Source organism: Pseudomonas sp. HC1(2025), assembly GCF_058742075.1.
This window is the reverse complement of record NZ_CP196017.1, coordinates 692,059-922,744: the sequence shown is the minus strand read 5'-3', so window position 1 is coordinate 922,744 and position 230,686 is coordinate 692,059. Positions and strand designations below refer to the sequence as shown.

At 60.3% G+C, this 230,686-nt stretch carries 187 protein-coding genes, 6 tRNA genes, 5 rRNA genes, 1 other RNA gene and 3 pseudogenes (2 of these 202 running past the window's edge); 83 read left to right on the top strand and 119 right to left on the bottom strand.

The features are described from left to right. The 13 genes from ACSSVH_RS03920 to mrcB form a co-directional block, all read right to left on the bottom strand. Positions 1-1,108, bottom strand: a 23S ribosomal RNA gene (locus tag ACSSVH_RS03920) (it extends 1,786 nt beyond the left edge of the window). Between the two features lie 248 nt (positions 1,109-1,356). Then, a tRNA-Ala gene (locus ACSSVH_RS03915) sits at positions 1,357-1,432 on the bottom strand. 30 nt (positions 1,433-1,462) lie between these two features. After that, a tRNA-Ile gene (locus tag ACSSVH_RS03910) sits at positions 1,463-1,539 on the bottom strand. A gap of 82 nt (positions 1,540-1,621) precedes the next feature. Next, positions 1,622-3,158 (bottom strand): 16S ribosomal RNA (locus tag ACSSVH_RS03905). Together the 16S and 23S rRNA genes with 2 tRNA genes alongside form the textbook arrangement of a ribosomal RNA operon. 487 nt (positions 3,159-3,645) lie before the next feature. Further along, positions 3,646-4,266 carry a protein-methionine-sulfoxide reductase heme-binding subunit MsrQ gene (gene msrQ / locus ACSSVH_RS03900; RefSeq protein WP_492634109.1) on the bottom strand — a complete coding sequence of 207 codons (621 nt, stop codon included), beginning with the start codon at positions 4,264-4,266 and terminating at the stop codon, positions 3,646-3,648. Next, complete coding sequence (msrP, locus tag ACSSVH_RS03895) at positions 4,266-5,279, bottom strand: protein-methionine-sulfoxide reductase catalytic subunit MsrP (RefSeq protein WP_170043553.1); 1,014 nt, start codon at positions 5,277-5,279, stop codon at positions 4,266-4,268. Before msrP ends, msrQ begins: the two co-directional genes overlap by 1 nt. A gap of 63 nt (positions 5,280-5,342) precedes the next feature. Then, positions 5,343-6,200: a CDP-diacylglycerol--serine O-phosphatidyltransferase gene (gene pssA, locus ACSSVH_RS03890; RefSeq protein WP_029298897.1), complete on the bottom strand. Its 858-nt coding sequence runs from the start codon at positions 6,198-6,200 to the stop codon at positions 5,343-5,345. 142 nt (positions 6,201-6,342) lie between these two features. After that, entirely contained in the window at positions 6,343-7,359 is a 1,017-nt protein-coding gene (gene ilvC / locus ACSSVH_RS03885) for a ketol-acid reductoisomerase (RefSeq protein WP_003176099.1), read from the bottom strand. A 46-nt stretch (positions 7,360-7,405) separates the two neighbouring features. Beyond that, positions 7,406-7,897, bottom strand: a complete 492-nt coding sequence (ilvN, locus tag ACSSVH_RS03880; protein ID WP_003176102.1) for an acetolactate synthase small subunit — start codon at positions 7,895-7,897, stop codon at positions 7,406-7,408. Positions 7,898-7,899: 2 nt separating this feature from the next. Next, entirely contained in the window at positions 7,900-9,624 is a 1,725-nt protein-coding gene (locus tag ACSSVH_RS03875; protein ID WP_169955054.1) for an acetolactate synthase 3 large subunit, read from the bottom strand. 431 nt (positions 9,625-10,055) lie between these two features. Continuing rightward, positions 10,056-10,385 carry a YqcC family protein gene (locus ACSSVH_RS03870; protein ID WP_492634108.1) on the bottom strand — a complete coding sequence of 110 codons (330 nt, stop codon included), beginning with the start codon at positions 10,383-10,385 and terminating at the stop codon, positions 10,056-10,058. Then, positions 10,385-11,116 (bottom strand): tetratricopeptide repeat protein, encoded by a 732-nt coding sequence (locus tag ACSSVH_RS03865; RefSeq protein WP_492634107.1) that lies wholly within the window; start codon positions 11,114-11,116, stop codon positions 10,385-10,387. The genes ACSSVH_RS03870 and ACSSVH_RS03865 overlap by 1 nt, the downstream gene beginning before the upstream one ends. A 16-nt stretch (positions 11,117-11,132) precedes the next feature. Next, positions 11,133-13,457, bottom strand: a complete 2,325-nt coding sequence (mrcB, locus tag ACSSVH_RS03860) for a penicillin-binding protein 1B (protein WP_170043555.1) — start codon at positions 13,455-13,457, stop codon at positions 11,133-11,135. A 117-nt stretch (positions 13,458-13,574) separates the two neighbouring features. Between mrcB and ACSSVH_RS03855 the strand changes: the two genes are divergently transcribed. From ACSSVH_RS03855 to ACSSVH_RS03845, 3 genes are all read left to right on the top strand, one after another. Next, complete coding sequence (locus ACSSVH_RS03855) at positions 13,575-15,131, top strand: AAA family ATPase (protein WP_169955057.1); 1,557 nt, start codon at positions 13,575-13,577, stop codon at positions 15,129-15,131. Between the two features lie 91 nt (positions 15,132-15,222). After that, positions 15,223-15,567, top strand: a complete 345-nt coding sequence (locus ACSSVH_RS03850; RefSeq protein WP_169955058.1) for a pentapeptide repeat-containing protein — start codon at positions 15,223-15,225, stop codon at positions 15,565-15,567. 201 nt (positions 15,568-15,768) lie between these two features. Beyond that, positions 15,769-16,041: a TfoX/Sxy family protein gene (locus tag ACSSVH_RS03845; protein WP_169955059.1), complete on the top strand. Its 273-nt coding sequence runs from the start codon at positions 15,769-15,771 to the stop codon at positions 16,039-16,041. A gap of 322 nt (positions 16,042-16,363) precedes the next feature. Here ACSSVH_RS03845 and ACSSVH_RS03840 read toward each other — a convergent pair whose 3' ends face one another. The 3 genes from ACSSVH_RS03840 to ACSSVH_RS03830 are packed head-to-tail and all read right to left on the bottom strand — an operon-like array spanning position 16,364 to position 19,043. Beyond that, positions 16,364-17,131, bottom strand: a complete 768-nt coding sequence (locus tag ACSSVH_RS03840; RefSeq protein ID WP_170058500.1) for a heme ABC transporter ATP-binding protein — start codon at positions 17,129-17,131, stop codon at positions 16,364-16,366. Continuing rightward, positions 17,131-18,114, bottom strand: a complete 984-nt coding sequence (locus tag ACSSVH_RS03835; protein ID WP_170043677.1) for an iron chelate uptake ABC transporter family permease subunit — start codon at positions 18,112-18,114, stop codon at positions 17,131-17,133. The genes ACSSVH_RS03840 and ACSSVH_RS03835 overlap by 1 nt, the downstream gene beginning before the upstream one ends. A gap of 50 nt (positions 18,115-18,164) precedes the next feature. Continuing rightward, positions 18,165-19,043: a heme/hemin ABC transporter substrate-binding protein gene (locus ACSSVH_RS03830; protein WP_170058501.1), complete on the bottom strand. Its 879-nt coding sequence runs from the start codon at positions 19,041-19,043 to the stop codon at positions 18,165-18,167. A 172-nt stretch (positions 19,044-19,215) separates the two neighbouring features. On the opposite strand from ACSSVH_RS03830, the gene ACSSVH_RS03825 reads away from it, so the two are divergent. Further along, positions 19,216-19,533: a Rieske (2Fe-2S) protein gene (locus ACSSVH_RS03825; RefSeq protein ID WP_169955062.1), complete on the top strand. Its 318-nt coding sequence runs from the start codon at positions 19,216-19,218 to the stop codon at positions 19,531-19,533. Here ACSSVH_RS03825 and sfsA read toward each other — a convergent pair. Next, a complete protein-coding gene (gene sfsA / locus ACSSVH_RS03820) occupies positions 19,530-20,243 on the bottom strand; it encodes a DNA/RNA nuclease SfsA (protein WP_170058502.1) in 714 nt (237 codons plus the stop codon). The genes ACSSVH_RS03825 and sfsA overlap by 4 nt on opposite strands. After that, complete coding sequence (locus tag ACSSVH_RS03815; protein WP_170058503.1) at positions 20,243-21,415, bottom strand: pyridoxal phosphate-dependent aminotransferase; 1,173 nt, start codon at positions 21,413-21,415, stop codon at positions 20,243-20,245. The genes sfsA and ACSSVH_RS03815 overlap by 1 nt, the downstream gene beginning before the upstream one ends. Before the next feature lie 319 nt (positions 21,416-21,734). Here ACSSVH_RS03815 and dksA point away from each other — a divergent pair, with 319 nt between their 5' ends. The 14 genes from dksA (at position 21,735) to ACSSVH_RS03745 (ending at position 41,507) form a co-directional block, all read left to right on the top strand. Continuing rightward, on the top strand, positions 21,735-22,169 hold the full coding sequence (dksA, locus tag ACSSVH_RS03810) for an RNA polymerase-binding protein DksA (protein ID WP_029298940.1): 435 nt from the start codon (positions 21,735-21,737) through the stop codon (positions 22,167-22,169). Between the two features lie 84 nt (positions 22,170-22,253). Further along, positions 22,254-23,141: a tRNA glutamyl-Q(34) synthetase GluQRS gene (gene gluQRS / locus ACSSVH_RS03805; protein ID WP_492634106.1), complete on the top strand. Its 888-nt coding sequence runs from the start codon at positions 22,254-22,256 to the stop codon at positions 23,139-23,141. A 62-nt stretch (positions 23,142-23,203) separates the two neighbouring features. Then, a complete protein-coding gene (locus ACSSVH_RS03800) occupies positions 23,204-23,380 on the top strand; it encodes a hypothetical protein (RefSeq protein ID WP_003176118.1) in 177 nt (58 codons plus the stop codon). Continuing rightward, complete coding sequence (locus ACSSVH_RS03795; RefSeq protein ID WP_169955066.1) at positions 23,364-26,318, top strand: sensor histidine kinase; 2,955 nt, start codon at positions 23,364-23,366, stop codon at positions 26,316-26,318. Before ACSSVH_RS03800 ends, ACSSVH_RS03795 begins: the two co-directional genes overlap by 17 nt. 22 nt (positions 26,319-26,340) lie before the next feature. Then, positions 26,341-27,768 (top strand): sigma-54-dependent transcriptional regulator, encoded by a 1,428-nt coding sequence (locus ACSSVH_RS03790; RefSeq protein WP_029298946.1) that lies wholly within the window; start codon positions 26,341-26,343, stop codon positions 27,766-27,768. A 712-nt stretch (positions 27,769-28,480) separates the two neighbouring features. Continuing rightward, positions 28,481-29,878 carry a polynucleotide adenylyltransferase PcnB gene (locus ACSSVH_RS03785; RefSeq protein WP_170043563.1) on the top strand — a complete coding sequence of 466 codons (1,398 nt, stop codon included), beginning with the start codon at positions 28,481-28,483 and terminating at the stop codon, positions 29,876-29,878. A 5-nt stretch (positions 29,879-29,883) separates the two neighbouring features. After that, entirely contained in the window at positions 29,884-30,372 is a 489-nt protein-coding gene (folK, locus tag ACSSVH_RS03780; protein ID WP_492634105.1) for a 2-amino-4-hydroxy-6-hydroxymethyldihydropteridine diphosphokinase, read from the top strand. 349 nt (positions 30,373-30,721) lie between these two features. After that, positions 30,722-31,522, top strand: coding sequence for a 3-methyl-2-oxobutanoate hydroxymethyltransferase (gene panB / locus ACSSVH_RS03775; protein WP_169955070.1), 801 nt, complete (start codon positions 30,722-30,724; stop codon positions 31,520-31,522). Next, positions 31,519-32,373, top strand: a complete 855-nt coding sequence (panC, locus tag ACSSVH_RS03770) for a pantoate--beta-alanine ligase (protein ID WP_492634104.1) — start codon at positions 31,519-31,521, stop codon at positions 32,371-32,373. Before panB ends, panC begins: the two co-directional genes overlap by 4 nt. A gap of 339 nt (positions 32,374-32,712) precedes the next feature. Next, positions 32,713-34,377 (top strand): glucose-6-phosphate isomerase, encoded by a 1,665-nt coding sequence (gene pgi / locus ACSSVH_RS03765; RefSeq protein ID WP_492634103.1) that lies wholly within the window; start codon positions 32,713-32,715, stop codon positions 34,375-34,377. A gap of 122 nt (positions 34,378-34,499) precedes the next feature. Continuing rightward, the gene (gene acs, locus ACSSVH_RS03760; RefSeq protein WP_492634102.1) at positions 34,500-36,437 is read left to right on the top strand and encodes an acetate--CoA ligase; all 1,938 of its coding nucleotides are present in this window, start codon (positions 34,500-34,502) and stop codon (positions 36,435-36,437) included. A 16-nt stretch (positions 36,438-36,453) separates the two neighbouring features. After that, positions 36,454-37,323: an oxygenase MpaB family protein gene (locus tag ACSSVH_RS03755; RefSeq protein ID WP_492634101.1), complete on the top strand. Its 870-nt coding sequence runs from the start codon at positions 36,454-36,456 to the stop codon at positions 37,321-37,323. Positions 37,324-37,449: 126 nt separating this feature from the next. Then, a complete protein-coding gene (locus ACSSVH_RS03750; RefSeq protein ID WP_492634100.1) occupies positions 37,450-38,466 on the top strand; it encodes a class I SAM-dependent rRNA methyltransferase in 1,017 nt (338 codons plus the stop codon). Between the two features lie 107 nt (positions 38,467-38,573). Further along, complete coding sequence (locus ACSSVH_RS03745; protein WP_170058509.1) at positions 38,574-41,507, top strand: DUF748 domain-containing protein; 2,934 nt, start codon at positions 38,574-38,576, stop codon at positions 41,505-41,507. Between the two features lie 289 nt (positions 41,508-41,796). Here the strand turns inward: ACSSVH_RS03745 and ACSSVH_RS03740 are convergent, their stop codons facing one another. From ACSSVH_RS03740 to rlmE, 16 genes are all read right to left on the bottom strand, one after another. Next, positions 41,797-42,417, bottom strand: coding sequence for a BON domain-containing protein (locus ACSSVH_RS03740; protein ID WP_029298967.1), 621 nt, complete (start codon positions 42,415-42,417; stop codon positions 41,797-41,799). A 296-nt stretch (positions 42,418-42,713) separates the two neighbouring features. Further along, positions 42,714-44,819 (bottom strand): polyribonucleotide nucleotidyltransferase, encoded by a 2,106-nt coding sequence (pnp, locus tag ACSSVH_RS03735; protein WP_169955077.1) that lies wholly within the window; start codon positions 44,817-44,819, stop codon positions 42,714-42,716. A gap of 194 nt (positions 44,820-45,013) precedes the next feature. Next, positions 45,014-45,283 carry a 30S ribosomal protein S15 gene (gene rpsO, locus ACSSVH_RS03730; RefSeq protein ID WP_003177875.1) on the bottom strand — a complete coding sequence of 90 codons (270 nt, stop codon included), beginning with the start codon at positions 45,281-45,283 and terminating at the stop codon, positions 45,014-45,016. A 159-nt stretch (positions 45,284-45,442) separates the two neighbouring features. Beyond that, on the bottom strand, positions 45,443-46,360 hold the full coding sequence (gene truB, locus ACSSVH_RS03725; protein WP_169955078.1) for a tRNA pseudouridine(55) synthase TruB: 918 nt from the start codon (positions 46,358-46,360) through the stop codon (positions 45,443-45,445). Between the two features lie 3 nt (positions 46,361-46,363). Continuing rightward, positions 46,364-46,759: a 30S ribosome-binding factor RbfA gene (gene rbfA, locus ACSSVH_RS03720; RefSeq protein ID WP_029298974.1), complete on the bottom strand. Its 396-nt coding sequence runs from the start codon at positions 46,757-46,759 to the stop codon at positions 46,364-46,366. Positions 46,760-46,918: 159 nt separating this feature from the next. Continuing rightward, on the bottom strand, positions 46,919-49,438 hold the full coding sequence (gene infB, locus ACSSVH_RS03715) for a translation initiation factor IF-2 (protein WP_492634099.1): 2,520 nt from the start codon (positions 49,436-49,438) through the stop codon (positions 46,919-46,921). Positions 49,439-49,465: 27 nt separating this feature from the next. Next, positions 49,466-50,947 carry a transcription termination factor NusA gene (nusA, locus tag ACSSVH_RS03710; RefSeq protein WP_038445977.1) on the bottom strand — a complete coding sequence of 494 codons (1,482 nt, stop codon included), beginning with the start codon at positions 50,945-50,947 and terminating at the stop codon, positions 49,466-49,468. Positions 50,948-51,006: 59 nt separating this feature from the next. After that, on the bottom strand, positions 51,007-51,465 hold the full coding sequence (gene rimP, locus ACSSVH_RS03705; protein ID WP_032867412.1) for a ribosome maturation factor RimP: 459 nt from the start codon (positions 51,463-51,465) through the stop codon (positions 51,007-51,009). A 140-nt stretch (positions 51,466-51,605) separates the two neighbouring features. Next, positions 51,606-51,682: transfer RNA gene (locus ACSSVH_RS03700), tRNA-Met, on the bottom strand. A 96-nt stretch (positions 51,683-51,778) separates the two neighbouring features. After that, positions 51,779-51,864: transfer RNA gene (locus tag ACSSVH_RS03695), tRNA-Leu, on the bottom strand. 21 nt (positions 51,865-51,885) lie between these two features. Then, entirely contained in the window at positions 51,886-52,269 is a 384-nt protein-coding gene (secG, locus tag ACSSVH_RS03690) for a preprotein translocase subunit SecG (RefSeq protein ID WP_029298979.1), read from the bottom strand. 4 nt (positions 52,270-52,273) lie between these two features. Continuing rightward, a complete protein-coding gene (gene tpiA / locus ACSSVH_RS03685) occupies positions 52,274-53,029 on the bottom strand; it encodes a triose-phosphate isomerase (protein WP_070994377.1) in 756 nt (251 codons plus the stop codon). Positions 53,030-53,095: 66 nt separating this feature from the next. Continuing rightward, positions 53,096-54,433, bottom strand: coding sequence for a phosphoglucosamine mutase (glmM, locus tag ACSSVH_RS03680; RefSeq protein WP_029298983.1), 1,338 nt, complete (start codon positions 54,431-54,433; stop codon positions 53,096-53,098). Between the two features lie 16 nt (positions 54,434-54,449). Then, on the bottom strand, positions 54,450-55,301 hold the full coding sequence (gene folP / locus ACSSVH_RS03675; protein ID WP_170043569.1) for a dihydropteroate synthase: 852 nt from the start codon (positions 55,299-55,301) through the stop codon (positions 54,450-54,452). An 8-nt stretch (positions 55,302-55,309) separates the two neighbouring features. Then, entirely contained in the window at positions 55,310-57,220 is a 1,911-nt protein-coding gene (gene ftsH, locus ACSSVH_RS03670) for an ATP-dependent zinc metalloprotease FtsH (RefSeq protein ID WP_029298988.1), read from the bottom strand. A 200-nt stretch (positions 57,221-57,420) separates the two neighbouring features. Beyond that, positions 57,421-58,071 (bottom strand): 23S rRNA (uridine(2552)-2'-O)-methyltransferase RlmE, encoded by a 651-nt coding sequence (gene rlmE / locus ACSSVH_RS03665; protein WP_038445965.1) that lies wholly within the window; start codon positions 58,069-58,071, stop codon positions 57,421-57,423. Positions 58,072-58,176: 105 nt separating this feature from the next. On the opposite strand from rlmE, the gene ACSSVH_RS03660 reads away from it, so the two are divergent. Continuing rightward, the gene (locus tag ACSSVH_RS03660; protein WP_029298992.1) at positions 58,177-58,485 is read left to right on the top strand and encodes a YhbY family RNA-binding protein; all 309 of its coding nucleotides are present in this window, start codon (positions 58,177-58,179) and stop codon (positions 58,483-58,485) included. An 8-nt stretch (positions 58,486-58,493) separates the two neighbouring features. Here ACSSVH_RS03660 and ACSSVH_RS03655 read toward each other — a convergent pair whose 3' ends face one another. The 8 genes from ACSSVH_RS03655 to grpE all read right to left on the bottom strand — a co-directional run bounded on the left by ACSSVH_RS03655 (position 58,494) and on the right by grpE (position 68,973). Further along, the gene (locus tag ACSSVH_RS03655) at positions 58,494-58,898 is read right to left on the bottom strand and encodes an MFS transporter (RefSeq protein WP_432755024.1); all 405 of its coding nucleotides are present in this window, start codon (positions 58,896-58,898) and stop codon (positions 58,494-58,496) included. Between the two features lie 28 nt (positions 58,899-58,926). Beyond that, positions 58,927-59,403, bottom strand: a complete 477-nt coding sequence (gene greA, locus ACSSVH_RS03650) for a transcription elongation factor GreA (RefSeq protein WP_032862903.1) — start codon at positions 59,401-59,403, stop codon at positions 58,927-58,929. Further along, on the bottom strand, positions 59,400-62,621 hold the full coding sequence (gene carB / locus ACSSVH_RS03645) for a carbamoyl-phosphate synthase large subunit (protein ID WP_169955084.1): 3,222 nt from the start codon (positions 62,619-62,621) through the stop codon (positions 59,400-59,402). The genes greA and carB overlap by 4 nt, the downstream gene beginning before the upstream one ends. Positions 62,622-62,726: 105 nt before the next feature. Continuing rightward, positions 62,727-63,863: a glutamine-hydrolyzing carbamoyl-phosphate synthase small subunit gene (gene carA / locus ACSSVH_RS03640; protein ID WP_169955085.1), complete on the bottom strand. Its 1,137-nt coding sequence runs from the start codon at positions 63,861-63,863 to the stop codon at positions 62,727-62,729. A gap of 259 nt (positions 63,864-64,122) precedes the next feature. Beyond that, positions 64,123-64,929 (bottom strand): 4-hydroxy-tetrahydrodipicolinate reductase, encoded by an 807-nt coding sequence (gene dapB / locus ACSSVH_RS03635; RefSeq protein WP_492634098.1) that lies wholly within the window; start codon positions 64,927-64,929, stop codon positions 64,123-64,125. Positions 64,930-64,939: 10 nt separating this feature from the next. Further along, on the bottom strand, positions 64,940-66,064 hold the full coding sequence (dnaJ, locus tag ACSSVH_RS03630; RefSeq protein ID WP_492634097.1) for a molecular chaperone DnaJ: 1,125 nt from the start codon (positions 66,062-66,064) through the stop codon (positions 64,940-64,942). A 316-nt stretch (positions 66,065-66,380) separates the two neighbouring features. Then, entirely contained in the window at positions 66,381-68,300 is a 1,920-nt protein-coding gene (gene dnaK / locus ACSSVH_RS03625) for a molecular chaperone DnaK (protein ID WP_169955088.1), read from the bottom strand. 103 nt (positions 68,301-68,403) lie between these two features. Beyond that, entirely contained in the window at positions 68,404-68,973 is a 570-nt protein-coding gene (gene grpE, locus ACSSVH_RS03620) for a nucleotide exchange factor GrpE (protein WP_169955089.1), read from the bottom strand. 232 nt (positions 68,974-69,205) lie between these two features. Here grpE and recN point away from each other — a divergent pair, with 232 nt between their 5' ends. After that, on the top strand, positions 69,206-70,879 hold the full coding sequence (gene recN, locus ACSSVH_RS03615; protein WP_169955090.1) for a DNA repair protein RecN: 1,674 nt from the start codon (positions 69,206-69,208) through the stop codon (positions 70,877-70,879). An 85-nt stretch (positions 70,880-70,964) separates the two neighbouring features. Here the strand turns inward: recN and fur are convergent, their stop codons facing one another. Further along, positions 70,965-71,369, bottom strand: a complete 405-nt coding sequence (fur, locus tag ACSSVH_RS03610) for a ferric iron uptake transcriptional regulator (RefSeq protein WP_492634096.1) — start codon at positions 71,367-71,369, stop codon at positions 70,965-70,967. Between the two features lie 98 nt (positions 71,370-71,467). Here fur and ACSSVH_RS03605 point away from each other — a divergent pair, with 98 nt between their 5' ends. Continuing rightward, complete coding sequence (locus tag ACSSVH_RS03605; protein ID WP_169955091.1) at positions 71,468-71,995, top strand: outer membrane protein assembly factor BamE; 528 nt, start codon at positions 71,468-71,470, stop codon at positions 71,993-71,995. Positions 71,996-72,056: 61 nt separating this feature from the next. On the opposite strand, the gene ACSSVH_RS03600 is transcribed toward ACSSVH_RS03605, so the two are convergent. Both ACSSVH_RS03600 and ACSSVH_RS03595 read right to left on the bottom strand, forming a co-directional pair. After that, complete coding sequence (locus ACSSVH_RS03600; protein ID WP_492634095.1) at positions 72,057-72,371, bottom strand: RnfH family protein; 315 nt, start codon at positions 72,369-72,371, stop codon at positions 72,057-72,059. Beyond that, positions 72,364-72,798 carry a type II toxin-antitoxin system RatA family toxin gene (locus ACSSVH_RS03595; RefSeq protein ID WP_032862891.1) on the bottom strand — a complete coding sequence of 145 codons (435 nt, stop codon included), beginning with the start codon at positions 72,796-72,798 and terminating at the stop codon, positions 72,364-72,366. The genes ACSSVH_RS03600 and ACSSVH_RS03595 overlap by 8 nt, the downstream gene beginning before the upstream one ends. A 168-nt stretch (positions 72,799-72,966) precedes the next feature. Between ACSSVH_RS03595 and smpB the strand changes: the two genes are divergently transcribed. After that, entirely contained in the window at positions 72,967-73,449 is a 483-nt protein-coding gene (gene smpB, locus ACSSVH_RS03590; RefSeq protein ID WP_029299012.1) for an SsrA-binding protein SmpB, read from the top strand. Positions 73,450-73,515: 66 nt separating this feature from the next. Here smpB and ACSSVH_RS03585 read toward each other — a convergent pair whose 3' ends face one another. After that, positions 73,516-74,283: an FCD domain-containing protein gene (locus tag ACSSVH_RS03585; protein ID WP_070994380.1), complete on the bottom strand. Its 768-nt coding sequence runs from the start codon at positions 74,281-74,283 to the stop codon at positions 73,516-73,518. Positions 74,284-74,543: 260 nt separating this feature from the next. Between ACSSVH_RS03585 and ACSSVH_RS03580 the strand changes: the two genes are divergently transcribed. The 6 genes and pseudogenes from ACSSVH_RS03580 to ACSSVH_RS03555 all read left to right on the top strand — a co-directional run bounded on the left by ACSSVH_RS03580 (position 74,544) and on the right by ACSSVH_RS03555 (position 81,775). Next, entirely contained in the window at positions 74,544-76,238 is a 1,695-nt protein-coding gene (locus ACSSVH_RS03580; protein ID WP_169955093.1) for a lactate permease LctP family transporter, read from the top strand. Positions 76,239-76,364: 126 nt separating this feature from the next. Then, the gene (locus ACSSVH_RS03575) at positions 76,365-79,199 is read left to right on the top strand and encodes an FAD-binding and (Fe-S)-binding domain-containing protein (RefSeq protein WP_492634094.1); all 2,835 of its coding nucleotides are present in this window, start codon (positions 76,365-76,367) and stop codon (positions 79,197-79,199) included. Positions 79,200-79,300: 101 nt separating this feature from the next. Continuing rightward, entirely contained in the window at positions 79,301-79,585 is a 285-nt protein-coding gene (locus ACSSVH_RS03570; protein ID WP_169955095.1) for a PA2433 domain-containing protein, read from the top strand. A gap of 102 nt (positions 79,586-79,687) precedes the next feature. Then, positions 79,688-80,081: a transfer-messenger RNA gene (gene ssrA / locus ACSSVH_RS03565) on the top strand. Between the two features lie 186 nt (positions 80,082-80,267). After that, positions 80,268-80,597: pseudogene (locus tag ACSSVH_RS03560) on the top strand (integrase arm-type DNA-binding domain-containing protein); the annotation flags it as partial. A gap of 48 nt (positions 80,598-80,645) precedes the next feature. Further along, a protein-coding gene (locus tag ACSSVH_RS03555) for an IS3 family transposase (protein WP_492634694.1) occupies positions 80,646-81,775 on the top strand; the annotation gives its coding sequence in 2 pieces (ribosomal slippage) (positions 80,646-80,901 and positions 80,901-81,775; 1,131 coding nt in all). Between the two features lie 536 nt (positions 81,776-82,311). Here the strand turns inward: ACSSVH_RS03555 and ACSSVH_RS03550 are convergent. The 4 genes from ACSSVH_RS03550 to ACSSVH_RS03535 are packed head-to-tail and all read right to left on the bottom strand — an operon-like array spanning position 82,312 to position 87,022. Then, positions 82,312-82,743, bottom strand: coding sequence for an EcoRII N-terminal effector-binding domain-containing protein (locus ACSSVH_RS03550; RefSeq protein WP_492634093.1), 432 nt, complete (start codon positions 82,741-82,743; stop codon positions 82,312-82,314). Beyond that, entirely contained in the window at positions 82,740-84,560 is a 1,821-nt protein-coding gene (locus ACSSVH_RS03545; protein ID WP_492634092.1) for a DEAD/DEAH box helicase, read from the bottom strand. Before ACSSVH_RS03545 ends, ACSSVH_RS03550 begins: the two co-directional genes overlap by 4 nt. After that, positions 84,553-85,380, bottom strand: coding sequence for an HNH endonuclease (locus ACSSVH_RS03540; protein WP_492634091.1), 828 nt, complete (start codon positions 85,378-85,380; stop codon positions 84,553-84,555). The genes ACSSVH_RS03545 and ACSSVH_RS03540 overlap by 8 nt, the downstream gene beginning before the upstream one ends. Position 85,381: 1 nt before the next feature. Beyond that, positions 85,382-87,022: an ATP-binding protein gene (locus tag ACSSVH_RS03535; RefSeq protein ID WP_492634090.1), complete on the bottom strand. Its 1,641-nt coding sequence runs from the start codon at positions 87,020-87,022 to the stop codon at positions 85,382-85,384. Between the two features lie 588 nt (positions 87,023-87,610). On the opposite strand from ACSSVH_RS03535, the gene dcm reads away from it, so the two are divergent. Next, on the top strand, positions 87,611-89,020 hold the full coding sequence (dcm, locus tag ACSSVH_RS03530) for a DNA (cytosine-5-)-methyltransferase (RefSeq protein ID WP_492634089.1): 1,410 nt from the start codon (positions 87,611-87,613) through the stop codon (positions 89,018-89,020). Positions 89,021-89,079: 59 nt separating this feature from the next. Beyond that, positions 89,080-89,535: a very short patch repair endonuclease gene (locus ACSSVH_RS03525; RefSeq protein ID WP_492634088.1), complete on the top strand. Its 456-nt coding sequence runs from the start codon at positions 89,080-89,082 to the stop codon at positions 89,533-89,535. Positions 89,536-90,411: 876 nt separating this feature from the next. Here ACSSVH_RS03525 and ACSSVH_RS03520 read toward each other — a convergent pair. Further along, positions 90,412-90,759, bottom strand: coding sequence for a hypothetical protein (locus tag ACSSVH_RS03520; protein WP_492634087.1), 348 nt, complete (start codon positions 90,757-90,759; stop codon positions 90,412-90,414). Positions 90,760-90,899: 140 nt separating this feature from the next. After that, positions 90,900-91,115 (bottom strand): annotated as a pseudogene (locus ACSSVH_RS03515) (hypothetical protein); the annotation flags it as partial. Positions 91,116-91,313: 198 nt separating this feature from the next. On the opposite strand from ACSSVH_RS03515, the gene ACSSVH_RS03510 reads away from it, so the two are divergent. Beyond that, positions 91,314-91,661, top strand: coding sequence for a DUF3077 domain-containing protein (locus ACSSVH_RS03510; RefSeq protein WP_492634086.1), 348 nt, complete (start codon positions 91,314-91,316; stop codon positions 91,659-91,661). Between the two features lie 207 nt (positions 91,662-91,868). Here the strand turns inward: ACSSVH_RS03510 and ACSSVH_RS03505 are convergent, their stop codons facing one another. After that, the gene (locus tag ACSSVH_RS03505) at positions 91,869-92,297 is read right to left on the bottom strand and encodes a TOBE domain-containing protein (RefSeq protein WP_492634085.1); all 429 of its coding nucleotides are present in this window, start codon (positions 92,295-92,297) and stop codon (positions 91,869-91,871) included. A gap of 94 nt (positions 92,298-92,391) precedes the next feature. Beyond that, positions 92,392-92,745 carry a gamma-glutamylcyclotransferase family protein gene (locus ACSSVH_RS03500; protein WP_169955100.1) on the bottom strand — a complete coding sequence of 118 codons (354 nt, stop codon included), beginning with the start codon at positions 92,743-92,745 and terminating at the stop codon, positions 92,392-92,394. Between the two features lie 116 nt (positions 92,746-92,861). Between ACSSVH_RS03500 and ACSSVH_RS03495 the strand changes: the two genes are divergently transcribed. Then, on the top strand, positions 92,862-93,515 hold the full coding sequence (locus ACSSVH_RS03495) for a TetR/AcrR family transcriptional regulator (protein ID WP_172314632.1): 654 nt from the start codon (positions 92,862-92,864) through the stop codon (positions 93,513-93,515). Here the strand turns inward: ACSSVH_RS03495 and ACSSVH_RS03490 are convergent. After that, the gene (locus tag ACSSVH_RS03490; RefSeq protein WP_172314630.1) at positions 93,509-93,808 is read right to left on the bottom strand and encodes a hypothetical protein; all 300 of its coding nucleotides are present in this window, start codon (positions 93,806-93,808) and stop codon (positions 93,509-93,511) included. The genes ACSSVH_RS03495 and ACSSVH_RS03490 overlap by 7 nt on opposite strands. 189 nt (positions 93,809-93,997) lie before the next feature. On the opposite strand from ACSSVH_RS03490, the gene ACSSVH_RS03485 reads away from it, so the two are divergent. The 4 genes from ACSSVH_RS03485 to dapF are packed head-to-tail and all read left to right on the top strand — an operon-like array spanning position 93,998 to position 98,537. Further along, positions 93,998-95,341 carry a GntT/GntP/DsdX family permease gene (locus tag ACSSVH_RS03485; RefSeq protein ID WP_169955103.1) on the top strand — a complete coding sequence of 448 codons (1,344 nt, stop codon included), beginning with the start codon at positions 93,998-94,000 and terminating at the stop codon, positions 95,339-95,341. A gap of 26 nt (positions 95,342-95,367) precedes the next feature. Beyond that, complete coding sequence (dsdA, locus tag ACSSVH_RS03480) at positions 95,368-96,723, top strand: D-serine ammonia-lyase (RefSeq protein WP_170043647.1); 1,356 nt, start codon at positions 95,368-95,370, stop codon at positions 96,721-96,723. 33 nt (positions 96,724-96,756) lie between these two features. Continuing rightward, entirely contained in the window at positions 96,757-97,692 is a 936-nt protein-coding gene (dsdC, locus tag ACSSVH_RS03475) for a DNA-binding transcriptional regulator DsdC (protein ID WP_169955105.1), read from the top strand. Positions 97,693-97,736: 44 nt separating this feature from the next. After that, positions 97,737-98,537: a diaminopimelate epimerase gene (dapF, locus tag ACSSVH_RS03470; protein WP_492634084.1), complete on the top strand. Its 801-nt coding sequence runs from the start codon at positions 97,737-97,739 to the stop codon at positions 98,535-98,537. Here dapF and ACSSVH_RS03465 read toward each other — a convergent pair. The 3 genes from ACSSVH_RS03465 to ACSSVH_RS03455 form a co-directional block, all read right to left on the bottom strand. Then, positions 98,534-100,942, bottom strand: coding sequence for a TonB-dependent siderophore receptor (locus ACSSVH_RS03465; protein WP_492634083.1), 2,409 nt, complete (start codon positions 100,940-100,942; stop codon positions 98,534-98,536). The genes dapF and ACSSVH_RS03465 overlap by 4 nt on opposite strands. Before the next feature lie 104 nt (positions 100,943-101,046). Next, on the bottom strand, positions 101,047-102,009 hold the full coding sequence (locus tag ACSSVH_RS03460; protein WP_346343167.1) for a DUF4880 domain-containing protein: 963 nt from the start codon (positions 102,007-102,009) through the stop codon (positions 101,047-101,049). Positions 102,010-102,011: 2 nt separating this feature from the next. Then, on the bottom strand, positions 102,012-102,521 hold the full coding sequence (locus ACSSVH_RS03455) for a sigma-70 family RNA polymerase sigma factor (protein ID WP_057440199.1): 510 nt from the start codon (positions 102,519-102,521) through the stop codon (positions 102,012-102,014). A gap of 157 nt (positions 102,522-102,678) precedes the next feature. Here ACSSVH_RS03455 and ACSSVH_RS03450 point away from each other — a divergent pair, with 157 nt between their 5' ends. Then, complete coding sequence (locus ACSSVH_RS03450; protein ID WP_492634082.1) at positions 102,679-103,182, top strand: hypothetical protein; 504 nt, start codon at positions 102,679-102,681, stop codon at positions 103,180-103,182. Here the strand turns inward: ACSSVH_RS03450 and ACSSVH_RS03445 are convergent. The 3 genes from ACSSVH_RS03445 to ACSSVH_RS03435 form a co-directional block, all read right to left on the bottom strand. After that, on the bottom strand, positions 103,179-104,381 hold the full coding sequence (locus ACSSVH_RS03445) for a benzoate/H(+) symporter BenE family transporter (RefSeq protein ID WP_170043653.1): 1,203 nt from the start codon (positions 104,379-104,381) through the stop codon (positions 103,179-103,181). The genes ACSSVH_RS03450 and ACSSVH_RS03445 overlap by 4 nt on opposite strands. A 53-nt stretch (positions 104,382-104,434) precedes the next feature. After that, positions 104,435-105,934: a MocR-like pyridoxine biosynthesis transcription factor PdxR gene (gene pdxR, locus ACSSVH_RS03440; RefSeq protein ID WP_492634081.1), complete on the bottom strand. Its 1,500-nt coding sequence runs from the start codon at positions 105,932-105,934 to the stop codon at positions 104,435-104,437. A 90-nt stretch (positions 105,935-106,024) separates the two neighbouring features. Beyond that, positions 106,025-106,483 (bottom strand): GNAT family N-acetyltransferase, encoded by a 459-nt coding sequence (locus tag ACSSVH_RS03435; protein WP_170043655.1) that lies wholly within the window; start codon positions 106,481-106,483, stop codon positions 106,025-106,027. 196 nt (positions 106,484-106,679) lie between these two features. On the opposite strand from ACSSVH_RS03435, the gene ACSSVH_RS03430 reads away from it, so the two are divergent. Further along, positions 106,680-108,095 carry an ArnT family glycosyltransferase gene (locus tag ACSSVH_RS03430; RefSeq protein WP_492634080.1) on the top strand — a complete coding sequence of 472 codons (1,416 nt, stop codon included), beginning with the start codon at positions 106,680-106,682 and terminating at the stop codon, positions 108,093-108,095. Between the two features lie 3 nt (positions 108,096-108,098). On the opposite strand, the gene ACSSVH_RS03425 is transcribed toward ACSSVH_RS03430, so the two are convergent. After that, complete coding sequence (locus tag ACSSVH_RS03425; RefSeq protein ID WP_492634079.1) at positions 108,099-109,322, bottom strand: OprD family porin; 1,224 nt, start codon at positions 109,320-109,322, stop codon at positions 108,099-108,101. Between the two features lie 172 nt (positions 109,323-109,494). On the opposite strand from ACSSVH_RS03425, the gene ACSSVH_RS03420 reads away from it, so the two are divergent. The 5 genes and pseudogenes from ACSSVH_RS03420 to ACSSVH_RS03400 all read left to right on the top strand — a co-directional run bounded on the left by ACSSVH_RS03420 (position 109,495) and on the right by ACSSVH_RS03400 (position 115,961). Continuing rightward, positions 109,495-110,388, top strand: a complete 894-nt coding sequence (locus tag ACSSVH_RS03420; RefSeq protein WP_169955115.1) for a LysR substrate-binding domain-containing protein — start codon at positions 109,495-109,497, stop codon at positions 110,386-110,388. A 211-nt stretch (positions 110,389-110,599) separates the two neighbouring features. Then, on the top strand, positions 110,600-112,039 hold the full coding sequence (locus ACSSVH_RS03415) for a YfcC family protein (protein WP_169955116.1): 1,440 nt from the start codon (positions 110,600-110,602) through the stop codon (positions 112,037-112,039). A gap of 19 nt (positions 112,040-112,058) precedes the next feature. After that, the gene (locus ACSSVH_RS03410; RefSeq protein WP_492634693.1) at positions 112,059-113,879 is read left to right on the top strand and encodes a CocE/NonD family hydrolase; all 1,821 of its coding nucleotides are present in this window, start codon (positions 112,059-112,061) and stop codon (positions 113,877-113,879) included. Positions 113,880-113,900: 21 nt separating this feature from the next. Then, positions 113,901-115,058: pseudogene (locus ACSSVH_RS03405) on the top strand (methyl-accepting chemotaxis protein); the annotation flags it as partial. Positions 115,059-115,097: 39 nt separating this feature from the next. Further along, entirely contained in the window at positions 115,098-115,961 is an 864-nt protein-coding gene (locus ACSSVH_RS03400) for a methyl-accepting chemotaxis protein (protein WP_492634692.1), read from the top strand. A gap of 638 nt (positions 115,962-116,599) precedes the next feature. Here ACSSVH_RS03400 and ACSSVH_RS03395 read toward each other — a convergent pair. The 5 genes from ACSSVH_RS03395 to ACSSVH_RS03375 form a co-directional block, all read right to left on the bottom strand. Continuing rightward, complete coding sequence (locus tag ACSSVH_RS03395) at positions 116,600-116,968, bottom strand: glyoxalase superfamily protein (protein ID WP_170043659.1); 369 nt, start codon at positions 116,966-116,968, stop codon at positions 116,600-116,602. A gap of 89 nt (positions 116,969-117,057) precedes the next feature. Continuing rightward, entirely contained in the window at positions 117,058-119,514 is a 2,457-nt protein-coding gene (locus tag ACSSVH_RS03390) for a dermonecrotic toxin domain-containing protein (protein ID WP_492634078.1), read from the bottom strand. Between the two features lie 107 nt (positions 119,515-119,621). Then, positions 119,622-121,085, bottom strand: a complete 1,464-nt coding sequence (locus ACSSVH_RS03385; RefSeq protein ID WP_492634077.1) for an N-acyl-D-amino-acid deacylase family protein — start codon at positions 121,083-121,085, stop codon at positions 119,622-119,624. A 1-nt stretch (position 121,086) separates the two neighbouring features. Further along, positions 121,087-121,947 carry a MurR/RpiR family transcriptional regulator gene (locus ACSSVH_RS03380; RefSeq protein WP_169955121.1) on the bottom strand — a complete coding sequence of 287 codons (861 nt, stop codon included), beginning with the start codon at positions 121,945-121,947 and terminating at the stop codon, positions 121,087-121,089. Between the two features lie 26 nt (positions 121,948-121,973). Further along, positions 121,974-123,377: a GntT/GntP/DsdX family permease gene (locus ACSSVH_RS03375; RefSeq protein WP_169955122.1), complete on the bottom strand. Its 1,404-nt coding sequence runs from the start codon at positions 123,375-123,377 to the stop codon at positions 121,974-121,976. Positions 123,378-123,563: 186 nt separating this feature from the next. Here ACSSVH_RS03375 and ACSSVH_RS03370 point away from each other — a divergent pair, with 186 nt between their 5' ends. Then, positions 123,564-123,944, top strand: a complete 381-nt coding sequence (locus tag ACSSVH_RS03370; RefSeq protein ID WP_492634076.1) for a lysozyme inhibitor LprI family protein — start codon at positions 123,564-123,566, stop codon at positions 123,942-123,944. Between the two features lie 23 nt (positions 123,945-123,967). On the opposite strand, the gene ACSSVH_RS03365 is transcribed toward ACSSVH_RS03370, so the two are convergent. The 4 genes from ACSSVH_RS03365 to ACSSVH_RS03350 form a co-directional block, all read right to left on the bottom strand. Beyond that, positions 123,968-125,413 carry a SulP family inorganic anion transporter gene (locus ACSSVH_RS03365; protein WP_170058538.1) on the bottom strand — a complete coding sequence of 482 codons (1,446 nt, stop codon included), beginning with the start codon at positions 125,411-125,413 and terminating at the stop codon, positions 123,968-123,970. Positions 125,414-125,571: 158 nt separating this feature from the next. Further along, the gene (locus ACSSVH_RS03360; RefSeq protein ID WP_169955125.1) at positions 125,572-126,468 is read right to left on the bottom strand and encodes a LysR family transcriptional regulator; all 897 of its coding nucleotides are present in this window, start codon (positions 126,466-126,468) and stop codon (positions 125,572-125,574) included. A 41-nt stretch (positions 126,469-126,509) separates the two neighbouring features. After that, the gene (gene mdaB, locus ACSSVH_RS03355) at positions 126,510-127,100 is read right to left on the bottom strand and encodes an NADPH:quinone oxidoreductase MdaB (RefSeq protein WP_169955126.1); all 591 of its coding nucleotides are present in this window, start codon (positions 127,098-127,100) and stop codon (positions 126,510-126,512) included. Positions 127,101-127,223: 123 nt separating this feature from the next. After that, positions 127,224-127,988 (bottom strand): sulfite exporter TauE/SafE family protein, encoded by a 765-nt coding sequence (locus ACSSVH_RS03350; protein ID WP_170043666.1) that lies wholly within the window; start codon positions 127,986-127,988, stop codon positions 127,224-127,226. Positions 127,989-128,178: 190 nt separating this feature from the next. Between ACSSVH_RS03350 and ACSSVH_RS03345 the strand changes: the two genes are divergently transcribed. Further along, on the top strand, positions 128,179-129,075 hold the full coding sequence (locus tag ACSSVH_RS03345; RefSeq protein WP_170043667.1) for a LysR substrate-binding domain-containing protein: 897 nt from the start codon (positions 128,179-128,181) through the stop codon (positions 129,073-129,075). On the opposite strand, the gene ACSSVH_RS03340 is transcribed toward ACSSVH_RS03345, so the two are convergent. Then, positions 129,021-130,427: an amino acid permease gene (locus ACSSVH_RS03340; RefSeq protein WP_169955129.1), complete on the bottom strand. Its 1,407-nt coding sequence runs from the start codon at positions 130,425-130,427 to the stop codon at positions 129,021-129,023. The two genes, ACSSVH_RS03345 and ACSSVH_RS03340, sit on opposite strands and share 55 nt — an antisense overlap. 163 nt (positions 130,428-130,590) lie before the next feature. Further along, positions 130,591-131,841, bottom strand: coding sequence for a kynureninase (gene kynU / locus ACSSVH_RS03335; RefSeq protein WP_492634075.1), 1,251 nt, complete (start codon positions 131,839-131,841; stop codon positions 130,591-130,593). Positions 131,842-131,984: 143 nt separating this feature from the next. On the opposite strand from kynU, the gene ACSSVH_RS03330 reads away from it, so the two are divergent. After that, positions 131,985-132,458, top strand: a complete 474-nt coding sequence (locus ACSSVH_RS03330) for an Lrp/AsnC family transcriptional regulator (protein WP_017531067.1) — start codon at positions 131,985-131,987, stop codon at positions 132,456-132,458. Positions 132,459-132,611: 153 nt separating this feature from the next. Here the strand turns inward: ACSSVH_RS03330 and catA are convergent, their stop codons facing one another. Genes catA through ACSSVH_RS03315 form a run of 3 tightly spaced genes read right to left on the bottom strand, consistent with a single transcriptional unit; the run spans position 132,612 to position 135,015 of the window. Next, on the bottom strand, positions 132,612-133,541 hold the full coding sequence (gene catA, locus ACSSVH_RS03325) for a catechol 1,2-dioxygenase (RefSeq protein WP_169955131.1): 930 nt from the start codon (positions 133,539-133,541) through the stop codon (positions 132,612-132,614). 42 nt (positions 133,542-133,583) lie between these two features. Continuing rightward, entirely contained in the window at positions 133,584-133,874 is a 291-nt protein-coding gene (gene catC, locus ACSSVH_RS03320) for a muconolactone Delta-isomerase (RefSeq protein WP_029299901.1), read from the bottom strand. A 13-nt stretch (positions 133,875-133,887) separates the two neighbouring features. Further along, positions 133,888-135,015: a muconate cycloisomerase family protein gene (locus tag ACSSVH_RS03315; RefSeq protein WP_170043669.1), complete on the bottom strand. Its 1,128-nt coding sequence runs from the start codon at positions 135,013-135,015 to the stop codon at positions 133,888-133,890. Between the two features lie 114 nt (positions 135,016-135,129). On the opposite strand from ACSSVH_RS03315, the gene ACSSVH_RS03310 reads away from it, so the two are divergent. Further along, positions 135,130-136,005: a LysR family transcriptional regulator gene (locus ACSSVH_RS03310; protein ID WP_169955133.1), complete on the top strand. Its 876-nt coding sequence runs from the start codon at positions 135,130-135,132 to the stop codon at positions 136,003-136,005. A gap of 133 nt (positions 136,006-136,138) precedes the next feature. Here ACSSVH_RS03310 and ACSSVH_RS03305 read toward each other — a convergent pair whose 3' ends face one another. Next, positions 136,139-137,140, bottom strand: a complete 1,002-nt coding sequence (locus ACSSVH_RS03305; RefSeq protein WP_169955134.1) for an AraC family transcriptional regulator — start codon at positions 137,138-137,140, stop codon at positions 136,139-136,141. A 309-nt stretch (positions 137,141-137,449) separates the two neighbouring features. Here ACSSVH_RS03305 and antA point away from each other — a divergent pair, with 309 nt between their 5' ends. The 4 genes from antA to ACSSVH_RS03285 all read left to right on the top strand — a co-directional run bounded on the left by antA (position 137,450) and on the right by ACSSVH_RS03285 (position 141,965). Beyond that, complete coding sequence (antA, locus tag ACSSVH_RS03300; protein WP_169955135.1) at positions 137,450-138,841, top strand: anthranilate 1,2-dioxygenase large subunit; 1,392 nt, start codon at positions 137,450-137,452, stop codon at positions 138,839-138,841. After that, complete coding sequence (antB, locus tag ACSSVH_RS03295; RefSeq protein ID WP_492634074.1) at positions 138,841-139,332, top strand: anthranilate 1,2-dioxygenase small subunit; 492 nt, start codon at positions 138,841-138,843, stop codon at positions 139,330-139,332. The genes antA and antB overlap by 1 nt, the downstream gene beginning before the upstream one ends. A gap of 150 nt (positions 139,333-139,482) precedes the next feature. Then, the gene (gene antC, locus ACSSVH_RS03290) at positions 139,483-140,490 is read left to right on the top strand and encodes an anthranilate 1,2-dioxygenase electron transfer component AntC (RefSeq protein WP_492634073.1); all 1,008 of its coding nucleotides are present in this window, start codon (positions 139,483-139,485) and stop codon (positions 140,488-140,490) included. A gap of 71 nt (positions 140,491-140,561) precedes the next feature. Beyond that, positions 140,562-141,965 (top strand): amino acid permease, encoded by a 1,404-nt coding sequence (locus ACSSVH_RS03285; RefSeq protein ID WP_169955137.1) that lies wholly within the window; start codon positions 140,562-140,564, stop codon positions 141,963-141,965. A gap of 222 nt (positions 141,966-142,187) precedes the next feature. On the opposite strand, the gene kynA is transcribed toward ACSSVH_RS03285, so the two are convergent. Both kynA and kynB read right to left on the bottom strand, forming a co-directional pair. Further along, positions 142,188-143,045 (bottom strand): tryptophan 2,3-dioxygenase, encoded by an 858-nt coding sequence (gene kynA, locus ACSSVH_RS03280; protein WP_032862811.1) that lies wholly within the window; start codon positions 143,043-143,045, stop codon positions 142,188-142,190. Next, complete coding sequence (gene kynB / locus ACSSVH_RS03275; RefSeq protein ID WP_169955138.1) at positions 143,042-143,692, bottom strand: arylformamidase; 651 nt, start codon at positions 143,690-143,692, stop codon at positions 143,042-143,044. Before kynB ends, kynA begins: the two co-directional genes overlap by 4 nt. Positions 143,693-144,055: 363 nt before the next feature. Here kynB and ACSSVH_RS03270 point away from each other — a divergent pair, with 363 nt between their 5' ends. After that, the gene (locus ACSSVH_RS03270) at positions 144,056-144,400 is read left to right on the top strand and encodes a cupin domain-containing protein (protein WP_076962673.1); all 345 of its coding nucleotides are present in this window, start codon (positions 144,056-144,058) and stop codon (positions 144,398-144,400) included. A 48-nt stretch (positions 144,401-144,448) separates the two neighbouring features. Here the strand turns inward: ACSSVH_RS03270 and mmsB are convergent, their stop codons facing one another. Then, positions 144,449-145,336: a 3-hydroxyisobutyrate dehydrogenase gene (gene mmsB, locus ACSSVH_RS03265; RefSeq protein WP_492634072.1), complete on the bottom strand. Its 888-nt coding sequence runs from the start codon at positions 145,334-145,336 to the stop codon at positions 144,449-144,451. Between the two features lie 14 nt (positions 145,337-145,350). After that, on the bottom strand, positions 145,351-146,877 hold the full coding sequence (locus tag ACSSVH_RS03260) for a CoA-acylating methylmalonate-semialdehyde dehydrogenase (protein ID WP_170043672.1): 1,527 nt from the start codon (positions 146,875-146,877) through the stop codon (positions 145,351-145,353). 131 nt (positions 146,878-147,008) lie between these two features. On the opposite strand from ACSSVH_RS03260, the gene ACSSVH_RS03255 reads away from it, so the two are divergent. Further along, positions 147,009-147,956, top strand: a complete 948-nt coding sequence (locus ACSSVH_RS03255) for a LysR family transcriptional regulator (RefSeq protein ID WP_170043673.1) — start codon at positions 147,009-147,011, stop codon at positions 147,954-147,956. Positions 147,957-148,679: 723 nt separating this feature from the next. On the opposite strand, the gene yfiB is transcribed toward ACSSVH_RS03255, so the two are convergent. From yfiB to aptA, 13 genes are all read right to left on the bottom strand, one after another. Beyond that, on the bottom strand, positions 148,680-149,171 hold the full coding sequence (yfiB, locus tag ACSSVH_RS03250; RefSeq protein WP_169955142.1) for an outer membrane lipoprotein YfiB: 492 nt from the start codon (positions 149,169-149,171) through the stop codon (positions 148,680-148,682). 4 nt (positions 149,172-149,175) lie between these two features. Further along, positions 149,176-150,444, bottom strand: coding sequence for a diguanylate cyclase DgcN/YfiN (gene dgcN / locus ACSSVH_RS03245; RefSeq protein ID WP_169955143.1), 1,269 nt, complete (start codon positions 150,442-150,444; stop codon positions 149,176-149,178). After that, positions 150,441-151,013 carry a regulatory sequestration protein YfiR gene (gene yfiR / locus ACSSVH_RS03240; protein ID WP_169955144.1) on the bottom strand — a complete coding sequence of 191 codons (573 nt, stop codon included), beginning with the start codon at positions 151,011-151,013 and terminating at the stop codon, positions 150,441-150,443. Before yfiR ends, dgcN begins: the two co-directional genes overlap by 4 nt. A gap of 138 nt (positions 151,014-151,151) precedes the next feature. Continuing rightward, a complete protein-coding gene (gene recD, locus ACSSVH_RS03235; protein WP_492634071.1) occupies positions 151,152-153,197 on the bottom strand; it encodes an exodeoxyribonuclease V subunit alpha in 2,046 nt (681 codons plus the stop codon). Then, on the bottom strand, positions 153,194-156,874 hold the full coding sequence (recB, locus tag ACSSVH_RS03230) for an exodeoxyribonuclease V subunit beta (protein WP_492634070.1): 3,681 nt from the start codon (positions 156,872-156,874) through the stop codon (positions 153,194-153,196). The genes recD and recB overlap by 4 nt, the downstream gene beginning before the upstream one ends. Continuing rightward, positions 156,871-160,320: an exodeoxyribonuclease V subunit gamma gene (gene recC / locus ACSSVH_RS03225; protein WP_432755003.1), complete on the bottom strand. Its 3,450-nt coding sequence runs from the start codon at positions 160,318-160,320 to the stop codon at positions 156,871-156,873. Before recC ends, recB begins: the two co-directional genes overlap by 4 nt. Before the next feature lie 156 nt (positions 160,321-160,476). Further along, positions 160,477-160,592 (bottom strand): 5S ribosomal RNA (rrf, locus tag ACSSVH_RS03220). Between the two features lie 154 nt (positions 160,593-160,746). Then, positions 160,747-163,640, bottom strand: a 23S ribosomal RNA gene (locus ACSSVH_RS03215). 248 nt (positions 163,641-163,888) lie between these two features. Further along, a tRNA-Ala gene (locus ACSSVH_RS03210) sits at positions 163,889-163,964 on the bottom strand. A 30-nt stretch (positions 163,965-163,994) separates the two neighbouring features. Next, positions 163,995-164,071, bottom strand: a tRNA-Ile gene (locus ACSSVH_RS03205). A gap of 82 nt (positions 164,072-164,153) precedes the next feature. Then, positions 164,154-165,690: ribosomal RNA gene (locus ACSSVH_RS03200) — 16S ribosomal RNA — on the bottom strand. A 571-nt stretch (positions 165,691-166,261) separates the two neighbouring features. Beyond that, positions 166,262-167,755 carry a CoA-acylating methylmalonate-semialdehyde dehydrogenase gene (locus tag ACSSVH_RS03195; protein ID WP_170042556.1) on the bottom strand — a complete coding sequence of 498 codons (1,494 nt, stop codon included), beginning with the start codon at positions 167,753-167,755 and terminating at the stop codon, positions 166,262-166,264. A 74-nt stretch (positions 167,756-167,829) separates the two neighbouring features. Then, a complete protein-coding gene (gene aptA, locus ACSSVH_RS03190) occupies positions 167,830-169,179 on the bottom strand; it encodes an omega-aminotransferase AptA (protein WP_169957156.1) in 1,350 nt (449 codons plus the stop codon). Positions 169,180-169,304: 125 nt separating this feature from the next. On the opposite strand from aptA, the gene ACSSVH_RS03185 reads away from it, so the two are divergent. The 6 genes from ACSSVH_RS03185 (at position 169,305) to ACSSVH_RS03160 (ending at position 175,377) form a co-directional block, all read left to right on the top strand. Then, the gene (locus tag ACSSVH_RS03185; protein ID WP_169957154.1) at positions 169,305-170,225 is read left to right on the top strand and encodes a LysR family transcriptional regulator; all 921 of its coding nucleotides are present in this window, start codon (positions 169,305-169,307) and stop codon (positions 170,223-170,225) included. Between the two features lie 86 nt (positions 170,226-170,311). Next, positions 170,312-171,706, top strand: a complete 1,395-nt coding sequence (locus ACSSVH_RS03180; protein ID WP_492634069.1) for a uracil-xanthine permease family protein — start codon at positions 170,312-170,314, stop codon at positions 171,704-171,706. Between the two features lie 87 nt (positions 171,707-171,793). Further along, complete coding sequence (locus ACSSVH_RS03175) at positions 171,794-172,453, top strand: TetR/AcrR family transcriptional regulator (RefSeq protein WP_169957152.1); 660 nt, start codon at positions 171,794-171,796, stop codon at positions 172,451-172,453. Between the two features lie 13 nt (positions 172,454-172,466). Beyond that, the gene (locus ACSSVH_RS03170) at positions 172,467-173,048 is read left to right on the top strand and encodes an IMPACT family protein (protein ID WP_169957150.1); all 582 of its coding nucleotides are present in this window, start codon (positions 172,467-172,469) and stop codon (positions 173,046-173,048) included. A gap of 46 nt (positions 173,049-173,094) precedes the next feature. After that, positions 173,095-173,781 (top strand): SDR family oxidoreductase, encoded by a 687-nt coding sequence (locus ACSSVH_RS03165; RefSeq protein ID WP_169957148.1) that lies wholly within the window; start codon positions 173,095-173,097, stop codon positions 173,779-173,781. 240 nt (positions 173,782-174,021) lie between these two features. Further along, positions 174,022-175,377: an 8-oxoguanine deaminase gene (locus tag ACSSVH_RS03160; RefSeq protein WP_170042554.1), complete on the top strand. Its 1,356-nt coding sequence runs from the start codon at positions 174,022-174,024 to the stop codon at positions 175,375-175,377. On the opposite strand, the gene ACSSVH_RS03155 is transcribed toward ACSSVH_RS03160, so the two are convergent. Next, positions 175,378-176,466 (bottom strand): calcium:cation antiporter, encoded by a 1,089-nt coding sequence (locus ACSSVH_RS03155; RefSeq protein ID WP_492634068.1) that lies wholly within the window; start codon positions 176,464-176,466, stop codon positions 175,378-175,380. It abuts the gene before it with no gap. Positions 176,467-176,660: 194 nt separating this feature from the next. Here ACSSVH_RS03155 and ACSSVH_RS03150 point away from each other — a divergent pair, with 194 nt between their 5' ends. After that, positions 176,661-177,614: an adenosine deaminase gene (locus ACSSVH_RS03150; RefSeq protein ID WP_170042552.1), complete on the top strand. Its 954-nt coding sequence runs from the start codon at positions 176,661-176,663 to the stop codon at positions 177,612-177,614. A 31-nt stretch (positions 177,615-177,645) separates the two neighbouring features. Here the strand turns inward: ACSSVH_RS03150 and ACSSVH_RS03145 are convergent, their stop codons facing one another. Then, the gene (locus tag ACSSVH_RS03145) at positions 177,646-178,344 is read right to left on the bottom strand and encodes an ArsR/SmtB family transcription factor (RefSeq protein WP_170042551.1); all 699 of its coding nucleotides are present in this window, start codon (positions 178,342-178,344) and stop codon (positions 177,646-177,648) included. A gap of 134 nt (positions 178,345-178,478) precedes the next feature. Further along, positions 178,479-179,408, bottom strand: a complete 930-nt coding sequence (gene vimR, locus ACSSVH_RS03140) for a transcription regulator VimR (RefSeq protein WP_492634067.1) — start codon at positions 179,406-179,408, stop codon at positions 178,479-178,481. Between the two features lie 122 nt (positions 179,409-179,530). Between vimR and ACSSVH_RS03135 the strand changes: the two genes are divergently transcribed. After that, positions 179,531-180,544: a zinc-binding alcohol dehydrogenase family protein gene (locus ACSSVH_RS03135; RefSeq protein ID WP_169957140.1), complete on the top strand. Its 1,014-nt coding sequence runs from the start codon at positions 179,531-179,533 to the stop codon at positions 180,542-180,544. A gap of 149 nt (positions 180,545-180,693) precedes the next feature. After that, entirely contained in the window at positions 180,694-180,873 is a 180-nt protein-coding gene (locus ACSSVH_RS03130) for a hypothetical protein (RefSeq protein ID WP_432754996.1), read from the top strand. Positions 180,874-180,881: 8 nt separating this feature from the next. Here the strand turns inward: ACSSVH_RS03130 and ACSSVH_RS03125 are convergent, their stop codons facing one another. Both ACSSVH_RS03125 and ACSSVH_RS03120 read right to left on the bottom strand, forming a co-directional pair. Continuing rightward, the gene (locus ACSSVH_RS03125; RefSeq protein ID WP_169957139.1) at positions 180,882-182,075 is read right to left on the bottom strand and encodes a multidrug effflux MFS transporter; all 1,194 of its coding nucleotides are present in this window, start codon (positions 182,073-182,075) and stop codon (positions 180,882-180,884) included. A gap of 86 nt (positions 182,076-182,161) precedes the next feature. Then, positions 182,162-182,359, bottom strand: a complete 198-nt coding sequence (locus ACSSVH_RS03120; protein WP_492634066.1) for a heavy-metal-associated domain-containing protein — start codon at positions 182,357-182,359, stop codon at positions 182,162-182,164. A 147-nt stretch (positions 182,360-182,506) separates the two neighbouring features. On the opposite strand from ACSSVH_RS03120, the gene ACSSVH_RS03115 reads away from it, so the two are divergent. The 3 genes from ACSSVH_RS03115 to cueR all read left to right on the top strand — a co-directional run bounded on the left by ACSSVH_RS03115 (position 182,507) and on the right by cueR (position 185,567). Continuing rightward, complete coding sequence (locus ACSSVH_RS03115) at positions 182,507-182,887, top strand: hypothetical protein (RefSeq protein ID WP_169957135.1); 381 nt, start codon at positions 182,507-182,509, stop codon at positions 182,885-182,887. An 80-nt stretch (positions 182,888-182,967) separates the two neighbouring features. Continuing rightward, positions 182,968-185,169 carry a heavy metal translocating P-type ATPase gene (locus ACSSVH_RS03110; protein WP_169957134.1) on the top strand — a complete coding sequence of 734 codons (2,202 nt, stop codon included), beginning with the start codon at positions 182,968-182,970 and terminating at the stop codon, positions 185,167-185,169. Beyond that, on the top strand, positions 185,166-185,567 hold the full coding sequence (cueR, locus tag ACSSVH_RS03105; protein WP_169957133.1) for a Cu(I)-responsive transcriptional regulator: 402 nt from the start codon (positions 185,166-185,168) through the stop codon (positions 185,565-185,567). The genes ACSSVH_RS03110 and cueR overlap by 4 nt, the downstream gene beginning before the upstream one ends. A 54-nt stretch (positions 185,568-185,621) precedes the next feature. Here the strand turns inward: cueR and ACSSVH_RS03100 are convergent, their stop codons facing one another. Then, a complete protein-coding gene (locus ACSSVH_RS03100) occupies positions 185,622-186,518 on the bottom strand; it encodes a PA4780 family RIO1-like protein kinase (protein WP_076961462.1) in 897 nt (298 codons plus the stop codon). Between the two features lie 174 nt (positions 186,519-186,692). After that, on the bottom strand, positions 186,693-187,970 hold the full coding sequence (locus ACSSVH_RS03095; protein ID WP_169957131.1) for an acetyl-CoA C-acetyltransferase: 1,278 nt from the start codon (positions 187,968-187,970) through the stop codon (positions 186,693-186,695). 106 nt (positions 187,971-188,076) lie between these two features. Here ACSSVH_RS03095 and ACSSVH_RS03090 point away from each other — a divergent pair, with 106 nt between their 5' ends. The 4 genes from ACSSVH_RS03090 (at position 188,077) to ACSSVH_RS03075 (ending at position 194,156) form a co-directional block, all read left to right on the top strand. Beyond that, a complete protein-coding gene (locus ACSSVH_RS03090) occupies positions 188,077-189,429 on the top strand; it encodes a 3-oxoacyl-ACP reductase (protein ID WP_492634065.1) in 1,353 nt (450 codons plus the stop codon). 2 nt (positions 189,430-189,431) lie between these two features. Continuing rightward, complete coding sequence (locus ACSSVH_RS03085) at positions 189,432-190,280, top strand: MaoC family dehydratase (protein WP_492634064.1); 849 nt, start codon at positions 189,432-189,434, stop codon at positions 190,278-190,280. Positions 190,281-190,592: 312 nt separating this feature from the next. After that, positions 190,593-192,305 carry a collagen-like triple helix repeat-containing protein gene (locus ACSSVH_RS03080; RefSeq protein ID WP_492634063.1) on the top strand — a complete coding sequence of 571 codons (1,713 nt, stop codon included), beginning with the start codon at positions 190,593-190,595 and terminating at the stop codon, positions 192,303-192,305. 168 nt (positions 192,306-192,473) lie between these two features. After that, a complete protein-coding gene (locus ACSSVH_RS03075; protein WP_169951994.1) occupies positions 192,474-194,156 on the top strand; it encodes a ShlB/FhaC/HecB family hemolysin secretion/activation protein in 1,683 nt (560 codons plus the stop codon). A 404-nt stretch (positions 194,157-194,560) separates the two neighbouring features. On the opposite strand, the gene ACSSVH_RS03070 is transcribed toward ACSSVH_RS03075, so the two are convergent. Genes ACSSVH_RS03070 through ACSSVH_RS03060 form a run of 3 tightly spaced genes read right to left on the bottom strand, consistent with a single transcriptional unit; the run spans position 194,561 to position 195,430 of the window. Continuing rightward, on the bottom strand, positions 194,561-194,749 hold the full coding sequence (locus ACSSVH_RS03070; RefSeq protein WP_169951996.1) for a Flp family type IVb pilin: 189 nt from the start codon (positions 194,747-194,749) through the stop codon (positions 194,561-194,563). A 44-nt stretch (positions 194,750-194,793) separates the two neighbouring features. Beyond that, entirely contained in the window at positions 194,794-195,186 is a 393-nt protein-coding gene (locus tag ACSSVH_RS03065) for a response regulator (protein WP_169951998.1), read from the bottom strand. A 55-nt stretch (positions 195,187-195,241) separates the two neighbouring features. Beyond that, positions 195,242-195,430 carry a Flp family type IVb pilin gene (locus ACSSVH_RS03060; RefSeq protein WP_038445716.1) on the bottom strand — a complete coding sequence of 63 codons (189 nt, stop codon included), beginning with the start codon at positions 195,428-195,430 and terminating at the stop codon, positions 195,242-195,244. A gap of 326 nt (positions 195,431-195,756) precedes the next feature. On the opposite strand from ACSSVH_RS03060, the gene cpaB reads away from it, so the two are divergent. From cpaB to ACSSVH_RS03020, 8 genes are read left to right on the top strand one after another with little or no spacing between them, the layout of a single operon-like run. After that, complete coding sequence (cpaB, locus tag ACSSVH_RS03055; RefSeq protein WP_170042544.1) at positions 195,757-196,704, top strand: Flp pilus assembly protein CpaB; 948 nt, start codon at positions 195,757-195,759, stop codon at positions 196,702-196,704. Positions 196,705-196,719: 15 nt separating this feature from the next. Next, positions 196,720-197,922: a type II and III secretion system protein family protein gene (locus ACSSVH_RS03050; protein ID WP_169952002.1), complete on the top strand. Its 1,203-nt coding sequence runs from the start codon at positions 196,720-196,722 to the stop codon at positions 197,920-197,922. Beyond that, on the top strand, positions 197,919-199,112 hold the full coding sequence (locus ACSSVH_RS03045; protein ID WP_169952004.1) for a CpaE/TadZ family protein: 1,194 nt from the start codon (positions 197,919-197,921) through the stop codon (positions 199,110-199,112). The genes ACSSVH_RS03050 and ACSSVH_RS03045 overlap by 4 nt, the downstream gene beginning before the upstream one ends. Further along, positions 199,109-200,380 (top strand): TadA family conjugal transfer-associated ATPase, encoded by a 1,272-nt coding sequence (locus ACSSVH_RS03040; protein WP_169952006.1) that lies wholly within the window; start codon positions 199,109-199,111, stop codon positions 200,378-200,380. Before ACSSVH_RS03045 ends, ACSSVH_RS03040 begins: the two co-directional genes overlap by 4 nt. 10 nt (positions 200,381-200,390) lie before the next feature. Then, the gene (locus tag ACSSVH_RS03035; protein WP_169952008.1) at positions 200,391-201,272 is read left to right on the top strand and encodes a type II secretion system F family protein; all 882 of its coding nucleotides are present in this window, start codon (positions 200,391-200,393) and stop codon (positions 201,270-201,272) included. 1 nt (position 201,273) lies between these two features. Then, complete coding sequence (locus ACSSVH_RS03030; protein WP_492634062.1) at positions 201,274-202,161, top strand: type II secretion system F family protein; 888 nt, start codon at positions 201,274-201,276, stop codon at positions 202,159-202,161. Between the two features lie 10 nt (positions 202,162-202,171). After that, positions 202,172-202,894: a tetratricopeptide repeat protein gene (locus tag ACSSVH_RS03025; protein WP_169952012.1), complete on the top strand. Its 723-nt coding sequence runs from the start codon at positions 202,172-202,174 to the stop codon at positions 202,892-202,894. Between the two features lie 19 nt (positions 202,895-202,913). Next, complete coding sequence (locus ACSSVH_RS03020; protein ID WP_169952014.1) at positions 202,914-203,186, top strand: DUF3613 domain-containing protein; 273 nt, start codon at positions 202,914-202,916, stop codon at positions 203,184-203,186. Between the two features lie 174 nt (positions 203,187-203,360). Here the strand turns inward: ACSSVH_RS03020 and ACSSVH_RS03015 are convergent, their stop codons facing one another. Together ACSSVH_RS03015 and ACSSVH_RS03010 are read right to left on the bottom strand one after the other, a co-directional pair. Next, positions 203,361-204,143 (bottom strand): response regulator, encoded by a 783-nt coding sequence (locus ACSSVH_RS03015; RefSeq protein WP_170042540.1) that lies wholly within the window; start codon positions 204,141-204,143, stop codon positions 203,361-203,363. A gap of 126 nt (positions 204,144-204,269) precedes the next feature. Next, positions 204,270-204,743 carry a prepilin peptidase gene (locus tag ACSSVH_RS03010; protein ID WP_169952018.1) on the bottom strand — a complete coding sequence of 158 codons (474 nt, stop codon included), beginning with the start codon at positions 204,741-204,743 and terminating at the stop codon, positions 204,270-204,272. Positions 204,744-204,815: 72 nt separating this feature from the next. Here ACSSVH_RS03010 and ACSSVH_RS03005 point away from each other — a divergent pair, with 72 nt between their 5' ends. Together ACSSVH_RS03005 and ACSSVH_RS03000 are read left to right on the top strand one after the other, a co-directional pair. Beyond that, positions 204,816-205,253 (top strand): TadE/TadG family type IV pilus assembly protein, encoded by a 438-nt coding sequence (locus ACSSVH_RS03005; RefSeq protein WP_169952020.1) that lies wholly within the window; start codon positions 204,816-204,818, stop codon positions 205,251-205,253. Beyond that, the gene (locus ACSSVH_RS03000; RefSeq protein WP_432754989.1) at positions 205,250-207,994 is read left to right on the top strand and encodes a PAS domain-containing sensor histidine kinase; all 2,745 of its coding nucleotides are present in this window, start codon (positions 205,250-205,252) and stop codon (positions 207,992-207,994) included. The genes ACSSVH_RS03005 and ACSSVH_RS03000 overlap by 4 nt, the downstream gene beginning before the upstream one ends. Here ACSSVH_RS03000 and ACSSVH_RS02995 read toward each other — a convergent pair. The 6 genes from ACSSVH_RS02995 to pbpC all read right to left on the bottom strand — a co-directional run bounded on the left by ACSSVH_RS02995 (position 207,991) and on the right by pbpC (position 215,090). Then, on the bottom strand, positions 207,991-209,928 hold the full coding sequence (locus ACSSVH_RS02995; RefSeq protein WP_492634061.1) for a pilus assembly protein TadG-related protein: 1,938 nt from the start codon (positions 209,926-209,928) through the stop codon (positions 207,991-207,993). The two genes, ACSSVH_RS03000 and ACSSVH_RS02995, sit on opposite strands and share 4 nt — an antisense overlap. 394 nt (positions 209,929-210,322) lie before the next feature. Continuing rightward, the gene (locus ACSSVH_RS02990; RefSeq protein ID WP_170042537.1) at positions 210,323-210,880 is read right to left on the bottom strand and encodes a DUF4136 domain-containing protein; all 558 of its coding nucleotides are present in this window, start codon (positions 210,878-210,880) and stop codon (positions 210,323-210,325) included. 45 nt (positions 210,881-210,925) lie between these two features. Then, positions 210,926-211,528, bottom strand: a complete 603-nt coding sequence (locus ACSSVH_RS02985; RefSeq protein ID WP_432754987.1) for a DUF4136 domain-containing protein — start codon at positions 211,526-211,528, stop codon at positions 210,926-210,928. 24 nt (positions 211,529-211,552) lie between these two features. Next, positions 211,553-212,302, bottom strand: coding sequence for a methyltransferase (locus tag ACSSVH_RS02980; protein ID WP_170042536.1), 750 nt, complete (start codon positions 212,300-212,302; stop codon positions 211,553-211,555). After that, a complete protein-coding gene (locus ACSSVH_RS02975; RefSeq protein WP_133713881.1) occupies positions 212,295-212,603 on the bottom strand; it encodes a MazG-like family protein in 309 nt (102 codons plus the stop codon). Before ACSSVH_RS02975 ends, ACSSVH_RS02980 begins: the two co-directional genes overlap by 8 nt. A 156-nt stretch (positions 212,604-212,759) precedes the next feature. Continuing rightward, positions 212,760-215,090, bottom strand: coding sequence for a peptidoglycan glycosyltransferase PbpC (gene pbpC / locus ACSSVH_RS02970; RefSeq protein ID WP_170042535.1), 2,331 nt, complete (start codon positions 215,088-215,090; stop codon positions 212,760-212,762). A gap of 99 nt (positions 215,091-215,189) precedes the next feature. Between pbpC and ACSSVH_RS02965 the strand changes: the two genes are divergently transcribed. Continuing rightward, positions 215,190-215,483 (top strand): hypothetical protein, encoded by a 294-nt coding sequence (locus ACSSVH_RS02965; protein WP_057437585.1) that lies wholly within the window; start codon positions 215,190-215,192, stop codon positions 215,481-215,483. 156 nt (positions 215,484-215,639) lie between these two features. Here ACSSVH_RS02965 and ACSSVH_RS02960 read toward each other — a convergent pair whose 3' ends face one another. The 3 genes from ACSSVH_RS02960 to ACSSVH_RS02950 all read right to left on the bottom strand — a co-directional run bounded on the left by ACSSVH_RS02960 (position 215,640) and on the right by ACSSVH_RS02950 (position 222,466). Beyond that, complete coding sequence (locus ACSSVH_RS02960; RefSeq protein WP_492634060.1) at positions 215,640-220,535, bottom strand: alpha-2-macroglobulin family protein; 4,896 nt, start codon at positions 220,533-220,535, stop codon at positions 215,640-215,642. Positions 220,536-220,670: 135 nt separating this feature from the next. Then, positions 220,671-221,618 (bottom strand): LysR substrate-binding domain-containing protein, encoded by a 948-nt coding sequence (locus ACSSVH_RS02955; protein WP_492634059.1) that lies wholly within the window; start codon positions 221,616-221,618, stop codon positions 220,671-220,673. Beyond that, on the bottom strand, positions 221,618-222,466 hold the full coding sequence (locus ACSSVH_RS02950; protein WP_170058637.1) for an EamA family transporter: 849 nt from the start codon (positions 222,464-222,466) through the stop codon (positions 221,618-221,620). Before ACSSVH_RS02950 ends, ACSSVH_RS02955 begins: the two co-directional genes overlap by 1 nt. Positions 222,467-222,946: 480 nt before the next feature. Here ACSSVH_RS02950 and ACSSVH_RS02945 point away from each other — a divergent pair, with 480 nt between their 5' ends. Both ACSSVH_RS02945 and ACSSVH_RS02940 read left to right on the top strand, forming a co-directional pair. Beyond that, positions 222,947-223,246: a DUF6124 family protein gene (locus tag ACSSVH_RS02945; RefSeq protein WP_170042570.1), complete on the top strand. Its 300-nt coding sequence runs from the start codon at positions 222,947-222,949 to the stop codon at positions 223,244-223,246. Between the two features lie 161 nt (positions 223,247-223,407). Further along, positions 223,408-224,751 (top strand): MATE family efflux transporter, encoded by a 1,344-nt coding sequence (locus ACSSVH_RS02940; protein WP_432754982.1) that lies wholly within the window; start codon positions 223,408-223,410, stop codon positions 224,749-224,751. Positions 224,752-224,880: 129 nt separating this feature from the next. On the opposite strand, the gene speA is transcribed toward ACSSVH_RS02940, so the two are convergent. The 4 genes from speA to ACSSVH_RS02920 form a co-directional block, all read right to left on the bottom strand. Next, complete coding sequence (gene speA, locus ACSSVH_RS02935) at positions 224,881-226,794, bottom strand: arginine decarboxylase (RefSeq protein WP_169952043.1); 1,914 nt, start codon at positions 226,792-226,794, stop codon at positions 224,881-224,883. Between the two features lie 196 nt (positions 226,795-226,990). After that, positions 226,991-227,362, bottom strand: coding sequence for a translation initiation factor Sui1 (locus ACSSVH_RS02930; protein WP_169897394.1), 372 nt, complete (start codon positions 227,360-227,362; stop codon positions 226,991-226,993). A 219-nt stretch (positions 227,363-227,581) separates the two neighbouring features. After that, the gene (locus ACSSVH_RS02925) at positions 227,582-228,118 is read right to left on the bottom strand and encodes an NUDIX hydrolase (protein WP_170042529.1); all 537 of its coding nucleotides are present in this window, start codon (positions 228,116-228,118) and stop codon (positions 227,582-227,584) included. A 3-nt stretch (positions 228,119-228,121) separates the two neighbouring features. Beyond that, a complete protein-coding gene (locus ACSSVH_RS02920) occupies positions 228,122-229,189 on the bottom strand; it encodes a DUF2333 family protein (protein ID WP_169952047.1) in 1,068 nt (355 codons plus the stop codon). A 274-nt stretch (positions 229,190-229,463) separates the two neighbouring features. On the opposite strand from ACSSVH_RS02920, the gene ACSSVH_RS02915 reads away from it, so the two are divergent. Next, positions 229,464-230,686, top strand: partial view of a response regulator gene (locus tag ACSSVH_RS02915; RefSeq protein ID WP_115127297.1) — the 5' portion only. It continues 448 nt past the right edge of the window; the window shows 1,223 of its 1,671 coding nt (coding positions 1-1,223); it begins with the start codon at positions 229,464-229,466; the stop codon falls past the right edge of the window.

Below are 230,686 nucleotides of genomic sequence, written 5' to 3'. Positions count from 1 at the left end.
GCCGACTCGACTAGTGAGCTATTACGCTTTCTTTAAAGGGTGGCTGCTTCTAAGCCAACCTCCTAGCTGTCTAAGCCTTCCCACATCGTTTCCCACTTAACCATAACTTTGGGACCTTAGCTGACGGTCTGGGTTGTTTCCCTTTTCACGACGGACGTTAGCACCCGCCGTGTGTCTCCCATGCTCGGCACTTGTAGGTATTCGGAGTTTGCATCGGTTTGGTAAGTCGGGATGACCCCCTAGCCGAAACAGTGCTCTACCCCCTACAGTGATACATGAGGCGCTACCTAAATAGCTTTCGAGGAGAACCAGCTATCTCCGAGCTTGATTAGCCTTTCACTCCGATCCACAGGTCATCCGCTAACTTTTCAACGGTAGTCGGTTCGGTCCTCCAGTTAGTGTTACCCAACCTTCAACCTGCCCATGGATAGATCGCCCGGTTTCGGGTCTATTCCCAGCGACTAGACGCCCTATTAAGACTCGCTTTCGCTACGCCTCCCCTATTCGGTTAAGCTCGCCACTGAAAATAAGTCGCTGACCCATTATACAAAAGGTACGCAGTCACCCAACAAAGTGGGCTCCCACTGCTTGTACGCATACGGTTTCAGGATCTATTTCACTCCCCTCTCCGGGGTTCTTTTCGCCTTTCCCTCACGGTACTAGTTCACTATCGGTCAGTCAGTAGTATTTAGCCTTGGAGGATGGTCCCCCCATATTCAGACAAAGTTTCTCGTGCTCCGTCCTACTCGATTTCATGACTAAGAGATTTTCGCGTACAGGGCTATCACCCACTATGGCCGCACTTTCCAGAGCGTTCCGCTAATCTCAAAGCCACTTAAGGGCTAGTCCCCGTTCGCTCGCCACTACTAAGGGAATCTCGGTTGATTTCTTTTCCTCAGGGTACTTAGATGTTTCAGTTCCCCTGGTTCGCCTCTTAAGCCTATGTATTCAGCTTAAGATAACCATCTTATGATGGCTGGGTTCCCCCATTCAGACATCTCCGGATCAAAGTCTGTTTGCCGACTCCCCGAAGCTTTTCGCAGGCTACCACGTCTTTCATCGCCTCTGACTGCCAAGGCATCCACCGTATGCGCTTCTTCACTTGACCATATAACCCCAAGCAATCTGGTTATACTGTGAAGACGACATTCGCCGAAAATTCGATAATACTCAATTTGAGTAACTCACAAATTTTACCTTAGCCTGATCCGTTACCAGTGAAAGTAACGTTCAGTCTATCTTTCTATCACATACCCAAATTTTTAAAGAACGAACTAGTCAAAGACTAGAAATCAACATTCACCATCACAATGATGGAATGCTCATTTCTAAGCTTTATACAAACAGAAGCAGTAGTGGTGGAGCCAAACGGGATCGAACCGTTGACCTCCTGCGTGCAAGGCAGGCGCTCTCCCAGCTGAGCTATGGCCCCGTATTTCTACAGGCGTTTCCCACACAAAATTGGTGGGTCTGGGCAGATTCGAACTGCCGACCTCACCCTTATCAGGGGTGCGCTCTAACCAACTGAGCTACAGACCCAATTTCGGGCTGCTTCTTTTCGTCTTCTTCAATGAATCAAGCAATTCGTGTGGGAACTTATGGAGCAGCTGATGTCGTCGATTAAGGAGGTGATCCAGCCGCAGGTTCCCCTACGGCTACCTTGTTACGACTTCACCCCAGTCATGAATCACACCGTGGTAACCGTCCTCCCGAAGGTTAGACTAGCTACTTCTGGTGCAACCCACTCCCATGGTGTGACGGGCGGTGTGTACAAGGCCCGGGAACGTATTCACCGCGACATTCTGATTCGCGATTACTAGCGATTCCGACTTCACGCAGTCGAGTTGCAGACTGCGATCCGGACTACGATCGGTTTTGTGGGATTAGCTCCACCTCGCGGCTTGGCAACCCTCTGTACCGACCATTGTAGCACGTGTGTAGCCCAGGCCGTAAGGGCCATGATGACTTGACGTCATCCCCACCTTCCTCCGGTTTGTCACCGGCAGTCTCCTTAGAGTGCCCACCATTACGTGCTGGTAACTAAGGACAAGGGTTGCGCTCGTTACGGGACTTAACCCAACATCTCACGACACGAGCTGACGACAGCCATGCAGCACCTGTCTCAATGTTCCCGAAGGCACCAATCTATCTCTAGAAAGTTCATTGGATGTCAAGGCCTGGTAAGGTTCTTCGCGTTGCTTCGAATTAAACCACATGCTCCACCGCTTGTGCGGGCCCCCGTCAATTCATTTGAGTTTTAACCTTGCGGCCGTACTCCCCAGGCGGTCAACTTAATGCGTTAGCTGCGCCACTAAGAGCTCAAGGCTCCCAACGGCTAGTTGACATCGTTTACGGCGTGGACTACCAGGGTATCTAATCCTGTTTGCTCCCCACGCTTTCGCACCTCAGTGTCAGTATCAGTCCAGGTGGTCGCCTTCGCCACTGGTGTTCCTTCCTATATCTACGCATTTCACCGCTACACAGGAAATTCCACCACCCTCTACCATACTCTAGTCAGTCAGTTTTGAATGCAGTTCCCAGGTTGAGCCCGGGGATTTCACATCCAACTTAACTAACCACCTACGCGCGCTTTACGCCCAGTAATTCCGATTAACGCTTGCACCCTCTGTATTACCGCGGCTGCTGGCACAGAGTTAGCCGGTGCTTATTCTGTCGGTAACGTCAAAATTGCAGAGTATTAATCTACAACCCTTCCTCCCAACTTAAAGTGCTTTACAATCCGAAGACCTTCTTCACACACGCGGCATGGCTGGATCAGGCTTTCGCCCATTGTCCAATATTCCCCACTGCTGCCTCCCGTAGGAGTCTGGACCGTGTCTCAGTTCCAGTGTGACTGATCATCCTCTCAGACCAGTTACGGATCGTCGCCTTGGTGAGCCATTACCCCACCAACTAGCTAATCCGACCTAGGCTCATCTGATAGCGCAAGGCCCGAAGGTCCCCTGCTTTCTCCCGTAGGACGTATGCGGTATTAGCGTCCGTTTCCGAACGTTATCCCCCACTACCAGGCAGATTCCTAGGCATTACTCACCCGTCCGCCGCTCTCAAGAGAAGCAAGCTTCTCTCTACCGCTCGACTTGCATGTGTTAGGCCTGCCGCCAGCGTTCAATCTGAGCCATGATCAAACTCTTCAGTTCAAACATCTTTGGGTTTTTAAGAAACCCTAAACTTGGCTCAGCAATCGTTGGTTACATCTTTGATTTCTCGCGGAGTAACTTGTGATGCTGATAATCTTGTTGACTATCAGTCTGACTCCACAAGCACCCACACGAATTGCTTGATTCAGTTGTTAAAGAGCGGTTGGTTAAGATCTTTCGTCTCAACCGAGGCGCGCATTCTACAGCAGCCTCATTTGCTGTCAAGTGATTATTTTCAGAAGTTTCGAGGTTTTCCTCAACAACTTCAACCACTTGCGCCTTCGATCTCTCGTCAGCGGGAGGCGAATTCTACAGCGTTACACGCTGCTGTCAACACCTCTTTTTCAACTTCCTTTTGGCTTCGATGTACTGAAGCAACCTGCTGCCGAAAACTACATAACTCATTGTTTACCAAAGAGTTTTCCGTTTCGACTGCGCCGGAAGTGGGGCGAATTATAGACTTCCAGGATCTGCGGTCAAGCGTTAATTACGCTTTTGTTGCAGAAGGTGCTTTTTTGGCAATAAGGCGAGGGATTCGGCGCATCACAGGCGGAATCCGCAAGAGCAAAAGCAGCGCCCCTATAGAGGCATAGATAGCCCACTCCTTCAGATCGGCACGCACGATCCACAGCATATGCAGCAAACCAAGCCCCAAAATCACATACACCAGGCGATGCAGCTTCTTCCAACGGGCGCCCAGCCGACGCTGGCTATAGCGATTGGATGTCACCGCCAACACCAACAAGCACATAAAACCCAACGCCCCCACAATAATGTAGGGCCGCTTGCGCAGCTCAACGCCCAGTTGCGACCAGTCCAGCCCCAGGATAAATACGCAGTAAGCGGCGAGGTGCAACACCACATACGCAAAGCACCACAACCCCAACTGCCGGCGCACAGCGATCCACCCTGCCCAACCGCTCAATTTTTGCAGTGGCGTCATTCCCAACGTAACCAGCAACAGGATCAGCGTTCCCAACCCCAACCGATCAACCAGCACTTTTCCGGGATCAGGCCCCAAGGTGAGACTCCACGCCTCATACAACCAGTACAACGGCCACACCGCCGCAGCTATAAAGACGCCAAGGCGCCAGATGGGGTAGCGCATCAGTAGTTCTTCCGCAGATCAAGGCCGGTATAAAGAGAAGCGACCTCATCCGAGTAGCCATTGAACATCTGCGTCTCGCGTACATTCGGGCTGAACAAGCCACTGGGCAGGCGCCGCTCCCGGGCCTGGGTCCAGCGCGGGTGATCGACGGTGGGGTTCACATTCGCATAAAACCCATACTCATCCGCCGCAATGCTCTGCCAGGTGGTTTTCGGTTGCTCGCTCACCAGGCTGATCCGCACGATAGATTTCACGCTCTTGAAGCCATACTTCCACGGCACCACCAAACGCAGCGGCGCGCCATTCTGGTTGGGCAATTCCCGCCCATACATGCCCACAGCCAGGATCGCCAAAGGATTCATCGCTTCATCCAGGCGCAGTCCTTCTATATAAGGCCAATCGATCAGGCCAAAACTTGAGCGCTGGCCCGGCATGCTCTTGGGATCCTGCAGGGTTTCAAAGCGGATGTATTTGGCCTTGGAAGTGGGCTCGACCTGTTTAAGCAAGGCCGATATGGGAAAGCCGATCCATGGAATGACCATCGACCACGCCTCGACACAGCGTAGACGGTAGATCCGCTCTTCCAACTGATAGGGCTTCATGAAGTCTTCCAGCGCATAACGCCCTGGTTTTGCGACTTCACCATCAATCACGACACTCCATGGCTCGGTCTTGAGCGAGCCGGCATTCGCCGCCGGATCGCCCTTGTCCGTGCCGAACTCATAGAAGTTGTTGTAATGGGTCGCATCCTTGAACGGCGTGATGGCTTCGTCTTTGACCGTCACCGCCTGCCATTGCGTGCCAGGAAGTTTCTCGGCGAACCAGCCGGGAGCCTTGCCTGGCTCGACATCGGCATAACGCGCAGTGTCAGCCGCACTCACCCAACGCGGCAGGCTGCTGGCAGCAATACCGGCAAGCGCGCCACCGAGCAGACTGCGGCGGGAGAAATAGAGGGATTCTGGGGTGACGTCCGATTCGTGACAATCGGACGCTTTGGGCAACTTGATTAACATGGCAACTCCGCAGCATTGGAGAACTGATGCACCAATAGACTGCGGAGTATGGGGGAAATTACATTAAGGCAATGTTTTGTCCCGGCGCAGATGCAACAGATACTGAACCGGACCCGAAGCCGCATATACCAGGAACGCCAGCAGCAGGATCCGCGGCGGATCACTGAAGACCACCGCGAACACCAGTACCACCACCAGAATCGCCACGAAAGGCACACGCCCCTTCAGGTCGAATTCCTTGAAGCTGTTGTACTTGATGTTGCTGACCATCAGCATACCGGCCGCCGCAACCATCAAGGCCACGAGGAACGACATCTTCGAACCCTGGATACCATAGTCACTGAACGCCCAGACAATACCGGCCACCACACCCGCCGCCGCAGGACTGGCAAGACCGATGAAGTAACGCTTGTCGGCAGTGCCCACCTGGGTATTGAAGCGTGCCAGGCGCAACGCAGCGCCCGCGACATAGATGAAGGCCACCATCCAGCCAACCTTGCCCATGTCACCCAGGGCCCAAGCAAACGCCAGCAACGCAGGTGCGACACCAAAGGCCACCATGTCCGACAGCGAGTCGTACTCGGCACCGAAGGCGCTCTGGGTATTGGTCATGCGCGCCACGCGCCCATCAAGGCCATCGAGGACCATGGCCACGAAGATCGCGATGGCAGCAAAACCGAAGTACTTGCTGGCACTCGCCGCATCACCTGCTGCTAGCGCGCTCTGGGCACTCATGGAATTGATGATGGAGTAGAAACCGGCAAACAGGTTCGCCGTGGTGAACAGGTTGGGCAGAAGATAGATGCCACGATGCCGGACCTTGCGGCCTTCCGCGTCATGCCCTTCTTCGACATGCTCATCGATCGGTAGCAGGCTTTCGGCGTCAGAGGCCTGGTTTGGCTCTTCGGGACGTTCGCTCATGGACTTTACCTTGCAACGGTGTGAAAAAAATCGATAGACACTTGCGGCGAGTTTCGCCCGCAAACGATGCAGCTTTATACCAGAACCAGCCCTCAAACGAAAAAACGCGGCCTAGGCCGCGTTTTCCGTAGACACGTGCGACTTAGTTCTTGGCTTTGTCGACGATCTTGTTGGCACCGATCCACGGCATCATGGAGCGCAGTTGCTCGCCGATGACTTCGATACCGTGAGCGGCGTTGTTACGACGCTTGGCGGTCATCGAAGGGTAGCCGGTAGCACCTTCGCTGATGAACATTTTGGCGTATTCGCCGTCCTGAATACGTTTCAGGGCGTTGCGCATGGCCTGACGGGATTCGGCGTTGATGACTTCCGGGCCGGTCACGTACTCGCCGTACTCGGCGTTGTTGGAGATCGAGTAGTTCATGTTGGCGATACCGCCTTCGTACATGAGGTCAACGATCAGCTTCAGTTCGTGCAGGCACTCGAAGTAGGCCATTTCCGGCGCGTAGCCAGCTTCAACCAGGGTTTCGAAACCGGCTTTGACCAGTTCAACGGTACCGCCGCACAGAACGGCTTGTTCGCCGAACAGGTCGGTTTCGGTCTCGTCCTTGAAGGTGGTTTCGATGATGCCGGTACGACCACCACCGACGCCAGCAGCGTAGGACAGTGCAACGTTCTTGGCGTTGCCCGAGGCGTCCTGGTAGATCGCGATCAGGTCAGGAATACCACCGCCCTTGACGAACTCGGAGCGCACGGTGTGGCCCGGTGCTTTCGGCGCGATCATGATCACGTCCAGGTCAGCACGTGGCACAACTTGGTTGTAGTGAATCGCGAAGCCGTGGGAGAAGGCCAGGGTGGCGCCTTTCTTGATGTTCGGCTCGATTTCGTTCTTGTACAGCGCGGATTGGAACTCGTCCGGGGTCAGGATCATGACCAGGTCGGCAGCCGCAACAGCGGAAGCAACGTCAGTCACTTTCAGGCCATGGGCTTCTGCCTTGGCAACAGTGGCCGAGCCTTTGCGCAGGCCAACGGTCACGTCAACGCCGGAATCTTTCAGGTTGCAAGCTTGTGCGTGACCCTGGGAGCCGTAGCCGATGATGGCGACTTTCTTGCCCTGGATGATCGACAGGTCACAATCTTTATCGTAATAAACTTTCATGAGGTTCCTCTATATATCCAGGCCTTAAGGCCATTCGCTAATTGGGTTAGATGCTGAGTACTTTGTCGCCACGGGCAATCCCGGTGACACCACTGCGTACGGTTTCCAGAATCGAGGCCGTCCCGATCGACTGGATGAAGCTGTCCAGTTTGTCGCTGGTACCGGTCAGTTGAACGGTATAAACGCTGGCGCTCACATCGACGATCTGCCCACGATAAATATCGGTAGTACGCTTGATCTCGGCACGTTGGGCACCCGTGGCCTTGACCTTGACCAGCATCAGCTCACGCTCGATGTGGGCGCTTTCCGACAAATCGACCAGCTTGACCACTTCGATCAGCTTGTTGAGGTTCTTGGTGATCTGCTCGATCACCTCATCATGGCCTACGGTGGTCAACGTCAGGCGCGACAGGGTCGGGTCTTCGGTCGGGGCCACGGTCAGGCTTTCGATGTTGTAGTTGCGCTGCGAAAACAGGCCGACCACACGAGACAGAGCGCCCGGTTCGTTCTCCAGAAGCAGGGAGATAATGTGCCGCATGATTAGGTTCGCTCCGTCTTGTTCAGCCACATATCGCGCATTGAGCCGTCTTTGATCTGCATCGGGTAGACGTGCTCGCTGGTGTCGACCTGAATGTCGATGAACACCAGGCGATCCTTCATGGCGAACGCCTCTTCCATCTTCGGCTTGAGATCCTTCAGATCGGTGATGCGCATGCCGACATGGCCATAGGCTTCAACCAACTTGACGAAGTCAGGCAACGATTCCATGTAGGAATGGGAGTGACGACTGTTGTAGCTCATGTCCTGCCATTGGCGAACCATGCCCAACACACCGTTGTTCAGGCAGACGATCTTCACCGGCAGGCCATATTGCAGGCAGGTCGACAGCTCCTGGATGTTCATCTGGATGCTGCCTTCACCGGTGACACAAGCCACGTCGACATCCGGGAAGCTCAGCTTCACACCCATGGCCGCAGGGAAACCAAAGCCCATCGTGCCCAGGCCACCGGAGTTGATCCAGCGGTTAGGCTTGTCGAACTTGTAGTACTGCGCGGCGAACATCTGGTGCTGGCCCACGTCGGAGGTCACAAAGGCGTCGCCCTTGGTCACTTCGCACAGGGTTTCGATCACGGTTTGTGGCTTGATGATGCTGCCGTCGCCTTTGTCGTAAGGGAACAGGCCGCGGTCACCGCGCCATTCGTCGATCTGCTTCCACCAACTGGCAACGGACTCCTTGTTCGGCGTCTCGCCAATGTCCTTGAGCGCAGCGACCATTTCGGTCAACACGCTCTCCACGGGACCTACAATCGGCACATCGGCCTTGATGGTCTTGGAGATGGACGCCGGGTCGATGTCGATGTGGATGATCTTGGCATTCGGGCAGAACTTGCTCGCGCCGTTGATCACCCGGTCATCGAACCGCGCGCCCACGGCCAGGATCACGTCGGCGTGGTGCATGGTCAGGTTGGCCGTGTAGCTGCCGTGCATGCCGAGCATGCCGACGAACTGACGGTCCGAACCCGGGAAGGCACCGAGGCCCATCAAGGTGTTGGTCACCGGCAGGTTGAGCATCTTGGCCAATTCGGTCAACGGTGCGGAACCGCCGCCCAGGATCACGCCGCCACCCGAGTAAAGCACTGGGCGCTTGGCCGCCAGGAGCATTTCTGCTGCCTTGCGGATTTGCCCCGAGTGCCCACGCACGGCCGGGCTGTAGGAACGCAGCTTGGCTTTCTTCGGGAAGATGTATTCGAACTTTTCCGCCGGGTTGGTCATGTCTTTCGGGATATCGACCACCACTGGACCCGGGCGACCGGATTGCGCGAGGTAGAACGCCTTCTTCATGACTTCCGGGATTTCCGAGGCATGCTTGATCATGAAGCTGTGTTTCACGATCGGCCGGGAGATACCGATCATGTCGGTTTCCTGGAATGCATCAGTGCCCACCATGGTGCTCGCCACCTGGCCGGAAATGATCACCATCGGAATAGAGTCCATATACGCAGTCGCGATGCCAGTAATGGCATTGGTTGCGCCAGGGCCGGACGTTACCAGCACCACGCCGGCTTTACCGGTGGCACGGGCATAACCGTCAGCCATATGGGTCGCGGCCTGTTCGTGGCGAACCAGGATGTGGTTGACAGCCGGTTCCTTGAACAGTGCGTCGTAGACATGCAGCAGAGCACCACCTGGGTACCCGTAGATATAGTCGACGCCTTCGTCACGCAAAAAGCGGACGAGCATCTCACCGCCAGATAAAAGCTCCACGTTGTTCACCTCTAAAACGCCAGAATACCGTCCGTTGAAAACCGACGGGTCTTAATAGGTTTACTTCTCAACAGAGCATGAGCGACGGTGGTCGCCGACTACGTCAGCACTGACTGAGCAAGTATTGGGATCGTCCCAAGTGTTGCGGGCTTTTCCCACCCAGCGCGAGGTAACGCGTTGCGGGTGTAACAGGTCGGCGCGGATGTGCGCCTCATGATCTGCTGAGCGGGCCTGCTTCTGGCAGTCCCGATACAGCGGACTTTGGATTCTTCTGTTTCAGCCCCTTCAAGTCAAGCAATAATTGCGCTTTTTTCCAACTAAGCGCATGAGAACGTAGAAGAAAGGGCTTTGAGGAGGGATAAAACTCGCCTGAATGTCGTCAAGCGGTAGAAATGTGCGCAAGACTGCCGGAAAACCCGGCAGTCAGGCAATTAACGAGCGCCGACGATCAGTTGGTCGAACTTTTTCAGCGCAGAGCGTAGGCCGAGGCTTTGTTGGGGACGGTCGGCGTAGACCATCTCGGCCATCTCCAGGATGCCCGACGCATTAGGTAACGGCAGGTTCTGTTCGAGGATCTGTTTCATCCGCGCCAGGAAGATCCACTGCAGCCACTGATGAAAATCCAGGGTATCCACGGAAAACGGCTCGACGCTGCTCAGCGCCTCTGCACCGGGAGACACCTCATCCCACCAGCCCGCCACGCGCAATTCGCGCTCAATCAGCAACAACTGTTCGGCAATCGCCGGAAAACGAGGATCCATCAGAGACTGACCCTGGCCTTCTGCCGGGCCTGGGCAGCACCGGCAGCATCACCTTGTGCAGCACGTGCATCACCAATCAAGGCCCACAGGCTGGCTTGCAGGTCAGGACGACCGTTGGCCATCGTCAGGCCACGACGGGCGAACTGCTCAGCTTGCGGCGCATCACCCTGGGCCATGCGCACTTGCGCCAGGCGGTAGAGCACCTGCGGTTCACGCGGCGCGACCCGCTGGGCGCGCTCAAGGCTGGACGATGCGCCGTTCAAGTCGCCACCGGCCTGCTGTTGCTGCGCAGTGGTGAGCAAGGCCAGGACCGGGCCGTCCAACTGCTCGTCGGCAGACAGGCCGCCGGCATTGGCCGAGGGAATCCCGCTCGGGGTCGACGGCATGTTGTAGGTGCCCTGGTTGATCGGCGCGGTATCAATCGGCGCCGAGTTCGACGGGCCAGGGGTGATCGGCCCCGGCGTCCATGGTGCGGAGCTGATGGGTGCAGATGTGGTGGCGCCCCCACCCGGGACCATCACCACTACGCCGGAATCCTGCGGTACCGCCTGGGTCGTGGCAGGGTTTGGACGGGTAGTCACGGTCTGGCGAAAGCCGCCATTGGCCGAGATCCGGTCATTGTTGGATACGGCCGTGCCGGAATCCACCACCGGGATGGAGCCGCGCTGCACGCTGGAGCAACCGCTGAGCAAAGCTAACGTTGTAATAGCCGGAATCAACCACTTGTTCACTTGAAATCCTCTTTGCTTAATTCATCCAGCCCTTGACCCAATCCATCACCGAATCCGCATCCGTGGGCACACCTGTGCCACATGGAGCGCCGGCTGGCGGTTCACTGCCGCGAATATACGGCATCTGCACCGCGCCCGGACAGTTGGCATCGGAGCCCTGCCCGGTATGGGGGTCGATCCAGGCCTGCACGATATTGTCGGGTTGCGGCATGTTCAGTGGCAGCGGGTCGGCCTTGCGCATAAAGCTGGTCCAGACCTGCAAGGCGCCGGTCGCGCCGGTGAACGGTGTCTTGCCGTTGTCATCGCGCCCCAGCCACACCACCGCGAGCAGGTCCTGGCTGAAACCGGCGAACCAACTGTCACGGGAGTCGTTACTGGTACCGGTCTTGCCGGCCAGCGTCAGGTTGCCCGGCAGCGAGCTGTACACCGAACGCCCGGTCCCTTCGCGCATGACCCGTTGCATGGCGTTCTGGATCAGGTAGATGGAGGCCGGATCAAAACGCTGCTCGATCTGGAACGGGTAGCGCTTGAGCGGCTCGCCTTCCGCCGTGAGGACACTGCGGATCCCGCGCATCGGCGTATTGAAACCACCGTTGGCCAGGGTCTGGTACATGGTCGCCACTTCCATCGGGCTCAAGCCACCTGCGCCCAGCAACATCGACGGGAACGCCGGGAACTCGCGGCTTACACCCAGTCGTGCAAGGGTCTTGAGCACATTCGGCACACCCAGCTCCAGGCCAAGCCGCGCCGTGGACAGGTTGTAGGAGTGCGCCAGGCCCTGGTACAGGAACACCGTGCCGTGGGAGCGACGATCATAGTTCTGCGGCTTCCACACCTGGCCATCGGCGCCCTTGACCGAAAACGCTTCGTCGGAGAGCCAGCTGGTCAGGGTGTACTTGCTCGGCTTTTCCAGTGCAGTGAGGTACACCGCCGGCTTGATCAGCGAGCCAATCGGCCGCACGGCATCCAGGGCACGGTTGAAGCCGGCGAAGCTGGCCTGGCGGCTGCCGATCATGGCCTGGACTTCACCGGTTTCCGGGTTGGTCACCACCATGGCCGCTTCGACTTCGTCCGAGCCCTTGCGCCCGGCCAGGCGCTTGAAGGTATCGCTGACCGAGGCTTCGGCCTTCATCTGCAGGATCGGGTCGAAACTGGTGAAGATCCGCAGACCTTCTTCGGTCAAGTCCTCGTCGCGATAGTCTTCGCGCAACTGGCGCTTGACCAGGTCGATAAAGCCGGGGAAGGAACTGTCGGCCAACTTGCCACGGGTGGTGACGCCCAAAGGCATCTTCTTCGCGGCCGCGACCTGTTCTGCGGTGGCTACGCCCTGCTGCTCCAGCACGTCGAGGACCAGGTTGCGGCGCTCCAGGGCCCGCTCCGGGTTGCGGCGCGGATTGTAATAGGACGGCCCCTTGACCATACCTACCAGCAACGCCACCTGGTGCAACTTGAGCTCGGACAACGGCTGGCCGAAGAAGAACTGGCTGGCCAGGCCAAAGCCGTGCACCGCGCGCTGGCCATCCTGGCCGACGAACACCTCGTTGAGGTAGGCCTCCAGGATCTCCGGCTTGCTGTAGTGCAGCTCCAGCAACATCGCCATCATGGCTTCGGTGAGTTTGCGAGTCAGGCTGCGCTCACTGGTCAGGTAGAAATTCTTGACCAATTGTTGCGTCAGCGTACTGCCGCCCTGAGTCATGCGGCCACCCGAGGTGTTGACCCAGATGGCGCGAGCGATGGACTTGGGCGAGACGCCCCAGTGGCTGTAGAAATCCCGGTCTTCGACCGCAACCAGGGTTTCCAGCAGATACGGCGGCACCTGATCAATTTTGATCAGGATGCGATCTTCAAGGTTCTTGGGGTAAATCCCGCCGATCAGCAACGGCTCAAGACGCACCACTGGCAACTTGCCGCCATTGAGTGCAGAAAGCTCGGCCACGTAATCCCCGGAGAAACGCACGCGCACCGGCTGCGCCTTTTCCAGGCCTTCATAGAACTGGAAGCCCCGGGTGTTCAGGTCCACGGTATTGCCGCTGACCGCCGCCGCACCCGGGCCGTTGGCCACGGCTTCGCGCCGATAGCCCAGCGCATCGAGTTCGGTAAGGAAATCTTCCTTGCTCAGTTTCTGGCCGGTAAACAGCTCCAGCGGGCGAGCGTAGACCTTCGCCGGGATGGTCCAGCGCTTGCCAGAGAACTTCTCCTGGACCACGGCATCGAGGTATACCGCGATGCCTGCGATCACCACCAGGCCCACCAGGCCGAGCTTGAGCGCCCAGCCTAGCCAGGGGCGCAGGCTGCGGGGAGGAGGTTTTTTACGGGAACGGGGAGATCGGGTACGAGTCATGGCGGCGGATTATACGCATTTTATTGATGATCAACATGAACCGGACGGCGGTTTGCATGACCGACCTGAGCGGCCATAATGCGCTCCATTATTTTCCCAGACTCCGAAGGATCGCCTGTGAGCCAGCCCCTGATTGCCGCCCTGCAAAACCCGGCCCTGTTTCCTCATCCGGTCGAAGCGTTTCAAGTCATCGAAACCCATATTTCCTGGGTCCTGCTCACCGGTCCCTATGCCTACAAGATCAAGAAACCGGTGAACTTCGGCTTCCTCGACTTCACCCAACTGGACGCCCGCGCCCACTTCTGCAACGAGGAACTGCGCCTCAACCAACGCCTGACACAAGATTTGTATCTTGAAGTGTTGCCGATCACCGGCAGCGCTGAAGCACCGCAACTGGGCGGCGAAGGCCCGGCCATCGAATATGTGCTGAAAATGCGCCAGTTCCCGCAAAGCCAACTGCTGAGTACCTTGCAGGCCAATGGCGAGCTGACCAACGGCCACATCGATGAGATGGCCAGCCAGATTGCGCACTTCCACCTCAACGCCCCCAAGGTTCCCGAGGCCCATCCCGCCGGCACCCCGGACGAGGTGATGGCGCCGGTGCGGCAGAACTTCGAGCAGATCCGTCCGTTCCTCAGCGACAAAGCCGACCTGGCCCAACTGGACGCACTGCAAGCCTGGGCCGAGAGCAGCTTCGAACGCCTCAAGCCCCTGCTGGAGCAACGCAAGCTCAATGGCTTTACCCGCGAGTGCCACGGCGATATTCACCTGGGCAACGCAACCATGATCGACGATCACGTGGTGATCTTCGACTGCATCGAGTTCAACGAACCGTTCCGCTTCACCGACGTGTGCGCCGACACCGGCTTCCTGGCGATGGACCTGGAAGACCGTGGCCTCAAGACCCTGGCCAGGCGCTTTATCAGCCAATACCTGGAGCTGACTGGCGATTACCAGAGCCTGGAGCTGCTGAACTTCTATAAAGCCTACCGCGCGCTGGTGCGGGCCAAGATCGCGCTGTTCAGCATGCCGCCCGAGGCAACACCGGTCGAGCGCGCAACCACCCTGCGCCAGTACCGCAACTACGCCAACCTGGCCGAAAGCTACAGCACCATCCCCTCGCGCTTCCTGGCGATTACCCATGGCGTATCGGCGACCGGCAAAAGCCATGTGGCGATGCGCCTGGTGGACGCGCTCGGCGCCATTCGCCTGCGCTCCGATGTAGAACGCAAGCGCCTGTTTGGCGAGCAACAGGTCGAGAACACCCTCCAAGCCGGGATCTATGCCTCGGACGCCAGCGCGGCAACCTACGCCCGCCTGCATACCCTCGCCGAAACCGTACTGCGCGCAGGCTTCCCGGTAGTCCTGGACGCGACCTACCTCAAGCGCGAGCAACGAGAAGCTGCCGCCAAAGTCGCAGAAGCCACCGGCGCGCCCTTCCTGATCCTCGATTGCAATGCACCGCAGGCCGTTATCGCCAGTTGGCTGGCGAAACGTCAGGCAGATAAAAACGATCCGTCTGACGCTACCCTGGCAGTCATTGAGCAGCAACAAGCCAGCCGCGATCCCCTGAGCGCCGAAGAACTGCTACTGAGCAAGCGGGTCGAGACCAATGAAAGCGGGACGCTGGACGCGCTGGTTGCCCACGTCCGCCAGCGCCTGCCAGGGCTGTAGGAAATATTTCACGGCCGTGATGCGGTTAACAGCTCACGGCCGCAAATAGTGGCACTATAATGGCATTATAAGTCCAACAGGAGTTGCCGCCATGGGCCAGCCGAAGCTGCTTGATACACCGCTCTACGCGCTGCTGCATAAAGATGACATCCGGGGTTTCAATCAGGAACGCCCCAAGGATGGTCCGATTGATATGCGCGGCGGCGACTTCCGTGGTCTGGACCTGCGCCACCTGGACGCCGAGGGCGTGGACTTTACCGACGCCTACTTCCGCTCGGCCGACTTGCGTGGCCTGGACCTGCGGGGCTGCCCGCTGGAAGGCGCCAGCCTGGCCCATGCGCAGATCTCGGGCACTTACTTCCCAGCCGAACTGAGCGCTGACGAGATCCTAATGTCGGTCAATTTCGGCACGCGCCTGCGCTATCGCACCCGCTGACCGAACACCTTTATCCCCAGCTGAGCGCAACGCGAGCTGGGGGCCTGCGCCTGTCACCGTCAAGATTCCAGCGCCAGCCTTAGAAGCGTTTACGTCGTTTCTGAGCAAAGAACTACGCTTTTCCTACTGAGCGCTACACTCCTTTCAGGCTTGCCTGGTCACGATACCCACCGAACCATTCGGCCGTCGCAAGGAGGCTTGATGAATGATGAGCTGCAACACCTGAAAAACCTTGGCAAGACCTCGGCGCAATGGCTGCATGCGGTGGGCATCCATAGCGCTTCGGACCTGCGTCGCCTGGGCGCGGTGGACGCCTACCGGGCGGTACGCACCCGTGGTTTCCGGGCATCCAAAGTCCTGCTGTATGCCATCGAAGGCGCATTGATGGATGTGCATTGGAACGATATTCCAACCGAGCGCAAGGAGGCCTTGAATCGCCAACTGGAAGCGCTGTCGATACGGAACAAGAACTGAAACAGGTGATAACCCAATGTTTGCGGGGTTCCAAACAAACGTTTGAGAAAAATCCCCATGGGTGCAAAAACAAGTGTTGACTCTCAAATGAGAATCGTTATGATTATCACAACTGGTCGCGAGATCAGCCGATAACTGAAAGACCATTGGTTCGGACTCTCAGATTATCTCCTCATCAGGCTAATCACGGTTATTTGACCCGGCTCTTGCCGGGTCTTTTTTTGCCTGGGTTTTATATCACCCTGTAGCAGGCTCGCCGGAGAAGGCGCTGGGTCTTGATACACCGCTATCGCCGGCAAGCCGGCTCCTACACGGATAGGGTTCAGCGGGCGATGATCAAGGGATGACCCAGCTCAGGATGGGGCTGCACCAGTACATCCAGGCCGAACACCGCCTTGAGCAACTCCGGTCGCAACACCTGCGCCGGTGTGTCCAGGGCGTGGGGGCGACCGTTCTCCAGCAGCAGGATGCGATCGCAGTAGCGCGCCGCCAGATTGAGGTCATGAAGAATCACCAGCACGGCCGCGCCACGGTCGGCAAAGCTGCGGATGGCCTGCAAGGTGGTGTGCTGGTGCAATGGGTCGAGCATCGAGGTCGGCTCGTCCAGCAATAGGGTCTGCCCCGCCTCCCCCGGCCAGAGTTGCGCCAGCACCCGCGCCAGGTGCACGCGCTGGCGCTCGCCGCCGGATAACGCCAGGTAGCTGCGTCCGCTCAGGTGGCCCACGTCGGCGGCCTGCAAGGCGGCTTCGATGATTTCATCGTCGCGTACCCGCCCGGTCTGATGGGGCAGGCGCCCCATGCCCACCACTTCCTCGACGCGAAAAGCGAAATCCAGGGTCGACACCTGGGGCAGCACCGCCAGGCGCTGCGCCCGTTGCGCGCCCTGCCAATCCTTGAGCTCGCGGTCGTCCAGCCAAACCTGCCCTTCATCCGGATGCAATTGCGCACACAACGCGCCCAGCAACGTGCTTTTACCGGCGCCATTGGGGCCGAGCACACCCAGAACTTCACCGGGTTTCAAGTCCAGGGTCACGTCGGCCAACACGGTTTTGCGACCGCGGCGGATCTGCAGGTTGTCCACTCGCAGCATCAGGCGCGTCCTCGCAACAGCAGGTATAGAAAAAACGGAGCACCGATAAAGGCAGTAACAATACCAATGGGCAACTCCGCCGGCGCCAGGGCCAGGCGGGCCACCAGGTCGGCGAATAACAACAGGCTCGCGCCCGCCAGTACCGAGGCCGGCAGGAGCACACGATGATCCGGCCCCGCCAGCAGCCGCACCAGATGGGGTACCACCAGCCCGACAAAACCGATCAACCCCGCAGCGGCGACCGCCGCGCCAACCCCGAGCGCCGTGCAAAGCACCAGCTCGCGCTTGAGCCCCTCGACATTGATCCCCAGGTGACTGGCTTCCGACTCTCCCAGGAGCAAGGCATTGAGCGCCTTGGCCCGGCGCGGCAGCCACAGCGCCACACCGGCACTGACCAGCAGCAATGGCCACAGTCGCGAGTAGCTGGCACCGTTCAGGCTGCCAAGGTTCCAGAACGTCAGGGTGCGCAAGGTAGCGTCATCGGCCAGGTAGGTGAACAGGCCCACCGCCGAGGCCGCCAGCGCGGTCAGGGCGATACCGGCCAACAACATGGTTGCGACATTGGTCTGCCCGTCGCGCCGCCCCAGGCGATAGACCAGCGCGGTCACGCCCAAGCCACCCAGAAATGCACACAGCGACAGCAGATACGGCGCCACGGCGTCCGGCAGGCCACCAAAGGCCGCGCCGCCGACGATGGCCACCGCCGCCCCTAGCGCAGCGCCACTGGACACACCGACCAACCCAGGGTCGGCCAACGGGTTGCGAAACAGCCCCTGCATGGCCACCCCCGACAGCGCCAGCACCCCGCCAACCGCCAGCCCCAGCAAAGTGCGCGGCAAACGGATCTGCCCCAGAATCAGCTCAGCCTGCTCCAGGCCCTGGGCCTCGATAGGCACGCCAAGCAGGCGCAAGGCAGCGCGCAGTGTGTCGAGCAATGGCAGGCTGACCGGCCCCAGGGCCAGGGACAGCCAGGTCGCCAACACACACAACAGGCTCAAGCCGATAAACAGGGTGCGCGGTTTAACCAGAGTGGTCATGGGGCGGCTTGGGCTTTAACGGGGTAGAACCCGGCGGACAGGATTTGCAGGCTGGCCGGCAAGCGTGGGCCCAGGCCGCCGACCAACAAGGTGGGATCCAACTCAAACACCCGGCCGGTCTTGGCCGCCGAGGTGTTCGCCAGAATCGGGTTTTCCTTGAACAACGCCGCACGGGCCGCCTCGCCACTCAGGGCGCGGTCAGAGAACACCAGCACTTCAGGGCTCAACCCCGCCAGCGACTCAACCGAAAACGGCTTATAGCCGCTGTGCGTCGCCAGGTTGTGCCCGCCGGCCTGTTGCAGCACCCAGTCGGCGGCCGTGTCCTTGCCGGCGATCAGCGGCTTGCCACCGGCATGCCCGAGCACCAGCAGCACGCCAGGGGCCTTTTGCCGGGTTTGCGCCTGGGTCACGGCCGCTTTTTGCAGGTTTAGTTGCTGTTGATAAGCATTGAACAGTGTCGCGGCCTTGTCTTCAGCTCCCAGCAGCTTGCCCAGGTGCTGCAGGTTGCCTTGCAGGGTCGGCAGGTCCGGCTGCGCGGAGAACAGTTCCACTTGCACCCCGGCATTGCGAATCTGCGCCAGCACCGGTGGTGGCCCCATTTCCTCGGTGCCCACCAGGATCTGCGGGCGCAGGCTCAAGATCCCTTCGGCGGACAGCTGGCGCTGGTAACCGATACTGGGCAGCGCCTTGAGCGACTGCGGATGCTGGCTGGTAGTATCGACGCCCACCAGCTTCGACTCTCCGCCCAGGGCCGTCACCCACTCCGACAACGCGCCCCCGGCGCTGACCCAGCGTTGAGGCAGCTCAGCAGCTTGCGCCACGTGGTTGACCAGCAGTCCGACAACAAGCGCAATAGCGCTGGCACTCAGGCGCATAAAAGGGTTTCCTTCCAAGGGTGAGGCCGTCTGGCATCGTACTGAGCACGCAGTCAGCTGACGGGCGAAGCCAGCATTTGATAATTGTTTGCATTTGAACGTCAAGCACCGGGCTTACCCGTAAACCCCGGATTGCGCCACAGCCCTTGACCCGCGCCACCTGAGAACACCTATGAAGTTTCTGTGCTCCTCCCACGAACTGGCCCCAGACAGCAGCCGCGGCTTCGATATCGATGGCCGCAAGTTATTGGCCGTGCGCCGCGAAGGCCGAGTGTATTTCTATATCAACCGCTGCCCCCATCGCGGCGTACCACTGGAATGGCAACCTGACCGGTTTCTCGACCCCAGCGCGAGCATGATCCAATGCGCCACCCACGGCGCGTTATTTCTGATCGAAAGCGGCGAATGCGTGGCCGGCCCCTGCGCAGGCCAAAGCCTGACGCCTCTGCCCGGCCGCGAAGACGCACAGGGGCTATGGGTGCAACTCTAGTCGTTGAGCAGCACGGGCAAAGGGCGATCAATGCAGATTTCCTGTGCACTGACATTCACGCCATAGGCCAGGACCTGCACCCCAGCGGACTTGGCTTCACGCAGTGCAGCGGCATACCCGGGATCGATCTCCTCGGCCGGCCTTACGCCATCGATGCCGGATACATTCACACAGTACAACTGCACGGCTCGTACACCGTTACGGGCCAAGTGCGCCAACTCCCGTAAATGCTTGGCACCACGCTGGGTCACTGCATCGGGAAACGCCGCGATAGGCGTGCCGTCAAACCCCAGGGTGACACTTTTGACTTCGACATAGGCCGCGCCGTCGGGGTAGTCCAGGCGAAAGTCGATCCGGCTTTTCTCCTGGCCGTAGGGCACTTCACGCTTTAACGCGGTAAAGCCGTTGAGCTCAGTGATCACCCCGGCATTCAGCGCCTCTTCAACCAACGGGTTGGCTCGCGCGGTGTTGACGCACGCCAGGCGGCCCTGTGGGGTCTGCGCGATCTCCCAGGTGCCCGGCAGCTTGCGCTTGGGGTCGTTGGAGCGGCTGAACCAGACCGGCCCGCCCTCGATCATGCAGTTGAACATTGAGCCGGTGTTGGGGCAGTGAATGGTCAGCAACTCGCCGGTAACGGTTTCGATATCGGCCAGAAAACGCTTGTAGCGGCGAATCAGCCGACCTTCTTCGAGGGGAGGATGAAAGCGCATCAGCCTTGCCAGCTCCGCAAGCCACGGGCAATGCGTTCCACTGCTTCCTGTAGGCGATCGAGGTTTTGTGTGTAGGCAAAACGCACATGATGACCCGCCTTGAAGCGACCGAAATCCAACCCTGGCGTGAATGCCACGTGCTCGGTTTCAAGAAAGTGCCGGCAAAACGCGAAGGCGTCGCCACCAAAGGCGCTGATATCGGCATACAGGTAAAACGCCCCCTCAGGCTCGACTGCGATACCGAACCCCAGCTCACGCAGGGCCGGCAGCAAAAAGTCACGCCGGCGCCCGAACTCGGCCCGTCGTTCTTCAAGGATCTCCAGGGTCTGCGGGGTAAAACAGGCCAATGCCGCATGCTGGGCCATGCTCGGTGCGCTGATGTACAGGTTTTGCGCCAGCTTCTCCAGCTCACCCACCGCAGCGGGGGGCGCCACCAGCCAGCCGAGGCGCCAACCGGTCATGCCGAAATACTTTGAAAAACTGTTTAGGACAAACGCCTCGTCATCCACTTCCAGCACGCTGGCCGCGTCAGTGCCATAGGTCAGGCCGTGATAGATCTCATCCACCACCAGATGGCCATTGCGGGCCTTGATCGCCCCGGACAGGCCGGCCAGTTCATCACGGGTCAGAATGGTCCCGGTCGGGTTGGCCGGCGAGGCGACCAACGCCCCCACGCTGTCCTGGTCCCAATAGCGCTCCACCAGGTCGGCGGTCAGCTGGTAACGCACCTCGGGGCCGACCGGCACCAGTTGCGCCGCGCCCTCCACCAGTCGTAGGAAATGCCGGTTACAGGGGTAGCCTGGGTCCGCGAGCAACCAATGTTTGCCGGGATCCACCAGCAGGCTGCTGGCCAGGAGCAAGGCCCCGGAGCCGCCCGGTGTGATCAGGATGCGTTCGGGGTCGATGCTCAAGCCATAACGCAGCTGGTAGAAACCACTGATGGCCTCGCGCAGTTCCGGCAGGCCACGGGCGGCGGTGTAGCGGGTCTTGCCGTTGGCCAGTGCGGCCTGGCCGGCCTGGATGATCGGCTCGGCGGTGGTGAAGTCCGGCTCGCCGATCTCCAGGTGAATCACATCATGGCCAGCGGCCTGCAGCTCATTGGCCCGCGCCAGCAACGCCATGACATGAAAAGGTTCGATAGCACGACTGCGAGCACTGTAGGGCTGAGCCATTAGCCTTCCTTAACAATGAGGACAAAATCGGGATTCTACCGAACCCGCGAGGTAAAACATGTTCTATTGCCTGCCCGGCTGGCGTGATGAGCCGGGCAAGCGCCTGCAAAAAGACTAAAATCATCATTCCAGACGGTGTATGCCCGGCCACGGCGGGTCGCAGCAGTTTGCAACCCCGGCGCGACGGGCCTCGACAACCGGGAGTGGCGCACCCCGAATCTATCTGGTAAGTTCGCCCGCTTGCAGCCGCAGGGCCGGCAGGTGTCGGTGATGTTGCAATCCTGCGCAATGGATTAGAAGAGTGAGAGGCGGTCTATTCATGTCCACCCAAGCAAAGCAACAGAGCATCAGCGGCTTCGAACCCTACATCGAGACGAAGGGTGAGGAGTACATGGGCGAGCCCATGCGCAAGCACTTCACCAAGATCCTGCAAAAATGGAAACAGGACTTGATGCAGGAGGTCGACCGTACCGTTGACCATATGAAGGACGAAGCAGCCAACTTCCCTGACCCGGCCGACCGTGCCAGCCAGGAAGAAGAGTTCAGCCTTGAACTGCGCGCCCGTGATCGCGAGCGCAAGCTGATCAAGAAAATCGACAAGACGTTGCAACTGATCGAAGACGAAGAATATGGCTGGTGCGAATCCTGCGGCGTCGAGATTGGTATTCGTCGCCTGGAAGCCCGTCCTACTGCAGACATGTGCGTAGACTGCAAGACCTTGGCCGAAATCAAGGAAAAACAGGTCGGCAAGTAATCCCTGCCCGGCTGGACGAATGGGGCGTGCAAACGCCCCATTTTTGTTTCTGGAGTTTGGCGGTTTTCCAGTAATATCCTGGCCATGACAGCCTCTCCCTATATCGGGCGTTTCGCCCCCACGCCCAGCGGCCATTTGCACTTCGGCTCCCTGGTTGCAGCCCTCGCTTCCTATCTCGATGCCCGCGCCAATCAAGGCCGCTGGCTGATGCGCATGGAAGACCTCGACCCACCCCGTGAAGAGCCGGGCGCCCAGGCGGCGATCCTGCATGCCCTGGAAAGCTATGGTTTTGAATGGGACGGCGAACTGGTCCGACAAAGCGAGCGGCATGATGCCTACGCCAAAGTCCTGAACGATATGTTCAACCACGGCTTGGCCTACGCCTGCACCTGTTCACGCAAGCAACTGGAACCGTATAACGGCATTTACCCTGGCCTCTGCCGCAACGCCGGCCACGACCAGCAGGATGCCGCCATTCGCCTACGGGTTCCCGAGTTGGAATACCATTTTACTGACCGTGTACAGGGCGAGTTCCGACAACACCTGGGCCGCGATGTCGGCGATTTCATCATCCGCCGTCGCGACGGCCTGTATGCCTACCAACTGGCCGTGGTGCTCGACGATGCCTGGCAAGGTGTCACCGATATCGTGCGCGGCGCCGACCTGCTGGACTCCACGCCACGCCAGCTGTACCTGCAAGAGCTGCTGGGCCTGCGCCAGCCGCGCTATCTGCATGTGCCGCTGATCATCCAGCCGGACGGCAACAAGCTGGGCAAATCCTACCGCTCCCCACCGCTGATGCCCGACCAGGCCACACCTTTGCTCTTAAGGGCCCTGCGCGCCCTCGGCCAGATGCCGGGGGATGAACTGCTCTACGCCAGCCCACGGGAACTGCTCGATTGGGGCATCCAGCACTGGGATGCCAGCCGGATCCCGCGCACACTGACCCTGGCCGAAGCGCAATTGCGCTGAAGGCGCTTGCAGCCTGCCAGCCATCCGTTAACATCGCCGCAGTTTTTCAATCAGAGGCCAACATGTACATCTATCGATTGGTCCTGCTGCTGGTCGTCGGGATCTACCTGTTTTCTCCCGCCATCATGGACTGGTGGATCGACGCCACGGGCGCCTGGTATCGCCCCTATCTGCTGTGGCTGATCCTGATCGTCGTGACCTTCATCCTGCAGAGCCAAAAAGATGCCGATGAGCTTTAGCCTGACCCAGATGCTGCTGATCAGCGCCGCCTACCTGGCCGCGCTGTTCGGGGTGGCCTGGATCAGTGAGCGCGGGATGATCCCGCGGGCGATCATTCGCCACCCGTTGACCTACACCTTATCCCTGGGCGTCTATGCCAGCGCCTGGGCGTTCTATGGCACGGTGGGCCTGGCCTACCAATACGGTTATGGGTTTCTTTCCAGCTACCTCGGGGTGTCCGGGGCCTTCCTGCTGGCGCCGGTGCTGCTGTACCCGATCCTGAAAATCACCCGCACCTACCAACTGTCTTCGCTGGCCGACCTGTTTGCCTTCCGCTTTCGCAGCACCTGGGCCGGCGCGCTGACCACGATTTTCATGCTGATCGGCGTGCTGCCACTACTGGCCCTGCAAATCCAGGCCGTGGCCGATTCCATCGGCATTCTCACCCATGAGCCGGTACAGCATCGGGTGGCCCTGAGCTTTTGTGCGCTGATCACTTTGTTCACGATTTTTTTCGGCTCGCGGCATATCGCCACCCGGGAAAAGCACGAAGGCCTGGTGTTTGCGATTGCCTTCGAGTCGGTGATCAAGCTGATCGCCATCGGTGGCGTCGGCCTGTATGCGCTGTACGGCGTGTTCGACGGTCCGCAACAACTGGAGCTATGGCTGCTGCAAAACCAGACAGCCCTCGCCGCCCTGCATACTCCGCTGCAAGAAGGCCCATGGCGCACGCTGTTGCTGGTGTTCTTTGCCTCCGCCATCGTCATGCCGCACATGTACCACATGACCTTTACCGAGAACCTCAACCCGCGCTCGCTGGTCAGCGCCAGTTGGGGCCTGCCGTTGTTCCTGTTGTTGATGAGCCTGGCAGTGCCGCTGATCCTCTGGGCCGGCCTGAAACTGGGGGCCACCACCAACCCGGAATACTTCACCCTGGGTATCGGCATCGCCGCCAACAGTAAATCCCTGGCCTTGCTGGCCTATGTCGGCGGTTTGTCGGCGGCCAGTGGCTTGATCATTGTCACCACCCTGGCGCTGTCGGGCATGGCCCTCAACCACCTGGTGCTGCCGCTGTACCAGCCGCCCGCCGAAGGCAATATCTACCGCTGGCTGAAATGGACACGCCGGGCGCTGATCGTGGCGATCATCATGGCCGGCTATGGTTTCTACCTGTTGATGGCGGCCGAGCAAGACCTGGCCAACCTGGGCATTGTGGCCTTCGTCGCCACCTTGCAGTTCTTGCCGGGGGTTTTGTCGGTGCTGTACTGGCCGACTGCCAATCGGCGTGGGTTTATTGCCGGGTTGCTGGCGGGGATCCTGGTATGGCTGGTGACCATGCTGCTGCCGCTGGTCGGTAATCTGCAGGGTTTTTATATCCCGCTGCTGAACATGATCTACGTGCTCGACGACACCAGTTGGCACATGGCAGCGATCGCCTCGCTGGCGGCCAACGTGCTGATGTTCACCCTGATTTCCCTGTTCACCAACGCCAGCCCCGAAGAAACCAGCGCCGCCGAGGCATGCGCGGTGGATAACGTGCGCCGTCCGCAACGCCGCGAACTGCATGCCGCCTCGCCCCAGGAGTTTGCCACGCAACTGGCCAAGCCCCTGGGTGCCAAGGCCGCGCAAAAGGAAGTGGAGCAGGCGCTGCGCGATCTGTACCTGCCGTTCGACGAGCGCCGTCCCTACGCCCTGCGCCGCCTGCGCGACCGTATCGAGGCCAACCTGTCCGGGTTGATGGGCCCCAGCGTGTCCCAGGACATGGTCGAGACCTTCCTGCCGTACAAGGCCGGCGGCGAGAACTATGTCACCGAAGACATCCACTTTATCGAGAGCCGGCTGGAGGACTACCACTCGCGCCTCACCGGCCTTGCCGCCGAACTCGACGCCCTACGCCGCTACCACCGCCAGACCTTGCAGGAACTGCCCATGGGCGTGTGCTCCCTGGCCAAGGACCAAGAGATCCTGATGTGGAACAAGGCCATGGAGGAGCTGACCGGCATCGCCGCCCAGCGCGTGGTAGGCTCGCGCCTGACCACCATCGCCGATCCGTGGAAAGAATTGTTGCAGGGTTTTATCAACCTGCCAGACGAGCACTTGCACAAACAGCACCTGGCCCTCGACGGCCAGACCCGCTGGCTGAACCTGCACAAGGCGGCGATCGACGAGCCCCTGGCCCCCGGTAACAGCGGCCTGGTGTTGCTGGTCGAAGACCTGACCGAAACCCAGATGCTCGAAGACAAGCTGGTGCACTCCGAGCGCCTGGCCAGTATCGGCCGCCTGGCGGCCGGCGTGGCCCACGAGATCGGCAATCCGATCACCGGTATCGCGTGCCTGGCGCAGAACCTGCGCGAGGAGCGCGAGGAAGACGACGAAATCACCGAGATCAGCGGGCAGATCCTCGAGCAGACCAAACGTGTCTCACGCATCGTGCAATCGCTGATGAGCTTTGCCCACGCCGGCGGCCACCAGAATCATGACGAAGCGGTGTGCCTGGCTGAAGTCGCCCAGGATGCCATTGGGCTGCTGGCCTTGAACCGGCGCAATTTCGAAGTACAGTTCTATAACTTGTGCGACCCGGAACACTGGGTGGTGGGCGACTCACAACGCCTGGCCCAGGTGCTGATCAACCTGCTGTCCAACGCCCGCGACGCGACCCCCGCCGGCAGTGCGGTAAGGGTCAAGAGCGAGGCTTTCGAGCACACGGTCGATCTGATCGTCGAAGACGAAGGCAGCGGTATTCCACAGAACATCATGGACCGATTGTTCGAACCCTTCTTCACCACCAAGGATCCGGGTGAAGGTACCGGTCTGGGCCTTGCACTGGTCTATTCCATCGTTGAAGAGCATTATGGACAAATCACCATCGACAGCCCGGCTGACACCGAAAGCCAACGCGGCACCCGTATTCGGGTGACCTTGCCGCGTCATGTCGAAGCGACGTCCGCTGTGAACTGAGACCGTCGAGAGAATTGAATCAATGCCGCACATTTTGATCGTCGAAGACGAAACCATTATCCGCTCTGCCTTGCGTCGCCTGCTTGAACGTAATCAGTACCAGGTCAGCGAAGCCGGCTCGGTGCAGGAAGCCCAGGAGCGTTTCAGCATTCCCACATTCGACCTGATCGTCAGTGACCTGCGCCTGCCCGGCGCACCGGGCACCGAACTGATCAAGCTGGGCCAGGGCACGCCGGTGCTGATCATGACCAGCTATGCCAGCCTACGCTCGGCCGTCGACTCGATGAAGATGGGCGCGGTGGACTACATCGCCAAGCCTTTCGACCACGACGAGATGCTCCAAGCGGTGGCGCGTATCCTGCGTGACCGCCAGTCGGCCAGCAGCGCACCGGCGGAACGGCCGGCCGGCAAGGCCGCCAGCGACAAACCTGGCGTCGACAACAGCAATGGCGAAATTGGTATCATCGGCTCCTGCCCACCCATGCAGGACCTGTACGTCAAGATCCGCAAGGTGGCGCCCACTGACTCCAATGTCCTGATCCAGGGCGAGTCCGGTACCGGCAAGGAACTGGTGGCCCGCGCCCTGCACAACCTGTCCAAGCGCGCCAAGGCCCCGATGATCTCGGTGAACTGTGCAGCGATCCCCGAATCCTTGATCGAATCCGAACTGTTCGGCCACGAAAAAGGGGCCTTTACCGGCGCCAGCGCCGGACGCGCAGGCTTGGTAGAAGCGGCGGACGGCGGCACGCTGTTCCTCGACGAAATCGGTGAACTGCCCCTGGAAGCCCAGGCCCGCCTACTGCGTGTGCTGCAGGAAGGCGAGATTCGCCGGGTTGGCTCGGTACAGTCGCAAAAAGTCGACGTGCGCCTGATCGCCGCGACTCACCGTGACCTGAAAAGCCTGGCGAAAATCGGCCAGTTCCGTGAAGACCTCTATTACCGCCTGCACGTGATTGCCCTCAAGTTGCCGGCCCTGCGCGAACGCGGCGCCGACGTCAACGAGATCGCCAATGCGTTCCTGCTGCGCCAGAGCGCGCGGGTCAACCGTACCGACCTGACGTTTGCGGCCGACGCCGAACAGGCCATCCGCCACTATTCGTGGCCAGGTAACGTGCGCGAGCTGGAAAACGCCGTGGAACGCGCAGTGATTCTCTCGGAGAGCCCGCAGATCTCCGCTGAGCTGCTGGGCATCGATATCGAACTAAGCGACCTGGACGATGACGACTTCATTGGCCTGGCACCACAGCAGGGCGGCAGTAACACCAGCCACGAGCCCACAGAAGATTTGTCCCTGGAGGACTACTTCCAGCACTTCGTCCTGGAGCACCAGGACCATATGACCGAGACCGAGCTGGCGCGCAAACTGGGCGTCAGCCGCAAGTGCCTGTGGGAGCGGCGCCAGCGCCTGGGCATTCCACGGCGCAAGACCGGGGTTGCCAGTGAAAGCTGAGATCAACTCACATTGGGTAACACCCCAAACGTGAAAAAACTGTTACCTCAGATATTCACGTAACAAAAAGCCGGGGCTTACGGTAACGAAGCCCCGGCTTTTTTTCGCCCGCCAAACACCCATGAACCGGTCAAACCCCTGATTTTGCTGGGGCTCGCAAAAGTTGGCACGCACCCTGCTATATGCTTAGTACAAGAACAATAAAAAGCACCGTACACACACAATAAAAATAAGACGAATCGACTCACGCACAATAAAAACAACACGGCGGAGGCGCAGCTAACTGATTCTTTTGGAGAGGCGTTGCATTTGGGGCTTGCCCCGCAACCAGGCCGAGAACAACAAAAACTGCCCTAAGGCAGAGCCTGAACTGGTTGGATCATTGATCATAGCAACACAGCGACCAAAGCAATCCGTTTGCTCTTGACTCCCGATTGGGAGTGTCATGAAGGTGAAAATTCATGGCGAGGGCGATCAACAAAAACAAGAAGCCCGAAATTAATAATAAAAATAGAGCACGCAACTACTTTCTGGGGGAGCTTCGGCTCCCCTTGTAGTTTCTGCGATTTGAGCGCCACGCCGGCTTTTTTAAGCATCTGGCTCAACGCTTGCAGCTAGTTCCTACACCATCCCCTGACTAAATGCTAGAATCCCGGCCCATCATGCGGTCATTCTTCGTTATGGCCGAACATTCCTTCAAACAGTGCATCCCATGCTGAAGAAGTTGTTCCAGTCATTCCGTTCCCCCTTGCGTCGTACGCAACACATTCGCAGCACGCCTGAAGTGCTCAACAGCAATCAACATTCGCTGCAGCGCGCCCAGTTCAGCCGTTATGCGGTGAACATCGTCGAACGCCTGCAGAACGCCGGCTACCAGGCCTACCTGGTCGGCGGTTGCGTGCGCGACATGTTGCTCAACATCACCCCCAAGGATTTCGACGTCGCCACCAGCGCCACGCCTGAACAAGTGCGTGCCGAGTTTCGCAACGCGCGGATCATCGGCCGGCGCTTCAAATTGGTGCATATCCACTTTGGTCGCGAAATCATCGAGGTCGCGACATTCCGCGCGGGCCACCCGCAAAACGATGAAGAGGAAGACAGCAACCAGTCTTCCCGCAACGAAAGCGGACGCATCCTACGGGACAATGTGTACGGCACCCTGGAAGAAGACGCGCAACGCCGCGACTTCACTATCAATGCCCTCTATTACGATCCAGTCAGCGAGCGCATCCTCGATTACGCCAACGGCGTGCACGATATTCGCAATCACCTGATTCGCCTGATCGGCGACCCCACGCAGCGCTATCAGGAAGACCCGGTGCGCATGCTGCGGGCCGTGCGTTTTGCCGCCAAGCTGAACTTCGGCATTGAGAAACACACAGCCGCGCCGATTCGCGAACTGGCACCGATGCTGCGGGAAATTCCCTCGGCGCGCCTGTTCGAGGAAGTGCTCAAGCTGTTCCTTTCCGGGCATGCCGCCGACACGTTCGAAATGCTGGTGGACCTGCAGTTGTTCGACCCATTGTTCCCGGCCAGCGCCGATGCACTGGAGCACAACCCGACGTACACCCACACGCTGATCAGTGAAGCGTTGATCAACACCGACCTGCGGATCAAACAGAACAAACCGGTGACCCCGGCGTTCCTGTTTGCCGCCCTGCTCTGGCCGGCGCTGCCCGCCCGGGTACTGCGCCTGCAGAACCGTGGCATGCCGCCGATTCCGGCAATGCAGGAAGCTGCGCACGAATTGATCGCCGAACAGTGCCAGCGCATCGCGATCCCCAAGCGCTTCACCATGCCGATCCGCGAGATCTGGGACATGCAGGAACGCCTGCCACGTCGCAGTGGCAAACGCGCCGACCTGCTGCTGGACAACCCGCGCTTCCGTGCCGGCTACGACTTCCTGCTGCTGCGCGAAAGCGCCGGCGAACAGACCGATGGCCTGGGCGAATGGTGGACCGACTATCAGGACGCCAATGACAGCGAACGTCGCGAGATGATTCGTGAGCTCAGCAGCAAAGGCGAAGCCACGGGCGAGGGGCCGAAAAAGCGCCGCCGCAGCAGTGGTAGCAAGCGCAAGCGCAGTGCCGCCGATACCTCGGGCGAATAAGCACGGTGGAACGTATCTACATTGGCATGGGCAGCAACCTCGCTGCCCCGCAGCAGCAATTGCGCAACGCCATCGAGGCGTTGGCGCAGTTGCCGAACACCACACTCGTCGGTGTTTCTGCCTTCTATCAAAGCGATTCCCTGCTTCCTGGCCAGCCGCGCTACACCAACGCGGTGGCGGAGCTGGACAGCACCCTCACGCCACTGGAGCTGCTGGATGCGCTGCAAGCCATCGAGAACGACCAGGGCCGCGAACGCCTTGAACGCTGGGGCCCTCGCACGCTGGACCTGGATATCCTGCTGTTTGGCGATCGCCTGATTGATGAGCCGCGCCTCAAGGTGCCGCACTATCAAATGCATCTGCGCGCATTTGTGCTGTATCCGCTGGCTGAACTGGCGCCTGCCACTTTGCAACTGCCTGACGGCCGTCTACTCAGTGATCTGCTCGCCGGATGCCCGTTCGTCGGCCTGGAACGCATACCTCAATCCCTGTAGGAGCTGGCTTGCCTGCGATGGCATCACCGCAGTCTGCCTGACACTCCGCGGGATGCCATCGCAGGCAAGCCAGCTCCTACATTGATCTTCAGCGCCAGCCAAAAAGCATTACAGCCTGCTGAATCGCATCAGTAACAGCGGTAACACCTACCTCGTAACAATGCGGTAACACATCCAATTGACTTCCAGAGTCCTCCTCACGACTATAGGCGTCCCGCTGCCGCCAACCCGGCGCTGAAGGGCGCAATCCAGGCCTTATAAGCACTGCTCTGAAGAAAGTGCGCCTGTATAAACGAAGACTCACGCGCGTTACTCGCTGTTTCCAAGCGCCTGAACGAGGACCCTTTTCATGCCAGACATTACCCTGACCACCTTGCAGAGCCTCAAACTCAAGGGTGAAAAAATCGCCATGCTGACCTGCTATGACGCCACCTTCGCCCAGGCCTGCTGCCAGGCCGGCGTCGAGGTGTTACTGGTGGGCGACTCCCTGGGCATGGTTCTTCAAGGGAATGACAGCACCCTCCCCGTCACCACCGATGAACTCGCCTACCACACCGCCAGCGTCAAGCGCGGCAACGAGGGCGCGTTCATCATCGCCGACCTGCCGTTCATGGCGTACGCAACGCTTGAGCAGACCTTCCAGAATGCCGGCAAGCTGATGCAGGCCGGGGCACATATGATCAAGGTGGAAGGTGCCGTATGGCTCGCCGAGTCGATCCGCCTGCTGGCCGAACGCGGCGTGCCGGTGTGTGCGCACATGGGCCTGACACCGCAGTCGGTGAATATCCTCGGTGGCTACAAGGTCCAGGGTCGCAATGAAGCCCAGGCGCGGCAGATGCGCGCCGATGCCATCGCCCTTGAGCAGGCCGGCGCGGCAATGATCCTGCTCGAATGCGTGCCAAGCGAACTGGCCGCAGAAATCACCCAGGCGGTGAAAATCCCGGTCATCGGTATTGGCGCCGGCAGCGCTACCGACGGCCAGGTCCTGGTGTTGCACGATATGCTCGGCCTGAACCTCACCGGCCGCGCACCTAAGTTCGTGAAGAACTTCATGGCGGGCCAGGACAGCATCCACGCCGCGCTGGGTGCCTATGTCGCCGAAGTCAAAGCCGTCACCTTCCCAGGCACCGAACACGGATTCTCTGCATGAACACCGTAAAAACCCTGCGCGAACTGCGGGCCGCGGTCACTCACGCGCGCAGCGCCGGTAAGCGCATCGGCTTCGTGCCAACCATGGGCAACCTGCATGCGGGCCACGCCACGCTGGTGACCCGCGCCGCCGAGCAAGCCGACTTCGTGGTGGCGAGCATTTTCGTCAACCCGCTGCAGTTTGGCGCCGGCGAAGACCTGGACAAGTACCCGCGCACCCTCGCCGCCGACCAGGAAAAGCTGCTGGTGGCGGGCTGCAACCTGCTGTTCGCACCCACGGTCGACGAAATGTACCCAGGCGGCATGACCGTGCAGACCCGAGTCAGCGTGCCACAACTGTCTGAAGGCCTGTGCGGCGCCAGCCGTCCGGGGCACTTCGAGGGTGTGGCGACGGTGGTGAGCAAGTTGTTCAACATGGTCCAGCCTGACCTGGCGGTGTTCGGGCAAAAGGACTACCAGCAACTGGCGGTGATCCGCGCCATGGTGCGCGACCTGAACATGCCGATCCAGATCATTGGCGAACCCACCGTGCGCGCAGAGGACGGCCTGGCGCTGTCCTCGCGCAACGGTTACCTGACGGAAGAACAGCGCGCCATCGCCCCGGTGCTGTTCCGCAGCCTTAGTCATATCGCCACTGCCATTGAGAATGGCGACAGCGACTTCGCCAAGCTGCGTGCCGAGCAGGTCCAACACATCGAGGCCGCCGGCCTGCGCATGGATTACCTGGAAGTTCGCCAGGGCCAGCATCTGCGCCCGGCAACCGCCGAGGATCGTGATGTGGTGATCCTGGTCGCCGCGTACCTAGGCGCGACCCGGTTGATCGACAACCTGCACCTCAACCTCAGCGTTTAAGCATGGCAATATCCTCATGTGGGAGCGGGCTTGCTCGCGATGGCGGACTGTCAGTCGATGTAGTTGTCGCTGACCCACCACCATCGCGAGCAAGCCCGCTCCCACATTCGGTTTGTAGCGCCTCCCAGGCCCCGGTATAAAAAAGTACCGGCCTGTGCGCAGACAAAGCCAAGACATATCGACACGCTAGGTTTAATGTAATCGCCCGACGCTAGTGTTGGCGTTGACGCATTCGACCGGAACCCGCCGTTTCTCAGTGCCTGCTTGATAAAAGTCGGACGTTCCGGACATTCAAGTGTCCCAAAAGTAGTCCCAGTAATAAAAAGGAAACCCGCAGCGATGGCGTATTACCGCACTCCTCATGACGTTACCGCTCTGCCCGCCTGGCAAGCGCTCAATCAACACCGCCAAGCCATGCAGGATTTCAGCATGCGCGAAGCGTTCAATGCCGATCCCCAGCGCTTTGGCCAGTTCACCTTGAGCAACTGCGGACTGTTCCTCGACTACTCGAAAAACCTGATTACGTCTGAAACCCGCGACCTGCTGGTGGGCCTGGCCAACGAAGTCGACCTCAAGGGCGCAATCAAGGCGCTGTTCGACGGCGAGCCGGTCAACTCTTCGGAAGGGCGCCCGGCGCTGCATACCGCATTGCGCCGTCCGGTGGGCGACAAGCTGTCGGTCAACGGCACCAATATCATGCCCGACGTGCACAAGGTGCTGAACCAGATCACCGACCTGGTAGGCCGCATCCACGACGGCCTGTGGCGCGGCTACACCGAGAAGCCGATCACTGACGTGGTCAACATCGGCATCGGTGGTTCGTTCCTCGGCCCGGAGCTGGTCTCTGAAGCGCTGTTGTCCTACGCCCATAAAGGCGTGCGCTGCCACTACCTGGCGAATATCGACGGCAGTGAGTTCCACGAACTGACCCAGAAGCTGCGCGCCGAGACCACGCTGTTTATTGTCTCGTCGAAGTCCTTCAACACCCTGGAAACCCTGAAAAACGCCCAGGCCGCCCGCGCCTGGTACCTGGCCCAGGGTGGCTCCGAAGCTGAGCTGTATCGCCACTTCATCGCCGTGTCGAGCAACAACGCGGCAGCCGTGGCCTTCGGTATCCGTGAAGAGAACATCTTCCCGATGTGGGACTGGGTCGGCGGCCGTTACTCGCTGTGGTCGGCCATCGGCTTGCCGATCGCCCTGGCCATTGGCATGTCCAACTTCAAGGAACTGCTGTCGGGTGCCTACACCATGGACCAGCACTTCCAGACCGCGCCGTTCGAGGCAAACATGCCGGTGCTGCTGGGCCTGCTGGGTGTGTGGTACGGCAACTTCTGGGGCGCACAGAGCCATGCGATCCTGCCGTACGACCACTACCTGCGTAACATCACCAAGCACTTGCAACAGTTGGACATGGAATCCAACGGCAAGAGCGTACGCCAGGACGGCACGCCGGTTTCCACCGATACCGGCCCGGTTATCTGGGGCGGCGTGGGCTGCAACGGCCAGCACGCGTACCACCAGTTGCTGCACCAGGGCACCCAGTTGATCCCGGCCGACTTCATTGTGCCGATCGTCAGCTTCAACCCGGTCTCCGACCATCACCAGTGGCTGTATGCCAACTGCCTGTCCCAGAGCCAGGCTTTGATGCTCGGCAAGACCCGCAGCGAAGCCGAAGCCGAGCTGCGTGACAAAGGCATGGCCGAAGACGAAGTGCAGAAACTGGCCCCACACAAAGTGATCCCGGGCAACCGCCCGAGCAACACCCTGGTGGTCGAGCGGATCAGCCCGCGTCGCCTGGGCGCACTGGTGGCAATGTATGAACACAAGGTGTTCGTGCAGAGCGTTATCTGGGGCATCAACGCCTTTGACCAATGGGGCGTGGAGCTGGGCAAGGAACTGGGCAAGGGCGTCTACAACCGCCTGACGGGCGCCGAGGAAACCTTGGCCGACGATGCCTCGACCCAGGGCTTGATCAACTACTTCCGTGGTCGTCACCGCGGTTGATGTGATCGGCACTACAATCAGGGATTGAACCTGCACAAGCGCCCCCTGTGGGAGCTGGCTTGCCAGCCCCCACAGGGACCAGCCTTGAACTCTTGTATCTATAACAAGAAGAGGGATCCCTAATGTTCGATATCAGCCAGTTTCCCCATGCCGATGCCGTGCGCCGGGCTGCGCAACTCAGTCAAGAGGACTACCAGCGTCTCTATCGGCAATCCATCGAACACCCCGATATTTTCTGGGCCGAACAGGCCAAGGCGCTGCTCGACTGGATCACGCCCTGGCAAACCGTCCAACACTGCGATATCCACACCGGCGCCGCACAGTGGTTTGCCGGCGGCCAGTTGAACGTCAGCTACAACTGCATTGACCGGCACCTGGCGCAGCGCGCCGACCAGCCGGCCTTTATCTGGGAAGGCGACGATCCTGCAAAATCGTCCAAAATCACCTACCGCCAACTTCATCAAAACGTCAGCCGCCTGGCCAATGTGCTGAAAAGCCGTGGCGTGAAGAAAGGCGACCGGGTGTGTATCTACATGCCGATGATTCCGCAGGCCGCCTACGCAATGCTGGCCTGCACGCGAATTGGCGCGGTGCACTCGGTGGTGTTTGGCGGGTTCTCACCGGATGCCCTGCGCGATCGCATTCTGGATGCCGACTGCCGCACGGTAATCACTGCCGACGAAGGTGTACGCGGCGGCAAGCCGGTGGCACTGAAACAGAATGTCGATAAAGCCCTGGCCAGTTGTCCGAATGTCACGACGGTGCTGGTGGTAGCGCGTACCGGCGCCGCAGTGGCCTGGACCGAGGGGCGCGACCTCAAGTATCAACAGGCGGTGGACGCGGCCAGCGGCGAATGCCCGCCCGAGCCGATGGGCGCCGAAGACCCGCTGTTTATTCTTTATACCTCCGGCAGTACCGGCAAGCCCAAGGGCGTGCTGCACACCACCGGCGGCTATCTGCTGCAAGCGGCAATGACCTTCAAGTACGTGCTCGACTACCGCGAGGGCGAAGTGTTCTGGTGCACCGCCGACGTCGGCTGGGTCACGGGCCATAGCTATATCGTGTACGGGCCACTGGCCAACGGTGCCACCTCCCTGATGTTCGAGGGCGTGCCGAGTTACCCGGACAGCTCGCGCTTCTGGCAAGTGATCGACAAACATCAGGTGAATATTTTCTACACCGCGCCCACCGCCCTGCGGGCCTTGATGCGTGAGGGCCATGGCCCGCTGGAGAACACGTCCAGGGCCAGCCTGAGATTGCTCGGCAGTGTCGGCGAGCCGATCAACCCGGAAGCCTGGGAATGGTATTTCAATGCCGTCGGCGAGCAGCGCTGCCCGATTGTCGATACGTGGTGGCAGACCGAGACCGGCGCCATCATGCTCAGCCCGCTGGTCAGCGCCCAGCGCATCAAGCCTGGCTGCGCGACTCAGCCGATGTTTGGGGTGCAGCCGGTCTTGCTCGACGAGCAGGGCAAGGAAATCAGCGGCGCCGGCAGTGGCGTCCTGGCAATCAAAGTCAGCTGGCCGGGGCAGATCCGCAGTGTGTATGGCGACCCGCAGCGGATGATCGACACCTATTTCAAGCCTTACCCCGGCTACTACTTTACCGGCGACGGTGCGCGGCGCGATGAGGATGGCGACTACTGGATCACCGGGCGCATCGATGACGTGATCAACGTCTCCGGCCATCGCATCGGCACCGCCGAGGTGGAAAGCGCGCTGGTGCTGCACGACAAAGTGGCCGAAGCCGCCGTCGTCGGCTATCCCCATGACCTCAAGGGCCAGGGCATCTATGCGTTTGTCACGCCGATGAATGGCGTCGAGCCCAGCGACGAACTGAAAAAACACCTGCTGGACCTGGTCAGCAAGGAAATCGGGAGTTTCGCCAAGCCCGAGCTGATCCAATGGGCGCCAGCCTTGCCCAAAACCCGCTCAGGCAAGATCATGCGGCGTATCCTGCGCAAGATCGCCTGCAACGAGCTCGACAGCCTGGGCGATACCTCGACCCTGGCCGATCCGAGCGTGGTCGACGGCTTGATCGACAAGCGCCTGAACCGATAGGAACCCTCAAGCCACCATGGAATTTCTGCGCAACCGTATCGAATCCCAGTTGATGAGCCTCACGGGCCTGTCCCTGGGCAACCTGGACCTGGAAAGCCCCAAGGGCGATCCGGGGCTGTTCGGGCCGGACTCGGTGAGCTGGAAGGTCCATGGTGACTTCAGCAGCATGCTGATCGGCGGCATCAGCGCCTTGATGTTGCAAGCGCTGCATCCCTTGGCGCTGGCCGGCGTGTGGGACCATTCCAACTTTCGCCAGGACATGCTCGGGCGCTTGCGCCGTACGTCGCAGTTTATTTCCGGCACCACCTTTGGCTCGCGCCGCGATGCCGAGTGGCTGATCGAAAAAGTGCGCACCATCCACCTGCAGGTGGTCGGGCACGCGCCGGATGGGCGTCCCTATGCCGCCAGTGATCCGCAATTGCTGACCTGGGTCCACGTCGCCGAAGTCAGCAGCTTTCTGGCGGCGCACCTGCGCTACAAAAACCCGGGGTTATCACTTCGGGACCAGGACCGCTACTACAGCGAGATAGCCCTGGTCGCCGAACAACTGGGGGCTCGGCATGTGCCGCGTTCAAGGCAGGAAATATCTGATTATCTGCAACGTATTCGCCCACAACTGTTGTGTGACGAACGCAGCCGCGAAGTACTGCGCCTGTTGCTCGATGCCCCGGCACCCAGCGCGTTGGCCAAGCCGTTCGGGGCGCTGATGATGCAAGCCGGCATCGACCTGCTGCCGGACTGGGCGGGTGACATGCTGGGGCAGCAGCAAAGCCCGCTGCAACGCCAGTTGATCCGCGCCGGGGTCATGCGTAGCGCGCCGCTGCTACGCTGGGCGATGCGCAATGGCTCGGTGCAACGCGCCCACAGGCGGATGGGCCTGCTGTAACGACACACCCTGTGGGAGCTGGCTTGCCAGCGATAGCGATTCCTGCTCCACCGCCATCGCTGGCAAGCCGGCGCCCACAGGAGCTGTTAAACTTGCGCGCTTCAATTCCCCAGCAAGGCGCGCTCCATGTCGTCCCTGAATCAGGCGCTGCGCGCCGCCCTCGATCACCGCCAAGACCTGCTCGCCGAGCTGCATGCCCAAGGCACCGATTGCTATCGGTTGTTCCATGGCAGCCAGGAAGGCGCCGGTGGCTTGACCATCGACCGCTACGGCCCGCAATTGATGGTGCAGAGCTTTCACCAATCGCTAGATAGCGATGCGCTGCTGCAGTTGCACCTGATGATCAACCAGTACCTGGGGCTGGAACTGCTGCTGGTCTATAACGACCGCTCCCGAGGCAACTCGCGTATCGACCGCGAAGACACGGTGTACCGCGCCGAACCCGCAGCCCTGGAAGACCTGGTCGGCCATGAATGGGGCCTGAACTATCGCGTGCGCGGTCGCCACTCCGGGCAGGATCCGCTGCTGTTCCTGGACCTGCGCAACACCCGCGGCTGGGTCAAGGCGCACAGTGCCGGCAAAAGCGTGCTGAACCTATTTGCCTACACCTGCGGCGTCGGCCTCAGCGCAGCGGCCGGTGGGGCCCGCGAGGTGTGCAACCTGGACTTTGCCGAGGGCAACCTGGCGGTCGGTCGCGAAAACGGCGAGTTGAACCCGCAACTGCCAGCCATGACGTTTGTACAGTCCGATTACTTCCCGGCAATCCGCCAGTTGGCCGGGCTGCCGATCACCCAGCGTCGCGGGCAAAAACTGCCAAGCTACCCACGCCTGGAGCAACGGCAATATGACCTGGTGCTGCTCGACCCACCGGCGTGGGCCAAGAGCGCCTTTGGCACCGTGGACCTGCTGCGCGACTACCAAAGCCTGCTCAAGCCCGCACTGCTGGCCACCGCAGACAATGGCGTGCTGATCTGCTGCAACAACCTGGCAAAAGTCAGCATGGATGGTTGGCGCGAGCAGGTCTTGCGTTGCGCTGAAAAGGCCGGCAGGCCGGTACGCGACTGGAAAGTGATGACGCCCGGCGCTGACTTTCCCTCACAAGACCAGCAGCCTCCTCTGAAGACCCTGATCCTGCAGCTGTAGGATTGCCCTGAAAGGCCTGGACTGGCGTAATAAAGGCTCGGTTCTTCGGAACCGTAAACCCGTGCCATACTCCAAGGCACTCTTGATCGACATAGATGGCGTCACCCATGCCCAAAGGATTGATTCGCGCCGCAGGCGCCTTGCTGACCGCCCTTGCACTCTACAGCTTGCTGGGCTTTTTGATTTTGCCCGGTATTGCGCTTCGCGTGGCCAACCAACAGTTGGCCAACTACGCCACCGTGCCGGCCCGTATCGAGCGTATCGAACTCAACCCGTTCAGCCTGGAGCTAACCCTCTGGGGCCTAAAAATCGGTGAGCCGGGCAAGGAACAGGTGGGCTTTGATCGCCTCTACGCCAACCTGCAGATCGACAGCCTCTGGACTCGCGCCCTGCACTTGGCCGATGTGCAATTGGACAAGCCGAAGACCGAAATCCTCTTCGACAAAGCCGGTGCGCTCAACCTGGCGCAATTGTTCAAGTTGCCGCCGAGCGAACCGACGCCCGATGACCCCGAGAGCAAACCGTTCCCGCTGCGCATCGAGCGCATCAAGCTGGCGGGCGGCTACGTGCACTTCGAAGATGTGCGCCCCAGCGAACCTATCGAGTTTCTCTACGACAAACTCGACTTCGAACTGAAAAACCTCAGCACCCTGCCCGAAGACAACGCCGACATGACCCTGGTCGCCGCCGGCCCCGAGGGTGGGCAGATCGACTGGACCGGTAATTTCAGCCTGGTGCCGATCGCCTCCGAGGGTAAGCTCAAGGTCACGGATGGCAAGATGAAAGTCTGGTGGCCCTATGTACGGGACGCCGTGCCTCTGGTCCTGGAAGACGGCATCCTCAACTTCAGCACCGACTACAAGCTGAACCTGGCCAAAGAAACCGAACTGAACCTGACCAACGTCTCCGCGAGCATCGCACCCTTTGCGATCAAGGCCCCGGATGGCCGGCCACTGGCGCGCCTGGAGCGCCTGGATGTCAGCGAAACCTCGATCGACCTGGCCAAGCAGCAAGTGATCGTGGGCAAGATCCGCAGTAACAAGCTCGAAACCTGGGCCGCCCGCGAAGCCGACGGCCAACTGGACTGGCAGAAACTGTTCGCCAGCCAGCCGAGCAAGCCGGCCACCCAGCCTGAGCCAGCAAGCGCTCCCGCCACGGCCGACTCGCCAAAACCCGAACCGACAGCACCGAGCAAGCCTTGGCAAGTGCTGCTCAAGGATGTGCAACTGCGCAACTACCAGGTGCATCTGGCTGATCGCCAGGTAAAACCTGCGGTAGCACTGGAGCTGGGCCCGCTGAATGTCGATGTACAAGATTTCGACAGCCTCAATCAAAGCCCCTTCACGCTGAAGATCGACAGTGGCCTGGGCAAGCAGGGCAAGATCCAGGCGAGCGGCCAGGTCAACCTGAACCCGGTCAGCGCCAAGCTGAAGGTCGACACCAAGGATATCGACCTGCGGGTTGCCCAGTCCTATATCAGCCCCTTTATCCGCCTGGAACTGCGTAGCGGCATGCTCGGCAGCAACCTGGACGTGAACCTCAAGAGTACCGAGCCCCTTGCGCTGCAGATCACCGGCCGCGCGCAAGTGGACCAACTGCACACCCTCGATACTCTCAAGACCCGTGACTTCCTCAAGTGGCAGCGCCTGGTGGTCGAGGGCTTGAACTACCAGCACGGCAATAGCCTGTCGATCGACAAGATCAACCTGCTGCAACCCTATGCGCGTTTTATGATCAACGATGACCGCACCACCAACGTCGATGACCTGCTGATTCCACAGCCGGCCGACAGCGGTGCCAAATCGACGGCCAAATCCAGCGCGAGCAACGAGAAGCCCCTGGGCATCCGTATCGGCCAGATCGCGATCAATGATGGCTCGGCCAACTTTGCCGACTTCAGCCTGACACCGAACTTCGCCACGGCGATCCAGCAACTCAATGGCCAGATCGGCACCATCGACAGCCGCCAGGCCAAGCCGGCCAGCGTCGATATCAAGGGCAAGGTCGATCGCTATGCGCCGGTAACCATCAAGGGCAGCGTGAACCCGTTTGACCCGATGGCCGCACTGGATATCGCCACCAGCTTCAAACGCGTCGAACTGACCACCCTGACACCTTACTCGGGCAAGTTTGCCGGGTTCCGTATCCGCAAGGGCCGGCTCAACCTGGACCTGCACTACGTGATCACCAAAGGCCAGCTGAAGGCCGAGAACAAGGTAGTGGTGGAGCAACTGCAACTGGGCGAGAAAGTCGACAGTGCGGACGCGGTGGACCTGCCGATTCGCCTGGCGATTGCCCTGCTCAAGGACACCGACGGCAAGATTTCCATCGAATTGCCGGTGACCGGCGACTTGAACAACCCGCAATTCAGCGTGATGCCGATTGTCTGGCAAACCCTGCGCAACCTGGTGGTACGCGCGGCGACGGCGCCGTTCAAGTTCATTGGCGGGCTGGTGACGGGTGGTGGCGCGCAGGATCTTGGCAACGTGTCGTTCGCCGCAGGCTCCAGCGCCCTGAACAAGGACGCCGAGTCGGCCCTGGACAGCCTCGCCAAGGCCCTCAAGGAGCGCCCTGCCCTGCGCCTGGAGATCGAAGGCACCGCGGCAGCCAGCAGCGACGGCCCGTTCTTGGCTGCCGAGCGGCTTGAGCGCGAGTATCAGTACAACTACTACAAGATACTCCAGCGCCGTGGCGATAAAGTCCCGGCCCAGGCGTCGTTGCTCGAAGTACCGGAAAAGGAAAAAGCCCCGCTGCTCGAAGGCATCTACCGCACTCGCTTGAAGCAACAGCCACCGGCCGAGTGGAAAAACCTGGGTAGCGATGAGCGCTCGTCGAAGCTGCGTGACGGCGTGATCAAGTTCTGGAGCGCCAGTGACGTGCTGCTACGCCAACTGGGCCAGGACCGCGCCAGCACGATCAAAGACTATCTGGTCGACAAGGGCCAGCTGGAAGATGACCGGGTGTACTTCATTGATGCCAACCTTGGGCAGGCAGAGAAAGATGGCCGGGTTGTTACGCCAATGCACCTGGATGCCGAGTAACTACCGGGCACCATAAGTGCAAAGTGTGGGGGCTGGCTTGCCTGCGATGGCGGTGGGTCAGCCAGCCTGCTTACTACTGATACGCCGTCATCGCAGGCAAGCCAGCTCCCACATTTGATCTCCAAAATCGGCAAATATGTATTCCCCGCCACAATAAAACGGGCCCCGACACAAGTGCCGGGGCCCGTAGTGACCACATCCCTGTGGTCGGTCGCATGAACCTGTAAGGTGCATTGAGCGGATATCTGCCTCGCTCGTGGCCGCCTGGGTCCAGTCGAATGGTTACACGTTACTCTGCTTTCAGGCCGTCGGCCGATACAGCTTTAACGCCTTTGATTTTCTTGGTGATATTCACCGCAGTAGTTTTCTGCGCTTCAGTCACAGCGACCGAAGAGGACAGGGAAACCACGCCCTTGTTGGTTTCGACTTTAATGTCGGTACCAGGAATGCCTTTCTCGGTTACCAGGTCAGCTTTCACTTTGGTAGTGATCCAGGTATCCGAAGTGGACTCTTTGGCGCCTGCTGCTGCGCTTTTGGTTTTGTCGATGTTGTCTGCCTTGGTGGCGCCGCCAGCCAGCAGGCCGTCAGCAGAAACCGCGGTTACACCTTTGATTTTCTTGGTGATCGCTACAGCGGTTGCTTTCTGCGAATCCGAAATGGCTACAGTCGACGACAGGGAAACCACACCTTTGTTGGTTTCAACCTTGATGTCCGAACCAGGAATACCTTTTTCAGTCAGCAGATCAGATTTAACTTTGGTGGTGATCCAAGTATCCGAAACGCTTTCTTTCGCTTTGGTGGCTTCACCAGCCGCCAGAGTCATTGGAGCTTGGGAAGTTTGGGCAAAGGCCACGTTAGCACCCATGGCCAGGGTCAGAGCGGTAGCAGTAGCGAGAGCGAACTTCTTCATACGAGTAACTCCTGTTTTATTGAAAGTCTGCAGCGTGTGAACCTTCATACTGCAGCGTTAACAGGAATAGTGCAGACAGTGTGCCAAGTCCAAAAATTTAAATAAACCCTTATAAATCAATAGCTTATATAAATGCTGTTTTTTCGAAATCGTGCAACTTGCATGAAGCCCGTCGTGCCTGCATGCAAGTTGCGGCTTTTGTCCTGGGCTAAACGGCTGATTTACCTTCACTTTCCCGCAGTCCAAAAAAAAGGACTCCGAAGAGTCCTCTTTTTCAGCGTGAAGCCTGGGAGTGATTAAACGCCCGAAGCCTTGGCTGCTGCTACGTCCTTGATGGACAGTTTGATACGGCCGCGGTTGTCCACGTCCAGTACCAGCACTTCCACTTCCTGGCCTTCTTTGAGGATGTCGGTCACTTTCTCAACGCGAGCATCGCTCAGCATGGAGATGTGAACCAGACCGTCCTTGCCAGGCAGGATGTTGACGAATGCGCCGAAGTCGACGATGCGCTCGACCTTACCGACGTAGATCTTGCCGATCTCGGCTTCTGCGGTGATACCCAGGACGCGCTGACGTGCAGCTTCAGCCGCTTCCTTGGTTTCGCCGAAGATCTTGATCGAACCGTCGTCTTCGATATCGATCGAGGCCTTGGTTTCTTCACAGATCGCACGGATAGTCGCGCCGCCTTTACCGATGACATCACGGATTTTGTCGGTGTCGATTTTCATCGCGATCATGGTCGGAGCATTTTCCGACAGTTCGGTGCGGGACTGACCAATGATCTGGTTCATCTGGCCGAGGATGTTCAGGCGCGCTTCCAGGGCTTGGCCCAGAGCGATCTCCATGATTTCTTCGGTGATGCCCTTGATCTTGATGTCCATCTGCAGCGCGGTAACACCTTTGGCGGTACCGGCTACTTTGAAGTCCATGTCGCCCAGGTGGTCTTCGTCACCCAGGATGTCGGTCAGGATGGCGAACTTCTCGCCTTCTTTAACCAGGCCCATGGCGATACCGGCAACCGGTGCCTTCATCGGAACGCCGGCGTCCATCAGAGCCAGGGAAGCACCGCAGACCGAAGCCATGGAGCTGGAACCGTTGGACTCGGTGATTTCCGACACAACACGAATGGTGTACGGGAACACGTCGGCGGCAGGCAGCATGGCTGCAATCGAACGACGGGCCAGGCGGCCGTGACCGATTTCGCGGCGACCAGCACCACCCATGCGACCACACTCACCTACCGAGAACGGAGGGAAGTTGTAGTGCAGCATGAACGGGTCTTTTTTCTCGCCTTCCAGGGTGTCCAGCAGCTGTGCGTCACGGGCAGTACCCAGAGTCGCGACTACCAGGGCCTGGGTTTCACCACGGGTGAACAGGGCCGAACCGTGGGTCTTCGGCAGAACGCCGACTTCGATGTTCAGCGGACGTACGGTGCGGGTGTCGCGACCGTCAATACGTGGCTTGCCGTTAACGATATTTTCGCGAACGGTGCGGTATTCGATTTCGCCGAAGGCTGCTTTGACTTCGCTGGAAGAAGGCTGGCCTTCTTCACCGGACAGCTTGGCAACAACCTGGTCCTTCAGTTCACCCAGGCGAGCGTAACGGTCGGCCTTGATGGTGATGGTGTAGGCGTCGGAGATCGCAGCACCGAACTCGGAGCGAATAGTGCCCAGCAGTGCGGTGGCTTCAGGCGCAGGAGCCCAGGTCCAGGTTGGCTTGGCAGCTTCAGCAGCCAGTTCTTTAACAGCGTTGATCACAACCTGGAACTCGTCGTGAGCAAACAGTACAGCGCCCAGCATCTGGTCTTCGGTCAGCTCTTTGGCTTCCGATTCAACCATCAACACGGCTTCCGAAGTACCGGCAACGACCATGTCCAGGCTCGAAGCTTTCTGTTGTTCGTAAGTCGGGTTCAGCAGGTAGCCGGTGCTTTCGTGGAACGCAACACGGGCTGCGCCGATCGGGCCATCGAAAGGAATACCGGAGATGGCCAGGGCAGCCGAGGTGCCGATCATCGCAGCGATGTCCGGATCGGTCTTCTTGCTGGTGGAAACGACGGTGCAGACAACCTGCACTTCGTTCATGAAGCCTTCTGGGAACAGCGGACGGATCGGACGGTCGATCAGTCGGGAAGTCAGGGTTTCTTTCTCGGAAGGACGGCCTTCACGCTTGAAGAAACCACCAGGGATCTTACCGGCAGCGTAAGTCTTTTCCTGGTAGTGAACGGAAAGAGGGAAGAAGCCTTTGCTTGGGTCAGCGGTCTTGGCGCCTACAACGGTCACCAGTACGGTAACGTCGTCGTCAACGGTGACCAGCACTGCGCCGGAGGCTTGACGGGCAATACGGCCTGTCTCGAGGGTAACGGTCGACTGACCGAACTGGAATTTTTTGATAACCGGGTTCACGGTGTCCTACCTTCTTTGTGGCTCTTGGGGAACTTGTCTTCTTGCGAAATTCTTGGGCAATGTCGGGAATCGGCCCAACGCCTGTCCAGGGTAAAACGTGTATCCAGATAAAACTTGAGGCTGGAAGCCTGCCATGGGCCAGCGGGAAACCCACTGACACACGACAGCCAACCAACCTCTAGCGCAATCGCTGATTAGCGACGCAGACCCAGGCGACCGATCAGAGTCTGATAACGACCCAGATCCTTGCCTTTCAGGTAGTCCAGCAGCTTACGACGCTGGTTTACCATGCGGATCAGACCACGACGGGAGTGGTGATCTTTACCGTTGGCCTTGAAGTGACCTTGCAGCTTGTTGATGTTGTGGGTCAGCAGTGCAACTTGCACTTCTGGCGAACCAGTGTCACCAACAGCTTGCTGATAGTCAGCTACGATTTGTGCTTTTTCTTGAACGTCGAGAGCCATGAGGCAATCCTTTTTTCAGGAAACCACCCAAAGGGCAGTTTCAACAGGCCAGGGACAAATCCCTGTATCTAAAAATGAGTAGTGACCGTGCCTGTTAACAGCCACCCTCGTTCCAGTTTGCGTAAAAACTACTGCGCTTTTACCACAAACTGGTTCCGGTCATTCTGACCGAATCAGTCGACGCGGCGCGATGCGCCCGTCTTCGCTCACTTCACCGATACCGATAAAGCGACCGTTGTGATCTTGTACCCGCACCATGCCGAACTTCGGGGCATCCGGTGCACGTACTGGCTGGCCGTTGAGCCAGTAGAACGCGCTGTGCTCCGAAAAGTGCAGCAATGGCCAATCCAGCAAACCGCTGTCCGATGGCATCAGGAAGCGATCAACTGCTTCATTGCCGCCTTCGGCATGCACGGCTTCCAACTCTTCCAGCGTGACCGTCTGGGCCAGGGTAAAAGGGCCAGCCTGGGTACGTCGCAGTTCTGCAACGTACGCGCCGCAACCGAGCTTTTCACCGATATCTTCCACCAGGGTACGGATATAGGTGCCTTTGCTGCAGTCCACGGCCAAGCGGGCAGTCTCGCCTTCACAGGCAAGCAATTCCAAGCGCGCAATAGTAACAGAACGCGGTTCGCGCTCCACTACTTCGCCCGCACGTGCCAGCTTGTAAAGAGGCTGGCCATCACGCTTGAGAGCCGAGTACATCGGCGGTATCTGACTGATTTGCCCACGAAAAGCGGGTAAAGCGGCCTCGATATCTGCACGACCAACGGTCACGTCGCGAACCTGCAGAACATCACCTTCGGCGTCAGCCGTGGTGGTGGTCTTGCCCAGTTGCATCAGGGTTTCATAACCCTTGTCTGAATCGAGCAGGTATTGCGAGAACTTGGTGGCCTCGCCAAAGCACAATGGCAATACGCCAGTAGCCAAGGGGTCGAGGCTGCCGGTGTGCCCGGCCTTCTCGGCATTGAGCAGCCAGCGGACCTTCTGCAAAGCGGCATTGGAGGTAAAGCCAATGGGCTTGTCGAGCAGGATGATGCCACTGACGTTACGACGGATACGCTTGACCTGAGCCACCGCTTACTCCTTGGCGTCTTCAGGTGTGGACGGATGCTGATTGTCTTCAGCCACGGCACGCTCGATCAGGGCCGACAGGTGCGCACCACGCACGACACTTTCGTCGTAGTGGAAGTGCAACTGGGGCACGCTGCGCAGCTTCATCTCACGGGCCAACTGCATGCGCAGGAAGCCTGCGGCAGAGTTGAGCACCTTGATGCTTTGCGCGATCTCTTCGCTGTTGTCCTGGCCCATCACGGTGATGAAGATCTTCGCGTGACCAACGTCACGGCTCACTTCAACAGCGGTAATGGTGACCAGGCCAACGCGCGGGTCTTTGACTTCGCGACGGATCAGTTGGGCCAGCTCGCGCTGCATCTGATCGCCGATACGTTGGGTACGGCTGTATTCTTTTGCCATGTCTTGTTACCTGTTACTGCCACACGGTGAAACCCGTGGGGTCTGAAAGCGGCAAACGCCCGGCCTGACAAAAGCCAGACCGGGCGTTGCGTTTAGAGTCCGGACACTGCGCGGGACATTTGCATGCCCACACGCGGCGTGGCTCCTGAAGTGCGCGAGTTAGAGGCTGCGAGCAACCTGGACCTTCTCGTAGACTTCGATCTTGTCGCCAGGCTTGACGTCGTTGTAGCTCTTGACGCCGATACCGCATTCCATGCCGGCACGTACTTCGGAAGCGTCATCCTTGAAGCGGCGCAGGGATTCCAGCTCGCCTTCGAAGATAACGATGTCTTCACGCAGTACACGGATTGGACGGTTACGGTGCACAGTACCTTCGATAACCATGCAACCCGCGATCGCGCCGAACTTCGGCGAACGGAACACGTCACGCACTTCGGCAACACCCAGGATATTTTCCCGCACGTCACTGCCAAGCATGCCGGTAAGGGCTTTCTTGACGTCTTCGATGATGTCGTAGATGACGTTGTAGTAACGCATGTCCAGGCCTTCCTGCTCGACAATCTTCCGTGCGCCAGCATCGGCACGCACGTTGAAGCCGAACAGTACAGCGTTGGAGGCCAGTGCCAGGTTGGCATCGGATTCGGTGATACCACCGACACCGCCACCAACAACACGCACTTGCACTTCGTCGTTACCCAGGCCGTTCAAGGCGCCGTTCAACGCTTCGAGGGAACCACGGACGTCAGATTTGAGGACGATGTTAAGCGTCTTCTTCTCTTCCTGGCCCATGTTCTCGAAGATGTTTTCCAGCTTGCCGGCGTGAGCACGGGCCAGCTTGACTTCGCGGAACTTGCCTTGACGGAACAGAGCCACTTCACGGGCTTTCTTCTCGTCGGCAACTACGCTCATCTCGTCGCCAGCGTCCGGGGTACCGTCCAGGCCGAGAATCTCGACCGGGATAGCAGGACCTGCTTCCTTGATTGGCTTGCCGTTCTCGTCGAGCATGGCACGTACACGGCCGTAGTTCGAACCGACCAGGACCATGTCGCCTTGGCGCAGGGTACCGTCTTGAACCAGCACGGTCGCAACCGGGCCACGACCCTTGTCGAGGCGCGATTCAACCACGACACCACGGCCAGGAGCCGATGGCGTAGCGGTCAGTTCCAGGACTTCGGCTTGCAACAGGACTGCTTCGAGCAGTTCGTCAACGCCGGTACCCATCTTCGCCGAGACCGGTACGAATGGAGTGTCGCCACCCCACTCTTCGGACGTCACGCCGTGAACCGAAAGTTCGCTACGGATGCGATCGAGATCGGCGCCCGGCTTGTCGATTTTGTTCACTGCAACCACCAGCGGCACACCAGCAGCCTTGGCATGCTGAACGGCTTCGATGGTTTGTGGCATTACGCCGTCGTCCGCTGCAACCACCAGGATCACGATGTCGGTCGCCTTGGCACCACGGGCACGCATTGCGGTAAACGCGGCGTGACCTGGGGTATCGAGGAACGTCACCATGCCACGGTCGGTTTCAACGTGGTAGGCACCGATGTGCTGGGTGATGCCGCCGGCTTCGCCCGCTGCAACCTTGGCACGACGGATGTAGTCGAGCAGGGAAGTCTTACCATGGTCAACGTGGCCCATTACGGTCACGACTGGCGCACGGGAAACTGCCTCACCTTCAAACTTCAGGGACTCGGCCAGGGAATCTTCCAGGGCGGTGTCGCTGACCAGGGTCACTTTGTGGCCCAGCTCCTCAGCAACCAGTTGGGCAGTTTCCTGGTCCAGTACCTGGTTGATGGTGGCCGGAGTACCCAGCTTGAACATGAACTTGATGATTTCAGCAGCCTTGACCGACATCTGCTGGGCCAGATCGCCCACAGTGATGGTCTCGCCGATCTTCACTTCACGCACGACAGGGCCGGTTGGGCTCTGGAAACCGTGGGCGTTGCGTTTCTTCAGCTTGGCCTTGCCGCGACCACCACGACGGAAGCCATCGCTTTCTTCGTCGGTAGTACGTGGCGCAACGCGTGGAGCAGGCGCTTTCTCTTTGACCGAAGCACGATGTGGAGCGTTTTTGCGCTCACCATCACCACTGCCGCGACGATTGTTATCGTCTGCGCGTGGCTTGTCCGGACGACGAGGTTCGTCGCGCTTGCGAGCGTCGGTTGCAGGAGCAGGTGCGGCGGCAACAGGAGCGGCCTCACGCACAGCTTCAACAGGCGCGGCAGGAGCGGCGACTGCATCAGTAGCGGATTGCGCAGCAGCAGGCTGGCGACGCGCTTCTTCTTCGGCGCGACGCTTGGCTTCTTCTTCAGCCTTCTGACGTGCAGCATTTTCTACTGCGCGACGTTCGTCCATCTCGCGTTTGCGCTCGGCTTCGATTTCTTCCGGGCTGCGCTGCACGAAGACTTTCTTCTTACGCACTTCAACGCTGATGCTTTTGCTACCAGCCACCCGCAGGGTGCTGGTTGTTTTGCGCTGCAATGTAATCTTGCGCGGTTCTTCCACTTTCGCCTTGTGGCTGCTTTTCAAGTGAGTCAGCAACGATTGCTTCTCACTGTCGCTCACATGTTCCTCGGCGGCGGTGTGCGGCAGACCTGCCTCACGCATCTGCTGCAACAGGCGCTCTACCGGTGTTTTGACCTCATCGGCCAGTTGTTTCACCGTGACTTGCGTCATGCACTTCTCTCCTCAGGCCGCGCCTAATTACTCGAACCAATGGGCTCGGGCGGCCATGATCAACTTGCCGGCACGATCATCGTCAATGCCGTCGATGTCGAGCAGGTCGTCAATAGACTGCTCGGCCAGGTCTTCGCGGGTAATTACGCCGCGCACCGCCAGTTCCATCGCCAAATCCTTGTCCATACCCTCAAGCGAGAGCAGGTCTTCGGCCGGATGGGCGTCTGCCAGCTTTTCCTCAGTAGCGATGGCTTTAGTCAACAAGCGATCCTTGGCCCGAGCGCGAAGCTCGTTGACGGTGTCTTCGTCAAAGCCGTCGATGTTGAGCATTTCCTCCACCGGTACGTAGGCAATCTCTTCCAGGCTGGTAAAGCCTTCATCTACCAGCACCTGTGCCAGGTCTTCGTCGACTTCCAGCTCGTCGATGAAGTTGCGCAGGATGTCGCCGGTTTCTGCTTGCTGCTTAGCCTGGATGTCCGATTCGGTCATGACGTTCAGGGTCCAGCCAGTCAACTGGCTGGCCAGACGCACGTTCTGACCACCGCGACCGATGGCCTGGGCCAGATTGTCTGCGCCAACGGCGATGTCCATTGCATGGGCATCTTCGTCAACAATAATTGCCGCGACTTCGGCCGGGGACATGGCGTTGATCACGAACTGCGCCGGGTTATCGTCCCACAGCACGATATCCACACGCTCACCGCCCAATTCGCCCGACACTGCCTGGACGCGCGAACCGCGCATACCAATGCAAGCGCCCTGCGGGTCGATGCGTTTGTCCTTGGAGCGGACCGCGATCTTGGCGCGCGAACCCGGGTCGCGGGACGCAGCCATCACTTCGATCAGGCCTTCGGCAATTTCCGGCACTTCGATACGGAACAGCTCGATCAACATTTCCGGCGCAGTACGCGACAGGATCAGTTGAGGGCCACGGTTCTCGGTGCGGATTTCCTTGAGCAGCGCACGCAAGCGCACGCCAACACGGAAGGTTTCGCGAGAAATGATGTCTTCACGGGCCAGCAACGCTTCAGCGTTGTTACCCAGGTCGACGATCACGTTGTCGCGGGTCACTTTCTTCACGGTGCCGGAGATGATTTCCCCCAGGCGCTCGCGATAGGCGTCAACGACTTGAGCGCGCTCGGCTTCGCGGACCTTTTGCACGATGACTTGCTTGGCAGTCTGTGCAGCGATGCGGCCGAACTCGATGGACTCGATCTTTTCCTCGACGACGTCACCCACCTGGGCACCAGGATGCGTTTGCGCAACCTTGCTTGGCCAGGTTTCGATGGCCGGATCATCAAGATCGGCTTCTTCGACGACTGTCCAGCGACGGAAAGTCTCATAGGCTCCGGTGTGGCGGTTGATTTCCACACGCAGATCAACTTCGTCTTCAAAACGCTTTTTGGTAGCAGTGGCCAGGGCCAACTCCAGCGCTTCAAAAATCACGTTAGCCGGTACGCCCTTTTCATTGGATACCGACTCAACAACCAGCAGTACTTCTTTGCTCATCGTACGCCTCGCCTTTCGCAAGCCATTGGATCCGCGGGATCCGCAGTTTCTGGCACGTCTCAGTCAAAACTGGGAATAATGTTGGCCTTGTCGATCATATCGATCGGCAACAGGAACTCGTGGTCTTCTACCTGCACCACTACATCCTGTTCTTCTACACCGCGCAGAAGGCCCTGAAAGTTGCGTCGCCCTTCAAAAGGAGATCGCAGCTTGATCTTCACTTGTTCACCGGCATATTTAGCAAACTGCTCAATAGTGAACAGTGGGCGTTCCATGCCTGGCGAGGAAACTTCGAGGGTGTATTCAACGGCGATCGGATCTTCAACATCCAGGACACCGCTGATCTGACGGCTGACGATGGCACAATCGTCCACCAGCACGCCGCCCTCTTTATCGATATAAACGCGCAACATTGAGTGGCGACCTTGAGCCGAAAACTCAATACCCCAGCATTCATAGCCTAGGGCCACGACCACCGGGGCCAGCAAGGCCTGCAACTCTTCTAGCTTGCTCGACACCTGAACCCCCTCGTGCATGTATGTGCATGCTGTGCAAAATAAAAAAATGGGCGAAACGCCCATCCTTGAAACGCCGTCGAACAGCGGCGTTGAAAGTGTCCAGCTAACAAAAAGCCCCTTAAAAGGGGCTCCGCTAAAACTGGTTGCGGGGGCCGGATTTGAACCGACGACCTTCGGGTTATGAGCCCGACGAGCTACCAGACTGCTCCACCCCGCGACAAAGCTGGGGCGGAAGTATACGACCGATCCCTTACAGGGTCAATGTAACCTTCCACCTACAAGAAAGCCCGCAACAGCGGGCTCTCCTGATAATTGGTACCGAGAAGGGGACTCGAACCCCTACACCCTATGGGCACAACCACCTCAAGGTTGCGTGTCTACCAATTCCACCACCTCGGCAATACAGCGTTTACAACCTTCTTACTTCTGCTCTTGAGCTGGAGGCACGTCAGTCGCTGGAGTAGCCGACTTTTGCTCTTGAAGCACCGGGACATCATCAGAAGCCGGTTTTGCTTTTGGTACTTCCAACACTGCTGGATCTGGCAAACCTGCTTGAGTCAGCACATGAGCTTTCTCTTTAGCAAAGTAACCTAACCCCAGGCTGGTTATGAAGAAACCGGCGGCAAGTATAGCAGTAAACTTACTAAGAAAGGTAGAGGAACCTTGGCTTCCGAACACAGTATTTGAAGCACCTGCCCCGAAAGACGCACCAGCGTCCGCACCTTTACCCTGTTGCAGCAATACCAGGGCAACAACGCCCAGCGCACCCAACAGATGAAAAACGACTACGACTGTTTCCAGCATTTTCTCAGTTTCCCGCGGCGCGACAAATCGCACCGAACTCATCTGCATTCAGGGAAGCTCCACCAATGAGCCCCCCATCGATATCCGGCATGCCGAACAGTTCGACCGCATTGGCCGCCTTCACGCTGCCGCCGTATAGAAGCCGCACACCTTGTGCGACCTCAGAATTCTCTGCCGCCAACTGCGCGCGGATGGCTGCATGCACATCCTGCGCCTGTTGCGGTGTAGCAGTCAGCCCGGTGCCAATGGCCCAGACCGGCTCGTAAGCAATCACTGCCTTTGCAAATGCACCAACACCCAGCTCCTCGATGATGCTGCCCAGCTGACGCGAGACAACTTCAAGAGTCTTGCCCGATTCACGCTGCTCCAGGGTTTCCCCTATGCACAACACTGGAATCAAGCCACAAGCCTGTGCCGCTGCGAACTTGCGGTTGAGCGTCCCATCCCGCTCGCCCATCATCTGACGGCGCTCGGAGTGCCCAACAAGCACATAGGAACAACCCGCATCAACCAACTGACTCGGTGCAATCTCACCGGTCAACGCACCCTGCATGGCTTCTACTGCGGAATTCTGCGCGCCGACCTGGATCGACTTGCCTTTCAAGCCATCAACCACTTGGTTGATATGCAAGCAAGGCGGGAATACCGCAATATCGACACCGCTTGGCAAAGCCAGGTGACGAAGGCCATTGACCAGCTCAGCGACACTGGCGCGGGTACCGTGCATCTTCCAGTTACCAGCTACCATAGTGCGACGCATGCTGTACCTCGTCGGTCAAAGTGGGCGCAGATGTTACCCAACCACATCATCACTGGCAAGCCGAATTCAGGCGCAAACTTCAGTTACCAGTTTTGCCAGCTCTTCGGCGTAGCCACGAACCTGTGTTTCGTCATCGCCTTCAACCATCACACGCACCAAAGGCTCGGTCCCCGACTTGCGCAACAAGACCCGGCCACGCCCCGCCATGGCGACGGTAACGCGCTCACAGGCTTCCTTGATCGCCGGGTGCTCGATAGGGTTTTCACCACCCGAGAAACGCACATTGAGCAATACTTGAGGGCACTTGCGTAGCGCCTGGCGCGCCTGAGCCAGGCTTTCTTCGCGGCGACGCAGGGCCAATAGTACCTGCAGCGCCGCGATAATCGCATCACCGGTGGTGGTGTGCTGGAAGCACACGACATGGCCCGAATTCTCGCCACCCACCACCCAGTTGCGCTCCAGCAGCTCGGCAATCACGTAGCGGTCGCCAACATTGGCGCGCACGAACGGGATCCCCAGGTCGGCCAGGGCCAGCTCCAGCCCCAGGTTACTCATCAAGGTACCGACGACGCCGCCTTGGAGCTTGTTACGCTCATGCAGGTCGCGGGCAATGATGAACAGCAGGTCGTCACCGTCGACGATGGCACCGGTATGATCGACCATCAGCACGCGATCACCGTCACCATCAAAGGCGATACCCAGATCCGCATGCTCGGCCAATACCGCTGCCTGCAATTGCCCCATGTGGGTCGAACCGCAGTTGTCGTTGATGTTCAGGCCGTTAGGCTGAGCCGACAGCACGGTGACCTCGGCGCCCAATTCCTTGAATACGCTGGGAGCGACCTTGTAGGTGGCACCGTGGGCACAGTCGATGACCACCTTGAGTCCGGCAAAATTGGTGCTGGTAGGCACGCTGCTTTTGCAAAATTCGATATAACGACCCGACGCGTCGTTGATCCGCGATACCTTGCCCAGCTTGCTCGACTCGACGACGGTCATCGGCGCATCCAGCAGTTCTTCAATCATGTGTTCGATCTCGTCCGGCAGCTTGGTGCCCTGGCCCGAGAAAAACTTGATGCCATTGTCGTCATGGGGATTGTGCGAAGCACTGATCACAATCCCGGCTTCAGCGTGAAAGGTACGCGTCAGATAAGCGATCGCCGGCGTAGGCATCGGCCCCAGCAACATCACATCAGCCCCGGCAGCGGACAGGCCCGCCTCCAGCGCAGACTCGAACATGTAACCGGAGATCCGCGTGTCCTTGCCGACCAGGATGCGGCATGCGCCCATGCTGCGAAAGGCCATCCCGGCCGCCCAGCCCAGCTTGAGCATGAAATCCGGAGTGATCGGGAATTCGCCGACCCGACCACGAATACCGTCGGTGCCAAAATATTTCTTTGTCATAAGTGCTCCATCATTCTTATTCGGCTGATTCTACCGCTTCGATCATCCGCACTACGTCAACTGTCTCGGCCACATCATGCACCCGCAGAATGCGCGCCCCCTTGGCCACGGCCAGCGCCGCGAGGGCCAGGCCGCCATACAGGCGCTCGCCCACGGGACGATTCAAGGCCATGCCTATCATGCTCTTGCGTGACACCCCAACCAACAGGGGGCGACCAAGGGCATGCAGCGACTCCACATGTTTGAACAGGCTCAAGTTGTGCTGCAGGGTTTTGGCAAAACCAAACCCCGGGTCGAGAATGATCCGCTCAGGTGCAATTCCTGCAACGGCGCATTGGGCAATGCGACTCACCAGAAATTCCGTCACTTCTTCAACCAGGTTGTCGTAGTGCGGGGCGTCCTGCATCGTCCCGGGCTCGCCAAGCATATGCATCAGGCACACAGGCAACCCGGTGGCAGCAGCAGCATCCAGCGCACCATCGCGCTGCAATGAGCGCACATCGTTGATCAGCCCCGCGCCGAGTCGCGCGGTCTCACGCATGACGGCGGGCGTCGAGGTATCTACCGAGATGATGACATCCAGCTCACGATGGATTCGCTCGACAATCGGCGCAACACGCTCCATCTCCTCCAGCGGGGAAACAGCACGTGCTCCAGGCCGGGTCGATTCACCACCGACATCGATAATGGTCGCACCCGCAGCCACCATTGCCTCTGCATGACGCAAAGCCGCGTCCAGCTGGCTGAAGCGACCACCGTCGGAAAAGGAATCAGGGGTTACGTTGAGAATGCCCATAACGTGGGTACGGGCCAAATCAAGAACCCGGTTGCCGCAAGGCAACCGGGTGGAGGACAACACAGAAGTCATTTCAAGCCTTAAAGGTCGGCAGCCGGGCCGCCGATTGGGTTTTCCGGGCGCTCATTCTGTACCACTGGCGGTGTTCCAGAAGTACCCGAACCACCTTCCCAATCACGAGGCTCGCGAGGAGTACGGCCAGCCATGATGTCGTCGATCTGCTCGGCATCAATAGTCTCGTACTTCATCAGGGCATCAGCCATGGCGTCGAGCTTGTCACGGTTATCGGTAAGGATCTGCTTGGCCGTGCCGTAGCACTGGTCAATGATGCTGCGCACTTCAGAGTCGATCAGCTTGGCAGTCTCGCCGGAGAAGCTGGCACTTTGACCGCCGCCCCCACGACCCAAGAATACTTCGCCTTCTTCCTCGGCATACATCAGCGGGCCAAGTTTTTCCGAAAGACCCCACTTGGTGACCATGTTCCGCGCAATCTGGCTGGCACGCATGATGTCGTTGGACGCGCCGGTGGTTACACCGTCAAAGCCCAAGGTCATCTCTTCAGCGATACGGCCGCCGTACAGCGAGCAGATCTGGCTGATCAGGGCACGCTTGGAGAGGCTGTAACGATCCTCTTCCGGCAGGAACATGGTGACACCCAACGCCCGACCACGAGGAATGATCGACACCTTGTAGACCGGGTCATGCTCAGGCACAACGCGACCTACAATGGCGTGACCGGCTTCGTGATAAGCGGTGTTCTGTTTCTCTTTCTCGGACATGACCATGGATTTGCGCTCAGCGCCCATCATGATCTTGTCCTTGGCCAGCTCGAACTCTTTCATCTCGACGATGCGCTTGCCGGTACGGGCAGCGAACAGCGAGGCCTCGTTCACCAGGTTGGCCAGGTCGGCACCGGAGAAACCAGGAGTACCACGGGCAATCACGCCCGGCGCCACGTCATCGCCCATTGGCACTTTGCGCATATGGACCTTGAGAATCTGCTCGCGGCCACGGATATCCGGCAAGCCAACCACCACCTGGCGGTCGAAACGGCCCGGACGCAGCAGCGCCGGGTCAAGTACGTCAGGACGGTTGGTGGCGGCAATCACGATGATGCCGTCGTTCATTTCAAAGCCGTCCATCTCCACCAGCAACTGGTTGAGGGTCTGCTCACGCTCATCATGACCACCGCCCATGCCCGCACCACGATGGCGACCGACAGCGTCGATTTCATCGATGAAGATAATGCATGGCGCGTGCTTCTTGGCCTGCTCGAACATGTCACGCACACGGCTGGCGCCTACACCGACGAACATCTCGACGAAGTCGGAACCGGAAATGGTGAAGAACGGCACCTTGGCTTCACCTGCAATCGCCTTGGCGAGCAGGGTTTTACCGGTACCCGGAGGACCAACCATCAGTACGCCGCGAGGAATACGGCCACCCAAGCGCTGAAACTTGCCTGGGTCGCGCAGGAACTCGACCAACTCGCCGACTTCTTCCTTGGCTTCGTCGCAACCGGCAACGTCAGCCAGGGTGGTTTTTACCTGGTCTTCGGAAAGCAGGCGCGCCTTGCTCTTGCCGAAGCTCATCGGCCCGCCCTTGCCCCCTGCACCACCTTGCATCTGGCGCATGAAGAACATGAACACGGCAATAATCACCAGGATCGGGAAGCTGGCTACCAGCAACTGGGTCCAGATGCTCTGCTGCTCAGGCTGCTTGCCCTCGACGACCACCTTGTTGTCCACCAGGTCACCGATCAGGCCATTGTCCTGGATCGCCGGACGGATGGTCTTGAAGCTGTCGCCATCGTTGCGCTTGCCGGTGATCACGTAGCCATCAACCGCTACGCGCTCGACCTTGCCATCCTTAACTTGCTGGATGAAGTCGGAATAGTTGAGGGTCTGCGGCTCGTTAGGGCTGGAGAAGTTGTTCATCACCGTCACCAGGACAGCCGCGATGATCAACCACAGGATCAGATTCTTTGCCATATCGTTCAATTAACTACCCTCTGAAGCAAGCTCCGCTACTGGCGCGCGCTTCGCATGATATTCACCGGCCTAACTTACTACATTACCTACAACTCTGGCAGGCGCCGTCTGTAACCCTTTGTGAAACTTTGACTACACAATATTCGTAAAGCTTCGTGACGAAAGCGATATAAAAAAACCTATCGACTCCCTTAAAACCTTTAAAGACGCTCATCACTGGCAGCGCCTTCGACACCGCGGTAACCGCGGCCCAGCAAATACTGCTCGCGAGACCTGTCCCTCGACGAGTCAGGCTTGCGGGTCTGCACCTTGTCGAACAGCTTGCGCATGTTCTTGTGGTACTCGTCAAAACCTTCCCCAAGGAAGACCTTGACCAGAAAATCACCACCCGGACGCAGAACCCTTCCTGCCAGATCCAGTGCCAATTCGCACAGGAACATGGCACGTGGCATATCCACGGCTGGTAATCCACTCATATTGGGGGCCATATCCGAAATCACAAGGTCTACCTGCGAATTTCCGACAGCCTCGAGGATCTGTGCCAACACGTCATCACGGGTAAAGTCGCCATGGACGAAGGTCACATCAGGGATGCTGTCCATCTCCAGGATATCGGAAGCGATCAACCGGCCTTGCCCACCAATCAGACGACTGGTCACCTGGGACCAGCCACCTGGGGCTGCGCCAAGATCGATTACGCTCATGCCTGGACGGATCAACCGGTCCTTTTCCTGGATCTCCAGCAGCTTGTAGCTGGCCCGGGAACGGTAGCCATCCTTTTGCGCCTTTTTGACGTAAGGATCGTTGAAATGCTCTTTAAGCCAGTTAAGGCTAGTTTTGGAACGGGCCACGGGCCACCTCGAAAATAAAACGGGTCGTGATTAACTGGGCGGTCCCGGACTCGCTCGGGTAAACTGGCCGCCGCTTTTTACAAGATCAGACGCAGGGGTCAGATTATGCCGCTCACTCAAGAGCAGAAGAAACAGTACAAATCCATTGGCCACCATCTGAAACCAGTTTTGATCGTGGCTGACAACGGTTTGACTGAAGGTGTGTTAGCCGAACTTGAACGCGCATTAGGCGATCACGAGCTGATCAAGATCAAGGTCAATATCCTCGATCGCGAAGCGCGCCTGGCCGCCATTGCAGAACTGTGCAAGGTGGGCAAGGCGGACCTGGTTCAGGTCATCGGCAAGATGGCGCTGCTGTATCGCAAGAATTTCAGCGCCAACAAGCAATTGTCGAACGTTCACCGCTTCAAATGATACAAGGGTCACGGGCGTGCTTCGCGCGCCCTGCCACTCCATCCCGGCACCGGCTGTACCACCAGCACCAAGCCAGAAAACCCTAGCACAAGATAGCTGAACAGCTGCCAGCGCAACGCTTCCGGCAGCAATATGCGCACCACGCAATACATTGCGCACGCATACAGCGCCATCAACAGCAGTTGCCCGCGCATATCCCGCCACAAACTCCCCAAGCCCTCAGCCTTGACCAGCACCAATGCCTGGAGAGTCACGCACGCCGCCGCAAATCCCACCAGCAGCGCACTCAATAATCCGCCGATCTCATCGATCAGCAACGGCGCCAGGCCAATCATGCCCAGTACCGGCAATACACCCAGGTGTAACAGCCACAGGCCGCCAACCCAGAGCATCTGGGCCAGCTGCCAAAGCATGGCGCCCGCTGGAAGCGGGCGCCGTCCTTCAGATGTGACGAACTTCGACAATCTCGTACTCGATCACGCCACCAGGCGTCTTGACGGCGACCACGTCACCCTCTTCCTTGGCGATCAAGGCACGGGCCAGCGGCGAACCGACGGAAATCTTGCCGAGTTTGAAGTCAGCCTCGTCCTCACCCACGATATGGTAAGTCACGCTTTCATCCGTCTCGACGTTGGCGATTTCCACAGTCGTGCCAAAAATCACCTTGCCGGTCTTCGGAATGGTCGTGACATCGATGATGACCGCATTCTGCATGCGCCCTTCGATATCACGGATCCGCGCCTCGACCATACCTTGCTGCTCACGAGCAGCGTGGTATTCGGCGTTTTCCTTCAAGTCACCCAACTCACGGGCCGTACCGATGTCCTGGCTCAGCTTTGGACGTACGACCTTGGTCAGGTGGGCGTGCTCCTCTTCCAGGGCCTTGGCGCCCTGGACAGTCATAGGGTATTTGATCATGCCTTCAATCCTGCGTGTAGATCCTGCAAGCGACGCACGGTCTTTTCCGGACCGAACTTGAGCGCTTCACAGATGGCTTCGCCAGCAGCAATGGTGGTAGTGCAGTAGATCTTGTGCTGCAAGGCATTACGACGAATGGAGTAGGAATCCGCGATCGACTGGCGACCTTCGGTGGTGTTGATGATCAGGGTGACTTCGTCATTCTTGATCATGTCGACCACGTGCGGACGGCCTTCCGTTACCTTGTTCACGCGACGCACTTTCAGGCCAGCGGCTTCAATCAGCTTGGCGGTCCCGGCAGTGGCCACGACTTCGAAGCCCAAGTTGATCAGATCACGGGCCACGCCTGCAACCAGTGGTTTGTCATCATCACGCACGCTGATAAACGCAGTACCGCCGGTCGGCAGCACTTCGCTGGCGCCCATCTGGGCCTTGGCGAATGCTTCGCCGAAGGTATCGCCCACGCCCATCACTTCACCGGTGGACTTCATCTCTGGACCCAGGATCGGGTCCACGCCAGGGAATTTGGCGAATGGGAATACCGCCTCTTTCACGCTGTAGAAGTTCGGAATGATTTCCTTGGTGAAGCCGATTTCCTTCAAGGTCTTACCGGCCATCACACGGGCGGCAATCATTGCCAGGGATACGCCGATGCACTTGGAAACAAACGGCACGGTACGCGAGGCACGTGGATTGACTTCGATGACATAGATGTCTTCGCCCTGCAGCGCCAACTGTACGTTCATCAGGCCGACCACACCCAGCTCCAAGGCCATTTTCTTGACCTGTTCGCGCATTTCGTCCTGAATGTGCAGCGGCAGCGAGTACGGCGGCAGGGAGCAGGCGGAGTCACCGGAGTGAACGCCCGCCTGCTCGATGTGCTGCATGATCGCGCCGATCACTACGTCGGTACCGTCGCAGACCGCATCCACGTCCATCTCGATGGCGCAGTTGAGGAAGTGGTCCAGCAGCACCGGGCTGTCATTGGACACTTTCACCGCATCACGCAGGTAGCGCTTGAGTTCGTCTTCTTCGTAGACGATTTCCATCGCCCGGCCGCCCAGCACGTAGGACGGACGCACCACCAGCGGGTAGCCGATCTTGCTGGCGGCGCGGATGGCTTCATCTTCGCTGCGCACAGTAGCGTTTGGCGGCTGACGCAGGTTCAGGCGCTCGACCATTTGCTGGAAGCGCTCACGGTCTTCGGCACGGTCGATGGCGTCTGGGCTGGTACCGATGATCGGCACGCCGGCCGCTTCCAGGGCCCGCGCCAGTTTCAGCGGGGTTTGCCCGCCGTACTGCACGATCACGCCTTTTGGTTTCTCGACGCGACAGATTTCCAGCACGTCTTCCAGCGTTACCGGCTCGAAGTACAGGCGGTCAGAAGTGTCGTAGTCAGTGGAAACAGTTTCCGGGTTGCAGTTGACCATGATGGTCTCGTACCCGTCTTCGCGCAGGGCGAGGGCGGCGTGTACGCAGCAGTAGTCGAACTCGATGCCCTGGCCGATACGGTTTGGACCGCCACCCAGAATGATGATCTTGTCGCGACCCGACGGCGCGGCTTCGCACTCTTCCTCGTAAGTGGAGTACAGGTACGCGGTGTCGGTGGCGAACTCTGCGGCGCAGGTGTCAACACGCTTGTAGACCGGGAAGATATCCAGCTTGTGGCGGTGGGTGCGCAGGTTTTTCTCGGTCACACCCAGCAGCTTGGCCAGACGCTGGTCGGAGAAGCCTTTGCGCTTGAGGCGGAACATCAGGTCGCGGTCGATAGAGGAAAGACCCAGGGTCTTGACCTTCTCTTCTTCCTTGATCAGATCTTCGATCTGCACCAGGAACCAAGGGTCAATCATGTTCATACCGAAGATGTCTTCGACGGTCATGCCCGCGCGGAAGGCGTCAGCCACGTACCAGATACGCTCGGCGCCCGGGACGGTCAGCTCGCGCTTGAGGATGCTCATGCTTTCCGGGTTGCTCAGGTCGAGCTTCTCGTCCAGACCGCAAACGCCCACTTCCAGGCCACGCAGGGCTTTCTGAAGGGACTCCTGGAATGTCCGGCCAATGGCCATGACTTCACCGACCGACTTCATCTGAGTGGTCAGGCGGGCGTCAGCTTTCGGGAACTTCTCGAAAGCGAAGCGCGGCAGCTTAGTGACGACGTAGTCGATCGACGGCTCGAAGGACGCCGGCGTAGCACCGCCAGTGATTTCGTTTTGCAGCTCGTCCAAGGTGTAACCGATCGCCAGCTTGGCAGCGATGCGTGCAATCGGGAAGCCGGTAGCTTTTGATGCCAGCGCCGAAGAACGCGATACACGCGGGTTCATCTCGATCACGACCATGCGGCCCGTGTCCGGGCAGATACCGAACTGAACGTTGGAACCGCCGGTTTCAACGCCGATCTCACGCAGTACCGCCAACGAGGCGTTACGCATGATCTGGTATTCCTTGTCCGTCAGGGTTTGCGCAGGTGCAACGGTGATCGAGTCACCGGTGTGCACGCCCATCGGGTCGAAGTTTTCGATCGAGCAGACGATGATGCAGTTGTCCTTTTTATCGCGGACAACTTCCATCTCGTACTCTTTCCAGCCGATCAGGGATTCGTCGATCAACAGCTCTTTGGTCGGCGACAGATCCAGGCCGCGGGCGCAGATTTCTTCGAACTCTTCACGGTTGTAAGCGATACCGCCGCCGGTGCCGCCCATGGTGAAGGACGGACGGATAATGCACGGAAAGCCGAGCTTTTCGAGAACCGCGTTGGCCTCTTCCATACTGTGGGCGATACCCGAGCGCGGGCAATCAAGACCGATAGACTTCATGGCCTTGTCGAAACGCGAACGGTCTTCAGCCTTGTCGATGGTGTCGGCATTGGCGCCGATCATTTCTACGCCGAACTTTTCCAGGACGCCTTCGCGCTCCAGGTCCAGGGCACAGTTCAGTGCAGTCTGGCCACCCATGGTCGGCAGCAGTGCGTCCGGACGCTCTTTCTCGATGATCTTGGCAACGGTCTGCCATTTGATCGGTTCGATGTAGGTGGCGTCGGCCATGTCCGGGTCGGTCATGATGGTGGCCGGGTTGGAGTTCACCAGGATGACGCGGTAACCCTCTTCGCGCAGGGCCTTGCAGGCCTGGGCGCCGGAGTAGTCGAATTCACAGGCCTGGCCGATAACGATCGGGCCAGCGCCGAGAATCAGGATGCTTTTTATGTCTGTACGTTTTGGCATGGGTTTGTCACTCAAATCCGCAGGTCAGTCGGCAAGCCGTCTTGAACAATCTTTGAAGAGCCTGCGGGGGCCACCGAAATTCGGGGCCGCCCGCAAGCCACTCAGTCAGCGTCGCTTGGCCATCTCATTGATGAAACGGTCGAACAGCGGCGCTACGTCGTTCGGGCCCGGGCTCGCTTCAGGGTGGCCCTGGAAGCTGAACGCGCTCTTGTCGGTGCGCTCGATACCCTGCAGGGAACCGTCGAACAGCGACTTGTGAATGGCACGCACATTGGCCGGCAAGGTGGCTTCATCCACCGCAAAACCGTGGTTCTGGCTGGTGATCATCACCACGCCCGTATCCAGGTCTTGTACCGGGTGGTTGGCACCGTGATGGCCATGGCCCATTTTCAGGGTCTTGGCGCCGGAGGCCAGGGCCAGCAGTTGGTGACCGAGGCAGATACCGAATACCGGGATCTCGGTGTCCAGCACTTGCTTGATGGCCTTGATGGCGTAGTCGCATGGCTCCGGGTCACCCGGGCCGTTGGACAGGAACACGCCATCCGGTTGCAGGGCCAGTACGTCGGCGGCCGGGGTTTGCGCCGGCACCACGGTTACGCGGCAACCGCGCTCGACCAGCATGCGCAGGATGTTGTACTTGATGCCGTAGTCGTAGGCCACGACGTGGTACGGCAGCTCGCTGGCTTCGATAGTCGCGTGGCTGTCGGTCTTCAAGTCCCAGACAGTGGAGCGCCACTCGTACTTCTCTTTGGTGCTGACAACTTTCGCCAGGTCCATGCCTTTCAGGCCAGGGAAGCCCTGCGCTGCAGCAATCGCAGCTTCTTCGGAAATATTGTCACCGGCCATGATGCAGCCGTTTTGCGAACCTTTTTCACGCAGGATGCGCGTGAGTCGGCGCGTGTCGATACCAGCGATTGCCACCACGTTGTTGGCTTTCAGGTAATCGGACAGAGACATCGTGTTACGCCAGTTGCTCGCAACCAGTGGCAGATCACGAATCACCAGACCGGCCGACCAGACACGATCAGACTCGACGTCTTCCGGTGTGGTACCGGTGTTGCCGATGTGCGGATAGGTCAGGGTAACGATCTGTTGGGCGTAGGAAGGATCGGTAAGGATTTCCTGATAGCCGGTCATGGCGGTGTTGAACACCACCTCTCCAACGGTCTGACCGTCGGCTCCAATGGCTTCGCCGCGAAAAATGCTGCCATCAGCAAGGGCGAGTATGGCTGGCTTAGTCAAGAAGACCTCCCGTAAATAAAGCCTGAAAGGGCGATCGCAGGTTGTAAAAAAGCGGAGTGACGTATGGACACGTCACCCCGCTTCTTCACTGAATTATTCTGCGCGCTTTTAGTGGACACACTAAAGCTGTAGCTTACAGAAAAAGGCTTTTTTGGTCCACCGCTAATGAGCCGAAAAGGCAGGAGAATGCGACAGGACGTCGCTTAGCGGGTAAAAACGGGGCCCTAGAGTAATACCCGGGGCCCGTTTTTGCTACTGATTAACGCAGATCCAGCACATCTTGCATGTCATAGAGGCCCGCTTCGCGCCCCTCCAGCCACAATGCCGCACGCACTGCGCCCTTGGCGAAAGTCATGCGGCTGGAGGCCTTGTGGGTGATTTCCAGGCGCTCACCTTCGGCAGCAAACAGCACCGTGTGATCACCGACCACGTCACCGCCGCGCACAGTGGCAAAGCCAATGGTCTCGCGCTCGCGAACACCGGTATGCCCCTCGCGACCATACACCGCGACTTTCGACAGATCGCGCCCCAACGCATCGGCAATCACTTCACCCATGCGCATGGCGGTCCCCGATGGCGCATCGACCTTGTGCCGGTGATGGGCCTCAATGATCTCGATATCCGCATCATCACCCAGCACCCGTGCAGCCATGTCGAGCAACTTCAGCGACAGGTTGACGCCCACACTGAAGTTGGCGGCAAACACGATAGGAATGTCCTTGCCCGCCGCGACGAGCAACTGCTTCTGCTCGGCATTCAGGCCGGTGGTGCCAATGACCATGGCCTTGCCCGCCTTGCGGCAGAACGCCAGGTTTTTCAGCATCACTTCGGGCAGGGTGAAATCGATCAACACATCGAATTCATCAACCACTTGCTCCAGGCTGCCGGACAGCGCCACACCGATCCGCCCCAGCGCAGCCAACTCGCCAGCATCGGCGCCGATCAGCGTACTGCCGGGGCGTACGATTGCCGCAGTCAACCCCGACAGAGGCGAGCGCTGCTGCACCGCCTCCACCAGGTTCTTACCCATGCGCCCGGCGGCGCCCATCACTGCTATACGTCGCATATCCACGTCCTTACAGGTCGCCGAAGAAGCGCTTCACGCCTTCGAACCAGCCAGCAGTCTTGGGCGAATGGGAGCCATCACCGGCCAGCGAGCTGCGCAGCTCTTCGAGCAACTCACGCTGGCGACGATCCAGGTTGACCGGGGTTTCGACGGCCACACGGCACATCAAGTCGCCCGCACCACCGCCGCGCACCGGCGCCACACCCTTGCCACGGATCCGGAACTGCTTGCCGGTCTGCGTCCCCTCGGGGATCTTCAGCTTGACCCGACCTTCGAGGGTCGGAATCTCCAGCTCGCCACCCAGGGCCGCATCGACAAAGCTGATCGGCACTTCGCAGAACAGGTGCTTGCCGTCACGCTGGAAGATCGCGTGCTCGCGCACATTGATCACCACGTACAGGTCGCCCGTCGGACCACCCTGCGTACCCGCCTCGCCTTCACCGGACAAACGGATGCGGTCACCGGTATCAACACCCGCAGGCACTTTCACCGACAGGGTCTTGTACTCTTCGACACGCCCTTCGCCGTGGCAGGAATCGCACGGATCGGAAATGATTTTGCCCTGACCATGGCAGCGCGGACAGGTTTGCTGCACAGAGAAGAAGCCCTGCTGCATGCGCACCTGACCAATACCACCACAGGTTGGGCAAGTGATCGGCGAAGAGCCCTTCTTGGCGCCCGAACCATCGCACGGCTTGCAGTTGACCAGCGTCGGTACACGGATGTTGACGCTGGTGCCGCGCACGGCTTCTTCCAGGTTCAGCTCCAGGGTGTAGCGCAAGTCGCTGCCGCGCTGGGCACCGCCGCGCTGACCGCCGCGACCGCCACCAAAGAAGTCGCTGAAAACATCTCCGAAGATGTCGGAGAAGTTCTGCCCGCCAAAACCGGCACCGCCGCCACCCATGCTTGGATCGACACCGGCATGGCCGTACTGGTCGTAGGCGGCACGCTTGTTCGGATCACACAGGCATTCGTAGGCCTCATTGGCCTCTTTGAACATTTCTTCGGATTCTTTGCTATCCGGATTACGGTCCGGGTGATGCTTCATCGCCAGGCGACGATAGGCCTTCTTCAGGTCCGCCTCGCTGGAGCCGCGCTCCACACCCAACACTTCGTAATAGTCACGCTTTGCCATAAGTCTTTGCACTCTTAAGGACGTTCGGCAAAACCCTCCTGAGCCTGCCAAACTCGTTGAGCCCCAATACAGGCCCGGACCCAACTCACGTCAAATTCAACGATCCTGGTCTTTACTGCTCTCAGCCGAGACCCAGCTAAAAACGCGGTGACTGTTGATCGCAAAGCAGGAGCATTCCCGATCACACCGCCAGCATCCGAACCTTGTCGCATGCTGTAAAAATTCCCGTACCCCAGACACGCCAACGCGGGAGCAAGCTCCCGCGCGGCGACATCCTACCAGTCACCGCTTGATAGCGGTCAACCGGGCGACCAAGTTACTTCTTCTGGTCGTCAACTTCTTCGAAGTCAGCATCGACAATGTCGTCGTGCTTGGCTTCAGGCTCTGCCTGTTGCGCCGCAGCGTCACCTTGCGGGTCCTGCTCGGCGTACATCTTCTGAGCGACCGGCGCGGAGACTTTCGACAGTTCCTCAACCTTGGCGTCGATGGTGGCCTTGTCGTCGCCTTTAACAGCGGCTTCCAAGGCAACCACGGCGGCTTCGATTGCGGTCTTCTCTTCAGCAGTCACTTTTTCGCCAGCATCAGCGATCATTTTGCGAGTCGAGTGAACCAGCGCATCACCCTGGTTACGGGCAGCGGCCAGCTCTTCGAACTTGCGATCTTCCTCGGCGTTCTTTTCAGCATCGTTGATCATCTGCTGAATTTCTTCCTCGGACAGGCCAGAGTTGGCCTTGATCACGATCGACTGAGTCTTGCCAGTAGCCTTGTCCTTGGCGCCTACGTGCAGAATGCCGTTGGCGTCGATGTCGAAGGTCACTTCAATCTGTGGCACGCCACGTGGAGCTGGTGGAATCTCGGCCAGGTCGAACTTGCCCAGGGACTTGTTCTGCGCGGCCTGCTTACGCTCACCTTGCAGCACGTGAATGGTCACTGCGCCCTGGTTGTCATCGGCAGTCGAGAACACTTGCGATTTCTTGGTAGGAATCGTGGTGTTTTTCTCGATCAGCGCGGTCATCACGCCGCCCATGGTTTCGATACCCAGGGTCAGCGGGCTGACGTCCAGCAGCAGCACGTCCTTCACGTCACCGGCCAGTACCGCACCTTGGATGGCAGCACCCATGGCAACTGCTTCGTCCGGGTTGACGTCTTTACGCGCTTCTTTACCGAAGAACTCGGTGACCTTCTGCTGCACCAGCGGCATACGGGTCTGACCACCGACCAGGATCACGTCGTTGATCGAGCCTACATCGATACCCGAATCTTTCAGGGCGATGCGGCAAGGCTCGATGGTGCGTTGAACCAGGTCTTCAACCAGCGATTCGAGCTTGGCGCGCGAAATCTTCACGTTCAGGTGCTTAGGACCGGTGGCGTCTGCAGTAATGTACGGCAGGTTCACATCGGTCGAATTGCTCGAAGACAGTTCGATCTTGGCTTTTTCAGCGGCTTCTTTCAGACGCTGCATCGCCAGCGGGTCACCCTTGAGGTTCATACCGCTTTCTTTCTTGAATTCGTCAACGAGGTAGTCGATCAGACGAATGTCAAAGTCTTCACCGCCGAGGAACGTGTCACCGTTGGTCGCCAACACTTCGAACTGGTGCTCGCCATCAACTTCAGCGATTTCGATCACGGAAACGTCGAAAGTACCGCCACCCAGGTCATAAACGATCACAGTGTGGTCGCCCTTGGCCTTGTCCATGCCGTAGGCCAGAGCGGCCGCGGTAGGTTCGTTGATGATACGTTTTACGTCCAGGCCCGCGATGCGGCCGGCGTCTTTGGTCGCCTGGCGCTGGCTGTCGTTGAAATAGGCCGGAACGGTGATCACCGCCTCAGTCACTGCTTCACCCAGGTAGTCTTCGGCAGTCTTTTTCATCTTTTTCAAGATTTCAGCCGAGATTTGCGGTGGCGACATTTTCTGGCCGTTCACTTCAACCCAGGCGTCACCGTTGTCGGCCTTGGCGATTTTGTACGGCACCATCTTGATGTCTTTCTGTACGACTTCTTCGTCGAACTTACGACCGATCAAACGCTTCACCGCGTACAGGGTGTTATGCGGATTGGTCACAGCCTGACGCTTGGCGGACTGGCCTACCAGGATCTCGCCGTCGTTGGCATAAGCCACGATAGACGGAGTGGTACGCGCGCCTTCTGCGTTCTCAATAACCTTGGATACGCCGTTTTCCAGCACGGAGACGCAGGAGTTGGTAGTCCCCAGGTCGATACCGATAATTTTGCCCATGATTCACTCTCCCGAAACTTTGGATTTGGTTGCCGCAGCAGTGGTGGCTAACTGCGGTAGCACTTAAACGCTTGACTTATAAATGGGGTCGTTACGAACGATTTCAAGCCTGCTCGTCAATCGATGGCGAAACCGGTGCGGGAGCCTTGCTCACCACCACCATCGCCGGACGCAACAGGCGACCGTTGAGCTGGTAGCCCTTCTGGAACACCTTCAACACGCTATTGGGCTCAAGGTCAGCATTTTCCTGCATGGCCATGGCCTGGTGATGCTCCGCGTTGAACGGCTCGCCGCCTTGTGGATCGATGGCTTCCAACTGATAACGCTTCAGGGTGTCCTGGAACATTTTCAGGGTCAGTTCGATCCCTTCGCGCATGGCTCGGATGTTTTCGTCGTCCGGGCTGGACAGCTCCAGGCCGCGCTCCAGGCTGTCGATGATCGGCAACAGATCACCGGCAAACTTTTCCAGCGCGAACTTGTGGGCTTTCTCTACATCCTGCTCGGCGCGGCGGCGGACGTTCTGCAGATCGGCAGCAACACGCAAAGCCTGATCCTGAGCGCCTGCCAGCTGCTCTTCGAGCACCTGCACACGAGCCACCAGGTCTTCACCCGCTGCCTGCGAGGCCTGGTTGGCGTCTGGGTTTTGCGTATCCAGCGTCTGTTCGTCAGCCATAGTTTTCTCCTTTCAAAATCCTGCGCGAACTCAACTCGCGCTTCTGTTCCGGTATATGGGGCCACAATTTCCAGGTTCAAGGGCCGACATGTCCTGACCGACACTTTCCCGCACATTCCACATCGCGCTAAAAAACATCGCCATCCAAGCAAATTGAGCTAAGCCGCAGGATTGTCAGCGCCAAACAAAACACTGTATAAATAACCAGACCTAAAGCCTGGGAGCAGCCATTATGCTGGTTCACCTGTCCGTACATAACTACGCCATCGTTGAGCATCTGGATCTTGAACTGGATCGCGGGATGAGCGTAATCACAGGCGAAACCGGCGCCGGCAAGTCGATCATGCTCGACGCCCTGGGCCTGACCCTGGGCGATCGCGCCGACAGTGGCGTGGTTCGCCCGGGTGCAGACAAGGCCGATATCCTGGCGACCTTTGACCTGGCAGATATCCCGGAAGCCAGCGCCTGGCTCGCCGAACGTGACCTGGACAACGACGGCCCATGCATCCTGCGCCGCGTGATCACCGCCGAAGGCCGCTCCCGAGGCTACATCAATGGCACGCCCTGCCCCCTCGGCGACCTGAAGGCCCTCGGCGAGTTGTTGATCGACATCCACAGCCAGCACGAGCATCAATCCCTGCTGAAAACCGACACCCACCGCCGCCTGCTGGATGAGTACGCCGGCGCCACCGACCTGGCTCGCCAAGTGCAGTTGGCCGCGCAGCGCTGGCGCCAGACCCGCCTGGAACTGGAGCGCCTGTCCAATTCCGGCGACGAACAACGGGCCCGCCACCAACTCCTCAGCTATCAACTGGAAGAGCTGGAAAGCCTGGGCCTGGGCGAAACCGAACTGGAACAACTGGAGCAGGAACACAAGAACCTGACCAATGCCGAAACCCTGCTGGGCATCTGCCGCCAGGTTGTCGAGCAATGCAGCGAAAGTGACTCCGGCAATGTGCTGAACGCACTGACGGCAAGCCTTAACCGCCTGTCGAGCGTAAACAGCGGCTCCGGCTCACTAAATGAAGCCACCACACTGCTGACCAGTGCGCAGATCCAGGTAGAAGAGGCGGTTGGCGAGTTGAACCGCTTCCTTGACCACTTCGATGCCGACCCGGCTCGCCTGCAAGAGATCGAAGAACGCCTCGACACTATTTATACCTTGGCGCGCAAACACCGGATCCAACCAACAGAAGTCGCAGCCATGCAGCAAAAACTGCTGGATGAGATCGAAACCCTGAACGCCAACGACGAATCCATTGAGCGCCTGGGTGATGAACTGGCCTCTTTCGCCCGCCACTACCAGGAAAAAGCGCGGGAGCTGAGCGACCTGCGACACCAGGCCGCAACTGCACTGGCCTGCGCGGTGGAACAGGAAATCCAGCGTTTGGGCATGCCCGGCGGGCGCTTCACCATCGAGCTACACGCCAATAGCGGCAATGAACTGCAGCCCAATGGCCTTGAGCAAGTCGAACTGCTGGTCAGCGCCAACCCGGGCCAACCCCTCAAGGCACTGGCCAAGGTGGCGTCTGGTGGCGAGTTGTCACGGATCAGCCTGGCGATCCAAGTCATCACTGCCCAGACCTCTCGCGTACCGACCTTGGTCTTCGACGAAGTGGACGTGGGGATCGGCGGGCCAACCGCGGAAATTGTCGGCCAACTGCTGCGTCGCCTCGGTGAGCGCGGGCAGGTATTGACCGTTACCCACTTGCCCCAGGTGGCAGCCCAGGGGCATCAGCATCTGTTTGTGCATAAGGTGCGGGGCAGTGATGCCACACACACCGCGGTGTCCAAGTTGAACAAGACCGAACGCGTGGAAGAAGTCGCGCGCATGCTCGGCGGCATCGATCTGACCAAGGAGTCCCTAGCCCATGCGAAGAAAATGGTGGTGACGGCGAAGGCCTGATCGCGAGTTTCCCCTCGCTAGAAAGCACGAAGGCGACCCTAAGGTCGCCTTCGATCGTTTCGCAGAGCGAATCTGCGTAGCTTTCTTACTTTTTCTTACGTATGTACAGGACCAGATTATGGTCCACCAAATCGAATCCGTGCTGCTCAGCGATCTCATGCTGGAGCTTCTCGATTGCAGGACTGGTGAACTCGATTACCTCATTGGTATCCAGGTTAACCATATGGTCGTGATGACCACCGTCAGCCAGTTCAAACACTGCATGACCGCCGTCGAAATTATGACGAACCACCAGCCCTGCGGCTTCAAACTGGGTCAGTACACGGTAAACCGTGGCCAGGCCGACGTCCTCGTTAGACTCCATCAGTGCCTTGTAGACATCCTCGGCACTCATGTGGCGCTGCTCGGCGGAATCGAGCATTTGTAGAATCTTGACTCGTGGCAGAGTCACTTTAAGACCGGCTTTGCGTAGTTCGCTATTTTCAACCATGGTTAGCTTTCTCGCGGATGCTGCTTCGCAGCTTCTCTTAATACGGGTATGATCGGCGTTTACGTTGTCCCAGCCAAGATAGTGGAAGTCGCCCACCGATGCAAAACACCAAGCTCTTGCTAACCAGTTTCACCCTTGTGGGACTGCTCGCACTCGCCGGTTGTTCATTCCCCGGGGTTTACAAAATCGACATCCAGCAGGGCAATGTCGTCACGCAGGACATGATAGACCAGTTACGCCCGGGAATGACCCGACGGCAAGTACGGTTTATCATGGGTAATCCCCTGCTGACCGACACATTCCATGCCGATCGCTGGGATTATCTCTATAGCCTGCAGCCTGGAGGCGGGGAACGCCAACAGGAGCGCGTCAGTGTCATCTTTAATGGCAATGACCAACTCGTCAGCCTTTCCGGTGACTTCATGCCTGGCGTAAGCCGCGATGAAGCCCTGTTGGGCAAGGACAGCGGGACCAGCGTCACTGCGCCAGCGCAGAATGCTGAAAAACCCAAGTCCGAGGTGCCGGCCAAGCCTGGCTCCTTGCTGGACACCATCCAGAAAGATATCGACAGCGTCGAAACCGTTCCGGTACCCACACCAGAACCTCTGGATACAGGCCCGCAATAATTTGCATCGCTCAACAAAAAGCCCGGCATGCCGGGCTTTTTGTTGCCTGCTATTTCGCAGGTTATGGATTTTGCCGTCGAGCTTCGGCTGCTTTAGCCGCTCGCAAGCGCCTTACCTCTTTGGGATCCACCAACAAAGGGCGATAAATCTCGATGCGATCGCCGAGCTGCACGCTACGCGTTTCAGCATCCGCCACAACCTTGCCGAAAATTCCCAAGGGGCAACTGGCAACATCCAGTTCAGGAAACTGCGCCGCAATACCTGAAACCAGCACCGCCGCCCGCAGGCTCGTCCCCGGCGCAACCGCCAGACTCAACAACAATTGGCGATCCACTGCCGCACAGACCACCTCAATCTCAATCATGGACTCAGCCATGCAATTGCTTGGCACGCTGGCAAAACGCATCCACCAGGGTGTTCGCCGCCTGATTGAACAGCGGCCCCAAGGTCGCCCGCACGATGGAGCCTGCGTAATCAAACGTCAGGTCCAGGCTGATCTTGCATGCCTTCTCCCCCAGTGGCTTGAATACCCAGACACCATGCAGTTGAGTGAACGGCCCCTCCTCCAGATTCATCTCGATGGACCGACCAGGCACCAGGACATTGCTCGTCACAAACTTCTGACCAAGCCCGCCCTTGGACACCTCCAGACTCGCACGCATATGCTCATCGCTGCTCTCCAATACCGTGGATGAGGAGCACCAGGGCAGGAAATCCGGGTAGCTCGCCACGTCGTTGACCAGGTCATAGAGCGCTTGCGCCGGATAAGGCAGCAGGGCCGAGCGTTGAATATGCGTCGTCATGGGAACGTTATTTCCGAAGCTGAGCGGCAAACATCGCGAAAAGACTGCCCGATTCGCGAGAGAAAAAAACCAGAAACCTGGCGGTATTGTCCGGGATTCGTCCAACACGCTCAAGCACGCAGGTTGACCGTAGCCGACACGCTCGCAACTCCCTATAATGCCGCCCCTATGGCTAAACAAAAGAAACACCCAACAGGGACCATCGCGCAGAACAAAAAGGCGCGACACGATTACTTCATCGAACATCGGTTCGAGGCTGGTCTGGTCCTGGCCGGCTGGGAAGTAAAAAGTCTGCGCGCCAGCAAGTTGCAGCTGGTCGACAGTTACGTGCTGCTCAAGGATGGCGAGGCCTGGCTGCTCGGCAGTCATATCACGCCGTTGATGACCGCCAGCACCCACGTCATTGCCGACCCAGTGCGTACGCGCAAGCTGCTGCTCAATGCGCGCGAACTGGAAAAGCTCGCCGCTGCCGTACAACAGAAGGGCTACGCCTGCGTCTGCCTGTCGTGGTACTGGAGCAAGCACCTGGTCAAGTGCGAGATCGCACTGGGCAAGGGCAAGAAGGAATACGACAAGCGTGATACCGAGCGCGAGCGCGACTCCAACCGGGAATTGCAGCGCGCCGTACGCAACAAGGGCAAGGAAGACTGATCTTCCCCGGCCCTTGATGCGAGCCCGCGTGGCCAGGGAGCCTGCTCCCTGCGCCGCAACTGCCGGTCACATCCCCTTGCGCCGCTCCGCCCGCGCCATGCGCTGAACTTCCTGACGCACTTCTTCCAATACTTCCTGCACGTACAGCAGGTGACGTGTTGAAACTTCCCGCGCCTGTTCCGCCCGCCCTTCGATAATCGCCAGGTACAAGTCGCGATGCTGATTGATCAGCATGTCGCGGGTTTCGCTGCGTTGCTGGTACATGCCACCGATATTGGTCACCACGTTACGCTTGAGCAGATCAAACAAACCGCGAATAGTGTGCAGCAATACCGCATTGTGGCTCGCTTCGGCGATAGCCAAGTGAAACCTGGCATCGGCCGCGCCCTCTTCAATACGGCTCACCTCATCGTCACGCGTGTAGCAATCCTGCAAGGCATCAAAGGCTGCCGTCAGCCGCTCGCGGTCCACTTCCGTGGCGCGCAACGCCGCGTAATAGGCGCAAGACGCCTCGAGCGTCTGACGAAACTCCAACAAATCACGCTGGGCTTCGGGGTTGTTTTCCAGCAGATGCAGCAATGGGTCGCTGAAGGTTGAACCCAGCGTCTCCACCACATAGTTGCCGCCGCCCTGGCGACTGACCAGCAACCCCTTGGCCGCCAGCTTCTGGATCGCCTCGCGCAACGACGGCCGCGACACACCAAACTGTTCAGCCAGTGCGCGCTCGGCTGGCAATCGCTCGCCCGACTTCAACGTGCCCTCAAGGATCATGCCCTCAAGCTGCTCGACAATATCGTCGGACAAACGGCGCTGACGCACCTGATCAAACGCCATAACTGACTCTCCACGATCCCGGCCACTCGCCGGGCCCTCTATTCTGGCCTATTGCCGCGCTGTCGGCACCTATCAGAGCCCCTTTGATTACACCGATCAGACCCCGCGCCCGCCGACATGCGACCAAAGTTTCTCAGGCGGCAAATTGACACATCACCCCGAAGGCTCTTAACCTAGCCATCAGCGATTGTAAATTGGTCTTACCAATTACCCAAATCAGCTGAGCATGCATGACCAACAACAATTAGGGGCCACCCCATATGCAAACCTGGCAACAGCTTTACAGCCCACTCGGCAGCCTTGGCCTGTCCGCACTGGCCGCCGTTATTCCCATCGTATTTTTCTTCCTGGCCCTGGCGGTGTTTCGCCTCAAAGGCCATGTTGCGGGGAGCATCACCCTGGCGTTGTCGATCCTGGTGGCGATCTTCGCTTTCCAGATGCCGGTCGACATGGCATTCGCCGCTGCCGGCTACGGCTTTGCCTACGGCCTGTGGCCAATCGCCTGGATCATCGTCGCCGCAGTGTTCCTCTACAAACTGACGGTAAAGAGCGGCCAGTTCGAAGTGATCCGCAGCTCGGTGCTGTCGATTACCGATGACCAGCGCCTGCAAGTGCTGCTGATCGGCTTCTGCTTCGGTGCATTCCTCGAAGGCGCCGCCGGTTTCGGCGCACCCGTGGCGATTACTGCCGCACTGCTGGTAGGACTGGGCTTCAACCCACTGTACGCCGCCGGCCTGTGCCTGATTGCCAACACCGCGCCAGTGGCGTTCGGCGCCCTGGGGATCCCGATCATCGTGGCTGGCCAGGTCACCGGCATCGACGCCTTCAAGATCGGCGCCATGACCGGCCGCCAACTGCCACTGCTGTCGCTGTTCGTACCGTTCTGGCTGGTGTTCATGATGGACGGTGTGCGCGGCGTCAAGGAAACCTGGCCTGCGGCACTGGTGGCCGGCTTGAGCTTTGCCATTACCCAGTACTTCACCTCCAACTTTATCGGCCCGGAACTGCCGGACATCACCTCAGCCCTGGCCAGCCTGATTTCCCTGACCCTGTTCCTGAAAGTCTGGCAGCCCAAGCGCACTGCGGGCGCACAGATTGCTGGCGCTACCTCTAGCGTTTCGATCACCGGCAGCGTCGGCGGTTTCGGCCAGCCGCGCACTTCCGTGGCATCGCCCTACAGCCTGATGGAAATTTTCAAGGCCTGGTCGCCGTTCCTGATCCTGACCGTGCTGGTCACCATCTGGACCCTCAAGCCGTTCAAGGCGATGTTCGCCGCCGGCGGCTCGATGTACAGCTGGGTGTTCAACTTTGCGATTCCGCACCTGGACCAGATGGTGATCAAGGTTGCGCCGATCGTCACCAACCCGACCGCCATCCCCGCGGTGTTCAAGCTGGATCCGATTTCCGCCACCGGCACGGCGATTTTCTTCTCCGCACTGATCTCCATGCTGGTGCTGAAGATCAATTTCAAAACTGGTCTGACCACTTTGAAAGAGACCTTCTACGAGCTGCGCTGGCCGATCCTGTCCATCGGCATGGTGTTGGCGTTCGCGTTCGTGACCAACTACTCCGGCATGTCTTCGACCATGGCCCTGGTACTGGCCGGCACCGGCGCGGCATTCCCGTTCTTCTCGCCGTTCCTTGGCTGGCTTGGCGTGTTCCTCACCGGTTCCGACACCTCGTCCAACGCCCTGTTCAGCTCCCTGCAAGCCACCACCGCCCACCAGATCGGCGTCAACGACACTCTGCTGGTAGCGGCGAATACCAGTGGCGGCGTGACCGGCAAGATGATTTCCCCGCAATCGATCGCCGTGGCCTGCGCCGCGACCGGCCTTGTGGGCAAGGAATCCGACCTGTTCCGCTTCACCCTCAAGCACAGTCTGTTTTTCGCCACGATTGTCGGCCTGATTACCTACGCCCAGGCGTACTGGTTCACCGGCATGCTGGTGCATTAAGACCACAGGCAATACCGTAAGAACCGACGCCGCAGCCGCCTTGCGGCGTCAGCTATTCACAACCCAGTCTGCTGGACCGTGGCGTCCAGGCTCCCCAAACTGGGTGCTGCTGATCCTGGAGGACCCATGAGTCTGCCCATCGCGTTCCTTGATGCTGTCGCACGACTGATCCCGAAAGATCGGCGCTTCGACGATCCTCTTTCCACCCTGGCTTTCGGCACCGACGCCAGTTTTTACCGACTGATCCCACAGCTGGTGATCCGCGTCGAATCGGAAGATGAGGTGGTCGAACTCCTGCAACTGGCGCAACGCGACCGCGTGCCAGTGACCTTTCGTGCAGCCGGCACCAGCCTCTCCGGCCAGGCCATCAGCGATTCGGTGCTGATCGTACTCGGCGATAACTGGAACGGCCGCGAGATTCGGGGCCAAGGTACGCAAATCCGCCTGCAACCGGGAGTGATCGGGGCCCAGGCCAACGCCTGGCTTGCGCCGTTCGGGCGTAAGATCGGCCCGGATCCGGCGTCGATCAATGCCTGCAAGATCGGCGGAATTGTCGCCAACAATGCCAGCGGCATGTGCTGCGGCACTGCCCAGAACACCTACCACACCCTGGCCGGGATTCGCCTGGTGCTGGCCGACGGCAGCCGTCTCGACACCGAGGATGCCGCCAGCGTCGCGGCCTTCCGCGAGCAACACAGCCAGTTGCTTGAGCGCCTGGCCACCCTGGGCTGCGAGACCCGGGCCAATTCTGAATTGGCGGCGAAAATCCGCCATAAATACCGTCTGAAAAATACCACCGGCCTGTCACTCAATGCCCTGGTGGATTTCGACGAGCCGCTGGATATCCTCAGCCATTTGCTGGTGGGCTCCGAAGGCACCCTAGGCTTTATCAGCGCAGTGACCTACGACACGGTGATCGATCACCCCCACAAGGCATCGGCCCTGATCGTGTTCCCCGATGTAGAAACCTGCTGCAACGCCGTGGCCGTACTGAAAACCCAGCCCGTGTCGGCGGTCGAGTTGCTGGACCGACGCAGCATGCGCTCGGTGCAGGACAAACCCGGCATGCCCGCTTTCGTACAACAGCTATCGGAAGGTGCCTGCGCGCTCTTGATCGAATCCCGTGCAGCCTCGTCCACATTGCTGCATGAGCAACTGGCACTGATCATGGCCTCGCTGGCCGACTTCCCGGTCGAGAAGCAAGTCGACTTCACCGAAGACCCGCTGGAAAACGCACGCCTGTGGGCAATCCGCAAGGACACCTTCCCTGCCGTCGGCGCCGTACGCAAGACGGGCACCACGGTGATCATCGAAGACGTGACCTTCCCGGTAGAGCAACTGGCCATTGGCGTGAATCGCTTGATCGAGTTGTTCGACAAGCATCACTACGATGAAGCCATCCTTTTCGGACACGCCCTGGAAGGCAATCTGCACTTTGTGTTCACCCAAGGCTTCAACAGCGCGGAAGAAGTCACACGCTACCAGGCGTTCATGGATGACGTGGCGCAACTGGTGGCCGTGGAGTTCGGCGGTTCGCTGAAAGCCGAGCACGGCACCGGGCGCAATATGGCGCCCTTCGTCGAACTGGAATGGGGTAGCGATGCCTATCAATTGATGTGGCAACTCAAGCGCCTGCTCGACCCCAACGGTATTCTCAACCCGGACGTGGTGCTCAGCGAAGACCCGCAAATCCACCTCAAAAACCTCAAGCCCCTGCCGGCCGCCGATGAGATTGTGGATAAGTGCATCGAGTGCGGTTTCTGCGAGCCGGTATGCCCCTCCAAGGGCCTGACCCTGAGCCCGCGCCAGCGCATTGTGATCTGGCGCGATATCCAGGCACGCAAACGCGCGGGCATCGACACCACCGAACTGGAAGCGGCGTATCACTATCAAGGCATCGACACGTGTGCCGCCACCGGCTTGTGCGCCCAGCGCTGCCCGGTAGGCATCAATACCGGCGACCTGGTGAAAAAACTGCGCAGCCGTGAAGCAGGCAGTACGAAAACCGCCGAGTGGCTGGCCAGTCATTTCTCCACCGCGCTGCAAGGTGCACGCTTCACCCTGCATGTGGCCAACGGCGCCCGCATGCTGCTCGGCGCGCCACGCCTGGCGAAACTCTCAGCCTCCGTGACCAAGCTGTCCAAGGGGCAAATCCCGCAGTGGACCAGCGCTATGCCGCAGCCAGAAAAAGCCATCCGCTTCAGCCCTGCCGTCACCGATGAACGCCCACGGGTGGTCTACCTCGCAGCCTGTGTATCGCGGGCAATGGGCCCGGCGGCCGGGGACAAAGAGCAAATGTCGCTGTACGACAAAACCCGCGGCCTGCTGGAAAAAGCCGGCTACCAGGTAGTCATTCCGGACAATCCCGACAGCCTATGCTGCGGCCAGCCCTTTGCCTCCAAAGGCTACGCCGAACAGGCCGAGCACAAGCGCCAGGAACTGATCGGCGCCCTGCTCCACGCCAGCCGTGGCGGCCTCGACCCGATCTACTGCGACACCAGCCCCTGCACCCTGCGCCTGGTCCAGGACCTGGGGCAAACACGCCTGGACCTCTACGACCCGGTCCGTTTTATCCGCACCCACCTGATGGACCGCCTGGACTTCACACCCCAGGATGCGCCGATTGCCGTGCATGTCACCTGCAGCACCCAGCACCTGGGCGAAAGCCAGGCCCTGATTGACCTCGCCCGGCGTTGCAGCAACAACGTGGTAATCCCCGAAGGCATCCACTGCTGCGGGTTCGCCGGCGATAAAGGCTTCACCACGCCGGAACTCAATGCCCACTCCTTGCGCTCCCTAAAAGACGCGGTGCAGTACTGCAGCGAAGGCATCTCCACCAGCCGCACCTGTGAGATCGGTCTGACCCAGCATGGTGGGATCGATTACCACGGCCTGGTCTACCTGGTTGACCGGGTGACCCAGGCCCGCGCAATAAAAACGAACCCCTGCGCACTGGCGTAGTCACTTGCTTAAGCCCCGGGCAACCGGGGCCGACCCATGACCTCGCCGGCTGCCCGCACGTACCGCGCAGCATCGAGACCTCTTTGCACAAGGAGATACCCATGAAGCGTTCCGTACTGGCTGGTGTATTCGTTACCGCTGCGATGCTGGCCTCACCCGTGTTTGCCGCAAGTAACGAGGCAGATCTGTGCCAGATCAACCTGGATAAAATCAACAACAGCAAGGCCTTGCTCGCCACTGACAGCACAGGCAAAAGCGGCGAGATCGACACTGCCGTCTCCCAAGCCAAGGCAGCCCACACGGCCGGTGATGAGAAGAAGTGTATCGAGATCACCTCCAAGGCCCTGCAAGACCTGCAGAACCTGGATAAAGGCGGCAACCCATAACCCGCCAACCGCTCAAGGCCAACCTTTCGGGTTGGCCTTCTGTGACCGTTTAACGTACACTGCGCAGGCTTGTCGCTCACGATCACATCGAGCAACAAGCACGGGGCCGTTTAGGATTCGACGCCGGTTGCGAACCTTTAGGTGCATGCCGAGTTGGTAACAGAACTCGTAAATCCACTGTTGCAACTTTCTATAGTTGCCAATGACGAAACCTACGGGGAATACGCTCTCGCTGCGTAAGCAGCCTTAGCCCTTCCCTCCTGGTACCTTCGGGTCCAGCAATCATCAGGGGATGTCTGTAAACCCAAAGTGATTGTCATATAGAACAGAATCGCCGTGCAGTACGTTGTGGACGAAGCGGCTAAAACTTACACAACTCGCCCAAAGCACCCTGCCCTTCGGGTCGCTGAGGGTTAACTTAATAGAAACGGCTACGCATGTAGTACCGACAGCAGAGTACTGGCGGACGGGGGTTCAAATCCCCCCGGCTCCACCACTTAATCATCTAAAGACGTCCAAGGGCGTCTTTTTTTGTGCCTGAAATCCAGTAAATACGGGGGGTTCAGGGCTACCGGGGGCTTTTGAGGATTTCTGAGTTCCAGGCGCTTTGGTATCCCAGGTAGTATCCCGGGCTGCCAAGTGCTACTTTCAGGATACCAAAACGGTGCTGGAGGTAGCCCCCATGCCTACCAACGCAACCCGCATCTCCGATCGCCAGCTCAAGGCAGTCAAGGCAACTGGTAAAGACTTCGTCCTCAGCGACGGCGACGGCCTGCAGCTTCGAGTACGCGCCAGCGGCTCGATGATGTGGAATTTCAATTACCGCGAGCCGTTGACCAGAAGCCGTCTTAATATGGCGCTCGGTCCATACCCCGACCTCTCGCTAGCCAACGCCCGGAAGAAAGCCGCAGAGGCGCGTGAGTTGCTCGCTTTGGGCACTGATCCCAAAACCCAGCGTGATGAGGTAAGGCAAGCCAAACTTGCTGAGACTGAACACACTTTCGAGAAGGTTGAATCGCCCCGGGTTTCGTAGACACCTCTTTGCCTTAAACTGAGGCCAATTAGGAGGTGCCAGAGCAACCCGCGTTACCCCGAAGAATTCAAAATCCAAGCAGTCAATCAAGTGACCGAAAAGAAGCTGCCTGTCGCTGAGGTAGCGGCCCGTCTCGGCGTGTCGACGCATAGCCTCTATGCCTGGATAAAGCGCTACAGCAAACCTCAAGAAGAACGCCAACAGGATGATGATCAGCACGCTGAGCTGCGTCGTCTGCGAGCGGAACTCAAGCGCGTCACTGAAGAGCGAGACATATTAAAAAAGGCCGCCGCGTACTTTGCCAAGGAGTGCGGCTGAAGTACGCCTTTATCAAGCAGCGCGCGGGCGACTATTCGATTCGACGGCTTTGCCTGACGCTGAAAGTCCATCCCAGCGGTTATTACGCCTGGCTGTCTGAGCCGCAATCTGTACGCGCCAAAGACGATCAGCGACTGCTGGGTTTGATCAAACATTCCTGGCTGGAGAGCGGCGGCGTTTATGGCTATCGCAAAATCCACGACGATCTGCGCGAGGTCGGTGAGGATTGTGGTCGTCATCGTGTGGCGAGGCTGATGCGTCTTGAAGGTCTGCGTTCTCAGACAGGTTATCGACGCCGCCCTGGAAAGTACGGCGGTAAGCCAGCGGTCGTCTCACCCAATTTACTGAAGCGCCAGTTCGATGTCGTGGAACCCAACAAGGTTTGGGTAACCGACATCACGTACATTCGTACGTATGAAGGCTGGTTGTATTTGGCGGTGGTACTGGATCTGTTTTCTCGGCAGGTCGTTGGCTGGTCAATGAAGTCGCAGATGACCAGTGATTTGGCTATTGATGCGTTGTTGATGGCGGTTTGGAGGCGTAAACCGAAGCAAGAGGTGATGGTTCATTCCGACCAAGGCAGCCAGTACAGCAGCTCCGATTGGCGCAGCTTTTTGAAGGCAAACAATTTGGTTGCCAGCATGAGTCGCCGAGGCAACTGTCATGACAACGCCGTGGCCGAGAGTTTTTTCCAGCTTCTGAAACGGGAACGGATCAAGCGAAAAATCTACACCACGCGGGAAGATGCTCGGAGTGATGTGTTCGATTACATCGAGATGTTCTACAACGTAAAACGCCGCCATGGTTTCAACAATCAGCTGTCACTGGTAGAGTTTTAAAAGCGTTACGCAATGAGTTTGCAAGGTGTCTAGAGAATCCGGGGCGATTCAGAATCAGGCATCAACGCGGGTTAATTGGGAAGTGACGGCTCACGTCGCATGATCAGCGTCTACTGCAACCGCAGCAAAAAACCTATTTCAAATTCCTCCTTTAAATCACCTGGACGATGACGTTTCGGTTTTGAGACAGCGCCCACCATAACGGTAATGATGAGCCTTCAAGCCAAGTCACTGCGCAACGAACACCCTCCTCTATTACCGGAGCAAACTCATCGCCCCACAGGGTGTGAATCGCGGGAGCCCCTTCAGCAGACAGGACAGAGACACGGCTGCGTCATTCAAACAGATCCACTGCCAGTTCAACATCTTGCGGAAAATGAAGCAGAATACTCTGAGCTCCGTTAATCCGGAGAGTGGCAGCCTGCCGCAGTTTAATCGCAAAGGCAGACTAGTTAAAATCCGCGCCTCCAGCCGTTAGAAAAATCGCGACAACGCCTAAAATATTTTTTGCAATACCATCCATACGATTTACAACTTTAATGAACTCTATTCCAACCACGAAGCTTGATACGCACGGGCTCATCGGTTTTAACCTCATTAACAGATGCAGGAATTACTCTGACAAAATACTCTAGCTCTCCTTGCTTCCCACTTATCTCAAAGGTATCGCCCTCCTTAGCCCCCACATTCCGCAACCACGCTGTCATGTAAGTCACACGGTATTCGTTCCTTGTCCCCCCATCATCATGGAGTTTGTTATTGTAATAACGGAACTTGAACCGCTGAAGCACGGAGTTCTCGTCAACGCAATCAAGCCACGCGTTCGGGTTCTTGACACTAGGATCGAGGGAAGGGAGAAACTCAAGAAGCTCAGTCTCACTTTTTGGAATTAATATCCCCCCCTGATGCCCACCTGTGCTACCGACGTCGTTTGCGCTTAATATCTTTCGAAAAATAATTTTGCTCATGAAGTTATCCTCGGTTCAATGCTGAGCGCGTGCCTCAGATCCTCTTTGTCCCGGGTCGAGAGAGGCGTGATTTCGTTACCCAGCTCCTGCTTCCATGTCGATCGGTCCAACATGACGCGCTCGACTGTGTTCTCAAAATAGAGCCGGTAAACACTCACAGGCATAGTCTGTCCTCGACGGTGTGCCCTTGCACTTGCCTGAGCCTCTAAGGCCGGATTCCAGACAGGAGTAAAGTGAATTACAACTGTGGCAGCTGTAATGTTCAGCCCGGCTCCGGCAGCTTTAGGGTTTAAGATAAGGCATCCAGGACCATCATATGCGGAGAACTCATCGATAATCTTCTGTCGGTCGGCTTGAGACGTCGAGCCATTAATCGCCCCCCAGTAAGCAGTCGGGAGCTCTGACCCCGCCTCTTTGATCAGATCTCCAACCCTGTTAAATAGGGCAAAAATGAGAACTTTTGTGCCATTCACGAAAGCTTCCCGCAGAAGCTCCACCGTGCGCTCCATCTTGGGAGTCACTAAGGGCAAACCTGCTGCTCGATGAATCTCTGCAAACTCCTCATCATCAACTGGATCAACCTGTCTCAGCCAAGGGTGAGCGCAGACCAGCTGCAGTTGAAGAGTTGCAACCAAGGCTCCGGCTACAGGATAACGGGCCAGGGTTTGCTCTCGGACCTTGCAGTAGTGCTCGGCAAGATGTGTATCTAATTCGAGAGGCACATCAATGTTGATTCGTTCTGGCAGGTCTCCAGCGACATCGATGACGCGCCTTTTCAGAATGACCGGATCCGTAATGGCGCCTAAAGCATTTGCCGAGTCCAACGTATCTGGATAACACCTTTCAAACTCCACTCGACTCCCAAGTATTCCCGGGATCGAAAAGTCCATCAACGACCACAAATCTAGAAGCGTGTTCTCTACAGGAGTACCTGTCATAGGGATGGTATTACGCCTTGAAATCTTGGCTACAGCTTGCCTGCGATAAGAGTCCGGATTTTTGAGTGCTTGAGCTTCATCGCAGATCAACCAAGACCATTCAAAAGCCGAGAAAATCGCAATATCATTAACCATCGTGTCATAGGTAGTAATAACTACATTGCTTTTCCGCAGCCCACTGTAAATCCCTGTCCTATATGGGCCACGATGTACCGCGACAGACAAGGATGGTGCGAACCTCTCTATCTCACGTACCCAATTGGCGATCAGGCTGGTTGTGCAGATAATTAGAGCTGGCGATATGTTGCTAGGACGACTCATCAGTAACAATGCAATGATTTGCAGCGTCTTCCCGAGGCCCATCTCGTCCGCAAGGATCAAGCCTCTCGTCCGCGAGACTGTATCCCACATCCATTGGACTCCTTGTGCCTGATAAGGGAACAATGAAGCATTAAGCCCCGAAATTTCAATTGAAACTGGCAGCTCTGCAGCCGATAAACGCCCTGATGTATTGAATTTTTCGGATGCGGAAATTGGCAGAGGACCTTCTTCCGTGCGCAATAAGCTAATTGCTTCACTGTAAGAAAGATCTTCCTCGTTTCTGTTGCCAAGCGCTGCGAGAAAAGCACTCGGCGCATTGTTAGGAAGAGCCCGAAGAGTGTCTCCATCTATAACCCAGTTGTGCTCTTTAGTGGGGGCTCGCAATAGATGTCGAATGCCACGAATGACTCTAATACCGACAAGGTCAGCAGTGATCCTGTCATCCTTGCGATCGATTAGGATTTCAGGATCGAGCACACGGTCAGAAAGCACCAACCCCTCAGGGGGAGACTCGGCTAGCACAGCGAAGGATATCGATAATGAAGAGGTTTCAGGCACGGAGCGACTCCAAGATACTGGACAGTTCTGAAGGACTCAGAGGCCAAGGGCGACGAGTATGAACAGCTCGATGGCAGTTCGGACAAAGAGGAACCAAATCGCTCTCAGGATCGTATGGACGTGGTTTTTCTAGCATCGATACTGGCTCGAGATGATGTACCTCGATAATCCCCCCCGCCTCCCCGTAAATGCTCGATGGGTCCAGCCCACAAGCCTTGCAAACATGCCCGTGGATACGAAGACAAAGCAACCTACTTCTGGGATTGCGTTCGCGACGTGAAACGGTGATTTGACTAAGGCCTCCCTCCACTTCAGGAATATTAGAGTCGGCTGGATTTTCGACTTGGTCATAACCGATGAGCTCTGCCATAGCAGCCATTAACGGCACAATAATTTCACTACATGTAATTACAACTGCTTCATCGCTATCGGGGACAAGATTTTGATGACGGTAATCCGCAATGATTTCAAAAGACCCAGCAGTGACGCTCCAGCCATCTAGTGTTTGCCCAGAAATAGTTAGCTCTGATACGGTCGCGACCGATCGAACAAGAGCGCGGGCCAACACCAACTCTTCAGCTTGGGCAGCCGCAATCTGGGCAATGACTCTTGATGAAAATAGGCCAAACGTAAGTTTGACACGATGGGTGAGAAGCCCATACGGCTTAAGTTCTGCTATAGGGCCATGCTTCTCGTCAAGATCATCGAACCACATTTTAAGACCTTGACGCCCCCCGGCAACGAAGGGCTTCACGGTAATTGCCGCTCCGGTCCCTTCGGCTAAAACTCGAGCGATGAGTGACTTGTGCCGATTGAGCATGTTACTCCTCAAGCTCACTCAAATCAGTTTCACCGGGCATCGGCACAGTACGTAAGAGTTTACGTAAATTGGACGAGACCACCTCTCGAATATCACTGAAAATCGCGGCAGTTTCTTCGTTTGAATAATCCAGTTCAGCAACGGAAAATGCCCAGAGGAGCAAATCCATACCCTGAACAGCGTAACCACCAGAACCTGCACGCAAATAGATTTTTTGATAGAAATCATGGTGCTTGTTTATCTCGACGCCTGGAACATGACCGACAGTTCCAGTGCTTCGCAACGCGGGGACCCAGAGCTCGCCAGAGGTGATGCTATTAACGGCATCTACAAATAAGCTATCCGGCCCGACGTTATTCTGAACGGGCTGCCGAATTTGGATCCTTGACCCCATGCGGTTTGTGATAGATGCGGTTTGATTCTCAGCATCGACTTCCTCGATAACCGGCATCTTGGCAGTTGGAGTCTCAGCGATGCTTACGTTTGCTGGAGTGTGATTCAGGATTGCTTTAGCCGCTAGATCCTTCTCTTTTCGGCGATAACGATTCTCGGCTTCCCGCCGCGCATTACGGAGAAGTTCAAAGAGGTACTCCTCAATTGCGGGATCGAACAGGATGCGAGACTTTTTAACATCTACGTAGAAGGCCGAGTCAAGGTCATGCCCGAAGTCGAACTCGATTCGTAATAGGGACATGTGCGGCTCGAAACTCCCTTGCGCACCAAACACCCCCAACCAGCCCCCCTCATTGATCAATCGTCCCTCACGATAGATGTAAAAGCCCTGCCCACGATTCGAAATCTTGGCTTTGGCCTTTTCCTCTGGGTTCAATGTGGTCGAGTTTGGCAGGATCCATGCTCGGATAGTTGCTTTACCATCGCTGTCTCCATCAGCAGTCGCTACATCAATCACCTGCTGTGATTCTGCCAATACCTGCTCGGACTTTTCAGGGTAAAAAGGGTTCCACGGCTGAACAGGATCATCGTTCACAGCAATATTTATGCTGCGCTGCCGGGTGTCCGTCGAGTCGAGGAATCGATGATAAATCAAGCCAATATGCTCTTTAAGACGCCCCGACAGCCGTTTTATTGCCCTCTGCTCATTCGTTCCACCTGGCTCATCGTAGTTCTTGGATAGAAGACGGTCGCATCCAGACCATACGACAAGCGTCCCTTTTTCGCCGCAAAGCTCATCCCAAGCATCCTGTTCATGATGCTCTAGCGGCTCTCGCAGCATTTCCCATTTGCCAGTACTCTCAACATGGTCGAGGTCCCAAGCGAGCTTTGCCAGTGGTAAAGAAGGTGACTTTCGGGAAATGACAGTGAATCTACGACACACAGAGCTAGATGCAGTTTTCAGTCCAAGGCCAAATTTCCCCAAGCTGGCTTTATTATCCCGCTCAGGCGCGCCATAACGCAGTGCATTATGGATCCCGGCTGCATCCATACCGTCACCATTGTCCGCGAAATAAACAAACTTCCTACCCTCTTGCGTCATAGAGATTCTGACACTTACTTCATCCGCATTTGCAGCTATCGAGTTGTCAATAATGTCTGCAGATGCAGTCAAAAAGCTGTATCCGGTGTCGCGAAGCCCGAAAATGAGACGAGATGCATTCGGCTCATTAATTAGATCGTTGTCCATTACAACCCCTATTTCCACTCGTCGGCTTTCGACGAGAATATGATTACATAGGCCACTGCACGGCTACGGCCAATAGCTTTCCATGCATTTTCATAAGCTGGCTGCCAACAAATACTCATTGAAGGCTTCACGCCCAACCAGCACAAAGCAAAAACAAGAAACCTTGTCAAGACCTAGAGGCTTCTATCTCCACATGCGAGTCTACACACCTCTAAAAGTACCACTGTCAGGAATGTCGACTCCAGACCACTCGTACACACAAGAACCAATAGTGGCCAATTATCACTACTAGGTAAAGCCCGATTGGCTGAGCGAGGCCGCCGGAGTTTTTACCTTTACGTCACAATTGTTAATGGAATTACCTCACCTCGCATAAAGGAAATCGACACAGCATGTCCACAAAAGCCCCCACACACGCACACTGTTTGCATATACAGTACAATATCACCCGCCGAGCACCAAAAATCACCTAGGACCTGCATACTGAATGTTTGGGCCTCTAGGGGAAGATATTAATTTACATCTCCATCTATAGGGATAGAATGGTGACAATCCGTCACAGATTTTACCCAGAGGAAAGCAGGACTCATGAACCTTTTCGAAAGCGCAACTCCTGAATCTGCTCAACTGGGATTACCTACAGCTCGATCACAAAAAGCAGAAGACCTCGCCCTGGTGCACAAGCTTTTAGAAATTTATGACCAAGGTACGCTTGCTGCAAAGCTCAAGGAAATTGACTCACCGCATTGCCGTGAGACTATAAATCGGTGGGTCAAAGGCAAAGCCACACCTCGCCTGAACCATGCGGAATACGTCTACCTACAGTCTCTTCTTCCACCCAAACCTACAAAAAAAACCTCTTTCACCTTTATCGATCTATTTGCCGGTATCGGGGGAATTCGAAAAGGATTTGAAGCCATTGGTGGCGAGTGTGTATTCACTTCCGAGTGGAACCCTTACGCAGTCCGTACCTACAAGGCAAACCACTACTGTGACCCGGAGCGTCACCGATTCAATCAAGACATCCGGACCGTTACCCTGTCCGACAAACTGGACGTGAGTGAGGAAGAGGCTTACCAAAATATCGATCGCGAAATTCCGGATCATGATGTTCTGTTAGCCGGCTTCCCTTGCCAGCCGTTCTCCCTAGCAGGTGTATCCAAGAAGAACTCTCTTGGCCGCAAGCATGGGTTTGAGTGCGAAACACAAGGGACCCTGTTTTTTGACGTAGCTCGGATTATTAAAGCCAAGCGCCCGGCTGCATTCCTGCTGGAGAACGTCAAAAACCTGAAAAGCCATGACAAGGGCAATACATTCCGCATCATTTGCGAAGCGCTGGATGAGCTCGGTTATGAAGTTGCCGACGTCAACGCGCCAAAGGGTTCAGACCCTAAGGTGATCGACGCCAAAAACTTCGTGCCGCAGCATCGGGAACGTATCGTACTTGTAGGTTTTCGCCGCGACTTGGATATTCATGACGGCTTCACATTGCGAGATATCGACAAGCTGATACCTAAACAGCGTCCAACCTTCGGCGACATTCTGGAACCGAAGGAAGCAGTGGACAGCAAGTACATCCTCACGCCGAAACTTTGGGATTACCTTTATAGGTACGCCGAGAAGCACCGCCAGAAAGGCAATGGCTTCGGGTTTGGCTTGACGAGGCCGGATGATATTGCACGCACTCTCTCGGCCAGATACCACAAAGACGGTTCAGAGATTCTGGTTGACCGCGGTTTTTCAGAGAGGCTTGATTTTAATAGCGAACTGAATCAGCTCAACCGCCCACGCAGACTCACGCCTCACGAGTGCTCCCGTTTGATGGGCTTCGATAAACCTGGCGAAAGCAAATTCGTTATTCCGGTTTCGGATACACAAGCGTATCGTCAATTCGGTAACTCGGTTGCCGTTCCCGTATTCGAAGCGGTAGCGCGACTGATGAAAGTCCGAATTTTAGCTGCGAAAGCCAAAACCACAGGCCCTAAACAGCAGCGATAAGCAGGCCCCGGAGTTTTCCAGCAGCTCGGGGCCATCAGTGCCCCGACACGGAGGACACCGTGACTGATGTTGTCGATGTAGAAACCCGCTCTAGGATGATGGCGAAAATCCGGAGCAAAAACACCTCACCCGAACTCTTGATTCGAAAAGCCCTACACGCCAGAGGCTTTCGTTTTCGCGTGCATGTAAAAAATCTACCGGGAACACCTGATCTTGTATTGCCGAAATATAACGCTGCCATTTTTATCCACGGCTGCTTCTGGCACGGCCACAATTGCCGATATTTCAAAGTACCCCAAACCCGGCCGGAATTCTGGATTGATAAAATTGGTAAAAACAAAGAACGCGACGAGCGCCAATTGGCAGCTATCCAAGCCCTTAACTGGCGGGTACTTGTTATTTGGGAGTGTGCCGTGCGCACCATGAACAAGGACAAAACGTCATTATTAATTGATGAAACTATTTCTTGGCTCTTACAAGGCCAAAAGTTTTCAAAAATAGACGAAGCCCATTAGGAAATATCATAAACAAAAACTGGAAACCTTATCCCCCTAAGACATTAGCATCCTGCTAATATCTATAAGCTTGAATTCATAGCCCTACTATAGCCGATAACGTTCAAACTCGAAAAAATACTTAATTAATTAAGCACATTACACTTCCGCAGAATTAATTACGACGCCGAGCTGCAGCCACAAGAGTTAAAGGTCTGTTGTGGAAACGATTTTAAAACTAACGCACGCCCTCCTCTGCTGCCTCGGGCTTGCAAAAAAGCATAATGACTGCAATTATAATTACAAGTTCTAAAAACCATCGACCCCATCAATGTCGAGCTCAAGGCACACGATCACGAAGTAAATATTCCCTGCATTGAAGCAGTAAGCTCTCTTAATTTTACTGTCGTAGTCAGTGCACGAAGGCCGAGAATATCCTAAAGACCCTAAAGATGGGGGCTTCATTATTTTTGACTGGTTGCAATATCAGGGTGAGTAGCACGTAACTTAAAACTGAGCTCTTCAAAACCATATTTCGGTAATTCTGAGCCGTCGCACTTAGCGACTATTGTTCACGACCATCAAGAATTATAATATTAAAAAATTTAAACCAACAAAAAAAATCATCCAGAACATACCCCTAATTAGCCGAGAAGCCAATTAGAACTTTGACATTACAAAACTAACAGCCAACAATATATTTTTACGAAAACTGGAAAAAGCAAACAGCTTAAATCTGCCATCACCACGCTAGAAAGCGGTGATGACAGTTATTCAAACGCCAAAAGCAACCAAATCACTTATTAGAAAACATAACATATAACTTCCAGCCAACACAATAGACAGCCAAGAAATGAAATGACAACTTTCAAACCTGGAAATGCAAAAGCATACCAACTACTTAAGCAAAATCAAGTTCAAAACCCCACTTCGATCAAGACCAATCATCATATTATCACCTTGAGTAGCGCTAGACATGACAGCATTTGTCTGGAAATACAGTCTAAATTCTGCTGAACGACTATCATCATTCTCTCTTGCGTCATACCAAGTAACGTTAACCACTGCACGAATACTTGTACCTCGAATCGTAAAAACAGACTCCAAAGTTTTCCGCTCAAGCCCTAAAAAAGATTTCAACTGTGCCACACCATTAAACTCATGCTGGTTAGATGCACTAGGAGTGCACTCAACCAGCGACAACGTTTTTAAGCACGCTGGTTCCAACAACACTGCGCCATTCATAATACTTCCTTATTGAAGATCTTTTATAAATTATAGCTACTTGATGCAAAGCATGGCCTTTAGCCATGAAAACATGCTATCACACGTTCCTGTCAATAGGTGCCCACTCAACACAGTCAAAGGCAACGCGCTCAACGTCTTCGGTAGAGGCCTACCAACTCTTCCGGATAATTCTGCACCACGCGGTGCAGGATGCCCAAGTTTCCGTCAATGCTGTTGATTTCGTTAAGTATTTCGCACGGCGCGGGCTTTAGACGCAGGAACTAGAGCGCCTCGCAACCGGCGAAGGCTTCGACGTAACATTCGTAGGATGGGAATAGTGGAATGAGGCGGTCAGCTAGTCCGCTTCTGGCCAAGGCTGTGTAAAAACGTTTTTGAGCGCAACAGGTACTCAAAACCGGACTAGAAATCGTGCTTCTACGCGAATCCATATCTGCTGACGTGCCGATAAATTTCAGATTTAACGTAGCTACGCATACTTCAATTTTGGCGAAGCTTTTTTACAGACTCTGGGCCGAGTACGGACTGTCGAAGTCCCCCTTACCCGTTGAGGCATGATAGGGGGTGGAGCACGATTTTGTTCCCGCCGACCCTCGCCTAATCCCGGTCTGCCTCCCGGGAACCTTTCGCCACAGATCCTGCCTTCCAGCCTCAACCTCTCCAGCGCTCCCTTGCACCGGTTCTTCCGCGTTAATTCAGGCGTGCCCATCCACGATGACCTCGAGCATGCCTTCGAGCTTCTCCACCGCTCAAAACTGCTGGCGTTGGATGCGGCGATGGACACGAGCACGAATCGCTATGCCTCGGGGTGCATTATTTGGGCTAGATGGCGAAGGCGGTGGTGGATAACTTGGCGAATAGAATATTGCCGAAAGGGGGGAGGGAGATCAGTGGGTGTGTAAGGCAGGTGGTTTGATGGTGTTGGGGCGGGCGGCGGGCTACGTGAGGTATTCCAATTGGTATTCCAAGCAAAATACAAAAAAAACGTAACCGCAAATAATCAATAGCATAAGAAGCCAATTCAAATCACCCCGGCTCATCATCTAAAGACGCCAAGAACGTCTTTTTTCACCCCACAATTAATCCTATCCCCATCCCCCCAAAAAACCTCAACCCCGCACCCCCAAAATAATATGCGAAGCCTTAATCACCGCAGTAGCACCAACGCCCGGCACCAGCCCCAGCTCTGCAACGGCATCGCGGGTGACGATGGAGTAGACCTTCGACCCTCCTGCCAACTCGATAACTACTTCAGCGTTGACCGCACCATCGTTGACGCTCAACACCTTGCCTTCCAGGCAGTTGCGCGCCGACAGGCGAATGTCGCTGGATTCGGTCATCAGCATCACCCACGGTGCCTTGATCAGGGCGAGTGCGTCTTTACCCACCGCAATTCCGAGGTTGCGGATGCTTTCCATGGTCACCACGGCAACCAGTTGCTCGCCGCCCGGTAGGGTCAATACCACTTCGGCGTTGACGGCCCCTGCCTGGACCTGGCTGACACGGCCGTTGAATACGTTGCGTGCACTGACTTTCATGAGAGAGGCCTTTTTTGACTTTTCAGTTAAGAACTCCAGCCATCATTACGCTTAGTGCTGTGTAAAGACAACGACAGCGATTCGCGCAGCAGGCTCAAGCCCGTACATACACCCAGGCCCGGCTGCCCGATTTGAGGGCCACGCTAACTCGTTTGTAGTCCGCCACCTCGTAGGCATCGGCGGCAATCAGTTCCTGCTGGGTAATCTCGAAAACAGTGCCGGCGATTTCATCCTGCAGGTTGGCGCTCTCCTGCACGATGGGATGATGGGTTTTCCCACTGGCGGCCAGCACTGCGGGGTCGGTGATTTCGACCAGTTGTTGCGTGTAACCGGGCAGCGTATCGGGGCGGCCCTTCAATTCGCGGCCAAAATTGGACAGCTGCACGGCCTTGTCCTGCAAGGTGCCGTAGGAAAACAACAGAACCGCTTGCTCGATGTCATGTGTCATGGGGTTTCCTTGGGTAAGTCTTCATAAAACCTGCCGCTGTTAGAAAGCGCAGGTCATTCGCTATGTAGTTTTGTATATTGCGATATTCGTCAATGATACAGCCATGAGCCCTCATCATGACCACCTCTAGCGCGCAAGAGGGTGCCGAGCGTTGCCGCACCCGTGAGCATCATCAACGTGTGATCCTGCAGGCTGCCTGCGAGGAATTCGCCGCCACAGGCTTCGACGCGACCCAGACCCGCACCATCGCCGCACGCGCCGGGGTCCCTAAGGCAAACCTCTATTACTACTTCCACAGTAAAGAAAACCTGTACGCCCAGGTGCTGCTCAGCTTTGTAGAGCCCCTGCTCCAGGCGTCTGCAGAACTGCGCGCCAGCGACGATCCGGTGGTGGCACTACAGGCCTATGTCCATGCCAGGATTCGCATCCTTGAGCAAAACCCGCTGACCTCGAAGGTCTTCAGCCACGAACTGCTACTTGGAGGCAAGCAACTCCCGGATGAATGCAGGGACCTGCTCCAGGCCGAGGTGCGGCGTAATGTCGAATGCCTGCGCAACTGGATCGACCGTGGCCTGCTCGGCCCTTTTGATCCGGAACACTTGATGCTGTTCATCTGGTCGGCAACGCGGACCTACACCAACCTCGGCTGGCAGATGTCGTTGATTACCGGCAAGCCAACACCCGACGACGCCGACTATGCGTGCGCGGCCGCGACTATTACGCGAATGGTGCTGCGCGGGGTAATCCCCGGTACACCGCCAGGTTACTGACCGCTCTCTTCACAAACAGCCTTCAACCCCAAGACGGTGGTCGGCGTGCTGCCAATATGCGTCTGCGTGGCAACCACCATATTGGCCCCGGTATCACCTTCCAGATGATATGGCTTGCCATCACAGGCCTTGGCGGCCTTTTGGTTGATGTTTTCCAACAAGCCTTCGCGGGAGTTAAAGATGCTGCCGTGGCTGGTGATCATGTATTGGCCGGGCGCGATTTCATTGACGCCGGTGAAGGTGCAACCCGTCAGGGCCAGGGCAATACATCCGCTTAACAGTAATGCTTTCAAGTACTCGAACTCCTGTAAGGGCCTGACGATTGCGCAGGCGCCGCGCATTGTCGAGCAATCGGCAGCCCCTGGCCATAAGTGAACAGGCTTCAACTAGCGCCTGACGAATCATCGTTTGTCCCCGCCATAGGCCTGAAATCTAATCCATCGCAAACAACTAACAATAACTGCGATGGAGCAGACCCACCCATGTCCCCTACCTTTTCTCTATTGATCCTCGGCGCGTCAATCCTGTTGATCGTCATGCTGATCGGTAAATGTCGCGTCCATCCATTCCTCGCCCTGATCGCCGCCAGCCTGCTGGTGGGTGTCGGCACGGGAATGACCCCCACCGCCATTGTCTCGGCATTTGAGAAGGGTATGGGCAGCACGCTCGGCTTTCTCGCCGGCATCATTGGGTTGGGCAGTATTCTCGGCAAGTTGCTGGAAGAGTCTGGCGGCGCCAAGCGCATTGCGACCACGCTGCTACGGCTGCTGGGTGAGCAGAACGCCGCGTGGGCGATGATGCTGGTGGGCTTTATTGCCGGGATTCCGGTGTTCTTCGAGGTGGGATTTGTGCTGCTGATCCCGCTGATTTATGTGGTTGCCCGTCAGACCCGGATCAACCTGCTGTACCTGGGCGTGCCGCTGGCGACCTCGCTGATGGTGGTGCACTGCATCCTGCCGCCGCACCCTGCCGCCACGGCCATTACCGGCATGCTCAATGCCGATATCGGCAAGGTGATTCTGTACGGGCTGATCGTCGGGTTGCCCACTGCCGTGATCGCCGGGCCGATCTGGGTCAAGCTGACCTGCGCGCGGCAGGCCCCGGCCGGCCAGGCGCAGTTCCTGGCCGAGCGCGGCGAAGGGAACATCGACGACAGCCAATCCCCCAGCTTCGCGATCGCGATGATCACCGTGCTGTTGCCCTTGGCGCTGATGGTGGGCAAAACCCTGGCCACCCCCTTGCTGGCCAAAGGCTCGATGGCGTTTGAGTGGGTATCTTTTATAGGCAACCCGCTGATTGCGCTCGTACTGTCGATTTGCTTTGCCTACTGGTCCCTGGGCCTGCGCCGTGGGCTGGGCATGGGCGACCTGCTTGACCTGACCCACCGCTGCTTCCCGCCACTGGCCGGCATTCTGCTGGTGATCGGTGCAGGTGGGGCGTTCAACGACATGCTGGTCGGCAGCGGCATCGGCAAAGTCCTGGCGGACGTGCTGGGCCAGTCCAACATCAACCCGATCCTCCTAGCGTGGCTGATCGCCGGGCTGATGCACTTCGCCGTGGGCTCGGCCACCGTCGCCATGATCAGCACCGCCGGCATGGTGCTGCCGATCCTCGGACAGAACCCGCAATACAGCCCCGAGATCCTGGTGATCGCCATCGGTGCCGGCGCCATCGGCTGGACCCACGTGACCGACTCGGCGTTCTGGGTCGTAAAAGAGTACCTGGGGATTTCCCTCTCCGAGGCCCTCAAGAAATTCACCGGCGCCACCGTGCTCGCCTCGGTAGCGGCCCTGGTCTTTACCCTGATTCTTTCCCGGTTTGTGTAATGAACCCCACCCCAAAGGCAGTTCCCATGATTCAAGGCAAAACCCTAGACGCCTGGTATGCAAGTCATCCCGTTATCCAGCAACTGGTCGCGCTTGAGCCGGTCAGTTGGTTCAACCCCGCGATCGCCCCGGCCGCTGTAGGGCTGGGGGATGTCGGCCTGACCCTGGACGATGTACAAGACGCCAGCGCGCGCCTGCTTCGCTTCGCGCCCTATCTCGCCAAGGTGTTCCCGGAGACGGCGGCGGCAGGCGGCATCATCGAGTCCGCGATCCAGCCGCTGAAGGCCATGCAGCACGCGCTGTTGAGCGAGGCCGCCCTCCCCGACAGCGGCGCGCTGTGGCTGAAAAAAGACAGCGACCTGCCGATCTCCGGCTCGATCAAGGCCCGTGGCGGTATCCATGAAGTGCTCAAGCACGCCGAAGACCTGGCCCTGCAGGCAGGCCTGATCACCCTCGACGACAACTACGCAGCCTTGGCCGGCGAGCGCGCACTGGCGTTTTTCAGCCAGTACAAAATCGCCGTGGGCTCCACCGGCAACCTGGGCCTGTCCATCGGCATCATCAGCGCCAAGCTGGGTTTCCAGGCGACGGTGCACATGTCCTCCGATGCCCGCCAATGGAAGAAGGACAAACTGCGCGCCAGCGGCGTGACGGTGGTGGAATACGCCTCTGACTACAGCGTTGCCGTGGAAAACGGCCGCCTGCAGGCGCAAAACGATCCGGCCTGCTATTTCATCGACGATGAAAACTCGCCCCACCTGTTCCTCGGCTATGCCGTGGCCGCCGAGCGCCTGGCCCGGCAATTCGACGTGGCGGGCGTGCGGGTAGACGCCGAGCACCCGCTGTTCGTGTATCTGCCCTGCGGTGTTGGCGGCGGCCCTGGTGGCGTGGCATTTGGCTTGAAGCTGGCGTTTGGCGATGCGGTGCATTGTGTGTTTGCCGAGCCGACCCACTCCCCATGCATGCTGCTCGGTGTGTACAGCGGGCTGCACGACCAGGTGAGCGTGCAGGACTTCGGCATCGACAACGTCACCGCGGCTGACGGCCTGGCAGTGGGCCGCCCCTCCGGCTTCGTCGGCAAGGCGATGCAGCGCCTGATCGATGGCTACTACACCGTCACCGACGAAGAGCTCTACCGCCTGATGTTCCTCGCCCACGACCTTGAAGGGGTAAAACTCGAACCTTCGGCCCTGGCCGGCGCGCCAGGCATTGTGCGGGTACTCAAGGACGCGCAGTATTTGCAGCGCATTGGCGTCGGTGCCGCACAACTGGCCAACGCCACGCACTTGATCTGGGGTACCGGCGGCAGCATGGTACCTGCGCAGGAGTACGCGACTTATCTGGATAAGGGGCGTGCTCTGCAAACGACAATCCACCGCTGATCGCCGGCGGCTGACGCGAAGAGGGATACCCACATGGCAGTACTTGGCCTGAGCAAAGCGCCCAAGCTCAACGGCGCCCACCTGTCCAACCTGCATACGTTCCTGGTCGCCGCCCGCCACCTCAGCTTCGCCCGCGCCGCCGACGAACTGTGCCTGACCGCCAGTGCGGTCAGTCACCGCATAGCGCGCCTGGAAGAAGAACTGTCGCTCAAGCTGTTCCATCGCTTGCCGCGCAAGGTCGACCTGACCGATGACGGCGAGCGCATTTTCAAGGTCATGCAGCACACCATGGACACCCTGTCCGAGGCTGTGCAGGAGCGTTCCGATACGCAGATCGAAGGCCAGCTGTGCTTCTACGCCAGGCCTTCCGTCGCGCAATGCTGGCTGGTGCCAAGGCTGGCCGATTTCACCGCCCGCTACCCCGGGATTCAACTGGATGTGCGGGTCGGCAACGAACCGATCGACTATCGCACCCGGCGCATTGACCTGGTGCTGTGCTACTCCAACGGCGAGCATCCGGGCCTGGCAAGCCTGCGCCTGATGCCCGAGCGGATTGCCCCGGTGTGCAGCCCGCAATATGCCCAGGCCCATGGCCTGATGGGGCACCCGGAACGCTTGGCACAGTGTACGGTGCTGCACGATGTGGCGGCATGGGACAACATTTCATTCGATGCAGAATGGCGTTTATGGCTGGATGCGGTGGGCGACAGCAGCCCATTGCCAAGCCGCTTCATGACCTTTGACCGCTCCGACTTGAGCACCCTCGCGGCAATCAACCACGCGGGCGTCGCCATCGGCCGCGAGCAACTGGTGCGCAAGCGCGTGCAGGATGGCGAGTTGGTACTGCCGTTCGGCGGGTTCAGCGAGGCGGTCAATTACGGTTACTACCTGGTCCACCCCGCCCACGAAACCCTGCCCAGACGGCTCAAGGCGCTGATCGACTGGCTGGTCGAGCAAGCGGACAATTGACGCCTCTACCCGCGCGTAAATCACGCTGACCTCAGGACTTCGCCATGCCGCTGAACTTTCACAAGATGCACGCCAATGGCGATGATTTTGTCGTTGTCGACGCACGCAACGCCACCAACCCTATCACCAGCGCCCTGGCCAAGCGCATGGGGGATCGCCACCGTGGGGTTGGCTTCAACCAACTGGCGGTGATGCTCGATTGCGACGATGCACAGGCGCGGGTGGAGTTCTGGAATGCCGATGGTTCTGCGCTGGATACCTGTGGCAGCGCCACGCGAGGGGTTGCCGAGCGCTTGATGCGCGAATCCAACAGCACCTCGGTGATACTGCGAACCAGCCGTGGCCTGCTTACCTGCGAACAAACCAGCAGCGGCGCGATTACCGTGAGCATGGGCGAACCGCTGCTCGGCTGGTCGCAGATCCCCTTGGCCACGGCCATGGATAGCCTACGGCTGCCACTGGCCGGAGAGCCCACCGCATGCAGCATGGGTAATCCGCACTGCACCTATTTTGTCGATGATCTGGCGAACATTGACATCGCGGCCGTCGGCTCGTTGATTGAAACCAACCCGCTGTTTCCCGCGCGCACGAATGTGCATTTCGTCAAAGTCATCAACCGCCGGCATATCCGGCTGCGCATTTGGGAGCGCGGTGGTGGCGTGCCGTTGGGGTCTGGCTCGTGCTCGTGTGGTGCGGCGATCAATGGGATACGTCGGGGGCTGCTGGACGATTGCGTTGAGGTTGAATGTGATGGGGGCAGCGTCACGGTGCAATGGCGTGGCACCGGCCCGGTGCTGCTTACCGGGCCGGTTGAATGGGTGTTTTCAGGGACGTTTGCGGCCTAGAAATCCCAGCGCGTAGTCACCATCACATTGCGCGGGTCGCCGTAATACGCCGAGTCGTAGAAGCCGATGTTGGTGTAGTACGCCTTGTCGAACAGGTTGTTGACGTTGAGCGTGGCCGACAGGTTTTCCGTCAGTTGATAACGGGCCATCAGGTCCACCAGCCAGTACGGGTCCTGGGTGAATTTTTCGCTCTGGCGCGTGCCGGGGTTGTTGACGTTTTGCCAACCGGCAGCCTGCCAACGCGCGCCACCGCCCAGGGTGAGTTTGTCCAGGCGGCCCTGGAGTTTGTAGCTGGTGTAGAAACTCAGTTGATCTTCCGGCTCCCAGGTGGCGACCTTTTTCTTGTCGGCATCGCGGGCGATCTTGTGGGTGTAGCCGGCCTGTAGCTGCCAGCCGGAGCTCAGTTCACCGGAGATTTCCGCTTCGTAGCCCTTGGTCTCGGTTTTAGTGCCGATGTAGGAGTAGTCCACGCCCGGCTGGGAGTTGTAGGCCGTATCAGCAACCGGGCGGTTTTTTTCGTGGACCTCGAAGTAAGCCAGGCTGGCGTTCAGGCGCCCGTCGAAGAACTCACTCTTGAGGCCCAGTTCGTAGTTCTTGCCTTCGTTGGGATCAAGCATGGTGCGCGTACGGTCGCGATACTGGGTTTGTGGCTGGAAGATTTCGGTGTAGCTGGCGTAGGCCGTGAAGTTGTCGTTGAGGTCGTAGGTCAGGCCGGCGTAGGGCACGACTTTGCCGTTTTCCTGGGTGTCGCTGGTGCCCGTGACCTGGTAGTTGGCGATGCGCGTGCCCAGCAGCAAGTGCAGGTCCTCCATCAGGCTGAAGCGCCCGGTGATGTAGCTGCCGGTCTGGCGCGTGGTTTCGTCGCTGATCCTGGTCGGTTGGTTCCACAGCGGCTCGATGGCTTCGCCGTGCCACTTGTAGAAGTCGTAGGAGTTGTCGAAATAGGTCGCGCTGCCGTAGTCCTTGCCCTTCCATTTGGAGATGGACAACGACTGGCCCACCACCAGTTGATGCTCACGACCAAACAACTCAAACGGCCCGGACGCGTACACATCGACGCTGTCACTGGTAGTCTCGCCGGTGTATTTACGCGCAAAGATCGAGCTGGCGGTCAGGGAGTCCTGGGAGATGTAGCCCAGGGGCGCGTTGTAGCCGTTGATCTGATGGTTGTACTGGCCCTTGGTCACCCAGCCATTGTCGAAGGTGTGTTCCAAGGTGGCGAACAGGGTGCGGGTGTACTGCTCCCAACTGCTCCACTTCGGCCCGTTGTTGAACGAGCGCGGCAGGTCCAGTTTGTTGCCGGCCGGGTCGAAGATGGTCCGCGTACCGGTCCAGCTGGAGCCTTTCGGGTCGCTGTCCTGATAGTCGGCGCCCAGGGTCAGCAGGGTGTCGGGATCAAGGTCGAATTCAAGGATGCCGTAGTAAACGCCGGTCTTGCGCGAATAGTGGTCGAGGAACGATTTTTTATCCTGGTACGCCGCCACCGCCCGGCCGCGCACGTTGCCGGTTTCGGTCAACGGGCCGCTGACGTCGATCTGCGAGCGGTAGTTGTCCCAGGAGCCGGCGCCCAGTTCGATGCTGCTCTTGAACTCCGAGGTCGGCTTCTTGCGAATCAGGTTGATGGTACCGCCCGGGCCGCCCGCGCCGGTGAGCAGGCCGGTGGCGCCCTTGAGCACTTCGACCCGGTCATACAGGGCCATGTCGGTCAGGGTCTGCCCCGCCGAGTACTGGGCGTCGCGCAGGGTGGGGATGCCGTCGTACTGGAAGTTGACGATGGAAAAACCACGGGAATAGTAGTTGGTGCGCTCGGTGTCGTAGGTCGACACGGTGATGCCGGGCGTGTGGCGCATCACGTCGTCGATGGCATTGAGGCCGAAGTCATCCATCACCTGGCGCGTGACCACCGAGATCGATTGCGGCGTTTCCCGTGGGGTGAGCACCATCCGCGTGGCGGTGGCAATCGTGCCCGGGGTATAGGAGCCAGTGCCTTCGGTGATCGAGCCCAACTGGTTGGCGCTGATCTGCGTGGCCTGCAATTGCACTTGCCCGTCTGCGACGGCCCGCGCCACCACGCGATAGCTGCCCTGCTCATACTCGGCCTGCAGGCCCAGCGGTGCCAGCAGGCGCTCAAGCCCCTCGGACAGGGCAAAACTGCCGTGCAAGCCCTGGCTGTGCACACCCTTGGCCAGCGCCGAATCGATAGCGATCATCACGCCCGCCTGATTGCCGAAAGCACCCAGCACGCGGTCCAGGCTGCCGGCAGCAATGTCGTAGGACTGGCGCGGGGCCTGTTCGGTAGCCGGTTGTGCAGTGGCGGCCATGGCGCCGTGGCTGGCCGTGGCCACGGTTAAACCAACGATGATGGCGCGCAGGGCGCTGGCAAGCGGAGTGACGCGGCTGTGCATAAAGACTGTCCTGTGGTGAAAGGTTGGGGGCGCTCTTATTCAGCGTCTTCCCTGTCTTGATGCACGAGATGGCAAATACTGCCGGCCCCATGGAATTTTTTTACCTAGGCCGCCACCACCGTCGCCAGGTAGCCGAAGACCCGCTGCACGCGCACCGGCAGCACCTTGGCCAGCAGGTCGAGGCTGGCATCCGGGCGGTCGAGGGAGAACGAACCCGAGACTTGCAGACCGGCAACCGCCGGGTCACAGCGCAACACCCCGCGCCGGTAACGGTTGAGCTGATCGACCACCTGGGCCAGCGGCATGCGCTCGGCAATCAGCAAGCCACGGCTCCAGGCATCGGCGGCGGGCGCAAGGGGTTGTGCCGGGCCGCTTTGGCGGCTGTCGAAGGCCAACTGCTGGCCGGCGCCGATCGACACCCGGCCACCTTGCTGCGGTTCGATCCAGACATGGCCTGCGAGCACTTGCACCAGGGTCCCGCGCTGGCCTGGCAGATCCTGGCTGATGATCAGCCGCGACAGCGCCACCGGCCGCACCCAGCCATGGGCGGTCTTGACGCCGACGAAGGTGTCCGCCGCCGTCGCCAATAGCAAGCGCCCCTGGTTCAGGGCCAATTGCGGGCCGCGCACATCCACCGCCGTCTGGGTGTCCAGTTGCACCGCGCCAGCGCCGGCCAACTGCAAGGGCCGCCGCTCGCCGGTGGTGGTGCGGTAGTCACTGAACAACTGCGGCAACACCACGCGCTCGCGCACACCCAGGCCCATGGCCGCCGCAATCCCCAGGCCGGCGAAACCCTTGAGCAGCGTGCGCCGCGAGGTCAGGCTGCGCGCCCGCAACAACTGGCGGGCGGCGGGCGCCGGCAGGGCAACGGTGCTGCTACGCAGGTCGCGGCTCAAGCCGGTCAAGCGCTGCCAGGCCAGTTCATGCTGGGGATTTGCATTGCGCCAGGCTGCACACGCGCGTTGCTCGGCGGCGCCGCTGACGCCCGATTGCAGGGTGACCATCCACATCAGCGCCTGGTCCAGCACGTATTCATCCAACAATTGATCGTCGGTTGGCTGGAACATCGTCATGCCTGGTACACCGCCAGGTAACAATGCCGATAGGCCTTGAGCATGGCCTTTTGCACAACATTCACGGTCAGGCCCAGTTGCTCGGCGATCTGTGGATAAGTCAGGCCGTCCAACTGCGACAGCAGGAAAATCTCCCGCACCTTGCTCCCCAGCCCGTCCAGCACCTGCCCGACCGCATCCAGTGCTTCAAGTACCAACAAGCGGGTCTCCGGCGACGGCGCGTGTTCCGGCTCGAGGATCAACAGGGATTGTTCGTACGCACGCTCCAGGGCCTGGCGGCGAAAATACTGGCCGCACAGGCGGCTGGCGACCGTGGTGAGATAAGCCCGCGGCTCACGCAACAGCGGCAAGGGCCCACTGCTGAGGATGCGCACGAAGGTGTCCTGAGCCAGGTCCAGTGCCTGCTCCTGCCCACCCAGCTTGCGCCGCAGCAACTGCACCACCCAGCCGTGATGCTGGGCGTAGAGTTCACCCACGGCACGGTGGGAGGAAGAGGATGAGGCCATCGAGGTGATTTCCGGACTGGCAGCTGACGGGAGGCGCGCATGATAATACTTCTCATTAGAGACAAGTAGAAGTTTATACTCCCTGCTGTTTTATCCGACCCAAACACAGTGCCTGTCGCGTTTACCCCTTTGCTTCACTGCATGGAAGCCATTTGAATTGAGAAGACCGCTGACCTCTACACGCCTGCTCGTCGGCCTGGGCGTAGTACTTTTCGTGGCAACCATCGGGTTATGGGTGTTCTGGCTCGACCGCATCGTGTACTTCAATACGTTGAGCGTGATGATCTGCCTGGTGACATCGCCCCTATTGGCTGCGGTGGCATTTGTGCTGGGGGTGCGGCGCAGGAGTCCGCGCCTCAGATTTACAATAATGGACTCGTTGCAAGAGGCGATCTCGCTGCTCGCCGTTATCGCCGTGGCCGAATTTTTCGTGTTGTCATTGCTTGTGTTTTTTTCAAGCACAAGGCCGGGCGACTACATCGCCAGCTACGAATACACCTCCGCCGGCAAGGGCTGTAGCGGGTTAAAGGTCTACGATCGAGAACTCGAAAAACGTATAAAAATCTGCCACCCGGATGCGCTTCGGGCGGGTGGCAAGGTCAGGGTCGAAAAGCTCAGCGGCCCGTTGGGTATCGCGGTGAAACGCGCCGAACTCCTTTAGCCCGCCGCACGCGCCTGAACCCCGCGCCCACCGTGAATCACCCCATGCACCAACAACCCCGCCACCAGCCCCCAGAACGCGCCGCCAATCCCCAGCAGCGTGACATTGGCCGCCGTCGCCAAAAAAGTGATCAACGCGGTTTCCCGGGTGCGTGTATCGGCCATGGCATTGGCCAGGCTTGAACCGATGGCGCCGAGCAGCGCCAGGCCCGCCAAGGTGGTGATAAACGCGCGCGGCAGGACCATGAACAAGGTCGCCAGCGTCACGCCAAACACCCCGACCAGGATGTACAGCGCCCCACACACCAACCCGGCGATGTAGCGTTTGGACGGATCCTGATGGGTATCGCGCCCGGTGCAGATCGCCGCCGTGATCGCCGCGACGTTGAATGCATGGGCGCCAAACGGCGCCATCAGCAAAGAACCCAGGCCGGTAATAGTGATGATCGGGTTGGCGCTGGTCTTGAACCCGTCGTTGCGCAGCACCAGCATGCCGGGGATGTATTGCCCGGTCAGGGTAATCACGAACAGCGGCAAGGCCACGCCAAAAAACGCCGCGATGGAAAAGTGCGGCATTTCAAACACAGGGGCGGCCAATTGCAGCTCCAGGCTGTGCAGGTCAAGCCGCTGTTGGGCGAGCAGCAACCCCAGGCCAATCAACAGAACCCCGACCATCGCATAACGTGAAGTGAAACGGCGCAACACCGCGTAGGACACCACCAGGACAATCACCAGCAGCGGGTCCGCGTTGGCCCCGCCAAACGCCGCCACACCAAATTGCAGGAGGATCCCCGCCAGCAAACCCGCCGCAATGCCACCGGGGATCAGCCGCACCAAGCGCTCGAACGCACCGCTCAGGCCCAGCACGATAAAACCGATGGCGCACATCACATAGGCACCGATCACTTCGGCATACGGCGTAAACGCCATGACCGTCGCCAGAAAGGCCACCCCCGGCGTCGACCACGCCGTGATGATCGGCTCGCGGTAGCGGTAGCTCAACCACGCACCGGTCACGCCCACGCCAATACTCACCGACCAGACCCAGGACGCGGTTTGCGCCGCGCTCAGTTGCGCCAGGTGCGCGGCCTGGAACACCAGGACAAAGGTCCCGGCGTAATTGACGATGACGGAAATCAGCGCGCTGATGCTCGGTGACAGGTAGTCGGCAAGACGCAGGCGTGGGGCGGGTCGATTCATGGCGCATTCCTTTGGTTGAGGCCGCAAAGGCTAACAAGCACCGGACCGCCCGTTCAGTCCACTTCCCGGCCTTGCACCAGACCACCCTTGAGCACCTTGGCCAATTGCCGGCTGGCGCTGTCGATTTCACCGGGCGTCAGCGCCGAGAACCCCAGCAGCCAGCCGCCCCTTGCCGGCGGCTGGGCGTAGAGCCGCGTGAGGCCAGGCAGTTGGATACCCACCCGCGCCGCCTGGCGAATCGTCTCCAGCTCCGACCATCCCTCATGCAGCACGCAAGGCAACTGCAAGCCCCCGGGCGGCAAGCTGGCGGTGACCACATGGCTCAAGTGGCGCCCGACCGCCTCGGCCATGGCATCACGTCGCTCGCCGTAGACTTTGCGCATCGCGCGGATATGGCTGCCGAAATGCCCGTCGCTCATAAAGCGCGCCAGGGTCAACTGGGCGATTTGCGGGGTGTGGCCGTCGAGGATGCTGCGGGCGTAAGTCATGGGCTTGACCAACTCCCGGGGCAGCACCATAAAGCCCATGCGCAAGCCGGGGTACAGGGATTTGCTGAAGGTGCCGAGGTACAGCGTGCGCTGGTAACTATCCAGGCCTTGTACACAGGCGGTCGGCAGGCCTTCGTAGTGAAACTGGCTGTCGTAGTCGTCCTCGATGATCCAGCCTTGGCGCTGCTCGGCCCAGGCGATCAGGTCCAGGCGCCGTTCCAGCGCGAGGGTGGCGCCAGTGGGGTATTGATGGGACGGCGTGACATACACGGCATTGGCGCCACTGCGGTCGGCGCGCAAGGCGTCGATACACAGGCCTTTGGCGTCCACCGCAACCGGTACCACCTTGAGCTGGGCCATTTCAAACGCCTTGCGGGCGCCGAAGTAGCCGGGGTCTTCCATCAGGATCGGCCGGCCTTCATCCACCAGCACCTGCGCGCACAAATACAGGGCCTGGCGCGTACTCGACAGCACCAGCACCTGATCCGGTGTAACCCGCGCGCCGCGCTCCAGGTTCAGGTAGTCGGCGATGGCCTGGCGCAGGGGTTCGGCGCCTTGCGGGTCGCCGTGCAACAGCAGGTTCGGGCGATAATCCTTCAATGCCTGGCGGTGCAGGCGCTCCCAGATGCCCACGGGAAAGGTGCGCGTTTCCGGCAGCCCCGTGGCAAACGCCTTGACCACTTGCTGGTCGGTAACGCCGCCGCTGGCGAGGATCTGCGCGCCCCTGGCACTCAGCGCCGCCTGGTTCGCCATCACTGGCTGGCGCTTGCGCGTCCCCAGCAGGCTCGGCCCGATTTTCTCGGAGACAAAACTGCCCGAGCCTTCGCGCCGACACAGGTAACCGTCCAATTGCAGTTGGACGTAGGCCATTTCCACGGTATCCCGGGAGATGCCCAGTGACTTGCACAGCGTGCGCGTGGCGGGCAAGCGGCTGCCGGGCGCGAGGATGCCCTCGAGGATCAACTGGCGCAGCACCCGTTGCACCCGCACCCGCAAATCCAGCGAGGCCAGCTTGGGGTCCGTCAGGCGGATCTTCAGCGTGTCCAGTTCCAGGTTGTGGGTCATTGACTTGGCCAAGGGCTAAAAAACCATGCATCTTTGTGCGAAGCCGCCGATATGTCCACGAGCAATATCGGCGAGCTTTGCCGTCGGGTGTTACAGAGCCATCCGATACTCGATGCAGCCCGAGTCTTCGGCGATCCAGTTGTAGAGTTTCTGCGCACGCTTGTTGGTCTGCTGGGTATGCCAGTACAACCGGGCGCAGCCGTGGTGTTGCGCATAGCGCTGGACCCATTCGATCAGCAGCTTGCCGGTGCCGCCGCCGCGCACCGTGGGGGCCACGTACAGGTCTTCGAGGTAGCAGAAATCAGCGACCGCCCAGGTCGAACGATGCAACAGCGCATGCACCAGCCCGACCAACTCATCGCCCTGTACCGCCACGGCGCAGGCCATGGCTTCATCGGCATCGAGCAAGCGACTGAAGGCGGTGCGGGTGGTGGTCTCATCCAAAGTGACTTGATAAAAGTCCTGGTAGGCCAGCCACAGTTGCAGCCATTGCTCATAGTCTTCGGGTTGCACAGCTCTCACCACGATTGCCTGTGGATCGTTACTCATCGCGTTCTCCTATCGGGAAGCCCGGTCCGGGATGGATCGGGACCCGGCAATGGTAGGTTTCCAAGGCGGCGGCGAACCGACCACTTCCAGACCACCTGGCAGGCCAATCTACAACGGGCGCTACGTTCACAATTCGTTAAGGATTGCCTTCGTATACTCCAACGCTACCCCCCTCTAGCATCCGGTAACCCACCCCATGACACGCCCTGCCCCGCTGTTGCTGCTGCTTGCCGGTCTGCTGTTCTTCGTGGCCCTGGGTAATCATGAGTTGCAAGGCTCCACCGAAGCCCGGGTGGCCGGGATTGCCATGGCCATGCACCTGGATAATGACTGGGTGGTGCCGCGCCTGTTCGGTGAGCCGTTCCTGGAAAAACCACCCCTGAGCCTATGGCTGGATGCCGGGGCGATTCGCCTGTTTGGCGCCAGCACCGGCGCGGTACGACTGGCCTCGGCGTTTGCCGGGTTGTTCAGTGTGATGCTGCTGTACGGCATGTTGCGCCGCTTCGGACGGCCCAAGCCCCTGGCGTTTGGCGCCGCGCTGGTGCTGGCGACCATGGCCAGTTACTGGAGCAACGTGCGCGGCGTAGGTGAGGATGCGCTGCTCAGCCTCGGCGTGACCCTGGCCCTGCTGGCGTTCTACCAGGCCACCCGCGCGGAATCCCAGCCCGGTGCCAATATCGGCACATGGCTGCTGTTTACCTTGGGGATGGCCATCGCCACCTTGAGCAAAGGCGTGCTGGGCCTGGCGATGCCGGGCATTGTGATTTTTGCCTACCTGGCCTGCACCAGCCTGTTGGACAAGCGCGTGCGGCCCGGCCAATGGCTGCGGCCCGGCATGTTCACCCTACTGGCGCTGGTGCCGTTGTTGATCTGGCTGGGGTTTCTGTATCAACGGGGTGGGATGCAGGCAGTCGGTGAGGTGTTGTGGACCAACAGTGTCGGACGTTTCAGCGGCTCCTTCGTCGAAGCCGGGCATTACGAGCCGATCTACTACTACCTGGCCAAACTGCCCGAAGCCTTTTTGCCGTGGAATATCCTGGTGTACCTGGGCCTGTGGCACTTTCGCAAAAGTCTGGCGAGCAATCGCTACCGGCTGTTTTTCAGCCTGTGGCTGGTGGCGCAATTTACCCTGCTGACCTTCGCCTCCAGCAAACGCATCGTGTATCTGATGGCCCTGACCCCGGCGGCGGCGGTCCTCGCGGCCGAATATGGCGCGGTCCTGCTTGGCCGCGTGCCCGCCTATCGCCGTGGCTTGATCACCGGCGTATTTGCCGTGGTGATTGCCGGCTACCTGGGCGCTGCTATCTGGTATGCGCCCAAGGCCGACCGGCGAGAATCCTTCGTGCCGCTGACCCGACAAATCCAGGAATTACAAGCCCAGGGCCACACGGTGGTGCTGTACCAGCCCAACGAGCGTGTGGCCGGCGCCAGCGTGTTTTACACCCAGAGCAACTTGCCGATCCTGCAGACGGAGGCACAACTGCGCACCTATCTCGATGCCAGGCCGGGCAATGTGGCGTTGCTGGACCGTATCGAGCAACTGACGACTCCGGTCACCGCTCTCAAGCAGATCACCGTGGGCAGCCGGCCCTACTCGTTTGTCGAACAGTAAGGCCTACCAGAGCGCCAGATCGTACGTCAGGTAGACCCGGTAGTTATCGCGGTCACTGGCATAGGTGGAACGGTAGGTGGCCTTGCGCAATTCCACGCCCAGGCCTTTGAGGGTGCTGTCCTGGATCACATAGCGCAGGTGGGTGTCGGACTCCCACTCGCGCGCTTCGCGGCCCTTGAAGTCGCCGTTCTGGCCTTTGTAGTAACGGGTCATGAAGCTCAGGCCCGGCAGCACGGCGGCGAAGTCATAGTCGTAGCGCAGCATCCAGGTTTGCTCACCGGCCTGGATGAACTTGCCGACCCCAGCGTTGCTGAACGAGTACACCGTCGACACGCTGGCATAGGGCAGCGCGGTGTCGCCGCTGACTTTCTGGTAGCCCACGCCCAGTGCCTGCGGCCCCAGGCGATAGGTGAACAGGCCGCTGAACATGTCGCTGTCGACCTTGCCGTTGCGCGCCTCGCCGGCTTCATTGCTGATGAAGTAGCGCAAATCACTGGTCAGGCTGCCCGGGCCCAACGGCTGCTTATGCACCAGGCCGAGGAATTGCTGGCGATAGAATTCGCGCATTTCCCCGTAGTACCAGGTGCCACTGAGCGTAGGTGTGAAGGCATAGGTGGCGCCGGCGAAATCGAAGTCGCTGCCCTTCTTGCCGCTGTAGCCCTGTGGATAAATATCCACGCTGTCGGTGGAGTTACGCAGCTTGAATTGATCCAGGTGCCCGCTGTGCAGGTACAGGTTGCGGATGCCCGTGTATTCGACCTGGGTGCCGCGAAATGTCTGGGGCAGCAGGCGCCCATCGTTGTGCACCAGCACCGGGATCTTGGGCAACAGGGTGCCGGTTTTCACCACGGCCGCGCCGATGCGCATTTTTGCGGTCACGCCGAGGCTGGAGAATTCATTGGCGGCGCGCCCATCATCATGGACCGGCAACAAACCGGTGCCCGCGTGGGTGCGGCTGGAGTCGAGCTTGATCCCCGACAGCCCCTGGGCATCCAGGCCAAACCCCACGGTACCTTCGGTGTAGCCCGACTGCAGGTTGAGCAGAAAGCCTTGCGCCCACTCCTTGCGGTCCTCGCCACCGTCGCGATAACCGTCGTTGAAATAGTAATTGCGCAGGCTCAGCTTGCCCTGGGAATCCTCCCAGAACCCCTGGGCCATCAGCGCCGGCGACAGACTCGCCAGCAAGCCGGCGGTAACTACGCCGCCTCTCGTGAAAAGCTCACGCATCAGTGTTTCCTCAATGCCGTATTGTCGATTTTTATGGGCAGTTGCTCCGTGTGCCAGGCTGGACGCCAGGTCACATTGGGGCGGACACTAACGGCTTGCCGAACGCCCCACAACGTTATGCGAGAAGCGCATGACGCTATGCGCAAAGCCGCCCTTCGACAGGAAATCCACGGTGAACCTCAAGCAACTCGAAGCCTTCAAGGCGATCATGTCCACCGGCTCGACCATCGGCGCGGCCACGCGCATGGGCTTGTCGCAGTCTGCAGTCAGCCGCCTGTTGAGCCAGTTGGAGGACGCCCTGGGGTTTGCCCTGTTCCTGCGCAAAAAGGGCCGCCTGATGGCCACGCCAGAGGCCGAGGAGTTGCTCACCGAGGTCGCCGGCCTGGTAGACGGCATGCAGCGTATCCAGCGTCTGGCCGACGAAATGCGCGTCGGCCGCTCGCGCAAAAGCCTGCTCAAGGTCGGCGTCCCCACCAGCATGACCCAGCAATTGTTGCCGCGGATTGTCGCGGACTTTCTCAAGGACCATGACGACACCGTGGTCGAACTGCTGACCGGCTCCTACGACATGATCGAACGCGCCGTGCTGGACCGCTCCGCCGACCTGGGTTTTGTGCGCCTGCCCACCGAGATTCCCGACTTCGATATCGAGCCGGTGCTGCACACCGAAGGCGTGTGCGTGATGCCAGCCGATCACCCGTTGAGTCGCCAAGAGTTCATCGAGGTGCAGCATCTGCGCAACGTGCCGCTGGTGATGCTGGGCCGGCAACGGGCGGTGCGTACCGAGTTGAACCAGATGTTCCGCGCCGCCAACCTGACGCCCCAGGTGCGGGTCGAAGTGCACTCGGTGGGCGCCGCCTGCAGCTTTGTCGCCGAAGGCCTGGGGGTGTCGATCGTCAACGGTTTGCTGGCCAGCCACTTCATGCATCTGCCGATTGTCAGCCGGCCGTTTCGCCCGGCGTTGCCCTATGAATTTGGCCTGGCATTTCGTGCCGACGAGCCACGCTCACAGTTGGTAACGGCCTTCGCCGACCACCTCAAAAGCTGCCTCGCCACCCCACTGTAGGAGCCGGTTTGCCGGCGATGACAGCCGCGCCAACACCACAGCCTCCCAGCCGAACCGCTCGTCGTTGCGCGCAATCTGTGTGTAAAACGCATACCCCAACCCGCCCCACGCATAACGTTGTGGGCCTGCGAGCTTTGCCCTAGTGTCCGCCCACCACAACAATAACAGCGCACTCACCCCGCCCAGACGGGGTCGCGCCGGGGCCGCCAGCATGACCGAACCGCAGATCCTCCGTACCCCGCCGCCCACCGAGGCGGCCGCAGACAAACCCGTGCAACGCAAGCAAATCAACCCAGCGATCATTCTGCTGAGTATCGTCCTGCTCGCCGTCGCCTTCACCTATGCGGTGAATGCCGGCAAGTTCCAGCGCCACAATGGCCTGGTGGTGCCGGGCTCGTACCAGGTGCTGGAAAAGCAGGACTCCTTCAGCCAACTGTTCTCCCTGGAACCACGCAAGGCCGGCGACACAACCGCGCGCCCGGTGTCGTTGGTGGAAGGCTTCATGGCCATCCCCCAAGGCATCGAAAAGCGTGCGGCGCTGATTTTCATGGTGCTGTTCATCGGCGGCATGTTCGGCGTGCTGAACAAGGCCGGGGTAATCGACGCCGGGCTGGAGCGCCTGCTGGGCCTGACGCGGGGCAATATCTACGTGCTGGTGCCGAGCCTGATGCTGGTGTTTTCCGCCGGCAGCACCTTCATGGGGCTGGCCAAGGAATTCATCCTGATCGTGCCGTTGATGGTGGCCATGGCTAACCGCCTGGGGCTGTCGAACCTGATTGGCCTGGCCATCGTCACCATCTCGGTGAAGATCGGCTACCTGGCGTCCATCTCCAACCCGGTGGCGTTGTCCGTGGCCCAGCCGATGGTCGGCCTGCCGATCTTCAGCGGCTTGAGCATGCGCGTCGCCGCTTACTGCACCTTCCTGCTGGTGGGTATCGCGTTTGTGCTGTGGAGCATTCGCAAGCACGGCTTTGATGCCAGCGCGCAGATCACCTTTGAAAGCAAACCCCTGCCGATTCGCCACCTGCTGAACCTGCTGGTGCTGGGCGGCGGGATCGGTTTTCTGGTGTATGCCTCGAACCGCTGGGGCTGGAAATACCATGAACTGTCGGCGTTCTACCTGCTGCTGACCGTGGCCTTTACGGTGATCGCCGGCCTGGCTGCCAGCACTGCCGCCAGCGCGTTTGTCGATGGCATGAAAAAGGTGCTGATCGCCGGCGTATTGATCGGCCTGGCGACCGCCGTGGAAATCATCCTCAGCACCGGCCAGGTGCTGGACACCATCGTCAACAGCCTGGCCAACCTGGTGGGCGACCACGGGCCGGTGGTCTCGGCCTACGGCATGTTCTTCGCGCAACTGGGGCTGGACGTGCTGATCCCGTCCACCTCAGGCCAGGCGGCGGTGACGATGCCGATCTTCGGGCCGCTGGGCCAGTTGTCCGGGGTCAGCCCGCAAACCACGGTGTTTGCCTTTTTGATGGGCAACGGCCTGACCAACATGATCACCCCGACCTCCAGCGGCCTGCTGGTGCTGCTGGCCACCGCCAACGTCGGCTGGGGCCAATGGGCGCGCTACATCCTGCCGCTGTTCCTGATCTACGCGGTGCTGGCGATGGTGCTGTTGGCCATTGCCGTGCAAACCGGATATTGAGCCGATGAGTGTTTTACCTATGCAAACCCTGCACAACCAGATGATCGCCATGCGCGATGGCATCCACCTGGCCACCGATATCTACCTGCCGGCGGGCGGCGAAGGGCCGTATCCGGTGGTGATCGAACGTACGCCCTATGACAAGCGCAAACCGTCGCGCTCGGAAAAACAGCTCGACGGCCAGCACATCTCCCGCGAGCAGATGGCGGCGCGTTTTACCGCCCAGGGGTTTGTCGCGATATTCCAGGATTGCCGCGGGCGCTACGCCTCCGAAGGGGTGTTCACCAAATACACCGCCGAGGGCGAAGACGGCTTCGACACCCTGGCCTGGATCGTTCGCCAGCCATGGTGCAACGGCAAGATCGGCAGCATGGGCCTGTCCTACGCGGCCCACACCCAGCTGGCGATGGCCTGCCTGCACCCGCCGGGCCTGAGCAGCATGGTGCTCGACAGCGGCGGCTTCGCCAACGCCTACCAATGCGGGATTCGCCAGGGCGGTGCGTTTGAACTCAAGCAGGCTACCTGGGCCTTTCGCCAGGCCAAGGAAAGCCCGCTAGCCCTGGCCGACCCGCAAGTACGCCAGGCGCTGGAAGACGAAGACATCCATGAGTGGTTCCGCCGCATGCCCTGGCAGGCGGGTCAATCACCGTTGCGCCATGTGCCCGAGTACGAAGCCTATCTGCTGGAGCAGTGGGCCCAGGGCACTTTCGGCCCCTACTGGCAGAAGTCGGGAATTTATGCCGAAGGTCATTACGCGGACTTGCCGGATATTCCCGTATTGTTCATGTCCAGTTGGTATGACGCTTATGTCAGCTCGACCCTGGCCAACTACGCCGCATTCACCCGCGCCAACCGTGCACCGCAACAGTTGATCATGGGGCCGTGGTTGCACGGTGACCGCAATATCAGCCATAGCGGCGATGTGGAGTTCGGCGCCCAGGCCGCGTTTGACGGCCAGGTGGCGCAAGATTGGTTGAGTTGCCGCCTGCAATGGTTCGAGCAATCCCTCAAGCCAGGGACGCAGCCACCGCAAGCCCAGGTGCAGGTGTTCCTGATGGGCGGCGGCAGCGGCTTGCCGGATGAAAAGGGGCGCCTGCAACACGGCGGCCGCTGGTTGCAGGCCGAGCAATGGCCGCTGCCCGGCACCCAGGCGCTGACCTTGTACCTGGATGAACAACGGCAATTGACCGAGGTTGCGCCCAGCGCTGACGAGGCCGTCCTGGGTTACTACGCCGACCCGGCCAACCCGGTGCCAACCGTGGGCGGCGCACTGACATCCGGTGCGCCGATCTTCGTCGGTGGCGCCTTCGACCAGCGTGAGCGCGCGGACTTTTTTGGCACCCATGGTGACAATCGCCCCCTGTGCGAGCGCAACGATGTGCTGAGCTTTGAGACCGCGCCCCTGACCGAAGACCTGATCGTCGCCGGCACGGTGCAGATCGAGCTATGGATCGACAGCGACGCGCCGGACACCGACTTCACCGCCAAGCTGGTGGATGTCTACCCGCCGAGCGCCGCTTACCCGCAAGGCTTTGCGATGAACATCACCGACGGCATCCGCCGCTGCCGTTATCGCGACGCGTGGGAGCAGCCCAAACCGCTGACACCCGGCGAGCGGGTGAAAGTGAACATCGAGCCATTTGCCACCTGCAACCTGTTCAAGCAGGGCCATCGCCTGCGCCTGGACATTTCCAGTAGCAATTTCCCGCGCTTCGACGTCAACCCCAACAGCGGCGAAGCCGAGGGCCAGGCCCACGACCCGCGCATTGCCCACAATCGCATCCACCTCAGCCGGGATGCCGCATCGTGTCTGGTCCTGAGCATTCTGCCCAACGGGTGAAGAGCGCCTACATCGGGAGTAATGACCGCTCATCCGCCAATCCCACATTGGCTAAAAAACCGTTTCAGCTCTCGCCCTGCCTGCCGATATCTCCTGACTATCCATCGGCTGGGCGATCTTCCAGCAACTGATGTACACGCAATCTGTTCCTGGAGGAATTCGATGAATACATGGTTTGGCAACATCAGCGTCAACTTGAAACTGGGCCTGGGCTTCGGCCTGGTACTGGTGCTCACCTCGATCCTCGCGCTCACCGGCTGGACCAGCCTGGGCAGCCTGATCGACCGCAGCAACTGGATGAGCGACATCACCCAGCTCAACGCCTCGCTGACCAAACTGCGGATCGTGCGCCTGCAATACATGCTCGCCAACGGCGATGAAACCGTGGCGCAGAACGTCCAGACCACCCTCGACAGTTTTGCCGCGCAGCAGCAACAGTTGGTCAACAGCTTCAAGAGCCCGGAAAACCTCAAGCTGCTCAACGAGCAGAAAGACATCATCACCGCCTACCGGCAGTCGCTGAACAAAATGCGCGAGGCCTACCGTAACGGCAACGCGGCTCGCCAGACCATGGGCGAACGCGCCGACGCCGCCGGCCTGGTGATTGCGGCACTGGACCAGAGCGTGCGGCAGTTGCCTGAAAGCAGTGAACGCTTCGCCCAGTACGACGCCGTCAACCACGCCAAGGAAGAGTTCCAGGTGGCCCGCTATGAAGTGCGCGGCTACACCGGCAACGTCAACCCGGACACCGAAGCCCGTGCCGCGGCGCAGATTGAATCGGCGATCAATGGCCTCAAAGGCTTGAAGAACGTGTTTGGTGAGTCCCAGCAGGCCGAGCTGATCGCCCTGGAAAATGCCCTGGGCGCCTATCGCAATGCGCTACAGGCGTATAAAGCGGCCAACGCCAATATCGTCCTCGCGCGACAGGAAATGACCGTGCAGGGTGCCGATATCGTGTCGCGCAGCGAAGCGCTGTATGACATCCAGCTGCAACGACGCGACGCCGAAAGCGTCCAGGCCCGCAGCCTGCAACTGATCAGCACCGTGCTGGCGCTGCTGGTGGGGATTATCGCCGCGCTGGTCATCACCCGGCAGATCACCCGCCCGCTGCAGGAAACCCTGGCCGTGGTCGAGCGCATCGCTTCCGGCGACCTGAGCCACAACATCCAAGTGACCCGCCGCGACGAACTAGGCGTGCTGCAACAAGGCATCCAGCGCATGGGCACCACCTTGCGCGAGCTGATTTCCGGGATCCGCGACGGCGTCACGCAGATCGCCAGCGCAGCCGAAGAGCTGTCGGCCGTGACCGAGCAGACCAGCGCCGGGGTCAACAGCCAGAAAATCGAAACCGATCAAGTGGCCACCGCCATGCATGAAATGACCGCCACCGTGCAGGAAGTGGCGCGCAACGCCGAACAAGCCTCCCAGGCCGCATCCGCCGCCGATGGCCAGGCCCGCGAAGGCGACAAGGTGGTGGCCGAAGCCATCGCCCAGATCGAACGCCTGGCCGACGAAGTGGCACGCTCCACTGACGCCATGGCCCACCTGCAACAAGAGAGCAACAAGATCGGCAGCGTGATGGACGTGATCAAGGCCGTGGCCGAGCAGACCAACCTGCTGGCGCTCAACGCCGCGATTGAAGCGGCGCGCGCCGGTGAAGCCGGGCGTGGGTTTGCCGTGGTCGCCGACGAGGTACGTGGCCTGGCCCAGCGCACGCAAAAATCCACCGAAGAAATCGAAGGCCTGGTCGCCGGCTTGCAGAACGGCACCCAGCAAGTGGCCGCTGTGATGAACAACAGCCGCAGCCTGACCGACAGCAGCGTCGAACTGACCCGCAAGGCCGGCGTCTCCCTGGAGAACATCACCCGCACGGTGTCGAACATCCAGTCGATGAACCAACAGATCGCCGCCGCCGCCGAACAGCAAAGCGCCGTGGCCGAAGAGATCAGCCGCAGCATCGTCAATGTACGTGACGTATCGGAACAGACCGCAACGGCCAGCGACGAGACTGCCAAGTCCAGCGTCGAACTGGCACGGCTGGGCAGCCAGTTGCAGCAGATGGTCAGCCACTTCCGGGTCTAAGCAAAAAGCCGCCCCGGCCGAAACCGGGGCGGCTCCACTTCTCAGGCCTTAACGGTCATCGAAGCTGTCTCGCAGGAATTTCCAGACGTGATAAACACGCAGGCAATTCACTACGAGGTCCCACGTACGTCGTGCAAACTTGGACATACTCGGCCCTCCTAAGAGTTGGGCCTTACCTCCAGCGCACTTACCGGAACACGCGAGCCTTTGGACGCAGGTCGATTACGTCTCTTGAGGTGGCCGGGCTAATGGTCCTTCCGCATGAATCCGGCACGGATTACTAGCCCGTGGCGGCCGGTCCGGAATTCGCCCGCATACCCGACTCACCTAAAAGCGACAGACGCAGAACGGGGGAGATCCTAACCAACATTTAGGCCAAAGGTGTGACCAATAGTGGTCAAGCATCCAGTATTTGACGGTAGATTTATTGCAGCTTTTTGCAGTCAGCTTTGACGCGAGAAAAGCTTCAGAAGCGATCGGTGCCGATCATCGTTGAACCTTGCGAACCGATATGGTCAACGTTAATATTCGCGGGCAGGTCGATTGCGTCTTTTGAGACAGCAACCCCAACCACTAACTGGGATTGCAATAAAAAACCGCCCTACCAAGGCGGTTTTTTATTGCCTGAAATTTGTCGATCAGGCTTGCCCTTCCTCGACAAACACCAGCCGATTGCCAAACGGGTCCTTGATGCTCATCTCCCGCGAGCCCCAGGGTGTTTCCTCCACTCCAGGCTTGGCAAAGCGATAATTCTTGGCCTGCAATTGCTGCTGGAACCCATCCACCCCTGATGCCTGAATCCGCACCGCTGCGCCCGGTGATGCATCGCCATGGTGCTCGGATAGATGCAGCACGCACTCGCCCAACGACACTTGCAGGTACAACGGAAAATTCGCTTCGAACCGGTGCTGCCAATCGACCTTGAATCCCAGGAAATCGACGTAGAACTCCAGCGCCTTGGCCTCGTCGAAAATCCGCAGGATGGGGGTGACGTTTCCTAACCGCATAAGACTCTCCAAATCCAGAATACTCCCTGTTGAGGCGCCATCACCCTACCCCATAGCCCGTCCACTGTGAATGCCTGACGACGCTGCGTTCAACCATGGGGGATTTTGGTGATCCGCGCGTTCGACAGATCCTCATTGGACACATGCACCTCATCGAACCTATAGGCATTTGCCGCAAACTGATCCAGGCGCCCCTCGTTGCGCAGACGCTCAAGGGTACCGGGTGCAACGCACTGGCGGGCCTCGACGAACTGGGGGTTGGCGTCGATGTTTTCATTGAAGGACACGGAAGGAATGCCGCGGCTGTCGATTTCGTACAAATGGTAATCGCCGCTGAACTCTGTCTCGCCAAAATGCATGGCCGCGGCCTTGGAGCCAGAGGCCACCAGCACCTTGCCATCCATCATTTTTTCGGGCCCGGAAAAGAAGTTTGAGTCCCGAAAACCAACATCCAACGGGTCCCCCCGGCGCTCCACGCGCTCGGCCTTTTCGACGCGATACAACTTGGGCCGGTCGGTGCGCTCGATCATGCCCCGACTGTTGAAATACCCACCGGCAGGCAGGGTGACGCCGGCCTTGAAGGGGTTGGTCTTGATGACATTATCCTCATAGGGATCGTAATCCCCGGATGAAGTGGCATCCGAAGCCACGGAAGGTGGCGACTGCTCATCCTCCGACAGTTCCCCCTCCGAGTCGTCAAGCCTGGGTCTTTTGGGGCTGGGCTGTGGGGTCTCATACCTGGGCTGAACCTGCGGCCGCCGGGATCCCGACTGCAGGTAGATTTCCATGGAGGGATCCCACGCAGGATTCAGCTTGCCCCCCAGCGGCGCGGGTAAACGTGGCGGGCCGTCGGGGCTCATCAGCACGCCAATTTTGCCGTTCACTCGTCGATAATTGAAAAAAGGTCTGGCTCCCGCGCCGTTTGCAGCCTCGCCCTGGCCCGCTGGTGAGGCTGCCTCGACGGCAGGATCGGCAGTGAGAGGAACAGACTTGCCCAGCGCATGAAAAAACCCCATCGTCGCCACGTCCATCACCGCAGCATGCAAGCCACTCGCGCGCTCGGCCTGGGTATCGCCTTGCACAGCCGTGTCGATTTCCAGCCCCACCTGTGCTTCAAACAATGCGGTGCCAAGCGCCAGGCCAATCGGCCCGAGCAATGCCATCGGGATGGCAAAGACCGCATTGCCCGCTTGCAACAGGCCCAGGGCATCGTCCTTGTACACCTCGGCATTGGACTTCATTTCGGTATCGGCATCGTTGTTGATGCGCTCACGTGTCTGGCTGGCCATGAAGGAAAACACATCACCACCGACAGGGTAATTCAGGGTGTCGATATGGCTGTCGTTGGCCGCCAGGTCACGAGAACCTAGTTTTTTCAGGGTACTGTCCACACCGCTGGCACTCAGGGCGCCGAATACCCCCTGCTGGCGATCGCGCAAGGAAAAATGCGCCTCCAGCGCCGTGGCCTTCGCCGGGTCGTTGCTCTGCGCAAGTACCCACTGGTCCACTTCGGCACGGTCCTTGAACGCCAGCAAGGAGGGTTGGCCCCCGGGGATATACAAGGTTTCGCTGCCATCCTTCGCGACAAACCGCAGGATGTTGTTGGAGCGGTAGCCATTGATGTCGAAGCACAACACCCGGGTGTCCGGCCCTGGCGCCGCCTCGGCCTGTAACTGTTCTTTTGACACCGGGCCTTCGAGCGGCACGTTGGGCGCGGCCGCCTGCATGACGCTGGCATACGCCTGCGGGCTCAAGCCCTGGCTGGGATCTTTCTGGTTCAGGCTCCGGGCGGCTCGGGCTTGCATCACAAACTGCTTTTTCGCCAGCGTGCGCCACTCGCTGCCGTGCTGGGTCCAGAAGTCGTCCAGCTTGGCAATCACCTTCTTCTGCAAGTCGCCCTCGCGCACCAAATCCAACAACTCGCTGGGCTTCATGCGCAGTTGATTGTCCGCGTTGTAGCTGCCCTTTTGCGGGCCATCCAGATAGAGGCCGTAGACTGAATCCAGGTCCCGCCAGGCCTCCTGGGCATTGGGTACATCATCATGAATTTTCGAGTAAATGTAGCCAGGCCCGGTTCGATCAAGAACGAACCGGCCCAGACGGCTGAAAAAGTCCGTGACGCTTTCACTTTTAAACAGGGAGAACGGGCTTGTGTTCGAAGACAGGAAATGGGCTACCGCCTGGGCCTTCCCGGCAGCGCCATAGCGCTGCGCCGAGAAAAAATCGCTGGCGACGGCCTCGGTGAGGGTCATTGAGGATTCGGGAGCCCCGTTGTGCTCCCAGCCCGTCACCGCACTGGGATTGTGCCTGCTGTGCGCCGACGAAAATTTATGCAGGTAGACCTTGTCAGGGTCGATCCATTGGTTGGTCAGGTTCCAGACCTTTTCCTGGATCCAGCCTTTGATCGTATCGCGGGGGAAAGGAAAGGCTGCCAGCGCATTGGCGGTCGCCGCATGAATGCTGGCAGCAGGGCCACTGGCGTACAACGCGGCCGCAACGTTGGGCGGATTACCGAAACGACTGACGCTATCATATTGATTTGGCATACAGGCTCTCCGTAAGAAATCCTGCCCATCTTAGATAGCGCTTCCACCGTCACAACCTACCTTTTGTAAGCCCTCATTGACCACAATCCGACACACCTCACGGCCGATCACACCTGGGCAAAACCCCGCCGCAAATCCCCGCTACGCGCCAGGAAGCGCCCAGCCCTGTGACCATTCGCCTGCCCCTCGCAGTAGCTCAACACACCATTGACCCACACCCCATCAATCCCCTCGGCGGCACGTTGCGGGTCCTTGAAGTCCGCCACATCCCTTACCCGCAACGGGTCGAACAGCACCAGGTCAGCCCAATGCCCCTCGCGGATTTCGCCACGCTCGGCCAGGCCAAAGCGCGCGGCCGACAGGCCGGTCATTTTGTGTACGGCTGTGTGCAGCGGGAACAGTCCCAGGTCGCGGCTGAAATGTCCGAGCACCCGTGGAAATGCGCCCCACAAGCGCGGATGGGGGAACGGGTCTTCCGGCAATCCATCGGAGCCGACCATCGACAGTGGGTGGGCGAGGATGCGCTGCACATCGGCCTCATCCATGCCGTAATAGACCGCCCCCGCCGGTTGCAGGCGGCGGGCGGCGTCCAGCAGGGATGCGCCCCATTCGGCCGCGATGTCCTGCAGATCGCGCCCGCCCACTTGCGGGTGCGGCGTCGACCAGGTGATGGTGATGCGAAATGCATCGGTGACTTGCTTGAGGTCCAGGGTCGAGGAACTGGCGGCATAGGGATAACAATCGCAACCCACCGGGTGGCTCTTCGCCGCCTGTTCCAGGGACGCCAGCAGCTGTGGACTACGCCCCCAGTTGCCGGCGCCGGCACATTTGAGGTGGGAAATGATCACCGGTGCCTTGGCGTGGCGGCCGATCAAAAACGCCTCGTCCATGGCCTCCAGCACCGGCTCGAACTCACTGCGCAGATGGGTGGTGTACACCGCGCCAAACGCCGTCAGCTCTTCACTCAGTTGCAGCACTTCGTCGGTGTCGGCGCTGAACGCGCTGGCGTAGGCCAGGCCTGTGGATAAGCCGAGGGCGCCCGCCGCCAGGCTTTCCTGCAGTTGCTCGCGCATCGCCGCGATTTCGGTGGCGGTGGCGGTGCGGTGCAGGTCGTCCATATGGTTGCTGCGCAAAGCGGTATGGCCAATCAATGCCGCGACGTTGAGGGCCGGGTGAGCGTTTTCCACCGCCGCGCGGTAATCGAGGAAACGCGGATAGGCGAACGCCTCGGCCTTGCCCAGCAGGTTCATCGGGTCCGGTGGGGCACCACGCAGGCTGACCGGCGCGGCGCTGATGCCGCAGTTGCCGACAATCACCGTGGTCACGCCCTGGCTGAGCTTGGGCAGCATCTGCGGCTGGCGGATCACCACGGTGTCGTCGTGGGTGTGCACGTCGATAAAACCCGGTGCCAGTACGCGGCCATTGGCCTCGATCTCATGCTCGCCCCGGGCGGCCGACAAGTCGCCGATTTTCTCGATCCGCCCCTCGCGCAGCCCCACGTCGGCGAGATACCCCGGCGTGTTGCTGCCATCAATGATCAGCGCCTGGCGAATCAGCGTGTGGTACTTCATTTCAATCTCCAAGCGGCAGGCTGTCAGGGCCGCCGCGATAGTCGTCCAGGGCCAGCTTGATCCGGCGCAGGCGTTCCTGGTTGTCGTCCGGCATGGCCAGGGCCAGTTCGGTGGCGAGTAAATCGATGGCCAGCAACATGCCGTAGCGCGCCGCCGTGGGTTTGTAGATAAAACTGGTTTCCGCTGGTTGCAGCGGCAGCAGTACGTCAGCCAACTGCGCCAGCGGCGAATCGGCCAGGGTGATGGCGACGACCCGCGCGCCATAGTTGCGGGCCAGTTCCACCACGCCCAGCAGCTCGGGCGTCAGGCCGGTGAGGGAGCAGACAATCAGTGCGTGTTCGGCGCTCAACGTGGCGGCCGTGACCCGCATCATCACCGGGTCGCGGCAGGCGGCAATCGGGTAGCCCAGGCGTACCAGGCGCACCTGCAACTCTTCACTGCACAGGCTCGACGGGCCGCCCATGCCAAACGCGTGGATCATCCGCGCCTTGCCCAGCAGGTTCACCGCATCGACAAACCCGGCCTGGTTGAAGCCCGACAGGTGCTGGCGCAACGTCGCTTCGATATCACCGAGGATCTGGCGATGAAACGCCGACTGCTCGGGCAACCCCGCCGGGTCCAGAAAACGACTGCCCACGCCACTGGCCTGGGCCAGTTGCAGGCGCAGGTCGCGCAAGTCGCGGCAACCGACGCTGCGGGCAAAGCGCGACAAGGTGGCGGTGCTGACCTCGGCCCGCTGGGACAGCTCTTCCAGGCTGGCGGATGCGGCAAAACCCACATCATCGAGCATCAGCCGGGCGATACGCCCTTCGCCAGCGCTGAAGGAATCCTGGCGGGCGCGGATCTGGTAGAGGATGTCCATGGGGTCTCCGGGTTACAGGATGAGGCTCATAAAACAAGAGACAGGCCGTAGGTCAGGCCGAAGGCGACCACTGAAATCAAAGTCTCCAGTACGGTCCAGGTCTTGAAGGTCTGGATCACCGTCATATTGAAGTATTCCTTGATCAGCCAGAAGCCGCCGTCGTTGACGTGGGAAAAGATCACCGAACCGGCACCGGTCGCCAGCACCAGCAATTCCGGGTGTGGGTAACCCAGGCCCAGGGCCACGGGGGCGACAACGCCCGACGCGGTGGTCATGGCCACGGTCGCCGAGCCGGTGGCAATGCGCATCAGCGCAGCGAACAACCAGCCCATCACCAGCGGCGACAGGTTGAAGGCATTGGCCATGCCGAGGATTTCATGGGTCACGCCGGCATCTACCAGGATCCGGTTCAAACCGCCGCCCGCGCCCACCAGCAGGGTGATGCTGGCGGTCGGCGCCAGGCATTCATTGGTGAACTTGAGGATCGACTCGCGGTTGAAGCCCTGGGCCAGGCCCAGGGTCCAGAAGCTGACCAGGGTCGCTACCAGCAAGGCGATCACCGAGTTGCCGATAAACAACAGGAACTGGTTGAAGCCGCTGCCAGGCGTGGAGATCAGGTTGGCCCAACCGCCGATCATCATCAGCACCACCGGCAACAGGATGGTGCCCATGGTCAGGCCGAAACTGGGCAGGCGGGTGCGCGGCTCGCGCTCGATGAACTGGCGTTCCAGCGGGTTTTCGGCGGGCAAATGGATGCGCGGCACGATGAACTTGGCGTACACCGGGCCGGCGATGATCGCGGTGGGGATGCCGATCAAAATCGCATACAGCACGGTTTGCCCGACCGAGGCGTTATACGCCAGCACCGCCATCATCGCCGCCGGGTGCGGCGGCACCAGGGCATGCACCACCGACAGGCCGGCGACCATCGGCAGGCCGACCATCAGGATCGACACGCCCACGCGCCGGGCCACGGTAAAGGCAATCGGCACCAGCAGTACAAAACCGACCTCGAAAAACAGCGGCAGCCCCACCAGGAAGGCAATGCACACCATGGCCCAGTGGGCATTGCGCTCGCCGAAACGGTTGATCAGGGTGCGCGCCACCTGCTCGGCGCCGCCGGATTCGGCCATCATCTTGCCGAGCATCGTGCCCAGGGCCACCACCAGCGCGATATGCCCCAGGGTCTTGCCGACGCCCGCCTCGTAGGAGCCCATGATCGTATCCGCCGGCATCCCGGCCAGCAGCGCCAGGCCGATGGATACCAGGGTGATGACGATAAACGGGTTGAGCCGGTAACGTGCAATCAGCACGATCAATGCAATGATGGCGATGGCAGCGTATGCCAACAGCCAGACGCCCGGTGATGCGGCCATGCGGTACTCCTCGGAAAGGGTCACGTCGAATTGGTTGTGAAACTCATAAATCATTACCGAGGATGGTTTTCAAATTTTATGAAAGTAATTTTCGCCCACAGGTAAGCGCTGTCGCTTTGGGACATGCCCGCAGAGCCAGGATGAAAATCGGGGGATAGTTCTTACATGCAGCACAGAGCAGATACGGGAAACTCGACTGCTGGCCTAAACTGCAACCCAATAACCGCCAGGAAGCCCAAGATGAACCTGAGAACTTTCACCGCCAGCACGCTGTGGCTGGCCTTGTGCGGCACCGCAGTGGCCGCCGACAGCAGCCCGGCCCTGCAAAAGTGCCTGGACGCCGCCAACACCACGGCGGCGATGGTCAGTTGCAACGTTGAACAAACCAGGATTCAGGACCAGCGCCTGAACAACGCCTATAAAGCCGCGCTGGATGCCCAGGGCCAGCGCAAGCAACAACTGCAGGATGTGCAACGCCTGTGGATCAAATACCGCGATGCCAATTGCGCCTTCGTCGGCTCCGCGACCGGCGCCAGCATCGATCAGGTCAACGGCTCGGGCTGTGTGCTGGACATGACCCAGACCCGCGCCGAGGAACTGGAAAACCTCGTCGGCCCCTAACCCCCTCGCCTATCCCGCCAGGATCAGTCGTGCTGCACCCGCGCACGCTTGAGCAGTTTCTTGCAGCGCTCCGACAAGTGCAGCACCCGCAGGTGCTTGCCGGCCTTGGCGTAGCGCTCGCGCAAGGTCATCAACGCGGCAATCGCTGAATAGTCGACAAAGCTCAGGTGCCGGCAGTCCAGCGTTACCTGGGCCGGATCGTTGGCCGGGTCGAACTGGTTCAAGAACGGTGTGGTCGAGGCAAAGAACAGGGTGCCATGCAGGCGATAGAGCTTGCTGCCATCGGCCTCCAGATGTTCATCGGCGTACAACTCCCGCGCCTGTTGCCAGGCAAAGTTGAGCGCGGCAATCACAATCCCGCACAGCACCGCCGTGGCCAGGTCGGTGAACACCGTGATCACCGTCACCGCGATGATCACCAGCACATCATTGAGCGGCACCTTGTTGATCACCCGCAGCGACGCCCAGGCAAAGGTCTGCTGGGACACCACGAACATCACCCCCACCAGCGCCGCCAGGGGAATGCGCTCGATCAGCGGCGACAGGAACAAAATAAACAGCAGGATCATCACCCCGGCAAACACCCCGGAAAACCGCCCGCGCCCGCCCGAGCTGAGGTTGATCACCGTCTGCCCGATCATCGCGCAGCCGCCCATGCCGCCAAACACCCCGCTGACCATGTTCGCCGCGCCCAGGGCCACGCTTTCGCGGTCGGGGTAGCCACGGGTCTCGGTGATTTCGTCGGTGAGGTTGAGGGTCAGCAAGGTTTCCAGTAGCCCGACCATGGCCATCAAACACGCATAAGGCGCGATGATGCCCAGGGTTTGCAGGGTCCAGGGGATCTGCGGCAGGGCAAACGTCGGCAGGCCGCCGGCGATGTGGGCCATGTCGCCCAGCGTGCGAGTGGGCAAGCCCAGCAGGTACACCGCAAGCCCCACGCCAAGAATCGCCACCAGCGCCGGCGGCACCGCGCGGGTCAGGCGGGGCAGCAGGTAGACGATGGCCATGGTCGCCGCCACCAACCCCGTCATCACATACAACGGCGTGCCGCTGAGCCAGGCCTCAGCGCTTTTGAAATGCTCCAGTTGCGCCAGGGCGATGATGATCGCCAGGCCGTTGACGAAACCGAGCATCACCGGGTGCGGCACCATGCGCACCAACTTGCCCAGGCGCAGCAGGCCGAAGGCAATCATGATCAGGCCGCCGAGCACCACCGTCGCCAGCAGGTACTCCACCCCGTGTTGCACCACCAGCGCGACGATCACCACCGCCATCGACCCAGCCGCCCCCGAGACCATCCCCGGCCGGCCGCCGAACAACGCGGTCAAGGTGCAGATGATAAAGGCGCCATACAGTCCCATCAGAGGGTTGAGGTGGGCTACCAGGGCAAAGGCGATGCATTCGGGCAACAAGGCAAAAGACGTGGTGAGTCCGGCCAGGGCGTCGGCGCGCAGACGAGAGAGCTTCATGGGTTTACCGGGGGAGTTGCGGGGGATGAGGCGGCGATGGTACGCAAAACCACGAAACCGAACCAGTAGGAACCGGCTTGCCGGCGATGAGGCCAGTTGCATCACCCCGCAACCTTCAGGCCGCTATCGCAGGCAAGCCGGCTCCTACAACGGGCAGGTCAACAGGCGTAGCGCGCCAGTTTTTCCTGGATAAAGTCGAGGAAGCATTGGATACGCAGGGCCAGTTGCGAGTTGCGGTAGTACACCGCGTGGATCGGCTGGCGGTAACCGCTGTTGAACGGAGCCAGGACCGTCTGCAAGCGGCCGGCGTTGATGTCTTCGATGGTCATGAAGTGCGACAGGCAGGCGATCCCCTGCCCCTCCAACGCCAGTTGGCGCAGGGTTTCACCGCTGGACGCGGCAATGCCCGGCTCGATCTGCCAGCGGTCGCCCTGCACATGGCGCAGCGGCCAGTGGTTGAGGGTTTCGGTCTGGGTAAAGCCCAGCAACGTATGGTTGGCCAGGTCGGCCACGGTCGCTGGCGTGCCGTGTTGTGCCAGATAGGCCGGGCTGGCAAGGATATGCAGCGGGCTGCAGCCCAGGGAGCGGGCGTGCAGGGTCGAATCCGCCAGGGCGCCGATGCGGATGGCGATATCGGTGCTCTGCTCCAGCAGGTCGATGATCAGGTCGTTGCTGTTGAGCTCCAGCTGGATATCCGGGTACAGGCGGCGGAACTCGGCGACGTACGGCACGATGGCATGCAGCATGAACGGCGACGCGGCATTGATCCGCAAGCGCCCGGACGGGGTTTTCTGGCGCGACGACAGGCGCTCTTCCAACGCTTGCATCTGTTCCAGGATCAACTTGGCCTGCTCGAAGAAGTACTTGCCCTCTTCGGTCAGGTCCATGCGCCGCGTGGTGCGGTTGATCAAGGTGGTGTCGAGCTTGGCTTCGAGCCGCGACAGGGTGCGGCTGACCGCCGAGGGCGTCTGCCCGACTTGTTCGGCGGCGGCGGAAATCGAACCGCATTCAATCACGCAGACGAAGATCTGTAGCTCATCGGATCGGGCTTTCAACGTGCATCCTCGTGAATACGGCTGCGTGGATACTAGCCGTATTACGGCGCCAGGTTAAACACCTGGGCCAGATGCTGCTCGTAGCGCAGCACATCAGCCTCGATGGAGGGGCGTTTCATCACGTCCACACAGAGGAACGTCGGCAGGCCGCTCATGCCGAGGAACTGGTTGGCCTTGTGGAACGGGAAGTACACCGCGTCCACGCCCTTGGCCTCGAAGAAGTCGCTGGGGTCATCGAATGCGGCCTGCGGCGCGTTCCAGGTCAGCGACAACATGTACTGCTTGCCTTGGATCAGGCCGCCGCTGCCGTATTTTTGCGACGCATCGGAACGGGTTCGGCCATCGCTGGCGTACAGGCTGCCGTGGCCTTCGGTGAAGACCTCGTCGATGTACTTCTTGACGATCCACGGGGCGCCCATCCACCAGCCGGGCATCTGGTAGATGATCACGTCGGCCCAGAGGAACTTGGCGACTTCTTCGGCCACGTCGTAGCCGGCGTCGATATGAGTGACTTTCACGTCGATACCACCCCGGTCCAGCACCGCCAGGGCGGCGTCATGCAGGGTGTTGTTGTAGCGACCATCGGAGTGGGCGAATTTCTTGCCACCGTTGAGCAACAGAACTTTTTTCATGGGGGTTTACCTGAAGGTTGAAAATGTATGAGCGCAGGCTACGGGCAACTCCTCGGGGGAGTAAGCCACGGATCGACAAAACACTTTTGACCCTAAGGCACGAGTAATCATTTGATTGTTGCGCTAGCCACCCACCAGCAAGTGCCCGCCCAGGGCTGCCATGCCTATAAAGAACACGCGCTTGAACAGCACAGCGCTGATGCGCTGGCGCAGCTTTTGCCCCAGCCACATGCCCAGCAGCGCCGGCACCAGCGCCAGCAACGAAGCATTGAGTTCGCCGGCCCCGAGGTTGCCGCGCCAGAACAGCCCGCCTGCCAGGGCCAGGGTCGACACGCTGAAGGACAGGCCCAGCGCCTGCACCAGTTGGTCACGGCTCAAGCCCAGTGCTTGCAGGTAGGGCACGGCCGGGATCACGAAGACGCCGGTGGCCGAGGTGATGATCCCCGTCAGCAGCCCACACAGCGGGCCCAGCCAGCGCTCGGTGCGGGCAGGCACACGGAACGTCGGCAGCAACAGCCCGCACAGCGCATACACCAGCAACGCCCCGCCCAAGGCCCGCACCACCCAGGGGCCACCGTCCATGCCCAGCCACAGCGAACCGAGCCCGGTTCCCAAGAAAACCAGCAGGAGCATGGGCCACAGGCGTTTGCTCAATGCGCCCAGGTGCCCCCCGAAGCTCAGTTGCCAGAGGTTGGTAATAGTCGAAGGGATGATCAACAAAGCCGCAGCCTGCGCCGGCAACATAGCCAGGCCGAGCAGGCCCATGGCGACGGTGGGCAGGCCCAGGCCGATCACGCCCTTGACGGCACCGGCCAGCAGGAAGGTGCCGATCACCAGCAGAGTCAGGGCTGAGCCCAGGTTTTGGTAGAACGCGAGGAAGGTGGTCATGGGGGCAGTTTGCGGGTTTGGCGTGGGGTTGGAAATTCGCCATATACTGAGGCAGCCTCTTGTTTTGCGTGAGGCTCAGACCGCTATCGCAGGCAAGCCAGCTCCCACATTCTGAATGTGTTCACCCTTCCAAATGTGGGAGCTGGCTTGCCTGCGATAAAGCCCGTCCAGGCACCCGAGAACCCCAGCCATGCACTTTGACCTGACCGACCTGCGCCTCTACCTGCACATCCTCGACGCCGGCAATATCACCGCCGGCGCCGCCCGCAGCCACTTGTCCCTGGCCGCCGCCAGTGCGCGCATCCGCGCAATGGAGGCCTCACTGGGCGTCGAGTTCCTGCAGCGCGGCCGCCGTGGCGTGACCCCGACTGCCGCCGGTAACGCCCTGGCCCGGCACGCGCGCCTGCTGTTGCAACAGGCCGAACGCCTGCAACAGGAGCTGGCGGAATACGCCAACGGCGTCAAAGGCCAGGTGCGCCTGCTGTGCAACACCACCGCCCTCAGCGAATACCTGCCGGAGTTGCTGGCGGATTTTCTCTGCGCCCACCCCAACCTCGATATCGACCTGCAAGAGCTGCCCAGCCTGCGCATCACCCACGCCCTGCGCCAGGGCGCGGCGGACCTGGGGATTATTTCCGATGCGGTGGACACCCATGGCTTGCAGACCCGGCCGTTTCGCGATGACCCGTTGGTGTTGATCCTGCCGACGGGTCACGCGCTGACGGCCGGCGCGCTGAGTTTTATCGACAGCCTTCCCTACGACTACGTGGGCCTGGCCGCCGACAGCGCGCTGGCGGTGTACCTGGAGGAACAGGCCCTGCACGCAGGCTTTCGCTTGCAGACCCGGGTGCGGGCCGATGGTTTTGATGGGGTGATGCGCATGGTCGCCCGTGGCGCGGGCCTGGGAATTGTGCCGCTGGCCGCGTTGCAGCGCTGGCCCCGCGCGCGGCCATTCCAGGCCCAGCCCCTGACGGAGGACTGGGCCTGTCGCAAACTGCTGTTGTGCGCGCGCTCGTTCGAGCAGTTACCGGGTTACGCCAGGGCCTTGCTCGATGCCTTGTCCGTGCCTTTGCGGAAAAACACGTAATACACCGCCGAGAGAATCAACAGGAACGGCACGCCAAACACCAGGGTCATCTTGAACGCTTCGGTGAAGAACGTGGTGATCATCACCGCGCCCATCAGCACCAGCCCCAGCAGCGTGCTGTAGGGAAACAGCCGCAGTTGGAACGACAACTTCGGCCCGCCGTGGCGCTTGCGATAGCGGCGGAAGAACAGGTGCGTGAGGAAGATCATGAACCAGGTGAAGATCGCGCCAAACATCGAGATGGCCATCATCAAGGTGAAGGAACTTTCCGGGTACACCACGTTGAGCAGGGTCGCCAGGGCGATGCCCGAACTGGACAGCAACAGCGCATTGAGCGGGATCCCGTTCTTGCTCAAGGCGCCCATGGATTTTGGCGCGAAGCCGGCGCGGGACAGGCTGAACATCATGCGCGTGGTGATGTAGAGCTGGCTGTTCATGGCCGATAGCGCGGCAATCAGGATCACGAAGTTCATCACCCCGGTGGCGCCGGGAATGCCAATGGTCTGCATCACCGTGACAAACGGGCTCTGGCTCTGCCCGGACTGGTTCCAGGGCACGATGGCCAGCATCAGCGCCAGGGTCAGCAGGTAGAACACCACCAGCCGCACAATCGTCGCGCGGAAGGCTTTTTTCACCGCCTGCTCAGGGTCGGCCGCTTCGCCCGCCGCCACCGCGATCATTTCCACGCTCAGGTAGCTGAAGATCGACACGATCACCGCGATCCACATGCCACTCAGGCCATTGGGGAAAAACCCGCCATGGGCCGTGTAGTTCTGCACCCCGTAATCCGGGTTGCCGGAGCCGAACACCACATACACCGCGAGGATGATGAAGCCGACAATCGCGCTGATCTTGATCGTCGAGAACCAGTATTCGAAGTTGCCGAAGGTCTTGACGCTGATGGCGTTGAGCACGATCAGCACACTGGAGAACGAGACGATCCACACCCATTCCGGCACGTTGGCGAACCAGTACTTCATGTACATCGCCACCGCCGTGACCTCGGCGCCCACCGCCAGCACAATCGCCGCCCAGTAGGCATAGCGCACCAAAAAACCGGCCAGGGGGCTGATGTAGAACTCGGCGTAGGCGCCAAAAGAGCCAGAGGTGGAATGGGCCACCGTCATTTCCGCCAGGCAGCCCATCAACAACAAGGTGATCAACGCGCCGATGGCGTAGCTGACCAGCACGCTGGGCCCGGCATAGCCGATGGCGTAGGCACTGCCCATGAACAGCCCGGTACCGATGGCGCCACCGATGGCGATCATGCTCATCTGCCCGGAAGTGAGCTGGCGCCGCAGGCCCAGTTCGCGGTTGGTGATTGCTGCAAAGCCGTTGTCTGGCGTGGTCACGTGCGTGCCCCTTTTATTATTGTGATTGTTACTGCTGGCCAAGCACCTGTGGGAGCTGGCTGTGGGAGCTGGCTTGCCTGCGATGCAGACACCTCGGTAGTCAGTCGGACCGAGGCGATTTCATCGCTGGCAAGCCAGCTCCTACAAGGGTTTTGTGGTGTTTTCAGGTGACGCTGTGGCGCACCTTGAATTGTGGCTGGTCCCAGGTTTTTTCATCGAGGATTTCGCCAAGGATTTCTACCGCATCCCACACCTCGGTAAAGCTGGTGTACAGCGGGGTAAAACCAAAGCGCATGATCTTCGGCTCACGGTAGTCACCGATCACCCCACGGGCGATCAGCGCCTGGACGATGGCGTAGCCTTCAGGGTGCTCAAAGCTCACATGACTGCCGCGCCTGGCGTGCTCGAGCGGGGTGATCAACGTCAGGTCATGGGCCGCGCAGCGGCTTTGCACCAATTCGATAAACAGGTCGGTCAGTGCCAGGGATTTGCGGCGCAGGCTGGCCATGTCGGTCTGGGCGAAGATATCCAGGCCGCACTCGACCATCGCCAGCGAGGTGATCGGCTGGGTGCCGCACAGGTAGCGGGTAATGCCTTTGCCGGCCACGTAGTTGGACTCCATGGCGAACTGGCGGCTATGGCCGAACCAGCCCGACAACGGCTGCGTCACCAACTCGACCAGCGCCGGGTTGACCCAGACAAACGCCTGGGAACCCGGGCCGCCGTTGAGGTATTTGTAGGTGCAACCAATGGCGTAGTCGGCGCCGGCCTGGTGCAGGTCAATCGGCACCGCGCCCGCCGAGTGCGCCAGGTCCCAGATCGCCAGCGCGCCGCACTCGTGGCTCAGGGCGGTCAGCGCCTGCATGTCGTGCATGTAGCCGGTCTTGTAGTTGACGTGGGTGATCATCACCACGGCGGTGTCCTGGTCGATGGCCGCCGGCAGTTCGTCCGGGCTGTTCACCAGGCGCAGGCTGTAGCCCTGCTGCAGCAGTGCAGCCAGGCCTTCGGCGATGTACAGGTCAGTGGGGAAGTTGCTTGCTTCGCTGACAATCACCTTGCGCTGCGGCTGGCGTTGGCGCTGCACGCTCAAGGCGGCGCTGAGCACCTTGAACAGGTTGATTGAAGTGGTATCGGTAATCACCACTTCGGCCTCGCCCGCGCCGATCAGCGGCGCCAGGCGGTTGCCCAGGCGCTGGGACAGGTCGGCCCAGCCGGCGCTGTTCCAGCTGCGGATCAAACCATTGCCCCACTCCTCGGCAATCACCGCTTGTGCCCGCGCAAGCGCCGCCACCGGGCGTGCGCCGAGGGAGTTGCCATCGAGGTAGATCACCCCTTCCGGCAGCGCAAATTGATCGCGCAGTGGCGCCAGCGGGTCTTGGGCGTCGAGGGTCTGGCAATGATTTCGGCTGGTCATGAAAAGTCCTGTTTTTATAGGTGACGATGGACCAAATAATGAACGAAGATTTGCAGAATTTTCGTGCAAAGTGCGCTACAACTGGCTTAATAAGCTGTAGGAAATTCGAATTTAACCTCCAAATACGCGGATTAATTCTAAGCATGATTCTCGACGCCACCGACCTGCGCCTCCTGCATTTCCTGCAACAGGATGGCCGTATCAGCAACCAGGAACTGGCGGAGAAAGTCGCCCTGTCGCCGTCCGCCTGCCTGCGCCGCTTGCGCCTGCTGGAAAGTGAGGGGGTGATCAGCGGTTATCGCGCGGTGCTCAATGCCGAGCAGTTGGGGATCGAGCTGGAAGCCATCGTCCACCTGTCGTTACGCCAGGATGTGGAGGACTGGCACGAGACGTTTATCAAGAAGGTCCAAGGCTGGCCGGAAGTGGCCAGTGCCTATGTGATCACCGGCGCCAGTAACTATGTGCTGCGGGTGCAGGCGCGCAACCTCAAGCACTTCTCGGACTTTATCGTGAACCACCTGAACCGCACGGCGGGGGTGATGGATATCCGCTCGGAGATCGTGTTGCAGAAGATCAAGGACCGGGATGAGGTGCTGGACCTGGTCGTACGCAAATAACCAACACACCGCTGATCACCTGTGGGAGCAGGCATTGGTGGGAGCCGGGCTTGCCCGCGATACAGACACCTCGGTTTATCTGCAATACCGAGGCGACACCATCGCAGGCAAGCCAGCTCCCACAAAAGCCTGCTCCCACATTGTTTACTACATTCAGTCTTCGAGGGCGCGTACGCGTTGCATGCGTGTTTGCTCTACGGGCGCGGCCGCCGGCTGCAACTCGAAGTCGAAATCAATCTGCGCAAACTTGCCCTCCACGCCAAACTCCCGCGCCAGCTGCGGGTCTTCGCTGAAGCGAATTTCGGCAATCAGCTCATCCCGGGTCGCGTAGGCAAAGTCATCATGCAGATACGGATCATCCGACAGGTTGATCTGCGTGGTCAGGTGCCGATGCCCCGGTGCAGAGATGAAGAAGTGGATATGCGCCGGCCGCTGGCCGTGGCGCCCCAGTTGATCGAGCAACTGCTGGGTCGGGCCGGTCGGTGGGCAGCCGTAGCCAGACGGCACGATGCTACGGAAACGATAATTGCCCTGGGCATCGGTCTCGATCCGGCGACGCAGGTTGAATTCCGATTGCGATGGGTCGAACCAGGAGTAAGTACCGCCGGTGTTGGCCTGCCACACATCCACAATCGCCCCGGCCAACGGCTTGCCGTTGATATCGCGCACTTGCCCGCGCATAAACAGCGGCACGGCCGCATCCAGGCCATCGTCCAGGCGTGCTTCGTATTTGGACAGCGGCGCACCCGCCACGTACAGCGGCCCTTCGATGGTGCGCGGGGTGCCGCCGGATTTGCCGGCTTGCTCGTCGGCGGCGTCCATCAACAGGTCCAGGTAATGCTCCAGGCCCAGGCCCGCGGCCAGCAGCCCGGCTTCCTGGTTCTTGCCCAGTTCGTTGAGGTAGTTGACCGCCTTCCAGAACTCTTGCGGGGTCACTTCCAGGTCTTCGATGATATTTACCGTATCGCGCAGGATCCGGTAGATCAGCGCCTTGGCCCGTGGGTTGCCGGCGTCATTGAGGTTGCCGCTGGCTTCTTCGAGGAAGCGTTGGGCGTGGGCAGTCTGGGACAGTCGAATGGACATGGTGCAATCCTCATCTTGTAATTATTAGGTGGCTAGACAGACTCAGCGATCATCCTCATGGATCGACGACGGATGCCGGCACAGGGCATTCACTTCGATGGCCATGTAGGGATAGAGCGGCAGTTGCATCAGCAGGTCATGCAGTTCCTGCACGCTGTCGACATCGAACACGCTGTAGTTGGCGTACAGCCCGGCGATGCGCCACAGGTGGCGCCATTTGCCCTGCGCTTGCAGGCGTTGGGCCAGGGCTTTTTCGTCGGCCTTGAGGGCCGCCGCACGCTCGGGGTTCATGTCCACGGGCAGGTTTACGGTCATTTTTACGTGAAACAACATCGCAGGCGTCCTCTTAATGTTTGTCGCGACGGAAGAACGCCAGGCGTTCCTCATCGATGGCCAGGCCCAGGCCCGGGGCGGTCGAGACATGCAGGTGGAAATCGCGATACACCAACGGCTCGCTGAGGATGTCCTCGGTCAGCAGCAGCGGGCCGAACAGCTCGGTGTCCCACGCCAGTTTATTGAGGGTGAGAAACGCGTGGGCCGAGGCCAGGGTGCCGATACCGCCTTCGAGCATGGTGCCGCCATACAGGCCGATACCCGCCGCCTCGGCAATCGCCGCCGTGCGCAGTACGGCGCGCGGGCCGCCGTTTTTCGCGATCTTCAGGGCGAACACCGAGGCCGCGCCTTCGCGGGCCAGGTTGAAGGCATCTTCGACACATTCAATGGACTCGTCGGCCATGATCGGCGCCGGGCTCGAGAGGTTGAGCCGGGCCATGCCGCCACGGTTATTGCGCGAGATGGGCTGTTCGATCAGGTCGATACCGTTATCGCCCAGCACCTTGCAGGCGCGCAGGGCCACGGCTTCGTCCCAGGCCTGGTTGACGTCGACGCGCACGCTGGCGCGCTCGCCCAGGGCTTTTTTGATCGCGACCACATGGGCCAGGTCCTGGCTGACTTCACCGGCGCCGATCTTCAACTTGAAGATGCGGTGGCGGCGCAGGTCGAGCATTTTTTCGGCTTCGTCGATGTCTTTTTGCGTATTGCCGCTGGCCAACGTCCAGGCCACCGGCAGGGCATCGCGCACGCGGCCGCCGAGCAACTCGCTGACCGGCAGGCTCAGGCGCTTGCCGAGGGCATCGAGCAAGGCGCTTTCGATGCCGGACTTGGCAAAGGTGTTACCACGGATGCTGCGCTCCAGGCGCAACATGGCGGCGTTGATGTTGCTGGCGTCCTGGCCGATCAACAGCGGCGCGAAGTGTTGGTCGATATTGACCTTGATGCTGTCGGGGCTTTCGTTGCCGTAGCTCAGGCCACCGATGGTGGTGGACTCGCCGATCCCTTCGATGCCGTCGGCGCACCGCACGCGGATAATCACCAGGGTCTGGTTTTGCATGGTGTGCATCGCCAGCTTGTGCGGGCGGATGGTGGGGAGATCGACGATGATGGTCTCGATCGACTCGATGGCGCAAATCGGCATGGCAATACCCGTTGGGTTCTTTATAGGTCTTGCCCGATTCTGTCGCCCATTGTTGCTGGCTTCCAATATAGAATTGGTCTCGAACAATACCCTCAAGGTATGAGAGGAACCCGTATGGAACTGCGCCACCTGCGTTACTTCCAGGTGCTGGGGGAAACCCTGAACTTCACCCGCGCCGCCGAACGCCTGCACATCGCCCAGCCGCCGTTGAGCCGGCAGATCCAGCAATTGGAAGACGAACTGGGCGTGGTCCTGCTGGAGCGTGGCCGCCCGCTGCGGCTGACCGAAGCCGGGCGGTACTTCTATGAGCACGCCAATGTGCTGCTGGAACAATTGGCCAAGACCTGCGACAACACCCGGCGCATCGGCCTGGGGCAGAAGACCTGGCTGGGCATCGGTTTTGCCCCCTCGACCCTGTACGGCGTGTTGCCGGAGCTGATTCGCCGCCTGCGCAGCCATGACGCGCTGGAACTGGAGCTGGGGCTGTCGGAGATGACCACCCTGCAACAGGTCGAAGCGCTCAAGGCCGGGCGTATCGACGTGGGCTTCGGGCGGATTCGCATTGATGACCCGGCCATCGTCCAGCGCGTGTTGGTCGAGGATCGGCTGGTGGCGGTGTTGCCGGCCGGGCATGCGCTGCTGGGCGCACCGGTGACCCTCGCGCAACTGGCCGCCGAGCCGTTGGTGCTCTACCCCGGCAACCCACGCCCCAGCTACGCCGACCATGTGATCGCACTGTTCGACACCCACGGCCTGGCGATCAAGGTCGCGCAATGGACCAACGAGTTGCAGACCGCCATTGGCCTGGTCGGGGCGGGCATGGGGGTGACGCTGGTGCCGGCGTCGGTGCAGATGCTGCACCGGGCGGATATCGGCTATACGCCGATTGTCGAGGTTACAGCGACCTCGCCGATCATTCTCAGCCGGCGGATCAATGATCAGTCGCCGGGGCTGGGTCATTGCCTGCAATTGGTGGAAGAGCTGATCTGAAACAGCACAGCCACCACTAATACCCTGTGGGAGCTGGCTTGCCTGCGATAGCGGTGGGGCAGTCAGTACATGCAGTGGCTGCCCCACCGCTATCGCAGGCAAGCCAGCTCCTACATTTTGATCTGTAGTGTGTTCAGGCACCGCGCATGCGTCGGGCGTCGTTACGCTGCAGCGTCTGGCTGGGGGATTCGTCGAACAGCTTGCGGTACTCCGCCGAGAATCTTCCCAGGTGGGTAAAGCCCCAGCCCAGGGCGATTTCGGAAATGGTGCGGGTGGCGCCATGCTCGAGAATTTCCTGGCGCACCGCGCTCAGGCGGTACTTCTTCAAGTAGGCCATGGGCGACAGCGCGAAGTATTTGCGAAACGCATCGAACAGCTTGAACCGCGACACCCCGGTGGCCGCCTCCAGGTCTTCCAGGTGCAGCGCTTCGCGGGCGTTGTCGTGGATGTATTGGCGAGCGCGGACCAGGTAGTGAGGCAGCTTGACCCCCAGCACGTCGCGCAGCTCTTCGGAGTAGTTGTTCGGCTGGGCCAGGATCAGGCCCTTGATCAGCGAGCTTTCCAGGTCGCGGGTAAACGCGGCCTGGTCGTATAGCTCGCTGCTGTGCTCCAGCTCAGCGATAAAGTGCCGCGCCATGCGCCACCACGCCGCCGGCGCACCCTGCACCGCATCCATCACCGACTCAAAGCGCAGCGGCGCATCAATCGGGCGCTGCAACAGGCCCTCCAGGGTTTCGCTCATCGCCGCGCGGGTGATCACCACTTGCAGCTTGCGGCAGTCGCCGGAGATCGCCAGCACCTGGTGTTCATTGGGCGAGATGATCACCCCCTGGTCGCGGTTGGAGCTCAGGCGCTGGCCACCCTTGCTCAACTCCTGCTCGCCCACCAGCGGCAGGCTCAGGCTGTAGCTGCGAAAGTGCTCGGCGTCTTCGATATCGATGGTCACGTCAGTGCCGTACTCGATCACCCCAAGCGTGGTGGCGCGGGACTTGAACACATTGGCACTGTGGTGGAAGCGCAGGCGCTCCGGGGTGGCGGTTTCCAGCCGATGGGGCCCGCAGATGCCGGACATCCAGCTGCGGGCGCCTTCAAGGTCGAAACGTTCAATACGGATATCGCGTGTATGGCTACTCATCAGGTTGCACTCACGGCGGTTGTGGCCAGCGCGCTCTGACGGCGCGTCCGGTGGATCAAGGCAAGTTCTGCGCCACGTCGGGCACTTGTCCACTGGGTGGATAGCGAGCGTCGACTATGTGGATAAGAAGCCGGCTTTTGCGACAATTGCCTGGCCAGACAGTAGCGCATTCCCCGGCGCCGTTGCACCTGAGTGGGTACTTGCTCCCCAACTATGCGGCCCATCTTCCCCCATTAAGCGGATAGCTGGCCGCCCCCCTGCCCGCCTCTAATGAACCACCGATTAGCTACCCAATAAAAGGTGCCTCCCATGAGTGGTGCAAGAAGCGTCGAGCAGTGGAAAACGTTTATCGAAAGCTGCCTGGATTTTCGTCCGGCCGAGGGTGTGTTCCGCATCGCCCGGGACATGTTCACCGAGCCCGAGCTGTTCGACCTGGAGATGGAACTGATCTTCGAAAAGAACTGGATCTACGCCTGCCACGAAAGCGAACTGGCCAATAACCACGACTTCGTAACCATGCGCGCCGGGCGCCAGCCGATGATCATCACCCGCGACGGCGAAGGCCAGCTCAACGCCCTGATCAACGCCTGCCAGCACCGCGGCACCACCCTGACCCGTGTCGGCAAGGGCAACCAGTCGACCTTCACCTGCCCGTTCCACGCCTGGTGCTACAAGAGCGACGGGCGCCTGGTGAAGGTCAAGGCGCCGGGGGAATACCCGGAGGGTTTCGACAAGGCCACCCGCGGCCTGAAGAAGGCGCGCATCGAGAGCTACAAGGGCTTTGTGTTTATCAGCCTCGATGTGACTGGCACCGACAGCCTGCAAGACTTCCTTGGCGATTCCAAAGTGTTCTTCGACATGATGGTCGCGCAGTCCGCCACCGGCGAACTGGAAGTGCTGCCCGGCAAGTCCGCCTACACCTACGACGGCAACTGGAAGCTGCAGAACGAAAACGGCCTGGACGGCTACCACGTCAGCACCGTGCACTATAACTACGTGGCCACGGTGCAGCATCGCCAGCAGGTCAACACAGAGAACGGCAGCGCCTGCGGCAGCACCCTGGACTACAGCAAACTCGGCGCCGGCGATGCCAATACCGATGACGGCTGGTTTGCCTTCAACAACGGCCACAGCGTGTTGTTCAGCGACATGCCCAACCCCAGCGTGCGCTCCGGCTACGCCACCATCATGCCGCGCCTGGTGGCAGAACACGGCCAGCAAAAGGCCGAGTGGATGATGCACCGCCTGCGCAACCTGAACGTCTACCCGAGCCTGTTCTTTCTGGACCAGATCAGCTCGCAACTGCGCATCATCCGCCCGGTGGCGTGGAACAAGACCGAGATCATCAGCCAGTGCCTGGGGGTCAAGCACGAGTCCGACGCCGACCGCGAAAACCGCATCCGCCAGTTTGAAGACTTCTTCAACGTGTCCGGCATGGGCACCCCGGATGACCTGGTGGAATTTCGCGAAGCCCAGCGCGGCTTCCAGGGCCGCCTGGAACGCTGGAGCGATATCTCCCGGGGCAGCCATCGCTGGGAAACCGGGCCGACACCCAACAGCGAAGCCATCGGCATCCAACCGGCCATGACCGGTACCGAATTCACCCACGAAGGGCTGTACGTCAACCAGCACCGCAACTGGCAGACCTTCCTGCTGGACGGTCTGGACGCACAATCGTTGAAACTGCACGAGGTGAAATGATGAGCGCGCAATTGCAGTATCAGATCGAGCAGTTTTTCTACCGCAAATCCGAGCTGTGCGACGCCCAGGACTGGGACGCCTACGTGCAGTTGTTCGACCCGCAGAGTGAGTTCCACCTGCCGCAGTGGGACTCGGAGCACGTCTACACCCGCGATCCCAAGCGCGAGATGTCGCTGATCTACTACGCCAACCGTTCGGGCCTGGAAGACCGGGTGTTCCGCCTGCGCACCGGCAAGGCCGCGTCCGCCACGCCGATGCCGCGCACCTTGCACCTGATCAATAACGTGCGGATCGCCGAGCAGGCTGATGGCAGCCTGCAGGTGCGGTTGAACTGGCACACGCTGTTTTATCGACTGGCGATGTCGGAGCAGTTCTATGGCCACGCCACCTACACCCTCAAGCCCCACGGCGACAGCTGGCTGATCACGCGCAAGCATGCGCTGCTGCTCAATGACACGATCAACTCGGTGCTGGATTTCTACCACCTCTGACGTTGACGCCCTCCCTTCAACTGTAGGAGCGAGCTTGCTCGCGAAAAAACCAAGGGCTGCGCGTGCATTCAGGATGCCCGCGCCATCGTTAACGTTTTTCGCGAGCAAGCTCGCGCCTACAGGTATTACCCAATCCATGGAGAACGGTGGATGAATCACAAAGTGGCCTTCAGTTTTGCCGATGGCAAGACCTTGTTCTTTGCGGTGGGCAGCAACGAAATCCTGCTGGATGCAGCATTGCGCAGTGGCATCAAGATCCCCCTCGATTGCCGCGAAGGCGTGTGCGGCACCTGCCAGGGGCGTTGCGAGTCCGGCGACTACAGCCAGGACTATGTGGATGACGAGGCCTTGTCCAGCCTCGACCTGCAACAGCGCAAGATGCTCAGTTGCCAGACCCGAGTCCAATCGGATGCGGCGTTTTACTTCGATTTCGATTCGAGCCTGTGCAATGCGCCAGGGCCGGTGCAGGTCAGCGCCAGGGTCTGCGAGGTGCAACAGGTGTCGGCCAGCACTGCGATTCTGGCGGTGCAACTGGAGCAGGCCCTGGACTTTCTGCCGGGGCAATATGCGCGCCTGTCGATCCCCGGCACCGAGCACCAGCGCTCCTACTCCTTCGCCAACCGCCCGGGCAACCGCTTGCAGTTTTTGATCCGCTTGCTGCCGGACGGGGTGATGAGCAATTACATACGCGAGCGCTGCCAGGTCGGCGATGAAATCACCCTGGAGGCACCGCTGGGTGCGTTTTATCTGCGGCACGTCACCCAGCCACTGGTGCTGGTGGCCGGCGGCACCGGGTTGTCGGCACTCTTGGGGATGCTCGATGAATTAGCCGAGCGCGGCTGCGAGCAACCGGTGCACCTGTATTACGGGGTGCGCGGGGCCGAGGATTTGTGCGAGGCCGAGCGCATCAAGGCGTATGCCCAAATCTTGCGCGGTTTTCGCTACACCGAAGTGCTCAGCGACCCATCGCCGCAGTGGCCTGGCAAGCGCGGCTATTTGACCGAGCATTTCGACCTGGCCGAATTGCGGGATAGATCGGCCGATATGTACGTCTGCGGCCCCCCTCCAATGGTCGAATCGATCAAGAAGTGGCTGCAAGAACAGGCACTTGATGGCGTTCAGCTGTATTACGAAAAGTTTACCGAGAGTAATATCTGACCCCTCAGCAGTGAGGGGCGGGTCTGGCGTGCAGGATCAACCCTGAAAAAAACAAGTAGAAGGGAATGTTAATGGCGGATGACATGGTTAACCCGGTGGGCCTCAAGCGTGGCCTGAAAAACCGGCATATTCAGCTGATTGCCCTGGGCGGGGCGATTGGTACGGGCTTGTTCCTCGGTTCGGCCGGGGTGCTGAAGTCGGCGGGGCCGTCGATGATCCTGGGCTATGCGATAGCCGGGTTTATCGCGTTCCTGATCATGCGCCAGTTGGGCGAGATGATCGTCGAGGAACCGGTCGCCGGCTCCTTCAGCCACTTCGCCCACAAGTACTGGGGCGGCTATGCAGGCTTCCTCGCCGGCTGGAACTACTGGGTGCTGTATGTGCTGGTGGGCATGGCCGAATTAACGGCGGTGGGCAAGTACATCCAGTTCTGGTGGCCGGAAATACCGACCTGGGTCAGCGCGGTGGTGTTCTTTATCGCAGTGAACCTGATCAACACCCTGAACGTGAAGTTCTTCGGTGAGACCGAGTTCTGGTTCGCGATCATCAAGGTAGTGGCGATCATCGGCATGATCGTGCTCGGCTGCTACCTGCTGTTCAGCGGTACCGGCGGCCCGCAGGCCTCGATCAGCAACCTGTGGGACCACGGCGGTTTCTTCCCCAACGGCGGCATGGGCCTGCTGATGGCGATGGCGTTCATCATGTTCTCGTTCGGCGGCCTGGAGCTGGTGGGTATTACGGCTGCCGAAGCCAGCGAGCCGCGCAAGGTGATCCCCAAGGCGATCAACCAGGTGGTGTACCGGATCCTGATTTTCTACGTCGGCGCCCTGACCGTGCTGCTGTCGTTGTACCCATGGGATCAACTGCTGCAAACCCTCGGCGCGTCCGGCGATGCCTACAGTGCCAGCCCGTTCGTGCAGATCTTCTCGTTGATCGGTAACGACACCGCCGCGCACATCCTCAACTTCGTGGTGCTGACCGCCGCACTGTCGGTGTACAACAGCGGCGTGTACTGCAACAGCCGCATGCTGTTCGGCCTGGCCGAGCAAGGCGACGCGCCCAAGGCGCTGATGAAGCTCAACAAGCAAGGCGTACCGTTACGCGCCCTGGGCATTTCGGCCTTGGTGACGTTGCTGTGCGTGGTGATCAACTACGTGGCACCCAAGGATGCACTGGTGCTGTTGTTTGCCCTGGTGGTTGCTTCGCTGATGATCAACTGGGCGCTGATCAGCCTGACGCACATCAAGTTCCGCAAGGCCATGGGCGAGCAAGGCGTGGTGCCGTCGTTCAAGACCTTCTGGTTCCCGTTCAGCAACTACCTGTGCCTGGCGTTCATGCTGGTGATCGTTGGCGTGATGCTGGCCATCCCGGACATGCGCCCCTCGGTGTATGCGATGCCGGTGTGGGTGGGGATTCTCTTTGCGGCGTACTGGCTGCGCTCGAAGAAGGCCAAGGCCGTCGCCGTCGCACAATAACCTGTGTAGGAGCTGGCTTGCCTGCGATGGCATCGACTCGGTCTAACTGAATGACCGCGCCGCCTGCATCGCGGGCAAGCCCGCTCCTACAGGGGATCTGCGCTTGACTGACGGGCATTAGGGCAAGCCCGGCCTCCCCATTAACAGGGTCACAATAGGAATGCATTGCCAACAAAAAGCCCCGGTACTCAATGAGTGCCGGGGCTTTTTGTTGGGTTTCAATCAGAGCGTCGAGCGCACCCGCCACAGCTCGGGGAACAGCACCGTGTCGAGCATCTTGCGCAAGTACCCCACGCCCTCAGTGCCACCGGTGCCTGGCTGGAAGCCGATGATCCGCTCCACCGTGGTCACATGGCGGAAACGCCATTGGCGGAACGAGTCTTCCAGGTCGATAAACTTCTCGGCCAACTGATACAAGTCCCAGTAACGGTTCGGATCGCGATACACCTCGCGCCATGCCGCCTCCACGGATTCGTCGTGAACCGTGGGCGCCGTCGGGTCGCGTTGCGCACGCTGCGGGTCAATCGCCAGGCCCGCCTTGATCATCAGGTTGATCGCCTCGTCATACAGCGACGGCGTGGCAATCGCCACTTGCAGCTCCTTGAGCAACTCCGGGCGATGGGCGTGGGGCCGCAACAGCGCCGCGCTTTTATTGCCAAGGATGAACTCGATTTCCCGGTACTGGAACGACTGGAAACCCGACGACTGCCCCAGGTACGGGCGGATCGCCTTGTACTCCGATGGCGTCATGGTCGCCAGCACGGCCCAGGCATGCACCAGTTGGTCGAAAATCCGCGACACCCGCGCCAGCATCTTGAACGCCGGCGCCAGCTCACCCAGGCGCACGTGCTCACGGGCGGCCTTGAGTTCGTGGAGCATCAGCTTCATCCACAACTCGGAGGTCTGGTGCTGGATGATGAACAGCATCTCGTTGTGGTCCGGCGATAGCGGGTGCTGGGCCGTGAGCACTTTGCCCAGGTCCAGGTAATCGCCGTAGCTCATGGACTCGGAAAAATTCAGCTCGGCGTTATGCCACTCTTCAGGCGGCTGGTAATCAGGGGAAAAAGGACACTGGCTCATCGCGTGGGCTCCTTGAGCGGGCGCAGGATTGCTCGTACCGGGCTGGCATCGAGGTTGGCAAAACGCAGCGGCAGCGCGATCAACTCGTAATCGCCCTCCGGCACGTCGTCGAGCACGATACCTTCGAGAATCGCCATGCCATGCCGGGCGACGGCGTTGTGGGCATCCATGGTCTTGGACTGTTGCGGGTCCAGGGACGGCGTGTCGATGCCGATCAGGCGCACGCCGAGGCTGGCCAGCAGCTCGACGGTTTCGTGGGCGACGGCGGTGAAGTTCGAATCCCAGGTGGTCAGCGGCGCCTGTTGATAAGTGCGCAGCAGCACACGTTCCGGCAGGTTATCCAGGCGACCTTGCAACTGCTCGGGCTGCACCAGCGCGCCGCTGCCCAGGCAATACAGGACCCGGCACGGGCCCAGGTAAACATCCAGCGACACTTCGCCAATGGGCGCACCGTCGGCGCTGTAGTGCAACGGCGCATCGACATGGGCGCCGGTGTGGGGCGACAGGGTGATGCGCCCGACGTTCACCGGGCATTCGGGGCCGAACTGCCAGACGCGTTCTTCCTGGAAGGGCGTATCGCCCGGCCAGGTCGGGGTGGCGGTGCTCAAGGGCGGGCTGATATCCCACCACGTTTTTATTGGATTCATACGAGGCTCTCGGTTGTTTCTAAAGTGAATGATACGAGGGCCAGCGGTAAATATTCTTGCGAATTCCAGCGCGAAGGCTGATTTCTTTCGTAGTTACTGCGAAGAATCGTCTGATTAGTGAATGGATCCATCAGCCACCCCAGATCAAATGTGGGAGCGGGCTTGCCCGCGATGGCAGTGGACCAGTGAAAAATGCGGCACCTGACACACCGCCATCGCGGGCAAGCCCGCTCCCACAGGGTCGGCGTAGGTTTTAAGATCGTATGCCAATGCGCTTCTGGGCATCCCAGTGTCGAGTTCAGACCACTGGCATCCGGCCCGGGGCTATAGGGTTGGGCTTCACTTCCCTGCCTTGGAGCCATCATGTCCCAGCCGATCACCGTACTGCGCGATACCCATCCCCTGCCGGTCCTGGATGCCTGCAAATGGCAGAAACTCGAGGGCGACCCGCACACCGTCAACCTCAACGCCTACACCAGCGAAGACGGCAGCAAGATCATGGGCACCTGGATCTGCACCCCGGGCAAGTGGTACGTGGAATACGTGAAGTGGGAATACTGCCATTTCCAGGAAGGCTACTGCGTGATCACCCCGGACGGCCTGGAGCCGATCCATTTGCGCGCGGGGGATATCTTTGTAGTGGAGCCCGGCATGAAGGGCACGTGGGAAGTGGTCGAGACGGTGCGTAAGTACTTCGTGTTTGCCTGAGCACGAAAAACCCGGGAGCCCGCCCGACGCGGGCTCCCGGAAAATCCCCTATTGGGGCTTGCGATAGCTGTTGATGATCGCCGAGAAGTCCTTGCCTCCTTCCCCACGCTGGCTCATCGCTTGATACAACTGCTGCGCGACCGCCCCCAGGATCACTGGCTGGTGCGCCTGGCGTGCTGCTTCGGTCGCCAGGCCCAGGTCCTTGAGCATCAGATCAGCGCCAAATCCACCGGTATAGCCCCGGGACGACGGCGCGGTCTCGATCACGCCCGGCCATGGGTTGTAGGTGTCCGAACTCCAGCAACGCCCGGTGGAGCTGTTGATGATGCCGGCCAGCACCTGGGTGTCGATGCCCAGCGCATCGCCCAGGGCCATGGCCTCGCTGACGCCGACCATGCTGATCCCCAGCAGCAGGTTGTTGCAGATCTTGGCGATCTGCCCGGTGCCGACTTCACCGCAATGCACGATGTTGCGGCCCATCTGCGCCAGCACCGGTTGCAGGGTGGCGAACAGTTCCGGGGTGGCGCCGACCATAAACGTCAGCGTCCCGGCCTGCGCCCCGCCCGTGCCGCCAGAGACCGGCGCATCAGCCATCGCCACACCGTGCTTGGCTGCCGCAGCCGCCACGTCACGCGCGGTCTGCGGGTCGATGGTGCTGCAATCTACCGCGGGCACGCCTTTGCCGATGCCGGCGAGCACGCCGTCTTCATTCAGCCAGACGCTGCGCACATGGGCGGCAGCGGGCAGCATGGTCAACACCAGTTCGGCGCCTTCTGCTGCCGCGCGCGGTGAGGCGCTGATGCTGCCGCCCAATTCGGCCAGTTCCTTGAGCACGGTCTGGTTCAGGTCGAACAGGTTCAGCGCGTGGCCAGCCTTGATCAGGTTGCGGGCCATGGGGGCGCCCATGTTGCCCAGGCCGATAAATGCAATCTTCATGGTCGTCTCCTTGATCAACGCAGGTTGATGGTGGTGTTGACGCCATCATTGACGCTGTCGTCGTCGAACCAGCGGCTGGTGACGGTTTTGGTCTGGGTGTAGAACTGCACCACTTGCTTGCCGTACGGGCCCAGGTCGCCGAGTTTCGAGCCACGGGAACCGGTGAAGCTGAAGATCGGCACTGGCACTGGGATCGGGATGTTGATGCCCACCTGGCCGACGTCGATTTCGCTCTGAAACTTGCGCGCCGCCGCACCGCTCTGGGTGAACAGGCCGGTGCCGTTGCCGAACGGGTTGGCGTTGACCAGGGCGATGGCTTCGTCGAGGGTATCGACTTCCAGCACCACCAGCACCGGGCCGAAGATTTCCTGGGTGTAGATCTGCATGTCGGTGGTCACGCCCGAGAACAGGGTCGGGCCGACGAAATTGCCTTGCTCGAAGCCCGGCACCTGGATGTCGCGGCCGTCCAGCTCCAGCTTGGCGCCTTCTTTCACGCCGCTTGCGATCAGGTCGAGAATGCGTGCCTTGGCGCGCTTGGAAATCACCGGGCCCACGTCGGTCCCGGCTTCGCTGCCGGCGTTGACTTTAAGCTTCAGCGCCAGGGCCTTGAGGTCCGGCAACCACTGCTTGGCCGCGCCCACCAGCACCACCACCGAGGTGGCCATGCAGCGCTGGCCGGCCGCGCCGAAACCGGCGCCAACCAGCGCGTTGAGGGTCTGTTCACGGTTGGCATCGGGCAGCACCACCGCATGGTTCTTCGCGCCCATCATCGACTGCACGCGCTTGCCGTGCTTGCCCGCCAGGTCGTAGACGTGGGTGCCAACGGCGGTCGAGCCAACGAAGGACACGGCCTTGATATCTTTGTGGGTGCACAGGGCATCCACCACATCCTTGCCACCGTGGACCACGTTCAGCACGCCCGCTGGCACGCCAGCCTCCAACGCCAGCTCCACCAGCATCAGGGTCGACAGCGGATCCTGTTCCGACGGCTTGAGCACGAAGGTGTTACCGCAGGCGATGGCCATCGGGAACATCCACAGCGGGATCATCGCCGGGAAGTTGAACGGGGTGATGCCAGCGCAGACGCCGATGGGTTGGCGCAGGGTGTAGGTATCGACGCCACCGGCAACGTTCTCGGCGAACTCGCCCATTTGCAGGGTGCCGATGGAACAGGCGTGCTCGACCACTTCCAGGCCACGGAAAATATCGCCCTCGGCATCGGCAATGGTCTTGCCTTGCTCGGCACTGAGGACGACGGCAATGCGCTTGGAGTGCTCGCGGATCAGCGCCTGCAGCTTGAGCATGATGCGCATGCGCGCGCCGATCGGCGTCAGCTTCCAGGTCTGGAAGGCGCGATGGGCAGCGTCGATGGCCGCGTTGACTTCATCGGCCGTGGCAAAGGGCACACGGGCCAGGACTTGTTGGGTCGCCGGGTTGACGATGTCTTGCCACTCGGTGGTCTTGGACTCGACCCATTCACCGTTGATCAACAGTTTGGCCTGTTTGACGGTGGTATCGGCAGACGTAAGCGATGCGTTCATTGTGGTCTCCAGATCTTGTAGTTATGCAGAGAGCCAAGGCGTGAAGCGCCTTGAGGATGAGGCGTTCGGACGATTTTTGGAGTATAGATGTGCAAACTTCCAATAAGAACCCACATAAAAGCCGGTCCAACATGCAAAAAAACATCACCTCCTTAGGGTCGCTGAACTGGGATGACCTGAAGTTTTTCCTCGAAGTGGCGCGCACCCGCAAGGCCAGCGTCGCCGCCAAGCGCCTGGCGGTGGACTACACCACCGTGTCGCGGCGCATCAGTTCGCTGGAAGGCTCTTTGGGCACCCTGCTGTTCGAGAAATCCCGGACCAGCGGCTTCGTCCTGACCAACGAAGGCCAGCGTTTGCTGGGTTACGCCGAGTCCATCGAAAGCACCTTGCACATGGCCTGCGAGCAAGTCTCCGGCTCCGGCGTGGCGCTGTCGGGGCATGTGCGCATGGGTTGCACCGAAGGTTTCGGCAGCTTTTTCGTCACCCCGCAACTGAGCCACTTCGTCGATACCTACCCGGCGATCTCGGTGGATATCTTGCCCCTGCCCCACTTCATCAGCCTGTCCAAGCGCGAAGCCGACATCGTCATCGCCCTGGAGCGCCCGGAGCACGGGCCCTACGTGTGCTGCAAACTGTGCGACTACAAGTTGCAGCTGTACGCGACCCAGGACTACCTCGACCAACACCCACCCATCCGCCGCCCCGCCGACCTGGCCGACCATCCGTTTATCAGCTATGTGGATGACCTGGCGTTCAGCTCAGAGCTGCTGTACCTGGCCAATGTCGTCCCGGGCGCCAGCGCCAGCCTGCGCAGCACCAGCGTGATCGCGCAGTACGTAGCAGCGCAGCAGGGGCGTTCGCTGGCGATCTTGCCGTGCTTCCTGGCGGCGCAGGACTCGCGGCTGCTGCCGGTGTTGGGGGAGGAGATCAATATTACGCGGCAGTTCTGGATGTACTGCCGGGAGGATTTGCGCAAGTTGAAACGGATTACGTTGTTGTGGGATTACATCCGTGAGGTGACGGAGCAGAACCAGGGGCTTTTGATGGGCGAGACGCGAGAGATGGTGTTTGCCGACTGAACCGCTATCGCGGGCAAGCCCGCTCCCACAAGTGAGTAGCGGCGGGCGCAGAATTTTGGGGCGACACAAAAACTGTAGGAGCTGGCTTGCCAGCGATAGCGCTGGGTCAGTCAATATATACCCGGCTGAACCACCGCCTTAGCGAGCAAGCCCGCTCCCACAGGTGAGTAGCGGCGGGCGCAGAATTTTGGGGCGACACAAAAAACTGTAGGAGCTGGCTTGCCAGCGATAGCGCTGGGTCAGTCAATACATACCCGACTGAACCACCGCCTTCGCGAGCAAGCCCGCTCCCACAGTTGAATGGCGTCGGGCGCAGAATTTTGGGGCGACACAAAAAACTGTAGGAGCTGGCTTGCCAGCGATAGCGCTGGGTCAGTCAATACATACCCGACTGAACCACCACCTTCGCGAGCAAGCCCGCTCCCTCAGGTGAGTAGCGGCGGGCGCAGAATTTTGGGGCGACACAAAAAACTGTAGGAGCTGGCTTGCCAGCGATAGCGCTGGGTCAGTCAATACATACCCGGCTGAACCACCGCCTTCGCGGGCAAGCCCGCTCCCACAGGTGAGTAGCGTCGGGCGCAGTTTTGGGGCGACACAAAAACTGTAGGAGCTGGCTTGCCAGCGATAGCGCTGGGTCAGTCAATACATACCCGGCTGAACCGCCGCCTTCGCGGGCAAGCCCGCTCCCACAGTTTGGTTGCACAGTTAGGCCGAGCTGTCGGCTTAGTCGGCGATCACTACAATCGATACCCGGCGGTTCTCGGTACGGCCCGCGGCAGTGCTGTTGGAGGCCACCGGCTCGCTGCTGCCCAGGCCACGCAGTTGCACGTTTTCCTCCTTCATACCCACGTCCACCAAGACCTTGCCCACGCTTTTCGCCCGGCGCAGGGACAGTTGCTGGTTGTAGGCTTCCTTGCCCGAAGCGTCGGTGTGGCCGTCTACGCGTACGCGTTCGATGCCCACGCCGGTGAGGGCCTTGCCGATGCGTTCGACGATCTCGGTGCTGGGTTTGTTGAGCTTTTCGACGTCGCTGCCAAACAGCACTTTGCCCGACAGGCCAAACGCCCAGCCTTCGTCGGTCAGTTCGAAGCCTTGTTGTTTGAGCACCGCCACTTGCGCCGGTGTCAGGCCCTTGGGCGGAGCGGTCTGGCAGCCGCTCAGCGCCAGCAGTGCGATAAACAAGGTGATAAAGAGAACACGTGTGTTAGCAAACAAGGGATCAACTCCTGTGTTGAACGTTGGCAGCGGGGTGCTCCGACTCCGCCGTGTGCTGGCCGCCCTGGGAAAGGCGTTTGGCCTGGTACATCGCCGCATCGGCGGCATTGAGCAGGGCGCCGGGAGTGGCGCCATGATCGGGATAAACCGCGATACCGATACTGAGTGAGGTCAACACTTCGGTGTTGCCCGGCAGCGGGATGGGCTGGTCCATGCTGGCGATGATTTTGTCGGCGATGCGCTGGGCATCTTCAAGCTTGTGCAGGGGCGAGAGCAGGATGGCGAACTCATCGCCGCCCAGGCGCGCCACCAGGTCGCTCTCGCGCAGTTGCGCCCGTACGCGCGCGGCGACAGCCACCAGTACCGCGTCACCGGCGGCATGCCCGAAGTTGTCGTTGATGTCTTTGAAGCGGTCGCTGTCGAGAAACAGCACCGCCACCCGTTCGTTGAGCTTGGCCGCACTGCGCAAGGCCCGGATCAGGCGGCCCTCGAAGAAGGCGCGGTTGGGCAGCCCGGTCAGGCTGTCATGGCTGGCCTGGTGGGCGAGGGTTTCGTTTTCGCTTTGCAGGTGGGTTTGCCAGGCTTCGAGCTCGTCGAGCAGGGCATTGAAGTCATTGCCCAGGCTGTCGAGTTCGGCGATCTGTGCCGGCGGCACGCGGCGGTCGAAGGCCCGCTCGCTGCGCGCGGCGTGGGCGACGTCGGCCAGGCTGTGCAATGGGCCGGTGATGCCACGCAGCATGCGCCGCGCCAGGTAAATCGCGACCCAGCCACTCAAGGCGGTGCAGATAATGATCCCCGCCAGGCCGCTGAGCAAAAAGCGCAACAGGCTACCGCCGTGACCGCTCAACTCAACGGTGCCAATCTGCTTGCCTTGGTGCAGGATCGGCTGGCTGATGGCCTCTTCCAGCAACGTATGGGCCAGCTCCAGCTCGACCCTGGACAACATCCCGGTCTCCGGGCGCACCCAATGGGCCAGGGTTTTGCCATTAAGGTCCAGCACCCGGGCTTCGGCCACCTCTTCCGTGGAGGCAATCAACGCCAGGGCTTCGGTGGCCGCCACGCGGTCGTTGAACACCACCGCGGCTTCCACGGTGTAATTGATCGAGCGGGCGATCAGGTGCAGGTTGTGGTCGGCATATACCCGCAGGGCCAGCACGCCCAGCAGGGTCAGGGACACGCTGGCCATGGCGACCGCCAACAGCGCCACACTCAGGTGCCCGCGACCTAAGACCGAACGTAAAGTGGGGCGGCTTGTGGCGTTACGCAGCCTCATGGCTCCGGCGCTCGCCGGCGGGACAATTGCAACACGCTGGGATGAATGCGCACGCCGCTGCGGGCCACGGAGTCGAGGTTGACCTCGAACGACACCTGCTCATCGCCCACCCGCAGGCAGAACAGACTGCCCACGGTGCATTGGTCGCCACCTTCGCTGATGCTCAGCACCGGGCGGCCGATCAAGGCGGTGAACAAGTGGCTGCGTTCTTCAGTGGAGAGCTTGCCGATATACAGCGCGTCGCAGGCATTGACTATATTGGGGTTGTCCGCCAGCAGGCGCTGGACCACCACCGGCCGGCCTGTGGCCTGGGTTGTGCCCTTGACCAGGTCATCGGTGTATTGGGTCGGGCCCACGATGCACAAGCGCAGTTGGGTGGGTTCCACCGGCCAGCGGGCGTAGCTGAGAATCCCCAGTACCACCTGCGTGACGGCCTGGGCCCGCTGGTCGGCCGCACTGACAGTGGACGCCTGGGCAAAAGCCAGAGGCGTGACGAGGCACAGAACGGCCGATAGCAGCAATCGTCTCCAGCTCCAACTACGCTCTGCGGGCGAGACAGCCACGTTCATGCAGCGATTCTCTATGATCTTCTCGGGATGATGCCGCAACGATAGCATATTGGCGGAAACCCCATCGAGACGGGGCCTAGGTAGATCCCGCCATTTATTACGAAAAAACCGACATATCAGTCAGGTTTTTCCTACGCATCACACACCCAACTCCAACATCAGCCCGCTCAACCGTTTCACTTTGCGCCGCACCGCTTCCTCGAATACTGCGCCACGGGTCTCGATCAAGCTGAAGCGGTCCTTGGCACGGGTGATGCCGGTGTAAATCAGCTCCTTGGTCAGTACCGGGTTCAGCGCATCCGGCAGGATCAAGGCAGTGTGGGCGAACTCCGAGCCCTGGGACTTGTGCACGGTCATGGCATAGACGGTTTCCACATCATTGAGGCGGCTGGGCAGTACAAAGCGCACCCCGCCCTGGCCGTCGTTGCGCGGGAAGGCCACACGCAGCACCTGCGGCCCGCCGTCGCTTTCGGGCAGCTTCAAGGCGATACCGATGTCACCGTTCATCAAGCCCAGGCCGTAGTCGTTGCGGGTCATCAGGACCGGGCGGCCTTCGTACCATTGCTGGTCGCTGTCGATCAGCCGGGCCTTGAGCAGCGCGGCGGTGATGCGTTGGTTGAGGCCTTCGACGCCCCAGGGGCCCTTGCGCACCGCGCAGAGCAATTGGAAGGCATCGAAGGCTTGCAACAACTGGCGTGCCCAGTCGGTCCAGCACGGGTCGTCGCGGGGTGTCTGGGCTGCCGGGCGCGCGGTGCGCAGCAGGTTCAGGTAGTAGCGATAGCCCTGGGCATCACCGCCCTGCCCATCCAGCACCAGGCGCTCCAGGGCGCGATCATGCTCGCCCTTGAGGCGCAGGCAAGACAGGTCGTGGCTGCCGGCATCCAGCAGTAGCCGGGCCTGTTCGGGGTTTTGCTGGTTGACCCAACGCGCCAGTTGGCCGATGCCACTGCCTTCGCCGAAACGCCGGGAATAGCGCAGCATCACCACTTGTTGCGCCAGCGGATGGCTGGCATCGAGGTCTTCCTGCAAGCCGCTGCCCGCCAGGCTCTCGCCGCTGACACTTTCCAGCCATTGGCGAGTGCCGGGGCTGTACCAGCCCGCCTCGGCATCGCGGCACAAATCGCCGAGTACCGCGCCGGCCTCCACCGAGGCCAATTGGTCCTTGTCCCCCAGCAGTACCAGGCGCGCATGGGGTGGCAAGGCATCTAGCAGGTTGGCCATCATTTCCAGGTCGATCATCGAGGCTTCATCGACCACCAGCACATCCAGCGGCAACAAGTTGCCCGCGTGATGGCGAAAATGCCGAGTGCCGGGGCGGCTGCCCAACAAGCGGTGCACGGTGGTGACCTCGGTGGGGATTTTTTCGCGCACGGCCTCTGGCACTTGCAGCGAGCGTACTTGCTGGCTGATGGACTCGGTCAAGCGCGCCGCCGCCTTGCCGGTAGGTGCCGCCAGGCGGATGCGCAGGGCCGTGCCCTGCTCCACCGCGGGCGCTTGCAGCAAGGCCAACAAACGCACCACGGTGGTGGTCTTGCCGGTGCCGGGGCCGCCGGTGACGATGCTGAACGCGCCACGCGTGGCCAGGGCACAGGCGAGTTTCTGCCAGTCGACCACGCCATCCGGTGGCGGCTGCTGGAACAGGCCATTCAAGCGCTGGGGCAGGTCCGCCGAGACCGCTTCCTGCGCGGCAAGACGCTGGCGCAGGGCGCTGTCGATGCGCCGCTCATAGGTCCAGTAACGCCGCAGGTACAGGCGCTTGCCCGACAACACCAAAGGCCGGCTCTGCGCCGCCACACTGCCATCCACGGCCAGTGCCACCAGCGGGCTTGCGGCCAGGGCCTGGCACCAATGGGCACCGTCCAGGCCATCGAGCAGTTGCGAGGGCAGCATCACGCCACTGGAAAGATCACCTTCAGGGGGCAAGGACAGGGCGAAATCCGGGGCATTCAGGGTCTCGAACAAATCCAGGCACACATGGCCGTGGCCCAGTTGGTGACTGGTCAGGGCGGCAGCCAGCAGCACCAGGGGGTCGGCCTGTGGGTCGAGCTCGTGGAGAAAGCCGACGAACGCCTTGTCCAGCGCCCGCAGCCAGCCGCGCTCGACCCAGCGCTCCAGCAGGTGCATCAGGTCGTCAGCGCGATCCAGCGGTGCCAGTGCCTCCAGCGGCATTGTCGAGAGGCTCATAGCAGGACTCCTTGTTCCCAGGCCGGTTCGACCTTGGGCGGTTGCGGCTTGCCCTGGAACAGCAAGTCCAGGCGTTCGATCAGCTCCCGTGGGGGCCGGGTGAAGTACGCGCCCTGGCTCGCGGCTTGGCTACCGCGCAGGAACAGGTAGAGTGCGCCGCCCACATGCCGGTCGTAATCGTAATCGGGCAGCCGCGCCTTGAGCTGGCGATGCAGGGCCAGCAGGTAGAGGACGTATTGCAGGTCATAACGATGGTCGAGAATCGACTGTTCCATGGCCTCGCGGGTGTAGGCCGCGTCGTCGGCACCGAGCCAGTTGGATTTGTAGTCCGCCACGTAGTAGCGGCCGTCGTGCTCGAAGGTCAGGTCGATAAAGCCCTTGAACATGCCGTTGAGCAATACCGGCTCGGCGGCGACCCGCGACACGCCGTCATGGGTGTACTGGCAGACCAGTTGGTCGAGGGCAAGCACATCGACTTTGTGGCTGGCGAACCAGAACTCCATTTCGATCTGGTAGTGCTGCAGGTCGCTCAGGCTCATCGCTGCCTGCCCATGGCCCAGGCCCAGCGGCACTTGCAACAGGTGCCCGAGCCAGCCGCTGAGGGTGCCGATCCAGCCTTCCCAGCCGCGTCGGTTGCAGCGCCGGGCGACGGCATCTTCGATGGCTTCGCCGGTTACGTTGAAGCCTTCGTTGCCGGCCCACTCCAACAGGCCGTGGAGAAAGGTCCCGGGGTTGGGGCCCCGTGGGAAACGGTGAATATCCCCGCCAGACGCGGCGACTTCGCGCGGTGCATCCGGGTCCAGGCGTTCGTCGTCGAACAGCTTTTGGGCTTGTGGGCTTTCCGGGGCTTCCAGGCTGGCGGCGCTCATGCTTTCGCCGATGCGCAGGGCGCTGTAGGAAGCAATCCACCAGTTTTCCGCCGCCTTGCGCTTGGGCAGGAGCGGCGCGAGCAAGGTCGCGTCATTGCGCGGTGGCTGGTAAGTGTTGCTGTCGGCTTGGGGCATTTGCCCGTAGGCAATTGCCGCGCAGCCGTCCTGCACATCCATCAGCCAGCGGGCCAGGGCTGCGGACTCACCCAGGGCCGCGCCGCCACCCAGCAGATAGCCCAGGGCTGACAGGTGCAGCACCGAACTGTTGTGATTGCCGCGCTTGAGGTCGGCCACGCCGAGCCAACAGGCATGTTTGGCCCGGGTCAGCGCCACGTAGAACAGACGCAGGTCTTCGGCCAGGCGCTCGTCATCGGCCTGGGCGATCAGTTCGGCGGTGGGTTTGAGGCTGACCTGGGACTTGCCTTTGGCATCGTGGTAATGCAACGGCAGGCGGCTGCCGTCGACCGGCTTGGCCGAGCAGATAAACGGCAGGAAAACCAGGTCGTATTCCAGGCCCTTGGACTTGTGGATGGTCACCACCTTGACCAGTTGCTCATCGCTTTCCAGGCGCAGGATCTGCTCTTCGCCGGCCTGGCCCGAGAGCGCCAGGTGCTCTGCAAGATGGCGGATCAGCGCTTGTTCGCCGTCCAGTTCTGCAGCGGCCTGTTGCAGCAATTCGCACAGGTGCAGCAGGTTGGTCAGCACCCGTTCGCCATCGCTGCGGGCGATCAGGGTTTGCGGCAATTTGAAGTCATGCAGCAGGCGCCGCAGCATCGGCAACACGCCCTGGGTGCGCCAGATCACGCGGTAGTCGCGAAACTGCATGACGCGCTGCTCCCAGGCCAGTTCGTCCTGGTTCAGTTGCTCCAGCTGGGGCAGCGACAAGTTAAGGGTGACGCAGGCCAGGGCCGCGCGTAGCGGGCGCTCGACATCCGGTTCGGCGCAGGCCTTGAGCCAGGCGAGCAGGTCGTGGGCTTCCTGGGATGCGAACACCGAATCCTTATCGGACAGGTACACACTGCGCACACCGCGCGCGGCCAGTTCGCCGCGTACGGCCTGGGCTTCCTTGCCGTCACGCACAAGGATGGCGATGTTCGACGGTTGCACGGGGGTAAAGTCCGTCCCCTTGATAAACCCCGCCGTGCCCTGCTGGCCACCATTGAGCAACGCGACAATCTGGCTGGCGCACGCGCCGGCCAATTGCTGGCGATACAGCACATTGGAGATCGGCTGGTCAGTGGCCAGGTGCCAGATATTCAAGGCCGGCAGTGTATGGCCATCGACCTGCAACTGCTCTTTGCGGCCCTGGGACGAGACCGGTAGGAAAGGCACCGGGTTGTCGCCGTCGGGCGTACGAAACAGAAACGCCCCACGCCCGGTTTCCGCACGCTCGAACACATGGTTGACCGCCTCGACCATGGCATGGCTGGAGCGAAAGTTGGTGCCCAGGGTATGCAAGCGCCCGGCGGTGGCCCGGCGGGCGCGCAAGTAGGTGTAGATATCGGCGCCGCGAAACGCGTAGATCGCCTGCTTGGGGTCGCCGATCAGGAACAGGCCGCTGTGCGGGTTGTTGTCTTCGATGCGGTAGATGCTTTCGAAGATCCGGTACTGCACCGGGTCGGTGTCCTGGAATTCGTCGATCAGGGCCACCGGGAATTGCTCGCGGATCACACTGGCCAGGCGCTCGCCCCCCTCGGCTTGCAGGGCGGCGTCCAGGCGGATGAGCATGTCGTCAAAACCCATCTCGGCGCGCCGGCGCTTCTCTTCCTCAAAACGTTTACCGACCCAGGCGGCCGCGTGTTGCAGCACCGCCGCGTCGGGCGTGGGCAAGGCGTCGAGGCTGGCTTTGAGGCCCGCCATGGCATCCAGGCCGGGGTGATGGGGTGCATCGCCCTTCCAGGCTTCAGCCATGCCATCGGGGGTCAGGCGCGTGAAGCCGGTGCCGATATCCAGTTGCTCCAGGGTTTCGTCGGCAGCCCAGGCGCTGATTTTCTCGAACCAGGGCTCGAAATAACGGGCCTGCATCTTGCGCCCGTCCACCGCCTTGGCGGCGACGGCTTGCAGGCAGATTTCGCGCAACTCGGCGGCCCATTCCTGCCAAGGAGCCTTGAGCGCCACCAGGGCTTCGCGGCGTTCGTGCAGGCAGGTCTCGATCAGTTCGGCGGGCTCGCGCGGATCGTCAGCGGGGCGCTCGCTGCCAAACAGCGCACGCACTCGGGGCATCAGCGCCGCAGGGCCGCCCCAGTTGCTGCGGACCCAGTTCAGCGCATCGCCGTGCATCGGGTAGCAGAACAGGCGCCAGTAGTCGCGCAACACTTCGCCGAGCAAATCGCTGTGGTCGGTTTCCAGGGTCTGGGTAAACAGGCTGCCACTGTCGAACGCGTGTTCGCGCAGCATGCGCTGGCACCAACTGTGGATGGTCGAGACGGCGGCCTCGTCCATCCATTGCGCGGCGATATCCAGGCGGTTGGCGCAGCCAGGCCATTGCTCGGCGCTGTACTGAGCGCGCAGCTCGGCGATCAAGGCGTCGGGCTGCTCGATTTCGTCACGAAAAAAGCGCGCCGCTTGGGCCAGGCGGGTGCGGATGCGTTCGCGCAGCTCTTTGGTGGCAGCATCGGTGAAGGTCACTACGAGGATCTGCGGCGGCAGCAATTCGCGACCAAAACCCGCCTCGTCGCCGCCGTGGCCCAGTACCAGGCGCAGGTACAGCGCGGAGATGGTGAAGGTCTTGCCGGTGCCGGCGCTGGCTTCGATCAGTTGGCTGCCACGCAGGGGGAAGGCCAGGGCCAGGGGTTTGATGGCACTCATGGACGGGCCTCCTCGCTGGTCAGTGATCGCCAGGGTGCGGTTATCAAGGGGCGATACAGGGTTTCAGCCCAGCCTTCGAAATCTTCGCTGGCGACCAGGGCCGCGTAGTCGGGGAACTGCCGGGTGAGGGCCGGGCTTTCACGGCGCTCGCCGTCGCTGGTGATGCCATCGCCTTCGTAGGCTTTAAGGGCGGCGGCCTGGGCTTTATCCGGATCAGTCTGGCCGAGCCAGGCAAACGCCGTCTTGACCGCGACCGGCAGCGGCTCACTCATGCCGGCCTGCCAGGCCAATAGCAGATTACCGAGCACATCCTGGGCAAGGTTTTGCTCCAGGGGTGCCAGCAAGAGTGTGTCATCACTCGCCACCAACCCTGTGCTCAACGGCAAGCCGCAGGCACAGGCCACCAGGTGATTGACCCATGGGCGGATCAGGCGATGCCACTTGCGGGTCTTGATCGAGCCGATGCTGTTGGGGATGGTGGTCACGCTGAGCAAGCCGCCATCACTGCGCCGGTGCAAACCGCTGATCCAGCCGTCGAGCGCAATCCCCTGGTGCGCGAAGCTGACGGGCTCTGCGGTGTTGTGTGGCGTGGGCCAGAGGGTCAGGAGTTGCTGGTAGCGTTGCAGCAAGTCGGGCAAGGGTTCAATCAGCTCGTTGCGCAGGCACTCGCCGAAACCGACCATGGGCAACAGGCCACTACCTTGAAGACGTTGTGCCTGTGCCTCCAGGGCTTGCTCCAGATGATCCGGGTCGGTCAGCGCGGCGGCGAGCAGGCTGTCGCTCAAGGTGTAGCGCTGCAGGGCGTCGAGGACGAAGGGTTCTTCATCGGCCAGGGGCACTTCGGCAGCTTCGAAAAACACTTTCAGGCGCTGGCTGAAGAAATGCCTGACAGGGTTGCGCAAGAAGTCCTGCAACTGGCCCAGGCTCAAGGGCTCTTCCTGGATGTAGGCTGCCAGGCGCGCTGTTTCGCGGACTTCGTCCTGGGCTTCGTGCAGTAGCTGCCATTCGCGGGCGTAGCTGAACAGAGGGTCACCCTCGTGGAAGTAACGCGCACTGAAGGGTTGCAACGGATGCTCTTGGGTCATCGCCTCCAGCAGTGGTTGCTCCTGGGCGTGCTGCCAGCCGCTGGCGAGGTGATCGCGCAGTTGACCGATCAGCACGGACGCCGGGCGCTCGCTGTTATCGCGGATGCTGCGGCCGACCCAACTGATGTAGAGCTGGTCGCGTGCGGAAAGCAGGGCTTCGAGCAGCAGGTACCGGTCGTCTTCACGCCGGGAGCGGTCGCCGGGGCGGTAGTCGCTGCCCATCAGGTCGAAATCCAGCGGCGGTTGCGCACGCGGATAGTCGCCGTCGTTCATGCCCAGCAGGCACACCAGCTTGAAGGGGATGGCGCGCATCGGCATCAGGGTGCAGAAATTCACGGCGCCGGCGAGAAAGCGCTGGGACAGGCGACCCTGGTCGAGGCCGGCAAGCCAGGCCTCACGGACGACAGTCAGCGGTAATTCATCGCACAGGCCGACGGACTCGCAGGTTTCCAGCCAGTCTTCCCGCAGTTGCTCGAGTTGGCCCAGCAGATAGTCGTCGTGTTCATTGCTGGCCAGGAAGAAGCGTTGCATCAGGTCTTGCAGGCGTGCGCCCCAAGCGTGCGGGGTCGCGGGTTGCGACAGCGCTTGATGTGCAGCGTGCAATGCGTCAAGCAAGGCGACCAGTGGGCCGATCAGCGCCGCGTCGAGGCCGCCGATTTCGTCATAGGGCTCAATGCCATCGCAGGCAGCCCCACTGCCGACGGCGTAGCCCAGCAGCATACGGCGCAGGCCGAAACGCCAGCTGTTCTGCTCCAGCGCACTGGGCAAGCCCAGGCCGGCGCGTTGTTCGGCATCGAGCCCCCAGCGGATGCCCGCGCCTTCGATCCACCGGTGCAGGGTGGGCAGGTCGCGCTCCTGGATCGCGAAACGTTCGCGCAAGGCGGGGACGTCCAGCAAATCAAGGATTTCGCTGACCGGGAAACGGCTGTCCGGGAGTTTCAGCAGGTGCTCGACGGCGATCAACAGCGGGTCGCGGCCCCGTTGGCCCTGGTCCGTCAGGGTGAAGGGGATGAAGCGTGTGTCTTTCTTGTCCAACTGGCCGAACACCGCGCGTATATGCGGTGCATAGCTGTCAACGTCAGGGACCATGACGATAACGTCGCGGGGGCGCAACGTCGGGTCCGCGCTGAAGCGCTGGAGCAGTTGGTCGTGGAGGATTTCCACTTCGCGCTGGGCGCTGTGGGCGATGTGGAAGCGGATCGAAGTGTCATGCTGCAGATTAACGGCAGGCCAGCGCTCACGGGTTTCGGGGAGCGGGCGCAGTTCGAGGATATCGTCCTGTAACTGGTTGAGGATGGTGGTCGGTTCGCTGTCGCTGAACAGGTCGATGCGCCCGTCACGGAAGGCCGAACGGTAGCTGTTGGGGTCGTCGTAGCTGTCCAGCAGGTTGATGTAGTCGCGACCTTGCTTGCCCCAGGCGGCCAGCAAGGGGTGGGCATGCTGGTGCAAGGTTTGCGGGTCGATGGTGACGGGCATCCCGGTCTTGCGCGCCTGGCGTTTGTATTCGTTTCGCAGTAGGTCTTTGTCGGCAACGATGTCGGACCAATGGTGACGGCAAGGGTTGTGTACGCAGAGCAACACCTGGCTGAAACGGGCCAGGCCGGCCAATGCTTCAAGGGCCTGGGCTGGCAGGGAGGATATGCCAAACACGATGACTCGCGACGGCAGGCCTTGCGGGGCGGCATCTAGGTTGTTGATGCGTTCGATAAAACGCTGGTGGACCCCGGCACGGCTCTGCGCCATGCCTTGCTCGCCAACGTCCAGCAGCAACGCCCGCCATAACTCGGCCTGCCAGCAGTTGGCCGGGCTCAGGGGCTTGGCTTCGCCTCGGCCATTGCGCAGTTGGTGGCGACCAGCGGCCCAGTCTTCCAGCCAGTCCGCACGGTAGACCTGGTATTGGTCGAACAGGTCGGCCAGGCGTTCCGCCAGTTGGTAGCGTTTACGCAGGTCGGTGTCGTGGGTGAGGAAACGTTGCAGGGGCTCGAAGTGCGGCTGGTCGATCAACTCGGGCAACAGGCGCATAAGGCGCCAGGTCAGTGGGGCTTTATCCAGCAGGGATTTGACCGGGATTTCGTCACGGCCCAAAACCATGCGATAGAGCTGCCACATAAAGCTGCCGGGCAGTTGCACGTCGATTGCAGCGGCGATGCCGCAACCACCCATGTCGTCTTCTTCCGGGTCTTCGGCAAGAGCCAGCTTGAGCCATTGCGCGATGCCGTTGCTTTGTACCAGGGCGATTTCGTTTTCCAGGGGAGCCAGCGGATATCGACGCATCCAACTGACAACCAGGCTGCGCAGTTCATCCAGGCGATTGCCGTGGACGACCATGAATCCAGCGCTGAGGGACGTTGCATCCGGCATAACGGCTTCCTTGGGAAAAGCAAAATCGAGGGTGGGACTTTAGCATTGAAGGGCGTTATGGACAGAGTTGGACGACGTGCCAAATCGCCTCAGCGCCTTTTCGACCGCCCAAAACAAAACCCCAACTGCTTTCGCAATTGGGGTTTCGGAATTTAATCTTGACGATGACCTACTCTCACATGGGGAAACCCCACACTACCATCGGCGATGCATCGTTTCACTGCTGAGTTCGGGATGGGATCAGGTGGTTCCAATGCTCTATGGTCGTCAAGAAATTCGGGTACTGAGTCGCGGCAAGTGCCTCGCTTCAGCAAATTGGGTATGTGACAGCTTTCGGTGTTTTGTGAGATTCGAACTTTCGGTTCATTTCGTCTTCACACACCGCAATCTGATGCTCTTTCGAGAAACAAATTGCTTGGGTGTTATATGGTCAAGCCTCACGGGCAATTAGTATTGGTTAGCTCAACGCCTCACAGCGCTTACACACCCAACCTATCAACGTCGTAGTCTTCGACGGCCCTTCAGGGAACTCAAGGTTCCAGTGAGATCTCATCTTGAGGCTAGTTTCCCGCTTAGATGCTTTCAGCGGTTATCTATTCCGAACATAGCTACCCGGCAATGCCACTGGCGTGACAACCGGAACACCAGAGGTTCGTCCACTCCGGTCCTCTCGTACTAGGAGCAGCCCCTCTCAAATCTCAAACGTCCACGGCAGATAGGGACCGAACTGTCTCACGACGTTCTAAACCCAGCTCGCGTACCACTTTAAATGGCGAACAGCCATACCCTTGGGACCGGCTTCAGCCCCAGGATGTGATGAGCCGACATCGAGGTGCCAAACACCGCCGTCGATATGAACTCTTGGGCGGTATCAGCCTGTTATCCCCGGAGTACCTTTTATCCGTTGAGCGATGGCCCTTCCATACAGAACCACCGGATCACTAAGACCTACTTTCGTACCTGCTCGACGTGTCTGTCTCGCAGTCAAGCGCGCTTTTGCCTTTATACTCTACGACCGATTTCCGACCGGTCTGAGCGCACCTTCGTACTCCTCCGTTACTCTTTAGGAGGAGACCGCCCCAGTCAAACTACCCACCATACACTGTCCTCGATCCGGATAACGGACCTGAGTTAGAACCTCAAAGTTGCCAGGGTGGTATTTCAAGGTTGGCTCCACGCGAACTGGCGTCCACGCTTCAAAGCCTCCCACCTATCCTACACAAGCAAATTCAAAGTCCAGTGCAAAGCTATAGTAAAGGTTCACGGGGTCTTTCCGTCTAGCCGCGGATACACTGCATCTTCACAGCGATTTCAATTTCACTGAGTCTCGGGTGGAGACAGCGCCGCCATCGTTACGCCATTCGTGCAGGTCGGAACTTACCCGACAAGGAATTTCGCTACCTTAGGACCGTTATAGTTACGGCCGCCGTTTACCGGGGCTTCGATCAAGAGCTTCGCGTTAGCTAACCCCATCAATTAACCTTCCGGCACCGGGCAGGCGTCACACCCTATACGTCCACTTTCGTGTTTGCAGAGTGCTGTGTTTTTAATAAACAGTCGCAGCGGCCTGGTATCTTCGACCGGCATGAGCTTACGGAGCAAGTCCTTCACCCTCACCGGCGCACCTTCTCCCGAAGTTACGGTGCCATTTTGCCTAGTTCCTTCACCCGAGTTCTCTCAAGCGCCTTGGTATTCTCTACCCAACCACCTGTGTCGGTTTGGGGTACGGTTCCTGGTTACCTGAAGCTTAGAAGCTTTTCTTGGAAGCATGGCATCAACCACTTCGTCACCCAAAGGGTAACTCGTCATCAGCTCTCGGCCTTAGAATCCCGGATTTACCTAAGATTCCAGCCTACCACCTTAAACTTGGACAACCAACGCCAAGCTGGCCTAGCCTTCTCCGTCCCTCCATCGCAATAACCAGAAGTACAGGAATATTAACCTGTTTTCCATCGACTACGCTTTTCAGCCTCGCCTTAGGGACCGACTAACCCTGCGTCGATTAACGTTGCGCAGGAAACCTTGGTCTTTCGGCGTGGGTGTTTTTCACACCCATTGTCGTTACTCATGTCAGCATTCGCACTTCTGATACCTCCAGCAAGCTTCTCAACTCACCTTCACAGGCTTACAGAACGCTCCTCTACCGCATCACCCGAAGGTGATACCCGTAGCTTCGGTGTATGGTTTGAGCCCCGTTACATCTTCCGCGCAGGCCGACTCGACTAGTGAGCTATTACGCTTTCTTTAAAGGGTGGCTGCTTCTAAGCCAACCTCCTAGCTGTCTAAGCCTTCCCACATCGTTTCCCACTTAACCATAACTTTGGGACCTTAGCTGACGGTCTGGGTTGTTTCCCTTTTCACGACGGACGTTAGCACCCGCCGTGTGTCTCCCATGCTCGGCACTTGTAGGTATTCGGAGTTTGCATCGGTTTGGTAAGTCGGGATGACCCCCTAGCCGAAACAGTGCTCTACCCCCTACAGTGATACATGAGGCGCTACCTAAATAGCTTTCGAGGAGAACCAGCTATCTCCGAGCTTGATTAGCCTTTCACTCCGATCCACAGGTCATCCGCTAACTTTTCAACGGTAGTCGGTTCGGTCCTCCAGTTAGTGTTACCCAACCTTCAACCTGCCCATGGATAGATCGCCCGGTTTCGGGTCTATTCCCAGCGACTAGACGCCCTATTAAGACTCGCTTTCGCTACGCCTCCCCTATTCGGTTAAGCTCGCCACTGAAAATAAGTCGCTGACCCATTATACAAAAGGTACGCAGTCACCCAACAAAGTGGGCTCCCACTGCTTGTACGCATACGGTTTCAGGATCTATTTCACTCCCCTCTCCGGGGTTCTTTTCGCCTTTCCCTCACGGTACTAGTTCACTATCGGTCAGTCAGTAGTATTTAGCCTTGGAGGATGGTCCCCCCATATTCAGACAAAGTTTCTCGTGCTCCGTCCTACTCGATTTCATGACTAAGAGATTTTCGCGTACAGGGCTATCACCCACTATGGCCGCACTTTCCAGAGCGTTCCGCTAATCTCAAAGCCACTTAAGGGCTAGTCCCCGTTCGCTCGCCACTACTAAGGGAATCTCGGTTGATTTCTTTTCCTCAGGGTACTTAGATGTTTCAGTTCCCCTGGTTCGCCTCTTAAGCCTATGTATTCAGCTTAAGATAACCATCTTATGATGGCTGGGTTCCCCCATTCAGACATCTCCGGATCAAAGTCTGTTTGCCGACTCCCCGAAGCTTTTCGCAGGCTACCACGTCTTTCATCGCCTCTGACTGCCAAGGCATCCACCGTATGCGCTTCTTCACTTGACCATATAACCCCAAGCAATCTGGTTATACTGTGAAGACGACATTCGCCGAAAATTCGATAATACTCAATTTGAGTAACTCACAAATTTTACCTTAGCCTGATCCGTTACCAGTGAAAGTAACGTTCAGTCTATCTTTCTATCACATACCCAAATTTTTAAAGAACGAACTAGTCAAAGACTAGAAATCAACATTCACCATCACAATGATGGAATGCTCATTTCTAAGCTTTATACAAACAGAAGCAGTAGTGGTGGAGCCAAACGGGATCGAACCGTTGACCTCCTGCGTGCAAGGCAGGCGCTCTCCCAGCTGAGCTATGGCCCCGTATTTCTACAGGCGTTTCCCACACAAAATTGGTGGGTCTGGGCAGATTCGAACTGCCGACCTCACCCTTATCAGGGGTGCGCTCTAACCAACTGAGCTACAGACCCAATTTCGGGCTGCTTCTTTTCGTCTTCTTCAATGAATCAAGCAATTCGTGTGGGAACTTATGGAGCAGCTGATGTCGTCGATTAAGGAGGTGATCCAGCCGCAGGTTCCCCTACGGCTACCTTGTTACGACTTCACCCCAGTCATGAATCACACCGTGGTAACCGTCCTCCCGAAGGTTAGACTAGCTACTTCTGGTGCAACCCACTCCCATGGTGTGACGGGCGGTGTGTACAAGGCCCGGGAACGTATTCACCGCGACATTCTGATTCGCGATTACTAGCGATTCCGACTTCACGCAGTCGAGTTGCAGACTGCGATCCGGACTACGATCGGTTTTGTGGGATTAGCTCCACCTCGCGGCTTGGCAACCCTCTGTACCGACCATTGTAGCACGTGTGTAGCCCAGGCCGTAAGGGCCATGATGACTTGACGTCATCCCCACCTTCCTCCGGTTTGTCACCGGCAGTCTCCTTAGAGTGCCCACCATTACGTGCTGGTAACTAAGGACAAGGGTTGCGCTCGTTACGGGACTTAACCCAACATCTCACGACACGAGCTGACGACAGCCATGCAGCACCTGTCTCAATGTTCCCGAAGGCACCAATCTATCTCTAGAAAGTTCATTGGATGTCAAGGCCTGGTAAGGTTCTTCGCGTTGCTTCGAATTAAACCACATGCTCCACCGCTTGTGCGGGCCCCCGTCAATTCATTTGAGTTTTAACCTTGCGGCCGTACTCCCCAGGCGGTCAACTTAATGCGTTAGCTGCGCCACTAAGAGCTCAAGGCTCCCAACGGCTAGTTGACATCGTTTACGGCGTGGACTACCAGGGTATCTAATCCTGTTTGCTCCCCACGCTTTCGCACCTCAGTGTCAGTATCAGTCCAGGTGGTCGCCTTCGCCACTGGTGTTCCTTCCTATATCTACGCATTTCACCGCTACACAGGAAATTCCACCACCCTCTACCATACTCTAGTCAGTCAGTTTTGAATGCAGTTCCCAGGTTGAGCCCGGGGATTTCACATCCAACTTAACTAACCACCTACGCGCGCTTTACGCCCAGTAATTCCGATTAACGCTTGCACCCTCTGTATTACCGCGGCTGCTGGCACAGAGTTAGCCGGTGCTTATTCTGTCGGTAACGTCAAAATTGCAGAGTATTAATCTACAACCCTTCCTCCCAACTTAAAGTGCTTTACAATCCGAAGACCTTCTTCACACACGCGGCATGGCTGGATCAGGCTTTCGCCCATTGTCCAATATTCCCCACTGCTGCCTCCCGTAGGAGTCTGGACCGTGTCTCAGTTCCAGTGTGACTGATCATCCTCTCAGACCAGTTACGGATCGTCGCCTTGGTGAGCCATTACCCCACCAACTAGCTAATCCGACCTAGGCTCATCTGATAGCGCAAGGCCCGAAGGTCCCCTGCTTTCTCCCGTAGGACGTATGCGGTATTAGCGTCCGTTTCCGAACGTTATCCCCCACTACCAGGCAGATTCCTAGGCATTACTCACCCGTCCGCCGCTCTCAAGAGAAGCAAGCTTCTCTCTACCGCTCGACTTGCATGTGTTAGGCCTGCCGCCAGCGTTCAATCTGAGCCATGATCAAACTCTTCAGTTCAAACATCTTTGGGTTTTTAAGAAACCCTAAACTTGGCTCAGCAATCGTTGGTTACATCTTTGATTTCTCGCGGAGTAACTTGTGATGCTGATAATCTTGTTGACTATCAGTCTGACTCCACAAGCACCCACACGAATTGCTTGATTCAGTTGTTAAAGAGCGGTTGGTTAAGATCTTTCGTCTCAACCGAGGCGCGCATTCTACAGCAGCCTCACTTGCTGTCAAGTGATTATTTTCAGAAGTTTCGAGATTTTCCTCAACAACTTCAACCACTTGCGCTTTCGATCTCTCGTCAGCGGGAGGCGAATTCTACAGCGTTACACGCTGCTGTCAACACCTCTTTTTCAACTTCCTTTTGGCTTCGATGCACTGAAGCAACCTGCTGCCGAAAACTACATAACTCTTTGTTTACCAAGGAGTTTTCCGTTTCGACTGCGCCGGAAGTGGGGCGAATTATAGACAGATATAAATCGCCGTCAACCGTTACTTTCACAATTCTGTCATATCGGTCAAAAAAGCCCCGAAAACGCGAAGGCCGGCCCCAAGGGGCCGGCCTTCCGCTCATCCAACCTTACAAACTAGGGAACGCGAACTGCGACGCCTCATGGCTGGCACGCTGCGGCCAGCGCTGGGTGATCGCCTTGCGACGGGTATAGAAACGCACCCCATCCGGCCCATAGGCGTGCAAGTCGCCAAACAGCGAACGCTTCCAGCCGCCGAAGCTGTGATAAGCCACCGGCACTGGCAATGGCACGTTAACCCCTACCATGCCTACTTCAATCTCGTCACAGAACAGGCGCGCCGCCTCACCGTCACGGGTAAAGATGCAGGTGCCGTTGCCATATTCGTGATCATTGATCAGTTGCATCGCCGCTTCCAGGCTGTTCACCCGGACGATGCACAGCACTGGGCCAAAGATCTCTTCCTTATAGATGCGCATCTGCGGCGTCACGCGATCAAACAGGCAGCCACCGAGGAAGAAGCCGTCCTCATGACCGCTAACGCTCAAGCCACGCCCATCGACCACCAGCTCAGCACCCGAAGACACACCGTCTTCTATATAGCCGCTGACCTTGTCCCGCGCCTGCGCAGAAACCAACGGCCCCATGTCCAGGCCACAGGAAGTACCCGCACCAATCTTCAGCGCCTTGATCTGCGGTACCAGCTTGGCGATCAATGCATCCGCCACCTGGTCACCCACACAGACCGCCACCGAGATTGCCATGCAACGCTCGCCGCAGGAACCGTAGGCTGCGCCCATCAAGGCACTGACCGCGTTGTCCAGGTCCGCATCCGGCATCAGCACCGCATGGTTCTTCGCCCCGCCCAGCGCCTGTACACGCTTGCCGCGCTTGGTCGCTTCGGAATAGATGTACTCGGCAATCGGCGTCGAACCGACAAAACTCAAGGCCTTGACCTCAGGCGCCTCGATCAGCGCATCCACCGCGCCCTTGTCACCATGCACCACGCTCAACACGCCTTTGGGCAAACCGGCTTCCTGCAGCAACTGCGCAATCAACAGCGTCGAGCTTGGGTCGCGCTCCGATGGCTTGAGGATGAAGCAGTTACCGCAGACGATAGCCAGTGGATACATCCACAGCGGCACCATGGCCGGGAAGTTGAACGGTGTGATACCCGCCACCACACCCAGCGGCTGGAAGTCGGACCAGGCATCAATGTTCGGGCCGACGTTACGGCTGTACTCGCCCTTGAGGATTTCCGGCGCCGAGCACGCGTACTCAACGTTTTCGATACCGCGCTTCAACTCACCGGCGGCGTCTTCCAGGGTCTTGCCATGCTCTTCGCTGATCAACTGCGAGATGCGGGCTTCGTTCTGCTCCAGCAATTGCTTGAAACGAAACATCACCTGGGCACGCTTGGCCGGTGGCGTATTGCGCCAGGCCGGGAATGCCGCCTTGGCCGAGTCGATCGCCTGTTGAATGGTTTCACGGCTGGCCAATGGCACCTGGTGAATCACCTGGCCAGTAGATGGGTTGTAGACGTCGGCGCTACGACCGCTATCGTTAACCAGTTCGCCGTTGATCAAATGCTGGATAAGGCTCATGCAAGGCTCCTGAAAAGTTGTCCACAGGCGCGACACGCGTCGCGCCCGACAGTTGTTCTATATAGAAGGAGAAATCAGTCGATCGTGTTCAGCACTTCGCCGACCGCATCGAACAAGCGATCCAGGTCCTGCGGCTTGCTGTTGAAGGTTGGGCCGAACTGCAGGGTGTCGCCGCCAAAACGCACATAGAACCCGGCCTTCCACAACGCCATGCCTGCTTCGAATGGGCGCACGATGGCGTCCCCATCACGCGGTGCAATCTGGATCGCACCGGCCAGGCCGTAGTTACGAATGTCGATCACATTCTTGCTGCCCTTGAGGCCATGCAGCGCATTCTCAAAGTGCGGCGCGACTTCGGCCACGCTCTGCACCAGGTTTTCCTTCTGCAACAGATCCAATGCCGCCAACCCGGCTGCGCAAGCTACCGGGTGTGCCGAGTAGGTATAGCCGTGTGGGAATTCCACCGCGTACTCAGGCGTCGCCTGGTTCATGAATGTCTGATAGATCTCGCTGCTGGCAATCACCGCACCCATCGGAATCGCCCCGTTGGTGACTTGCTTGGCGATGCACATCAGGTCCGGCGTCACACCGAAGCTATCGGCACCAAACATCGAGCCGGTCCGGCCAAAGCCGGTAATCACTTCGTCGAACACCAGCAGGATGTTGTGCTGGTCACAGATTTCACGCAGGCGCTTGAGGTAGCCCTGGGGTGGTACGAGCACGCCAGCCGAGCCTGCCATCGGCTCGACGAACACCGCAGCGATGTTCGAAGCATCATGCAACTCGATCAGCTTGAGCAACTCGTCAGCCAGGGCAATACCGCCCAACTCCGGCATGCCGCGGGAGAAGGCATTACTGGCCAGCAGGGTATGGGGCAGGTGATCAACATCCATCATCGCCTGACCAAAAATCTTACGGTTGCCGTTGACGCCGCCCAGGCTGGTACCGGCGATATTCACCCCGTGATAACCACGAGCGCGGCCGATCATCTTGGTCTTGGTTGCCTGGCCCTTTAGGCGCCAGTACGCACGCACCATCTTCACCGCCGTATCGGCGCACTCGGAGCCGGAGTCAGTGAAAAACACATGATTCAGGTTGCCTGGGGTCAGGTCGGTAATCTTTTCTGCCAACTGGAAGGACAAAGGATGACCGTATTGGAAGCCTGGCGAGTAGTCCAGGGTGCCCAGTTGCTTGGCGACCGCTTCCTGGATCTCCTTGCGCGTGTGCCCTGCGCCGCAGGTCCACAGCCCCGACAGCGAGTCATAGACCCGACGCCCCTTGTCATCGATCAACCAACTGCCTTCGGCACCCACGATCAGGCGTGGGTCGCGCTGGAAGTTACGGTTGGCGGTGTAAGGCATCCAGTGGGCATCCAGCTTCAATTGGCTGGCCAGGGTGGATGGGGCGTTTTCGGGCATGTTCATCAGCAAAACCTCGCAGGGCAAAAGGCAGCGTCGGGATTGAAAAGCGTTGTTGCAGCTAAATTGCCACGGGGATAAAGTCTAGGAAATGCAACTCTTCTAACCTTCAGTCAGGCATTCACTAAACTATGAGCAGCCGTCGACCCGACCCGCTAGCCCAAGTCAGCGACTTCGATATCCGCCTGTTGCGCATCTTCCGCAGTGTGGTGGAGTGCGGAGGCTTCTCGGCGGCGGAAACCGTGCTGGGCATCGGCCGTTCGGCCATCAGCCAGCAAATGAGCGACCTCGAACAGCGCCTGGGCCTGCGCCTGTGCCAGCGCGGGCGCGCCGGTTTCTCTCTGACGGAAGAAGGTCGCGAGGTCTACCAGTCCGCACTGCAACTATTAAGTGCGCTGGAGAGTTTCCGCACCGAGGTCAACGGCCTGCACCAGCACCTGCGCGGCGAACTGATCATCGGCCTGACCGACAACCTGGTGACCCTGCCCCATATGCGCATCACCCATGCCCTGGCGCAGTTGAAAGAACGCGGCCCGGACGTGCAGATCCAGATCCGCATGATCGCCCCCAACGAAGTGGAACAAGGTGTGCTCGACGGGCGCCTGCATGTCGGCGTGGTGCCCCAGGCCAGCGCACTGTCGGGCCTGGAGTACCAACCCCTGTACAGCGAGCGTTCGCTGCTCTACTGCGCGGTGGGCCATCCGCTGTTTTATGCGGACGACAAGCAACTGGACGACCACCGCATCAATAGCCAGGACGCCATCGCACCAACCTTCCGCCTGCCCGCCGATATCCAGGCCCATTATCAGGCGCTCAACTGCACCGCCAGCGCTTCCGACCGCGAAGGCATGGCCTTCCTGATCCTCACGGGGCGCTATATCGGCTACCTGCCCGACCACTACGCCAGCCTGTGGGTGCAACAAGGCCGACTGCGTGCGCTGAAACCGCCTACACGTTTTTACGATTTAAGCCTGGCTTCGGTCACCCGCAAGGGCCGCCGCCCCCATTTGGTGCTGGAAAGCTTTCTCGACAGCCTGGCCGCGACCCGCTGATACGGGGCCCACACAAAACCTGAGCAAGTGGACAGCTTTTTGCAAGGCACAGGGACCATGAACCGTCAGCCCCGAGTCCACATGCCATGCCACCAGAATCCTCCAGCGCCAGCGACCTGATCTACGGCCTCAACGACCGTCCCAAACCACTGCCCGCATTGCTCGCGGCCCTGCAACATGTGCTCGCCAGCTTCGTCGGCATCATCACCCCGCCTCTGATAATCGGCTCGACCCTGGGCCTGGCCGCCCACCTGCCCTACTTGATCAGCATGGCGTTGATGGTTTCCGGTGTCGGCACCTTCATCCAGGCCCGTAGGCCGTTTGGAATTGGCGCGGGGATGATCTGCCTGCAAGGCACCAGCTTTGCCTTTCTCGGCGCAGTGTTATCGACGGGTTTCCTGGTCAAGCAGCGCGGCGGCAGCCCGGAAGACATCCTGGCGATGATCTTTGGCGTGTGCTTTTTCGGCGCGCTGGTGCAGGTCGTGTTGAGCCGTTTTATCGGCCAACTGCGCCGGGTCATCACGCCGCTGGTAACCGGGATTGTGATTACCCTGATTGGCATCAGCCTGATCAAGGTGGGCATCACCGACCTGGGCGGCGGCTTCAATGCGCCGGACTTTGGCGCGCCGACCAACCTGGCCCTGGGCCTGTTCGTGGTGCTGACGATTATCCTGCTCAATCGCTCGAATACGCCCTGGGTACGCCTGAGCGCAATCATCATCGGCCTGCTATTGGGCAGCCTCGCCGCCTGGTTCAGCGGCAAGCTGGTGCCCCAACCCCTGCCCGACCTGCCCTTGATCAGCCTGCCGGCGCCGTTCCATTTTGGCTTCAGCTTCGACTGGAGCGCTTTCCTGCCGGTCGCGCTGATTTATCTGATCAGCAGCATCGAAACCGTGGGCGACCTCACCGCCAACTGCATGATCGCCCGCCAGCCCATCAGCGGCCCTTCCTATATAAGCCGGCTCAAGGGCGGCGTGCTGGGGGATGGCGTCAGTTGCATGATCGCCGCCACTTTCAGCGCGTTCCCCAACACCACCTTTGCCCAGAACAACGGCGTGATCCAGTTGACCGGCGTCGCCAGCCGCTATGTGGGCCTGTACATCGGCGTAGTGCTATTTTGCCTCGGGCTGTTTCCACTGATTGGCGCGGTATTGCAGCAAATCCCCAAGCCGGTGCTCGGTGGCGCGACCCTGGTGATGTTCGGCAGCGTGGCCGCCGCCGGCGTGCGCATCCTGGCCCAAGCCCCGCTGGACCGCCGCAGCATGCCGATCATCGCCACCTCGTTTGGGGTCGGCCTGGGCATCGCCGCGCAACCGAACCTGTTACACCTGATGCCAACCCTGGTGCAAAACCTGTTCGATTCAGCCATCACCAGCGGCGGGCTGACGGCGATTGTGTTGTGCCTGATCCTGCCGGAATCCAAGGCGACAACGCCTGCCGCAAATCCACTCGTGGAAAACGACACGCTGGAACCGCTTTGACGCTTTTATCGTATCGGGACTTGTCTGAGGCTTGAGGGTGGGTTATCTGTGCAGCAATCGCATTCATCGATCTGCACGGAAACCTCCATGAGCCTCGAAGTTCCTGCCCACAACAGCCACGCCGGAAAACCCGCCAGCCGCATTCGGCAAAAGAACGAACAAGCGATCATCCAGGCCGCTGAAGATGAATTCGCCCGGCATGGCTACAAAGGCACCAGCATGAACACCATCGCCGCGAGCGCCGGGCTACCGAAGGCCAACCTGCATTATTACTTCACCAATAAGCTGGGGCTGTATATCGCGGTACTGAGCAATATCCTCGAACTGTGGGACAGCACCTTCAACACCTTGACCGCCGAGGATGATCCTGCCGAGGCGCTGACCCGCTATATCCGCACCAAGATGGAATACTCGCGGCGCCAGCCCCAGGCTTCGCGGATCTTCGCCATGGAGATCATCAGCGGCGGCGAATGCCTTACCGAATATTTCAGCCAGGACTACCGCGCCTGGTTCAGCGGCCGGGCTGCGGTATTCCAGGCCTGGATCGATGCCGGCAAGATGGACCCCGTGGATCCGGTACACTTGATCTTCCTGCTGTGGGGCAGCACCCAGCATTACGCTGACTTCGCGACCCAGATCTGCCGCGTGACCGGTCGCACCAAGCTGACCAAGCAGGACATGGAAGACGCCGGCAGCAACCTTATCCACATTATTCTCAAGGGCTGTGGCATCAAGCCTGCCCTCTGAACGAAGCGATCCAATGCCTTTCACCCTTACGGGCTTTTGCGAATTTCGCGAAGAAATCCGCAAAAGCCGCTTCATCACCTATGCCGCACCGATTACCAGCCCGCAGGACGCCCAGGCGTTTATCGAGCAGCACAGCGACCTCAACGCCACGCACAATTGCTGGGCCTGGAAACTCGGTGGGCAATACCGCAGCAACGACGACGGTGAACCCGGCGGCACCGCCGGGCGGCCGATCCTGGCCGCCATCGAGGCCCAGGGGTTTGACCAGGTCGTGGTGCTGGTGGTCCGCTGGTATGGCGGTATCCAACTGGGTACCGGTGGCCTGGCCCGGGCCTATGGGGGCGGCGCGAATAAATGCCTGCAAAACGCCGAACGGGTCGAACTGATCAGCCGCGTGCCCTTGAGTTGCGCCTGCGGCTTTGCCGAGTTGACGCTGGTAAAGCTGCGTGTCGCCGAACTGGGTGGCCTAGTGGTGGAAGAAACCTTCACCGCCAACGGCGTGGAGCTGCAACTGGCACTCGGCGAAGCCCATATCGACACCCTGCAAACGCAGTTGGCCGACCTGAGCCGCGGACGAATCCTGCTGCAACGCTGAACCTGATAAGGTTGTTCACTGAACCCCGACGCCAAAGGAAGCCTTCATGTCTACGCCAAAAACCGCACTGATCATCGGCGCCTCGCGCGGGCTGGGCCTTGGCCTGGTCAAGCAATTGCTGGCTGATGGCTGGCAAGTCACCGCCACCGTGCGCAACCCGCAAAAAGCCGACGCCCTTAAAAACCTGGGCCCGGTACAGATCGAGCAACTGGACATGGACGACCAACAGGCCGTCATCGCCTTGAACCAGCGCCTGAAAACCCAGACCTTCGACCTGCTGTTCGTCAACGCCGGCGTCAAGGGCCCGGCCAACCAGACCCCGGGCCACGCGACCCAGGCCGAAGTCGGCCAACTGTTTTTCACCAATGCCGTGGCGCCGATCAACCTGGCTCAACGCTTTGCCCCGCAGATTCGCCAGGGCAGCGGCGTACTGGCGTTCATGAGCTCGGTGCTGGGCAGCGTGACCATGCCCGACGCACCAGACCTTGCGCTGTACAAGGCCAGCAAGGCCGCCCTGAACTCCATGACCAACAGCTTCGTGTCGCAATTGGGCGAGCAGAAACTGACCGTCCTGTCGTTGCATCCGGGCTGGGTCAAGACCGATATGGGCGGCGAAGGGGCCGACCTGGACGTGGAGACCAGCGTGCGCGGCCTGATTGCCCAAGTGAACGCCTACACCGGCAAGGGCGGCCATCATTTCGTCAACTACAAGGGCCAGACCATTCCCTGGTAACCCCACCCTGTAGGAGCCGGCTTGCCGGCGATGGCGTCACTGAGAACATCGCAATATTGGCGGGCCTCATCGCCGGCAAGCCGGCTCCTACAGGATAAATGGATGTCGGATGAGCGGTGGATAGACCCCACCGCTCACTCCACGTAGACTTCCCTCCTCGCCTTACCGGCGACCCTGGATCAGCAGACAGGGCAACACTGAGCTGGCAAACCTGAACCCATCATTCAGAGGAGCCGGCCAATGCCTGCGACCCGTACCTGGTTAAAAAACCCTCTCGCGATTTTCACTGCCAATGCTCTCGATGCCCGTGGCGGCCTGGTGCTGCAAGACGGCGTGATCGTTGAAGTACTCGCCCTCGGCCAACAACCAAGCTTGGCCTGCGAACACACCTTCGACGCCCGCGAGCACGTGATCCTTCCCGGCCTGATCAACACCCACCATCACTTCTACCAGACCCTGACCCGCGCCTGGGCCCCGGTGGTCAACCAGCCGCTGTTCCCCTGGCTGAAAACCCTGTACCCGGTCTGGGCGCGCCTGACCCCGGAAAAACTGGCCCTGGCCAGCAAAGTCGCGCTCGCCGAACTGCTGCTCTCAGGCTGCACCACCGCGGCCGATCACCACTACCTGTTCCCCGATGGCCTGGAGCAGGCGATCGACGTGCAAGTCGACAGCGTGCGCGAATTGGGCATGCGCGCCATGCTCACTCGCGGTTCGATGAGTCTGGGCGAAGCCGACGGCGGCCTGCCACCGCAACAGACGGTGCAGCAGGGCGAAGTGATCCTCGAAGACAGCCAGCGCCTGATCAAGCGCTACCACGAGCGCGGCGACGGCGCGCAAATCCAGATCGCCCTGGCGCCCTGCTCGCCGTTTTCGGTCACCCCCCAAATCATGAGCGCCAGTGCCGAACTGGCGAACCAGCTCGATGTGCGCCTGCACACCCACCTGGCCGAAACCCTCGACGAAGAAGACTTCTGCCTGCAACGCTTCGGCCTGCGCACCGTGGACTACCTCGACAGCGTCGGCTGGCTCGGCCCCCGCACCTGGCTGGCCCATGGCATTCACTTCAACCCTGAGGAGATCGCCCGCCTGGGCGCGGCCGGCACCGGGATTTGCCATTGCCCAAGCTCCAACATGCGCCTGGCCTCCGGCATCTGCCCGACCCTGGACCTGGTCGCCGCCGGCGCGCCGATTGGCCTGGGCGTGGACGGCTCGGCTTCCAACGATGCCTCCAACATGATTTTGGAAACACGCCAGGCCCTGTATATCCAGCGCCTGCGCTACGGCGCGGAAAAAATCACCCCTGAAGGCGTACTGGGCTGGGCCACCAAGGGTTCTGCGCAGTTGCTCGGCCGTAGCGATATCGGTGAACTGGCGGTAGGCAAACAGGCCGACCTGGCGCTGTTCAAACTCGATGAGCTGCGCTTCTCCGGCAGCCACGACCCTGTTTCGGCGCTGCTGCTATGCGGCGCCGACCGTGCGGATCGAGTGATGGTGGGCGGCAAGTGGCGGGTGATCGAGGGGCAAATCGAGGGCATGGACCTCAAGGGCCTGATCGCCGATCACAGCCAGGCGGCGCGGCAGTTGATCGCCGGCTGACTACACGCCCAGCAGCGACAACATGATAAAGGTCGCAAACAGCACAAAATGGGTCATCCCTTCGATGGCGTTGGTTTCGCCATCGTTGAGGTTGATCGCGCTGACAATCAGCGTGATAAACACCATCACGGTTTGCACCGGCGTCATCGCCATCTGAAACGGCTGGCCGGTGTACAGCGCCATGGCTTCCATCACCGGCACGGTCAAGATCACCGTCGACAACGAAGCACCCAGCGCGATGTTGACCACCGACTGCATGCGGTTGGCCAATGCCGCACGCAAGGCGGTCAGAATCTCCGGGGCGGCGGAAATCGCCGCCACCAGGATCGCCGTGATCACCGGCGGCGCGCCCGTGCCCTCCAGGCCAAGGTCCAGGGTCTTGGACATCACTTCGGCCAATGCGCCAATCACCACCACGCCAAACACCAGGGTTGCGATGGAGAATGTCAGGTTGACCGACGAAGCCTGTTCTTCCGGCAACGGCTTGCGGCGTTTTTCCGGATAGCTGTAGCTGAAGAAGTAGCTGTGTGGCCCCACCTGCATGCGCAGGAACAAGGCGTACAACACCACCATCGCGCCAATGGTGAAGGCCGAGTAGATTTTCCAATCGGCCTCGGGGATAAATTCCGGTACCACCATGGATACGCCCATGGCGGTGAGGATCATCACGCTGTAGGTCCGCGCCGAATCATCGTTGTAGGACTGTTCCCCATGCTTGATGCCACCCATCAGCGCGGCCAAGCCTAAGATGCCGTTGATATCCAGCATCACCGCCGAGTAAATCGTGTCGCGCACCAGGGTCGGCGACGCCTCGTTGCTCATCATGATCGCCAGGATCACCACTTCCACCAGCACTGCCGCGAGGGTCAGGATCATGGTGCCGTAGGGGTCGCCGACCTTTTCAGCGAGAAGTTCGGCGTGGTGGGCCACGCGCATCGACGCCATGACGATAAAACCGATCAGCACCAGGCCACCGAGCAGTGCCGTCACCTGCCCACTGTGCAGCAGCCAGTGCTCCAGCGGGTAGGCCGCGATGGCGGCGATCAGCGCCAGCCACATGAATTTTTCTTGCTTGAGGGATGTGAGCATTGCGGGCCTTTTCGAGCGGCGATTCAGTCATTGATGGGGTACAGACTGCGGCGATTCGCTAACGTTTCGTTACACCTTAGTTCATTCACCCATTGCCGCAGGCACGAACAATGCTTACCGCTCGGTCAGGTTTTACCGATTATTTGCGCCCTGGCCTGTAGAATGCCGCCATTGCACCTGATGAGAACGCACACATGTACGACTGGCTCAACGCCCTGCCCAAGGCCGAACTGCACCTGCACCTGGAGGGTTCGCTGGAGCCCGAGCTGCTGTTCGCCCTGGCCGAACGCAACAAAATCGCGCTGCCGTGGAATGACGTCGAAACCCTGCGCAAGGCCTACGCCTTCAATAACCTGCAAGAGTTTCTCGACCTCTACTACAAGGGCGCCGATGTATTGCGCACCTCCCAGGATTTCTACGACCTGACCTGGGCCTACCTGCTGCGTTGCAAAGCGCAGAACGTGATTCATACCGAGCCGTTCTTCGACCCGCAGACCCACACCGACCGTGGTATCCCGTTTGAAGTGGTGCTCAATGGCATCGCCAGCGCGCTCAAAGATGGCGAGCAGCAACTGGGCATCACCAGCGGCCTGATCCTCAGCTTCCTGCGCCACCTGAGCGAAGAAGAAGCCGAAAAAACCCTCGACCAGGCGCTACCGTTCCGTGATGCGTTTGTCGCCGTGGGCCTGGACAGCTCGGAAATGGGCCACCCGCCGAGCAAGTTCCAGCGCGTGTTCGATCGCGCCCGTGGCGAAGGTTTCCTGACCGTCGCCCATGCTGGCGAAGAAGGCCCACCGGAGTACATCTGGGAAGCCCTCGACCTGCTGAAGATCCAGCGTATCGACCATGGCGTGCGCGCCATCGAAGACGAGCGCCTGATGCAGCGGATCATCGACGAGCAGATCCCCCTGACCGTGTGCCCACTGTCCAATACCAAACTGTGCGTGTTCGACGACATGGCCCAGCACAACATCCTCGACATGCTCGAGCGTGGGGTGAAGGTCACGGTGAACTCGGATGACCCGGCGTACTTCGGCGGGTATGTCACCGAGAACTTCCACGCGTTGCACACCTCGCTGGGCATGACCCAAGACCAGGCCAGCCGCCTGGCGCAAAACAGCCTGGATGCACGCCTGATCAAGCCGTAAGCAACCCAGGCAGGAGCCGGCTTGCCGGCTCCTACACAGCCGCTATCCGGGCAATTTCCAGGCGCCCGGCCTCGGTGACCTGCAGTGCGCTCGACTCGTTGATCGTCTTCAACCAGCGCGACTGCATGAACAATTGCAACAATCCCGCCCCCAGCGCCCCACCCAGGTGCGGCTGCTGCTCGCTCCAGTCAAAACAGTCGCAAGCCAGCGTCGAGTAACCCTGATGGGCCAAGGCCTGGGTAAAAATGCCGTGCTCGGCCAAATGCCGTGCGCCCAGGGGCGTCACATGGATCCGCTGTTCGTAGCGCTCGATCCACTTCGCCAGCAGCATGCGTTGATAAAGTGCCGCCGCCATTTCCCCGCCCAAGTGGTCATGGCACAGCCGCGCCTGGCGCAACGCTGCCGGCGCCAGCAACGCCGCCACCGGCCGGCTGGGCGCAATGCGTGCCACACTGGCAATTGTGGTACTGGCCAACGCATCGACTGCCGCGCCCACATCCGCCGCCGCCATGCGGAAGAAGCGTTTGCGCCCGCGGGCTTCAATACGCAGCAATCCACCCGCCGCCAACCGCGCCAGATGCGCATTGGCCGATGACGCCGATAACCCAGCCAACATCGCCAGTTCTTCAGACGGCTTGGCCGAGCCGTCCATCAATGCCCAGATCATCGCGGTGCGCTTAGGGTCGGCCAGCAAGGTGGCGATCTGGCTGATGCAAGGTGCCTGTTCCATGTACTCACTCCCTGTTGAATCGTTGGTCTGCTCCATTCCGCGCAAAAGTATAAGTGTGTAAGCAGCAGATTCCGTGGCGTCTTACAGCCAAATCAGCTACAGCAACTGCCTGAAATTTCCTGAATCCCCTGGGGTTATTGCGTAGTCCCTCGCCGTTCAGGCAACTGCGCGCTCAACTTCCCACAACGTGCCACGAGCATTTCTCGCAGGAGATTGATCGGTTTACTCAATTGCGCGCGGTGGGCGCACAGCAGATTGAGCGGTGTGCGCTCACCCTGCAGCTCCGGCAAGAGCAACTGCAGACGGCCGGCCAGCACGTCGGCGCTGACATCCAGCCAGGACTTGTAGGCAATGCCCACCCCGGCCACGGCCCAGCGCCGCACCACATCGGCATCATCACTGAAGCGGTCACCGGTGACGGTCAGGCTGATTTCCCGCTTGCCATCGCGAAAGCTCCAATGGTCGTGCACCCGGCTGCCGAGCATGTAAAGCAGGCAATTGTGCTGGGCCAACTCCTCCAGGTGGCGCGGCTCGCCATGGCGGGCCAGGTAGCTGGGCGCCGCGCACAGCACCCGGCGATTGTCCGGCGCCACAGGCAAAGCCACCAGGCTCGAGTCCTCGGGTTCGCCGTAGCGCAAGGCGATATCCACCGGCTGGCGGAACAGGTCGGCGATCCGGTCGCCCAGCAGCAGGCGTACGCTCAATTGCGGGTGCTCACGTTGAAATTCGTCGAGCCACGGCAATAGTAGGTTGCGTCCGAAGTCCGAAGGCGCCGACAGTTGCAGGACACCGCTGACATGATCCTGACCGCTGGCCAGCAGGCGCCGGCCTTCATCCAGTTGGCTCAAGGCACCACGGGCGTACTGCAAGAAGCCCTCGCCCTCGGCGGTCAGGCGCAGGCTGCGGGTGGAGCGAGCCAGCAAGCGCACGCCCAATTGTTGCTCGATGCGTTTCAACGCGGCACTGGCTACCGCCGCCGACATATCCATGACCCGGGCGGCGGCAGACAAACTGCCCAAATCCGCCGCACGCACGAACAACTGCAAATCATCAAAACGCAGCATGAGCATCGCCCCGACTAATTATCAAAAATATATTGAAAGAGACTGCTCTTTTAGCGGGTTTTATCTGCAAGAGAAATAGCCAATGATCCACCTATTCCCTTCCACACACCCTGGAACTCGTCATGAAAGCCATCGCCTACTACGCCGCATTGCCAATCAACGACCCCAAGTCCCTGCAAGATATCCAATTGCCTGAGCCGGTGGCCGGCCCGCGCGACCTACTGGTAGAAGTCAAAGCCATCTCGGTCAACCCGGTGGACACCAAGATCCGCCAGAACGTCGCCCCGGAAAACGGCGCGGCCAAGGTGTTGGGCTGGGACGTTGCGGGCGTGGTCAAGGCCGTCGGCAGCGAAGTGACACTGTTCAAGGCCGGCGACAAGGTGTTCTACGCCGGCTCCCTGACACGCCCGGGCGGCAACAGCGAGCTGCACACCGTGGATGAGCGCATCGTCGGCCATATGCCCAAGAGCCTGGGTTTTGCCGAAGCCGCTGCCCTGCCGCTGACCGCTATCACCGCCTGGGAACTGCTGTTCGAACGCCTGCAAGTCCCTGAAGGCAAGACCGATCAAGGCCAGAGCCTGCTGATTGTCGGCGCTGCCGGTGGCGTGGGGTCGATCCTCACCCAACTGGCGGCGCAACTCACCGCGCTCAAGGTCATTGGCAGCGCCTCGCGCCCGCAAACCCAGGCCTGGGCCAAGGACCTGGGGGCCGACCTGGTGGTCGATCACAGCCAGCCCCTGAGCGAAGAACTCAAGCGCGCAGGCCACCCGCAGGTGACCCACGTCGCCAGCCTGACCCAGACCGACCAGCATCTGGACCAGTTGGTCGAAGCCCTTGTGCCCCAGGGCAAACTGGCATTGATCGATGATCCCAAGTCGCTGGACGTGCTCAAGCTCAAGCGCAAGAGCCTGTCGCTGCATTGGGAGTTCATGTACACCCGGTCGATGTTCGAGACTGCCGACATGATCGAGCAACACAACCTGCTCAACCGCGTGGCCGAGCTGATCGACGCCGGCACCCTGAAAACCACGGTGGGCGAACACTTCGGCGTGATCAACGCAGAGAACCTGCGCCGCGCCCATGGGTTGCTGGAAAGCGGCAAGGCCAAGGGCAAAATTGTGCTGGAAGGCTTCTAAGACGCGGGCTCTGTCAGTGTCGTCCGCTATCGTTGTAGGTAACGGACGGCACCGCTAGTCAGACACTTGACCCTTGTCATATTTGTGAGCGTATTCGGGTTTATATTGGCCGCCTTTGCCACGCAATCTTTTACGTGAGGAAGTCAGCAATGAAGATCCTGATAAAAGCGTTAGCAAAATCCCAAGGCGACAAATGGCAGGTGCGCCTGGACCACGATGCCTTTACCTTCCGCAGTGAAGCCGAGGCCCGCGCCTTCGCCAACACCCTGCAAAACCGGATCCAGGCCCCCCACCGCTTTCCCGAAAGCCAGCAGCGCGCTACTGGCTGAAAACGCCGTCAGACCTGCGCTTGCAAGGCTCGCTGCCGTTGCAGGCGCTGGGTCAACATGGCCACCACTACCGCCAACACCCCGCACAGGCTGATGACGATCGACATCGGCATGGCCGTGCCGTCGTGCAATGCGCCGACCAACGATGCCGCCCCCGCCGCCACCCCAAACTGAATGCAACCCAAAAGGGCCGATGCGCTACCGGCCCGCGCGCCCTGGCCGTTCATCGCGCATGCGGAGGTATTGGGCATGATGCAACCCAGGCTGGCGATACACAGGAACAGCGGCACCAGCAGCGGCCACAACGCCTGGGTATGCAGAGCACTGACCGCCAGCAACGCCAGCGCCGCCGCGAGGTACACCCACACCGTGCGGGTCAGCAGAAACGCCGGGCCGCGCTTGGCCAGCAGCCGCGCGTTGACCTGGGCCACCAGGATAAAACCCGCGGCGTTGGTGCCAAACAGCCAGCCATAGTGCTCGGCCGGCACGCCGTAGAGCTTGATAAACACGAAAGGCGAACCAGCAATGTAGGCAAACATCCCGCCAATCGCGATGCCACCGGTCACGGCATAGCCCAGATACACCCGGTCGGCCAGCAGGCGCCCGTACTGGCGCAACGCCCCGGACAATGGCTGCCGAGGCTGATGCGCCGGAAAGCTCTCCGGCAAACCGACAGCCACCGCCACCCCGGCGCCGACGCTAAATACCGTCAGCGCGAGGAAAATCGACTGCCAGCCCCACAGGCTGACCATTACCCCACCGAGCATCGGTGCCAGGATCGGTGCCAGCCCGACCACCAGCATCAACTGCGAAAAGACCTTGGCCGAGCCTACCGCGTCGCACTTGTCGCTGACCACCGCCCGGGAAATCACCATGCCCGCACACCCGCCCAGGGCCTGGACGAAACGCGCACCGATCAGCCACTCCAGGGACGGCGCATAGGCGCACGCCAAGGAGGCCACGGTGAACAGGGTGACGCCGCTCAACAGCGGGATACGCCGGCCAAAACGATCCGCCAGCGGCCCATAGATCAACTGGCCGATCGCCAGGCCGGTGAAGTACACCGCCAGGGTCAGCTGGATATGTTTTTCGTCGGTACCGAACGCCACGGCCATGGCCGGGAAGCCCGGTAGATAAAAGTCGATGGCCAGCGGCGCAAATGCGCTCAAGGCCCCCAGAATAAGGATTATGCGAAGGTTCATCAGGCACCCGGAAGAGTCGGCAGCCCGACAGTCTAGCCGCGCTTGGGTGCCTTGAACATTACGTTAGCTCGCTACCTATTAAATAATCAGGCGAGCCTGGCGTTGTAGCCTTCTTCGGTGATCAGGCTGATCACCTCTTCCGGCGACAAGCGACTTTCGACACCGACTTCCTTGGCACTCAGATTTACATTCACACTGGCGGCCGGATCCTTGGATTGTACTGCTTGGGTCACGGCCCGAACGCAATGGCCGCAGGTCATTCCTTCAACGCTGAATATTTGCATGACATGACTCCTTGAGTGAGGTTTCGCCCAGTTTCATCCTTTCCACGATGGCAAGGTCAAGCGCTGAAAACAACTGCCGGGCTGGCATTCCCTGGCGGCGTCGGCCAAGCTGCAACCATCCACGATTTGAAACCCGGAGAATTCACCATGCGCTGGTCGTTTTTTGGCCTTGTGAGCCTGCTCAGCCTGTTCGCCACTGTCCCCCAGGCCAGCGCCGCCGAGGACTATGGGGTGCTGATCATTTCCAGGGAACGCCTGGAAGTACCCACCAATTGCGAGATTGGCCTGTACGTCAATGATCAACTGGCCGGCCGGCTGTTCCAGGAGCAGGCCACCTCGTTCAACTTCCCCGCAGGCCGGGTCTCGCTGCGTCTCAAACTGTTGCCAGGCCAGGCGCCAGGCTGCCTGCCGGGACTGTTGGCGCCCAAGGCACAAACCATCGAGTTGAAAGCTGGCGATGTGCGCAAGCTGCGCATTGCCCAAGGCGCAGACGGCATGTACCTAAAGCCTGCAAAACTGGGCTATTGAACCACGCGGGATAATGGAGCTTGACCTTCCCCTAAGGTTAAGGTTGATCCTACAGGCAACTACTCCTGGAGGACTGCCCCATGAATGGATCCACCACCTTCGACCTGCCGATCAGCGGCATGACCTGCGCCAGTTGCGTCGGGCGGGTCGAACGCGCCCTGAACAAGGTGCCCGGCGTGCAAAGCGTCAGCGTCAACCTGGCCAATGAACGAGCCCACGTCGAGGTGGCGGGCCAGATGGACGCCGCCGTACTGATCGCCGCCGTGGAAAAGGCCGGCTATACCGCCACCTTGCCGCAGAGCGAAACCGCCACCCAAGCCAGCCAGGAACAGCGCCTGAAACGCGAACGCTGGTCACTGGTGATGGCCATTGTGTTGGCGTTGCCACTGGTGTTGCCGATGCTGGTGCAGCCCTTCGGCCTGCACTGGATGCTCCCGGCCTGGATCCAGTTCCTTCTCGCCACACCGGTGCAGTTCATCTTTGGTGCGCGCTTCTATGTCGCCGCCTGGAAAGCCGTGCGCGCCGGTGCGGGCAACATGGACCTGCTGGTCGCCATCGGCACCAGCGCCGGGTATGGCCTGAGTATCTATCAATGGCTCATCGCCCCGGCTGGGGTGGAACCGCACCTGTACTTCGAAGCCTCGGCGGTGGTGATCGCCCTGGTGCTGCTCGGCAAATACCTGGAAAGCCGCGCCAAACGCCAGACCGCAAGCGCCATCCGGGCCCTGGAGGCCTTGCGGCCGGAGCGGGCGATCCAAGTGATTGATGGCCGCGAGCAGGATGTCGCCATCAGCGCGCTGCGCCTCAACGACTTGGTACTGGTCAAGCCCGGTGAGCGTTTCCCGGTGGATGGCGAAGTGGTCGAAGGCCAAAGCCATGCGGACGAAGCCTTGATCACCGGTGAAAGCCTGCCGGTACCGAAACAGCCTGGGGATAAAGTCACCGGCGGTGCGATCAACGGTGAAGGCCGTTTGCTGGTACGCACCCTGGCCCTCGGCGCCGAAAGCGTGCTGGCGCGCATCATTCGCCTGGTCGAAGACGCCCAGGCCGCCAAGGCGCCGATCCAGAAACTGGTGGATAAAGTCAGCCAGGTATTTGTGCCAACCGTGTTGGTGATCGCCCTCGCCACCCTGATTGGTTGGTGGTTGTACGGTGCGCCGCTGGAAACCGCATTGATCAACGCGGTCGCGGTACTGGTGATTGCCTGCCCGTGCGCATTGGGCCTGGCGACGCCGACTGCGATCATGGCCGGCACCGGCGTTGCGGCCCGTCACGGGATTCTGATCAAGGATGCCGAAGCCCTGGAGCGCGCCCACGAAGTCAGCGCAGTGGTGTTCGACAAAACCGGCACCCTCACCTCCGGCGCGCCGAAAATCGCCCACCTGCATGCGGTAGATGGCAATGAGGCGTTGCTGCTGCAACAGGCCGGCGCCCTGCAACGCGGCAGTGAACACCCATTGGCCAAGGCAGTACTGGACGCGTGTAACGATCAAGGCCTGCCGGTTGCCGATGTCAGCGCCAGCCAATCCCTGACCGGGCGCGGCATTGCCGGCACCCTGGACGGCCGGCAACTGGCCCTGGGCAATCGGCGCATGCTCGATGAGACCGGCTTGAAGCCGGGGGACCTGGCCGCCAACGCCAGCGCCTGGGAGGCCGAGGGCCGCACCTTGTCCTGGCTGATCGAGCAAAGCCCACAACTGCGGGTACTGGGCCTGTTTGCCTTTGGCGATACCCTCAAGGAAGGTGCCCTGCAAGCCGTGCAGCAGCTCAAGGCGCGCAATATCAGCAGCCACTTGCTGACCGGCGACAACCGCGGCAGCGCCCGCGTGGTGGCACAAGCGCTGGGCATCGACGATGTGCACGCCGAAGTGTTGCCTGCCGACAAGGCCGCCACCGTCGCCGAGCTGAAAAAGACCGGGGTAGTGGCCATGGTCGGCGACGGCATCAACGACGCCCCGGCCCTGGCCGCTGCGGATATCGGCATCGCCATGGGCGGCGGCACCGACGTGGCGATGCACGCGGCCGGTATCACCCTGATGCGCGGCGATCCGCGCCTGGTGCCCGCAGCGCTGGAAATCAGCCGCAAGACCTACGCAAAAATCCGGCAGAATCTATTCTGGGCCTTTGTGTATAACTTGATCGGCATTCCGCTGGCCGTGTTCGGCCTGCTCAACCCAGTATTGGCCGGTGCCGCCATGGCCCTGTCCAGCGTGAGCGTGGTCAGTAATGCGCTGCTGTTGAAAACCTGGAAACCCAAGGATCTGGAGGATCACCGCCAATGAACATCGGCCTAGCAGCCCGGCAAAGCGGCTTGAGCGCCAAGATGATTCGCTATTACGAATCCATCAACCTGCTCAAGCCGGCCCATCGCAGCGACAGCGGCTATCGCCTGTACGACCACGAGGACCTGCATACCCTGGCCTTTATCAAGCGCTCGCGGGACCTGGGGTTTTCCCTGGAGGAAGTCGGCAAGCTGCTGGAATTGTGGCAAGACCGGCAGCGCGCCAGTGCCGACGTCAAGGCGTTGGCTCGCCAGCATATCGATGAGCTGAACCACAAGATCCGCGAGCTGGGGCAGTTGCGCGATACCTTGCAGGACCTGATGGAGAACTGCCAGGGCGATCACCGGCCCGATTGCCCGATCCTCAAGAAGTTGGCGTCGGGCAGTTGCTGTAACTGAGTAAGGAGCGGGGGTACAAAAAATCCGGCCTGGGCCGGATTTTTTGTTGTCAGATCACTGCATCCACGGCGGCGGCGGTTCCTCCGCCGGTTTGCCCGGTGGCGCATCGTCCGCTGCGCGGATCGCCTGGCGCCGCTCTTCGTCGAGGCGTGCCGCTTCGATCTCACGCATCACGCCGCCCACATCCGCCAACTCTTCCGGTTCGTCGAACTCGCCGGTCAATACGCTGGCCGGGTGCAAGGTGCCGGCTTCGTACAGCGCCCACATTTCCTTGGCGTACTTGGTAGCCTTCAATTCCGGGGCAAAGCGCCCGAAATACGAAGCCATGTTGCCCACGTCCCGCTCGAGCATGGTGAATGCGTGGTTGTTACCCGCCGCGTCCACCGCCTGCGGCAGGTCGATGATTACTGGCCCCGTCGGCGTCAACAGTACGTTGAACTCGGACAAGTCACCGTGCACCAGGCCGGTACACAGCATCAATACGATCTGCGAGATCAGGAATGCGTGATACTCACGGGCCTGATCCGGCTCCAGGACCACGTCGTTCAGGCGTGGCGCCGCATCACCGTATTCATCGGCCACCAGTTCCATCAGCAACACGCCTTCGAGGAAGTCGTAGGGCTGGGGCACACGCACACCGGCACCGGCCAGGCGGAACAAGGCCGCCACTTCGGCGTTCTGCCACGCGTCTTCGGTTTCTTTCTTGCCGAACTTGGAGCCCTTGGCCATCGCCCGGGCCTGCCGGCTGTTGCGGACCTTGCGGCCTTCCTGGTATTCGGCCGCCTGACGAAAACTTCGTTTATTCGCCTCCTTGTAGACCTTGGCGCAACGTAACTCGTTGCCGCAGCGCACCACATAAACAGCTGCTTCTTTACCACTCATGAGTGGGCGCAGCACTTCGTCGACCAGACCGTCCTCGATCAGGGGTTCAATGCGTTTAGGAGTCTTCATCAGCTTTTATTGTGGGTCCTTTATTACCAAACACGCGTATGGCACTCGTTATACGGCAATCCTCGCACAGCGGGGAGAGGGTAACGAGCCTTGATCTGCTAAAGAATGCATCCAATATGCCAGATTAATCCGACAAAGCCGCTATTGCTCAAGGCGTTCGGATGATAGCCGAGATCAGCGCTCAATGATCGCCGTCACGCCCTGGCCACCCGCCGCGCAGATCGAAATCAGCCCGCGCCCCTTGCCGGCCGCGTCCAGCAGCTTGGCCAGGTTGGCGACGATACGCCCACCGGTAGCGGCAAACGGGTGCCCGGCGGCCAGGGAACTGCCCTTGACGTTCAGCCGGCTGCGGTCGATGGCGCCCAACGGTGCGTCCAGGCCCAGGCGGCTCTTGCAGTAATCGGCATCTTCCCAGGCCTTGAGTGTGCACAACACTTGGGCAGCGAAGGCTTCATGGATTTCGTAGTAGTCAAAATCCTGCAGGGTCAGGCCATTTCTCGCCAACAGGCGTGGGACGGCATACACCGGCGCCATCAACAGCCCTTCGGCGCCATTGACGAAATCCACCGCCGCCGCTTCGCCATCGCGCAGGTAGGCGAGGATCGGCAGGCCACGTTCCTTGGCCCAGGCTTCGCTGCCCAACAACACCAGGGATGCACCATCGGTCAGTGGCGTGGAGTTGCCGGCGGTCAGGGTGCCCTTTGCGCTGCGTTCAAAAGCCGGTTTGAGGCTGGCGAGTTTTTCCAGGGTCAGGTCCGGGCGCAGGTTGTTGTCACGGGTCAGCCCCAGGAACGGCGTGAGCAAGTCGTTATGCCAGCCTTCGGCGTAGGACGCGGCCATCTTCTGGTGGCTTTCCAGGGCCAGTTGGTCCTGCTCGGCGCGGGGTATCTGCCAAGTCTGCGCCATCAGCTCGCAATGCTGGCCCATGGACAGGCCCGTACGCGGTTCGCCATTGCGCGGCAGTTCCGGCTTGAGGTGTTGCGGGCGAAGTTGTAACAGGACTTTTAATTTATCCGCCATGGATTTGCTGCGGTTGGCCTGCAGCAGGATCTTGCGCAGGCCCTCGTTCACCCCGATGGGCGCGTCGGAGGTGGTGTCGACACCGCCGGCAATCCCGCATTCGATCTGCCCCAGGGCAATTTTGTTGGCCACCAGCAACGCCGCTTCCAGCCCGGTGCCACAGGCCTGTTGAATGTCATAGGCCGGGGTTTGCGGCGACAGGCGCGAGCCCAGCACGCATTCGCGGGTCAGGTTGAAGTCGCGCGAATGCTTGAGCACCGCGCCTGCGGCCACTTCGCCCAGGCGCAGGCCGTGCAGGTTGTAGCGCTCGATCAAGCCTTCCAGGGCAGCGGTCAGCATGGCCTGGTTACTCGCCGTGGCGTAGGGGCCATTGGAGCGGGCGAAGGGGATTCGATTACCGCCAATGATCGCGACACGGCGCAACTGAGTCATGGAAAGCTCCCTGTTAGGTGGTAGGTGCAATCCTGAGCCTAGACTAGGAACGACTGTCACCTATTGATGGTCCACCCTTTGAACCCCAGCAGCCGGAGAGCGTTCCATGTCTGACCGTTATATCGACTTCGCCAACTCAAGCCTCGGCCACCGCCTGGTCTCGGCCATTGGCCTGCCGTCCCCGGTACGCCTGGAGCGCTGGCAAGCCGGACGCCTGCGCCCGGTGGATGGCGCCCTGCTGTTGGGCGGCGGCCCGCTCGCGGCCCAGGTGCTGGGGTTTGCCAATAAACTCACCGAGGCCATCTACAGCTACGGGCCCGAGCCGCTGCAGGCCACGCCGTGGATCCCCGGGCACGGCCCCAAGCTCAAGGCGGTGCTGTTCGATGCCAGCCACTTGCAGCACACCGACCAACTCAAGCAACTGCGTGAATTCTTCCAGCCGCTGCTGAAAAATCTCGATCACAGCGCGCACCTGGTGATTCTCGGCCGCGCCCCGGAAAGCCTCGACGAACCGTTTGCCGCCAGCGCCCAGCGCGCCCTCGAAGGCTTCAGCCGGTCCCTGGCCAAGGAGCTGCGCAACGGCGGCACCCTGCAACTGCTGTATGTCGCAGAAGGCGCCGAGGAGCAATTGGAAGGTGCGCTACGGTTTTTCCTTTCTCCCAAAAGCGCCTATATCAGCGGCCAAGTGCTGCGCCTGAACGCCTGCCCAACCCAGGTGCACGACTGGACGCGCCCGCTGGCCGGGCTCAAGGCCCTGGTGACCGGGGCTGCCCGTGGGATCGGCGCGTCGATTGCCGAAACCTTGGCGCGCGACGGAGCCGAAATTGTGTTGCTGGATGTGCCGCAAGCCAAGGCCGATCTCGACGCCCTCGCCGCACGCTTGGGCGGGCGTGGCATTGCCCTGGATATCTGCGCCGATGACGCCGCCACGCAACTGATCGACCACTTGCCGGACGGCATCGACATTGTGGTGCATAACGCCGGGATCACCCGCGACAAGACCCTGGCCAATATGACCCCGGAATACTGGGACGCAGTGCTGGCAGTCAACCTCAACGCCCCGCAAGTGTTGACCAAGGCCCTGCTCGACAGCGGCACCCTGCACGACAATGGCCGCGTGGTTTTGCTCGCGTCCATCAGCGGCATCGCCGGCAATCGCGGGCAAACCAACTACGCCGCGAGCAAGGCCGGGTTGATCGGCCTGGCCCAGGCCTGGGCGCCGCTGCTGGCGCAACGGGGTATCAGCATCAACGCAGTGGCGCCAGGCTTTATCGAGACCCAGATGACTGCGCATATTCCTTTCGCCTTGCGTGAAGCCGGGCGGCGCATGAGTTCACTGGGCCAGGGTGGCTTGCCGCAGGATGTTGCCGAGGCGGTGGCCTGGCTGGGCCAGCCAGGGTCAGGCGCCGTCAGTGGCCAGGCATTGCGCGTATGCGGGCAAAGCCTGCTGGGAGCGTAACCATGCTGTGGCACACATTACCCAGCAGCCCGGCGCTGCCACCGCTGTACTGGCGCGCCGCGCTCAAGCGCAAGATCACCGGCACCACCTTGCCCACGTTTGGCCTGCATTGCCGGGTGCAGGTCAACCCCGAAGCGGTCGCGGCCTATCGCAAGGTCTGCGGGTTTGCCCAGAGCCCGCTGCTGCCGGCGACTTATCCGCACATCCTGGCGTTCGGCCTGCAGTTGCAACTGCTGACAGCACGGGAATTCCCCTTCCCGCTGCTGGGGCTGGTGCATTTGAGTAACCGTATCCGCGTGTTTCGCCCCATGGGCGGGGTCAGCGATGTACGGGTCAGCGTGCATACGCGCAACCTGCAACCCCATGCCAAGGGTGCGACTTTTGACCTGATCACCACCGTCGAAGATTCCCTGGGTCTGCTGTGGGAAGGTGAAAGCCGAATGCTCTGTCGCGGGGTGAAACTCGATGGTGAGGCCCCAGAGCAATCCCTGCCCGCGCCCAATTCGATCAGCGAACTGACCCGCTGGCAGGCGCCATCCGACATCGGACGGCGGTATGCCCGGGTATCCGGCGACTACAACCCGATCCACTTGAGCGCACTCACCGCCAAGCTGTTCGGCTTCCCCCAGGCGATCGCCCATGGGCTGTGGAACAAGGCTCGCACCGTGGCGGCCCTGCATGAACATCTGCCCACGGCGAATATCGAGATCTACGTTGAGTTCAAGAAACCGGTGCGCCTGCCTGGCGAGGTCATCTTGTTGAGCAGCGCCCCCGGCTCCAGCGGTGAGTTGCAACTCAAGGGCCACAGCGATATAGAGCACATGCTCGGCAAGTGGCAGCCGATTGCCTGAAACCGGGGTAATTTGCTGATTAATTGTATATATACAACCTAAGTTATAGCGGGCTAACGATAGCCCGCTAACTTATTCAAGTAGTTGATTTATAAAACATCGATGCAAACAACAAACCGCCCCCTATACCCTTGGTATTAATCACCAAGATGCATACCAGCGCCTGTATATAAATCGTTAATACCAAGTTGAGCGTTGCGAGAAAGAGTACCGAAGACTGTTATAGCCACAACGGACGCATGTATTGCCTGCCAAAGAACAGGCGAACTTGCGAAACCAACAAAGGCTGTACCAGGTGCTAAGGAACTCATCATGAAAACTCAAGTCGTGTTGTGGAAGGCAAGTACTGCATTGGCCCTTATCTTGGCGATGAGCCTGGGAGGCTGCAGCAGTGGTGGTGGCGGTCATAAAAGCAGCGTTGCATCCTCCTCCCCGGATGCTGGCGCCGGTACCGGCGGTGGTGGTACGGGTGGTGGTGACGGTGGTGGTACTGGCGGCGGCACTGGTGGCGGCGACGGTGGTGGTACTGGCGGCGGCACTGGTGGCGGCGACGGTGGTGGTACTGGCGGCGGAACCGGCGGTGGCACTGGCGGCGGAACCGGTGGTGGCACTGGCGGTGGCGACGGTGGTGGCACTGGCGGCGGCACTGGCGGCGGAACCGGTGGTGGCACTGGCGGCGGCACTGGCGGTGGTACTGGTGGCGGCACTGGCTCGACCACCAGCCCCCTGGTCACTGGCCAGATTGCAGCCAACCTGGGCGGCACCCTCGGCAATGTCGGTACAGCTATCGGTGGCATCGGCACCACCGTTGGCGGCGTTCCAGTAGTCGGCACTGCCGCAGGCGGCCTGGTGTCCAGCGTGGGCACCGCCGTGGGCAGCGTAGGCACCGGCGTCGGTACTGGCCTGGGCTCCCTGGGCACTAACAGCAACTCCCTGGGCGTTACCGTGGCCGGTGTGGCCAACGGCGTCGCCGACCTGGGCACGGGTGTTTCGAACACTGGCAAAACACTGTCGACCACCCTGGGCGGTATCCCAGTAGTGGGCGGCCTTACCGGCGGCGTCGGTGGGGCAGCCGGCGGCCTGGTGGATAAGGTTGGCCAGGCGGTCACCATGCTCGGCGATACCTTGAGCACCGCCAGCACCACCGGCCCACTGGGGTCGGTCACCAATACCCTGGGCGGCAAAGTGCTGGTGCCTGTGGTCTCGCTGGTGGAAAACACCACCGGCAACCTGGGTAAAGCCACCGGCCTGGGCAACCCGGTCAATGGCCTGCTGGACAAAGTCGGCTCTACCGTCACCGGCCTCGGCACCCAGGTGGCAGGCGCGGGTGGCGCTGGCAACCCGGTAACTGGTGCCTTGGGCAGCGTGCTCGGCGGTGTCGGAGCAGTAGCGGGCACTGCCGGTGGTTACGTCGCACCGTCTGCCGGGACCGGCAGTGGCAGCGCCCCTGCATCCGGTCTGCCTGAACTGGTGGGCGGCCTGGTGGCCAACGTCGGTAACGGCCTGAATGCGGGCAACACCAACGGCACCGTCAGTGCGGGGGGTGTGGCAGGCGGCGCACTGGGCAACACAGTAGCCTCGCTCGGCACAGTGATCGGTGGCAACGGCGTCGCCAACACGGCGGCAACCGCACCGGTGGCAGGCCTGGCAACCAATGTGGGCGCAGCGCTCAACCCTGTGACTTCGGGTGTCAGCAGCCTGACCCAAAACATCGGCACCTCCACTGGTATCGGTGCACCGGTCAACGGCCTGGTGACGCAAGTGGGCGGCGCAGTCAGCGGCCTGGGCGGCAACATCAGCGCGGCCAACGCTAACCCGGTCACCAACACCGTGGGCCAGACCGTCACCGCAGTCGGGGGCGTGGTGTCCTCGGTGGGCGGCCTGGTTACCGGCGGCACCAGTGGTAGCGGCGGGGGCCTGCTGGGCGGTCTGAACATCAATGCCAACGCCAACGCCACGGCGTCGGGTTCGGCCACTACAAACACCGGCGTAGGCGGCCTGCTCAAGGGGCTGACCGGCAAATAGAAGAATTGCACCTGGCCATTAGACGGCCTCCCCTACAGCGCCTACGCTTGGTTGAGACGAGAGATTCCAATGGGTCTCTCGTCTTTTTTATTGGAACTCCCGAACCGTGCCCAAGAACCCGGCGGGACCCTACGAAATGCCGCTGCAGTTTTGACCATGGAGTGTCCTATGCGCGTTTTGACGCCGTTGTTATTGCTCACCCTCAGCGCTTACGTCCACGCCGAGACCCTACCCAGCTTCCTCAACAGCAACGACACCATCCGCAACCTCCCCGTCCCCAACCTGCCGGCCGACGCCTACCGGCCCGTGACGCCGCAGACCCAGCTACCAGAGACCCCGGCGGCACAAGCGCAACCGCTGCTGATGGACACCAAAGTCACCATCCGCAAGCTGCAGATCGAAGGCGGCACGGTGTATCCGCTGCAGGAAGTCGCCCAGGTTTTCGAGCCGTTGATTGGCCATGAAACCAACCTCGCCCAACTGATCGAAGCGACCCGCAGCATCACCCGGCGCTATCAGCAGGACGGCTACCTGTTGTCCTACGCCTTCCTGCCCGACCAGCGCTTCGAACAGGGCCTGGTGCGCGTGGTGTTGGTCGAGGGTTACATCAAGGACTACCAGGTACAAGGCGACATTGGTTCGGTGTCGGCCTACGTCGACAAGTTGGCGCAAAAGCTCCAGGCCGAACGCCCGCTGACCCGCAAGACTTTCGAGCGCTACACCACCTTGATGGGGCGGATTCCCGGAGTGACGCTGCAAGCGCAAGTACCGCCACCGGGCACCACCGATGGTGCTGCGCACATGAATATCCAGGCCAGCCGCAAACCGTTCACCAGCAGCATGAGCATGACCGACGACAGCCGCGGGGGCCTGCAAGCCTTGATCGCCGGTACCAGCAATTCCCACACATCAATGGGCGAACAAGTCAGCCTCAGCGGCCTGTTCCCGCCGGGGGACGACAAAGAGCATTACTACCGGCTCGACTACAGCCAGTTCATCAATGCCGAAGGCACGCAACTGAGCCTGTATGGCGCGCGCTATCGCAGCGACCCGAGCACCCATATCCGCCTCGACGGCGGCTTCTCGCTCAAGCCACACCGGGAAAACGACCGGTTCTCCATCGGCCTGAGCCACCCGCTGATCGCTTCGCCCAGCGAGTCCCTGACCCTCGGCACTCGCTTCTACGGGGTGAACGACAGGACTCGCTATCAACTGGTCGGTTACCCGCAACGCTTTGACGTGGAAACCGACCTGCGCGCGCTGGCCTTTGAAGGGGATTGGCGCAAGGCCGACAATCGCCAACTGCGCATCCTCAGCGCCGGCCTGTACCAGGGCGTCGACGGCCTGGGCGCAAAAACCCGCAGTGACTTCGAGGGCATAAAATCCGACCTGGACTTCTTCCGCCTGCGCCTGTCCGGGGTGCAGAGCGACAAGTTCTTCGACAACTGGCAAGGCGTGCTCTCGGCGGCGCTGTACTGGAGCGACGACACCCTGCCCGACAGCGAACGAGCGGTGTTCGGTGGGCAGAACTTCGGGCGCGGCTACCCGGATGACCAGGGTTCGGGCGACAAGGGCTGGGGGGTGGCCTACGAGGTGAACTACAGCTACAACCGCGCTGGCGACTGGGTAAGGATCGTGCAGCCTTACGTCGTGCTCGACCGCGCCAAGGCCTGGTTCAACAACCTGCCGGTCAAGGACAGTGACATGTCATCCGCCGCCGTTGGCGTGCGCTTTGGCGATGCCAAGTACTACAACATTGCGTTGGAGGCGGCCAAGCCGATGTCGGATATGGCATTGGACAGTTTTAACCGGCGGCCGCGGTATACCTTGAGTTTTAGCTATCAGCTGTAGGAGCCGGCTTGCCGGCGATGCGGCAATGCGGCGACCCGACAAGCCAGCTCCCACAGGGAAATGCAGCTCTGCGCTGTAGCTCTGCTTTTGATCTTGATCTTGATCTCAGGCGCCCCGTTAAACCACGCTGGCCGCAGGCAGGTATTGCGCAGTGGGCACCCCGGCATGGATGCCGGGGTAGCCGCGACACGGCCATGGATGGCCGATCGCGGCGGGCCCACGGAGCAATGCCTGACTGCGGGCATGCCGAGCCTAGGCGAGGCACCGAGTGGTGGGGCAAAAGCGCTTTGGTTACTTTCGCGCTCTTCGAAAGTGACCCGCCGTAAGGGCGGAACCCTAAGTGGCCGTGACCGCAGCAACGGAGATGTACACAAACCCAGTGTAGATACCTATGGCCGCCGCCCTCAGGTCAGAGCATCCCCCACCTTGCCAAAGAACGTCGCAATCTGCGGCCCCAGCAACTTCCCAGCCGCCAGCACCACCAGCGCAATCACCACAATCAAAATCACATACTCGATAGCCGTCGCACCGTCCCGGCGGCGCCAGAACAGCATCGACCACGCATACATCCTCAGCAGCAGGGCAAGCAACATAGGGCATCTCCTCAGCAGGGCGCTATGCACGGGCCAACTGTTCCCTACGCCCGGGGGAACAGATTGTTAAGGGTGTCGATCAACCGAACCAGGTAGATGGGTTTGCGAAACAGGTCCAGGACCTGCAAGCGCAGCATGTCACTGACATCATCCATTTCGGCATGGCCGGACATGACAATAACGGGCAGGTGCTGGCGTGACGTGTGCTCACGCAAGCGCTTGATCAGGGAGATGCCACTTTCCTCGGGCATGCGCAAGTCGGTGATAACCAGCGCGATATCAGGATGCAGTGTCAGTTGCTGCAATGCATCTGTGACGGAGGTGGCACAAAAACAAATAAAGCCCTCGTCTCCCAGCGATTCGGCCAGTTCAACGAGGGCATCTTCTTCGTCATCCACCAACAGGATCTGCTGGCGGCTCGCAACAACAGCGCTCATGAGCAATACCTTCCAAGACAATCACTGATGGGCATGCTCAAGGCACTGCTGCCAATCAGGTCAAGGCGGCTCCGACTTTAGCGAACATGGCCGCGATCTGAGGCCCAAGCAATTTACCGGCCGCCAGCACGACCAGCGCGATAACCGCGACAAGAATCACGTATTCAATCGCCGTCGCGCCCTCTTTGCGATGAAAGAACAGTTGGAGTTGGACGTAGAGCTTCATCATGAAGGTAAGGAACATATGACTTCTCCTTTGCGCTTGCTTGCGCAGATCGCGGTGCTGCACGGTGATTGCTGCGTGCCACTAGAGCATTGTCAACAAACCCCACATCAACAACTGTAAGAACGGATTAATCACAAAGTAGTAGTCACAACCTTGACGTCATGAACCCGTGTTTTAAGGAGCTGCGCGAGGGTTCCAAAATAAATCGCGGACGCTAATGGCATTTTGTCCTAGCTCGGCTACCGTCAAATAGCGAAATCGTTAGATGTTCATAGCTGCCTGGTTGCGAAATCAACTCGTTGGGAAAAACGGGCGCGTGGTGCAACAGGAAAGGGAGAGCCTTCATGAACAGTCGTGTCAGCATGATCCTGGCCGGGTTGTTATTAATCGGTGCGCTGTTTGCAGGCTATTGGGGACTGGTACTGAGTCGTCCGCCTGAGCCGGCAGCCACGCCCGCGCCATCTGGCGTTTCTGTGGAAAAAACCGTCGCCGCCGTCGAAGACCAGACCCGCCAACCCGTGGTGGTCCTGGCCCATGACGTGCCGCCCTATATCGCCCTGACCGCCGCCGACCTGACCCTGGAAAAACTGCGCACCGCCCCGGCCGGCAGCTTGACCAGCCTCGACCAGGCCATCGGCCGCACGCCCTTGAGAGCCCTGCGTGCCGGCACCTGGCTGGATGATTCCAGCTTCAATGCCGGAGGCCCGCTAGCCCGCATGATCCGCCCTGACGAACGCGCCCTGGCGGTGGCCGTCGATGAGGTCATCGGTGCGGCTGGCCAGTTGAGCCCCGGGGATTTTGTGGATGTGCTGCTGTTCCTGCGCCCGGAAGGCACCAACCCCGAGCCCACGTCACAGATCATCGTGCCGGCCCTGCGCCTGCTCAGTGTCGGCGATACCCTCGGCCCGACCAACGATGGCAAGCCCGCCGTTGCGCCGCCCACCACCGATGAAGAAAAAGCCCGCCAGGCACAACGCCAGGCAAGCCCACCGCGAACCGTAGTGCTGGCAGTGCCGGAACAGTTGATGAGCCGCTTGATGCTGGCCACCAGCGTCGGCGCCTTGCGCCTGGCGGTACGCAGTGCCGATGAACAATTGCTGAGCCAGTACTGGGCCGGGGACAACGAGGCCTTCGCCAAACTGCAAAGCGCCAATCGCGAGCTGTACCAGTTCACTCAACTGGCCATGCTCGGTGCGCCGAAAAGAGTCGCACAGGCTGGAGCCACCAACGAACCCCGGCGCTCCGGCATCGAGGTCATACGCGGTAACCAAGCGATCCAACAAAATCCCTGAGCAAGGATGCCTTGAATGCGCCATCGATTTGCACCTGCGTTCACGCAAATGGCCTGGGCACTGATGCTGTCCAGTCTGCCTGTAAGCCTGGCGTTCGCGGCTACCGACAGTTGCAGCGGCCTGGGCGCCCTGCCGGCCGTGGTCGAGGTCGGCGAAGGCCTGCAACAGACCCTGCAATCGCCTGTAGCGATCACCCGGCTGGCCATCGGCGACCCGAAAATCGCCGATGTACACCTCAACGGTGACCGCGCCTTCCTGCTCACCGGCGTTGCCTCGGGCGCTACCAGCCTGATGGTCTGGACCCACTGCTCCAGTGCGCCGCGCCAAAGCATGGTGTTCGTCAAGGGCAAGGCCAGCTCAAGCCTGACCAGCCAGGCCCTGGCGCCGTCCGACGACCCATCCCTGCCGAGCCAGGTGCAGACCGATATCCGCTTTGTCGAAGTCAGCCGCACGAAGCTCAAGGAGGCCAGCACGTCGATTTTCGGCGGCACCCGCAACTTCCTGTTCGGCAGCCCGCGCACAGCCGGGATGAGCCTGCCCCTGGATAACGAGAGTTTTAACATCGGCATCGGCGGCGGGCGCTTTTCGGCGCTGATCAATGCCCTGGAACGCAGCGGTTTTGCCTACACGCTGGCGCGGCCGAGCCTGGTTGCCATGAGCGGGCACAGTGCGACCTTCCTTGCCGGTGGCGAAGTGCCGATCCCAGTGCCCAGTGCCGGCAGCGACACCATCTCCATCGAGTACAAAGAGTTCGGTATCCGCCTGACCCTGACCCCCACCGTGATCGACCGCACGCGGATTTCCCTCAAGGTCGCACCGGAAGTCAGCGAGCTGGATTACGCCAACGCCTTGCAGGTAGAAGGCATCCAGGTACCGGCCCTGACGGTGCGGCGTACCGACACCACGGTGTCCCTGGCCGATGGCGAAAGCTTTGTGATCAGCGGCCTAATCAGCAATAACAACCGCTCCACCATCAGCAAGTTTCCAGGCCTGGGCGATATACCGATCCTTGGTGCGTTTTTCCGTGACAGCAACGTCAGCCGCGAGGAAAAAGAGTTGCTGATGATCGTTACCCCGCACCTGGTCCAACCCCTGGCCGCCAACGCGCGCCTGCCGTCCCTGCCCGGGGAAAAACTGCGCAACTACGATCCCAACTGGTATCGCCTGTACTTCCTGGAAAACGGCAACTTCGACCGACGCACAGGACTTTCCCAATGAGCGATAGCCTGAGCCAGACGTTCCTGGCAATCACCCGCAACACCACCGACCTGGAATGGCTGCAAGGCGCCCTGGCACCCCTGGGCCAAGTGGTCAGTGCCGGTGGTGGCAGCCTCGACGAACTGCTGGCCCTGGTGGACGTGACCTTCGCCAACCTGGTGTTCGTCGGCCTGGACCGCGAACATGTAGTGGCCCAGAGCGCCTTGATCGAGGGCGCCCTGGAAGCCAAGCCGATGCTGGCCATCGTCGCCCTGGGCGACGGCATGGACAATCAATTGGTACTCAACGCGATGCGTGCCGGGGCGCGGGATTTTGTCGCCTATGGTTCACGCTCCAGCGAAGTCGCCGGCCTGGTGCGGCGCCTGAGCAAACGCCTGCCGCCAGTCGCCCACAATGCGCACCTGGGCGGCCTGACGGTGCTGTATGGCACCCAGGGCAATGCCGACGGCGCCCTGCTCGCCAGCCACCTGGCGATGGTGGTGCAAAAGAGCGGTCAACAGACCCTGCTGCTGGACCTGGGCCTGCCCCGTGGCGACAGCCTGGCGTTGCTGGGCCTGGAAAGCTCGTTCAACTTTGGCGATGCCCTGCGCCACCTGCGCCGCCTGGACACCACGCTGATCAACAGCGCCTTTACCGCCACCGAAGGTGGCCTGCGCATCCTCGCCTACACCGAAAGCGACGACCCCCTGGAACTGACCAGCGCCGCCGAGCTGTACATGCTGCTCAGTGCCTTGCGCCAACACTTCCAGCACATCGTGGTAAACCTCACCGGCCAGCGCGACAGCGAAGCCCTGCGCACTTTTGTCAGCCACTGCGACAAGCTCTTGTGGTGCACCGACCAGAATGTCCTCGACTGCCGACGCAACCTGGCGGTACTCAATCAGTGGCGGGAAAAGGGTATGAAGCTGGACCATGCACGGCTGCTGATCGACCGCTATCTCAAGGGCGCCGCACCGGACAGCGAGGCCCTGGAAAAGAGCTTCGGCCTGGAAGTCATCGCCGTGCTGCCATTGAGCCCGGAAGTGCGCCTGAACGCCAAGAACCAGGGGCAAACCTTGTTCAGCCTGGCGCCCAGGGAGACCCTGACGCAAAACCTGAAGGTCTTGGGCGAACGCCTGGCCAAGCGCTCCGAAGGTCTTGAAAAACCTTCCACCCGCTGGTTTGAGCGGCTGCGGGGGACCATCAAATGAACGGCGAAAAGCTCTTCGGCGCGCCTGCCCGTGGGCTAGGCAGCGCCGTGGATCACGACGGCCTGAAACTGGTGCTGCACCGCTACATCATCGATGCCATCGAAGAGTCGGGGAAAAACCTGCTGGAAGGCTCGCGCCAATCCCTGGCGCAATTTGTCATCGACAAGGTGTCCGAATACATCACGCGCATGCACCTGGCGATTTCCCGTTATGAGATGGAGCGCCTAGCCGAGGAAATCGTCGATGAACTGACCGGCTTCGGCCCACTGGAAGTGCTGTTGCGCGACCCGTCAGTGACCGAGATTCTGGTCAACGGCCCACACCGGGTGTTTGTCGAACGGGACGGCCTGTTGCACCAGAGCGACCTGCGTTTTATCGACGCCCACCATGTGGAGCGGGTCATGCAACGCATCCTCGCGCCATTGGGTCGGCGCCTGGATGAATCTTCGCCGATGGTCGACGCCCGGTTGCCCGATGGCAGCCGGGTCAACGCGATCATCCCGCCGATTGCCCTGGACGGTCCGTGCCTGTCGATTCGTAAGTTTCGCAAGGACATGCTCAAGAGCAGCGACCTGGTAGCGATGCAGACCATCGACCAGTCGATTTTCGAGTTTTTCCAGGAGGCGGTGGGCAAGCGCTGCAATATCCTGATCAGCGGCGGCACCGGCACCGGCAAGACCACCTTGCTCAATATTCTCAGCCAGTTGATCAACCCCCACGAACGCCTGGTGACCATCGAAGACGTCGCCGAACTGCAACTGGGCCACCCCCACGTGGTGCGCCTGGAAACCCGTCCGCCCAATGCCGAGGGGCACGGTGAGGTGAAGGCCAGCGACCTGATCCGCAACGCCCTGCGGATGCGCCCGGACCGCATCATCCTCGGTGAGATCCGTGGTGTGGAAGTGCTGGATGTGATGACCGCAATGAACACCGGCCACGACGGCTCCATGAGCACCGTGCACGCCAACAACGCCCAGGACGCCCTGTTGCGCCTGGAAACCCTGGTGGGCCTGACCGGGCGGGTGGTCGCGGAGAAAACCCTGCGCCAGATGATCTGCGCGGCGCTGGATGTGGTGATCCAACTGACCCGCCTGCCAGACGGCCGGCGCTGCGTCAGTGAAGTGGTGGAAGTGGTGGGGGTGCGCGATGACGTGTATGTCACCAACACCCTGTTCCGCCATGACCGGCGCACCGGCTTCGGCTTCCTGCGCGAGGCCGTCAACCCGGCGGGTGACAAACTGCGCCGCGAATCCGCCCTGCCGCTATAGGAGCGTCACCATGACCGGCGCCATCCTGATGTTCAGTTGCGTGATCCTGATTGGCGTGTCGCTGCACCTGTTCCTCAGTGGGCTGCGCCAGGCAGAAACCGACCGCGTCCTGGAACGGCTCGCCGAAGGCCAACCGCTGCTGGCCGAAGAGCGCGGGCGTTGGGTCGGCCTGGAGCGCATGTTCCAGCGCGCGGGCCTGGGCAAACCCACCGACAGCCTGGGCCTGTGGGTGACCTGCTGGGTGTTGGGCGCAGTCCTGGGGTTCCTGGTGTGGAGCTGGGTCGGCCTGCTGAGCATGGTGTTGCTGCCGCCGCTGCTGCTGCGGCTGTACATCGCCTGGCGCTATCGGCGGCGGGTGAAGCGGATGATCGAACAACTGCCGCAAGTGCTCGACCATACCGTGCGCAGCCTGAAGTCCGGACGTACCCTGGCAGACGCCTTACTGGGTGCGATCGACAGCACCGAGGAGCCCTTGAAGCCCGCCATGGGGCGTATCCAGCGCAATGTGCAACTGGGGGTCAGCCTGCCCGAGGCCGCCAGTGATTTTGCCGAGTTCTACGAGCAAGACGAGTTCCGCATGCTTGCCCTGGGCCTCAAGGTCAACCACCGCTACGGCGGCAATGCCAGTGACTTGCTGGAGAACCTGATCAAGGTGATCCGCGAACGGGAACAGGGCGCGCGGCAATTGCGCGCCATGACCGGCGAGACGCGCGTTACCGCTTTTGTCCTGGCGGGCATGCCGATCGCCATGGTGGGCTATTTCATGCTGATCAACCCAGGCTACCTGCTGACCATGTGGAACGACGACAGCGGCCGCTACATGCTGCTGGCCGCGCTGACCATGCAGGTGCTGGGCTGCCTGACGATGTGGCGCATGTTGCGGAGTATTTGAGATGGTCCTGCTGATCAGTGCCTTGTTGTTTTTGGCTGCGCTCACGCTGATCGCCGGCCAGTTGCTGGCCCAGCGTCGCCGCGAGCGCCTGGTCAACCAGCGCCTGCAAGGCCAACTGGTGCGCCGCGACCGGCTCGGCACCCTGCTCAGCCAGTTTGGCAGCAGCCAACTGGCCCAGCGCTCGGTGAGCATGGATAACGAAACGCAGATCCTGCTCAACCGCGTGGGCTGGCGCAAAGCCAATCAGCGCTCGATCTTCGCCGCCTGCCAGATTGGCGTGCCGCTGGTGCTGGCCGGGCTGATCCTGGTGGGTGAGGAACTGATCTTTCCCGGCGCCGACTCCCCGTGGATCGCGCCCCTGCTCGGCCTGGGCGTGGGCTACCTGATACCCAAGCGCATCCTCGCCAGCGCGGCCAAGGCCCGCCAGCAGCAAATCTCCCGTGAGGTGTCGACCTTCATCCCGCTGCTGCGCATTCTGTTCGAGTCGGGCATGGCGGTTGAACAGTCGCTGCGGGTATTGAGCGTTGAAGCTCAGCGCCTGCTGCCCGCGCTGACCCAGGAGCTGCGGCTGATCCTGGCACGGGTCGACTCCGGCCTGGAACTGAGCGAGGAACTGGGCAAAACTGCCCGGCTGCTGGCCGTGGACGAATTCACCGACACCTGCATCATTCTCCAACAACTGATCCAGCAGGGCGGCGGCGCCATGAAGTCGCTGCTGGCCCTCAAGCAACTGCTCGATGACCGCCGCTTGACCCGCTTGCAGGAATTCATCTCGAAGATGTCGGCCAAGATGTCGGTGGTGATGATGGTTTTCCTGTTTCCCGCTTTATTGATTGTGCTGGGGGGGCCGGCATTTATTGCGATCTCCCGGGCCCTGAGCAGTTTTTGAGGAGCGCTCGATGAAAGCACTGATTGCAGGCCTGGGCCTGCTGATGCTCGGCGGCTGTGCCAGTAACGGCCAGACGCCGTGGTCGGCGCTGATGACCCCGGGCAGTTGTGCCAAGCCCAGCGCCGAGCAGGAGCTGTCGCTGAACCTGGCCGACGACATGGCCAATGAAGGAAAGATGCACGCCAGCCTGGCCAACCTGCAAAGCCTGCCGGAGTCTTTGCCGCAAGTGCGCCAGCGCAAGGCCAAGGTCTACCGCCTGCTCGGGCGCAGTGAAGCGCAACCGCTGTACCGCAGCCTGCTGGGCACCTGCATGGCGGCCGAAGGGGAACACGGCCTGGGTCAACTGGCGGCGGCCCAGGGCGACAACGCCCAAGCCTTGGCCCATATGCAACGGGCGGCGCAACTGGCGCCCACCGATGAAAAAATCCGCAACGACCTGGGGGTGGTCTACCTCAACCAACGGCGCCTGGAAGAGGCGCGCTTTGAGTTCATGACTGCCATGGAGCTCAAGCAAAGCGATCAACTGGCGGCGGTCAACCTGGTGACCCTGCTGATCTACCAGGACAACTGGGGCCAGGCCGCACAACTGGCCAGCCAAGTGGGCCTAAGCCCCGAGCAGGTCACCGAGGCCCAGGCCCGGGCCGAGAAACTCAAGGCCGCCGGCACGCCGGCTGCCAAGGCCAAGGACCAGGTCGCAGCGGCCAGCGATGCACCGCCCGCACTAATCAAGTAAGCGCTTGAAGGAGCCGATGATGAAATTCCCCTACCTCGCCAGCCTGACGCTGCTGGCCCTGCCCCTGACGGTACTGGCCATCGAGCCTGGGCCCTCGTCCAAGGCCCAGCAGGAAACGGAGAACTGGCTGAGGCTGCAAGTCGACGGGCAAGCCGCCTCACCCACGGTACAGAGGGCAACGCCCGCCGAACGTGAACTGGCGATACAGCGTTTGCTGGAGAGCAAGAAATTCGCGATCCCCGAAAAGTTCGACGAAGACAACGCAAGCGGGGGCTCGGGCAGTAGCAAATAAACCACAGCCACTGGAGAAATGTGGGAGCGGGCTTGCTCGCGAAAGCGGTGGGTCAGTCAACATCAATGTTTGCCGGGCCGACGTCTTCGCGAGCAAGCCCGCTCCCACAGGGGGATCTGCGCTTAACTGACTGGCATTAAGCTTGCCCGCTCCTACAGGGCTGTACGCAAAGCTTCAGTGCGCCGTCACCCGCTGGCGCAATGCCGAGTTGCTCGGTGACAGCGCCAACGCCAGTTGGGTGCGGTTGTGCATATGGGTCAAGCGCAACACCTGGGACACGTACAACTTGACCGTGTTCTCGGTAATACCCAGCTCGCAGGCAATCTGGTAGTTGGTCTGGCCCTTGCCCACCAGCCGCGCGACGTCCAGTTGCCGGGGCGACAACTGATTGAAGATCGCCGGCACCTCCAGGCGCTCGGCCTCCTCGCCTGACCCTTCGCCCTCGGCTTGCGGCGCCGGGCCGCGACGGACCTTGTCCAGGTCCTGGTACAAGTCATCGATGGACTCGGAAAGATATTGCAGCTTCTGGTTCAAGTTCCCCAGGTGCAGATTCTTGTGGCGCTCTTCCAGGGCAGCCTCCTGACGCTGCAAGCCTTCGAGCAACTCATTGAGGTTGATGGGCTTTTGGTAGTAATCGGAGATGCCCACGCGCAAGGCCTTGATCACGTCCTGCTTGTCCGCCCGGCCAGTGAGCATGATGGCTTCGAAGGCACGCTGCTTGCCGGCAATTTTCTGCAGGGCCTGCACCAACTCAATGCCGTCCATGTCCGGCATATGCAGGTCACACAGCACCAGGCCGATCTGCGGGTCTTCACTGAAGCGTTGCACGGCCTGCTGGCTGGAGCCACACGGGACACAGCGATAACCGCTGCTTTCAAGAAATTCGCAAAGCTCCTCCACAATCAGCGGTTGATCGTCGACCACGAGCACTTTTACTGCAGATGTAAGCTTGTTCACGCGCTACTCCATGCCTGGCAAGCCAAAGATTGACCTATCCGTTCCGAGGAACTTTCCTAATTACCGGTACAAATAAACGTAGACGTACTTTGCGACTATGTACATAGCGATATAGAGCGCCCGCGACTAATGGAGCCACGGCCAGGCCAAGGTAAAACCCACTAAAAGAAACGGTGCAAAGGGCAGTTTTTTTGACGGATCCACCACCAGGTAACCCAGGCGCGCTCTAACGCCTTGACTAGCAAGCGGTAACAGCCGCGGCCCATAGACCAGCCAGGCGACATTGGCCGCGCCGGCCCCGATCAGCGACCACAACAGGTAGGTCGAATTCGACGCCAGCGCCAACGCCGCGAGCATCTTCACATCCGCGGCCCCCAGGCGCCCGAGGGCGTAGCCGGGCAGCGTCAACAGCAGCGCCAGGATCAGCGCCCACAGCCCTTCAGACCGGGACGTGCCGAGCCAGGTGCTACCGCTCCACAGCAGATAGAGCAGCGCCAGCAACGCCACGCCCAGGGTCAGGCGATTGGCGATCTGTCGCTGGCGAATATCCTGCATTGCACACAACACCAACCAGACAACTACCACGAGGCCTTGGATCACGTAAAAACCGTCCCTTTTTGCCGATTGATTCTATGCTGATATCAGGTAGTAGCAGTCAGGGTAGTCGCAGTGATGAAAACCAGCCTCCCTAGAAAGCAAAAAGGCGCCGTCGCCATCGAATTTGCGGCAGTGTTCGTGATTTTTTTTGCCGTGTTCTATGCCATGGTCAGCTATAGCCTGCCGCTGTTGCTGCTGCAGTCGTTCAACCAGGCTACCGCCGAAGCCGTGCGCCGCAGCGTGGCACTGGACCCCAGCACCCCCAACTACAATGCGGCGCTGATCCTGCGGGCGACCCAGACCGTGCAAAGCCAATTGCAGTGGATCCCCGCGACGTTCCAGTTCCAGGCGGCCCATATCAATCCGACCTACACCGCAGGCGTGTTGACCGTCGAGATCAACTACCCCTCGGCCAACCTGAAGAACGTCCTGCCGTTTATCGTGCTGCCGGGCATTGGCACGGTGCCCCGCTTGCCGACCACGTTGCACGCCCAGTCGAGCCTGCAATTTTGAACTCCGGTGACAAAATCTTCGGCAGGCTGCTGGGCCGCAGCAGCGCCCAGGCCCTGGAGACGCCCGCCAGCCCACCGGCGCAAGGCTTGCACCTGCGCCTGGACCCGCAAGGTCATGTGCTGGATATCAGCCGGGCATTGCACCCACAGTTGGCCCGTCACCTTGGCGCCCCGGCTCACCCGCTGTTGCGCGACCTGCTGTGCCTGCCTGGCGCATTGAGCATCGAAGGCACGCCCGCCGACTGGCAGCGGCACAGCCTGGACCTGGATTTCCAGGGTGCCGCCGATACCATCCTGCATACCCGTGGCTGGATCGAGCCGGACGGCGATGGCTGGATCCTGCGCCTGCTGGATATCAGCGACCTGCTGAACGGCCGGCAATTGGCCCAGCAGCGCGAACAGAACCACCAATTGGCCAGCCAGATGAGCGAGCAGCTGCGCGTCTGCAGCCTGACACGCCTGCCGCAAGTGTTCAGCGAGCACCTGCGCAACCTGGCCCAGCGCTGGCATATCCCGTGCGTGGCGATGGTCCTGCTCGACCAGCAGGACCAGGACTGGCTGGTCTACAGCGGCTACAGCGCCCACGACGCGCCACAGTTGTGGGAACCGGGCCAACGCCTGGGTACCTGCCTGGACAGCCTCAACGGCAACACCGCGCTGAGCCTGAAAACCCTCCAGGGCCGCAGCGAACACCCGCGCCTGTACAGCGTGTTTGGCAGCGCCGAGGGCCTGCTGGTGCCCTATCGCGATAGCCAGGGGGTGGCCGCCTGGTTGCTGTGCGGGTTCTACAGTGGCCACCCCGACGTCAGCGAACGTGACTGGCTGAACCTCGCCGCCGCCCTCGCCGCCCCTTTGCTCAGCCGCCTGCGCGAGCAACGTCATCACCAACAACTGGAACGGGTGGAAGCCTTGCAAGGCCTGCTCGGTACCGGCTGGTGGGAATTGCTGGAAAGCGGTGAAGAAATCCTGCTGGCCCCACAGCTGATGCGCAGCCTGAGCCCGGAAGATGCACCGACCAAACAGGTACTGGCCAACTGGCTGGAACTGATCCACCCCGCCGACCGCCAGGAACTCAACAGCCGCCTGCAAGACCTGCAAACCCTGGGCAAACCCTTGTTGACCAGCGTGCGCCTGCTGCGCAGCGACGCCAAGCAGAACCCCATCTGGTACCGCGTCCAGGGCCAGGTGCTGGGTGCCGGCGAGCAGCGCCGCTGGATCGGCTTCATGCTCGACATCAGCGACATCAAGAACCAACAATTGCAGGCCGCCGCCGCCCATGCGCGCCTGGACAACCTGATCGCCAGCTCCCCGGCGGTGATCTACGTGCAGCGCTACGTCAACGGCGCGCTGCACCCGGCGTTCTTCAGCGACAGCCTGCTGCCGCTGCTGGGCTGGACCCTGGCCGAATGCACCCACGACACCTCCGTGGAATGGGTACACCCCGAAGACCGTGACCTGTACTTCGAACGCACCCGGCAGTTGCTGCGCGAAGGCAGCGTGCGCAGTCGCTACCGCGTGCGCGATCGCCAGGGCAACTACCACTGGCTGCTGGACGAAGCCAAGCTGCTGCGCGACGACCTCGGCTTGCCGGTGGAGGCCGTCGGCCTGTGGCTGGACGTCACCGAAGCGACCCTGGCGGCGCAACAGATCAAGGACAGCGAAGAGCGCTATCGCATCCTCGTCGAAGACTCACCGGCGATGATCTGCCGCTACCGCCCGGACCTGACCCTGACCTTCGGCAACACGCCCCTGGCCAACTACCTGGAATGCACGCCGGCCCAGTTGCCGGGGATCAACCTGGGCCACTGGTTATCTGAAGAACAGCGCAACGCCTTTGTAAAACGCATCGGCCAGTTGAGCCCGGAATTCCCCGTCAGTACGGCTGAAATCAGCCTGCAACTGCCGGGGCGCGAACATGCGTGGTGGGTCTGGTCGGACCGTGGCGTATTCGACGAACACGGCCAGTTGCAGGAAGTCCAGGCCGTGGGCCGCGACAACACCGAAGTGCGTCGCTCCCAGCAGCAACTGACCCAAAGCGCAAAAATGGCCACCCTCGGCGAAATGGCTACCGGCCTGGCCCATGAGATCAACCAGCCGCTGAATGTGATGCGCATGGCCATCGTCAATGTGCTCAAGCGCCTGGGCAACGGCGACGTGCAGATCGACTACCTCACGGAAAAACTCCAGCGCATCGACGCCCAGGTCCAACGCGCCGCCCGGGTGGTGGACCACATGCGCGTGTTCGGCCGCCGTTCGGAGGTCGAGCAACAACCCTTCGACCCGGCCCAGGCGGTGGAAGGCACCCAGTCACTGCTGGGAGAAGGCCTGCGCGGCAAAGGCGTGGACCTGCGCATCACGCCGATGGACTTGGGCGTACAGGTCAACGGCCATGTCGACCAACTGGAACAGGTACTGATCAACCTGGTGGTCAACGCCCGCGATGCACTGATGGCACGCCACGAAAAAAACCACGACTTCCACCCCTGGATCGCCCTGTACAGCGAACACGACAGCCGCCATGTGCGCATCTGGGTCGAAGACAACGGCGGCGGCATCGATGCGCGGTTGCTGGAGCGGATTTTCGAGCCGTTCTTTACCACCAAACCGATTGGCGTCGGCACCGGACTGGGGTTGTCGGTAAGCTACGGCATTGTGGAAAACATGGGCGGACGCCTGAGCGTCGCCAACAGTGAACAGGGGGCGCGGTTTTGTGTGGAGTTGCCGGTGGTGGGTGGGGGTTAGATCACAAGGTAGGCGCGGCCCATGTGGCAGGTGAGGTTGGCGCCGACTTCGGCATTGCCAAGGTTGATGCCCAGAGCGCTCAGTAGCGTATTGACGATAGGGTCCAGCAGCGGCGACAAAAGCCCTTGGACGAGCCCGACCAGTGTCGTGGTGATTGTTGTCAGGAGTGTCGCCACACCTGCCAGTGCACCATTTGGCACAGCCGGGGCGGGTGGCGGTGCATAGGTCACCTGAAGGCCACTCAGTGTGGCGCCCAGGCTATTGATGATGTTGATGCTGGAAATACTTTTATAGGTCGGCAGAGTATTCATTTCTGCCACCGGTGAATAAAACAGGCTTTCTGTTCTCTGCCCCACAGTTGATTGTGCCTTTAACAAAAAACCGCCGCCGACGTTGGCTTTGCGTGGGTCGCAGCCCCCCAGCAAGGTGCAGTGCTGGGTCCCGATATCGATCAGGCGGATCGGCTGGACATCGACCGGTGTCGACGAAGAAAACGCCTTGGCCGGGTCAATGTTGCCGACGGCCAGAGTGGCCATGGAACTCGTGGCCAAGGCGGTCAGCGTCTTGCTGGCGGACGTTGCACAGGTGAAGTCGGTGACATGGCTTTCGCCGCTGGCGGCTTCGATGTAGATATCCAGCTTGCTGGCAATATCTACATCCGTGCGCTCGCAAGACAACGTACATAAAAGAGCGTTTACGATAGCGGCCAGATCCAGGTTCAAAAGGCCCTTCACCACTTTGGTCACCGGGTCGGTCAAGGCTGACAGCCCCGACAGCACTGAAGAAACCGTCTTCAGTATCGGCGCATCCACCGAGATCAACGTGCGCACTTGCGCAGTCCGCACAGAAATCTGATTGGTTCCCGTGGCCAAGCCTGCCTTGGCCAGGGCCGGGTTGCCGATGGCGGAAAGCTGTGGCGGCTCCATCACTTTGGTTTTGACTGAGAAGGTGGCGATCAGTGGCACGCTTAACTGAAAATCGGCCCTCACCAGGCTATTACCATTGGAAAGCTGGACCACGCCCTGTAGCAATTGGAACAACTGCACATCCGTGTTCAAGGCTGCGGTGGGCGTGCCGGTGGCGACATCTAACAGATCGCCCAGCTTGAGCACTTTGGTGTTCGGCGCAATCGCCTCGATGGCAAGCACGTTGGTGATGGTCGCAGCTACCGCCGAGCCATTGGCTTGCAAAACCTTGACCGCCGCGTCGATCAGTTGCGTCGCCGACACGGCAGTGTTGAGCAGCGTCGTATAGTCACCCGCCGCCACATTCGCTTGAATAGCCAGTTGGTCCAAGTAACTGAGCAGGTTCACATTGGTATTGATCAAGCCCTGCCAACCCACGGCGGTCAGGGAAAGGCTACCGCCGAGCAAGCCACCGATGGTTTTGTTCAAGATGTCTGATTGAGCCGAATTGATCGTCAGCAACGAGCTGCGAATCGTCAACTGCGCCACCGGTGGCGCCAGTGCCGCCACTGCTGTCGCAGTCAACGTAGTACTTGCGTTGTACGTCCCGCTGAACAACTTCCACACCCCGTTGGCGATACCCGTGGTGACGGTGCGGCTCGCGACTACGCGGATGGCCTCATTCTTGGTGGCATCCGCCGTAAATACACGGGTGTTGAGGCCATTGGTCAACAACGTCCCACACGTCACCGCCAGGGCGCGGCTGGTGTCGTTGGCGACAACGGTGAAACCATTGCGGGTGGCATTCTGCTTGGCGTAATCGACGGCGGTGGTGCTGGCGGAGCACTGCCCGCCACGGTTGGCGGCTTCCAGGGCGGCGGTGTCGGCGATGGCTTGCAGCTTGCGTTTTTCCAGGTACAGGCGGCCGCTATCGACCACCAGCAACAGAAATACCAGAGCCAATGCCAGGGTGCCGGCGAATACCAGACCGATTGCGCCACGTTGGCCAGAACGAAGTCGGGGAGACATCGAGCACTCCTTTGCCGGCGAACTGCCGAGCGCTTACTCTCCTGTAGTCAACAGCAGTGTAGACAAGGCTTGCAAGGTACGCTGGCAAGTCGCCACTTTGGCGACTGACGGAAAGAAACACCGCTCGACGCTGGCTAGTCCGGCCGCTGCATGGCAGTGATGCCGGCACCTCGGTGTATCGAGTTGTACGGAGTCGATCCCATCGCAGCCTCGCCGGGGCTCGACAGCTCCCACAGGGGAGCCGCGACACCTGCAAATTTGTCTTGGCAACACAGATCGAATGTGGGAGCTGTCGAGCCTCGGCGAGGCTGCGATGGGATCGCCTCGGTGTACCTGTTAAACCGCAGCGCCCGCATCGCCGTGATGCAGCGGCCCTACACGGACCGAGTACGACTTAGCGAGGCGGGTAGTTGGACAGCACTTTGGTCACCGTCGCCCGGATCGCCGCATTGCGGTCCTGGGGGTTGGGCGAGCTGCTCATCATCTGTTCGTCACTGCCGCGCCATACCAACTTGCCGTCCTTGCCGTCGAGCAGGTCGATCTGGAGGGTGGCGACCTTGTAGGTGACGTTGCGGGTTTCGTTGTACATCGGCGCGCCCCAATAGCCATTCCACGGGCCGCCCCAGGCGCCACCGTAGTTGGTGGTGACTTGCTGCTGGCGATCCTCGACGATCAGGTAGGCCTGCACGTTCACATCAGCCTTGGCCCCCGGGGCCGCCGGGCGCAAGCCGCGCTGGTCGAGTTGGTCGGCCACCGCCTGGCGGATGCGCTGTTCGGTGAGGTCGCTCTTGATCCGTGGATCATCGGGGCGGTACTGCAACGCTGGGTCTTTCCAGGCCCAACTGCGGTAGGCGGCAAAGTCGCGACTGGCGTCAAAATCGTGGTTGACCTGGCTGGTCTGGCATCCGCCCAAAAGCACGGCAAAAGCGAGCAAAGCGATACGACGCAACATGGTAGTTCTCCAAAGGGCAAACCGAACCTGAGATGAGAATAGCTGTTAACTCGGAGGATACGCCGTCATGGCCTTCTGCACAGCCTGGCGCAACGCATCGCCGCGTTCACTCAGGCTGCCCTGGCTGCCCGTTTCGGCGCTGGCGCTCCATACCGGCTGGCCCGTGCGGGCGTCGAACAGGTTGACGCGCACCACCACCACTTGCACTTCATAGGTGCGCACGATCGGCACCGAGTTGTACATGCCATAGCCGTTGCCATAGCGGTTGTAGCCACCGTAGCCGTAGCCATAATCGTCCTGCACCTGGCGCAGGCGTTTTTCCAGATGCACATCGGCGCTGACCAGCAAGTCCGGCGCGCGCTGGTCATGTACCGGGCGCAGGCCGCGCTGGTCGAGGGCGCCGCTGACGGCTTCGGCGATCTGTGCAGGATCTGCCCAGGCCGAGCCCGCCGGCAATTGGCCGTTGCGCCAGGCCCAGTTGCGATAGGCGCCGTAGTCACGCACCGGCGCCGGGTAGGCGCTGGCATCAAAGGTGTTGGCCGCCTGGGCAGGCGCCGGTGGCATGGGCTTGGAGGCCGCGACATACGGATTGTTGCTGGAGCAGGCACCCAGCCCCAGGCACAGCAGGATCATTGCACAGCGCTTCATTTCGATCTCCGCAGACTGGGCCGCTTAAACCGGACGGCAGATCCAGTGCAAATAACGCCCAAGTCCGGCAAAGCTTGGGTGACGACGGTGAGCGAGCTCCATCTCCAACAAGTCCTGCAAGTCGGCGCGGGCCTGGAACTCCACCGGCATATAGTCGTGGAAGACCCGCACCCCGCTCTGGCTTTCGACCTGCCACAGGCCTTCAAGTTGCGCCGCCAGTTCACGCGGGTCCAGGGGCTGTTGCGGGGTCAGGCTCTGTTTTTCGCCAGCCATGTCATTTTTGCGCATCTTGCGAAAGTGCCCCTTGAGCAAGTTGCGGTAAATCAGCGCATCACGGTTATAGAAGGCCAGGGACAACCAGCCGCCCGGCGCCGTCAACTGGTGCAGCACCGGCAGGATCCCATGGGGTTCGGCCAGCCATTCCAGCACGGCGTGGCACAGCACCAGGTCGTAGGGCTCGGTCAGTTGACCCAGCAGGTCCTGCCACGGCGCCTGGATGAACGTTGCGCTCTGCCCCGCCTCGGCGAACCGCTGGCGGGCACCTTCGAGCATCGGTTCGGCAGGCTCGGCCAAGGTCACCTGATGCCCGCGTTCGGCCAGCCACAACGACATATGGCCCAGGCCTGCGCCGATATCCAGCACGCGCAGAGGCCGGTCCGGCAGGGCCTCGGCCAAGTCGGCCTGCAACACCGCCAGGCGAATCGCACCCTTGGCACCGCCGTAGATCTTCTCGGCAAAGCGCGTGGCCAACTGGTCGAAATGGCGATCACTCATGGGTAAACCGCCGTTCGTTGTCGGCCAGCTTGGCGCTGACCACCTGGTTCATGTCCAGGCCCAGTTCGCCGCACAACAGCAGCAGATAGAGCACGATGTCCCCCACTTCCTGCCCGGCGTGGGCAAGTTTGTCGGCGGGCAACTGGCGGGACTGGTCTTCGCTCAGCCACTGGAAGATTTCCACCAGCTCGGCCATCTCGACGCTGGCGGCCATGGCCAGGTTTTTCGGGCTGTGGAATTGTTTCCAGTCGTTGTTATCGCGGATGCGATGCATGCGTTCGGTAAGGTGTTCGAGATTCATGGGGCGCTCCTGAAGGGGTATAGCTTCGGGCTCAAAGGCGGGGATGGCAAATAAATTTGCGGCGCTTGTCAGGGCGCTATCGCAGGCAAGCCCGCTCCCATATTTGGCGGTGTTTACAAATCAACATGGGGGAGCTGGCTTGCCTGCGATGGCGACCTAATCCACCACGCTGAACTCAACCCTGGCCGTCTGCCCCGCCTCATCGAGCACACTCAGTTGATAGCGCCCCAACTGCTCCAGGCTGGCATTGATACTGTCCTGACTGGCGCTGTCCCCCAGCGGTGCACCATTGAGGAACCACCAGCGCCGCCCACTGCCGCCCAACGCCGATAGCTTCAAGCGCAACTGCTGCTGGCTACCCGCCGGTAACCGCAACTGGTCCCCCTCACGTACACCCACCACCGACAACGGCGACGCCGCCGCCAGGGCCGGGGGCGGGCAATCCGGGTCTGGCGCGGGAATGCGCGCGTCACGCCGCTCGATCCGCGGCAACCATGGCTCCAGCGGGGCGGGCCACAGGGCTATGTCCCGCGAGACCGCGCCCGGGCAACTGGCCGCAACGCGCAGGCCCTTGGCATTGACCCACACGGTCTCCATCAAGCCGACACCCAAAGGTTGGTCCAGGGCCTGCAAGGTCGGCGGCGTGGTGTTGTCCAGCGTCCAGGCAAACCGCTGGCGCCGGCAATTGGGATCGCTGCGGCTCATGGGCTGGCCCAGGGGCCAACAGATCGCCGCCACGCCGACATTCATCGGCACCGCCTTAACGGGCGCAGTAATGCCGCGCTGGCTGTCGCGGTTGGTCAACACATCGTGCACTTGCAGCATCAACGGCGCCGCCGAGGCCAGGCCGAACTGGCCGGGCACCGGGGTGCCGTCCGGGCGGCCGATCCACACACCAATCAAGTAGCGCGGCCCGACGCCAATGGCCCAGGCATCGCGAAAACCGTAGCTGGTGCCGGTCTTCCAGGCCAACACCGGGCGCTGTACCAACTCGGCCCGGGGATCACGGTCCGGCCGCGCCTGGCCACTGAGGATGCGCCGCACGATCCACGCCGCACCCGGCGACAACAACGGGCGCTCCTTGAGCACATCATCAGGCTGCAAACGGATGGCCGCGCTCTTGCCGTCGCGGGCCAACGCGCTGTAGCCGCCGACCAGGTCCTCCAGGCGGCTGCCAGCGCCGCCCAGGATCAATGCCAGGTTCGGCTCGGCCAGCGCCGGCAGCGCCAGGGGCATGCCGCCGATGCGCATTTCGCCGGCAAAGCGCTTGGGCCCGTAGGCTTCCAATAGTTGCACCGCCGGCAGGTTCAGCGAACTGGACAGCGCCGTGCTGGCCGGTACCGCGCCGGTAAAGCCCATGGAGAAGTTGCCCGGCCGGTAATCGCCGTAGCGTCGTGGCACATCCTGCAACAGCGATTCGGAGTGAATCAGCCCCGCGTCCAAAGCCATGCCATACAGGAAGGGCTTGAGGGTCGAGCCCGGCGAGCGCAGGGCGCTGATCATATCCACATGGCCAAAACGCCGCGCGTCGTTGATATCCACCGAGCCCAGGTAGGCGCGCACCGCCATGCTTTCTTCTTCGACCACCAGGATCGCGGCCGAGGTGTGCTCCGGCAGCCGCGCGCGCCAACCCAGCAGCAGGTCTTCGAGACGCCGTTGCAGGGTCGCGTCGAGAGTGGTGCGAATCAGCGGCGGGCTGTCGGGACGGTTCAAGCGGCGCGCCAGCAGCGGCGCCAGGCTGGGTTCCAGGCGCGGCGCCAGCAACAGGGGTTCTTCCAGGGCTTCGTCGACCGCAGGTTGCGGCCATACCTGAAACTCGGCCAGGCGCCGCAGCACTTTGTCCCGGGCCTCCTGGGCGCGCTGCGGGTGGCGGTCCGGGCGCAGACGGCTCGGTGCCTGGGGCAAAACCGCAAGCAGCGCCGCTTCAGCGTGGGTCAGCTGTTGCGGCGACTTGCCCAGATACGCCCAACTGGCTGCCGCCACGCCCTGCAAGGTGCCGCCAAATGGCGCGCGATTGAGGTACAGGTTGAGGATCTGGTCCTTGGACAGATGCCACTCCAACTGCGCCGTACGCCACAGCTGGCGCAACTTGCCCGGCAGGGTGCGCGAATGGGGATCAAGCAGGCGCGCCACCTGCATCGACAAGGTGCTGCCGCCAGATACCACCCGTGCACCGCTGAGGTTCTGCCAGGTCGCCCGCACCAGGGCCAGCGGGTTGACGCCGGGGTGCTGGTAGAACCAACGGTCTTCGTAGGTCAGCAGCGCATCGAGGTAATACGGCGAGACCTCATCGGTGGCCACCGGGTAACGCCACACGCCGTTGGCATCGGCAAACCGCCACAACGGCGTGCCATCTTCGGCCAGCACCACGCGGGCCAGGTCATCCTTGGGCAGCGGCAGGGGCCAGAGGCGGTCGGCCAGCCACAGCAGGGCTATTACCACCAGCAGGCTACCCAGGGTAGCGCGTGCAACTATTCGCAAATTCAAACGGGCAAACCTCTATGCTTCTAGGGAACTCGCCCAAGGGATTGGCGACCAAAGGCTCAGGTCCGGCAGATACGCCCACCCTTTCATCAGGAAACTCATATGCAGGTAGAAAGCTTTTTCGAATGGCTGGGCCAGGCGCTCGGTTCGGTCATCCGCTTTATCGTCGACGGGCTCAGTGGCCTGTTCGGCGCCCTGACCAATGCCGGTGGCAACTTTATCGATGGCCTGTCGCGCACCCTTGGCATGGACACCTCGATCATCAGCATCATCACCCTGATCATCGGCCTGATGCTGCTGTACTCGGCAGTCCGGGCATTTATGCGGGCCTCGATCATTATGGGGATTATCTGGTTGATGCTGGGGTTGTGGCTGCTCAGTTGGGTTGTGCATTAAATACAGACCCTGTGGGAGCGGGCTTGTGTGGGAGCAGCGGTGCGACTTGCTCGTGATAACGGTGTATCAGCCACCGAATGTATGGGCTGAAAGATCGCTATCGCGGGCAAGCCCGCTCCCACATAAAGCTACCGCCAGTTCCTATAGGGGTTGGGCTTAACGGCCCTTGATCACCATATCGGCCGGGGTTTCCCCCACTGCCTGCCAGTTCGGCCGGTACATCGACTCCACTTGCGGCGGCGGTACGCGATAAGTCCCAGGCGTGACCGCACGGGCCAGGTACAGCAGGTGCGTGGTGCCATAGCCGTCCAGGTTCAGCGCGGCCACGTAGCGATCATCGCGATATTCCTGATGCTTGATCGACGCATTCTGCATCGACTCGCGCCACTCCTTGACCTGGCTGCTGGCGTTTTCCAGGCTGGCGGCGCTTTGCCCCAGGTTCTGGTTCTCCAGCTCCAGGCCAGCCGGCAACAGGTCAACTACCAGTGCATCCGGCACCCGCTGTTTGTTGGCGCTGACCGCAATGTGCACCAACACCAGGTCGCCGCTGCGCAGGTTTTGCAGGTTCAGCGGCTGGCCATTCATCCCCAGGTACTCGCGGCGAATACTCAGGTTTTCGCCACCCGCTGCCGGCGCGTGCTGTGGATAACCGGAGATGCTCAGTTGCTGGTAAATCGGCTCGCTGCCCGGGTTGTGCAGGGTCAGTGGTGAGGCCAGCAACGGCCCTTCCAGCTTCAGGCCGGACTGGCTGTTGTTCAGCTCGCGGGTTTCGCCGCCGCTGCTCAACTGCGCCGTCCAGTTGGTTTCCGGTTTGCCCAGCAAGCCACGCCCGGCCAGGAACAGCGAGTTGCGCTCCTGGGTCGACAGCCACGGGCTGGCCGCCATCTGGTCCGACAGCTCGAACAGGCGCTCTTCACGCTTGCCCTTGGCCAGGTCGTTTTCTTCCAGCAGGGCCAGGATCATCGCCTGATCACGCAGCGGGCTGCCGTAATCGGCCAGCCATTCATTGGCTTTGCGCTTGACCGCCAAACCGGCCAGCAAGGCCTGGTCGGCACGCGGTTGGTCACCCATCTTCTGCAGGGCAATCGCCAACTGCACCAAAGGCAGGCCGGAGCGAGCATCGCTGCGACGTTCGAACAAGCTGCGCAATGCCCCCAGCGGCGCCTGCTGACTACGCGCCAGCACCAGCCCGGCATAGGCTTGTACGGCAAAACGCGTGTGGTCGGCGTTGTCGCTGTAGTCGACTTCAATCAGATTGCGTTCCTGCACATAGCGCAGCAGGCGTTCGCTGGCCTTTTTCAGCGCCTCGGGCGGTACGGCAAAACCCTGGTCGCGGGCGCGCAGCAGGAAGTCGGTGACGTACGCCGTCAGCCAGTATTCTTCCTCGCCATCGGCGCCCCACAAACCAAAGCTGCCGTTGTAGCGCTGCATGCCCAGCAGGCGCTCTATGCCCAGTTCGATCTTGCGCTTGCGCTCGGCATCCGGCTCGCCGGTCAACCCCAGGCGCGTCAGCACGGCGGCATCGGCATACAACGACGGGTACAGGCCGCTGGCGGTTTGCTCCAGGCAACCATACGGGTAGGCCTTGAGCGCACGAATCTGCTCGCCCAGGTTCAACGGCGGGCGGCTCGACAGGCTCAACAGCGCCTCACGCCCGGCCGGTTCAAACAGGGCCAGTTCGCTGTCCGGCAGGCTCCAGGCTTCGTCCTTGAGCACTGCGCGGTATTGCTTGAGCAGCGCCGGATAAGCCGGGCGCACGCCCAATGTCCATTCGCGGGTAAACGCCGGCAGGTTCTCGCCCGGCAGGTCCAGGCCATTGACCGTGACCTTGATCTTGCCCTGGCCAAAACCGCCCAGTGCGCGCACCGGAATCTGCAAGGTGGTGCGCTGGCCCTGGGTCAGTTGCACGCTTTGCGATGGTTCGCCCAGCAGGGTCAGTTGCCCTTCGGCGGTCAGTTGCACATCGAGCTTCTGCGCCTTGCCCGACAGGTTGGACAGGTCCAGCGCCAGGCGCGTCTGGTCGCCGCCCGCGAGGAAGCGCGGGGCCGACAGCTCGGCAATCAACGGCGCGGCAATCACGGTCTTGGCTTCGGCCATGCCGTAGCGGTCATCGCTCCAGGCCTGAGCCATCAGGCGCAGCTCGCCGTTGAAGTCGGGGATATTGACGCTGACTTCGCCTTCGCCTTTCTCGTTCAAGGTCACCGGCGCGCTTTGCAGGGCGACGATGGTGACGCTGGTGTCCGGGCGCTTGCCGCCCTTGGCCAGCGCCGCGTCACCGCCAAAGGCCAGGCTGGCCAGGCGGCCCTGGCCGGCTTCGATCAACTGCCCATAGATATCGAACTGGTCCACGCCATACGCCTTGCGGCCGAACAGGCTGGAGTACGGATCCGGGGTCGGGTATTCGGTGATATTGAGGATGCCCACGTCCACCGCCGCCACCAGCACATGCACCTGTTTCGGCACGCTGCCATCGGCATTTTTTGCCGCGACCTTGACCGTCAGTGGCTGTTTGGGGCGCATTTTTTCCGGTGCGGTCAGGGTCAAGCCCAGTTTGCGCTGGGTACGGTCCAACGGCAGGTGCAGCAAGCCCACGGCGCGTTTGGGGGTGATGTTGGCTTTGCGCTCGCCGGGACGGATCACCAGCGCACTCACATACAAATCATGGCGCGACCATTTCGGGTCGAGCTTCACCGCAAAGCTCTTGCCTTCGGCCGGCACCTCGATTTCCTGCCACCACAACGGGCCTTCGCTGGACTCGACCAACAGGTAGCCCTTGCCGGCTGCCGGCGGGGTGACGGTGACGTTGGCCGTATCGCCATCGCCATACGCCGGTTTGTCCAGCGCCAGCTTGACCTGGTCCGGGCGCACGGCGCCGCCTTCGGTGTTGTCCTGGGCCTGGTAACCGGCCCAGAAACGCTTGCTGCTGATCAGCCCGGTCTGCGGGTCCTCGACCTCGACGCGGTACGGGCCCCACTCCACCTGGAAGCTGACCTTGGCGGTGTCGCCGGCCTTGATGTTGACGGTCTGCTCATCGAGGTTGAGGAATTTCTCGTTGTAGTGATAGCTCCAGCCGTCGTTGTCCGAGTAGTTCCAGTAGTAGTCGCGGCGCTCGCGGATCAGGCGGACCTTGAGGTTGTCGACGGCAAGTTTCTGGCCGTCCTGGTTGGCCAGCAGCACTTCGAATTCCGCCGGACCATCGCCATCGGTTTCCTTGCCATCGAACAAGCCGCGCAGGCCCGGCAATTGCTCGGCCGGCCATACCGGCTGCACCAGGCGCCGGGTGATCGGGCGCCCGCCCGATTCTTGCAGGCTGGCCTGCACGATCAGTTGCAGCGGCGACTTGGCCTCGCTCCACTTGCTTTCCAGGGTCAGTTTTTCCTGGCCCTGGGCGTCGAGCACGCTTTCGTCCAGTTCAAAATCCTGGCTCAGCTCTTCTTCCGTTACCGAGCCAAACTCGTAGCCCGGCAGGGCTTTGACCGCCTCGCGCAGCGGGCGCACATACACTTGCCCGCTCAGGCGATTGCCCGCCGCCGGGGCGCCGTAGAGGTAGCGGCCATTGACCTGGATAACGGCGTTGTCCGCCGGGCTCAACGGCGTGTCGCTGCCCTTGAGTTCCAGGGCCAGGCGCTCGGGCAGGAAGTCCTCGACGAGGAATTCATACAGCTGCGGCTTGCCGTCACCCAGGTCGAACACCAGTTGCCAGCGCCCGGTCGGCGCTTCGCCGGCCAACTGCAACGGGTATTGATAGAGGCCAGAGGCATCGGCGTCCCATACGAATTTGCGGCTGACCTGTTCATCCGGGCGGCGCACTTCGACACTCACGGGCTGCGGCTTGACGGCATTGCCGTCCTTGTCGCGCAGCAGGGCGTTGAGCAGCACGGTTTCGCCAGGGCGGTACAGGTCGCGCGGGCCGAACACGAAGAATTGCAGCGGGTGCGCAGGCTGGCCGCCGATATCGAACTCGGCCAGGTCCAGCGCCGCGCTGTCGAGGCGCAACAGGCTGGTTTGCTCGCCCTGTTTGGCCAGCAATACCTGGGCCTTTTTCGGCAGCGGCAGTTCGGCGTGGCCGCCCTTCTCGGTCTTGCCCTGGCCCAGCACGCGGCCTTCGGCATCGAGGATTTCCAGCTCGACACCGTCCAGCGCCTTGCCGCCTTCCAGCGCCTGGGTAAACACATCCAGGCGGTTGGCGTAACGGTGCACCGACAGGCCGATATCACTGAGGGTGAACAGCGTGGCCGGCTGCGAATAGTTGTAGGTGCCCGAGGCGCGCATCACCGCCAGGTACACGCCCGGCTGTTGCAGTTGCTTGAGGCCGGCGATGGGTAGCAGCAGGGTTTCGCGGGTGTTGCGCGCAGGATTGAGGTCGAAGCGGCCGCCGTACACCAAGTCGGCCATGGGCAGCAGTTCGCGCGACTCATAGCTTTGCAGGCTGGTATTACGGCCCCACTGGGCGAGAAACGCCGGCAGCGATTCGGGCTTGATACGGAAGAACTCGACGTCGATCTTGTCGACATTCAGCGCGATCACCGGCAAACCTTCGGCCAGGCGGGTGGGCAACAGGGTGCCACGGCTGGCGAAGCCGACGGTGGCTTGCAGGTCGCGGGTTTCCAGGCGGCTGACGTACTCGGCGGCGAGCTTGGCGTCATTGACCCCGCGCAGGCCGGCGTCCACGGTCAGCACCAACTTGCGCTGGGGCTCCAGGTGGCGCAAGCGCAGTTCCATCAGGTTGTCGGAAAGCTCCCAGGCTCCATCGACCTTGCCGGATTTGCTGTCCACCAGGTGCAGCTTGTCGGCGAACTTCTGGTCCGGGTCCAGCGGGATCGAAAAACTCACCGACAAGGTGCTGGCGCCATCCAGTTGCACCTCAGAAACGTCCACCACGCTTAACTCTCGGCCGGCATAACGCTGCTTGAGCGTCGCCACATCCACCGCGGCCTTGGCTGGGGCCGTCACCGCTGGCGCAGAGGCCGCGGGGGCTGCGGGTTTGTCGGAAGAATCGCAGGCGCTCAGCAGGGCCAGCGCACAGGCCAGGAACAATCCTTTGTTAAGCATGGGGCACTCGTTGTCGGGGTGTCTGAGGGGTGAACTATATATCAGTGCCAGTGAAGCGGTTGTGGCAGTGATCAAATTGACCGACGGAGGGCGGTTTGGTTCTGCGTGCAGGCCAAGTCAGGCCAAACCCTACCGCTAAAGTGCTCCAGCACCCGCTATTTGCGGGTGCCGGGTCCGAACCTCCCGCAGAAACTCACCCGCGCTGGCCTTGAGCCAATCAATCAACCGGGCGATGTCCGGCTCGGACTGTCGACCATTGCGGCAAATAACGTAATACGCCGCCGGCGACATCATCACGGGGCTGTTCAAGGCAACCAACGCCCCCTCTTCCAATTGGTCGTATACCAACGCCGTCCGACCCAGAGCGATCCCACCCCCCTTGACCGCAAGGCTTATAGCCAGGCTCGAATCCGGAAACCGAGGCCCAGGGTGATACGGGGGCGCCGCCCCCCCCTGGAACGCAAACCAACTCTCCCACCCCGGACAGATCTGATCATCCGCCCGGTGAATCAACGGGTACCGGGCGATATCCGTCGGCGCAATATCGCCATGCTCGCGATAAAACGCCGGCGAGCATACGGGAAACACCGCATCGCGCATCAGCAACTCGACATGATGCTCGGGATAGTCCCCGCCCCCTATGACTACTGCGACATCAAATTGATGAGCCCCCAGGCTGGCAGGGTTCATATCTGCGCTGCTCAGCACCACGTCAAGATTGAACGAGGCGTCAGTATGCGAGCCATGCATTCTGGGAATCAGCCAGGTCGAACAGAGCGAAGAGGTGCACAAGAGGTACAACGGCTGGGCTGTGCGCGGATTAAGCGCCTGCAACGCCGCCTCCAGCCCTTTGAAAAACCCATCAGTGACCGGCAACAAGGCCTGCCCTGCCGACGTCAGCTTGACGCCGCGCGAGTGCCGCTCAAACAACTGTACGCCCCACCACGCTTCCAGGCCTGAAATTTGATGGCTGATGGCACTGGCGGTGAGGTTAAGCTCAGACGCCGCACGCGCGAAACTGCCCGTTTGCGCGGCGCTGACAAAAGCCTGGAGCATCGCAGTGGGTGGAGGGCGCTGAGCCATCAGGTGCTCACTTTGATCAGGATGATCCCGCAAACAATGACGAACGCCGAAAGCATCCGTCGCCAGCCGAACCGTTCATGAAAGAACAGCGCGGCAATAATGGCGCCGATAATAACACTGGTTTCCCGCAGCGCTGAGACCTTGGCCACCGCATCCAGCGACAGCGCGAACAACACCAGGCCGTAGGATGCCAGGTAAAAAACACCCCCCAAGGCCCCCACTCGCCAATGACTGCCAATGGCCTGGACAAGTGCCGCACGCTCCTTGAAAAACGCCAGCAGCGGGATAGGAATGCTCTGGAATACCGTCAGGTAAATAATGTATTGCAGCACCGTTTCACTGGCTCTCACGCCCTTGGCGTCCACCACTGTGTAGGACGCAATAAACACTCCAGCGCCTACCGCCATCAGGATCGGCTTGAGCATGTGCGCGGTCATCCTGCGTACAAATGTCAGGCTGATGATCCCCAGGCAAATCAACAACACCCCGGCCATCGCATGGAACGACAGTTGCTCATGCAGCAGAAAGTAGGAAAACAACGCCACCAGCACCGGCGGCACACCGCGCATCACCGGGTAAACCTGGCCAAAGTCGCCCGTCTCATAGGCCTTGATCAGAAACAGGCGATAGACCGTATTCAATATCACCGAAAGCAGTACATAACCCCAGACTTGCAGGCTTGGCACATTGACCAGCGGCAGCGCCGCCAGGCAGATCAGCAATGCGGTGCCATCGACCAGGGCCAGGGTCATGAAACGGCTGCTGCCGGCCCGGACAACAGCGTTCCAGGTGGCGTGCATGAAGGCGGAGATCAGGACCAGGGTGATCGCGATATCGGAGTTATCCATGGGGTTTTGGCTGTTCAGAGGAGAAGGCGGACATTTAACTCAGCCTCGCGTGCCGGCCGGAAGCGAAAGCTCATCAGCACAGCCATGACCCTTCATCATGCCGACATCGCCACCACAAACACTGAAGACCTCCTGTGAAAGCTGGTTTGTGGGGGCGCCGGGCTGGCATTTGGTCACGGTTTGTAAAGGGCCAGCAAGGCGTGTCGCTTTAAATTGCAGGACGTTTCCTAGACAATCCTCAGCGCCTTGTGCCTGTTGGAATCGGTGACTAGTCTGCGGTCCGTCACTGCTTATCAGTGATCGGGTTTAGTCGCCCGGATCCTATATGGCGCATGGTCTCATGAAGCTTCATGGTGGCTGTGCGTAGGGCACCTTCGGGTGCGCCGGTTTGCCATATGGCCGGTCGACTAACCTGCGTACAGCCGCCACCCTTCGTTTAGTCGCGACGGATGTCAGCTCCAAACCATATGGAGTTACACCATGCATAAGATTGTCCCCGACCCACCCTGCGACCTGCTCAACGACCGCGCCGCCTTCAGTCGCGCCCTCAGCCACTACCTACCGACCCAGGGCTTCCACTCCATCAGTGAAGAACTGAGTTTCGAAGACTCCCTGCTCTACACCGCCAGCCTGCTGAACAGCGCCTCGGCCACCGCGCTCGACTGTGGTGAACACTTGCCCGGCGCCGAACGGGCCAAGGTGCTCGCGGTGTGGCATTTGCTGGAGATCGCCAAGACCACGGTCGACCGCTCCATCGAGTGCCTGCATCCCCCGGCATAAACACGATCAAAAAGGTGGGAGCGGGCTTGCTCGCGAATTCGGTGGGTCAGTCAATAGAGATGCCAACTGACCCACCGCATTCGCGAGCAAGCCCGCTCCCACATTTGGATCTGCACCGCTGTTGAGGGCCAGTTACAATGCCGCTCCCCCAAGGAGCCCCCATGCCCACCTTACTCACCGACTGGCGCCACCGCCCCACTCACCGCCGTGTCTGGGCCCTGGCCGCGCCGATGATTCTGTCGAATATTTCGGTACCGTTGGTGGCGCTGGTGGACAGCATGGTCATCGGCCACCTGCCCCACGCCCATCAACTGGGTGCCGTGGCCGTTGGGGCCAGCCTGTATACCTTCCTGGCCTGGGCCATGGGTTTTCTGCGCATGGGCACCACCGGGTTTGCTGCCCAGGCCGCCGGGCGCAATGATGGCGCGGCGCTGCGGCAAATCCTGCTGCAAGGTTTGCTGCTGGCACTGGGGTTGGCGATGGTGCTGGGAACGGTGGGCATTCCCCTCAGCCACCTGGCGCTGGAGTGGATGCAGCCCTCGGCCGAGTTGAATCAACTGACCCGCGAATTCTTCCACACCCGCCTGTTCGGCCTCCCTGCCGCCCTGGCTACCTACGCCCTGGTGGGTTGGTTCCTCGGCACGCAGAACGCCCGGGCCCCGCTGGCGATTCTGTTGACCACTAACCTTGTAAATATCGCCCTAAACCTGTGGTTCGTTTTAGGCCTGGACTGGGGCGTGGTCGGCTCGGCGCGGGCCTCGGTGATTGCCGAATGGACCGGCGCCTTGCTCGGCCTGGCCCTCACGCAAAAAGCCTTGCGCGCCTACCCCGGGCACATCGCCTGGGCGGCGCTCAAGGTCTGGCAAAGCTGGCGCGCGCTGCTGGCGGTCAACCGCGACATCTTTATCCGCAGCCTGGCGCTGCAATCGGTGTTTTTCATGATCACGGTGCAAGGCGCCCGGCTGGGCGACGCCACCGTCGCGGCCAATGCCCTGCTGCTCAACGGGCTGTTGCTGACCGCCCATGCCCTGGACGGTCTGGCCCACGCGGTGGAAGCGTTGTGCGGCCACGCCATCGGCGCCCATGACCGCCAGGCCCTGCGCCGCTCGCTGGTCGTTGCCTGCGGCTGGTCACTGATCGCCAGCCTCGGGTTTGTGCTGTTGTTTACCTTCGCCGGCCACTTGTTTATCGCCATGCAGACCGATATCCCCAGCGTGCGCGAAACCGCCGATATCTACCTGCCGTACCTTGCGGTACTGCCGTTGATTGCGGTGTGGAGTTATCTGTTGGACGGTTTGTTTATCGGCGCGACCCGCGCGCGGGAGATGCGCAATGGCATGCTGCTGACGGTGCTGATTATGCTGCCGCTTGCCTGGGCGTTGCAGGGGCTGGGTAACCACGGGCTGTGGATAACGTTCCTGCTGTTTATGGCAGTGCGCAGTTTGACGTTGTGGGCGATTGCCTGGCGGCTGAATCGGCAGGGGCTGTGGCTGGCCGCACACTAATGTGGGAGCGGGCTTGCCCGCGATGACGGCAGATCAGTCAGCACCTGTATTGACTGATCCACTGCTTTCGCGAGCAAGCCCGCTCCCACACAAGCCCGCTCCCACAGCTTGGCGCTGTGCCTGCCGGTCTTAGGAAGACAGGTAGGACGAACGGGTCAGGCCCAGGCGTAGCGCATCCAGGAACTGGGTGCGTTCTGCCGCCGTGATCTTCGCGCTGGCGCACTTGTCACGGTAGTGGGTCATCAACTCCTCCGGCGACAAGTGCACGTAGCGCAGCATGTCTTCGATGGTGTCGTGGGTCTCGATCCCGGCGCTGTACACCGAGCCGTCCTCGCGCTGGTAGATGTTCACCGAATCGGTGTCACCGAACAGGTTGTGCATGTCCCCGAGGATTTCCTGGTAGGCGCCCACCAGGAAGATCCCCAGCAGGTAGTCCTCGCCTTCGTTCAAACCGTGCACCGGCAGGCTGGTCTCGATGCTTTGCTCGTCGACGTATTGCTTGATCTTGCCGTCGGAGTCACAGGTCAGGTCCTGCAGTACCGCGCGGCGCAGCGGCTCTTCGTCGAGGCGGTGCAGCGGCAGGATCGGCAAGACCTGGCCGATGGCCCAGGTGTCCGGCAGGCTCTGGAATACCGAGAAGTTGCAGATGTACTTGTCGGCCAGCTTGTCGTTGAGTTCGTCCAACACCTGGCGGTGCGAGCGCTGGCGGGCCTTGAGCGAGTTGTGCAGGCGGCGGCACACGGCGAAGTAGCACTGTTCGGCCAGGGCTTTTTCCGCGAGGGTCAGCTTGCCGTCGGCGTACTGGGCGGCCACGTCACTCATGTAGTGGGTGGCGCGCCAGTAGGTTTCGGTGACCATTTCAATGTCGGTCGGGCCCAGCAGGTCAACCAGCCATTGCACGGTTTCCGGCAGGCTCTCCTTGTTCTCGATCACCGGTACGTCGTCGTTGTGTTTCTCGACGTCGGTCACCTGCACCACCAGCATGGCGTGGTGGGCGGTCAGGGAGCGGCCGCTCTCGGAGAAGATGTTGGGGTGCGGCAGGTTCTGCGCGTCGCAGAATTCCTTGAGCATGCCCACCACCACGCCGGCGTAGTCGTCCATGTCGTAGTTGATCGAGCTGGCGTTGCGCGAGTGGGTACCGTCGTAGTCCACGCCCAGGCCGCCGCCGACGTCGATGTGGTCCACCGGCAGGCCGAGGTTGCGCAGTTCGCCATAATAGCGGATGGCTTCCTTGAACCCGTGCTGGTAGTCCGCCAGGTTGGCGATCTGCGAGCCCATGTGAAAGTGCAGCAGGCGGATGCCCTGGTCCAGGCCCGCGGCGCGGAAGCGCTCGACCACCGACAGCAACTGCGCCGCCGACAGGCCGAACTTGGACTTCTCGCCACCGGTGTCGGCCCATTTGCTCGACGCCAGGGACGACAGGCGCACCCGCAGGCCGACCTGTGGCTTGACCTTGAGGTTGGCGGCTTCTTCGATCACCAGGCCCACTTCGGACTCTTTCTCGATCACGATAAACACGTTGTGGCCCAGCTTCTGGCCCATCAGCGCGAGGCGGATGAACTCACGGTCCTTGTAACCGTTGCAGACGATGGTGCCGCCTTTCGGTGCCAGGGCCAGTACGGCCAGAAGCTCAGGCTTGGAGCCGGCTTCCAGGCCGATGGACACGTCCTGGGTGGCGATGATGTTCTCGATCACCGCTTCCTGCTGGTTGACCTTGATCGGGTAGAGCGCGGTGTATTTGCTCTGGTATTCCAGGCGCTCGATATTCGCGTCGAAGGCGCCGGTCAGCTGGCGCACGCGGTCTTGCAGGATATCCGGGAAGCGCACCAGCAAAGGCAGGGACAGGCCGCTTTTGCGCAGCTCGTCCACTTGCTCGTACAAATCGATGGGCGAGCTGTTCGGGCCGTTCGGACGGACTTCAACGCGACCGGCATCATTGATCGCGAAATACCCGGCCCCCCAATGGCGAATCCCGTAAACACTGCGGCTGTCCGCAACTGTCCATTGGCTGCCATCGTCTTTGCGTGTGCGTCGTACGGACATCGAAGTCCCCTATATAAAGTCGAAGAGCGCCACCCAAGTCAGAGGCTGGCGCAGTCTAAAGAGTGAAAATGACGATTTGCCTGTGAGAGGGGTAGACCCCACTTGCAGGACAGAGTTTAGACACCGGTCAGGAACAGGCTCTGTGAAACCATGGAGACGACGAGCGCGCTCGTCGGTGCGGGTTTCACAGAGGCTGCTAGCCGCCGGATTTCTTCGCCTTGTAGCCGAGCTTGATCAACTCGGCCAACAGCAACTCGACGTGATCGCCCTGGATTTCGATGATCCCGTCTTTCAGGGCGCCACCGGTGCCACAGCGCTTTTTCAGCAGCGTGGCCAACTCCTTGAGTGGCTCGGCTGCCAGGGGCACGCCGGTGATGGTGGTCACCGTCTTGCCGCCACGGCCCTTGCTCTCGCGGCGTACGCGGGCAATTCCGTCACCTTCGGGAATCAGGGTCTGTTTACAGGTACAGGCGTCCACGGGCTGGCGACAGTCCGGGCAATGCCGACCTGCGTCGGTGGAAAACACCAGGCCACCAAGGGCGGCGAAGGATGCGGCTTTTTTGGCCACCGGCAATCCTCTTGGGAGGATGAAGACTGATCAGTGCCCGTCAACCGGCCACCAACCGCGAAGCCCCACTCAGGCAGGGGCAGCGCTACCGAACCGCTCAGGCCTACCCGCTCCTACAGGGACCGGGGAAACGTTGGAGCGGTTCGGCTTGAAAAGTCGCGCAGTGTAACGGCAAAAAGCCTACTTGCTAAGAGCCAAATGGCGCCAATTTATGCAACTTTAGCGACGCGCAGCCAGATAGCGTTTTAAGGCGGCCAACGAGTCGGGGCAATAGGACTTTTGCTCGATATCGGCCAGCACCGCCTCGATGCTCATAAAGCGCGCTTCCAGCACCTCTTCGGGCTGCAATTGCAGCGGCCCGTCCCAGACTGCCGAGAACGCCGAGCACCAGAGCCGGTTGCCCGTGTCCTCGAAAAAGAAGTGGTCGTGGGCCGTCAGCTTTACACCGCTGACGCCCAACTCTTCCTCCAGCTCGCGGGCGGCCGACTGCTCATAGGTCTCGCCCGCCGCAACCATGCCCCCCGCCGCCACGTCCCAGTAACCGGGATAGATGGCTTTGCTCAGGGTGCGTCGATGCACGCACAGCTCACCTTTTGAGTTGAACAGCATGATGTAGGTGCCGCGCCCGATCAGCCCGCGCTCGCGCAGGTCGGCACGCACCAGGGCGCCAAGCAGGTTGTCCTGCTCGTCGACCCAGGCGATGTGCTCGGCATCCGAGGCCGCGCGGTGCGCGACCTCCTTGGCGCTATCGACCATGACTCAACCCTGGTTCAGCAGTTGACGCAGGTCGATCACTGCCGCGTTGGCGCGGGAGATGTAGTTGGCCATCACCAGCGAGTGGTTGGCCAATACGCCGTAGCCGCTGCCATTGAGGATCATCGGGCTCCACAGGGTTTCCTGGGAGGCTTCCAGCTCACGAATGATCTGGCGCACGCTGACGGTGGCGTTTTTCTTGGCCAGGACGTCGGCAAAGTCGACTTCGATGGCACGCAACAGATGGGACAGGGCCCACGCCTGGCCACGGGCTTCGTAGAACACGTTGTCGATTTGCATCCATGGGGTTTCCACCACTTCTTCATCGACCTGCGGCACTTCGCCCGGCGCCAGCGCTTCGGTTTTCAGCGCGGTGTTGAGCTTGACCCGGCCGACACTGGCCGACAGGCGCTGCGACAACGAGCCCAAGCGGGTGGCGACATCGCCCAGCCAGTTGTTCAGGTTGTCGGCGCGCGCATAAAACAGGGCGCCTTTTTGATTGGGGTCGGACAGGCGTGCCTGGTAGCGGCTCAGGGAGTTGATGCCTTCCTGGTATTCCGATTCGCTGGAAGGCAGCACCCAGCTTTTGTTGTCGAAGTTGAAACGCGGCTCGGCCTTGGCCAGGTCGGCGTCTTCGGCCGATTGCGATTGCGAGCGGGCGAAGTCCTTGCGCAGGGCACGGGTCAGGTCACGCACCTGCACCAGCACGCCATATTCCCAGCTGGGCATGTTGTCCATCCACAACCCAGGCGGGAAGCGGTCGTTGGAAATGTAGCCGCCAGGCTTGTTGAGCAGGGTGCCCACTACGGTCTTGACGGTTTCGACGGTGGTAAAGCCGATGACCATTTGCTTGCCGTCTTTTTCGGCGGCAATTTGCGCGTTTTGCTGGACCGGGAACAAGGCCGGCTCCTGGCTCCAATACCAACCCAGGCCACCGGTGACCAACAGGTAAATCACCACCAGGGTCAGCAGTGCCCGGCTCATCAACAGGTTACGAAAATAGCTGCGGGAGGCCGACTTGGGCGCAGGGCTTGGGCCTGGGGCGCTGCCTGCACGGTTTTTCCAGTCCAGCATGGCGGATATCCTTTCAGTCACTTGAGTTCAATAGCTACGACCACAACCCTACCCCATCGTGCCCGTCTGTGCGGGGCTTTTAATCAAGGTGGCGCAAAGCTGGCACTCAACTATAAAGGAAGGGCGCTGATGCGCCTACGCGACCCGCCAGTCAGTAAATGAATCCCCAGGACCTTGCAGTTAATTGACGTATGACACTCGTGCGATTGAAAAGAGGTGCTAGCATAGAGCCACCAGTCGACCTCAGCATGCACCCTTACCTAGTAGTCAGGATATGACCGAGCCAGAAGACCCAAGCCGTGAGCGTCTCAAGCACCACTTTGCCCAGCGGGTAATTCATCAGGCGCGTCAAATTCTTGAGATCTGGCAGCGTTTGCAGCGCAGCGAATGGTCGAACGCCGAATTGAACGAACTCAGCGAGGCCAATCTGCGCCTGCTGCGTTTTGCCGAGCGCTTTGAACAACCCGAGCATGGCCAACTGGCCCGGCACATCATCGAGTCGCTCAAAGCGGTGGATGAAAACCGCGGCCGCCTGAGCAGCCACCTGATCACCGACCTCAACCGCTTGATGCAGCGCCTGTCACGAACCGGCCTGCGCCAGGGCGACCAGTTGGACCAGACCTTCCTGCCGCCGATGCGCAAGCCGATCTACGTGATGCTGGCCGATCACGACCGTGCCGAGCGCCTGGCCAAGCAGCTGGAATTTTTTGGCTTGAGCGCGCAGTCCCTGGACAGCGTGGCCGCGTTCCGCTCGTCCATGGCCGAACGCCTGCCGGCGGCGATTGTGATGGACGTGGACTTCTGCGGCGCCGGCCTGGGCCTGAAACTGGCCGCCGAAGCCCAGGAAGGCCTGGAGCAGAAACTGCCGCTGTTGTTCTTCAGCCTGCACGAAACCGACACCCCCACCCGCCTGGCGGCGGTGCGCGCCGGTGGCCAGGAGTTCCTCACCGGGACCCTGGAAGCCTCGAGCCTGCTGGAAAAAATCGAGGTACTGACCTGCGTCGCCCAGTACGAACCTTATAAAGTGCTGATCATCGACGACTCCCGCGCCCAGGCGATGCACACCGAGCGCCTGCTCAACAGCGCCGGGATCGTCACCCGGACCCTGATCGAGCCGATCCAGGCCATGGCCGAGCTGGCAGACTTCCAGCCCGACCTGATCATCCTCGACATGTACATGCCGGCCTGCACCGGTACCGAACTGGCCAAGGTGATTCGCCACAATGACCGTTATGTCAGCGTGCCGATCATCTACCTGTCGGCCGAAGACGACCTGGATAAACAGCTGGATGCCATGAGCGAAGGCGGCGACGACTTCCTCACCAAGCCAATCAAGCCGCGCCACCTGATCACCACCGTGCGCAACCGCGCCGCCCGCGCCCGCCATCTCAAGGCGCGGATGGTGCGCGACAGCCTGACCGGCCTGTACAACCACACCCATATCCTGCAACTGCTGGAAGACTGCAGCTTCCGCTCGCGCCGCGAGAACAAGCCGCT

Coding starts and splice junctions, on each gene's coding strand:
- antA (WP_169955135.1), top strand. CDS start 137,450: ATGAGTGGTGCAAGAAGCGTCGAGCAGTGGAAAACGTTTATCGAAAGC.
- yfiR (WP_169955144.1), bottom strand. CDS start 151,013: ATGAACGTGGCTGTCTCGCCCGCAGAGCGTAGTTGGAGCTGGAGACGA.
- ACSSVH_RS03410 (WP_492634693.1), top strand. CDS start 112,059: ATGCAAACCCTGCACAACCAGATGATCGCCATGCGCGATGGCATCCAC.
- mdaB (WP_169955126.1), bottom strand. CDS start 127,100: ATGAAAAAAGTTCTGTTGCTCAACGGTGGCAAGAAATTCGCCCACTCC.
- ACSSVH_RS03595 (WP_032862891.1), bottom strand. CDS start 72,798: ATGACGACGCATATTCAACGCTCGGCCCTGCTGCCTTATCCGGCGCAA.
- ACSSVH_RS03585 (WP_070994380.1), bottom strand. CDS start 74,283: ATGGCGTTTGATCAGGTGCGTCAGCGCCGTTTGTCCGACGATATTGTC.
- ACSSVH_RS03035 (WP_169952008.1), top strand. CDS start 200,391: ATGACCGGCGCCATCCTGATGTTCAGTTGCGTGATCCTGATTGGCGTG.
- gluQRS (WP_492634106.1), top strand. CDS start 22,254: ATGACAGCCTCTCCCTATATCGGGCGTTTCGCCCCCACGCCCAGCGGC.
- ACSSVH_RS03195 (WP_170042556.1), bottom strand. CDS start 167,755: ATGAGCCTTATCCAGCATTTGATCAACGGCGAACTGGTTAACGATAGC.
- carB (WP_169955084.1), bottom strand. CDS start 62,621: ATGCCAAAACGTACAGACATAAAAAGCATCCTGATTCTCGGCGCTGGC.
- ACSSVH_RS03605 (WP_169955091.1), top strand. CDS start 71,468: ATGCAAAACACCAAGCTCTTGCTAACCAGTTTCACCCTTGTGGGACTG.
- pssA (WP_029298897.1), bottom strand. CDS start 6,200: ATGAGCGAACGTCCCGAAGAGCCAAACCAGGCCTCTGACGCCGAAAGC.
- ACSSVH_RS03815 (WP_170058503.1), bottom strand. CDS start 21,415: ATGGCTCAGCCCTACAGTGCTCGCAGTCGTGCTATCGAACCTTTTCAT.
- ACSSVH_RS03550 (WP_492634093.1), bottom strand. CDS start 82,743: ATGAGCAAAATTATTTTTCGAAAGATATTAAGCGCAAACGACGTCGGT.
- ACSSVH_RS03540 (WP_492634091.1), bottom strand. CDS start 85,380: ATGCTCAATCGGCACAAGTCACTCATCGCTCGAGTTTTAGCCGAAGGG.
- msrP (WP_170043553.1), bottom strand. CDS start 5,279: ATGTTAATCAAGTTGCCCAAAGCGTCCGATTGTCACGAATCGGACGTC.
- ACSSVH_RS03745 (WP_170058509.1), top strand. CDS start 38,574: ATGCCCAAAGGATTGATTCGCGCCGCAGGCGCCTTGCTGACCGCCCTT.
- ACSSVH_RS03110 (WP_169957134.1), top strand. CDS start 182,968: ATGAATGGATCCACCACCTTCGACCTGCCGATCAGCGGCATGACCTGC.
- ACSSVH_RS02995 (WP_492634061.1), bottom strand. CDS start 209,928: ATGTCTCCCCGACTTCGTTCTGGCCAACGTGGCGCAATCGGTCTGGTA.
- dsdA (WP_170043647.1), top strand. CDS start 95,368: ATGATTCAAGGCAAAACCCTAGACGCCTGGTATGCAAGTCATCCCGTT.
- ACSSVH_RS03460 (WP_346343167.1), bottom strand. CDS start 102,009: ATGTTCCAGCCAACCGACGATCAATTGTTGGATGAATACGTGCTGGAC.
- ACSSVH_RS02990 (WP_170042537.1), bottom strand. CDS start 210,880: ATGTTGCGTCGTATCGCTTTGCTCGCTTTTGCCGTGCTTTTGGGCGGA.
- antC (WP_492634073.1), top strand. CDS start 139,483: ATGAATCACAAAGTGGCCTTCAGTTTTGCCGATGGCAAGACCTTGTTC.
- dnaJ (WP_492634097.1), bottom strand. CDS start 66,064: ATGGCAAAGCGTGACTATTACGAAGTGTTGGGTGTGGAGCGCGGCTCC.
- ACSSVH_RS02925 (WP_170042529.1), bottom strand. CDS start 228,118: ATGGTCGATAGCGCCAAGGAGGTCGCGCACCGCGCGGCCTCGGATGCC.
- antB (WP_492634074.1), top strand. CDS start 138,841: ATGAGCGCGCAATTGCAGTATCAGATCGAGCAGTTTTTCTACCGCAAA.
- ACSSVH_RS03840 (WP_170058500.1), bottom strand. CDS start 17,131: ATGCTGCGAGTGGACAACCTGCAGATCCGCCGCGGTCGCAAAACCGTG.
- ACSSVH_RS03790 (WP_029298946.1), top strand. CDS start 26,341: ATGCCGCACATTTTGATCGTCGAAGACGAAACCATTATCCGCTCTGCC.
- nusA (WP_038445977.1), bottom strand. CDS start 50,947: ATGAGCAAAGAAGTACTGCTGGTTGTTGAGTCGGTATCCAATGAAAAG.
- ACSSVH_RS03060 (WP_038445716.1), bottom strand. CDS start 195,430: ATGTTCCTTACCTTCATGATGAAGCTCTACGTCCAACTCCAACTGTTC.
- secG (WP_029298979.1), bottom strand. CDS start 52,269: ATGCTGGAAACAGTCGTAGTCGTTTTTCATCTGTTGGGTGCGCTGGGC.
- ACSSVH_RS03125 (WP_169957139.1), bottom strand. CDS start 182,075: ATGAACCTTCGCATAATCCTTATTCTGGGGGCCTTGAGCGCATTTGCG.
- ACSSVH_RS03285 (WP_169955137.1), top strand. CDS start 140,562: ATGGCGGATGACATGGTTAACCCGGTGGGCCTCAAGCGTGGCCTGAAA.
- ACSSVH_RS03850 (WP_169955058.1), top strand. CDS start 15,223: ATGGGCCAGCCGAAGCTGCTTGATACACCGCTCTACGCGCTGCTGCAT.
- ACSSVH_RS03510 (WP_492634086.1), top strand. CDS start 91,314: ATGATAGGGGGTGGAGCACGATTTTGTTCCCGCCGACCCTCGCCTAAT.
- ACSSVH_RS03270 (WP_076962673.1), top strand. CDS start 144,056: ATGTCCCAGCCGATCACCGTACTGCGCGATACCCATCCCCTGCCGGTC.
- ACSSVH_RS03415 (WP_169955116.1), top strand. CDS start 110,600: ATGACCGAACCGCAGATCCTCCGTACCCCGCCGCCCACCGAGGCGGCC.
- panB (WP_169955070.1), top strand. CDS start 30,722: ATGCCAGACATTACCCTGACCACCTTGCAGAGCCTCAAACTCAAGGGT.
- catA (WP_169955131.1), bottom strand. CDS start 133,541: ATGTCCATTCGACTGTCCCAGACTGCCCACGCCCAACGCTTCCTCGAA.
- dksA (WP_029298940.1), top strand. CDS start 21,735: ATGTCCACCCAAGCAAAGCAACAGAGCATCAGCGGCTTCGAACCCTAC.
- ACSSVH_RS03185 (WP_169957154.1), top strand. CDS start 169,305: ATGAGCAGCCGTCGACCCGACCCGCTAGCCCAAGTCAGCGACTTCGAT.
- ACSSVH_RS03005 (WP_169952020.1), top strand. CDS start 204,816: ATGAAAACCAGCCTCCCTAGAAAGCAAAAAGGCGCCGTCGCCATCGAA.
- ACSSVH_RS02940 (WP_432754982.1), top strand. CDS start 223,408: ATGCCCACCTTACTCACCGACTGGCGCCACCGCCCCACTCACCGCCGT.
- acs (WP_492634102.1), top strand. CDS start 34,500: ATGTTCGATATCAGCCAGTTTCCCCATGCCGATGCCGTGCGCCGGGCT.
- ACSSVH_RS02965 (WP_057437585.1), top strand. CDS start 215,190: ATGCAGGTAGAAAGCTTTTTCGAATGGCTGGGCCAGGCGCTCGGTTCG.
- ACSSVH_RS03075 (WP_169951994.1), top strand. CDS start 192,474: ATGCGCGTTTTGACGCCGTTGTTATTGCTCACCCTCAGCGCTTACGTC.
- ACSSVH_RS02920 (WP_169952047.1), bottom strand. CDS start 229,189: ATGCTGGACTGGAAAAACCGTGCAGGCAGCGCCCCAGGCCCAAGCCCT.
- grpE (WP_169955089.1), bottom strand. CDS start 68,973: ATGGCTGACGAACAGACGCTGGATACGCAAAACCCAGACGCCAACCAG.
- kynU (WP_492634075.1), bottom strand. CDS start 131,841: ATGACCAGCCGAAATCATTGCCAGACCCTCGACGCCCAAGACCCGCTG.
- recN (WP_169955090.1), top strand. CDS start 69,206: ATGCTGGTTCACCTGTCCGTACATAACTACGCCATCGTTGAGCATCTG.
- ACSSVH_RS03350 (WP_170043666.1), bottom strand. CDS start 127,988: ATGACCACCTTCCTCGCGTTCTACCAAAACCTGGGCTCAGCCCTGACT.
- ACSSVH_RS03435 (WP_170043655.1), bottom strand. CDS start 106,483: ATGAGTAACGATCCACAGGCAATCGTGGTGAGAGCTGTGCAACCCGAA.
- ACSSVH_RS03425 (WP_492634079.1), bottom strand. CDS start 109,322: ATGCGTGAGCTTTTCACGAGAGGCGGCGTAGTTACCGCCGGCTTGCTG.
- ACSSVH_RS03505 (WP_492634085.1), bottom strand. CDS start 92,297: ATGAAAGTCAGTGCACGCAACGTATTCAACGGCCGTGTCAGCCAGGTC.
- ACSSVH_RS02945 (WP_170042570.1), top strand. CDS start 222,947: ATGCATAAGATTGTCCCCGACCCACCCTGCGACCTGCTCAACGACCGC.
- kynA (WP_032862811.1), bottom strand. CDS start 143,045: ATGAGCCAGTGTCCTTTTTCCCCTGATTACCAGCCGCCTGAAGAGTGG.
- ACSSVH_RS03090 (WP_492634065.1), top strand. CDS start 188,077: ATGTCTGACCGTTATATCGACTTCGCCAACTCAAGCCTCGGCCACCGC.
- aptA (WP_169957156.1), bottom strand. CDS start 169,179: ATGAACATGCCCGAAAACGCCCCATCCACCCTGGCCAGCCAATTGAAG.
- ACSSVH_RS03825 (WP_169955062.1), top strand. CDS start 19,216: ATGAAGTTTCTGTGCTCCTCCCACGAACTGGCCCCAGACAGCAGCCGC.
- ACSSVH_RS03085 (WP_492634064.1), top strand. CDS start 189,432: ATGCTGTGGCACACATTACCCAGCAGCCCGGCGCTGCCACCGCTGTAC.
- ACSSVH_RS03165 (WP_169957148.1), top strand. CDS start 173,095: ATGTCTACGCCAAAAACCGCACTGATCATCGGCGCCTCGCGCGGGCTG.
- vimR (WP_492634067.1), bottom strand. CDS start 179,408: ATGCTGCGTTTTGATGATTTGCAGTTGTTCGTGCGTGCGGCGGATTTG.
- ACSSVH_RS03500 (WP_169955100.1), bottom strand. CDS start 92,745: ATGACACATGACATCGAGCAAGCGGTTCTGTTGTTTTCCTACGGCACC.
- ACSSVH_RS02980 (WP_170042536.1), bottom strand. CDS start 212,302: ATGAGTGATCGCCATTTCGACCAGTTGGCCACGCGCTTTGCCGAGAAG.
- recD (WP_492634071.1), bottom strand. CDS start 153,197: ATGAGCCTCTCGACAATGCCGCTGGAGGCACTGGCACCGCTGGATCGC.
- dsdC (WP_169955105.1), top strand. CDS start 96,757: ATGGCAGTACTTGGCCTGAGCAAAGCGCCCAAGCTCAACGGCGCCCAC.
- ACSSVH_RS03160 (WP_170042554.1), top strand. CDS start 174,022: ATGCCTGCGACCCGTACCTGGTTAAAAAACCCTCTCGCGATTTTCACT.
- ACSSVH_RS03045 (WP_169952004.1), top strand. CDS start 197,919: ATGAGCGATAGCCTGAGCCAGACGTTCCTGGCAATCACCCGCAACACC.
- ACSSVH_RS03145 (WP_170042551.1), bottom strand. CDS start 178,344: ATGGAACAGGCACCTTGCATCAGCCAGATCGCCACCTTGCTGGCCGAC.
- ACSSVH_RS03345 (WP_170043667.1), top strand. CDS start 128,179: ATGCACTTTGACCTGACCGACCTGCGCCTCTACCTGCACATCCTCGAC.
- ACSSVH_RS03175 (WP_169957152.1), top strand. CDS start 171,794: ATGAGCCTCGAAGTTCCTGCCCACAACAGCCACGCCGGAAAACCCGCC.
- ACSSVH_RS03020 (WP_169952014.1), top strand. CDS start 202,914: ATGAAATTCCCCTACCTCGCCAGCCTGACGCTGCTGGCCCTGCCCCTG.
- ACSSVH_RS03330 (WP_017531067.1), top strand. CDS start 131,985: ATGATTCTCGACGCCACCGACCTGCGCCTCCTGCATTTCCTGCAACAG.
- ACSSVH_RS03485 (WP_169955103.1), top strand. CDS start 93,998: ATGTCCCCTACCTTTTCTCTATTGATCCTCGGCGCGTCAATCCTGTTG.
- ACSSVH_RS03830 (WP_170058501.1), bottom strand. CDS start 19,043: ATGCGCCTGAGTGCCAGCGCTATTGCGCTTGTTGTCGGACTGCTGGTC.
- ACSSVH_RS03370 (WP_492634076.1), top strand. CDS start 123,564: ATGAACCTGAGAACTTTCACCGCCAGCACGCTGTGGCTGGCCTTGTGC.
- ftsH (WP_029298988.1), bottom strand. CDS start 57,220: ATGGCAAAGAATCTGATCCTGTGGTTGATCATCGCGGCTGTCCTGGTG.
- rbfA (WP_029298974.1), bottom strand. CDS start 46,759: ATGGCAAAAGAATACAGCCGTACCCAACGTATCGGCGATCAGATGCAG.
- ACSSVH_RS03870 (WP_492634108.1), bottom strand. CDS start 10,385: ATGGATCCTCGTTTTCCGGCGATTGCCGAACAGTTGTTGCTGATTGAG.
- ACSSVH_RS02960 (WP_492634060.1), bottom strand. CDS start 220,535: ATGCTTAACAAAGGATTGTTCCTGGCCTGTGCGCTGGCCCTGCTGAGC.
- dapB (WP_492634098.1), bottom strand. CDS start 64,929: ATGCGACGTATAGCAGTGATGGGCGCCGCCGGGCGCATGGGTAAGAAC.
- pgi (WP_492634103.1), top strand. CDS start 32,713: ATGGCGTATTACCGCACTCCTCATGACGTTACCGCTCTGCCCGCCTGG.
- msrQ (WP_492634109.1), bottom strand. CDS start 4,266: ATGCGCTACCCCATCTGGCGCCTTGGCGTCTTTATAGCTGCGGCGGTG.
- cueR (WP_169957133.1), top strand. CDS start 185,166: ATGAACATCGGCCTAGCAGCCCGGCAAAGCGGCTTGAGCGCCAAGATG.
- ACSSVH_RS03155 (WP_492634068.1), bottom strand. CDS start 176,466: ATGCTCACATCCCTCAAGCAAGAAAAATTCATGTGGCTGGCGCTGATC.
- greA (WP_032862903.1), bottom strand. CDS start 59,403: ATGATCAAATACCCTATGACTGTCCAGGGCGCCAAGGCCCTGGAAGAG.
- ACSSVH_RS03400 (WP_492634692.1), top strand. CDS start 115,098: ATGGGCACCACCTTGCGCGAGCTGATTTCCGGGATCCGCGACGGCGTC.
- ACSSVH_RS03580 (WP_169955093.1), top strand. CDS start 74,544: ATGCAAACCTGGCAACAGCTTTACAGCCCACTCGGCAGCCTTGGCCTG.
- ACSSVH_RS03845 (WP_169955059.1), top strand. CDS start 15,769: ATGAATGATGAGCTGCAACACCTGAAAAACCTTGGCAAGACCTCGGCG.
- dnaK (WP_169955088.1), bottom strand. CDS start 68,300: ATGGGCAAAATTATCGGTATCGACCTGGGGACTACCAACTCCTGCGTC.
- ACSSVH_RS03150 (WP_170042552.1), top strand. CDS start 176,661: ATGTACGACTGGCTCAACGCCCTGCCCAAGGCCGAACTGCACCTGCAC.
- ACSSVH_RS03455 (WP_057440199.1), bottom strand. CDS start 102,521: ATGGCCTCATCCTCTTCCTCCCACCGTGCCGTGGGTGAACTCTACGCC.
- ACSSVH_RS03380 (WP_169955121.1), bottom strand. CDS start 121,947: ATGGACATCCTCTACCAGATCCGCGCCCGCCAGGATTCCTTCAGCGCT.
- ACSSVH_RS03180 (WP_492634069.1), top strand. CDS start 170,312: ATGCCACCAGAATCCTCCAGCGCCAGCGACCTGATCTACGGCCTCAAC.
- ACSSVH_RS03785 (WP_170043563.1), top strand. CDS start 28,481: ATGCTGAAGAAGTTGTTCCAGTCATTCCGTTCCCCCTTGCGTCGTACG.
- fur (WP_492634096.1), bottom strand. CDS start 71,369: ATGGTTGAAAATAGCGAACTACGCAAAGCCGGTCTTAAAGTGACTCTG.
- ACSSVH_RS03070 (WP_169951996.1), bottom strand. CDS start 194,749: ATGTTGCTTGCCCTGCTGCTGAGGATGTATGCGTGGTCGATGCTGTTC.
- ACSSVH_RS03600 (WP_492634095.1), bottom strand. CDS start 72,371: ATGGCTGAGTCCATGATTGAGATTGAGGTGGTCTGTGCGGCAGTGGAT.
- ACSSVH_RS03655 (WP_432755024.1), bottom strand. CDS start 58,898: ATGCTTTGGCAGCTGGCCCAGATGCTCTGGGTTGGCGGCCTGTGGCTG.
- ACSSVH_RS03130 (WP_432754996.1), top strand. CDS start 180,694: ATGAAGATCCTGATAAAAGCGTTAGCAAAATCCCAAGGCGACAAATGG.
- ACSSVH_RS03495 (WP_172314632.1), top strand. CDS start 92,862: ATGACCACCTCTAGCGCGCAAGAGGGTGCCGAGCGTTGCCGCACCCGT.
- ACSSVH_RS03445 (WP_170043653.1), bottom strand. CDS start 104,381: ATGAATCGACCCGCCCCACGCCTGCGTCTTGCCGACTACCTGTCACCG.
- rpsO (WP_003177875.1), bottom strand. CDS start 45,283: ATGGCTCTCGACGTTCAAGAAAAAGCACAAATCGTAGCTGACTATCAG.
- ACSSVH_RS03465 (WP_492634083.1), bottom strand. CDS start 100,942: ATGCACAGCCGCGTCACTCCGCTTGCCAGCGCCCTGCGCGCCATCATC.
- ACSSVH_RS03305 (WP_169955134.1), bottom strand. CDS start 137,140: ATGAGTAGCCATACACGCGATATCCGTATTGAACGTTTCGACCTTGAA.
- recC (WP_432755003.1), bottom strand. CDS start 160,320: ATGCCGGATGCAACGTCCCTCAGCGCTGGATTCATGGTCGTCCACGGC.
- ACSSVH_RS03260 (WP_170043672.1), bottom strand. CDS start 146,877: ATGAACGCATCGCTTACGTCTGCCGATACCACCGTCAAACAGGCCAAA.
- mmsB (WP_492634072.1), bottom strand. CDS start 145,336: ATGAAGATTGCATTTATCGGCCTGGGCAACATGGGCGCCCCCATGGCC.
- ACSSVH_RS03740 (WP_029298967.1), bottom strand. CDS start 42,417: ATGAAGAAGTTCGCTCTCGCTACTGCTACCGCTCTGACCCTGGCCATG.
- ACSSVH_RS03030 (WP_492634062.1), top strand. CDS start 201,274: ATGGTCCTGCTGATCAGTGCCTTGTTGTTTTTGGCTGCGCTCACGCTG.
- ACSSVH_RS03395 (WP_170043659.1), bottom strand. CDS start 116,968: ATGCGGTTAGGAAACGTCACCCCCATCCTGCGGATTTTCGACGAGGCC.
- speA (WP_169952043.1), bottom strand. CDS start 226,794: ATGTCCGTACGACGCACACGCAAAGACGATGGCAGCCAATGGACAGTT.
- ACSSVH_RS03255 (WP_170043673.1), top strand. CDS start 147,009: ATGCAAAAAAACATCACCTCCTTAGGGTCGCTGAACTGGGATGACCTG.
- catC (WP_029299901.1), bottom strand. CDS start 133,874: ATGTTGTTTCACGTAAAAATGACCGTAAACCTGCCCGTGGACATGAAC.
- mrcB (WP_170043555.1), bottom strand. CDS start 13,457: ATGACTCGTACCCGATCTCCCCGTTCCCGTAAAAAACCTCCTCCCCGC.
- ACSSVH_RS03430 (WP_492634080.1), top strand. CDS start 106,680: ATGACACGCCCTGCCCCGCTGTTGCTGCTGCTTGCCGGTCTGCTGTTC.
- ilvN (WP_003176102.1), bottom strand. CDS start 7,897: ATGCGGCACATTATCTCCCTGCTTCTGGAGAACGAACCGGGCGCTCTG.
- ACSSVH_RS03050 (WP_169952002.1), top strand. CDS start 196,720: ATGCGCCATCGATTTGCACCTGCGTTCACGCAAATGGCCTGGGCACTG.
- ACSSVH_RS03135 (WP_169957140.1), top strand. CDS start 179,531: ATGAAAGCCATCGCCTACTACGCCGCATTGCCAATCAACGACCCCAAG.
- ACSSVH_RS03800 (WP_003176118.1), top strand. CDS start 23,204: ATGTACATCTATCGATTGGTCCTGCTGCTGGTCGTCGGGATCTACCTG.
- ACSSVH_RS03750 (WP_492634100.1), top strand. CDS start 37,450: ATGTCGTCCCTGAATCAGGCGCTGCGCGCCGCCCTCGATCACCGCCAA.
- cpaB (WP_170042544.1), top strand. CDS start 195,757: ATGAACAGTCGTGTCAGCATGATCCTGGCCGGGTTGTTATTAATCGGT.
- dcm (WP_492634089.1), top strand. CDS start 87,611: ATGAACCTTTTCGAAAGCGCAACTCCTGAATCTGCTCAACTGGGATTA.
- kynB (WP_169955138.1), bottom strand. CDS start 143,692: ATGAATCCAATAAAAACGTGGTGGGATATCAGCCCGCCCTTGAGCACC.
- smpB (WP_029299012.1), top strand. CDS start 72,967: ATGGCTAAACAAAAGAAACACCCAACAGGGACCATCGCGCAGAACAAA.
- ACSSVH_RS03375 (WP_169955122.1), bottom strand. CDS start 123,377: ATGATTTATGAGTTTCACAACCAATTCGACGTGACCCTTTCCGAGGAG.
- ACSSVH_RS03755 (WP_492634101.1), top strand. CDS start 36,454: ATGGAATTTCTGCGCAACCGTATCGAATCCCAGTTGATGAGCCTCACG.
- ACSSVH_RS03365 (WP_170058538.1), bottom strand. CDS start 125,413: ATGAAGCTCTCTCGTCTGCGCGCCGACGCCCTGGCCGGACTCACCACG.
- ACSSVH_RS03170 (WP_169957150.1), top strand. CDS start 172,467: ATGCCTTTCACCCTTACGGGCTTTTGCGAATTTCGCGAAGAAATCCGC.
- ACSSVH_RS03385 (WP_492634077.1), bottom strand. CDS start 121,085: ATGAAGTACCACACGCTGATTCGCCAGGCGCTGATCATTGATGGCAGC.
- ilvC (WP_003176099.1), bottom strand. CDS start 7,359: ATGAAAGTTTATTACGATAAAGATTGTGACCTGTCGATCATCCAGGGC.
- panC (WP_492634104.1), top strand. CDS start 31,519: ATGAACACCGTAAAAACCCTGCGCGAACTGCGGGCCGCGGTCACTCAC.
- pdxR (WP_492634081.1), bottom strand. CDS start 105,934: ATGACCCACAACCTGGAACTGGACACGCTGAAGATCCGCCTGACGGAC.
- ACSSVH_RS03040 (WP_169952006.1), top strand. CDS start 199,109: ATGAACGGCGAAAAGCTCTTCGGCGCGCCTGCCCGTGGGCTAGGCAGC.
- ACSSVH_RS03315 (WP_170043669.1), bottom strand. CDS start 135,015: ATGCCGATTTGCGCCATCGAGTCGATCGAGACCATCATCGTCGATCTC.
- ACSSVH_RS03660 (WP_029298992.1), top strand. CDS start 58,177: ATGCCGCTCACTCAAGAGCAGAAGAAACAGTACAAATCCATTGGCCAC.
- sfsA (WP_170058502.1), bottom strand. CDS start 20,243: ATGCGCTTTCATCCTCCCCTCGAAGAAGGTCGGCTGATTCGCCGCTAC.
- ACSSVH_RS03390 (WP_492634078.1), bottom strand. CDS start 119,514: ATGCCAAATCAATATGATAGCGTCAGTCGTTTCGGTAATCCGCCCAAC.
- ACSSVH_RS03575 (WP_492634094.1), top strand. CDS start 76,365: ATGAGTCTGCCCATCGCGTTCCTTGATGCTGTCGCACGACTGATCCCG.
- dgcN (WP_169955143.1), bottom strand. CDS start 150,444: ATGAGGCTGCGTAACGCCACAAGCCGCCCCACTTTACGTTCGGTCTTA.
- ACSSVH_RS03095 (WP_169957131.1), bottom strand. CDS start 187,970: ATGACTCAGTTGCGCCGTGTCGCGATCATTGGCGGTAATCGAATCCCC.
- glmM (WP_029298983.1), bottom strand. CDS start 54,433: ATGACAAAGAAATATTTTGGCACCGACGGTATTCGTGGTCGGGTCGGC.
- ACSSVH_RS03570 (WP_169955095.1), top strand. CDS start 79,301: ATGAAGCGTTCCGTACTGGCTGGTGTATTCGTTACCGCTGCGATGCTG.
- tpiA (WP_070994377.1), bottom strand. CDS start 53,029: ATGCGTCGCACTATGGTAGCTGGTAACTGGAAGATGCACGGTACCCGC.
- ACSSVH_RS03080 (WP_492634063.1), top strand. CDS start 190,593: ATGAAAACTCAAGTCGTGTTGTGGAAGGCAAGTACTGCATTGGCCCTT.
- folP (WP_170043569.1), bottom strand. CDS start 55,301: ATGACTTCTGTGTTGTCCTCCACCCGGTTGCCTTGCGGCAACCGGGTT.
- ACSSVH_RS03100 (WP_076961462.1), bottom strand. CDS start 186,518: ATGAAGACTCCTAAACGCATTGAACCCCTGATCGAGGACGGTCTGGTC.
- ACSSVH_RS03795 (WP_169955066.1), top strand. CDS start 23,364: ATGCCGATGAGCTTTAGCCTGACCCAGATGCTGCTGATCAGCGCCGCC.
- ACSSVH_RS03025 (WP_169952012.1), top strand. CDS start 202,172: ATGAAAGCACTGATTGCAGGCCTGGGCCTGCTGATGCTCGGCGGCTGT.
- ACSSVH_RS03120 (WP_492634066.1), bottom strand. CDS start 182,359: ATGCAAATATTCAGCGTTGAAGGAATGACCTGCGGCCATTGCGTTCGG.
- ACSSVH_RS03310 (WP_169955133.1), top strand. CDS start 135,130: ATGGAACTGCGCCACCTGCGTTACTTCCAGGTGCTGGGGGAAACCCTG.
- infB (WP_492634099.1), bottom strand. CDS start 49,438: ATGACGCAAGTCACGGTGAAACAACTGGCCGATGAGGTCAAAACACCG.
- ACSSVH_RS02975 (WP_133713881.1), bottom strand. CDS start 212,603: ATGAATCTCGAACACCTTACCGAACGCATGCATCGCATCCGCGATAAC.
- ACSSVH_RS03065 (WP_169951998.1), bottom strand. CDS start 195,186: ATGAGCGCTGTTGTTGCGAGCCGCCAGCAGATCCTGTTGGTGGATGAC.
- ACSSVH_RS03115 (WP_169957135.1), top strand. CDS start 182,507: ATGCGCTGGTCGTTTTTTGGCCTTGTGAGCCTGCTCAGCCTGTTCGCC.
- ACSSVH_RS02955 (WP_492634059.1), bottom strand. CDS start 221,618: ATGGCTCAGCGCCCTCCACCCACTGCGATGCTCCAGGCTTTTGTCAGC.
- ACSSVH_RS03520 (WP_492634087.1), bottom strand. CDS start 90,759: ATGAATGGCGCAGTGTTGTTGGAACCAGCGTGCTTAAAAACGTTGTCG.
- ACSSVH_RS02950 (WP_170058637.1), bottom strand. CDS start 222,466: ATGGATAACTCCGATATCGCGATCACCCTGGTCCTGATCTCCGCCTTC.
- recB (WP_492634070.1), bottom strand. CDS start 156,874: ATGAGTGCCATCAAACCCCTGGCCCTGGCCTTCCCCCTGCGTGGCAGC.
- ACSSVH_RS03535 (WP_492634090.1), bottom strand. CDS start 87,022: ATGGACAACGATCTAATTAATGAGCCGAATGCATCTCGTCTCATTTTC.
- dapF (WP_492634084.1), top strand. CDS start 97,737: ATGCCGCTGAACTTTCACAAGATGCACGCCAATGGCGATGATTTTGTC.
- ACSSVH_RS02985 (WP_432754987.1), bottom strand. CDS start 211,528: ATGAAGCGCTGTGCAATGATCCTGCTGTGCCTGGGGCTGGGTGCCTGC.